At 57.2% G+C, this 230686-nt stretch carries 185 protein-coding genes and 1 pseudogene (2 of these 186 only partly in view); 80 read left to right on the plus strand and 106 right to left on the minus strand.

All coding sequences use genetic code 11. The annotated features are described in order from the left end of the window. From V8J88_RS14315 to V8J88_RS14345, 7 genes are all read right to left on the minus strand, one after another. A protein-coding gene (locus tag V8J88_RS14315; protein WP_338844821.1) for a nucleotidyltransferase family protein crosses the window boundary here: on the minus strand, positions 1 to 58 show its 5' end (the start). It extends 641 nt beyond the left edge of the window; only the first 58 of its 699 coding nucleotides appear in the window; it begins with the start codon at positions 56 to 58; its stop codon lies beyond the left edge, outside the window. Then, positions 58 to 654, minus strand: coding sequence for a D-sedoheptulose 7-phosphate isomerase (locus V8J88_RS14320; protein ID WP_338844823.1), 597 nt, complete (start codon positions 652 to 654; stop codon positions 58 to 60). The genes V8J88_RS14315 and V8J88_RS14320 overlap by 1 nt, the downstream gene beginning before the upstream one ends. Then, positions 642 to 1676, minus strand: a complete 1035-nt coding sequence (locus tag V8J88_RS14325) for a dehydrogenase (RefSeq protein ID WP_338844825.1) — start codon at positions 1674 to 1676, stop codon at positions 642 to 644. The genes V8J88_RS14320 and V8J88_RS14325 overlap by 13 nt, the downstream gene beginning before the upstream one ends. Beyond that, positions 1676 to 2389, minus strand: coding sequence for a class I SAM-dependent methyltransferase (locus tag V8J88_RS14330; RefSeq protein ID WP_338844826.1), 714 nt, complete (start codon positions 2387 to 2389; stop codon positions 1676 to 1678). The genes V8J88_RS14325 and V8J88_RS14330 overlap by 1 nt, the downstream gene beginning before the upstream one ends. 79 nt (positions 2390 to 2468) lie before the next feature. After that, positions 2469 to 3635, minus strand: a complete 1167-nt coding sequence (locus V8J88_RS14335) for a glycosyltransferase (RefSeq protein ID WP_338844827.1) — start codon at positions 3633 to 3635, stop codon at positions 2469 to 2471. Between the two features lie 8 nt (positions 3636 to 3643). Further along, on the minus strand, positions 3644 to 6580 hold the full coding sequence (locus V8J88_RS14340) for a glycoside hydrolase family 99-like domain-containing protein (protein ID WP_338844828.1): 2937 nt from the start codon (positions 6578 to 6580) through the stop codon (positions 3644 to 3646). Between the two features lie 308 nt (positions 6581 to 6888). Continuing rightward, the gene (locus tag V8J88_RS14345; protein WP_338844829.1) at positions 6889 to 8127 is read right to left on the minus strand and encodes a hypothetical protein; all 1239 of its coding nucleotides are present in this window, start codon (positions 8125 to 8127) and stop codon (positions 6889 to 6891) included. Between the two features lie 932 nt (positions 8128 to 9059). Here V8J88_RS14345 and V8J88_RS14350 point away from each other — a divergent pair. Beyond that, positions 9060 to 9641 carry a PEP-CTERM sorting domain-containing protein gene (locus V8J88_RS14350; RefSeq protein ID WP_338844830.1) on the plus strand — a complete coding sequence of 194 codons (582 nt, stop codon included), beginning with the start codon at positions 9060 to 9062 and terminating at the stop codon, positions 9639 to 9641. A 79-nt stretch (positions 9642 to 9720) separates the two neighbouring features. Here V8J88_RS14350 and gltA read toward each other — a convergent pair whose 3' ends face one another. From gltA to V8J88_RS14385, 7 genes are all read right to left on the minus strand, one after another. Next, positions 9721 to 11025, minus strand: a complete 1305-nt coding sequence (gltA, locus tag V8J88_RS14355) for a citrate synthase (RefSeq protein WP_338844831.1) — start codon at positions 11023 to 11025, stop codon at positions 9721 to 9723. Between the two features lie 171 nt (positions 11026 to 11196). After that, on the minus strand, positions 11197 to 11466 hold the full coding sequence (locus tag V8J88_RS14360) for a succinate dehydrogenase assembly factor 2 (RefSeq protein WP_338844832.1): 270 nt from the start codon (positions 11464 to 11466) through the stop codon (positions 11197 to 11199). 8 nt (positions 11467 to 11474) lie between these two features. After that, the gene (locus V8J88_RS14365; protein WP_338844833.1) at positions 11475 to 12185 is read right to left on the minus strand and encodes a succinate dehydrogenase iron-sulfur subunit; all 711 of its coding nucleotides are present in this window, start codon (positions 12183 to 12185) and stop codon (positions 11475 to 11477) included. Between the two features lie 32 nt (positions 12186 to 12217). Then, positions 12218 to 14002 carry a succinate dehydrogenase flavoprotein subunit gene (gene sdhA / locus V8J88_RS14370; protein WP_338844834.1) on the minus strand — a complete coding sequence of 595 codons (1785 nt, stop codon included), beginning with the start codon at positions 14000 to 14002 and terminating at the stop codon, positions 12218 to 12220. A 2-nt stretch (positions 14003 to 14004) separates the two neighbouring features. Beyond that, complete coding sequence (gene sdhD / locus V8J88_RS14375) at positions 14005 to 14370, minus strand: succinate dehydrogenase, hydrophobic membrane anchor protein (RefSeq protein WP_338844835.1); 366 nt, start codon at positions 14368 to 14370, stop codon at positions 14005 to 14007. A gap of 1 nt (position 14371) precedes the next feature. Continuing rightward, entirely contained in the window at positions 14372 to 14797 is a 426-nt protein-coding gene (sdhC, locus tag V8J88_RS14380; protein WP_338844836.1) for a succinate dehydrogenase, cytochrome b556 subunit, read from the minus strand. 187 nt (positions 14798 to 14984) lie between these two features. Next, positions 14985 to 15782, minus strand: a complete 798-nt coding sequence (locus tag V8J88_RS14385) for a GntR family transcriptional regulator (RefSeq protein ID WP_338844837.1) — start codon at positions 15780 to 15782, stop codon at positions 14985 to 14987. A gap of 74 nt (positions 15783 to 15856) precedes the next feature. On the opposite strand from V8J88_RS14385, the gene V8J88_RS14390 reads away from it, so the two are divergent. The 7 genes from V8J88_RS14390 (at position 15857) to V8J88_RS14420 (ending at position 27377) form a co-directional block, all read left to right on the plus strand. After that, the gene (locus V8J88_RS14390; RefSeq protein WP_338844838.1) at positions 15857 to 16192 is read left to right on the plus strand and encodes a hypothetical protein; all 336 of its coding nucleotides are present in this window, start codon (positions 15857 to 15859) and stop codon (positions 16190 to 16192) included. After that, positions 16185 to 17174 carry a malate dehydrogenase gene (locus tag V8J88_RS14395; protein ID WP_338844839.1) on the plus strand — a complete coding sequence of 330 codons (990 nt, stop codon included), beginning with the start codon at positions 16185 to 16187 and terminating at the stop codon, positions 17172 to 17174. Before V8J88_RS14390 ends, V8J88_RS14395 begins: the two co-directional genes overlap by 8 nt. 99 nt (positions 17175 to 17273) lie before the next feature. Continuing rightward, on the plus strand, positions 17274 to 18242 hold the full coding sequence (locus V8J88_RS14400; RefSeq protein WP_338844841.1) for an aldolase/citrate lyase family protein: 969 nt from the start codon (positions 17274 to 17276) through the stop codon (positions 18240 to 18242). A 43-nt stretch (positions 18243 to 18285) separates the two neighbouring features. Continuing rightward, positions 18286 to 18903, plus strand: a complete 618-nt coding sequence (locus V8J88_RS14405) for a hypothetical protein (RefSeq protein WP_338844842.1) — start codon at positions 18286 to 18288, stop codon at positions 18901 to 18903. A gap of 91 nt (positions 18904 to 18994) precedes the next feature. Next, positions 18995 to 21709 carry an aconitate hydratase AcnA gene (gene acnA, locus V8J88_RS14410; RefSeq protein WP_338844844.1) on the plus strand — a complete coding sequence of 905 codons (2715 nt, stop codon included), beginning with the start codon at positions 18995 to 18997 and terminating at the stop codon, positions 21707 to 21709. Positions 21710 to 22527: 818 nt separating this feature from the next. Next, entirely contained in the window at positions 22528 to 25251 is a 2724-nt protein-coding gene (locus V8J88_RS14415) for a caspase family protein (RefSeq protein WP_338844845.1), read from the plus strand. 416 nt (positions 25252 to 25667) lie between these two features. Further along, on the plus strand, positions 25668 to 27377 hold the full coding sequence (locus tag V8J88_RS14420; protein ID WP_338844846.1) for a caspase family protein: 1710 nt from the start codon (positions 25668 to 25670) through the stop codon (positions 27375 to 27377). A gap of 215 nt (positions 27378 to 27592) precedes the next feature. Here V8J88_RS14420 and V8J88_RS14425 read toward each other — a convergent pair whose 3' ends face one another. Further along, complete coding sequence (locus V8J88_RS14425) at positions 27593 to 28183, minus strand: serine acetyltransferase (RefSeq protein WP_338844847.1); 591 nt, start codon at positions 28181 to 28183, stop codon at positions 27593 to 27595. A gap of 190 nt (positions 28184 to 28373) precedes the next feature. Here V8J88_RS14425 and V8J88_RS14430 point away from each other — a divergent pair, with 190 nt between their 5' ends. Both V8J88_RS14430 and V8J88_RS14435 read left to right on the plus strand, forming a co-directional pair. Further along, the gene (locus tag V8J88_RS14430; RefSeq protein ID WP_338844849.1) at positions 28374 to 33707 is read left to right on the plus strand and encodes an amino acid adenylation domain-containing protein; all 5334 of its coding nucleotides are present in this window, start codon (positions 28374 to 28376) and stop codon (positions 33705 to 33707) included. Positions 33708 to 33899: 192 nt separating this feature from the next. Further along, positions 33900 to 37661, plus strand: coding sequence for a two-component regulator propeller domain-containing protein (locus tag V8J88_RS14435; protein WP_338844851.1), 3762 nt, complete (start codon positions 33900 to 33902; stop codon positions 37659 to 37661). Positions 37662 to 37670: 9 nt separating this feature from the next. Here V8J88_RS14435 and V8J88_RS14440 read toward each other — a convergent pair whose 3' ends face one another. Further along, a complete protein-coding gene (locus tag V8J88_RS14440) occupies positions 37671 to 38801 on the minus strand; it encodes a M14 family metallopeptidase (protein ID WP_338844853.1) in 1131 nt (376 codons plus the stop codon). 109 nt (positions 38802 to 38910) lie between these two features. Between V8J88_RS14440 and V8J88_RS14445 the strand changes: the two genes are divergently transcribed. The 3 genes from V8J88_RS14445 (at position 38911) to V8J88_RS14455 (ending at position 42255) form a co-directional block, all read left to right on the plus strand. Next, entirely contained in the window at positions 38911 to 39612 is a 702-nt protein-coding gene (locus V8J88_RS14445) for a glutathione S-transferase family protein (protein WP_338844854.1), read from the plus strand. 134 nt (positions 39613 to 39746) lie between these two features. Next, the gene (locus V8J88_RS14450; protein WP_338844856.1) at positions 39747 to 41600 is read left to right on the plus strand and encodes a DUF885 family protein; all 1854 of its coding nucleotides are present in this window, start codon (positions 39747 to 39749) and stop codon (positions 41598 to 41600) included. Positions 41601 to 41694: 94 nt separating this feature from the next. Beyond that, positions 41695 to 42255, plus strand: coding sequence for an RNA 2'-phosphotransferase (locus V8J88_RS14455; protein WP_338844857.1), 561 nt, complete (start codon positions 41695 to 41697; stop codon positions 42253 to 42255). On the opposite strand, the gene V8J88_RS14460 is transcribed toward V8J88_RS14455, so the two are convergent. The 7 genes from V8J88_RS14460 to V8J88_RS14490 all read right to left on the minus strand — a co-directional run bounded on the left by V8J88_RS14460 (position 42252) and on the right by V8J88_RS14490 (position 50454). Beyond that, positions 42252 to 44339 (minus strand): EAL domain-containing protein, encoded by a 2088-nt coding sequence (locus V8J88_RS14460; protein ID WP_338844858.1) that lies wholly within the window; start codon positions 44337 to 44339, stop codon positions 42252 to 42254. The genes V8J88_RS14455 and V8J88_RS14460 overlap by 4 nt on opposite strands. Positions 44340 to 44346: 7 nt before the next feature. Then, complete coding sequence (locus V8J88_RS14465; RefSeq protein ID WP_338844859.1) at positions 44347 to 45519, minus strand: HDOD domain-containing protein; 1173 nt, start codon at positions 45517 to 45519, stop codon at positions 44347 to 44349. 292 nt (positions 45520 to 45811) lie between these two features. After that, positions 45812 to 47077, minus strand: a complete 1266-nt coding sequence (hemW, locus tag V8J88_RS14470; RefSeq protein WP_338844860.1) for a radical SAM family heme chaperone HemW — start codon at positions 47075 to 47077, stop codon at positions 45812 to 45814. Beyond that, positions 47074 to 47664, minus strand: a complete 591-nt coding sequence (gene rdgB, locus V8J88_RS14475) for an RdgB/HAM1 family non-canonical purine NTP pyrophosphatase (protein ID WP_338844861.1) — start codon at positions 47662 to 47664, stop codon at positions 47074 to 47076. The genes hemW and rdgB overlap by 4 nt, the downstream gene beginning before the upstream one ends. Positions 47665 to 47666: 2 nt before the next feature. Then, positions 47667 to 48401, minus strand: a complete 735-nt coding sequence (rph, locus tag V8J88_RS14480) for a ribonuclease PH (protein WP_338844862.1) — start codon at positions 48399 to 48401, stop codon at positions 47667 to 47669. Then, positions 48401 to 49345 carry a PP2C family serine/threonine-protein phosphatase gene (locus tag V8J88_RS14485; RefSeq protein ID WP_338844863.1) on the minus strand — a complete coding sequence of 315 codons (945 nt, stop codon included), beginning with the start codon at positions 49343 to 49345 and terminating at the stop codon, positions 48401 to 48403. Before V8J88_RS14485 ends, rph begins: the two co-directional genes overlap by 1 nt. A gap of 89 nt (positions 49346 to 49434) precedes the next feature. Next, positions 49435 to 50454, minus strand: a complete 1020-nt coding sequence (locus tag V8J88_RS14490) for a serine/threonine-protein kinase (RefSeq protein ID WP_338844864.1) — start codon at positions 50452 to 50454, stop codon at positions 49435 to 49437. A gap of 140 nt (positions 50455 to 50594) precedes the next feature. Here V8J88_RS14490 and V8J88_RS14495 point away from each other — a divergent pair, with 140 nt between their 5' ends. The 16 genes from V8J88_RS14495 (at position 50595) to V8J88_RS14570 (ending at position 65001) form a co-directional block, all read left to right on the plus strand. After that, a complete protein-coding gene (locus tag V8J88_RS14495; RefSeq protein WP_338849888.1) occupies positions 50595 to 51479 on the plus strand; it encodes a YicC/YloC family endoribonuclease in 885 nt (294 codons plus the stop codon). Between the two features lie 13 nt (positions 51480 to 51492). Continuing rightward, positions 51493 to 52131, plus strand: coding sequence for a guanylate kinase (gene gmk / locus V8J88_RS14500; RefSeq protein WP_338844865.1), 639 nt, complete (start codon positions 51493 to 51495; stop codon positions 52129 to 52131). Positions 52132 to 52352: 221 nt separating this feature from the next. Continuing rightward, on the plus strand, positions 52353 to 52556 hold the full coding sequence (gene rpoZ / locus V8J88_RS14505; RefSeq protein ID WP_338844866.1) for a DNA-directed RNA polymerase subunit omega: 204 nt from the start codon (positions 52353 to 52355) through the stop codon (positions 52554 to 52556). 192 nt (positions 52557 to 52748) lie between these two features. Then, complete coding sequence (locus V8J88_RS14510; protein WP_338849889.1) at positions 52749 to 54857, plus strand: bifunctional (p)ppGpp synthetase/guanosine-3',5'-bis(diphosphate) 3'-pyrophosphohydrolase; 2109 nt, start codon at positions 52749 to 52751, stop codon at positions 54855 to 54857. Between the two features lie 3 nt (positions 54858 to 54860). Beyond that, entirely contained in the window at positions 54861 to 55322 is a 462-nt protein-coding gene (locus V8J88_RS14515) for a hypothetical protein (RefSeq protein ID WP_338844867.1), read from the plus strand. A 279-nt stretch (positions 55323 to 55601) separates the two neighbouring features. Continuing rightward, the gene (locus V8J88_RS14520; RefSeq protein WP_338844868.1) at positions 55602 to 56228 is read left to right on the plus strand and encodes a hypothetical protein; all 627 of its coding nucleotides are present in this window, start codon (positions 55602 to 55604) and stop codon (positions 56226 to 56228) included. After that, complete coding sequence (locus V8J88_RS14525; RefSeq protein ID WP_338844869.1) at positions 56225 to 56479, plus strand: hypothetical protein; 255 nt, start codon at positions 56225 to 56227, stop codon at positions 56477 to 56479. The genes V8J88_RS14520 and V8J88_RS14525 overlap by 4 nt, the downstream gene beginning before the upstream one ends. Next, complete coding sequence (gene tnpB / locus V8J88_RS14530) at positions 56476 to 56820, plus strand: IS66 family insertion sequence element accessory protein TnpB (RefSeq protein WP_338844870.1); 345 nt, start codon at positions 56476 to 56478, stop codon at positions 56818 to 56820. Before V8J88_RS14525 ends, tnpB begins: the two co-directional genes overlap by 4 nt. Before the next feature lie 119 nt (positions 56821 to 56939). Then, positions 56940 to 58562, plus strand: coding sequence for an IS66 family transposase (locus tag V8J88_RS14535; protein ID WP_338844871.1), 1623 nt, complete (start codon positions 56940 to 56942; stop codon positions 58560 to 58562). A gap of 160 nt (positions 58563 to 58722) precedes the next feature. Then, on the plus strand, positions 58723 to 59091 hold the full coding sequence (locus tag V8J88_RS14540; RefSeq protein ID WP_338844873.1) for an RNA-directed DNA polymerase: 369 nt from the start codon (positions 58723 to 58725) through the stop codon (positions 59089 to 59091). Continuing rightward, positions 59085 to 61133: a hypothetical protein gene (locus V8J88_RS14545; RefSeq protein ID WP_338844874.1), complete on the plus strand. Its 2049-nt coding sequence runs from the start codon at positions 59085 to 59087 to the stop codon at positions 61131 to 61133. The genes V8J88_RS14540 and V8J88_RS14545 overlap by 7 nt, the downstream gene beginning before the upstream one ends. 302 nt (positions 61134 to 61435) lie before the next feature. Further along, entirely contained in the window at positions 61436 to 61750 is a 315-nt protein-coding gene (locus tag V8J88_RS14550) for a hypothetical protein (RefSeq protein ID WP_338844875.1), read from the plus strand. A gap of 119 nt (positions 61751 to 61869) precedes the next feature. After that, the gene (locus V8J88_RS14555) at positions 61870 to 63216 is read left to right on the plus strand and encodes an IS5 family transposase (protein WP_338844876.1); all 1347 of its coding nucleotides are present in this window, start codon (positions 61870 to 61872) and stop codon (positions 63214 to 63216) included. A 7-nt stretch (positions 63217 to 63223) separates the two neighbouring features. Next, positions 63224 to 63388, plus strand: a complete 165-nt coding sequence (locus V8J88_RS14560) for a hypothetical protein (RefSeq protein WP_338844877.1) — start codon at positions 63224 to 63226, stop codon at positions 63386 to 63388. An 11-nt stretch (positions 63389 to 63399) separates the two neighbouring features. Next, the gene (locus V8J88_RS14565; protein WP_338844879.1) at positions 63400 to 63660 is read left to right on the plus strand and encodes a hypothetical protein; all 261 of its coding nucleotides are present in this window, start codon (positions 63400 to 63402) and stop codon (positions 63658 to 63660) included. Positions 63661 to 64383: 723 nt separating this feature from the next. Beyond that, positions 64384 to 65001 carry a PEP-CTERM sorting domain-containing protein gene (locus V8J88_RS14570; RefSeq protein WP_338844880.1) on the plus strand — a complete coding sequence of 206 codons (618 nt, stop codon included), beginning with the start codon at positions 64384 to 64386 and terminating at the stop codon, positions 64999 to 65001. A 104-nt stretch (positions 65002 to 65105) separates the two neighbouring features. On the opposite strand, the gene V8J88_RS14575 is transcribed toward V8J88_RS14570, so the two are convergent. Continuing rightward, the gene (locus V8J88_RS14575) at positions 65106 to 67952 is read right to left on the minus strand and encodes a PKD domain-containing protein (RefSeq protein ID WP_338844882.1); all 2847 of its coding nucleotides are present in this window, start codon (positions 67950 to 67952) and stop codon (positions 65106 to 65108) included. 821 nt (positions 67953 to 68773) lie between these two features. Between V8J88_RS14575 and V8J88_RS14580 the strand changes: the two genes are divergently transcribed. Continuing rightward, complete coding sequence (locus V8J88_RS14580; protein WP_338844883.1) at positions 68774 to 69238, plus strand: DUF2846 domain-containing protein; 465 nt, start codon at positions 68774 to 68776, stop codon at positions 69236 to 69238. A gap of 210 nt (positions 69239 to 69448) precedes the next feature. Here the strand turns inward: V8J88_RS14580 and V8J88_RS14585 are convergent, their stop codons facing one another. Beyond that, positions 69449 to 69802 carry a nuclear transport factor 2 family protein gene (locus V8J88_RS14585; RefSeq protein WP_338844884.1) on the minus strand — a complete coding sequence of 118 codons (354 nt, stop codon included), beginning with the start codon at positions 69800 to 69802 and terminating at the stop codon, positions 69449 to 69451. A 27-nt stretch (positions 69803 to 69829) separates the two neighbouring features. Further along, positions 69830 to 70390 (minus strand): transcription elongation factor GreB, encoded by a 561-nt coding sequence (gene greB / locus V8J88_RS14590; RefSeq protein WP_338844885.1) that lies wholly within the window; start codon positions 70388 to 70390, stop codon positions 69830 to 69832. 67 nt (positions 70391 to 70457) lie between these two features. Between greB and V8J88_RS14595 the strand changes: the two genes are divergently transcribed. The 3 genes from V8J88_RS14595 to V8J88_RS14605 all read left to right on the plus strand — a co-directional run bounded on the left by V8J88_RS14595 (position 70458) and on the right by V8J88_RS14605 (position 72706). Further along, complete coding sequence (locus V8J88_RS14595) at positions 70458 to 71153, plus strand: histidine kinase (RefSeq protein ID WP_338844886.1); 696 nt, start codon at positions 70458 to 70460, stop codon at positions 71151 to 71153. A gap of 51 nt (positions 71154 to 71204) precedes the next feature. Next, positions 71205 to 71855, plus strand: a complete 651-nt coding sequence (locus V8J88_RS14600) for a response regulator transcription factor (protein ID WP_338844887.1) — start codon at positions 71205 to 71207, stop codon at positions 71853 to 71855. A gap of 236 nt (positions 71856 to 72091) precedes the next feature. Further along, positions 72092 to 72706, plus strand: coding sequence for a PEP-CTERM sorting domain-containing protein (locus V8J88_RS14605; RefSeq protein WP_338844888.1), 615 nt, complete (start codon positions 72092 to 72094; stop codon positions 72704 to 72706). Between the two features lie 50 nt (positions 72707 to 72756). Here V8J88_RS14605 and V8J88_RS14610 read toward each other — a convergent pair whose 3' ends face one another. From V8J88_RS14610 to V8J88_RS14665, 12 genes are all read right to left on the minus strand, one after another. Next, on the minus strand, positions 72757 to 73227 hold the full coding sequence (locus V8J88_RS14610; protein ID WP_338844889.1) for a hypothetical protein: 471 nt from the start codon (positions 73225 to 73227) through the stop codon (positions 72757 to 72759). 234 nt (positions 73228 to 73461) lie between these two features. Further along, entirely contained in the window at positions 73462 to 74595 is a 1134-nt protein-coding gene (locus V8J88_RS14615) for an FAD-dependent monooxygenase (protein WP_338844890.1), read from the minus strand. Next, positions 74592 to 76556, minus strand: coding sequence for a LodA/GoxA family CTQ-dependent oxidase (locus V8J88_RS14620; protein ID WP_338844891.1), 1965 nt, complete (start codon positions 76554 to 76556; stop codon positions 74592 to 74594). The genes V8J88_RS14615 and V8J88_RS14620 overlap by 4 nt, the downstream gene beginning before the upstream one ends. Positions 76557 to 76827: 271 nt before the next feature. Next, a complete protein-coding gene (locus tag V8J88_RS14625; protein WP_338849890.1) occupies positions 76828 to 78006 on the minus strand; it encodes a nitronate monooxygenase family protein in 1179 nt (392 codons plus the stop codon). Positions 78007 to 78053: 47 nt separating this feature from the next. After that, positions 78054 to 78734 (minus strand): carbonic anhydrase, encoded by a 681-nt coding sequence (locus V8J88_RS14630; RefSeq protein WP_338844892.1) that lies wholly within the window; start codon positions 78732 to 78734, stop codon positions 78054 to 78056. A gap of 11 nt (positions 78735 to 78745) precedes the next feature. Beyond that, entirely contained in the window at positions 78746 to 79516 is a 771-nt protein-coding gene (locus tag V8J88_RS14635) for a peptidylprolyl isomerase (protein WP_338844893.1), read from the minus strand. 10 nt (positions 79517 to 79526) lie between these two features. Beyond that, on the minus strand, positions 79527 to 80243 hold the full coding sequence (gene narI, locus V8J88_RS14640) for a respiratory nitrate reductase subunit gamma (RefSeq protein WP_338844894.1): 717 nt from the start codon (positions 80241 to 80243) through the stop codon (positions 79527 to 79529). Beyond that, positions 80240 to 80926 (minus strand): nitrate reductase molybdenum cofactor assembly chaperone, encoded by a 687-nt coding sequence (gene narJ, locus V8J88_RS14645; RefSeq protein ID WP_338844895.1) that lies wholly within the window; start codon positions 80924 to 80926, stop codon positions 80240 to 80242. Before narJ ends, narI begins: the two co-directional genes overlap by 4 nt. Positions 80927 to 80936: 10 nt before the next feature. Next, on the minus strand, positions 80937 to 82475 hold the full coding sequence (gene narH, locus V8J88_RS14650) for a nitrate reductase subunit beta (RefSeq protein WP_338844896.1): 1539 nt from the start codon (positions 82473 to 82475) through the stop codon (positions 80937 to 80939). A gap of 23 nt (positions 82476 to 82498) precedes the next feature. Further along, on the minus strand, positions 82499 to 86299 hold the full coding sequence (locus tag V8J88_RS14655; RefSeq protein ID WP_338844897.1) for a nitrate reductase subunit alpha: 3801 nt from the start codon (positions 86297 to 86299) through the stop codon (positions 82499 to 82501). A gap of 57 nt (positions 86300 to 86356) precedes the next feature. Beyond that, positions 86357 to 88006, minus strand: a complete 1650-nt coding sequence (locus tag V8J88_RS14660) for an MFS transporter (protein ID WP_338844898.1) — start codon at positions 88004 to 88006, stop codon at positions 86357 to 86359. Positions 88007 to 88025: 19 nt separating this feature from the next. After that, on the minus strand, positions 88026 to 89294 hold the full coding sequence (locus V8J88_RS14665) for a nitrate/nitrite transporter (RefSeq protein WP_338844899.1): 1269 nt from the start codon (positions 89292 to 89294) through the stop codon (positions 88026 to 88028). A gap of 204 nt (positions 89295 to 89498) precedes the next feature. Here V8J88_RS14665 and V8J88_RS14670 point away from each other — a divergent pair, with 204 nt between their 5' ends. Further along, on the plus strand, positions 89499 to 89981 hold the full coding sequence (locus tag V8J88_RS14670) for a DUF4288 domain-containing protein (RefSeq protein ID WP_338844900.1): 483 nt from the start codon (positions 89499 to 89501) through the stop codon (positions 89979 to 89981). A 113-nt stretch (positions 89982 to 90094) separates the two neighbouring features. On the opposite strand, the gene soxR is transcribed toward V8J88_RS14670, so the two are convergent. Further along, positions 90095 to 90607, minus strand: a complete 513-nt coding sequence (gene soxR / locus V8J88_RS14675; RefSeq protein ID WP_338844901.1) for a redox-sensitive transcriptional activator SoxR — start codon at positions 90605 to 90607, stop codon at positions 90095 to 90097. Between the two features lie 156 nt (positions 90608 to 90763). On the opposite strand from soxR, the gene V8J88_RS14680 reads away from it, so the two are divergent. The 3 genes from V8J88_RS14680 to V8J88_RS14690 all read left to right on the plus strand — a co-directional run bounded on the left by V8J88_RS14680 (position 90764) and on the right by V8J88_RS14690 (position 92825). Continuing rightward, the gene (locus V8J88_RS14680) at positions 90764 to 90901 is read left to right on the plus strand and encodes a hypothetical protein (RefSeq protein WP_338844903.1); all 138 of its coding nucleotides are present in this window, start codon (positions 90764 to 90766) and stop codon (positions 90899 to 90901) included. A gap of 12 nt (positions 90902 to 90913) precedes the next feature. After that, positions 90914 to 92026, plus strand: coding sequence for a questin oxidase family protein (locus tag V8J88_RS14685; RefSeq protein ID WP_338844905.1), 1113 nt, complete (start codon positions 90914 to 90916; stop codon positions 92024 to 92026). 148 nt (positions 92027 to 92174) lie between these two features. Further along, positions 92175 to 92825 carry a DUF642 domain-containing protein gene (locus V8J88_RS14690; protein ID WP_338844907.1) on the plus strand — a complete coding sequence of 217 codons (651 nt, stop codon included), beginning with the start codon at positions 92175 to 92177 and terminating at the stop codon, positions 92823 to 92825. Between the two features lie 118 nt (positions 92826 to 92943). Here the strand turns inward: V8J88_RS14690 and V8J88_RS14695 are convergent, their stop codons facing one another. The 7 genes from V8J88_RS14695 to V8J88_RS14725 all read right to left on the minus strand — a co-directional run bounded on the left by V8J88_RS14695 (position 92944) and on the right by V8J88_RS14725 (position 102997). Continuing rightward, positions 92944 to 93336 carry an MAPEG family protein gene (locus V8J88_RS14695; RefSeq protein ID WP_338844908.1) on the minus strand — a complete coding sequence of 131 codons (393 nt, stop codon included), beginning with the start codon at positions 93334 to 93336 and terminating at the stop codon, positions 92944 to 92946. Between the two features lie 150 nt (positions 93337 to 93486). Continuing rightward, entirely contained in the window at positions 93487 to 95187 is a 1701-nt protein-coding gene (locus tag V8J88_RS14700; protein WP_338844909.1) for an ABC transporter ATP-binding protein, read from the minus strand. 14 nt (positions 95188 to 95201) lie between these two features. Further along, complete coding sequence (locus V8J88_RS14705) at positions 95202 to 96329, minus strand: ABC transporter permease (protein ID WP_338844911.1); 1128 nt, start codon at positions 96327 to 96329, stop codon at positions 95202 to 95204. A 14-nt stretch (positions 96330 to 96343) separates the two neighbouring features. Beyond that, entirely contained in the window at positions 96344 to 97282 is a 939-nt protein-coding gene (locus V8J88_RS14710; RefSeq protein WP_338844912.1) for an ABC transporter permease, read from the minus strand. A gap of 9 nt (positions 97283 to 97291) precedes the next feature. Beyond that, entirely contained in the window at positions 97292 to 99307 is a 2016-nt protein-coding gene (locus tag V8J88_RS14715) for a M3 family metallopeptidase (protein ID WP_338844913.1), read from the minus strand. An 18-nt stretch (positions 99308 to 99325) separates the two neighbouring features. After that, entirely contained in the window at positions 99326 to 101137 is a 1812-nt protein-coding gene (locus V8J88_RS14720) for an ABC transporter substrate-binding protein (protein WP_338844915.1), read from the minus strand. Between the two features lie 72 nt (positions 101138 to 101209). Next, on the minus strand, positions 101210 to 102997 hold the full coding sequence (locus V8J88_RS14725) for an ABC transporter substrate-binding protein (protein WP_338844917.1): 1788 nt from the start codon (positions 102995 to 102997) through the stop codon (positions 101210 to 101212). Positions 102998 to 103579: 582 nt separating this feature from the next. On the opposite strand from V8J88_RS14725, the gene V8J88_RS14730 reads away from it, so the two are divergent. Then, on the plus strand, positions 103580 to 106465 hold the full coding sequence (locus V8J88_RS14730; protein ID WP_338844919.1) for a TonB-dependent receptor: 2886 nt from the start codon (positions 103580 to 103582) through the stop codon (positions 106463 to 106465). A gap of 443 nt (positions 106466 to 106908) precedes the next feature. After that, positions 106909 to 109707 (plus strand): TonB-dependent receptor, encoded by a 2799-nt coding sequence (locus tag V8J88_RS14735; protein ID WP_338844921.1) that lies wholly within the window; start codon positions 106909 to 106911, stop codon positions 109705 to 109707. A gap of 125 nt (positions 109708 to 109832) precedes the next feature. On the opposite strand, the gene aroG is transcribed toward V8J88_RS14735, so the two are convergent. The 5 genes from aroG to V8J88_RS14760 form a co-directional block, all read right to left on the minus strand. Beyond that, positions 109833 to 110903 carry a 3-deoxy-7-phosphoheptulonate synthase AroG gene (gene aroG / locus V8J88_RS14740; protein WP_338849891.1) on the minus strand — a complete coding sequence of 357 codons (1071 nt, stop codon included), beginning with the start codon at positions 110901 to 110903 and terminating at the stop codon, positions 109833 to 109835. 131 nt (positions 110904 to 111034) lie between these two features. Further along, positions 111035 to 111307, minus strand: coding sequence for a hypothetical protein (locus V8J88_RS14745; RefSeq protein WP_338844923.1), 273 nt, complete (start codon positions 111305 to 111307; stop codon positions 111035 to 111037). 198 nt (positions 111308 to 111505) lie between these two features. Further along, positions 111506 to 112969, minus strand: coding sequence for a metalloprotease TldD (tldD, locus tag V8J88_RS14750; RefSeq protein WP_338844925.1), 1464 nt, complete (start codon positions 112967 to 112969; stop codon positions 111506 to 111508). A gap of 40 nt (positions 112970 to 113009) precedes the next feature. After that, positions 113010 to 113807, minus strand: coding sequence for a carbon-nitrogen hydrolase family protein (locus V8J88_RS14755; protein WP_338844927.1), 798 nt, complete (start codon positions 113805 to 113807; stop codon positions 113010 to 113012). Positions 113808 to 113815: 8 nt separating this feature from the next. Beyond that, positions 113816 to 117970, minus strand: coding sequence for a YhdP family protein (locus V8J88_RS14760; RefSeq protein WP_338844929.1), 4155 nt, complete (start codon positions 117968 to 117970; stop codon positions 113816 to 113818). Positions 117971 to 118133: 163 nt separating this feature from the next. Between V8J88_RS14760 and glnE the strand changes: the two genes are divergently transcribed. After that, positions 118134 to 120824, plus strand: a complete 2691-nt coding sequence (gene glnE / locus V8J88_RS14765; protein WP_338844931.1) for a bifunctional [glutamate--ammonia ligase]-adenylyl-L-tyrosine phosphorylase/[glutamate--ammonia-ligase] adenylyltransferase — start codon at positions 118134 to 118136, stop codon at positions 120822 to 120824. Between the two features lie 131 nt (positions 120825 to 120955). Continuing rightward, positions 120956 to 121324, plus strand: coding sequence for a SirB2 family protein (locus tag V8J88_RS14770; RefSeq protein WP_338844934.1), 369 nt, complete (start codon positions 120956 to 120958; stop codon positions 121322 to 121324). Positions 121325 to 121350: 26 nt separating this feature from the next. On the opposite strand, the gene V8J88_RS14775 is transcribed toward V8J88_RS14770, so the two are convergent. Continuing rightward, the gene (locus V8J88_RS14775) at positions 121351 to 122415 is read right to left on the minus strand and encodes a hypothetical protein (RefSeq protein ID WP_338844936.1); all 1065 of its coding nucleotides are present in this window, start codon (positions 122413 to 122415) and stop codon (positions 121351 to 121353) included. A 444-nt stretch (positions 122416 to 122859) separates the two neighbouring features. Between V8J88_RS14775 and V8J88_RS14780 the strand changes: the two genes are divergently transcribed. The 4 genes from V8J88_RS14780 to V8J88_RS14795 all read left to right on the plus strand — a co-directional run bounded on the left by V8J88_RS14780 (position 122860) and on the right by V8J88_RS14795 (position 129121). Then, positions 122860 to 124407, plus strand: coding sequence for a transglycosylase SLT domain-containing protein (locus V8J88_RS14780; protein ID WP_338844938.1), 1548 nt, complete (start codon positions 122860 to 122862; stop codon positions 124405 to 124407). A 186-nt stretch (positions 124408 to 124593) separates the two neighbouring features. Beyond that, positions 124594 to 125376 (plus strand): enoyl-ACP reductase FabI, encoded by a 783-nt coding sequence (fabI, locus tag V8J88_RS14785; RefSeq protein ID WP_338849892.1) that lies wholly within the window; start codon positions 124594 to 124596, stop codon positions 125374 to 125376. Positions 125377 to 125756: 380 nt separating this feature from the next. Next, positions 125757 to 127265: a DEAD/DEAH box helicase gene (locus tag V8J88_RS14790; RefSeq protein ID WP_338844939.1), complete on the plus strand. Its 1509-nt coding sequence runs from the start codon at positions 125757 to 125759 to the stop codon at positions 127263 to 127265. Positions 127266 to 127456: 191 nt separating this feature from the next. Further along, positions 127457 to 129121, plus strand: a complete 1665-nt coding sequence (locus V8J88_RS14795; RefSeq protein WP_338844940.1) for a response regulator — start codon at positions 127457 to 127459, stop codon at positions 129119 to 129121. An 18-nt stretch (positions 129122 to 129139) separates the two neighbouring features. On the opposite strand, the gene V8J88_RS14800 is transcribed toward V8J88_RS14795, so the two are convergent. The 11 genes from V8J88_RS14800 to V8J88_RS14850 form a co-directional block, all read right to left on the minus strand. Then, complete coding sequence (locus tag V8J88_RS14800; RefSeq protein ID WP_338844941.1) at positions 129140 to 130972, minus strand: pre-peptidase C-terminal domain-containing protein; 1833 nt, start codon at positions 130970 to 130972, stop codon at positions 129140 to 129142. 342 nt (positions 130973 to 131314) lie between these two features. Further along, on the minus strand, positions 131315 to 132775 hold the full coding sequence (locus V8J88_RS14805; RefSeq protein ID WP_338844942.1) for a Ppx/GppA phosphatase family protein: 1461 nt from the start codon (positions 132773 to 132775) through the stop codon (positions 131315 to 131317). 65 nt (positions 132776 to 132840) lie between these two features. After that, positions 132841 to 133935: a GGDEF domain-containing protein gene (locus V8J88_RS14810; protein ID WP_338844943.1), complete on the minus strand. Its 1095-nt coding sequence runs from the start codon at positions 133933 to 133935 to the stop codon at positions 132841 to 132843. A gap of 9 nt (positions 133936 to 133944) precedes the next feature. Then, complete coding sequence (locus V8J88_RS14815; protein ID WP_338844945.1) at positions 133945 to 135249, minus strand: NAD(P)/FAD-dependent oxidoreductase; 1305 nt, start codon at positions 135247 to 135249, stop codon at positions 133945 to 133947. A 59-nt stretch (positions 135250 to 135308) separates the two neighbouring features. Then, positions 135309 to 135584 carry a hypothetical protein gene (locus V8J88_RS14820; protein WP_338844946.1) on the minus strand — a complete coding sequence of 92 codons (276 nt, stop codon included), beginning with the start codon at positions 135582 to 135584 and terminating at the stop codon, positions 135309 to 135311. Positions 135585 to 135620: 36 nt separating this feature from the next. Next, positions 135621 to 136589 carry a response regulator gene (locus tag V8J88_RS14825; RefSeq protein ID WP_338844948.1) on the minus strand — a complete coding sequence of 323 codons (969 nt, stop codon included), beginning with the start codon at positions 136587 to 136589 and terminating at the stop codon, positions 135621 to 135623. A 44-nt stretch (positions 136590 to 136633) separates the two neighbouring features. Beyond that, positions 136634 to 137725, minus strand: a complete 1092-nt coding sequence (locus V8J88_RS14830; RefSeq protein WP_338844949.1) for a hybrid sensor histidine kinase/response regulator — start codon at positions 137723 to 137725, stop codon at positions 136634 to 136636. Next, on the minus strand, positions 137726 to 139066 hold the full coding sequence (locus tag V8J88_RS14835; protein WP_338844951.1) for an ATP-binding protein: 1341 nt from the start codon (positions 139064 to 139066) through the stop codon (positions 137726 to 137728). A gap of 198 nt (positions 139067 to 139264) precedes the next feature. Further along, positions 139265 to 140656 carry a class I SAM-dependent methyltransferase gene (locus tag V8J88_RS14840; protein ID WP_338844952.1) on the minus strand — a complete coding sequence of 464 codons (1392 nt, stop codon included), beginning with the start codon at positions 140654 to 140656 and terminating at the stop codon, positions 139265 to 139267. A gap of 853 nt (positions 140657 to 141509) precedes the next feature. Then, entirely contained in the window at positions 141510 to 142118 is a 609-nt protein-coding gene (locus V8J88_RS14845; protein WP_338844954.1) for an acyl-homoserine-lactone synthase, read from the minus strand. 244 nt (positions 142119 to 142362) lie between these two features. Further along, entirely contained in the window at positions 142363 to 142788 is a 426-nt protein-coding gene (locus V8J88_RS14850; protein WP_338844956.1) for a DUF4902 domain-containing protein, read from the minus strand. Positions 142789 to 142949: 161 nt separating this feature from the next. On the opposite strand from V8J88_RS14850, the gene V8J88_RS14855 reads away from it, so the two are divergent. After that, positions 142950 to 143663 (plus strand): autoinducer binding domain-containing protein, encoded by a 714-nt coding sequence (locus tag V8J88_RS14855; protein WP_338844958.1) that lies wholly within the window; start codon positions 142950 to 142952, stop codon positions 143661 to 143663. 278 nt (positions 143664 to 143941) lie between these two features. Here V8J88_RS14855 and V8J88_RS14860 read toward each other — a convergent pair whose 3' ends face one another. From V8J88_RS14860 to upp, 7 genes are all read right to left on the minus strand, one after another. After that, positions 143942 to 145966, minus strand: coding sequence for a chemotaxis protein CheA (locus tag V8J88_RS14860; protein ID WP_338844959.1), 2025 nt, complete (start codon positions 145964 to 145966; stop codon positions 143942 to 143944). Further along, on the minus strand, positions 145966 to 146889 hold the full coding sequence (locus V8J88_RS14865) for a protein phosphatase CheZ (RefSeq protein ID WP_338844960.1): 924 nt from the start codon (positions 146887 to 146889) through the stop codon (positions 145966 to 145968). Before V8J88_RS14865 ends, V8J88_RS14860 begins: the two co-directional genes overlap by 1 nt. 527 nt (positions 146890 to 147416) lie before the next feature. After that, entirely contained in the window at positions 147417 to 147620 is a 204-nt protein-coding gene (locus V8J88_RS14870) for a cold-shock protein (protein WP_338844961.1), read from the minus strand. Positions 147621 to 147884: 264 nt separating this feature from the next. Continuing rightward, positions 147885 to 149669: a diguanylate cyclase gene (locus V8J88_RS14875; RefSeq protein ID WP_338844962.1), complete on the minus strand. Its 1785-nt coding sequence runs from the start codon at positions 149667 to 149669 to the stop codon at positions 147885 to 147887. Further along, complete coding sequence (locus tag V8J88_RS14880) at positions 149666 to 150052, minus strand: response regulator (RefSeq protein ID WP_338844963.1); 387 nt, start codon at positions 150050 to 150052, stop codon at positions 149666 to 149668. The genes V8J88_RS14875 and V8J88_RS14880 overlap by 4 nt, the downstream gene beginning before the upstream one ends. 21 nt (positions 150053 to 150073) lie before the next feature. Further along, positions 150074 to 152464, minus strand: a complete 2391-nt coding sequence (locus tag V8J88_RS14885) for an ATP-binding protein (protein WP_338844964.1) — start codon at positions 152462 to 152464, stop codon at positions 150074 to 150076. A 192-nt stretch (positions 152465 to 152656) separates the two neighbouring features. After that, the gene (gene upp / locus V8J88_RS14890; protein WP_338844965.1) at positions 152657 to 153307 is read right to left on the minus strand and encodes a uracil phosphoribosyltransferase; all 651 of its coding nucleotides are present in this window, start codon (positions 153305 to 153307) and stop codon (positions 152657 to 152659) included. Between the two features lie 246 nt (positions 153308 to 153553). Here upp and V8J88_RS14895 point away from each other — a divergent pair, with 246 nt between their 5' ends. Further along, entirely contained in the window at positions 153554 to 154183 is a 630-nt protein-coding gene (locus tag V8J88_RS14895; RefSeq protein ID WP_338844966.1) for a glutathione binding-like protein, read from the plus strand. Between the two features lie 9 nt (positions 154184 to 154192). After that, positions 154193 to 156790 (plus strand): Ig-like domain-containing protein, encoded by a 2598-nt coding sequence (locus V8J88_RS14900; protein ID WP_338844968.1) that lies wholly within the window; start codon positions 154193 to 154195, stop codon positions 156788 to 156790. Positions 156791 to 156797: 7 nt separating this feature from the next. Here V8J88_RS14900 and V8J88_RS14905 read toward each other — a convergent pair whose 3' ends face one another. Continuing rightward, complete coding sequence (locus V8J88_RS14905) at positions 156798 to 157379, minus strand: malonic semialdehyde reductase (protein WP_338844969.1); 582 nt, start codon at positions 157377 to 157379, stop codon at positions 156798 to 156800. A gap of 107 nt (positions 157380 to 157486) precedes the next feature. On the opposite strand from V8J88_RS14905, the gene V8J88_RS14910 reads away from it, so the two are divergent. Further along, positions 157487 to 157918, plus strand: coding sequence for a DUF1841 family protein (locus V8J88_RS14910; RefSeq protein ID WP_338849893.1), 432 nt, complete (start codon positions 157487 to 157489; stop codon positions 157916 to 157918). A gap of 59 nt (positions 157919 to 157977) precedes the next feature. Here V8J88_RS14910 and V8J88_RS14915 read toward each other — a convergent pair whose 3' ends face one another. Both V8J88_RS14915 and V8J88_RS14920 read right to left on the minus strand, forming a co-directional pair. Next, a complete protein-coding gene (locus V8J88_RS14915; RefSeq protein ID WP_338844970.1) occupies positions 157978 to 158319 on the minus strand; it encodes a cytochrome c in 342 nt (113 codons plus the stop codon). 12 nt (positions 158320 to 158331) lie between these two features. After that, positions 158332 to 158652: a cytochrome c gene (locus V8J88_RS14920; protein ID WP_338849894.1), complete on the minus strand. Its 321-nt coding sequence runs from the start codon at positions 158650 to 158652 to the stop codon at positions 158332 to 158334. Between the two features lie 283 nt (positions 158653 to 158935). Between V8J88_RS14920 and V8J88_RS14925 the strand changes: the two genes are divergently transcribed. Genes V8J88_RS14925 through V8J88_RS14935 form a run of 3 tightly spaced genes read left to right on the plus strand, consistent with a single transcriptional unit; the run spans position 158936 to position 161604 of the window. Next, positions 158936 to 159793: a MoxR family ATPase gene (locus V8J88_RS14925; RefSeq protein ID WP_338844971.1), complete on the plus strand. Its 858-nt coding sequence runs from the start codon at positions 158936 to 158938 to the stop codon at positions 159791 to 159793. 9 nt (positions 159794 to 159802) lie between these two features. Next, positions 159803 to 160441 (plus strand): GNAT family protein, encoded by a 639-nt coding sequence (locus V8J88_RS14930; protein ID WP_338844972.1) that lies wholly within the window; start codon positions 159803 to 159805, stop codon positions 160439 to 160441. After that, complete coding sequence (locus V8J88_RS14935) at positions 160435 to 161604, plus strand: VWA domain-containing protein (protein WP_338844973.1); 1170 nt, start codon at positions 160435 to 160437, stop codon at positions 161602 to 161604. Before V8J88_RS14930 ends, V8J88_RS14935 begins: the two co-directional genes overlap by 7 nt. Positions 161605 to 161685: 81 nt before the next feature. On the opposite strand, the gene V8J88_RS14940 is transcribed toward V8J88_RS14935, so the two are convergent. After that, positions 161686 to 162111 (minus strand): hypothetical protein, encoded by a 426-nt coding sequence (locus V8J88_RS14940; protein WP_338844974.1) that lies wholly within the window; start codon positions 162109 to 162111, stop codon positions 161686 to 161688. Between the two features lie 237 nt (positions 162112 to 162348). Here V8J88_RS14940 and V8J88_RS14945 point away from each other — a divergent pair, with 237 nt between their 5' ends. Next, on the plus strand, positions 162349 to 164718 hold the full coding sequence (locus tag V8J88_RS14945; protein ID WP_338844976.1) for a multicopper oxidase domain-containing protein: 2370 nt from the start codon (positions 162349 to 162351) through the stop codon (positions 164716 to 164718). A 129-nt stretch (positions 164719 to 164847) separates the two neighbouring features. Here the strand turns inward: V8J88_RS14945 and V8J88_RS14950 are convergent, their stop codons facing one another. Both V8J88_RS14950 and V8J88_RS14955 read right to left on the minus strand, forming a co-directional pair. Next, entirely contained in the window at positions 164848 to 165459 is a 612-nt protein-coding gene (locus V8J88_RS14950; protein WP_338844977.1) for a heme-binding protein, read from the minus strand. Positions 165460 to 165759: 300 nt separating this feature from the next. Next, positions 165760 to 166545 carry a hypothetical protein gene (locus tag V8J88_RS14955; protein ID WP_338844978.1) on the minus strand — a complete coding sequence of 262 codons (786 nt, stop codon included), beginning with the start codon at positions 166543 to 166545 and terminating at the stop codon, positions 165760 to 165762. A gap of 150 nt (positions 166546 to 166695) precedes the next feature. Between V8J88_RS14955 and V8J88_RS14960 the strand changes: the two genes are divergently transcribed. Then, on the plus strand, positions 166696 to 167886 hold the full coding sequence (locus tag V8J88_RS14960; protein WP_338844980.1) for an MFS transporter: 1191 nt from the start codon (positions 166696 to 166698) through the stop codon (positions 167884 to 167886). 58 nt (positions 167887 to 167944) lie between these two features. On the opposite strand, the gene V8J88_RS14965 is transcribed toward V8J88_RS14960, so the two are convergent. Further along, positions 167945 to 168760 (minus strand): thioesterase family protein, encoded by an 816-nt coding sequence (locus V8J88_RS14965; RefSeq protein WP_338844981.1) that lies wholly within the window; start codon positions 168758 to 168760, stop codon positions 167945 to 167947. Between the two features lie 24 nt (positions 168761 to 168784). After that, positions 168785 to 170695 (minus strand): hypothetical protein, encoded by a 1911-nt coding sequence (locus tag V8J88_RS14970; protein ID WP_338844982.1) that lies wholly within the window; start codon positions 170693 to 170695, stop codon positions 168785 to 168787. A 104-nt stretch (positions 170696 to 170799) separates the two neighbouring features. Here V8J88_RS14970 and V8J88_RS14975 point away from each other — a divergent pair, with 104 nt between their 5' ends. Then, positions 170800 to 171093 (plus strand): 4Fe-4S dicluster domain-containing protein, encoded by a 294-nt coding sequence (locus V8J88_RS14975; protein WP_338844983.1) that lies wholly within the window; start codon positions 170800 to 170802, stop codon positions 171091 to 171093. On the opposite strand, the gene V8J88_RS14980 is transcribed toward V8J88_RS14975, so the two are convergent. Then, positions 171094 to 171528, minus strand: coding sequence for a GFA family protein (locus tag V8J88_RS14980; protein ID WP_338844985.1), 435 nt, complete (start codon positions 171526 to 171528; stop codon positions 171094 to 171096). Between the two features lies 1 nt (position 171529). Then, on the minus strand, positions 171530 to 172159 hold the full coding sequence (locus V8J88_RS14985) for a GNAT family N-acetyltransferase (RefSeq protein ID WP_338844987.1): 630 nt from the start codon (positions 172157 to 172159) through the stop codon (positions 171530 to 171532). 488 nt (positions 172160 to 172647) lie between these two features. Between V8J88_RS14985 and V8J88_RS14990 the strand changes: the two genes are divergently transcribed. Continuing rightward, positions 172648 to 173241, plus strand: a complete 594-nt coding sequence (locus V8J88_RS14990) for a hypothetical protein (protein ID WP_338844988.1) — start codon at positions 172648 to 172650, stop codon at positions 173239 to 173241. 31 nt (positions 173242 to 173272) lie between these two features. On the opposite strand, the gene V8J88_RS14995 is transcribed toward V8J88_RS14990, so the two are convergent. From V8J88_RS14995 to V8J88_RS15015, 5 genes are all read right to left on the minus strand, one after another. Further along, positions 173273 to 174022: an MBL fold metallo-hydrolase gene (locus V8J88_RS14995; protein WP_338844989.1), complete on the minus strand. Its 750-nt coding sequence runs from the start codon at positions 174020 to 174022 to the stop codon at positions 173273 to 173275. Then, on the minus strand, positions 174009 to 174599 hold the full coding sequence (locus V8J88_RS15000) for a hypothetical protein (protein ID WP_338844990.1): 591 nt from the start codon (positions 174597 to 174599) through the stop codon (positions 174009 to 174011). Before V8J88_RS15000 ends, V8J88_RS14995 begins: the two co-directional genes overlap by 14 nt. Positions 174600 to 174702: 103 nt before the next feature. Beyond that, the gene (locus V8J88_RS15005) at positions 174703 to 178515 is read right to left on the minus strand and encodes a two-component regulator propeller domain-containing protein (RefSeq protein ID WP_338844991.1); all 3813 of its coding nucleotides are present in this window, start codon (positions 178513 to 178515) and stop codon (positions 174703 to 174705) included. A 220-nt stretch (positions 178516 to 178735) separates the two neighbouring features. Then, complete coding sequence (locus V8J88_RS15010) at positions 178736 to 178897, minus strand: hypothetical protein (protein WP_338844992.1); 162 nt, start codon at positions 178895 to 178897, stop codon at positions 178736 to 178738. Between the two features lie 35 nt (positions 178898 to 178932). Then, entirely contained in the window at positions 178933 to 179790 is an 858-nt protein-coding gene (locus tag V8J88_RS15015) for a DUF2785 domain-containing protein (protein WP_338844993.1), read from the minus strand. Positions 179791 to 179894: 104 nt separating this feature from the next. On the opposite strand from V8J88_RS15015, the gene asd reads away from it, so the two are divergent. The 3 genes from asd to V8J88_RS15030 all read left to right on the plus strand — a co-directional run bounded on the left by asd (position 179895) and on the right by V8J88_RS15030 (position 181884). After that, positions 179895 to 180761 carry an archaetidylserine decarboxylase gene (gene asd / locus V8J88_RS15020; RefSeq protein WP_338844995.1) on the plus strand — a complete coding sequence of 289 codons (867 nt, stop codon included), beginning with the start codon at positions 179895 to 179897 and terminating at the stop codon, positions 180759 to 180761. Between the two features lie 146 nt (positions 180762 to 180907). Then, positions 180908 to 181171, plus strand: coding sequence for a hypothetical protein (locus V8J88_RS15025; RefSeq protein ID WP_338844997.1), 264 nt, complete (start codon positions 180908 to 180910; stop codon positions 181169 to 181171). Continuing rightward, positions 181171 to 181884, plus strand: coding sequence for a hypothetical protein (locus V8J88_RS15030; RefSeq protein WP_338844998.1), 714 nt, complete (start codon positions 181171 to 181173; stop codon positions 181882 to 181884). Before V8J88_RS15025 ends, V8J88_RS15030 begins: the two co-directional genes overlap by 1 nt. A 32-nt stretch (positions 181885 to 181916) precedes the next feature. Here the strand turns inward: V8J88_RS15030 and V8J88_RS15035 are convergent, their stop codons facing one another. Next, complete coding sequence (locus V8J88_RS15035) at positions 181917 to 182306, minus strand: VOC family protein (protein ID WP_338844999.1); 390 nt, start codon at positions 182304 to 182306, stop codon at positions 181917 to 181919. Positions 182307 to 182547: 241 nt separating this feature from the next. On the opposite strand from V8J88_RS15035, the gene V8J88_RS15040 reads away from it, so the two are divergent. Then, positions 182548 to 183021, plus strand: coding sequence for a nuclear transport factor 2 family protein (locus V8J88_RS15040; protein ID WP_338845000.1), 474 nt, complete (start codon positions 182548 to 182550; stop codon positions 183019 to 183021). Between the two features lie 233 nt (positions 183022 to 183254). After that, the gene (locus V8J88_RS15045) at positions 183255 to 184052 is read left to right on the plus strand and encodes a transporter (protein ID WP_338845001.1); all 798 of its coding nucleotides are present in this window, start codon (positions 183255 to 183257) and stop codon (positions 184050 to 184052) included. Here V8J88_RS15045 and V8J88_RS15050 read toward each other — a convergent pair. After that, positions 184038 to 185117: an MBL fold metallo-hydrolase gene (locus tag V8J88_RS15050; RefSeq protein WP_338845002.1), complete on the minus strand. Its 1080-nt coding sequence runs from the start codon at positions 185115 to 185117 to the stop codon at positions 184038 to 184040. The genes V8J88_RS15045 and V8J88_RS15050 overlap by 15 nt on opposite strands. A gap of 111 nt (positions 185118 to 185228) precedes the next feature. Here V8J88_RS15050 and V8J88_RS15055 point away from each other — a divergent pair, with 111 nt between their 5' ends. The 3 genes from V8J88_RS15055 to V8J88_RS15065 all read left to right on the plus strand — a co-directional run bounded on the left by V8J88_RS15055 (position 185229) and on the right by V8J88_RS15065 (position 188786). After that, positions 185229 to 185759, plus strand: coding sequence for a glutathione peroxidase (locus V8J88_RS15055; RefSeq protein ID WP_338845003.1), 531 nt, complete (start codon positions 185229 to 185231; stop codon positions 185757 to 185759). 123 nt (positions 185760 to 185882) lie between these two features. Further along, complete coding sequence (locus V8J88_RS15060; RefSeq protein ID WP_338845004.1) at positions 185883 to 186395, plus strand: DUF2059 domain-containing protein; 513 nt, start codon at positions 185883 to 185885, stop codon at positions 186393 to 186395. A gap of 228 nt (positions 186396 to 186623) precedes the next feature. After that, a complete protein-coding gene (locus V8J88_RS15065) occupies positions 186624 to 188786 on the plus strand; it encodes a hypothetical protein (protein ID WP_338845005.1) in 2163 nt (720 codons plus the stop codon). Positions 188787 to 188912: 126 nt separating this feature from the next. Here the strand turns inward: V8J88_RS15065 and V8J88_RS15070 are convergent, their stop codons facing one another. From V8J88_RS15070 to V8J88_RS15090, 5 genes and pseudogenes are all read right to left on the minus strand, one after another. Then, positions 188913 to 189641: an amino acid ABC transporter ATP-binding protein gene (locus V8J88_RS15070; protein ID WP_338845006.1), complete on the minus strand. Its 729-nt coding sequence runs from the start codon at positions 189639 to 189641 to the stop codon at positions 188913 to 188915. A 13-nt stretch (positions 189642 to 189654) separates the two neighbouring features. Further along, positions 189655 to 190347 (minus strand): amino acid ABC transporter permease, encoded by a 693-nt coding sequence (locus V8J88_RS15075; RefSeq protein WP_338845008.1) that lies wholly within the window; start codon positions 190345 to 190347, stop codon positions 189655 to 189657. 1 nt (position 190348) lies between these two features. After that, positions 190349 to 191101, minus strand: a complete 753-nt coding sequence (locus tag V8J88_RS15080) for an amino acid ABC transporter permease (RefSeq protein WP_338845010.1) — start codon at positions 191099 to 191101, stop codon at positions 190349 to 190351. A gap of 202 nt (positions 191102 to 191303) precedes the next feature. Next, entirely contained in the window at positions 191304 to 191684 is a 381-nt protein-coding gene (locus V8J88_RS15085; RefSeq protein WP_338849895.1) for a nuclear transport factor 2 family protein, read from the minus strand. 84 nt (positions 191685 to 191768) lie between these two features. Further along, a pseudogene (locus tag V8J88_RS15090) lies at positions 191769 to 193793 on the minus strand (NADPH-dependent 2,4-dienoyl-CoA reductase); the annotation flags it as partial. A gap of 129 nt (positions 193794 to 193922) precedes the next feature. Here V8J88_RS15090 and V8J88_RS15095 point away from each other — a divergent pair. After that, complete coding sequence (locus V8J88_RS15095) at positions 193923 to 194465, plus strand: PadR family transcriptional regulator (RefSeq protein ID WP_338845012.1); 543 nt, start codon at positions 193923 to 193925, stop codon at positions 194463 to 194465. Here V8J88_RS15095 and V8J88_RS15100 read toward each other — a convergent pair. Beyond that, positions 194462 to 195286 (minus strand): hypothetical protein, encoded by an 825-nt coding sequence (locus V8J88_RS15100; protein WP_338845014.1) that lies wholly within the window; start codon positions 195284 to 195286, stop codon positions 194462 to 194464. The genes V8J88_RS15095 and V8J88_RS15100 overlap by 4 nt on opposite strands. Before the next feature lie 27 nt (positions 195287 to 195313). Continuing rightward, positions 195314 to 196117 (minus strand): hypothetical protein, encoded by an 804-nt coding sequence (locus V8J88_RS15105; protein ID WP_338845015.1) that lies wholly within the window; start codon positions 196115 to 196117, stop codon positions 195314 to 195316. A gap of 435 nt (positions 196118 to 196552) precedes the next feature. Here V8J88_RS15105 and V8J88_RS15110 point away from each other — a divergent pair, with 435 nt between their 5' ends. Both V8J88_RS15110 and V8J88_RS15115 read left to right on the plus strand, forming a co-directional pair. Further along, positions 196553 to 197467, plus strand: coding sequence for a LysR substrate-binding domain-containing protein (locus V8J88_RS15110; protein ID WP_338845017.1), 915 nt, complete (start codon positions 196553 to 196555; stop codon positions 197465 to 197467). 248 nt (positions 197468 to 197715) lie between these two features. Next, complete coding sequence (locus V8J88_RS15115; protein ID WP_338845018.1) at positions 197716 to 200646, plus strand: beta-propeller domain-containing protein; 2931 nt, start codon at positions 197716 to 197718, stop codon at positions 200644 to 200646. 72 nt (positions 200647 to 200718) lie between these two features. On the opposite strand, the gene V8J88_RS15120 is transcribed toward V8J88_RS15115, so the two are convergent. Next, positions 200719 to 204201 carry a hypothetical protein gene (locus tag V8J88_RS15120; protein ID WP_338845019.1) on the minus strand — a complete coding sequence of 1161 codons (3483 nt, stop codon included), beginning with the start codon at positions 204199 to 204201 and terminating at the stop codon, positions 200719 to 200721. Between the two features lie 277 nt (positions 204202 to 204478). Here V8J88_RS15120 and rsxB point away from each other — a divergent pair, with 277 nt between their 5' ends. Beyond that, positions 204479 to 205189 (plus strand): electron transport complex subunit RsxB, encoded by a 711-nt coding sequence (gene rsxB, locus V8J88_RS15125; protein WP_338845020.1) that lies wholly within the window; start codon positions 204479 to 204481, stop codon positions 205187 to 205189. Further along, entirely contained in the window at positions 205186 to 205833 is a 648-nt protein-coding gene (nth, locus tag V8J88_RS15130) for an endonuclease III (RefSeq protein WP_338845021.1), read from the plus strand. The genes rsxB and nth overlap by 4 nt, the downstream gene beginning before the upstream one ends. Before the next feature lie 40 nt (positions 205834 to 205873). On the opposite strand, the gene V8J88_RS15135 is transcribed toward nth, so the two are convergent. Beyond that, on the minus strand, positions 205874 to 207265 hold the full coding sequence (locus V8J88_RS15135) for a carboxypeptidase-like regulatory domain-containing protein (RefSeq protein ID WP_338845022.1): 1392 nt from the start codon (positions 207263 to 207265) through the stop codon (positions 205874 to 205876). A 375-nt stretch (positions 207266 to 207640) separates the two neighbouring features. Next, positions 207641 to 208156: an Lrp/AsnC family transcriptional regulator gene (locus V8J88_RS15140; protein WP_338845023.1), complete on the minus strand. Its 516-nt coding sequence runs from the start codon at positions 208154 to 208156 to the stop codon at positions 207641 to 207643. A 155-nt stretch (positions 208157 to 208311) separates the two neighbouring features. On the opposite strand from V8J88_RS15140, the gene V8J88_RS15145 reads away from it, so the two are divergent. Continuing rightward, complete coding sequence (locus V8J88_RS15145; protein ID WP_338845024.1) at positions 208312 to 209460, plus strand: branched-chain amino acid ABC transporter substrate-binding protein; 1149 nt, start codon at positions 208312 to 208314, stop codon at positions 209458 to 209460. Positions 209461 to 209547: 87 nt separating this feature from the next. Here the strand turns inward: V8J88_RS15145 and V8J88_RS15150 are convergent, their stop codons facing one another. Then, entirely contained in the window at positions 209548 to 209847 is a 300-nt protein-coding gene (locus tag V8J88_RS15150; RefSeq protein WP_338845025.1) for a c-type cytochrome, read from the minus strand. Between the two features lie 137 nt (positions 209848 to 209984). Between V8J88_RS15150 and V8J88_RS15155 the strand changes: the two genes are divergently transcribed. Next, positions 209985 to 210218 (plus strand): TIGR04438 family Trp-rich protein, encoded by a 234-nt coding sequence (locus tag V8J88_RS15155; RefSeq protein WP_338845026.1) that lies wholly within the window; start codon positions 209985 to 209987, stop codon positions 210216 to 210218. Between the two features lie 32 nt (positions 210219 to 210250). Here V8J88_RS15155 and ilvD read toward each other — a convergent pair whose 3' ends face one another. Then, positions 210251 to 211921, minus strand: a complete 1671-nt coding sequence (gene ilvD / locus V8J88_RS15160) for a dihydroxy-acid dehydratase (protein WP_338849896.1) — start codon at positions 211919 to 211921, stop codon at positions 210251 to 210253. Between the two features lie 155 nt (positions 211922 to 212076). Between ilvD and V8J88_RS15165 the strand changes: the two genes are divergently transcribed. Then, a complete protein-coding gene (locus tag V8J88_RS15165; protein WP_338845027.1) occupies positions 212077 to 213030 on the plus strand; it encodes a LysR family transcriptional regulator in 954 nt (317 codons plus the stop codon). A 12-nt stretch (positions 213031 to 213042) separates the two neighbouring features. After that, positions 213043 to 213849: a prolipoprotein diacylglyceryl transferase gene (gene lgt, locus V8J88_RS15170; protein WP_338845028.1), complete on the plus strand. Its 807-nt coding sequence runs from the start codon at positions 213043 to 213045 to the stop codon at positions 213847 to 213849. A gap of 184 nt (positions 213850 to 214033) precedes the next feature. Here lgt and V8J88_RS15175 read toward each other — a convergent pair whose 3' ends face one another. The 5 genes from V8J88_RS15175 to V8J88_RS15195 form a co-directional block, all read right to left on the minus strand. Next, entirely contained in the window at positions 214034 to 215563 is a 1530-nt protein-coding gene (locus V8J88_RS15175) for a peroxidase (RefSeq protein ID WP_338845029.1), read from the minus strand. Between the two features lie 23 nt (positions 215564 to 215586). Continuing rightward, positions 215587 to 216273: a hypothetical protein gene (locus tag V8J88_RS15180; RefSeq protein WP_338845031.1), complete on the minus strand. Its 687-nt coding sequence runs from the start codon at positions 216271 to 216273 to the stop codon at positions 215587 to 215589. Further along, entirely contained in the window at positions 216266 to 216949 is a 684-nt protein-coding gene (locus V8J88_RS15185) for a hypothetical protein (protein WP_338845033.1), read from the minus strand. Before V8J88_RS15185 ends, V8J88_RS15180 begins: the two co-directional genes overlap by 8 nt. A gap of 197 nt (positions 216950 to 217146) precedes the next feature. After that, positions 217147 to 218196 carry a M48 family metallopeptidase gene (locus V8J88_RS15190; RefSeq protein ID WP_338845034.1) on the minus strand — a complete coding sequence of 350 codons (1050 nt, stop codon included), beginning with the start codon at positions 218194 to 218196 and terminating at the stop codon, positions 217147 to 217149. Positions 218197 to 218205: 9 nt separating this feature from the next. Then, positions 218206 to 219309 carry a YjgN family protein gene (locus tag V8J88_RS15195; protein WP_338845035.1) on the minus strand — a complete coding sequence of 368 codons (1104 nt, stop codon included), beginning with the start codon at positions 219307 to 219309 and terminating at the stop codon, positions 218206 to 218208. Between the two features lie 193 nt (positions 219310 to 219502). Here V8J88_RS15195 and V8J88_RS15200 point away from each other — a divergent pair, with 193 nt between their 5' ends. From V8J88_RS15200 to V8J88_RS15225, 6 genes are all read left to right on the plus strand, one after another. Beyond that, a complete protein-coding gene (locus V8J88_RS15200) occupies positions 219503 to 221011 on the plus strand; it encodes a hypothetical protein (protein WP_338845036.1) in 1509 nt (502 codons plus the stop codon). Further along, on the plus strand, positions 221008 to 221565 hold the full coding sequence (locus V8J88_RS15205; RefSeq protein ID WP_338845038.1) for a hypothetical protein: 558 nt from the start codon (positions 221008 to 221010) through the stop codon (positions 221563 to 221565). Before V8J88_RS15200 ends, V8J88_RS15205 begins: the two co-directional genes overlap by 4 nt. Continuing rightward, positions 221562 to 222539, plus strand: a complete 978-nt coding sequence (locus V8J88_RS15210) for a hypothetical protein (protein WP_338845039.1) — start codon at positions 221562 to 221564, stop codon at positions 222537 to 222539. Before V8J88_RS15205 ends, V8J88_RS15210 begins: the two co-directional genes overlap by 4 nt. After that, positions 222536 to 223501, plus strand: a complete 966-nt coding sequence (locus tag V8J88_RS15215; protein WP_338845040.1) for a hypothetical protein — start codon at positions 222536 to 222538, stop codon at positions 223499 to 223501. The genes V8J88_RS15210 and V8J88_RS15215 overlap by 4 nt, the downstream gene beginning before the upstream one ends. After that, positions 223498 to 225210, plus strand: a complete 1713-nt coding sequence (locus V8J88_RS15220; RefSeq protein ID WP_338845041.1) for an SPFH domain-containing protein — start codon at positions 223498 to 223500, stop codon at positions 225208 to 225210. Before V8J88_RS15215 ends, V8J88_RS15220 begins: the two co-directional genes overlap by 4 nt. A gap of 124 nt (positions 225211 to 225334) precedes the next feature. Further along, on the plus strand, positions 225335 to 226924 hold the full coding sequence (locus V8J88_RS15225) for a hypothetical protein (protein WP_338845043.1): 1590 nt from the start codon (positions 225335 to 225337) through the stop codon (positions 226922 to 226924). Between the two features lie 771 nt (positions 226925 to 227695). On the opposite strand, the gene eda is transcribed toward V8J88_RS15225, so the two are convergent. Continuing rightward, positions 227696 to 228319, minus strand: a complete 624-nt coding sequence (eda, locus tag V8J88_RS15230; protein ID WP_338849897.1) for a bifunctional 4-hydroxy-2-oxoglutarate aldolase/2-dehydro-3-deoxy-phosphogluconate aldolase — start codon at positions 228317 to 228319, stop codon at positions 227696 to 227698. 90 nt (positions 228320 to 228409) lie between these two features. Then, entirely contained in the window at positions 228410 to 230245 is a 1836-nt protein-coding gene (gene edd, locus V8J88_RS15235) for a phosphogluconate dehydratase (RefSeq protein WP_338845044.1), read from the minus strand. Between the two features lie 251 nt (positions 230246 to 230496). On the opposite strand from edd, the gene pgi reads away from it, so the two are divergent. Next, positions 230497 to 230686, plus strand: partial view of a glucose-6-phosphate isomerase gene (gene pgi, locus V8J88_RS15240; protein WP_338845046.1) — the start only. The gene runs 1463 nt beyond the window's last position; the window shows 190 of its 1653 coding nt (coding positions 1-190); it begins with the start codon at positions 230497 to 230499; its stop codon lies beyond the right edge, outside the window.

Here is a 230686-nt window from a genome sequence, read left to right on the forward strand (position 1 = left end):
CAGGCACTAAATGCCGCAAGCGGGTGCCCAACCCGCCTGCTAAAATAATTGCTTCCATCACTTATCTGACCCGAAAATTTCGTTCTCCACAATACCACATAAAATGTGACCCAAAATCAAGTGCCCCTCTTGAATTTTAGGAGTATCCACCGATGGAACCTCGAACAGGTAATCACACAATTCCGCCATCTCTCCTTTTCGCATGCCGGTAAAACCAATTGTCGTCAAGCCAACTTTTTTCGCCTCGCTCAAGGCGCGGATAATGTTTCTGGATTTACCCGAAGTGGAATACGCAATAAACACATCACCTTGCGCGCCATGCGCCTGCACTTGCCGCGCAAACAATAAGTCATAGCCATAATCATTGCCAATAGCGGTTAAGATCGAAGTGTCGGTGGTTAATGCGATCGCGGACAAACCTGGCCGATCAAATGCAAATCTACTGACAAATTCGCCGGCAATATGCTGTGCATCTGCAGCGCTGCCACCATTCCCGGCTAAAAGGATTTTCCCCCCCTTGCGCATACAAGTCACGCAAGCAGCCGCCGCTGCGGCCACAGTATTGACCAAAGCCTGATCCGCCGCCATTTTCTCAGCAATATCCCGGGCTTGATTGATTTGCCCAATGATAAATTCATGCACTATACTCGCCATGCTTGCGTTCCATATTTTGTAAAGTTGCAATTATTAACTTGACCATTGAAATTCTTCAATGCCTGAATCAACTCAATCCGCCGTTCAGGTTTGACAAAGAAAATCATATGACCACCACCACCGGCCCCTGACACTTTCCCTGCCAATGCACCGGCATTTAATGCCGCCTGATAAATTTCATCAATTAATGGATTGGAAACAGTCTTTGCTGAACGCTTTTTACTTGCCCACCCTTGCAATAATGATTCAACGATTCCATCAAAATCACCTTTCAGCAGGCACTCCTTCATTTTCAAAGCTTCACGCTTTAATTCATGCATTGCAGCAAGCGCATCTTCATTGCCTGATTTCACATTACTGCTCTGATCTGCAATGATTCTGGCAGACTCACGCGAGACGCCAATGTAAAACAGCACCATCGATGCTTCCAACTCGCAAATGATCCAATTTTTGATCCGCAATGGATTCACAACTGTACGGCCATTTTCATAAAACTCCATGAAATTAAAGCCGCCAAAAGTTGCTGAATATTGATCTTGCCGCCCTCCCTGCAGACCACAATCCACCCGCTCAATTTGAAAAGCAAGTTGCGCCACCGCATAATCATCTAACGGCAGATTCAATAACTCTACAAAGGCGCGGATCATCACTACCACCAAGGTGGAAGAAGATCCCAATCCCGAGCCTGCCGGCGCATCGCAGTAGGTGGTTAATTCAAGAGGAATCGCAACGCCGCCATTGTATTCGCGCATCATGCGTTGATAGACTGCCTTATGCAAGTCCAACACACCATCATGCGGCATCCCTGCATCCAGCTCAAAGCAAGATGACATGCCAAGATCCGTCGCATTGAACCGAATCTGTGGTTCCTGCAAAACACTGATGCTTGCATGCGCATAGCGATCGATGGTCGCATTCAAGACATACCCGCCATGAAGATCGCAGAATGGCGCCACGTCCGTTCCACCACCAGCCAAGCCCAAGCGTAATGGCGCCCGGGCACGCACAATTGTCGCCATCATTAGATATCGCCTTCGTCGGTGAACGGTGGATTGTCCACATTCGCTTTTCTCAAAGTCATCTGATCATTTTTATATTGATTCAGATGAATTCTCAGCTCGCGCGGCGGTTGCTCTGCAGTCCTTTGCCAGCGTCCATGCGCCTCAATTTCATGCAGTGGACGCTTTCTGATAACCATTTCAATGCCGCACTCGGCAATCGGAGTTCGGGTTTGATCACTTCTTGGCAGAGAAAAGCGATAGGTCGAGGACAATTGCTCCAAGCGCACCAGCTCAGCTGCCGGCCCCAATGTCTTGACCATTTCGATCAAATTGATTGAACGCGCACTCCAGGATTGATGCTTGAATATAGTGAAAGTCCACTTATGGTCAAGATTGTAAGTGCTAGGGAAAACTCCTTGCTCATACAAATCTTCATCAGGAACCGTGATAATTAAATAACCATCCGGCTTCAGAACTCGCAACCAATTATTAATTCCTTCTATCGGATCGACAATATGCTCCAGGCAATGGCTGCTGTGTACAAAGTCATACACAGCATCCTGCACCCCAGCCAACTGTTGCGCATCCCCATCATCCCAATCCCAAGTGCGAATCGACTGCACCTGGCAAAACAGCTCAGCATAGAGCGATAGCGGGTCGGGCTTACCGCCGATATCCAAACCGTGACCTTTAAAATAACGGTTAATAAAATTGGGGTCCGCCAAACGGCGCATGATTGATTTGCTGCATTCCCTCATCAAGTCACTCCACAAAAAACTGTTATGCCTGGCTGCGGCGAAAGAACTGTGCTGCTCAAGCAGCAGACGCGGTCGGCGCCTTGGTGGCTTGAATCGCCAATAAACGCTCCAGATAGCGCTTGCCGGTTGCCGCAAAAGAGTTGTTACGCATCAGTTCACTCTTAGCGGTTTTGATCTTTTGCGCTTTCAATTTCTCATTGAAAATCACAGCTTCCATCTGCAAGCAGGCCGATTCAAGGGATGGCTCAGCCCAAACCTGATCTTTCCAATGCGGATAATCGCCGGCCTGCAGCGCTACCAATTCATGTTCCACCAGGAAAGCATTGCCACTGTTACAAAAATCCATATTGCCGGAATAGCCCGTGCATATCACCGGTGTTTCAAAAAACATCGCTTCCGCCATTCCCCGTCCGAACCCTTCCGAGCGGTGCAATGATATAAAGGCATCGGACAGACGCAACATGTTATAAACCTTATCAGGCGACCATTCCTCAACCACGATTTTTACTTGGTTGCGGTTATCGCATTTTTCCACCAAGGCTTCCAACTCTGGCAAACACTGCCATTTTTCAGCGCCACTAGGATTGGCTTTAATGTACAACTGTAAATCAAGGTCGGGCAACTTATTTACCAGCATATCAAATGCTCGTAAAATAAGTTCAGGGTTTTTCCTCTGCACATAGGATGAATTTGAATAGAAGAAGCTAAACACAAACGCATCTTCACTCATCTGTAAGTCTGTGCGCCGATAAAACAAGGGGTCGGCAATATCAACCGCCAAGGGCATATTCACAACTGGCATATTCCTGGTGTTTGAACCTGCAATCGATTGCTGCACAAATGCAGATGGTGTCCAGACCTCATCAAAATCTCTTAGCGCCCTATAGTATATTTCCGGAAATTTTGACAACTCCCAGGCTGGATAGATGATGTTGTAAGCCGATTTGAAGCGCTGTTTATTATCACCTCGGGAAAACAGTCGGGACAAAGCGCCATCAACCTCATCGGCATTAATGGCAAAGATATTGATTTCTTCACTTAACCTGAATGAAGCGTGTTGCACAAACCGCTTGTAGCTGTTTGTCCCAAGATCACCGGTATATTCCGGATAAACATTGACCAACTGCGCATTCACGCCCAAGCTCAGCAGGGATTGAAAAATTGCGCGCGGATGCTCGCCCATGCCGATACTGCTGAAGGGATGTCCAATAATCTTAATCATGTAAGTCCTCAGTAAAACTTCTTGATTTTCATTTTTGCATCGTAAGTAGCTTCCAGAAATGCATAACCATTCTGTACCGATGGTTCAAGAATTGCCCCCTCCGCCCATTCATTCCATGCATTCACAAAGACACACTGCTCGTCGCCTAAAGTGGTCTGTTTCTGCAAGTGCAGCGCAGCTTCCAACCATGCCCGATATTTGCCTGGCGCACTGTTTGGAAAAATTCCCGCATCTTGACCACGACGGGCCGTATTATCCCAACCAGGCATCACGCATTGCATTTTGGTGTAATTCGGAGTTTGTCTCCGCAGGAAGTTAATTGCCGTCTGCTCATAATCATAAAAACCACCACCGAAATTTTCCGGCTCAAGTAGCTCAAAACGTTCTTTCGGCAACCCCTGTGCCAAACCATGTGGTGCAAATGACACCAATGCATCCGCTTCAAAATTTGAAGGATGGAATGTAGAGTCAAACGTTGAAAACGACTCAACCAGAGCAATGTATGGTTCACATTTAGCGTTGTGGATAAAGTATTCCCTCATGAAAGCCAGATTTTGTTTACATTCAGGGATCGCCCGATGATTATAGATCAAAACCAGTGGCTTACCATTGACAGTAATATACTCAGGCACGTCAAGCAATTTAATCATTTCCTGAAACATTGCAGTCATTGACTCACGGTCGTACTTCTGCTCCATCAAAATACTCTTGCTTTGACCATCCCAAGCACGTGTCCAGTTTTCATTGGCCCAACAGATGCAAAACGGGAATTTATGCTTTCCGCTCACCCTGCGGCGCAGCGGTAAATTCAGGATATGCTTATTATCCAGCCAATAAAAATAGTAACAGAAGGCATCAATGCCATATTTCCGCGCAATCGAAAACTGAAATTCTTCGACTTCTTCACAATTCAAGTCATAAAAACCGGTCGCAGTCGGCAAAATTGGCTGAGCATGTCCTTTATACACAGGCAATGCCTTGGTGACATTTCTCCACTCAGTAAACCCGCGTCCCCAGAATTTATTATTCTCAGGAATTTGGTGATATTGCGGCAAATAAAAAGCAATAACACGAGGCGCCTTCCGTTCAGCAAAGAACGATTCATGTGTTTCCACTAATTTAATCGTATTAGTCGCCGACAGATAGTGCTTGTTCTTTTTAAGCTTTTCCTCATTCAATGCATCTTCTGCGGAAAAGCTGCTTTTTTGCTTATAGCTTTGAGACAATGCATGCCACAACAACACATTTTTCGCAACGCCGACTTCCAAGCCGATTTTTTGGGCGCGAATACACAGGTCGGTGTCTTCACAATATGCAGGTGCATATTTGGGGTCATAACCATTCAGTTTAACCCAAGTGCTTCGTTTCAAAAAGAATGCCACCCCCGATGCATATTCAACTTTCTTATATTCATCGGCATTCTCACCTTTTTGATAGGCAGTTATCCATTTTGCCTCACCATTCTCATTGAAAAAGCCACCTTGCTCTTGGATAACGCCATTTGGGTAAAACACGGTTGGCGCTAACACCCCCAGTTGTGGATGTTTTTTGAGAATCGCCAACATATCATCAACAAAATAATCCGGCGCCACCACATCACTGTTTATAATCGCCAGATATTCAGCCTTAGCCTGTTTTGCCCCGAAATTGCAAGATAAGAGATACCCTTCATTCTCTTTTTCCAGAATTTTTACGTTTTTAAATTGCTTATACTTTTCCAATACAGAACTATCTTCAGTTGAGCCATCATTCACCAGCAAAATACGATACAAGCTCTCGTTTTCAGAGGTTAAGATGCTGTCAACGCAGGTTTGCAGATAATCAAATCCATTATAAAAAGGGATGATAATGTCAATTTGATATTCAGCTGCTTTGACATTATTAAAGCGCTCCTTGATTGCCTCTTGCATTTTTTCAAATGAATCAGCAACAGTTTCACTGTCAGGCGCACGTTTTCCGATAAATGGGGCTATTGCATCAATTTTCTTTTTCATCATACGATAATCATTTTCATATTCATCGTATGCTTCTTCGCCAAATTGAATATTATCCCAAAGCAAAATCAACGGATTACCAACTGTTTTGCCGTGCTTTTCGGGTGATAAATATGGCGAACTCTTCCGCTTCTCCTGCTCACCATGCAAGAAAAAGTGTGACAGCGGATTGGCTTTTGCTTCACGTACATCCTGATTCTGATCGAGATAATATCGCCCATCGAATATTACGCTTGTCGCATAATACTGATCATGGTTCTCCATATAATCCAGCAGCGGAGTTCTGTGATTATCAAAATCATATAATTCAGGCGTTAATTCATACTCACGCATAAACCATGGAGTATCAAAAATAGGATTGGGATTACTATTTACGCCATTCGTCATCAAATAATGCACCAAAGGTGCGACAGGAATCCCTTTCAGATAAGTATCGCTATACCATTGTCCCCAAAAGAGAATATTGATCGACAAAGGCCATAATTTTTTATCTTCGATGTACTTTTCCACGAATTCCACAATGTTCGCAGTTTCCACCTTTTGCCGAGTCAAATGCACAACATCCAACAATTTACTGAGGCAAATCATTTCCACCAAATCAACAACCGCAATGCGTTTGTTTTCAACTTCGATAAGTTTTTTGTTCCCTTTGCTACGCGGACGCTTAACAATATCGGCAGCAACCACATCTACCCAGCCAACAATTGAATCCCGCTCTATTCTCAATTGGAAAGCGTCCGGCATTACGCCGACTTTCGAGAAGTCAAACATGAAACCACGAAATGGCTCACCCAACTCTTCTTTAGCCTCTTTGGAATATATGTTTGCCACACAGGTTTGCAAGCAGACATCCCCCACCATCAAATCGACTGTTGCTTCGCCGATTTCACTGTACACCCAACCTATTAAAGTCTGACCTTCAAAATGCTGGATACAATAGTTGAATTCCACATCACTGTCCATAATCATCCGCAAAACAAAAAAGCATGTTAGTAATTCAAGGCAACATCTGCCTCACCTTGTTTCCTGCAGTCAACCACAATACTGATCACAAGCGAGCCACTCCGGCCAATCAAATGCTTCAACCTTAATCATGCTCTCATAATTAAGGTTGATACTGGCTTGGACTCTGCTATCTTCATTGCCCACTGGTTTCACGCCGAGCAAATTTTATCCACGCACATTGCCGTTGTTTGATATTAACACGGCATATCTTCATGCCAATAGACGCAATGCGTCATCCAACTTCCTTGCTGTGCTTATTGGTAACCAAAGTGCTCATTAACATCTTTCAAGTACATATTAAACCACTCGATTCTTTCCATGAAATACGCATCATTCTTCCAGCGCCCCACGCTCAAATCGATTGTTTCAGAGGTAACATGTTCTTTTTCAAACTCTGCGGCCCCTCCTGCCGTTTGCCGTTTTTGTTTTTTCTTCGCTTTTTTGCCGAAATAGCGATCCAGCTGTTTGCTCACTTTGCCCGGATCTTTAACCATCTCCTCATAGCGAACCACATGCCACTGCGGGAATGTTTTCAACACACATATCATTTGTTGTGCGATTGCCCGGAGTTCTTTATACTCCTGCTCTGTACTGAAATCTGTAAAATCTGAATTTGGGAAGCGTAGTTTATATTGACGGGTTGAACAGATCAAATCCCTTAAATCGCGAATCAATACTATACCTTTTGTTTCATACAGCAAATTAAGCAAGCACAAACATTCAATTCCGGAACTTGAAATTTTTTCAACATAGTATTGATCTTCTTCCGCCATTTCAAGATAATCCGAAATCCCTTTGTTAAGCCCATTCAATGCAGAATTGACAATTATTGCATCAACTTCTTCTTTTTGCGCTTTCGCTATTGCCGGCGCATCGAAGAAGATCATGTCATTTTTAAAGAACATCAGATCGGTAAAGTTTGCACAGAACTGTGCGCTCAATGTTCGAATTGTTAAGAGTGTGCGTGCGCACAAATAAGTCACGGCTCTTGTTTCATACGGCGCAGTGCCTGGAATATTGACATATTCCTTATCCTTCATCAATTTCATTAAACCTGATGAACCACTCCGCCCCATACTGAACAATGGAGCAATACGCACCTCTTTATACTGGCTCTTTCTGCGGAATTTGGTTAAATTTACATGTAACTCAAATTCAACAAAGTGATAATAACTGCCATCATCCGCAATTATTTTCAGCTTACATACTGACACTTCTCTTGTGAAAAGATAAAAAGGCAGCCAAATTGAGAATCCCTTACCATTAATATCGTTGGCGGTAAGATCAGGCCTATCTTGAAGCTCGACGTTAATTGGCGATATAGGGTTGTCATCTACCTCAAAAATTATACGCTCTATGTTCCTCCCCCCGATTGCGCACCATCCCGTCAATTCAAAGATGTAATTCCACCTTACACCTTCTTTCACACCCTCCAGACTCCCTTGTAATACATCTAAGTTATATATATTATAATTTTTCAATGTGAGTTGCATGCTACACACCTTCTTCCCGAGTTGCCGGCTGGATAATTTTGCGTCGCTTTTTTTGAAATTTGCGTACGCTGTCAGTTTAACTTCAACAATTTTCCGCTGTGTTACGCCATCTTGCTTCCCTCATGCATTCACATTTTTTGCAACGCTGCACGGGCTGTCAACTTGAGCACTTTTCCCGCATCCAATGCCTCATAGTCAGTCCATGCCAAACCGCTCGCTGCAGCAAACCGGATTATGTCGTCACTGCAAACAGCCATAATACGTGACGGGACTTCCATCCAAACCTGATGCCTGCGTTCGGACGGCATCGTTACAACTTGCCGTCATACCATTAGCCGCTCAATACGAACACGGCTTAACCTGTCATACATATGGCTTAGCTGAGGCTCGATTGCACATCCATCCAGCTCTGGTGCAGGCCTCCTTGGGCTGTATCATTTGCAACAAGTTTGGCTTGATGGCAATCATACAGCATCTGACTGCATTTTCCCGTTATTGCAGCTTTGCACGCTCAGCTCAAGTGCAGCAGAGGCAGCAGTCTGAAAATTATACAAGCAGCGACGCGCGTTCTTTCTGCTTGCAAAGCGCTTGTTTGTCCCCTTTTTTTCAAAACAGCAAGCAGTGCACATGACTCACTGAAGTTCATTCGTGAACACTGGATCTGTGCTCTCCCTGGGAAGCTGATGGCGAGCCGGCCCGCCATGTTTGTTGACAAACATGTCTGAAAGTGGTGAAGAGTAATATGCGCTCTGACAGCAACAAGATTGCCATTTTCCTGTGAAAAGTCATTGACACCAAAATTGCAACCCTGCTACATTTGCCATACCGGAAACAATTAGAAACAATCACATGCCGGGATTGCACCGACAGACTCACCGTCACGCAATGTCTGCCTTCAGAAGCAGACGATGCACCACCATACTGAGGATTACATGCTGAAATTGAACTTTGCTGCACGCTTGCTCGCCACTGCCGCTATCGCCACCCTGCCCGCACTCGCACACGCCGGTTATAACGGCGATTTCGCGAGTCTGAGCTTCTCTCACAATGCATTTGGCACGCCTGTTTTCAGCAACCCTGCCCAGGTCGGCGCCGGCGTTGAATTCAGCGCATTGAGCGTTGATAATTTCGGTCACCGCTGGACTTTGAACGGCGATGTGTCTGACAATGGCTTTACGCTGTTCTGGACTGAAAGCACGCGTGCACATGAGCCGAATGGCGGCAATATTTCGATGAGCGTACCGGCGGAATTCACCCTGTCCTTCGCCAATTCCACCGTGCAACCGCTGATGCTGCAGTCCTATTCCAGCCAGGGCCGTTACAGCAATGGCCAAGCGCGTCTGACCGGGATCGAATACCTGAATGCGAATACGGTCAAATTCAAATTCAATGCCCTGTATGACACTGACCGCTATGTGTTTGCCAACGCCGTGCCGGAAGCGCAAACTTACGCCATGATGCTGGGCGGTCTGGCGATGCTGGGCTTGTTCTCACGCCGCCGCAAACAAGCTTGATCAGGCTTGTTGTCAGCAATAAAAAACCCGGCGTTTGCCGGGTTTTTTATTGTGCAAGCGCCGCATGCGGCGCTGCAATTTATTTGCGCTCAGACATCGGCGGCACATTGCGCACCGGCGAGCCGGAGAACAATTGACGCGGACGGCCGATTTTCTGTTCCGGATCGGAAATCATTTCATTCCATTGCGCGATCCAACCCACGGTGCGCGCCATGGCGAAAATGCCGGTGAACAGTTGTACCGGAATGCCCAGTGCGGATTGCACGATGCCGGAGTAGAAATCGACGTTCGGATACAGCTTGCGTTGTACGAAGTAATCGTCTTCCAACGCAATCTTTTCCAATGCCATCGCGAGCTTGAATTGCGGATCGTTTTCCAGACCCAGCTCGGCCAGCACTTCGTGGCAGGTTTCGCGCATCAGCTTGGCGCGCGGGTCGTAGTTCTTGTACACGCGGTGGCCAAAACCCATCAGCTTCACGCCCGAGCTCTTGTCTTTCACTTTTTTGACGAATTCGCCAATCTTGTCCACGCTGCCAATATCGCGCAGCATGTTCAGTGCGGCTTCATTCGCGCCGCCGTGCGCCGGGCCCCACAGACAGGCGATGCCGGCGGCGATACAGGCGAAAGGATTCGCGCCGCTGGAGCCGGACAGGCGCACGGTCGAGGTGGAAGCGTTTTGTTCGTGATCAGCGTGCAGGATCAGGATACGATCCAGCGCGCGCACCAGCACATCATTCACTTTGTATTCTTCGCACGGGGTGGCGAACATCATACGCATGAAGTTGGCGGTGTAAGACAGGTCATTGCGCGGATACACGAAAGGCTGGCCCATCGAGTATTTATGCGCCATCGCCACCAAAGTCGGCATCTTGGCGATCAAACGGATCGCGGAAACGCGGCGATGGTGCGGGTCATTGATATCCAGCGAATCGTGGTAGAAGGAAGCCAGCGCGCCCACAGTGCCGACCAGCACCGACATCGGGTGCGCATCGCGACGGAAACCACGGAAGAAGAATTGCATCTGCTCGTGCACCATGGTGTGATAGGTGACGGTCTTGACGAAATCATTCTTTTCAGTGGCGTTCGGCAGTTCGCCATTAAGCAAGAGGTAGCAGGTTTCGAGGAAATCGCAATTTACGGCCAGCTGTTCGATCGGATAACCGCGATACAGCAATTCGCCCTTGTCGCCATCGATATAGGTGATGGCGGAATTACAGGAGGCGGTGGACATAAAGCCCGGGTCATAGGTGAATTTACCGGTTTCGCCGTACAACTTGCGAATATCGATCACATCCGGGCCGATGGTTCCCTTGTAAATCGGAAATTCTATCGAGGGGCTGCCGTCAGAAAACGACAGGGTTGCTTTGGTCTCGGATTTGTTCATGGCTCTTCCTTCATCAAGGGGTGAGTCTAAATATAAAAAAAATGTCCATACCAACTGCAATGTCTTGCCACGCCTCCTGCGGGTTTTTCAGCCCATGCATGCAACATATCAGGCATGGGCCAAGTGTCAAGGCTGCTGTCAGCCTGTCACCCGCAAAAACCGCGCTGATGGTTACGCCGCCTGCAAACGCGTCAGCAGGCGCAACACTGACGGCGTGGCCAGTGTCCCTTCCGGCGCACACCGTGCAAGCAGCAAATCCAGCAATTGGTTATCAGACAGGTCGAGCAATTGGGACAGCGCCCCCACATCCTCATCCGACAGCTCCAACTCGTGTGCGTCCAGAAAGCGGGTCAGAATCAGGTCATTTTCGAGCAAACCGCGCCGCGCGCGCCAGCGCAGTCGCGCGCGACGGGTTGCATCATCCTGGTGGCGTTCTTGCATGCCTGACCTCAAACCGCCCGCCGCAACATCAATTCCTTGATCTTGCCGATTGCCTTGTTCGGGTTCAAACCCTTGGGGCAGACATCGACGCAATTCATAATCGAGTGACAGCGGAATAAGCGGTATGGATCTTCCAGATTATCCAGTCGGGCGCCGGTAGCCTGGTCGCGGCTGTCCGCAATGAAGCGGTAGGCTTGCAACAGGCCGGCGGGGCCGACGAATTTATCCGGATTCCACCAGAACGAGGGACAGGAGGTCGAGCAGCTGGCGCACAGAATGCACTCATACAGCCCATCCAATTCCTCACGTTCAGCCGGCGACTGCAGACGTTCTTTTTCCGGCGGAATGCTGTCATTTTGCAAATACGGCGTGATCGAGTGATATTGCTTGAAAAATTGCGTCATATCGACGATCAGGTCGCGCACCACCGGCAAACCAGGCAGCGGGCGCAGTGTCACCGGCTCGCTTAACTCGTTCAAATTGGTGGTGCAGGCAAGGCCGTTTTTGCCATTGATGTTCATCGCGTCCGAACCGCACACGCCTTCACGGCAGGAGCGGCGCAACGCGAGCGAATCATCCACATCCGACTTGATGCGCTGCAAGGCATCCAGCAGCATCTTGTCAGTGTCTTGCAACGTCACTTCCAGATCTTGCATATAGGGACGGGCGTCCTTATCCGGATCGTAACGGTAAATCTTGAATTTCATTGTACGTGGCATGTTTCTACCCTTGGCTAAGTACTTTGGAAGCGTCAGAAGGTGCGTTCTTTCGGCGGAATTGTCTCCACCGTCAGCGGTTTGGTCACCACGCGCTTGTACTCCAGATGGTTGTCATGCGAGAACCACAGCGTGTGCTTCATCCAGCTGTCATCGTCGCGTTTCGGATAGTCGTCATGCGCATGCGCGCCACGGCTTTCTTTGCGCGCCTCTGCCGAGACGATGGTGGCTTTGGCGGCTTCGATGATGTTTTCCAGCTCCAGCGCTTCGATGCGGGCGGTGTTGAAGACCTTGGATTTATCCTTGAACGAAACATGCTTGCGCTTTTCGTCCAGGGCCAGGATTTGCTTCTTGCCTTCTTCTAACAGCGCATCGGTGCGGAACACGCCGCAATACTTTTGCATGGTGTTGCGGATCTCGCCGGCCACGCTTTGCACTTTTTCGCCGCCGGTGGAATTTTCCAGACGCGCCAGGCGTTCCATCACGCGGTCAACAGCTTCCGCCGGCACATCTTTATTGCTGCGGCTCTTCAAGTTTTGCGCCACCACATGGTTGCCTGCGGCGCGGCCAAACACCAGCAAATCGAGCAGCGAGTTGGTGCCCAGGCGGTTCGCGCCGTGCACCGAGACGCAAGCGCATTCGCCGATTGCGTACAGACCATTCACCACCTGATTCGCATTCGGATCAGTGGCGCTGGGAACCACTACCTGACCATGGATATTGGTCGGGATGCCGCCCATCTGATAGTGAATCGTCGGCACCACCGGAATCGGTTCGCGCGTCGCATCGACATTGGCGAATTTGTGGCCGATTTCCAAAATCGAGGGCAGACGCTTTTTGATGGTGTCGGCGCCGATATGACGCAGATCCAGCAACACATGGTCTTTATTCGGGCCGCAGCCACGGCCTTCTTTGATTTCCTGGTCCATCGAACGCGAGACGAAATCGCGCGGCGCCAGATCTTTCAGCTTGGGCGCGTAACGCTCCATGAAACGTTCGCCGTTGGAGTTCAGCAAAATCCCGCCCTCGCCGCGCACGCCTTCGGTAATCAAGACGCCTGCGCCGGCCACGCCGGTCGGGTGGAATTGCCAGAATTCCATATCTTGCAGCGGGATGCCGGCGCGCGCCGCCATGCCCATGCCGTCGCCGGTATTGATAAAGGCATTGGTCGATGCGGCCCAGATACGGCCCGCGCCGCCAGTCGCGAAAATCGTGGTCTTGGCTTCCAGCAGCATCACATCGCCGGTTTCCATTTCCAGCGCCACCACGCCCACCACATCGCCTTCCGCGTCGCGCACCAGGTCAATCGCCATCCATTCGACAAAGAAATGGGTGCGCGCGCGCACATTGCGTTGATACAGGGTGTGCAACATGGCGTGGCCGGTGCGGTCAGCCGCAGCGCAAGCGCGTTGCACCGGCTTTTCACCCCAGGATGCGGTGTGGCCGCCGAACGGGCGCTGATAAATCGTACCGTCCGGATTGCGGTCAAACGGCATGCCGAAGTGCTCCAGCTCATACACCACCTTGGGCGCTTCACGGCACATGAATTCGATCGCATCCTGGTCGCCCAGCCAATCGCTGCCCTTGACGGTGTCAAACATATGCCAGTGCCAATTGTCTTCCGACATATTGCCCAGCGAAGCGCCAATGCCGCCTTGCGCGGCGACGGTGTGCGAGCGGGTCGGGAACACTTTGGATAACACCGCCACATTCAGACCTGCCTCGGCCAATTGCAGCGAAGCGCGCATGCCGGAGCCGCCGGCGCCGACGATCACCGCATCGAAACGGCGGCTTGGAATTGCAGTTTTGATAGCTGCCACGATCACACTCTCCACAGGATCTGAATCATCCAGCCGGCGCAAGCGACCAGCCAGACGATGGTAAACATATGCAGGAACAGACGTGCGCCTACCGGCTTGACATAGTCCATCCAGATATCGCGCACGCCAACCCAGACGTGGTACAGCAGCGCGCAAAAAGTAACGAAGGAGATCAGTTTGAACCACTGTTGCGCAAACAGACCGGCCCAGCCGTGGTAGCCGAAGCTTTTCGCGGTCAGTACGTTAAACAACAGGATCAGGGTGTAGAGCGCCATGATGAAGGCGGTCAGGCGTTGCGCCAGCCAGTCACGCAGACCGTAGCCGGCCCCGACCACTAAGCGCTTGGGTCCGATATTATCTTGTGCCATATCAGAATACTCCAAAGATTTTCAAGCCGATCAAAGCGGTCAGCGACAGACTGATCACCAACACGCTGGCGGCTGAGTGACGGGCGGAAATTTTATCCAGGCCGATGTGCAGATCCATGATCAAGTGACGGATGCCGGCGCAGAAATGGTGCAGATAGCCCCAGACCAGGACCAGCAGAAGCAGTTTGCACCATGGCTGGGCAAACCAGTTCAAGCGCAAATACTCATAAGTGCCTTCCGAGGTCAGGCTTTGTTCAAACAGATACAACACAAAAGGCAGCAGCAGAAACATCAGCAGCCCGCTGATCCGGTGCAGAATCGAGACTAAGGCCGCCAGCGGCAAGCGGTAGCCAATGATTTCTGTCACATGGATGTTGCGGAACTCAGGCCGTTTCTTTTTGCCGTTGCCTTGGATGGCTTCAGACATGGATTCCCCCTAAATATTCAAGAGTGACACGGACGGCGCAAAAACACCAAACCCGCAATTTTCGCCGATTTTTGTGCGATACACCAAAAAAATTCCACAGTGCATCGTTTTTTCTTCCATTTTCCTGCCGCCGCCGGCATTTCAGCGGCAAACACCGCCAAGTTTGCTCCGCCCATGAAATATACACTCAACTCAATTCGTTATGATAGTGATAATCACGCGTCAAATACCAGCCGCGCCGCAATTCCACCGGCTGCTCGCCGTAAGTCAGGGAAACCCGCTCCACATGCAACAGCGGCGTGGCGGCATCCACCTGTAACAACTCACTGATGCGCCCTTCCGCCGCCACCGCACGCAGCTTTTCGCTGGCGCGAATCATGCGCGTGCCGAATTCCTGCTCGAACAGGGCGTACATCGGCCCCTTGTACTCCGCCAGCCGCTCCAGCGTCAGCCCTTTGAACAGATTGCCGGGCAGCCAGATCTCTTCAACAATGGTCGGCGCGCCGGCAAAGCATTGCAGGCGACGGATGAAAATCACCGCATCGCCGGCTTTCAAGGCCAACAAGCGCGCCACCTCAGCCGGCGCGCGCAGGCGGCGCACCTCAAGAATCCGGTTTTCCGGTTGCAAGCGGTTGCCGGCGTCAGGCGACAGGCGCAAAAAGCGGAACTGCACTTTTTCTTCTTCGTGCGTGGCGACAAAAGTGCCCTTGCCCTGGCGCCGCACCACCAGATTTTCCGCCGCCAATTCATCAATCGCTTTGCGCACCGTGCCCTGGCTGACCTTGAAGCGGGCCGCCAACTCGGTTTCACTGGGGATTAATTCGCCCGGCTTCCATTTGCCGGATTGCAGACTTTGCATCAGCAAAGCCTTGATCTGCTGATACAGCGGGGCATACACAGGCGGCAGCGCACTGACCGCATTCGCGGCGGACGCTTCGCTTTTACCCGCTGGCGCGGGGACTGGATCGGTCAGGTCTGGGTTCATAAGGCCAGATTTGATCATAAAAGCGCCGCCCCGTCCAGAAAAACAGATGTCTTATATAAGACATAAGATATCAATTGACAAAACACCGTTCACTGACTAAACTGACGGGCGTTTCAGGCTTGCGCCAAAGATTACAAAACTGTGCAAAGCTGCGCGCTGTTTGCGCCGTCAGGCTGACGCCAAATCCTGTATTCACTGCACAGCAAGCCGGTTCAACGGTATCATTGTCATTTGTCGAGGAAATGCCGGTCATGCAAAAGATAGGATATTTTTGCCCAGATGCAAGGCGCGTAAAGCGCTCTGCCGCCGCCGGCGCGGCGCGTCGTGATCAGATCAAGCTGATTGACGCACGCCAGACTTGCCGTATTTACCGTTTCATCCTTCCTGATCTGGAGATCTACTATGGCTAAAGCCCCAATGCGCGTCGCTGTCACCGGCGCCGCCGGTCAAATCGGTTATTCCCTGCTGTTCCGCATCGCCAACGGCGATATGCTGGGCAAGGATCAGCCGGTGATTTTGCAATTGCTGGAAATCCCCGACGAAAAAGCGCAAAAAGCCTTGAAAGGCGTGATGATGGAAATCGACGATTGCGCTTTCCCGCTGTTGGCCGGCATGACTGCGCATTCCGATCCGATGACCGCATTCAAAGACGCCGATGTGGCGCTGCTGGTCGGCGCCCGTCCGCGCGGCCCCGGCATGGAACGCAAAGACCTGCTGGAAGCGAATGCGCAAATCTTCACCGTGCAAGGCAAAGCGCTGGACGCCGTCGCTTCGCGCAATGTGAAGGTGCTGGTGGTGGGCAATCCGGCCAACACCAACGCCTATATCGCGATGAAATCGGCGCCTTCGCTGCCGGCTAAAAACTTCACCGCCATGCTGCGTCTGGACCACAACCGCGCGCTGTCGCAAATCGCCGCCAAAACCGGCAAGCCGGTGGCTGCGATTGAAAAACTGTGCGTCTGGGGCAACCACTCGCCGACCATGTACGCGGACTACCGTTACGCCACCATCGACGGCGCCAGCGTGAAAGACCTGATCAACGATCACGAATGGAACCGCGACGTGTTCCTGCCGACCGTGGGCAAACGCGGCGCAGCGATCATCGAAGCGCGCGGCCTGTCCTCCGCTGCCTCCGCCGCCAATGCCGCAATTGACCATGTGCGCGACTGGGTGCTGGGCACCAATGGCAAATGGACCACCATGGGCATTCCGTCTGACGGTTCGTATGGCATCCCGGAAGGCGTGATGTTCGGCTTCCCGGTCACCACCGAAAACGGCGAATACACCATTGTGCAAGGCCTGTCTATCGATGAATTCTCGCAAGAGCGCATCAACAAGACCCTGGCTGAGCTGGAAGAAGAACGCGCAGGCGTGGCCCATCTGCTGGGTTGATCCTGTTTGAAAGCGGCGCCGGCGATTTCCGGCGCCAGGCGGCAGGCGGCTCGGCGCCGCTTACCGCCTCCCCACCCAGCAACGAGAGGAACGCCAGGCATGCATGCCGCCGAGGTTTTATTCCAGGGCACACGCCGCCCGCTGATCCTGCCCCCGTGCGACCATTACGCGGGTGCGGAAAAGCTGATGCGCAAGTCGCTGGCCCTGCAACAAGAGCTTGGCCCGATTTTTGATCTCACCTTTGATTGTGAAGACGGCGCCGCCGCCGGCGATGAAGCCGCGCACGCGCGCCTGATCGGCAGCTTGATCGCCTCCCCTGAAAACCAGTTTGGCCGCATTGGCGCCCGCGTGCACGATGTGCACAGCCGCCATTTCCGCGACGATGTGGCGCATATTTGCGAACTGGCCGGCAAGCGCCTGGCCTATCTGGTGTTGCCCAAAGCGGAAGGACTGGATGATGTGCAAGCCGCACTCGACATAATCGCGCAATACGCGCCGCCCGGCCTGCCGCTGCATGTGCTGATTGAAAGCCATGGCGCGCTGCACGATGCCTGGCGCATCGCCGCCCTGCCGCAAGTCGAATGCCTGTCTTTCGGGATTATGGATTTTGTTTCAGCCCATCATGGCGCGGTGCCGGCGCAAGCGATGCGCTCGCCGGGCCAATTCAGCCACCCGCTGGTGGTGCGCGCCAAGCTTGAAATCGCCGCCGCCTGTCATGCGCACGGCAAAATCGCCTCACACAATGTCTGCACCGAATTCAAAGACAGCGCCCAGGTCGCACACGACGCCGCGCGCGCAGCGCAGGAATTCGCCTATCAGCGTATGTGGAGCATCCACCCGAATCAAATCAAGCCCATCGTCAAAGCGTTCACCCCGCGTAATTCGGAAGTGACGGAAGCCTGCGCGATTCTGCTCGATGCGCAGCAGGCGCAATGGGGGCCGATACAACAAAACGGCAGACTGCACGATCGCGCCAGCTACCGTTATTATTGGACAATTTTGCAACGCGCGAAGGCGGCAGGCATGCATGTGCCGGAAGCTGCGCAAAGCTTGTTTGTAAATGAATGAACCCGGCGCCCTCATGTTGATAGCGCCAAGACTGAAGGAAGAAATGATGGCTGACTCCCTGTTTGCACTGATTACGCGCACCTTGTGCCTTGCGCTGCCGCTCGCCTTAAGCGCGCCGGCATTGGCTGCGCCCACCGAAAAACCTGCTGTGAGTCAGAAAAAGACCAGCAAAAAGGCCGGCAAAAAAACCGCCGCGCCCGCCACCAGCGAAAACGAAGCCGCGCCCGATGTGCAAGGCGCACAAGGCGTGGACTACCACTGCGAACACGGGGCCAGCCTGACCCTTTATCAATACGTCAACGATGAGCAGCGCGCCGCCCTGCGCTGGAAAAACCGCCTGCTCAGCATGAAGCGCATCACCACCTCCACCGGCGCGGCGCGCTTTGAAAACACGCAAGCCGGCTTGGTATGGATCGGCATTCCGGCTAAAGGCATTTTGCTGGACGCCAAGAAAGGCCAGCAACTGGCGAATGAATGCAAGAGCCGGGAACAGGTGTTGGAAGCCCGGCAACAAGCCGCGCCGGCGCCTGTGAACAGCGCCGCCGCACCGGCCCAGCCGGCAGCGGCAGCCGCGCCGGCGGCAACCGAGCAGGCTGGCGCGCCGGCTGCGCCGGCAGCACCGGCGCAGCCGACCGCAACCGCAGCACAACCCGCAGTTTAAGATCATGCAGGCGATCCGCCTGCCGTTTTTCCCCGGCCAGCCAGGCAGCTTTGGCCGCTGCAGCCGGGTTTATCACACATAAGGAGAAGTCATGGCCAGCAACACTTTGAATACGCTGAAAGATTTCAAAATCACCGACGACAAAAAGGGCAAGTTCTACTCTCTGCCAGCACTGGAAAAGCAATTGGGCGTGAAAATCTCGCGCCTGCCGGTGTCGATCCGTGTGGTGCTGGAATCTGTGCTGCGCAACTGCGATGGCAAGAAAGTGACTGAAGAACACGTCAAGCAATTGGCCAATTGGCAGCCCACTGCAGAGCGCGTGGATGAAATCCCGTTTGTGGTGGCGCGTGTCGTGCTGCAAGACTTCACCGGCGTGCCGCTGCTGGCCGACCTGGCCGCAATGCGCAATGTCGCCTCCAAAATGGGGAAAAACCCGAAAAAGATCGAACCGCTGGTGCCGGTCGATCTGGTGGTGGACCACTCGGTGCAAATCGACCATTTCCGCGAAAAGAAAGCGCTCGACCTGAACATGAAACTGGAATTTTCGCGCAATAACGAGCGCTACCAGTTCATGAAATGGGGTATGCAGGCGTTTGACACCTTTGGCGTGGTGCCGCCGGGCTTCGGCATTGTGCACCAGGTCAATCTGGAATACTTAGCGCGCGGCGTGCACTGCAATAAGAAAGAAAGCGTGTACTACCCCGACACCCTGGTCGGCACCGACTCCCACACCACCATGATCAATGGCATCGGCGTGGTGGGCTGGGGCGTGGGCGGCATTGAAGCCGAAGCCGGCATGCTGGGCCAGCCGGTGTACTTCCTGACCCCGGACGTGATCGGCGTCAACCTGACCGGCAAGCTGCGCGAAGGCTGCACCGCCACCGACCTGGTGCTGACCATCACCGAAATGCTGCGTAAAGAAAAAGTGGTGGGCAAGTTTGTCGAATTCTTCGGCGAAGGCACCGCCTCGCTGTCGCTGACCGACCGCGCCACCATCGCCAATATGGCCCCGGAATACGGCGCCACCATGGGCTTCTTCCCGGTCGATGAAGCAACCATCGACTATTTCAAAGGCACCGGCCGCAAGAAATCTGAAATCGAAGCATTTGAAGCCTACTTCAAAGCGCAAAAGATGTTCGGCATCCCGAAAAAGGGCCAGATCGACTACACCCGTGAACTGACGCTGGACCTGTCCACCGTCACGCCGTCGCTGGCCGGCCCGAAACGCCCGCAAGACCGCATCGAAATCGGCAATGTGAAATCCACCTTCTCCGATCTGTTTACCAAACCGACCAAGGAAAACGGCTTTAACAAGAAAGCTGAAGACCTGTGCGCGGAATACAAAAACAGCGATGGCGTGTCCCTGAAAAACGGCGACGTGCTGATTGCCGCCATCACTTCCTGCACCAACACCTCCAACCCGAACGTGTTGCTGGCCGCCGGCCTGCTGGCCAAGAAAGCGGTGGAAGCCGGCCTCAAAGTCGCGCCGCACATCAAGACTTCGCTGGCCCCCGGCTCGCGCGTGGTGACCAAGTACCTGGAAGATGCCGGCCTCTTGCCTTACCTGGAAAAACTGGGCTTTGGCGTCACCGCTTACGGTTGCACCACCTGTATCGGCAATGCCGGCGACCTGACCCCGGCCATGAACGAAGCGATTGTGGCGAATGACGTGGTGGCTGCTGCGGTGCTGTCCGGCAACCGCAACTTTGAAGCCCGGATTCACCCGAACATCCGCGCCAACTTCCTGGCTTCGCCGCCACTGGTGGTGGCGTATGCCATCGCCGGCAATGTCACGGTGGACTTGATGAGCGAGCCGGTGGGCAAGGGCAAGGGCGGCAAAGATGTGTACCTGGGACAGATTTGGCCCAGCAGCGAGGAAATCAATGGCCTGTTGAAGTTCGCGATGAGCGCCAAGAACTTCAAAGAAAACTACGCTGACGTCAAAAACGCTCCCGGCAAGCTGTGGGAAAAAGTGTCGTCGGTGTCGGGCCAAGTGTATAACTGGCCGGATTCGACCTATATCGCCGAGCCGCCGTTCTTTGCTGAATTCGGCATGCAACCGGCTGCCGCAGCGGCTGGCATTTCCGGCGCGCGCGCTTTAGGCGTGTTTGGCGACTCGATCACCACCGACCACATTTCCCCGGCCGGCTCGATCAAAGAAAGCTCGCCGGCAGGCAAATGGCTGTTGGAGCGCGGCGTATTGAAAGCCGACTTCAACTCCTACGGCTCGCGTCGCGGCAATCACGAAATCATGATGCGCGGGACGTTTGCCAATGTGCGTATCAAGAACTTGATGATTCCGCCGAAAGCCGACGGTTCCGCAGTCGAAGGCGGCATCACGATTCACCAGCCGAGCGGCGAGCAAATGTCGATTTATGACGCCGCCATGCGTTACATAGCCTCTGGCGTGCCGACCATGGTATTCGGCGGCGAAGAATACGGCACCGGTTCTTCGCGCGACTGGGCGGCCAAGGGCACCCAATTGCTGGGCGTGAAGGCGGTGATCTGCCGCTCCTTCGAGCGCATCCACCGCTCCAACCTGGTCGGCATGGGCGTGCTGCCGCTGCAATTCATCGGCGACGACAGCGTGCAAAGCCTGGGCATCACCGGCAATGAAACCTTTGATCTGAAGGGTTTGGACGGTGAAATCAAGCCGCAACAAAAAGCGACCCTGGTGATCCACCGCGCCGACGGCAGCAAGAAAGAAGTGCAACTGCTGCTGCGCATCGACACCCCGATCGAAGTCGATTACTACAAGCACGGCGGGATTCTGCCTTTCGTGCTGCGCCAGTTGCTCGCGGCGTAATCGTTGGAAAAACCTGGCTGGCGCAAGCTGGCCAGCGCAAAAAACGCCATGCGCATGCAAGTGCGCGTGGCGTTTTTTTATGGGTTTATGCAGGCTGGCGCTGAGCGCAGCGATGCCCGGCATCCGACACCGGTTGATACCCAAAGGAATTGGCGCAAGCCACAGCGCACGGCGCATCCCCCGGTAGGAGCGGCTTTAGCCGCGAATGACGTCTGCGCGGAACAAGGGCCAGATTCGCGGCTGAAGCCGCTCCCACAAGGAATGGCGCGCCTTCATGAAATGACGTTTTACGACAACTAGCGGGGGGTGTATTTTGCCTGAGCAGCGCATATCCAATCCCGCTGTTTCTTGCTGTAGGAGCGGCTTTAGCCGCGAATAGCGTCTGCGCGGAACAACGGCCTGATTCGCGGCTAAAGCCGCTCCTGCCACAATGTCACGGCCATGTTCGCGACTGAAGCAGCTCCTGCCAAAAGGAGACAAGCCGCTGGCATCGCCACGCGCAATGCACGCATCCCCCCAAAAAAAATCCGCCCCTGCCCGCTTGTGATTTTGGTACAACAAGCTTAGCCACAATCCGTTTTCAACACATCATGCGCTGTTAGAATCAAGCAAAGACAGCCGGGGAGAAGGCGATGCGGAGCAATGAGGCGCAACGGAACAAGGGGTGGGGCTGGCCATGGCTGGCTGGTTTGCTGTGTTGCCAGATGTTATTGGCTGGAGGGATAAAAGCTGAAGCTGCTGGCACAGCACCTACTCTCGCAGCGGCAGTTGCTGAAGAAAAAGACCAACCCTATCTACGCCTGGAAACCGGGGCGCATATGGCGCCAATCAAGCGCATCGCCACAGATGCGCAAGGCCGCTACGCCGTCACCGCCAGCGATGACAAAACCGCGCGCGTGTGGGAAATCGCCACAGGCCGCCTCTTGCAAACCTTGCGCGTGCCGATAGGGCCAGGGGATGAAGGCAAGCTGTATGCGGTAGCGCTGTCGCCGGATGGGGAAACGGTTGCGCTGGGCGGTTTTACCAATGCGACTGACAGCCATCAAAGTATCTATCTGTTTGCGCGCAGCAGTGGGCAAATGCGTGCACGTTTTAGCGGCTTGCCGAATGTTGTGAGTCAGCTTTCCTACAGCCCGGACGGGCGCTGGCTGGCGGCTTGTCTGTGGAATGGAGGCTTGCGCGTGTATGACAGCCAACAAGGCGCCGCGCAAACACCCTTGGCCGATAGGGATTATGGCGGCACCTGCTATGGCGCCGCATGGCGTCAGGATGGCTGGCTGGCTACCAGCAGCTTTGATGGCAAACTGCGCTTATACCAGATCAGCCAGGCAGGTTTGCAGCGCAAGCAAAGCGTGGCGGCGCCAAGCGGCAAACTGCCTTTTCAACTGCATTTCTCGCCGGATGGCAAGCGCCTGGCGGTAGGCTATAGCGATAGCCGCCAAGTCGATGTGCTGGATGGCGACAGCCTGGAAAAGCTGTATGCACCCGATGTCAGCGGGGTGGACAATGGTAATTTAGGCCGCGTCGCCTTTTCCGCCGACGGGCGCAGTCTGGTGGCCACAGGGAGTTGGAAAAAAGATGGCAAAACCATGCTGCGACTATGGGCTGAGGGCGGGCGTGGCGCTTACAGCGATCTTGCCGTGAGTGAAAATACGGTGATGGATATCCAGCCCCTGCCGCAAACCGGCTGGCTGCTGGCTGCATCTGACCCTGCCTGGGGTGTGCTGCAAGAGAGCATGCAAACAAAAAGCCGCGCCAGCATTGCCAATTTATTCGGCAACAGGAATGCGGCGCTGTTAGTGGATGAGACAGGGCGCAGCCTGTCTTTTGGCTTTGCCGGCATGGGGAGGGAGCCATGGCAATTTGATATGGCGCAAAGAAAACTCAGCCCGGGCCAGCTCAAAACCGGCCATGCGCCACGCACCGATGGTTTGCCGCTGACAAACTGGGAGGACAACACCCGCCCCGTGCTCAAAGACCTGGCTTTAACGCTTCATCAAGGTGAAACATCCCGCAGCCTGGCGCTGGATGCCAAGGCTGAGCGCTTTGTGCTGGGCGCCGATTGGAGCTTGCGCCAATTTGACGCCAGCGGCAAACAAGCATGGGAAAAGCCCGTTCCCGGTGCGTCCTGGGGCGTCAACATCCCGCGCGCCGGGCGGGTGGTGGTGGTGGCGTATGGCGATGGCACTTTGCGCTGGCATCGTTTATCTGACGGCCAGGAATTATTGGCTTTTTTCCCGCATGGGGATCGCAAGCGCTGGGTCTTATGGACGCCTGGCGGCTATTACGACGCCAGCCCCGGGGCGGAAGAATTGATAGGCTGGCATATCAACCGGGGGCCGGATAGAGCAGCGGATTTTTACCCGGCGGCGCGTTTTCGTGAACGTTTTTACCGCCCCGATGTGATTGATTTGGTGCTGGACACCTTGGATGAGGGGGAAGCGCTGCGGCTGGCGAATGAAAACCGGCCCCAGGCGCTGAACAACAAAAGTATTGCCCAAAGCCTGCCGCCCACCCTGCATTTGCAAACCCCGGCAGATATCCGCAGCAGCAGCGAACGCATCCGCATTCAAGCGCGCGCCGACAGCGCCGCCGATGCGCCGATCAAGCGCTGGTTTGTGCGGATTGATGGCGTGAAGGCGAATCTGTCAGTTGCCGCACAAAGCCAGTTTGACCAGGAAATCAGCATTCCACGGGAAGATTGCACGGTGGAATTGTTTGCTGAAAATAAATATGGCGTGTCCAACCCGCTGCCGGTGCGCGTGACTTGGCAGGGCCGGGCGCCAAGCGCCGCCGCCAATCTGCGCCTGCCGCTATTGCGCATTTTGGCGATAGGCGTGAGCGACTATCCCAAGGGCATTCCGCCTTTGCAATTTGCGCATAAGGATGCGCAGGATTTCATCCAATTTTTCCAGGCGCAAAAAGGGGTGCTGTACCGCGATGTGCACATCACTCCCCTGCTGAATGGCAACGCCACGCGCGATGCGATTACGCGCGCTATGCAAGCGCTGGAAGAGCAGGTGAAGGGCAGTGATGATGTGACCATGGTGTTTTTTTCCGGGCATGGCGAGATGGCCGGCAATGGCAAGCTGTTTTTCCTGCCCGCAGATGTGAAACCGGATAATTTGCGCGGCAGTGCGATCCGGCATGAAGAAGTGCTGGAATTGGTCAGCAGTTTGCGCGGCAAAGCGCTGGTGTTTTTAGATGCTTGCCGCTCAGGCGGCGGGAAAAAAGCCGCCGAGAGTTTTGACATTACCCGGATTGTGAATGAAATGGGCAGCGCGCAAAGCGGGGCGGTGGTGTTCGCCTCCAGCACCGGGCGCGAGTTTTCTCTGGAAAAAAGCGCCTTGCAAAATGGGGTGTTTACCGCCGCCTTACTGGAAGGCTTGCGCGGCGCGGCAGCGGAACAGGGCAAGATCACGCATGGCAGCTTGCGCCGGTATTTGGAAAAGCGGGTGCCGGCCTTAAGCGGCGATGCGCAACATCCCAGCTTCCTGGCGCCGCAATCGGTGCAGGATTTTCCGATTGCGGTGCAGCGATGATGTTTTGGCAAAAAACCAAGACCAAGGCAACACCCGGTAGGAGCGGCTTTAGCCGCGAACCAGGTCGCGCCACATGGCAAACGCCATTCGCGGCTAAAGCCGCTCCTGCAATACTGAATCAGGCCGGCGGTTTTGCTTTCGCGGCTGAAGCCGCTTCCACAATACTGAATCAGGCTGACGGTTTTGCTTTCGCGGCTGAAGCCGCTCCTACAATACTGAATCAGGCTGACGGTTTTGCTTTCGCGGCTGAAGCCGCTCCCACAATACTGAATCAGGCCGACGGTTTTGCTTTCGCGGCAAAAGCCGCTCCTGCCGGCCAAAATCGGGCTGCTGGTTTATTTAAGCGCTTTGGGCTGGCGCTGTCCACGCTGCTTTTCACTGCCCCGCTGCTGTGCACGGCGCAGGAGGCGGCGCGCTTGGCGGATGGTTGTCCGGGGCCGGGCAGGCCCAGGCAAATCGCTTTATTGATCGGGGCCGGGCAGTTTGACGCCGGTTTTAAACCCTTGGAAGGGGCGGCGAACGATGTCGCCGCGCTGGCTGATGTTTTGCACAAGCGCTGGTGTTTCGCCAAAGAAGATATCAAAGTCTTGCTCAACCGCCAGCCGCATGCCGAGGCGACCCGGGAGAATATTTTGCACGAATTGCGCGCCTTGGCCGCGCGCAGCAAGCCGGGCGACAGTATCTTGATTTATTTTTCCGGCCACGGCAGCAGCGCGCACGATAGCCAGAGCAAATGGGATGCCGAATTGGCGCCCTTGCCGCATGACAGCGGGGCGTTTTTGCCGGTGGACGCCAAGCGCAATGGGGAAAATCTGCTCATCGGGCGGCGGGATTTGAAGCCGATTTTATTGGAATTGGAAAAACGCAATCCGGTCTGGCTGATCGCTGACGCCTGTTATTCCGGCGAATATGTGCGCGATCCGCGTTTTGCCAAACGCGCCCTGCCCGCTTTCACACCGCGCTTAGCCTCGCTGGAGCATCAGCGCCGCAAACCGCTGGCCGAACGTGAGCGCGCGATCCGCCTCCAGCCCTCGCCCTATCCCTATATGCAAGTGCAATTTTTGGCCGCAGCGGCTGCCGGTGAGGTGGCGGTGGAGTTGCCGGGCGGCGGCGATCCCTTCAGCGGCAGCCGCGATGGCGCCGCGCATGGCGCCTTGAGCGACACCCTGTTGCGCATCTTGCACGGCGAGCTTGACGCCGACGCCAACCGCGATGGATTTTTAAGCTTGGAAGAAGTGCAAAGCGCCGCCGCCGGATTCATGCAGCGCCGCCCTTACGGCCACAGTGCACAACGCCTGCCGCGCGCCAGTGAAGACAATAATGGCTTGCTGGCTGCGCCGGTCTTATTGCGCCGCATCACGCCCAGCGCGCCGGCCAGCGAACGCGGCCCGCTGCGGCTGCGCGTGGATAGCGCGCTGCAAGACGATAAAGCGCTGTGGCAGGCGCTGAAAAAACCATTGCAGCAATGGCGCCAGCAAGGCTTGCTGGCAATGCAGTCCGATACCGCGCAAACTGCGGAATTCAGTATCAGCCGCTATGGCGGCGGTTTGCAAATCAAGGACAGCGACGAAGCCGATGTGCTGAGCTGGGCCGCGCTGGATGCGCCAGCGCAGCAAGATTTTCTGCAGCATGTGCATGCGCTCGCCTTCTGGCATGCGTTGCGCAATGCGGCGGCGGCGGCGCGCACTGCGGTGATCAGCCTGGATGTGGAGGCGCCGGGGCGCGGCGATATCTTGCAGCAAGGGCAAGCGCTGCGCGAAGTGGCGCGCGCCGCCGCACCGGCGCAATGGCTGGTCTTGCATCTTCACGCCAAGGGACAGGTGCACATCTATGCGCCGCCGCCCGGGCAGTTGCTGCAATTGCCGGGAGCGCAACAAGAGCGCTTGCTGACCCAAGCGGATACCGGTTTGCAGTGGTATTTGTACCTTGCCTTTGACGCGCAAGACCAGACCATGCAAGCGCTGCGGACTGCGCTGTTGGATGCCAGTCAGTCAGGCAGCTTAACGTTGCAAGACGCCGCCCTGGCGCAATTGCTGAAACGCTTGCAACAGCGCGCCCGAAAGACGGGTCCCGCGCCGCGCCTGGAAGCGGCGTGGCGCAGCCTGCAGGTCTTGCCGCGCGATTGAAGCGCGGCAAGACCTTGCGCGCTTGCACCCAGCTGCCCGGGCCTTGGCTGGCGCCGTTACCGGCTGTTTACCGGCTGCTGCTTGATTTGTCGTAGGCGATTGAAGCCCATGGCCCCGCATCAACACTTCGGCAACACCCGCGCCGGTTTTCGCGACAGATTCGCTGCCACAACAAATAGACAAGCCGCTGGCCATGCAAAGAAATTGGCGCCCGCTCATTCACCCAGCCACTGCGCCGGGGCCGGGTTGTACACGTCCGGGGTGCAGCCTTGTTTTACGATGGATGAAGGGTTGCCGGTCACGACCGAGTACGGCGGCACGTCTTCGGTGACGAAGGCGCCGGCGCCGATGCGGCTGCCGCGGCCGATTGTCACGCCGCCGACAATAATCGCATGCGCGCCTATCCAGACTTCATCTTCAATCTGCGGAAATTCCGTCTGGCGGCTGCCGTCGGCGGCAATGCGGTCGCGCCGGCCCAGGGTTACGCCATGAAACAAGGTCACATTGCGGCCAATCTGCGCGCCCGGATTCACCACCAGCGCCCAACCATGGGTCAGCGCAATGCCGGGGCCGATTGCGGTCTGCCAGGATAAATCCATGGCGGCCTGGTGCGTGGCCCAACGGTGCAGGATTTTGGCTGGAATCAGCGCCAGCTTCCAGGCCCCGCCCTGCGCCGCCGCCTGACACAGGCGCAGGGTGCAAATCACCCGGTAGGTGCGGTTGCTGAAAAAACCGCGCAGCACACAGCCCCAGGAAAAACGGCCATAAATGCGCCAGGTGTCAGCTTTCAATGCATTCCATTTCATCACTTGTTTTCTTTCATTTCATCAATCAGCTACAGGCAGGGGCGATTGTAGCAAAGCCCACTGATGGTTTACAGTTTTGGATTTTGCGTTGCGAATACACACAAATCTGTTTCAATCTGGCAATATCTTTGCGCCAACAAAAAAAGTGACGCAGTGCCTTTTCCCCTACCCCGCCCATGAAAGGATGATCATGCATCACAGTCCGGCCATCACCCCGCTGCTGCAGTGGTTGCGCGAATTCGGCGCGCGTTCGGTGAATTCCATGTTGATCGACGAACGGCGCTGTATTCCGCCGCATATCGCGCTCGAATTTGGCAATCGCGGCCTGTTCGGTTTGCAAATCGGCCAAGCCTATGGCGGCCTCGGTTTATCCACCTGCGATGCGCTGGCGGTCATGCGCCAGCTGGGCGCGCTGGATCTGACCCTGGCCACCCTGGTCTCGACCCACGCCAACGGCTTGTATGCCGTGCAGCATCACGGCAGCGAACGCTTAAAACAGCAGTTTTTGCCGCAATTCGCCGCTGGCCGCCAGCTGTGCGGCTTCGGTTTGACCGAAACCGCCGCCGGCGCCAATCCCTGGGCGATTGAGATGACGGCGCAGGCGCTGCCGTTTGGCGGCTGGCGTTTGCACGGGCGCAAGATCTGGGTCGATTCCGGGGCCTGGGCCAGTTTGCTGACGGTGTTCGCCAAAACCCGCGCCGAAAATGGCGCAATCAGTACGAGCGCATTTGCCGTGCCGCTGCAGGGGCCGGGCGTGCATATCGAGTCCGAAGCGCCGACCATGGGCTTGCGCGGCATGGTGCAAAACGATATCCGCCTGCATTATGCGGTGCTGCAGCAGGATGCTTTGCTGGGACAGGTCGGCGATGGCATGGCCTTGGCCCAGGAAGCCTTGAATGTGGGCCGCTTGATGCTGGCGGCCAAGAGCATCGGCGCGCTTGGCCATTGCTTGCAATTGATGATCCGCTACGCCAGCCAGCGCAAAATCGCCACCGGTCTGCTGATCGAAAACCCGGTGATCCGCAGCTGGCTGGGCGATTTCAACGCGCGCATGCAAGCCGTGCAAGCGCTGTGCTGGCAGCTCGGCGCGGCCCTGGATATGGGACAGGCTGTGCCGCAAGAAGCGTTTTTTGCGCTGAAAAACGCGGCGGTCGATGCGCTCTGGCAGTGCGCCGATGCGAGTCTGCAAACCCTGGGCGGACGCGGCTATATGGAAAACAATATCCTGCCGCAGATTTTGCGCGATGCGCGCACCATGCGCATCAGCGAGGGGCCGACCGAAACCTTGAATATGGCGCTCGGGGCCACGCTGGTGAATCAGGGCGAGGCTTGTCTGCGCTTTTTAAGCCAGGATTTGCAAGCGCCGGAACTGGCCCGGACGCTGCAGGACGCCTGCCAGCCTTTATTGGACAGAGTGCGGCAGCACAGCGCTTTCGGCGCACCGCAACATGCTTTGCATTGGGCCTATGCCTTGCTGGGACAGGCCGCCACCGAGGCCATGCTGTTGGCCGCTTTGCGCCGCGCCCAGCCCGGCGCGCTGGGCGCGCATGCGGTGTTGCAGGCGCGTTATGCGGCGGCGCTGCGCGATCTGTCGCAGAGCGGGGTGGCCGAATCCGCCTGTCTGGGCGCGCCGGATGCCGCGCAATTGCTGGCGCAGCTCGATGCCGCCATCGGCGCGCAACAGCAAAGCGCGCCCGGCATGCAATATGCGCTGGATGCGATGCTGCAGCCGCAAGCCGGCCCGGCGTGTGATTTCTGGCGCCGCCAGCCGGCTTATCAGGCGCTGCATTTGCAAGCCGATTTCCCGCGCCGCAAGCAAGCGCCGGCGCTGCGCAAGCTGGCCCTGGCCTGGGAATTTGACTGGGATGCGGCCTGCGCGCGCCAGTTGGGGCCGGCCCATTTGCAGCCCGACACCCTGCTGGCGGCGGCCTGGATGGCGTTGTTGCAGCGCTATTGCGCCAGCCAGCGCATCACGCTGGGCTATGCCCCGGCCAGCGCGCCCGGGCAGATTCCGCATGTGCTGCCGTTGGCCTGGCATGCGCCGCCGCAATTGGGCCAGGCGCTGCAGGAGTTGGAGGCGCATCTGGCGCTGTTGCGGCAGATGCGGCACAGCCCGTCTTTGCCGGTGCATGAGTTGCTGGATAAGGTCAGCCTGCTGCTGTGCTGTGATGGCGCGCTGCCGCTGGCCAGTCTGCCCGCGCTGGAAATCATGTTGCGCCCGCAATCCCAGGTCTGTGAATGGCATTACGATGCGAATTTATTCAGCAGCGGCGCGCTCACGCGCATGCATGCGCAATGGCAAACCGTGTTGCAGGCGATGCTCGATTCGCTGGCGGCGCCGCACACCCGGCTCGACGCCCTGCCCTGCATGCCGCAGGCGCACAGCCGCTATCTGAGCGAAAGCTTGAACCATACCGAACTCACGCTCAGCGGCCCCGGCTGTATTCATGAGCTGGTGCAGCGCCAGGCGCAGACAAACGGTGCGGCGCGCGCCCTGATTGCCGGCGCGCACCTTGTCAGCTATGCCGAATTGGAGCAGGCCGCGCACCATTTGGCGCTGGCGCTGCACGCGAATGGCGTGGCGGCGGGCGATTTTGTCGGACTGTGTTTGCAGCACTCGCCACAGATGGTCATTGCGCTGCTGGCGATTATGAAATGCGGCGCGGCGTATATTCCGCTGGACCCGGATTACCCGCAGCAGCGTTTGCAATTTGTGCTGGAAGACAGCGGCATGCGTTTTGTGCTCAGCAGCGCGGCCTTGCAAGCGGCCCTGCCGCCGCATCAGGCCAGACTTTTGCTGCTGGAAAATTTGCAGGCGCAAGCGATTGATGCGGCGGCCAGCCTGCCAGCGGTGAATACGCATCACACCGCATATGTGTTGTACACCTCAGGTTCGACCGGCCAGCCCAAGGGGGTGCGGGTGGCGCATGCCGCTGTGGTGAATTTTTTGCATGCGATGCAAGCCAATTTGCAACTCGGGCCGCAAGATGTGGCCTTGGCCCACACCACGCTGGCGTTTGATATCGCCGGCTTGGAAATTTATCTGCCGCTGGCCTGGGGCGCGGCGATTTTGCTGCCGCCGCCGGAGATGCGGCGCGATTTGCATGCGCTGGGCAACTATTTGCAACAGCATCAGGTGACGCTGATGCAGGCCACGCCGGCGTTTTGGCAAATGCTGCTGCTGTCCGGCTGGGCTGGCATGCCGCAGCTCACCGCCTTGAGCGGGGGCGAGGCGCTCAGCCTGGATCTGGCCCGCACGCTGCTGGAAAAATGTGGCCGGCTGTGGAATATGTATGGCCCGACCGAAGCCACCATCTGGTGCGCGATGCAGGAATTGGATGCGGCCATGCTGGCGCCGCAGGATGCCCAGATTCCAATCGGCAAGCCGGTGGCGAATGCGCGCATGTATGTGCTGGATGCCAAGCAAAACCTGCTGCCGCAGGGCGCGCCGGGCGAGTTGTGCATTGGCGGCGAATGTCTGGCCCAGGGCTATTGGCAGCGTGCGGCGGTGGAGCAGGAAAAATTCTTTATCTGGCGCGATGGTCAGCGCCTGTACCGCAGCGGCGACCTGGTGCGCTGGCGCGAGGACGGGGTGTTGCTGTTCCTGGGCCGGCTCGATCGCCAGATCAAGCTGCGCGGCTACCGTATTGAGCCGGGCGAGATTGAACATGTGCTGCGCCGCCATGCGCTGGTGCAGGATGCAGTGGTCAGCAGCCAGCAGCGCGGCAAGCATGATGCGCTGCTGATCGCCTATCTGCAATCGGCGCACCATATTCCAGCGGAGGAATTGCGCGCCCTGCTGCAAGACCATGTGCCGCCTTACATGATGCCGAACCATTTCATCTGTCTGCCGGAATTTCCGCTGACGGCGAATGGCAAGATTGATTATCTGGCGCTGCCGCAGGCGCCGTCGCTGGAGCAGGCCGCGCCGCAGGAGACATTGACGCCGCTGCAACACGAAATGCGCGAGATCTGGGCGCAAGCCCTGCATCTGCCGGCCCAGCACATCGGGCTGGAAAGCCATTTCTTTTCACTTGGCGGACATTCGCTGCTGGCGGCGCAAATTGTGGCGCGCATCAATCAGACTTATCAATGCGCTTTGCGCCTGCTCGACTTTTTCCAGCACGCCAGCATCGCCAGCCTGTGCGCCTGCCTGGAGGCGGCGCTGCGCCAGGGGCCGCAGGCCGGGGTGACGGCCAGCGATAAGCGCCTGCCCGCGCCGCTGACGAATGCGCAAAAAAACGGCTTTTTCAAGCTGCGGCATATGTTTGCCGCGCATCAGAATGTGTTCAACACTGCGCTCACCTGGCTGTTGCAAGGCGCGCTCGATCTGCCGCGTCTGGAGCAGGCTTTGCATACGCTGCAGGCGCGCCATCCGATGCTGTCATGCCGCTTTATTTATGATGCGGCAGAACCGCAGAATATCGACAAAATCAGCCAGCTGTGCCAGCCGCCATTGCCGCTGCCGCTGCAGCGCCATGATTTGCGCGCGCAAATCGCCAGCGGCGCTTTGGCCGAAGCACAGTGGCGCGCCATGCTGACGGAATACGAACTGAGGGAATTCGATTTGCAGCGCGGGCCGCTGATCCGCGCCCAGATTCTGCTGCTCGATGAGACGCGCGCGGTATTGCAAATCGTCTTGCATCATATGGTGGTGGATGGCCCGGCCTTGGCCCTGCTGGTGCAGGAATTATCCAGCCTGTACGCCGATCCGGCGGCGCAGCTGGCGCCGCTGCAGCTGGATTATTGCGATTATGCGCGCTGGGAAGCCGGGCATGGCGGCACACAGGCGGCGCATGATTACTGGCTGCGTTATCTGACCCCGCTGCCGCCCAAGCTGCAAGTGCGGCAGTTAGCCGATGCGCCCGGCGAGGCTTGTCAGGAAGTGGTCGGGGCGCATCTGGAAAAAATCGACAGCGCCACGCTGGCCGCTTTGATGAAGGTGGCGCAGCAACATGGCTGCACCCTGTTCATGCTCTTGATGAGTGTGTACGCAGCGCTGATTGCGCGCCATGCGGATTGCGAAGATGTGACGATAGGCTATCCGCAGGCGAATCGGAATCAACCCGGGGCGGAACATGTGGTGGGCTTTTTCTCTGCCGTCGCGCCCTTGCGTCTGCAGTGCCGGCGCGGGGTCGATGGGCTGGAATTATTGCCGCAGGTGTATCGCCATTTGCAAGACATGCTGGCGCATGGAAATGCCGCGCTGGCGCCGCTGCTGCGCCAGCTGGGCGAGCCGGCGCACGCCGGACGCCATCCATTTTTCCAGATCCTGTTTTTGCTGGAAAATCCGCTCGCACCGTCCTTGGCCGGGCTGGAATTGCGCGCCCTGCCCGGCAGCCCGCCCTGCCCTAAATTTGATTTGCTGCTGTATGCGCAATTGGGGCCGGGGACGGATGGGGAGCAGCAATTGGCGCTGTACTTCCAATACAGCCCGCAGACCTTCACCCGCGCCACAGTGAGCATGCTGGGGCAGGAAATGCGGCAAACCCTGCTCTCGCTGGCGCAAGGCGGGCCAAGCTGAGGCATGTAAAAAGTTCCCTGCGGCAACATCTGTGCAGTAGAATGAAGCGGCAGGCCGGCTGGCGCCGGTCTGTCCTGTTTGCCGGAGGACTTTGTGCTTTGTCTTCATGCTGGCGCTTGCTTGCGCCCTGCTTTTTGCCCTTGCGCCGGATGGCTGACGGGCGTGGCTGCGCTGCGCCGGGCCGCGCGGCTGATGGCGGGCGCCGCGCTGCTCTGGTTTGCATCATGCGCGCTGGCGCTGGATTTTCCGTTTGCCCAGGCGCAGGTGTCTTTTCAAAAAATCGGCAATGCCGAACATATTCCCGAACACAATGTGACCGTGCTGCTGGTCGATCCCAAGGGCTGGTTGTGGATCGGCAGCCAGCATGGTTTGATCCGCTACGATGGCTACCGCTTCCGCCGTTTCACGCATGAAATGCACAATCCGGCTTCGCTGGCCGGCAATCATGTGTCCGCCCTGTGGCTGGCCCCGGATGGCCGTTTGTGGGTCGGCAGCAGCAGCGACGGGGTGAGCATTTTCGATCCCGCCAGCGAGCGCTTCACGCGCCTGCAACACCGCGCGAATCAACCCGGTTTGCCGGGCAATCAAATCAATGCGCTGACCGGCGACGCCGCCGGCCATGTCTGGATCGGCAGCGAGCAGGGTTTGAGTCTGTATTCGCCGGAACAGCAAAGCTTGCGCAATTGGGGGGTGGCGGATGGTTTGCTGGATCAGCGTGTGCGCAGTCTGGCGCTGGATAAACATGGCCGCCTGTGGCTCGGCAGCCCGGGGGGGTTGCAGCGCTTTGATGGCCGCCATTGGCGCGCTTTCGATTCACAGGCGGGACAGGCTTTACACGGCCAATCGGTGACTGCGCTATTGCCGGCGGCGGATGGCAAGCTGTGGATCGGCACGCAGCGGCGCGGTTTGTTTTGGCTGGAGGAAGGCGAATTGCCCTTGCGCCAGGCGCAGCGCGACAGCACCCCGCATGGCAGCGTGCGCCAATTGCTGGAAGGCGCGTCGCAGCAAATCTGGGTGGCCTGGAATGGCGATGGCGTGCAACGCTTGCACGCGGCTGACGCCAGCGTGCTGGATCACTGGCGGCATGATCCGGCCCAGCTCAACAGCCTGGGACACAATGATGTCACCAGCATGGCGCAGGACGGGGCCGGGCTGATCTGGGTCGGCAGCATTGGCGGCGGCTTACAGCGTCTGCAATCGCAGAATCAGGCGATCCGCCTGTTGCAACACAATCCGAATCAGCGCAACAGCATCAGCGCGTCCTCGATCGGCTCGATTCTGGCGCATCGCGATGGGCGGCTGTGGCTGGCCGTGGCCGGCTTTGGCATCGAGGTGTTAGACCGCAGTCTGGGAGTGGTGGATGCGCACCGCCCGCCGCTGCCGGGCCAGACCACGCCCGGCTTGCTGCCGGAGGCGCGCATCGGCAGTTTGACGCAAGCGCCGGATGGCGCGGTATGGGCCGGCACGCGCAATCATGGTCTGGCGCGGCTGGCGCCAAACAGCCGGCACTGGCAATTGTTCGGGCGCGCGCACGGTTTGCCGGATGAAAACATCATGTGCATGCTGCATGGCAAAAACGGCGATTTTTTTGTCGGCACGCGCGCCGGGCTGGCGCGCTGGGATGCGTCAAGCCAGCGCTTCGTCGCCCTCAAGCGCCAGGGCGGCGCGCCGATGCAGCAACAGATTCATGCGCTGGCGCAGGACGCCTCTGGCCGCCTGTTCGCCGCCAGCCATGTCGGCTTGTGGATGCTGGCCCCCGGCGCCGCCGGCCTGGATTTGTATGCGCATGAAGATAACCGCCCGTCCAGCCTGATTTCCAACCGGGTGAATGGCTTGCTGCTCGATAGCAAAGGCCAGTTGTGGGTCGATACCGCGCTGGGGTTGGAGCGTTTGCAGCGGCTGGAAGGCTTGCACGCTGAATTTGCCCACATCAGCGAACAGATGGGCCGCCCCGGCCGCTCGGTGGGCGAAAATCTGTTGGAAGATAGCAAGGGTTTGTTGTGGACTGAGGGACTGGTGCTGGATCCGGCCACCTTGCGCTGGTATGAATTGAGCGCGGCGGACGGCATGCAATTGGAGGGCAGCTGGTTTGCCTCGTATGCCAAAACGCAGGACGGTTTGCTGTTGTTTGGCGGCGCGCAGGGTATGGCGATTATTGATCCGGCCCGCTTCACGCCCTGGCGCTATGAGCCGCCGCTGCAAATCACCGAGCTGCGCCTGGGCGGAACGCCGCAGCAGCCGGGTTTGATGCACCCGGTCTTGCAGGTCAAGCCGGAACAGCGCAGCTTCGGGGTTGAGTTCGCCGCCTTTGATTATTCCAAGCCTGAGCATATCCGCTACGCCTACCGCTTGCTGGGTTATGACCAGGAATGGATTTACACCGACGCCAGCCAGCGCTATGTCAGCTACACCAATTTATGGCCGGGCGAATACCGCCTGCAGGTGCGCGCCACCAACCGGCTCGGGGCCTGGAGCCGCAATACGCTGGAAATCCCGGTGCTGATCATGCCGGCGTATTGGCAAACCGGATGGTTTCTTGCGCTTGCCCTGTGCAGCCTGAGTCTGTTGCTGTATGGCGGCTACCGCTGGCGCTTGCAACATACGCGCATCGAAGCGCGCCGCTTGCAGGCGATGCTGGATGGGCGCACCGCCGACATGCTGCAACTGGAAAAAATCGGCCAGGAGCTGACCGCCACGCTGGATATGGAACAGGCGTTTGCGCGGATTCATACGCAAATCGGGCGCCGTCTGGATGCGCATGCTTTCCGCATCGGCTTATTCAATGCGGCTGAGCAAAGGATTGATTTTGTGTATGACATCGAAGACGGCCAGCGCTTGCCGCCCTGCAGCACGCCGCTGGCGCAGGCGGGCCGGCCAGCGGTGTGGTGTGTCTTGCAGCAGCGTGAATTGTGGGTGAATCACGCCAGCGAACTGGGGCAGTATCTGGATCAGGTCTTGCCGCCGCAAGTCGGCGCGCACACCGAAACTCTGGTGTATCTGCCGCTGATGCAAGAACAGCAGGTGCTGGGCTGTTTGAGCGTGCAAAGCCTGCGCGCACAGGCTTACAGCGAGACGCAAATGGAATTTTTGCGGGTGCTGGCCAGCTATCTGGCGATTGCCATCGGCAATGCGCAAGCCCATGGCGCCTTGCGTCAGGCGCATGAAGAGTTGCAGGTGGCGCAAAGCCGTTTGATCCGCAGTGAAAAAATGGCGGCCCAGGCCAATCTCTTGGCCTCGATTGCGCATGAAGTCAACACGCCCCTTGGCACCACCCTGATGGCCTTGAGCGGTTTGCAAGAGCGCTTGCAGGCCAGCCATGCGCAGCTGGCGCACAGCACGCCGCCGCAAACGGATTTGGCGCGCGAGCAGCTGGAAAGTCTGGAATATGTGCAATTGGCGCAACAGGGGGCCGGGCGCGCCGCGCAATTGGTGCGCACCTTCCAATCGGTCGCAATCCGCAGCGAAAAACCGGCCCCGCCCAGCCGCCTGCAGCTGGCCGCTTATCTGCAAGATGCGGCGCAGCTGGTGCAAGCGCAACTGGCGGCCCAGCATTGCATTCTGGAAGTGCGCTGCGAACAGCAATTGCATGTCACCGTATGCGAGCCGGCCCTGACCGAAGCTTTGACGCGGATTTTGGAAAACTGTGTGCATCACGCGTTTAGCGCCGGCGCGCCGATGCCGGCCGGACAATTGGGCCATGTTTTACTGGAAGCGGTGGAAATCATGGATGGCGCACGGCGCCGCGTGCGCATCGGCGTGAGCGACAATGGTTGCGGCATCGCGCCGGATTTGCTGCCGCGCATTTTCGAGCCGTTCACCTCCGGCAGCGGCCGCCTGGGCCTGGGTTTGCATGTGGCCTACAACCAGGTGACGCATTATCTGCATGGCGAAATCGGCGCGCAAAATCTGGCGCAGGGCGGCGCGCTGCTGTGGCTCAGCGTGGCGGCGGATTGAGCGCTGCGCTTACAAGGCCGCCAGCGCTTGCACGCCCTGCACAATCACCTCCATGCCTTGGCGCATGACGGCCTGACGCCATGCCTCATTATCGCTGTAAAACGCCTGCCGCAATGTGGCGCGGATGGCGGCGGCCTGCGCAGGCGCCAGCGCCATTGCCGCCGGCTGCGCCAAGCGGTGATCAGCGCGCAAGGCTTGCAGCACAAATAATAAATCTTCCGTGCCGTATTCCAGCGTCAGCCCGGTGAATCTGGCTTGTGCACACTCCTGGTAGGCCGCTTCATGCATCAAACCATGCAGCCGCGATGAACTGGAGTTGCCGTCATGCAGGGTGGTGACCGGGGTTTCGCCCCCCCACCATTCCTGTGCGCGGCGGCAGGCCGCCAGATCATCTTCACGCCCGTCAAACATACGCTCCGCCACGCCTTGCGGCCCAAGGCCGCTGTGGATGTCGAGCCATGCCAATTCGCGCGCATGCGCCGCATAGCGACGCAGCACGGCGCGCAAGGTTTGCTGACTCCAGGATGGCGCGGCGCCGCCATAAAACATGCCATCGGGGTGGCTGTACTGTCCCATAGAGATGGCTGCTTGAAACGCCGCCAGGCCATGGTTGTGCATCCAGGCGCCCAAGGCCGCCTGATTTGCCGCATCCGGCGGCCAGACCGGCGGCAGCAGCAAGGCATGCAATTCGCTGTATTGCGGATTCGCCGGCGGCGCGGCGAAGTCGATGAAATTGCGGTTTAAGTCAATGTTTTGATGATCCACCCGGCGCAAGTGGGAAAAACCCCATGGATTCAAGGCGTGCAAGAGCAAAATCGTGACGCCGCCGGCGCGCGCCGCCGCCAGCAAGGCGGCATCTTGCAAGAGCGCAGATTGCAAAGCGCTGCCGTGAAATCCTTCCACCCCGTGACAAGCGCTGCTGATGAGCAGGATTTTATCGGCCTGTGGCGCGCCGGCCAGCACCACATCCAGCGCCAGGGTTTCGCCTTGCGCCCCGCGCAGTGGATGCAAATAACTGTGCAATGGCAATTGCGCGCGGGATTGCAAAAACAGACTGCGCGCGGCGCGGTAGTCGGGCGCGAAACAAGACGCCGCACGGGCGCCGGCGTGCGCCGCAGCGCTGGCGAAAAGATCAGTCATGCGCTTCTCCTTGCTGGTGATGAACGGGACGCGCCCGCCCGGGTGACAGTCTGCCATGCTAAGATGCTGCCAGCCGCCCTGCAAGGGGTTTTTTCTCACTGGGATTCGCATGATCACGCTCTATACTTTTGGCCCGGCCTACGGGCTGCCGGACGCCAGTCCGTTTGTGGTGAAAACAGAACTTTTGCTCAAACTCAGCGGGCTGGAATATCAACTCAAACGCGGCAATATGCGGCGGGCGCCGAAAGGTAAATTGCCGTATATCGAAGATGGCGGGCGGATTGTGGCGGATTCGACCTTGATCCGCGATTATCTGGAGCAGCAATACAAGATCGACTTTTTTCCCGGCTGCAGCGCGCAGCAAAAAGCGCTCGGCTGGACGATTGAAAAAATGCTGGAAGAGCATTTGTACTGGGGCGTGGTGGAATCACGCTGGTTGCAGGAAGACAATTTCAAGCGCGGCCCGAAAGCGCTGTTGGCCAAAGCGATTCCCGGCTTGCTGCAACCGTTTTTGTTTCCGCTGATTTTGGGCAAGGTGAGAAAGCAATTGGAAGCGCAGGGTCTGGGGCGCCACAGCCGCGCGGATCTGGAAAGCCTGACCGGGCGCGACATTGATGCGCTGGCGGCCTTGCTGGGCGATCAACACTGGATATTAGGGGACAAACCCAGCGCCACAGACGCGACCGTGGTGGCGTTTATCAACAGCCTGTTATGCCCGGCCTTCGACACGCCCTTGCGCACGCGCGGCGAGCAGCATGCCAATCTGCGCGCCTATGTGGCGCGCGGCATGGCGCATTTTTACGGCAAATAAGCCTGTCTGCGGCAGATGGCTTGCCGCCCGGCAAGCCATTTTTTTCTGAACCATTTCCCCCCCGGCGCGTCATACGCGCTCATCTTTTGCTGTGCTGCTGCAGCCCCCTCACTATCCGCCATTGGAGATCCGTCATGCCCGTTGCGCGTCATGTTCCCGTTTGTTCCGCCATCCTCTTGTCGCTGTTTGCCTTGCATGCCTCAGCCGCACCCGATCCCAGCCCGCCTCCCTCAGCAGTCAATGCCACGGTGATTGAAAACAGCAACAGCGCAGCGGCATCGCACAAAGCGCTGCACGCCTTGTTTGCCGCCTATTGGGAAGACTATCTGGCCAGCGAGCCGGAAACCGCCAGCGCCTTGGGCGATAAGCGCTTGAATGACAAATTGAGCGACGCCTCCGCCGCTGCGCAGGAAAAACAGTTGCAAAAGAGCCGCGCCTTGCTGGAAAAATTGGCGGCATTTGATAAAAAACCGCTGTCTGCGCCGGACCGTTTGAGTTTGCAGCTGCTGCAACGCCAATTGCAGCATGAATTGGACGGCGCCCGTTTCACGCCCTGGCAAATGCCGCTGTCACATATTTCCGGCCCGCATCTGGAATATGCGCAACTGCCATCCAGGCTGGATTTTTCCAGCGCCAAGGATTACCGCGATTACATCGCGCGCTTAAAAGCCTTGCCGACGGTGTTTCAAGACAATATCCAGAACATGCGGCTGGGCATGGCCAAGGGCCTCACGCCGCTGCGCCGGCATGTCGAAAAAGCCGCCAAGCAATGCCTTGATCTGGCCGATATGCCGGAAGAAAAATCCCCCTATGCCGCACCGCTGGCGAAGTTTCCCGCCGATATCAGCCCATCCATGCAAAAGGAATTGCGCAAGGAGGTGCTGCAAGCGATCCGCCAGCATGTGACGCCGGCTTACCGTCAGCTGGCGCAGTTTCTGCAGCAGGACTATCTGAGCAAAGCGCGCAAGGATGAAGGCATCTGGAGTTTGCCGGATGGCGCCGCGCGTTATGCGCATCGCATCAAGGGTGTCACGGCGCAATATGATGCCGAGCAAATCCACCAGATCGGTTTGCAGGAAGTGGCGCGGATTGAAGCGGAAATGCTGAAAATCGCCAAGCAAATGGGGCATCCGGACATTGCGGCGTTCAACCGGGCGATCAAAAACAACCCCGCCCTGTTCGCCACCTCGCGCGAGGATATCTTGCAGCGCTATCGCGACTACACCGCGCAAATGTATCCCAAGCTGGATAAATTGTTTGGCCGTCTGCCGAAAGCGCCGATGGTGATTGAAGCAATTGAGTCATTCCGCGAACACGGCGCGCCGGGCGCGCAATATCAGCACGGGCCGGAGGATGGCAGCAAACCGGGACGGGTGGTGGTGAATACCAGCGAATTCGCCAAACGCAGTCTGCTGCAAATCGAATCCACCGCCTTGCACGAGGGCGTACCGGGACACCATTTCCAGATTGCCCTGGCGCAGGAAAGCACGGATCTGCCAACCTTCCGCCGCCATGGGCATTACGGCGCGTTTATTGAAGGCTGGGCTTTGTATGCCGAAAGCCTGGGGCGTGAAGTCGGCGCGTATCAAGACCCTTACAGCTATTACGGCCATTTGCAGGCTGAAATGATGCGCGCCATCCGTCTGGTGGTGGATACCGGCTTGCATCACAAAAAATGGTCAAGCGAGCAGGTCAAGCGCTACTTCCGCGATCATTCGGCCATGGATGAGGTCAGCATTCAGAGTGAAACTGAGCGCTATATCGCCTGGCCGGGGCAAGCCCTCACTTATAAGCTGGGACAGATCCAATTCAGCGCCCTGCGCCGTCAGGCGGAACAGGCGCTGGGCAAGGAATTTGATCTGCGCGGTTTCCACGATATGCTGCTGGCCAGCGGCGGGCTGCCGCTGGATGTGATGCAGGAGCAGGTGAAATCCTGGATCGCGCAGCAAAAAGTGCTGGCCCAGGTCAAGACGCAAAACAAGTCATAAATAGCCAACACGCATTGCATGTTATGCTACGCCGCGCCCGCAAGCTGCGGGCGCGTATCAAATGATAAACAACAACAAAAAGCAGAAGAAGAATATGACGAAGTTTTCTGAAAAAACCACGCTTGATGTCAGCCGTTTCCTGAGTTTCATCCTGCGCCATCAACCTGAATCGATCGGCGTGCAACTCGATAGCGATGGCTGGACGGATGTGGAGGCGCTGTTAGCCAAAGCTGCGCGTCACGGTCACACGATTTCCCATGAATTATTGCTGCATGTGGTGCAAAGCAATGACAAGCGCCGCTTCACCCTCTCGCCCGAAGGCGACAAAATCCGCGCCGCGCAAGGTCACAGCAGCAAGCAGGTGAATTTGCAATATGCGCCGCAGATCCCGCCGCCGCAGCTCTTCCATGGCACGGCCAGCCGTTTTGTGGCGAGCATTCTGCGCCAAGGCTTGCGCCCCGGTCAGCGCCAGCATGTGCATTTATCAAGCGAGCTGAAAACCGCCAAAGCGGTGGGCGCGCGTCACGGCGCGCCAGTGATTTTTGCAGTCGATGCAGCCGCCGCGCATGCCGCCGGCATCGCCTTTTATCAGGCCGACAACGGGGTCTGGCTGTGCGGCCCGCTGCCGGCGCAGTATTTGCGGCAGTTGGATTAGTCGTCGGCGCGGCGGCGTTCAGCTTTGCGGCGGTCGCCGCGTTCGCCCACATCCAGATGGGCTTTTTCCAGCATCATTTTTTCAATCGCCATGCCGGTGACCGGGGGCGAAAATAAATAGCCCTGCATCTGGTCACAGCCGGTATCGCGTAAAAAGCGCAGCTGCGCTTCATTTTCCACCCCTTCCGCCACCACTTTTTGCTTAAGCTGCTTGGCCATGCTGATGATGGTGGCGGCAATCGCGCAATCATTCGCATCGTCTGGAATGCCGGTGGTGAAGGAGCGGTCGATTTTCAGACAGGCGATTGGAAAACGCTTTAAGCAAGACAGGCTGGAAAAACCGGTGCCGAAATCATCCAGCGCCAGCGTGACGCCGAGCGCTTTGATGCGATCCATGATGCTGATCACCTGATCCACGTTTTGCATCAGCGTGCTTTCGGTGATTTCCAACTCCAGCCATTGCGGGCCGATGCCATGTTCCTGCAAAGCCTGTTCAACCCGGTTTGGCAATTGCGGCGAGAATTCGCGCGCCGAGACATTCACCGCAATCCGCTGCGCCGGCAAGCCCATTTCCTGCCAGGCGCGCGCTTGCATGCAGGCTTGCTGCAAGACCCAGGCCCCGATCGTGACAATCAAGCCGGTTTCCTCGGCCAGAGAAATGAATTCGCCCGGCGGCACCAGACCGCGCTCGGGATGCAACCAGCGCACCAGCGCTTCCATGCCGACGATATTGCCGCTGAATAAATCGATTTTCGGCTGATAAAACACCACCAGCTGATTCAAGGCCAGGGCGCGCCGCAAACCGTTTTCCAGTTGCAAACGCTCCAACATGTTTTGATTCATGTCCTGGCAGTAAAAGGCATAGCCGGCTTCCTGCACGCCGTGTTCGTGCGCATGCCGTTTGGCGCGGTACATCGCCATATCAGCCAGCCGCAACAGGTTGTCGCTGTCATTGCCGTCTTGCGGAAAAATGCTGATGCCGATGCTGACATCAACCAGCAATTCATGGCTGTCGATATGGATAGGTTCGGCCAGGGCGTGCTGCAATTTCTGCGCCACCACGGCGGCGAAATAATGCTGCTCCAAGCCCTTGAGCACCACCACGAATTCATCGCCGCCTAAGCGCGCCACAATATCCTCTTCGCGCAAAGCCTGACGGAAGCGCTGCGAGACGGCCTGCAATAAGCGGTCGCCCACCGCATGGCCCAAGGTGTCATTGATGGGTTTGAAGCGGTTCAAGTCAAGAAACAGCAAGGCCACCTGGGTCTGATCGCGCCGCCCTTCGGCCAATGCCTGACTCAACAGCTTGGAGAGCATGGTGCGGTTGGGCAGATTGGTCAGGGCGTCGTAATACGCCAGATGATGAATCCGCTCTGCCGCCTGTTTGCGCTCGGTGATATCGGTCAAAAAGCCGATCAGGCCGACCGGCTCGCCGCTTTGGTCAGAAAGCGGCGATAAAGACAGGCTGACCCAGAACACTTCGCCCGATTTTTTGCGCCGCCGCACTTCCATCTCACTGCCGCCGGCATCCATGAAAGCATCGGCAAAATGCTGGTCTTCATCGTCGTATAAAAACAGAATATTGCGCCCGATCGCCTCTTCACTGCTGTAGCCGAACATTTTTTCGGCCCCTTTGTTCCAGCTGGTGATAAAGCCCATCATGTCCATGGTGATCACGGATTCCTGGATCTGGTCCAGAATTTGCGATTGACGCAAGAGTTCCGCTTCGATCTGCCCCAGGTTCGAGCCTATGCTCTTCCACTGGCTGCGCGCGCTGAATAATTGCCCGGTCAGATGGGCCAGCGCTTCCAGGCTTTGCAAATGCCCGGCCTGCAGATTGCCGGGCAAGGCGTACATCCAATAGCGCCCCATGGTTTGCCCGCCGACGCACACATCCGCACAATGCATTTCTTCTTCATAGGTCAAGGTGTGCAGCTGGGCGCGGCCGAGATAGCCGGCGTTGCCGGTTTCCAGCACACGTTGCGCCACCAGACTTAAGGCGACTTGCAATTCTTCGCCGTCCAGACGCATCACCAGCTCACATAAATCTGCGCTGACGACCAGGGGAGTGGCTTCGCAACGCATCGCGCCCTCACGCTTCACGTATCACAACACTGGCCCAGCGCCAGGCTTGTCCCATCGCCTGCCACCATTCAGCCGGACTGATATCGCCGCTATCGGGCAGGCTGCGGCCACGGCTGGCGGCGTCCACCAGATCCAGCAAGCGGCCCAATTCTCCGCCCTGGCGCAAAATCGCCTGCACCACCTGCTCATCCAGTTTCAGGGTGGCGATGACTTCATCCAAAGCGCCCTCCAGCGCCATGGGCAAGAGGGAAAACATGCCGCTCATAAAGGCTTTTTCACACATTGCCGCATCGCCGCCGCTGGCGCGGCATAGCCCTTCCATCAAACTGGCGCGCAAGGCGGCCAAGGGCAAGAGCGGATTCGCGGCCCCGCTTTCATCGCTGCGCGCATACAGCAATAATTGCAACCAGCGCTGTAACTGGCGGCGCCCCAGCACATTGATGGCCTGGGTGAAACTGGTGATCGGGGTGGCGGGGGCGAAAGCGGCGGAATTCACCAGCTTGAGTAAATGAAAAGACAGGCCGAGATCCTGTTTCAACAGCACTTCCAACTCGCGCGCCTCGGCGTCGCGCGCCACCAGGGCCAGCAGTTTCAATAAGCGGCTGCGCGAAGTGGCCTCCATTTTGATGCCGCCGGGTTGCAAGGCGTAGTCGCCGCACAACCAGGAAAAGCCGGCCGCCTTGCATTCCAGCATTTGCGCATTGCTGTCAACCCGGCTGGCCAGATGAGCGCCGCGCATCTGGCTCATGGTGTCGCGCGCCAGCGCGATCTGGCCGATGCTCATATCAAACATCATGGCCTCAATCTGCGGCGCAATCTTAAACCCGGGCGGCAGACAGCCGGCCACCACAAATCGCGCGCCGGCCGATTGCAAAGAGCGCAATTGCGGCTCCAGACTGGGCACGCCGCAGCGCGAAGCCGGCAGCGCCAGAATCAAACGGCCATGCGGCAGTTTATCGACTTCAATACTGTTCCAGGAAAAAGGATCGGGACAAGGCAGGATCAGGCTCAAACTGCCCAAGGCGTCAAACAAACCATTATCGCCCGCCAGCAAGGGGGCCAGTTGGCTGCCTGGAAAGCGCGCGGGCAGATGGCACCATGCGGCCACCCAATGCTGCTTCATATTCGCCACCGGCTGCAAACCGGCAATAGGCAGTGCATGAATACCAGGCTGATTCATCTTAGCATTTCCGATGATGCATTAATCTGTTGGCAAATCTTACAAGAGCACAGCCCCGACCGCCTCCGCCTCAAATACAAGGCATGGCGCGCCGCCATACAAACCGTCCCTGCTGCGTCATCATATCAAGCATTTCCTGGCTGAGCTTGTGCGAGCTGCGCGGCTTGTGCATTTTGTTGGAATTGATGCCGTTTTCGGCATGCCTGCGCGCAACGCATTTGCTTTTTATCACTTCATCATGCACAGCAAATTGCTTGTTAGCAAGAAAAATTTGCCACGCCGGGCGTGGCGTTTATGCATCATGCAAAAACAACTGTTGTAAATCATTCAGGAAGCGCTTACCCAGGGGACTGGGCTTGATCCAGCGGTGATCGACTTCCAGCAAACCGCGCCGCTGCGCATCCTGCAGTGCAGCGTCAATCACAGAGAGCGGCAAGCCGGTGCGCTCGGCAAACAGATTCAGGGCAAACCCGTCTTCCAGGCGCAGCGCGTTCAACATGAATTCAAAGCCTAGTTCATCGCGCCCGACTTCGTGTTCCTGCTGCAGCGGCGCACCGGCCTGACATTGCGTGATCCAGGTTTGCGGCTGCTTGTAACGCATCTGGCGCACAATCCGGTGCGCAAAAGAAAGCTTGCTGTGGGCGCCGGGGCCAATTCCGAGGTAGTCGCCGAATTCCCAGTAATTGCGGTTATGCCGCGCCTGGCAATCGGGTCGCGCATAGGCCGACACTTCATAATGCGCCAAGCCGGCGGCGGCGGTTTGCGCAAAAATCAGCTCTTGCATATCCGCGCTCAGATCATCATCCGGCAAATCGGGCGGAAATTTGGCAAACAGGGTGTTCGGCTCCAGCGTCAAATGATAATAAGACAGATGCGGCGGACGCCATGACAGGGCTTGCGCCAGATCTTCTTGCAATTCGGCCAGACTCTGCCCGGGCAGGGCGAACATCAGATCCAGATTGAAGTTATCAAAATGGCGGCTGGCGATTTCCAGCGCGGCGCGCGCCTGCTCACCGTCGTGAATGCGGCCCAGCGCGTGCAGCTTGGCCGAATCAAAACTTTGCACGCCGATGGAGAGACGGTTGACGCCAAGCTGGCGGAAAGCGGCGAATTTTTCCGCTTCAAACGTGCCCGGATTGGCTTCCATGGTGATTTCCACGTCCGGCGCCAGGGGCAAGAGGCTGCGCAAATCCGACATCAAGCGCTCCATGCCCGCCGCAGACAGCAGGCTGGGCGTGCCGCCGCCGATAAACACGCTGTGAATCGGGCGCCCCCAGATCAGGGGCAAGGCCAATTCCAAATCGCGCCGCAACGCCGCCAGATATTCCGCCTCCGGTATGCCGTTTTTCGCTTCATGTGAATTAAAGTCGCAATACGGACATTTCCGCACGCACCAGGGAAAATGCACATACAGCGAGAGCGGCGGCAGGCTGCGCAATTGCAAACTGCCCTGCTTTAACCAGGCTTGCGCGGCCTGCGCCGCGCCGGCGTGAGCGGCATCTGCCGGGGATGCTTGCGCGTCCGGCTTGGCCGCGCCTTCGGGAAGAATCGGAATCATGCGTCTTGCAAACGGGCCGCCAGCGCGCGCATGGCCTGGCCACGGTGGGAAAGTTGATTTTTACGCGCTGCATCCAATTCCGCAACGCTGCAGCCAAGCTCAGGCAGCCAAAAATACGGATCGTAACCAAACCCGCCTTCACCGCGTGCGATATCGACGATTTCGCCATGCCAGACGCCATCCGCAACCAGGGGCTGCGGATCATCGGCATGGCGCACAAACACCAGCACGCAGTAGTAATACGCGCGCCGCTCGGTATGGCCCTGCAGCGCCTGACACAGCTTGCGATTATTCGCGGCGTCGGATTTCGGTTCGCCGGCATAGCGCGCCGAATGCACGCCGGGGGCGCCGCCCAAAGCCGGCACACAAATGCCGGAATCGTCCGCCAACGCCGCATGGCCGGACAGGCGTGCGGCATGGCGCGCTTTGGCCAGGGCGTTTTCCAAAAAAGTGCCAAACGGCTCTTCGGCGGCGGGAATCGCAAATTCTTTTTGCGGCTTGACGAGAAAACCCAGCGGGGCCAACAGGCTGTCAAATTCGCGCAGCTTGCCGGCATTGTCTGAGGCCAGCACCAGAATCTGACTCATGCTCACTCCGCCAAACCGAGCGCCTGTTTTTGCAGCGCGCATAATTCGCGGATGCCGGCCTCGGCCAAATCCATTAATTGGTTCATCACCGCGCGGTCAAACACCGCGCCTTCAGCCGTACCCTGCAATTCGACATAGTGGCCGGCGTCTGTCATCACCACATTCATATCGGTGTCGCAATCCGAGTCTTCCGGGTAATCCAAGTCCAGCACCGGCACGCCCTGAAACACGCCGACAGAAACCGCCGCGACAAAGGCTTTGAGCGGAATCGCCGGAATCAAGTCGCGCGCCTTGAGGGTGGCGAAGGCGTCATATGCAGCCACCATGGCCCCGGTGATAGAGGCGGTGCGGGTGCCGCCGTCGGCCTGGATCACATCGCAATCCAGATGCAGGGTGCGCTCGCCAAAACTGTTCAAATCAAAGGCGGCGCGCAAGGAGCGCCCGATCAGGCGCTGAATTTCCTGGGTGCGCCCGCTTTGCTTGCCGCGCGCGGCTTCGCGATCCATGCGGCTGTGAGTTGAGCGCGGCAGCATGCCGTATTCGGCAGTCAACCAGCCCTGCCCTTTGCCTTTTAAAAAACCGGGCACTTTTTCTTCCACGCTGGCGGTGCAGATCACTTTGGTGTCGCCGAATTCGACTAACACCGAACCTTCAGCGTGACGGGTGTATTGACGGGTCAGACGCACCGCGCGCATTTGCTGCGGGCTGCGTCCGCTGGGACGGCAAAAAGCATTCATCAGTTTGAATTCCTGGAGGTGATTTGGGATGATTTTTGAATCGCGCCGCGAATTTCCTCGATCGCCTTTTCAATTTCATCATCATTAAACAGATCATCTTCCGCCGCATGCTGGGCGATATTGTCCTGCGGGGCCTGGATCGTGGTCGAAACCGCGCCCACCGGCAAGGTATGGGTGGAAATGCTGGTGATGTCTTCCAGCTCCTTGCTGCCCTGCCACATCACGGCCAGCGCGGTGGCGTTGTCGCTGTTTTTACCGGCGATGCCGACCGCGCTCTTGAGCAGATCGGGCACAGCGCGCATCACGGTGTTGCCGGCAAAACGCTGCGCCAGCACATGGTCCGGCAAAACCGACCACAGGCCATCCGAGCACAGCAAGAGGATGTCGCCGGCCATCAGACTGGCGCGGCGGGAAATTTCGACAATCGGCAGATTCGGCGCACCGATGCAATTGAATAATTTATTCCGGTCCGGATGGGTGGCGCGCTCGGAAGGATCGACCTTGCCTTGCGCAATCAGGGTTTCCAGGCGCGAATGGTCGCGCGTGCGCGCCAGAATCTGGCCATTGCGCATCCAATACAGCCGCGAATCGCCGCAATGCGCCCAAATCGCCGTATTGTGCTGCACCAGACAGCCGACAATGGTGGTGCGCGGCGTCTCCGGCAAATTATTGATCGCGCGGTAACGGTGGATTTCCCGGTGCGCCGCTAAAAACGCATCTTCCAGGAAGCGCTCCGGTTTTTTGACATAAGGCGTGGCCTGCTGTTGAAACAGGGTGGCGATGGTTTGCATGGCGATGGTAGCCGCCATTTCACCGCGCAAATGCCCGCCCATGCCATCGCACAGCAGGAGCAACAGCGCATCGCGCGTGAAGCTGTAACCCATGCGATCCTGGTTGATTTTGCGCCCGCCGATCAGGCTTTCTTGATATACGGAAAATTGCATGCCGCTCACTCTATTCTGTTGCGTCAGACCGGGGCCGTTTCAGGCGCCAAACCGGCTCGCTTTGGCAATGATACGCGATTGCGCAAAACTCATTGCGTATGCTCTTGTATCGTGGTGCCGCGCGCCTTGTCGCGCCGCCTCAAGCTGCCCAATAAGCCTTTGATCTTGCGCGTGATTTTTTGTCCCAATGACTGCTGTTGCTCCTGCTCGGCTTGCGGCGGGGTGTATTGCAGCAAGACTTTTTGCATCTCAAACAGGCTTTGCGGGCGTTGCAAAGGATCAATCATCAAAGCCCAGCGCACCAGATTGATCAACTCCGGCGTATATAAACCGTTCAGCTTTTCATAGTAGGCGTCCATCTTATCGCCGTTTTTACGCTGATCCGAGGCTTGCGGCGGCGCCCCGCTCATACAGGCGAACATGGTGGCGCCGACGCTGTAAATATCCGACCAGGGGCCTAATTGGGAGTTTTTGACATACAGCTCCGGCGGCGCAAAGCCCGGCGTGTACATCGGATAGAGTTTGGGCACATCCGCCTTCAAGGTTTGGCGCGCCGCGCCGAAGTCGAGCAGAATCGGCGTGCCATCCACCCGCAAATAAATATTGGCCGGCTTCAAATCCAGATGCAAAAGCTTGTTGGCGTGCACCTCGCGCAAGCCATTGATGACCTGATTAAAGACTTTACGGATGAATTTTTCCGACAGGATGGGCTGCATGCCCTTGTCGCGCTGGCGCAAAATATGGTCTTGCAGCGAGCGCCCGGACTCATACGCCATCACCATATACACCGTGTCATTGGCGCGGAAGAAGTTCACCACCGACACCACATTCGGATGCGAGATGCGGGCCAGGGCGCGCCCTTCTTCAAAAAAGCATTTCAGGCCGATGCGGAAAATCGGCAGATTGCCCGGTGCAATCGCCGGGGTCAGCTCGCCTTCACGCCGCAGCGCCAGCGAACTGGGCAGGTATTCCTTGATGGCGACCGCGTTACCCTCAGCGTCATACGCCAGATACACGATACTGAACCCGCCGGACGCAATCTTCTTTACAATGCGGTATCCGGCGATTTCCAGTCCATCTGGCAGGGGGGCGTTATTTTGTGCAGCCATAATGTTCAGAGCGTGTTTTTACCGGATTGTGTGGATAATTCCATCTTTTGTAAAGAAGGGCCTGGAAAAAAAGCCGGCGTCAGCCATCAGCTTACTCCTTTCGGGCCTATAACGCGGAGGCAAATTTGAGCGTGCACAGCATGACCGGCTATGCGGTCGCCACCAGCGAAAGCGCGTGTGGCACTTTGACGATTGAAATCAAGAGCGTGAATTCACGTTTTCTCGATTTACAGTTTCGCATCAACGATGATTTGCGCTCTTTGGAACCGCTCTTGCGCGAAGCCCTGATGGCGCGCGCCACGCGTGGCAAGGTGGAATGCCGGGTCAGCTTTGGCCGCAAAGCGGCGCAAGGCCAAAGCCTGGCGCTGAATCATGAATTACTCAATCAATTGCGCGGCATGCAAGATCAGGTACGCAGCAACTTCCCCGACGCGCGCTTAATGTCCATGGGCGAATTGCTGCGCTGGCCGGGCGTGCTGGAAGAAGCCCAGTTGTCGCAGGAAAGTCTGCAACAGGATGTGATGCAGGCAATGCAAAGCGCGCTCACCACCTTTGTCGAAAGCCGCGCACGCGAAGGCGCAGCCCTGGTCGCCATGTTGTGCAGCAGGATCGATGCGATGGAAGAAATTGTCGCCCGCATCAGCCCGCTGGTACCGCAGATCGTCGCCCAATTTCAGCAAAAAGCCACCGAACGCATGCATGAAGCGCTCGGCCTGGCCGGCGATGGCCCGGCTTTATCGCGCCAGGAAGTGCTGGAACGCATCCGCCAGGAAGTGACGCTGTATGGCATCCGCATCGACATCGCCGAAGAACTCTCGCGCCTCACCGCGCACCTGGCGGAAACCCGCGCTATCCTGAAAAAAGGCGGTCAGGTCGGCAAACGCCTGGACTTCATGATGCAAGAGTTAAACCGCGAAGCCAATACCCTGGGTTCCAAAGCCGCCGCCAAGGAATTGGCCGACGCCTCGATGGAGCTCAAACTCTTGATCGAACAAATGCGCGAACAAGTACAGAATCTGGAATAAGCAAGGAAAACCCATGAGCCAAGAACAACATTTCAGCGGCTGCCTGTTCATCGTCGCCGCCCCTTCCGGCGCCGGCAAATCGACCCTGGTGAATGCCCTGCTCAAAGAAGAGCCTGGCATCAAACTCTCCATCTCCTTCACCACGCGCGCGCCGCGCCCGGGCGAAGAAAACGGGCGCGAATACCATTTCGCCTCGGTGGAAGATTTTCTGGCGCGCAAAGCGCATGGCGAATTTATCGAATCCGCTGAAGTGCATGGTAATTACTACGGCACTTCGCGCCTGTTGATCGAAGATGAAATCCGCAAAGGCGCTGATGTGCTGCTGGAAATCGACTGGCAAGGCGCGCGTCAGGTCATGAAACAATTCCCGCAGGCGATCAGCATTTTTATTTTGCCGCCCTCAATTGCCGCCCTGGAAGAACGCCTGAAAAAACGCGGCCAGGACGAACCGCATGTGATCACGCGCCGCCTCTTAGGCGCCGGCGGCGAAATGGCGCATGCGCCGGAATTTGAATACATCCTGATCAATGAACAATTTGACACCGCCCTGTCCGATTTGCGCGCCATCGTGCGCGCCGCACGCTGCCGCATGAAGCAGCAGGCGCGCCGCAACGCCGATCTGTTCACCCAGCTCGGCATCCACGACGACTGAGGCAGCCCGGCCGCCACACAGTGCGCCACGCCGCTTGTTGCATTCTCACAAAAGGCGGGGCGTATGTGACATTTCCGTTATACTATTGATGTGTTGCAATGCGGCGAAAACATGTTATGCATGTTTTCCTTGTCGAAATTGTTATTTCATGGCAATCCGGCTCAGCTCAGCATTGCTGTTTGATTATTGTTTTTACGCTACATCCCCTTTTCGGAGTCATCATGGCACGTGTCACTATTGAAGATTGTCTGCGCACCATTCCCAACCGCTTCCAGCTGACCCTGGCCGCCACCTATCGCGCGCGCCAATTGCTGCAAGGCCATACGCCGAAAGTCGAAGCCAAAGATAAGCCGACCGTGATCGCCCTGCGTGAAATCGCCGCCGGCAAAGTCGGTCTGGAAATGCTGAAAAAAGTCCCGGTATAACGCCGGCCCCTGTTTTTTTGCACCACCGGCATGCGCTCCGCTGACGCCCCGATTGCCTCCCCCGCCCGCAAAAACGGGCGGCGCGCTCAGCCAGCGCCTGCCGCCACCGCCGCGCCGGAAAACCATCCCGCCTCTGTCGCCAGCGTCTCCACTCTGCTGGAAAAACTCGCCCAATATCTGTCGCAAGCCGAAATGAAACGGGTGCGCGAAGCCTACCGCTTTTCAGACGAAGCGCATTTGGGCCAGGTGCGCAAATCCGGCGAGCCGTATATCTCGCATCCGATTGCCGTGGCGGAAATCTGCGCCGATTGGAAGCTGGATGTGCAGGCGATTCAAGCCGCCCTGCTGCACGATGTGATGGAAGATCAGGGCATCAAAAAAGAAGAACTGATCGAACGTTTCGGCGCGCCTGTGGCGGCGCTGGTGGATGGTTTATCCAAGCTGGAAAAAATCGAATTCCAAAGCCAGGCCGAAGCGCAGGCGGAAAATTTCCGCAAAATGCTGCTGGCCATGGCGCGCGACGTGCGCGTGATTTTGATCAAGCTGGCCGACCGCCTGCACAATATGCGCACGCTGGAAGCGATGGCGGCGCACAAAAAACGCCGCATCGCGCGCGAAACCATGGACGTGTATGTGCCGATTGCGCACCGTCTGGGTTTGAACAATATCTACCGCGAACTGCAAGACCTGGCGTTTTCCCACCTCTACCCGATGCGCTACCGCACCCTGGCAAAAGCGGTGCGCGCAGCGCGCGGCAACCGGCGCGAAGTGGTCAACAAGATCTTGCACTCGGTGTCTGACACGCTGGCGCGCGCCGGCATGCGGGTGGAAATCCAGGGCCGCGAAAAAACCCTGTTCGGCATCTACCGCAAAATGCGCAATAAGCATCTGAGTTTCTCCCAGGTGCTGGACGTGTATGGCTTTCGCATCGTGGTGGACAGCTTCGCCAATTGCTATGTGGCGATTGGCATTTTGCACGGCCTGTACAAACCGATGCCGGGCAAATTCAAAGATTACATCGCCATTCCCAAACTGAATGGCTATCAATCGCTGCACACCACCTTAGTCGGCCCGTATGGCACGCCGGTGGAATTTCAAGTGCGCACCCAGGACATGCACCGCGTCGCCGAATCCGGCGTGGCGGCGCACTGGCTGTACAAAAGCGAACATGAAAACATCAGCGACTTGCAACAGCGCACCCATGCTTGGCTGCAATCGCTGCTGGACATTCAAAAACAAACCGGCGACTCGACCGAATTCCTGGAGCATGTGAAGGTCGATCTGTTCCCGGATTCGGTGTATGTGTTCACGCCGAAAACCAAGATCATCGCACTGCCGCGCGGCGCCACGCCGATTGATTTCGCCTACAGCATTCACACCGATGTGGGCGACCGCACCACCGGCGTCAAAATCAATCACGAAGAAGCCAGCTTGCGCACCGAGTTGCACAATGGCGACATCGTGGAAATCATCACCGGCGACCACGCCCGCCCCTCGCCTGCCTGGCTGACCTTTGTGCGCACCGGCAAAGCGCGTTCGGCAATCCGGCATTATCTGCGCGGCTTGCAGACTGCCGACACCATGGCCGCCGGCGAACAGTTATTGAATCAATCGCTGCAGCCTTACAAACTGGAAGGTCTGCCGCCGCATTTGATGGATCGTTTTCTGCACGAATCCAACGCCAAATCGATGTCCGACATTCATGCCGACATCGGCGTCGGCAAACGCATGGCCGCTTTGGTTGCGCGCCACATCTTTGTGCTGGTCTCACACGACCCGAAGAGCGCCGCCCTGCTCAAACCCATGCTGGAAACCAGCACGATCAAACAAGACCCGGTGGTGATTTACGGCGAAGACGGCATGGCGGTGCAACTGGCCAAATGCTGCATGCCGATTCCGGGCGACAATGTGGTGGGCAAGCTCAACCGCGACCAGGGCTTATTGATCCACAACACCGATTGCGCCATCGCCAAACGCTGGCTGAGCAAAGAACCGGAGCGCTGGACTGAAGCGCGCTGGGCGGCAGACTTAAACCGCCGCTTCGACTGCCGCATCCTGCTGCTGGTGACCAACGAGCAAGGCAATCTTGCCCGCGTGGCGGCGGAAATCGGCGACGCTGACGCCAACATCAGCAATGTCAGCATGGAAGAAGACAAAGAACACGGCATGACCGAACTGCGCTTCACCATCCAGGTCACCGACCGCGTACATCTGGCGCGCTTGATCCGCAATGTGCGCAAGGTGGAGGGGGTGACCAGGGTGCTGCGTGAGCGTGGGGGGTATGAGCGGGGGTTGCAGTAGGCTATGCCGCTATACCAGGATGCGCTTTATTTGATCAAGGCCAATCTTGAAGAGTGTGCGCGGGGCGGCAAAGTAAGGGCTGTCGCCATCGGAAAATTCAGCGCAAGCCAATATGCGACGATTAATGCAAGTCGCGCAGCAAACAATCTCCCCCCGTTGGAAAACCCGGAAATTGTATTTCTCGGCTCGCATCTCTATAAAAGCAGGGTAGTTCGCGACGCTTACACCATCCAGGATGTCATCACACAAATCAGTTCAGCAACAGCAGACTCCGCTGTCGTCATCATCAATAGCCGCATGACTGCCACTCGCAGCAATAGCTTGCGCAAGGATGGCTATGGCAACATGGTGCTGGACGAAGCAATCTATGAGCTGACACAACGCAAGCCCCGGGCCGAACTATTCTCCGTGATCCCCAAGGGGGACAAAATCAAGCCGAATCAAGGAAAAAATCAGTCTGAGTAAAGAAAAAAGCCACCCCGAAGGGTGGCTTTCAGATGAAGCTGCATTCGCCCGGGTAACATACATCAGTCCAGCGCACCAACACAACTCCGCGTTAATTGTATCATGCGTCAAGCAAGCTTTTGAGGAATAGTTCTGGTATATTGTGGTTTGTAGCTGCAATGAAGTTTGCGGAGGTTGTGAGTTTGGGGTTGCATCGCGCAGAGAAGATTTAGCCAGTTAGTACCGACACCGTTTCTACATCATACCAAAACGATCCTATCAGATTATAGGAGCAACATAGTGGAAGAATACAGCGTAGAAATCAATGAATGGAAGCAACTACAATTGCACCATCTTTTCTCGGCCTATCGTAAAGCAAAAGCAGATTGCTTCTACGAAAGACCCTCAGGGAAACTTATTGAATTTGCAAAATATGAAGAAAATTTATATGAAAACTTAAATCTCTTATTAGAAAAACTACATTCGCTAAATGAAAGTTCATCTTTTTCAAATTTCATGGAAAATAAACCACTAGCAATTGCCTACCCAAAAACAATAAAAATCTCAACTAAAGAATCTAATAGCGAGAATAATCCGATTGACGAATCTATCAAATTTTTCACATCAAATACGTCTGAATATATTGATACGCTCTGCAAAACAAATACAATCTCTCCCGAGTTTCGCATAATTGGAAGTTTTGAGATTGACACTCATATATTATCAGCACTCTGGATCAACAAAATTGGTCATAAGTTCGATGCAATACTAAGCAGAAATATCGTAAGCGCCCAACCGCCCCATCTCCCCAAGCCCACAAAACCCGCGCATGCTGTGCCCATCAAACAGGAGGGGCAAGTATGCAAAGCAAATCACCGAAGAAAAGCAGAGAAGAATGGCTCGCGCACGTGCGGGCGTGGCGCATGAGTGGGCAAACGCAAAGCGCGTATTGCCGGCAGCACGAAATCAATCTGCCGGTCCTGCAATACTGGATCAAGCGCAGCCGCAGCGGATCTGAAAGCGCGCCGCTGACCTTGGTTGCCGCACAAGCGCCAACTGGCGCCATTTCTGCCCCCATCAGCGGCAATCTGACGCTGGAATGCGGCGCGCAGCGGCTGCATATTCCGCTGCATGTTCCGGCGCAATGGCTGGCTGCTTTATTGCGAGAACTGGCGTGAGCTGGCCGCAGCCTAAGCAAATCTGGCTGGTGCAAGAAGCGATGGATATGCGCGCCGGCATCGATAGCCTGGCCGCGCGCATTCAGCACAGCTTGGGACGCACGCCGTCGGATGGCGCTGCATACGTGTTTCGCAACCGGCGCAACAATCGCCTCAAGGCGCTGGTGTTTGACGCCAGCGGCATTTGGCTGTGCCAGCGCCGTCTGCATCAAGGCGGCTTCACCTGGCCGGAACCGGGCGCGCAAGTGTTTCTGCTCAACACAGAACAATGGGAATGGCTGTGTAAAGGCGTGGATTGGCGCCGTCTGAGCGCTGCCCACATCCCCGCCTGGCTGTATTGAAATGCGCTTTGGCAACGATCCGACTGGTTCTTGATCAGGTAAAAAAATCCCATGAAAGAAACCGCAAAAAAGATGGTGTTTACGCAGGAAAAAGCGCTTGAAAGCGTTACACTTCAGGCATGGATTTCATTGCGCAAAAACACCGCTTGCAACACACCGAAGGCATCCCGTCCCCGCTACGGGAAGAGCTGTTGGCGCTCATTGAGCAAGCCACGCAGGCAGAGCAAAAAGCTGCTGCATTCGCACAACGCGCCACACATGCAGAGCAGCAAGCCGCACAAGTGCAAAGCTATGCGGATCAACTGCGCCAGCAAAACGAAAAACTCCATCAAGAAGTCACGTACTTGCGCCGCATGCGTTACGGCATCAAGAGTGAGCGCATGGCTGACAGCACGCAGCGCGATTTGTTTGAGCAAGATTTGGATGCCGATATTGAGGCGCTGCAAGCCGAGTTGGATAAGCTCGCAGCAGCGTCCCCAAAAAAAGAAGCGGTCAAACAAAAGCGCCCTGGTCGCCTGCCGCTGGCGGCGCACTTGCCGCGCGAAGACGTGTTGCACGAGCCGGCCAGTTGCGACTGCCCGGAATGCGGCAAAGCGATGCGCAAAGTTGGCGAAGATGTCACAGAAAAATTATCGGTGCAGCCGGCAGTGTTCAGCGTCAAGCGTCACCGCTATCCGAAATATGCCTGTCAGGCTTGCCAATCCATTCATCAGGCGCCCAGCGCACCGTCGATTATTGACGGCGGCGGCGTTGAGCACGATGTGCTGGCTTGGTTGCTGGTGTCGAAATATCTCGATCATCTGCCGCTGTATCGCCTGGAGCAGATCGGTGAGCGCCATAATGTGCCCCTGTCCCGCACCAAGCTGGCGCAGTGGGTAGGACGTACAGGCGTGGCGCTGGCGCCGTTGGCGGATCGCTTGGCGCAATTGTTGCGACAGCGGCGCTGCTTGCATGCCGATGAAACGCCGGTGGCGCAATTAGCGCCGAAAACCGGCAAAACCGAGCGCGGCTATCAATGGGTGTACCGCAGCAACGATATGGAGCCTGGGCCACGGATTGTGGTGTATGACTATCAGCCATCACGCCAGGGACAGCACGCGCGCAACATGCTGGCGGGCTGGAGCGGCTATTTGATGGCGGATGCGTATTCCGGCTATCAGGCATTATTTGCTGGCGGCGTGGTGGAGCTGGGCTGTATGGCGCATGCGCGGCGCAAATTCTTCGATTTGCACGCAGCACGTCCAACGCCCATCACCACCGAAGCCTTGCATCGCTTTGCTCAGTTATATGAAATTGAGCGCGAAGCAAAAGACATGTGCGTAGAACAACGCGCGGATTTGCGACGGGAAAAAAGTCTGCCTCTGTTAGCGGAATTCGAGACCTGGCTGAATGAAACCAGCGCCCGCGCCAGTCCGTCCTCCGGCTTGCAAAAAGCGATCGTGTACACCCTCAGCCGATGGCCTGCGCGGGTGCGCTATGCACACAGCGGGGATTTGCCGATAGATAATAATGCGGCGGAAAATGCCTTGCGCCCGGTGGCCATCGGGCGCAAGAACTGGCTGTTTTACGGCACAGAACGCGCCGGCCATCGCGCCTCTTGCATCATGTCTTTGCTGGCCACGGCAAAGCTTAATGGCCTTGATCCATACGAATGGCTGCTTGATACGCTCAACAAATTGCCCACTTGGCCAGCCAATCGCTTGGATGAGCTATTGCCGCTTGGGTCTGTGATTCAGGTCTGATCGAGATGGGGGCGTTGGGCGCTTACGAAATATCTATGGTTCGCGTTTAAGAAGATTAAAAAAGACAGATTCAGATTCTTATGAGTATAATATCGGGACCATTGGTTCATTTCAACCATATTATTCTCCATACATTAATTGGAGAAAAAAAGGCTTCAACATGATTCAGAAAGAAATTACATCTGGCTCCGGAGTTTCAGTAGTAATTATGGATATTTCAAGTTATTACCATAATATTGATCCATCTTTTTTTGGCAAAGAAATCTTTTGGGATTCTTGTGGGATAAACCTTACTTCTTGGGAGAAGCAATTTACACGTGAATTCTCAAAATTTCTAGTACATTGGAGCAACTTAGCTGGGGAAAACATCCTTGCTGATAATAACATTGAGTTCAAGGGTGGATTACCTATGGGATTATCAATATCAAGAATAATTTCCAATCTACAACTATTAAAATTCGATAGTGAGGTTGAGGAGGAACTCAATCCAGCATATTATGGAAGATATGTCGACGATATTTTTTGGTAATTAAAAAAAATGGAGGAATTCCAACAAGAAAAGAAATTTTAGAGTCGTTGTTTTCTAAAATTAGCTGCATCCAGAAAACGTCAGACGGTAAAGTAAAAATTAATCAAGGATCTGAATTTGGAGAGTCTAATTTAATTTTAAATGAAACCAAGTTGAAACTATTTTACCTTGAAGGCCAACCTGGGTTAGATCTGCTCGCCAATATTGAAGCAGAACTATCAAAACTTTCAAGTGAACGACGGCTGATGCCCTCTCCTGAACATTTAGAATCAACAGCCTCCGCAAGGGTTCTTTCGACAGCAGGTGCATTTGATAAGGGCGAGTCTCTAAGTAATATAAATAACTTGTCAATTCGCAGAATGAGCTGGGCAATACAACTTAAAGCAGTAGAAACTATCGCAAATAACATTCCACCTCAATACTGGCAAGAAGAGCGTGAAAAATTCTATAAATTTACACAGAATCATATATTAAGATTTGATCGCCTCTTTGATCATATAGACTATTTACCCAGAATACTTTCATTAGCGATTTCCGCCGGGGATGTAAGCCAGGTTGGAACAATTTGCAATTCAGCATTTAACTCAATAAATTTATTAAAGTCAAAGACTGATAAAGCTTTAATAATAAATGGAAAGGAAGTTATATTACAGAATAGCGATAGAATATGGCATAATCTAACCAAATGGATAAAGGAGCTAATTCAAGAAACAATCTATAGATCAAATATACAAAAAGAATTGATTGATAGAATCACCTGCCTCAAAGTGATAAATAGCTTCATATTTAAAAGTAAAAATTTAGCCAAGGGCTACATTATTAATAGCGCCGACAGATTATCCGCATCATTTTTAGGGATAAAGAAAAACACGGAACATCCTCAACTCGAACCACTGTCATCAGCAGATATTAATATAAAGTTATTAATATTTCATGTAAGCCGAGCTGAGGAATATAGTTTTTTAAAATCCCATTCCGACCAAGAGAAAATTGGTATATTTTACAATCTTTTAAAAGTTAGAAAACCTAGCTTTAACGATTCACCAATTCCTACTGAAAACGAAATTTGCGAGAATTCTGTATTATTTAAAAATATTTCAATAACATCAAAGCAAGATGGTGATATTGTAAATGTAGGATATAAGAGAAATAGGAAAGATAAAAAAATCCGCCTTGGAATATGTAACATTTTAACCACACAAAAAAGTTGGATGGCCGGAGCCAATGATAATCCAGATTTATCACTAGAAAGATATCATAGAATCCGGCGAATTGTTAATGAAGCTATTTCTGCAAACCCTAGACCGACATATTTAATTTTTCCAGAACTATCGATTCCAGAAGAATGGTTGCCAACTATCGCAACTATACTGTTAAATTCCAACATTAATCTAATCGCAGGTTTAGATTACAAAAGAAATAATAAAGGGGAAATCTATAGTGATGTTGCATTGATTTTAATGCAAGAAAATAATCAACCATTCTCAGCGATTCAATTTCGACAAAGGAAATCGATGCCGGCCCCCGGCGAGGAAAAGGAATTGCTTCATTTATTTGGCTTAAATTGGTATAAGACCGATGATGGCTCAAATAAAAAAACAGTTCCTTCTCCTAAAAAAATATACAATCATAATGATTTCTATTTTGGGGTTTTAGTTTGCTCAGAGCTGCAGAATATTGCCTATCGGCACCATTTTCAAGGAAAAGTTGACTGTATGATGGTTTTATCCTGGAATCAGGATTTGGAAAGCTTTACATCACTTATTGATTCTGCAAGTTTGGATGTTCATGCCTATATTACTTTAGTAAATAATAGAGCATATGGAGATAGCAGAGTTCGCGCTCCAGCCAAGGAAAATTACAAAAGAGATATTTGTAGATTACGTGGTGGTGAAAATGAACATATAGTAGTTGTAGAAATTGATGTTGAAATTTTGCGAAAATTTCAAAGCCGCGCCAAAAGATGGCCAAGCGACGACGATCCATTCAAACCAGTGCCAGAAGGTTTTACAATCTCAGATGAAAGAAAAAAAATTCCTTAATCCCATTTTTTGCACAACTCACAAAGAACTAGATGGCTAATTTACAAAAGTCCGTCACATCAGGATTTTCTTAAAATACCTTCATTTCTTAAGAAAAGAGCCATCAAATAGAACTATGAGGCTAATGATAGAGATAAAACGTGACTGTTCAGCCGAATTCAGACCAAAAACGTAGGGGCTGAGAGCCACCAGGGGGTCAGTTCTAACATTCCAACATTTTCAATAGTAACTGATGCCTTCTTGATCAATTTCTATCACAAAAAATGTGACCTAATCAAACCATTTACCTACAGGAGATAGTTGTGAGCAAAACAGATGTAAATTTATATCGTTCAATCAGAAAGGAAGATTTTCCTGATGGCACCATCATAGAAAGTCAACCGGCGCCTGAGATTTTATACCCTGACTTTGAGGATCGGGAATTACCCAATGGAAAAACCCGCAAGGCGGATGTATCTTCAAGTAAAGATAAGGAAGGAGTAAATTGGGTGCATGCAGGAGGCGGCACATCTTTATTTGATCGAGCGGAAGTTTTTCCAAAAAAATACTGGATATGTTTTGAATTGCCAGAAGGCACGACAATTCCCGAATCACTGATTGTAAGATTTACAAATTAGTCTCCCCTGAACAATTCCCAACCTCCTGATTTTATTGAAAAAAATTGAGGAATGGAGACCGCAGAATTGCAAGAAATGATTAAAATAGAATTCATTTCCGGCAAAAAGCGGAGGGGCAAATGGGGCCGAAACCGACGGGGACAGTAAGCGCGGATATGTTCCGACAAAGGCTTGATGAGTTGGTCAACCCCAAACATCCATTGGTGAAGTTGGCCGATTTGATGGATTGGAGCGTGTTCGAGAGGGAATGGACGACGCATTTCCCGTCATCGCGAGGCAGACCAGCAACTTCTACGCGCCTGATCGCAGGCCTTTTGTATCTGCAACACACATTTGCGTTATCTGACGAAGATGTTGTGTGGGGATGGGTTGAGAATCCATATTGGCAATTGTTTTGCGGGGAAATTTGGTTTCAACATCACCCGCCAATTGACCCCAGTTCGCTGACGCGTTGGCGCAAACGGATTGGAGAAAAAGGTCTGGAATGGATGCTGACGCAGACAATCAAAGCAGCAGAAAAAGCCAAGGTGGTGGAACAAAAAAGCTTTGAGAAGGTGATCGTTGATAGCACAGTGCAAGAAAAAGCGATTACGTGGCCAACCGACGCAAAATTGCTGGAGCGCGCCAGGCAGCATCTGGTCAAATTTGCCATTGAGGAAAAGTTGGATTTGCGGCAAAACTATAACCGTGAGGCGCCAAAATTAGCCGGGCAAGTAGCGCGTTATGCTCACGCCAAGCAGTTCAAACGCATGCGCGGCAGTTTAAAGAAGCTCAAGACGCTGGTGGGGCGCGTTTATCGGGATGTGGAGCGCAAGCTCGCCAACAAGTCTGAGAGCGTGAAGCAGAAAGCCAGCGACTTGCTGGCCAAAGCGAAGCGCCTGCTGACGCAACAAAAAAATGACAAGAATAAACTTTATAGCCTGCATGCGCCGGAAGTTGAATGCATCTCCAAAGGAAAGGCCCGGCAGCCATATGAATTCGGTGTGAAGGTTTCGATTACGGTGACACACAAAGAAGGCTTGGTGGTGGGGATGCGCAGTATGCCCGGCAACCCATACGATGGCCATACTTTATACGAAGCATTGGAACAAGCGGCCATCCTGACAGATACCCTTCCAAAAGAGGCATTTACAGATTTGGGCTATCGCGGCGGCACAGCGCCAAGCGGCGTTAAAGTCTTCCATCGACGTTTAAAGCGCAACATCACAGCGCGACTTCGGCGGGATATCCGACGGCGAAGCGCAATTGAACCGGTGATTGGACATATGAAAAATGACGGAAGATTGAGCAGAAATTGGTTGAAAGGCGCTGATGGTGATGCCTTTCATGCTTTGTTATGCGGCTGCGGCCACAATCTGCGCATGATCCTCCGAAAGCTCCGGCTTTTTTTGGCCTTCCTTGCGTTTCTTTGCAGCTTCAGATTTCCTGAGGGAAAACCTTGTCTGACCGCAGATTGCATTTGTTGACCTTAATTTGAATTGTTCAGGGCCGACAAATTACAATCAACGATTCGAAGCCAATCATTTCCAGATTGAAAGCAAAGCAAGAATGATGACTAAAGACGCCTATCTTGGCGCATTGGATAATTTGGCCAGAAATGCGATTGTCAGAGCAGTGGAACTTGGTCGTAAAATTTGAAAGGATATATCATGGTTGAAATTACTGTAGCTGCTTTAATCGCAGCCATTGAAGCACTGGATGAAAAGATCTGGCGCTTGATTGCCGAACGGGATCAAATTCAGGATGATGAATTAGCCGCTGGTGATATGGATGATATCATATTGTCATACATGAAATCCGCTGTCTCCTTGCGTGAAAGTTATCAACTAGCTCAAGAAATGGGTTTCAATATGACGCCTTATGAAAAGTTGGTGAAGTCGGTTGATTTGTTAAGCCCGATGCGGAAATAAGAAATCAATAGGCAGATCATGAAAAATCGGCTGCATTCCATCCATTATGCAGGCGAAGAATTTCAAGAAAAATACGTGACTGCTTAGCCTTCATAAGGATGGACGAAGCAGATTCCGTTCGCCCTGAGCCTGTCGAAGGGCATGGTTGGTCATGGAAAACCGTGGTTCGACAAGCCCGGCACAATGAAGCTGCAACCCGCTTGGTATATAAACCGACTTGTTAGCGCAGTGGCTGAATAGATACAAAAAAACTATCAAATAGCGCCAAGAACTCGAATGGAGCAATTTGAAACGATACGGGGTCACCTGATAATCATGCACGGGCAGCATATCCCGGGCAGTTGAGTTGGCAAAGCTTGGACAATAAGAAGGTAAGCATGTTTGGATTGGGCATAAGGGATGTGAAACTGTTGATAACTGCAGTTGACGACATTCCGGGGCGTCCATCTGAGTGAGTCCGGGTGAAGTAAGCCTCCCGTCATTCCCACATGTTTTTAGCCGGAATCCAGCGCTGTGCCAACAGCCACCGTTTGAACTCCGCGCCACCACTTTATTCCCCTTCGGCTAAAGCATGCGAAGGCAGGCTCTTCGCGGGAGTGCCGGTGCAAGGGCTGAATAGCCACCTTCTTTTTATTGCTCGCGAGAAAATATTTCCTTGCGAGGCCATGTCCGTGCTGATAATCTGAAGCTTCAGGGTTCACTCATCATTCACCGGGAGTTTGTATGAGGCAGATGAAACGCACGGTTCTTGCTGCAGGCGCAATCAGCCTTGTATGCGCATTTTCAGCACAGGCCGCAACCTATGACATCAGCAGCAATTTTATCCGCAGCGGGGTTTCTGAATCTCTGACCTCCTTGTTCATCAATCCCAGCACCGCCACCGTCCATCAATACTCGGGCCTGGTGGAAATCATCGTCAGCGGCACAGGCTGGAGCGCTGGCAGGGAATTGAATGACGCCTTCCACGGCGTACCGCGCGGCACGCCTTACGATAGCCAGTGGTATCAACTCAATCTGGGCTGGAATGGCGCCGATTTAGCGCCCTACTCCGGTGAGGCGCGCAATATCAGCAACTACATCAACTTCATTGATGGCGTTGGCGCGGTCAACGGCGGCATACCCGCTTTTCGCACAGATCACCGCTACCATTTCGTGGTGAATGTGCCGCAAAACGCCGGCCGTCTGCAGTTTGGCGTGTCGGATGGGATTTTTGCGGATAACGGCGGGCAATACAATATTCAAGCGTTCAAGGTCACGGCAATTCCTGAAGCCGGCGCCTATGCCATGCTGCTGAGCGGTTTGGCGGCGCTTGCTCTGCTCTCGCGCCGCCGCAAGGTTTGACTTGATTTGCGGCCTGTCAAACGGGCGGGGGCAGCGCCAGCGGAGACAGTATTCACAAGCAGGGCGATGTCTGCACATCGCCCTGCCCTGCGCCATGCCAAGCTTTACGGCTTGCTGTACGTCAGGCTATAAGACCCGACGCCGACCGGGTTCATCACCCGGTAGCGGTAGTAACCCGCCGTGCCGTTATAGCTGATCTTCTCACTGGCGCTCGCGCCTTCGCTCTTGGCGACTTGCACCCACTTCGAGCCGCTCCATTTTTCCAGATACAAATCAAAGTCGGCAGATCCCGGCCCCACCAGGCAGGCGCTATGCGTGCCCGCCACCGTGCTTTGATAGTAAGAGCCGCCCGGTAAAAACTGCGACTGGTTGGTGGCGCCGCTGAAGTTGCCAGTCAAGCTTGTGCCGGTGCAGGCAGCGCCGCCTGTCACCGTGATGGTTTGGCTGCTGCTGTTGGTGGCGCCGGAATTGTCGGTGACGGTCAAGCTGACCGTATATGTCCCGGCTGTGGCGTACGCATGCACCGGGTTTTGCTCGGTGCTGTAGCTGGCGTCGCCAAAATTCCATGAACGTGAAACCACGCTGCCATCGACATCGGTGCTCTGATCGGTAAAGCTCACGTTCAATTGGGACGGACTGGCGCTGAATTTCGAGACCGGCGCCTGGTTCATCGTGCCGCCTTGCAAGGCCACTTTCCATGCGCCCCGGCCATAGGTGGCCGCCACCATGACGTGCGGGTTAGCGTTGATTTCCAAATCCTGCACCACCACCCCAAGCGGCAAGCCGGTGGAAAACGGTACGAAGTTATCGCCGCCATCTGCACTTTCATACACGCCGATATCGGTGCCGACAAACACCCGTTGTGCATTCAACGGATCAATTGCGACGCTGTTGGCCGGCACATTCGGCAAGCCATTGCCCACCGCCGTCCAGCTTGTGCCGCCGCTGTTTGAACGATACAGGCGGCTGGCCCCGAACCCTGCGCGCGTGACAAACACGCGCTGGTTGCTGGTCGGATCAATCGCAATATCGCTGACCCGGCCGCCTGGATAATTGCCGGTCACGTCACTGACGGCGCTGCCGGCTGTGGCTGCGTTGCCGCTATAAAAAATCTTGCCGCCAGAGGTGCCGACAAAGGCAATGTAATTACTGCCGACTTGTTTCGGCGTAATCACGGTGGCGGCGCTGCCCATATTGCCGCTCAAAGCATTCCAACTGAAATTGCTGGCCGAGGTTGTGCCGACATACAAGGTATCGGAAGCCACCCACACCTTGGAGCCGGCAGTCGCCAGCGGCGTCACCCATGGGAAGTTGGCAGAAGCGCTCAGGCCGGTGGTCGGCAGATCTTTATACGATCCGCCCGCGCCGCCGGTGGTGGAGCGCACAATGCTGGGATAACTGCCGCTCGGATAGCTGGTTTGCAATACGGTATTGGTATTGCTGGGGTCGATTGCATTCATGAAGCCGTCGCCGCTGGCGTAGGTTAAGCCCCATACCTTGCTGGTGGTGCGTCCCAGTGAGGAATTATCCTGCGCGCCGCCGAACATCCGGTTTTCGCTGCTGAAGTCAACCGCCACATCATAAAACTGGGTCACGTTCAAATTACTGTTCATATTGATGAAGTTGGCGCCGCTGTCGTCGCTGCGCCAAATACCGCCGTCACTGCCAACCCAGAAGCGGCCGGGATTATTTTTTGACCAGACCAGCACATGGGTATCCTGGTGCACTTTCTGCGATGTGCCCCAGCCGCTGGTGAGGGTGGTGAGGCGCGTGCCGCCGTTGGTGGACAAGGCGAAACGGATGCTGCCGACCAGAATTTTGTCGGGATCGGTGGGATGCACCGCCAGCGCCAGGTTGTAGCTGCATTGGCCTTCGCAGGCTGCGTTGTTGACTGCGCTCCAGGAGGCCCCGCCGTTAGCGCTGCGATACAGCGCAGACCCCATCAAGACATACATCACTTGCGGGTTGGACGGCGCAATCGCCATCCGCATGCGCCCTGTGCCGATTGTCATGCCATTGCTGGTATTCGCCCAGGTCGCGCCGCCATCGGTGGATTTGAACAAACCCACGCCGGCAGAGGTCGCATATACCGTATTGCTGCCCGGCACAAATGCGATGTCTTCCACTTTGCCGCTCAAGACCCGGTTCCAGCTATTGCCGCCGTCGCTGCTGCGATACAAGCCGCCGCCATTGAGCACGCCGCCGGCATCGCAGGCGCCCAGGCCGCCGGCCAGGATGACCTGGCTGTTTAGCGGCGCAACCGCCACCCCATTCACGATGGATAAGGGCATAGCTGTTTCGCCGCTGCCATTTTTGGCTTGCCAGGTTTGTCCCGCATCACTGCTCATGAAGACGCCTTGGCCGAAATATCCACTGCAGCCGCCGCCGTTTTTATCGCCGGTGCCGACCCAGACTTGATTCGGGTCTTGCGGTGCGAGTGCGATGCTGCCGATTGGCATGGTGCCGACCTGATCAAAGATCGGTGTCCAATTTGTGCCGCCATCGGTGGTTTTCCAAACCCCGCCCGCCGCGCTGCCGAAGTAGAGCGTATTGTCATCTTGCGGGTGCGGCACAATCGCATTGTTGCGTCCCGATACCCGTCCCATGCTCCAGCCGGACATATTCATCGATGAAGGCCCCATTTCGACCCATGTTTCGCCATTCGCCATGGCTTTCTGGCGCATGGCGGCGCTGCGCACCTGCAGGCTGCGCACCGATTCATCGCGGTGGCTGCGGGCATTGGTTTCACCGAGCAGGCTGCGGCTTTCGGCAAACCATTTTTGCCGCTGCACAATCCGCCAGCCTTCATTGGCTTTCGAGTCAGGCGCCACTCTGACTGCGCCGGGCGCGGCGGCTTCTTGTTCAGCCGCCGCCAGCGGCAGGCCAAGGGACAGTAATAAGCATGCGCCGAGATACGGCAGGCGCGTATGGATATGGAAGTTTGTTTTCATTTTTTTCGATTGTGAACCGGCCTGCCGAAGCATGTCGGCATACTGGTTTTGTTGGTATGGGAAAGGTGCTGCTCGTCTCCTGCAACGTGCTGTTGCAAGATAATTATAGGCATGCGACTTATCTAAAAAATCACACTTGGCAAAAGAAAAGATTTTCACAAAGCTGGCCATGCTTTCGCCAGAATTTGCTACGCCGGAATTTATTTTTTTTTAAGAAGTGTTCAGTTTTGGGGCTGTACTGATATCTGAAGCAATATCCGCCTTGGCGGCACACAGGATGATGGCTCAGGTCAGGAAATGATGCGGCGCTGTTTGCTGCAAATGGCGGCAATTTGCAGCTGACCTCAGGCGCATACTCATCCTGTGTACACGCAGAATTTAATGCGCGCTTACTGCAGCCGGCCCGACGCGTGATACAAAAATTTTTGACATCGCCTGAGAGCTGCTGATTTTCCGGGAATTTCATATTGAAAAATATACACTTTCTTTACTCCGGGCAAGCGCCTTTAGCAGCGTATAATATATGTTTTACATTCCCTGTAATTACAATAACATTCTTTCAAAACCATGAAGTTATACCATCTTCACATCCAGGATATGCCGCACTTCATGGTTGCCGCTGATGCGCATCCTGCTCGTTCATGGCTTCAGCTTTTAAGCAGCCGTGCAGATCCGGGATGTCCAAGCCAAGACCAAGACTTCAGCCTTTCGTCATCGCGCACCGCTTGTCGCGGGCCGCAGGCGCCGAAGCGCTGTCATGAATTCGCCAGGAGCGGGCGCCAATCAGCTCAACCTTTCAACAACCTGATCGAGGTATCTCAATGAAAATCATCCCTGTCTTGATGCTTTCCGCCACCCTGGCGCTTTCCGGGTGTGCATCTGTGGATATGGCTTCCAAAGCAGAATCTGCAAAGGCAAAAGAATTCAATGCCCCCAGTCAGGGCAATGCTGGCGTATATATTTATCGTGACAGCTTTGTGGGCAAGGCGCTCAAGAAAGACGTGTGGGTTGATGGCAAGTGCATCGGTGAAAGCGCGCCGGATGTGTTCTTCTACACTGAAGTTGCCGGCGGCAAAACGCATAAAATCGATACCGAATCGGAGTTTTCTCCCAATACCCTTGAATTAATGTTCGAGTCCGGGAAAAATTATTTCATTCGTCAATTCATCAAGATGGGCGTATTTGTGGGCGGCGCCGGATTAGAGCAAATCCCTGAAGAGGAAGGCAAAAAAGCTGTTACTAAACTTGAAATGGCGAAGCCGGGTAAATGCAGCGCGGCGCGATAAGCGCCGTGATCTGAGCACTACTGCTGTTAAGCCAGGGCGCCCACACCGGCATTCGCAGGCATACAGAAATCTGTTCCTGCCGCTTGCCGCGTGAAGCGTCCGCCAGATTCCACCGGTCATACGCAGCAAACCGCGCTATGCCGGTGACGCCAGCGCTGAAACGCGTAAAGCCGGCGTTTTTCTTGCGCACATACAGGCAGCGCGCCAAGCTCAGCGATCCGCCACAAACCACACTTTGCAAATCCCCTCTGCGCACACCTCATAAATCGCCGCGCATTCCAGCAGCGGGCCGTCTGCGCTGATCCGCACCGCTTCCTGATCGATCACTTTATTGCCAAACACCATGCGATTGAGCAGGGCCGCGTGCAACCAGGGCAGATTGAAGCGCTTATCGCGGTAATGCGCCGCCATCGCTTCGCGCCCGCTTAAAAACGGACTGGCTTCGCCCAGGCGGAATAGTTGCACATCGGCAGTGTATTCGCGCACAAAAGCCTGTACATCGCGCGCGTTGTAGGCGTCCAGTTGGCGTTGCGCGAAGCCGGCGGGATCATATGGCAGAGGCATGTGGCATCCTGTCAGTGAAAGGCAATCTCAAGCGGCGCCGGGGGCCGGGTAATCAACTTCCAGAACCGTCAATTCTTCCAGGCCGGACGGCGTGCGCAGGCTGACGGCGTCGCCTTCGCGCGCCTTATTCAGCGCGCGCGCCACCGGCGAGATCCAGGAAATATCGCCGTGAATCGGGTCAATCTCATCAATCCCGACGATGCGCACTTTGTGTTCCGTCCCATCCGCCGTTTCATACACGACTGTGGCGCCGAAATAGATTTGATCCTTGCCATGATGCACCGAGGAATCGACCACCTCCGCCGATTCGATGCGTTTGATGAGAAAACGGATGCGCCGGTCGATCTGGCGCAGACGGCGCTTGCCGTACAGATAATCGCCATTTTCCGACCGGTCGCCGTTCGAGGCGGCCCAGGACACCACTTGCACCACCTCAGGCCGCTCGATGTCGATCAATTGCAACAGCTCATCTTTCATACGCTGATAGCCGGCCGGGGTGATGTAGTTCTTCGTTCCTGCGGGCAGCGGCGGCAGTGCGCCGTCTTCCTCGTCGTCTTCTGTGTTTTCTTTGACAAATGCTTTATTCATCCTGGTATTGTAGCGTCTGATGCGGCTTACTGCTTGGGTGAATACCAATGAAAAGGCAAAGCTTGAAATGAAGCGGGAGACAGCACAAACAGCAGCCAAGGCGCGTGAAGCGGAGCGCTTGCGCATAGCCCAGGATTTGCATGACGCGTTCGGCGGCAATCTGACCGCCGCCGCCCTCTTGCTGGTGAAAATCAGCCACGAAATTCCCGCCGCCACACCAGAACAGGCGCACACACTGTTGCAATTACGCGAATTGATTTCAGACAGCAAGCATCAATTACAACAAGTGATTTTTGACTTGCGCCCCCCGGAATTAAGCCAGGGATTGGAAAGCGCCCTGAAAAATCTGTGTGAAAAATGGCAAGCTTACACGGGCATTGTTTGTCATTTGGAATTTTCCACAGAGCAATCACTTTCCAATCAGGAAACATCACCTGCCCTGCAGATGCACCCGGAACAAGCCCTTGCCCTATACCGCATCGTGCAGGAAGGCTTGCACAATATCGCGCAACACGCAAAAGCGGCGCATGCCAGCGTCGAATTGCGGCTTGCTGACAACAGCATCGCCCTCAAAATCACTGATAATGGCGCAACGGCAGTCAAGCCATGCAGCAGCAAACCCGGGACGAAAGGCCAGGGTTTGCACGGCATGCAAGAGCGCATCAATGCCTGGGGCGGTGAATTGCATTGGGAAGTCCTGCAGCAAGACGGGCGGGATAGCGGCAAAGCGCTTTGTCTGAGCATGCCCTTGCAACCGGCTTAGGCAAGGCCATGCCGCCAGGGTGGCGGCGGCACTCCAAACAAGGTGACAGGCATGGGGCAGCTTCATTCGATCAGAGTGTTATTAGCGGACGATCACGGTGCGATCCGCGCCGGTTTGGCGCACATCGTGCAAACCCAGCAGGATATGCAAGTGGCGGGGGTGGCGGAAAACGGGCTGGAGGCGGTGAAACTGGCGCGCAGCCATCCGGATGCGCATGTGATGTTGCTCGATATTGCGCTGCCGGATAAAAGCGGTCTGGAAGTCTTAAAGCAAATCCGCAAAGACAATCCATTCTTGCAGGTCTTGATGTTTTCCATGTATCGCGAAGACCAGTATGCGATGCGTTGCCTGAAAGCCGGGGCCGCCGGCTATTTGAGCAAGGAAGCGGAGCCGGAAGAAATTGTGGCGGCCTTGCGTCAAGTGGCGGGCGGGCAAAAATATATCAGCGCGCAACTGGCGCAGGAATTGGCGCGCAGCCTGGGTGAAGGCCACAATGAAAACCTGCACGAAGGCTTATCCGACCGCGAATATCAAACCCTGACCATGATTGCGTCCGGCAAAACCGTGAGCACCATCGCCAAAGAGCTTTCGCTCTCGGTCAAAACCATCAGTGAATACCGTTCCCGTCTGCTATTGAAAATGAAGCTGAAAAACAGCGCGGAATTGACGCACTATGCGATCAAGCATCATCTGGTGGAATAATCCTGCAACGCGACCGGGGCGCATCATTGCGACAGCATTCCATTAACAATTGTTTACTTTTTACACCAATGCTGTTACATTTTAGACCGTGTCAGTCAGGTGCTTCCCTGCTCTGCTTGCGCACCAAGCAAAACTCACAGCACCACGTTTCATCTTGATTGCACTCCCTCAGTAATACAATCACACGGCAAGCATGCAGCAACGCCGGTTCCACATTCAATCATCAGGAAAACACAATGAAACTTGCAATCATCTCCGCCAGCCTGTGCCTGGCGTTTTGCTGCGACGCAGCCGCCGCACAAACCGTCAGCGCGCAACTGACCGTCGATAATGAATTCTGGCTGTATACCGGCAGCGCGGATGGCGCCAATCTGACCCTGCGCGGCACGGGCAATAACCACAACATCTCCTATTCCTTCACTTTCAACGTCGCCCCGGGCGAACATCTGTTTATCGCGGCGCGCGACTGGGGCGGTCCGCAAGCCTGGCAAGGCGTTTTCAACACCCCAAGCGGCATGCTGTACTCGAGTATCAACAGCTGGCAATATGCAATTGCGCCGAACAATGACGCCAGTCAGACTGCCGTGCAAAGCGCCGTCGCCAATGCGACCTGGGCCAATCCGCAAGCCCAAGTTTCTTACAATTCTTACCCTTGGGGCGCGTCCGTCAATAATCCAAATGCGAATTGGATGTGGCATGACAATGTTTTCTATAACAGCAGCAGCGATGGCCGCTATGCTATTTTCCGCACCAAAGATGCTGTAGCCGCAGTGCCGGAAGCGCAAACGTATATGATGATGCTGGCAGGTTTGCTGGGTCTGGCGGCACTGGCCAAGCGCAAACAAGCTTAATTGTTACAAGCGGCAGACGGCACGCGCCGTCTGCTGTTCCACACGCTTCTTCACTCCTGCCAAACCTGATTTTTTTCCTGAATCACGGCTTTGCGGTCTTCAATGCGGTATTTCAGGTGATAACAATCGCGTTGATAAGCCGCATGCGCGGCTTGCAGCGCATCGGCCTTGGCCTGCATGGCTTCGGCGCGCTGATTGACAGCCGTGGCCAGGGCGTTATGTTCGTCCAATTGTTGATGCAGGGCGGCGACGGCGGCCTGATCATCGCGGTTGACATCGGCTTGCGCACGGCGCAGAGCCTCACCGCTTCGCGCCACCGCGCGCAAATCGGCCTGATTGTTTTTCTCCAAATCACGCGTGGTGCGGCGCAAAGCCTGTAAGCGGTCTTCCTGCGCAATGCAGGCGCGCAATTGGTCGCGGCTGGCGTAAGGCGTATCCGGCGGCGGCACAGGTTTGCCGTATTTGCCGTATTTTTCAGCGGCCTGGGCGCTGCTCATCAACAGCAGACAGATCAAGAGCATGCGGGGAATCATAGCGAATGTAAGGCAATGGGAAGCCGATATGATAGTGCTTTTTTGGCAAAGCATAGGGCGATGCGGAAATTCCGCCAGGCGGAGCGGCAAACAGTCTGATGTATTGTGGCGGACGCGACTACCGTCGCAAACAAGGCCGGGGCATAGGCAAACGCTGATGCGGGACTGAGGGCTTCCCCCTGCCACAAATCAAGCGGCGCCTGGATCGTGATTGACGCGGGGTCAGGCAAGCGCCGCCGCCAAGCCCTGCGGCAAGGCATGCCGCTGGCGCCAAAACGCCTGCTCCGGCCAGCGCGTTTCCTGGCGATAAAAATGCTGGCGGTGCAGCAAATATGCCGCGTACACCCTGGCCTGGCGCATGGCGTAAGCGGGAATCGCCTGCGCATCGCCATTTGCGGCGGCCAGCATGCTGCGCGCGGCGTGCATGGCGCTGTCGATGGCGTGCGCGATGCCCTGGGAAGACAGCGGATCAAACGACATCGCGGCATCGCCCGCCGCCAGCCAATTCGGGCCGGCGATGCTGTTCAAACAGGCGCTGCCGGCGTCGCAGCCTTGCGGCCCGCGCAATACGCGGTAATCGTAACGGCGCCATATGCCGCCCAGATATGGCGTCGCCTGCAAAGCCGCGCGCCAAGCGCTTTCGCTTAATAATTGCTGCCGCGCCGGATGCGCGCGCCCGGTGAAAAAGGCAAACAGGCGCCGCCCGGAAGGCAGCAATACGCTATACCACCAGCCATCCGGCACGGCTTCCACCATGCTGCGCGCATCGGCGTCATCCGGACTGCCGGCGCATTCGCTATAAAACGCTAATAAATCATCATGCGCCACGCGCTGCGCGCCGAGCTGGCGCGCCAGGACTGCGCTTCTGCCGCTGGCGTCGATCAGCCAGTCTGCTTGCAGTTTGCTTTCGGTCCCGTCCGGCTGGCGCAGGCAAACGGTGTGCCGCCCATTGTGCTGTCCCTGACACTGAAGCCGTGCGCCGCGCCAAATCTGCGCGCCCTGATTTTGCGCGGCGTCCAATAACATGGCGTCAAACGCGGCGCGCTGCAATTGATAGCCGCAACCGGCCAAGCCGAGCACAAAATCCTGGGCATAAGGTGTGTCACTGCCCCAAATCGAAAAATTGCCCGGACTCTCGCGATGGCCGCCGGCGCAAAAGGCCGGCCACAGCCCGAGTTCCTGCAACAGCGATTTGGCGGCGGGCGGCAAGCCCTCGCCAACCCGCACTGCGCCGCCCTCACGCTGGTCGGCCAGCAAGACGCTCCAGCCGGCGCGCGCCAACAGCAAAGCGCAGACGGCGCCGGCCGGGCCGCCGCCTGCAATCGCCACATCAAAGCTTTGCGCAGACTGCTTCATCTGCGGCGCGAACCCGGCAACGGCGCTGCCTCTGCGTCGTCATGGTCGGCAAAGTTGGCCCCGCGCGGCAAGCTGCGGAGATTCCTTTCCCGTCCCTCAGCCTGCGCATTTTGCTCGGCTTGCAGAACCGGCGCTTGCACGCCCGGGCCATATGTCGCCACCATCATCTTGGGCGGAAAATGGGGGGAATTCTTGACCCCATCCATCACGATCAGCAAACCCATGGAGCCAAATAATTTGACCATTTCTTCCATCTGGTGCGCAGTCGATGTGCCCGGGCCCAGCGCTTCATTCCAATCGCTGCGATGGTTAAACGCTTCCAGCCGCTCGCCCAGCGGCTTTTTGCTGTCGATCACGATCTTGTAATCGGCTTCACTCAAGACTTGATTCGGCACCCGCGCCGGCCAGAAGGTCGGTACGAAAGGATCGTATGTGGTTTGATAGCCGGAACGGCACCAGGCCGTATCGCCCTGCCAGGGCAAACCCATCCAGCGGTTCAAATCGCCCGGGCTTTGCTCATACAGCGGGCCATTCACAGCTAAACATTGTTGCTGATCCAGGGTTTTGCCATAGTCGGTCGGCGGGCTGCCGGGGGCGCGGCGGCGGATGCGGAATGGTTTGTAGTACATCGTCAAATGCCGCATCGGCCAGGTCAATTCACAGCCGGGGTGAAAGGCGTCGGCCAGGGCGAAATCAAGCGCTGCGCGGTCCAGCATGGCAGGCTGCAACTCCAGCGGCAAATCTTTAATCGCCGTCGGCGGCTTTTTCTTTTCCGCCCAATCGTCGATGAAATTCCCTTCCACCCAGCGTTGCAGGAAATAGTATTGGGTTTCGGTAATCGTCGAGTTTTGCCGTGGGCTGTCGCCCGCCGGAACTGTCATCGCATCGCCATACACCCAGGGCCAGGGCATTTGATTGCCATCGGTCTGGATCGGGCTGCGGAAGCTGTTGAAAATCTGACGCCGGAATTCCTGATGCAAATCATAGCCATCCACTTGTTTGGTGTGCAGCCGCGCAATCAAGTCCGGTTCACTGAAATCCATCTGGCTGCCAAAGCCAAAGCCGACCAGAAAACCCTGGTTCACCCATTGCAAATCGGTCAGCCGCTGCAGCGTGGGATAAATATCATGGGTGAATGAAGGCAGGCTTGGCGCTTGCATCCAGCCATTGCGCACATACAAGTCATACAATAAATCGTACAAGGTGCGCTCAGCCTTGACTTGCGGCGCATAGTTTGGCGGAGCTGTCACCACCCAGGCCCCATCAACTGGAATCTCGACGCCCTTGATCAGCACCTTGGCTTCAATCGGGCCATCTGAGGTATCGTCAAACCAGTCATCGGCATTGATGAAGGAATTGCCATCCGCCGGGTTGTAAATCGGCGCGCCGGTGGGCGACTCGGAGCGGCCAAAACCGCCCAAAAACAGCAAGCGCCCTTCTTCGATGATGCGAATTTCACCCAAAGTGACGGGCACATTTGTGAAATTGCCGACAAATTGCGCGCTGCCGCCTTTGGCTGCAGACAGTGTTTGCACGCCGCCGTCAATCACCAAGGACTGGCGCGCCGGCCCCAGCACCTTGGCATTGCGGCGCGGTAAAACCACCGTCGCCGCTTCCGGAATATCCATCGCAATCTGCCATTGATACCAGGCGGCTTTGCGATTGACCGCATGCGCAGACCAGGTGATATCGGCATTGCTCTTGGTCAGCTCGGCCACCACTTCACCAGCGGCGTTATAACCATAGATGCGGAATTCCACGCCTTCGCGTTTTAAGGCGCCGCTCTTGTCACGGTAATAATCAGCCGGTTTGGGAACAGGCTCAGTCACTTGCTGCGCAATGAAATGTTCGGTCTTGCTATTGCCGACGCGGGCAAAACCAATCGCTGGATGGATGGCGGCGCGCACAATGGCAGTGTCGGCTGGTTTTTTTGACTTGGCGGTGCTGGCGGTACTCGACATACAAACCTCCGGTAAGAGTTGCAATTAAATGCATGGTATGGAGCGCAGAAGCATGAAGCCCGCTCAGGCTAGCATGCCTGGTGGAAATGGCAAGCTGTTGCTTTTGACAGTGACATGATGTGGCTGGGCTGGTGGCTGCTTCAGCCGGGTATGACGCTGGCGCTGTGACGCGGCCTTGTTCGCGACAAAAGCCGCTCCCACATCCACGATAGCGGCGGCGGCAGCGGCGCAAGAGTCTGGTGACACAGGCAGGCGGATGCGCCTCGGTGCTTCAGGCCGCACTGGCGGCGCTTGGCGCAGCGCTCATCAGCCACTGCAACAAATCCTGCACCGGTCTGATCTGCTCGCCAAACGGCAGGCGCCCGGCGCCACGGAAGAATAAGCCGCGCTGTTTGTCCCCTTCCAGGGCATGTCCTAGTTGCTGATCAATGCAAAACTGGCCGATCTCACTCTTACCGTCGCGCAAACCGCATTGCGCCAAGCAATCAAACAACATATTGCAATGCTTTTTAACGTGCGCCACCGCTTTCAATTTGGGTTCGATGCGCAGATATTTGTCCAGCCAGGGGGTGCGCACTGCACGCGCCGGCAGGCCGGCGACGCTGACGAATTCCACAATATCTTCCGGCTTGGCGCGCGCCAGAACCTGCTTAAACCCCAGTTCGGCGTCAGATTCACATGTCACGGCAAAGGCCGTGCCGAGTTGCACCGCATCCGCGCCCAGCGCTTGCAAGCGGTTGATATCGGCATGGCAAGACACCCCGCCCGCCGCAATCAGGGGAATGTGCCGCTCATAGCCCGCGCTTTGCATGAATTTGCGCACTTCCGGCAGCACCACCTCAAAATCAAAGCGCGTATCCTGCAAATCCGCCACCTTGGCCGCGCCCAGATGGCCGCCGGCCAGACGCGGATGTTCGATCACAATCGCATCCGGCAAGCGTCCCTTTTTTTCCCACTTGCGCAAAATCAGCTGCACGCCGCGCGCATCCGACAAAATCGGAATCAAGGCAGTGTCCGGAAAATCGCGCGCCAGTTCCGGCAAATCCAGCGGCAAGCCGGCCCCCACCACCACGGCATCAATCCCGGCTTCCAGCGCTGTGCGCACCAATTCAGGATACGCGCTCAAGGCTTTCATCACATTCACCGCCAGCAAGCCGCGTCCCTGGGACAGCTCACGGGCGCGCGCGATTTCGCGCTGCAGCGCGACCAGATTAGCCAGATTGATGGCCTCGGCAGCGCTGCCCGGATCGCGCAAATATTGGGTCGCCTGCATCAAATCCGGGTGCAGGCGGCGCAAATCCACTGAGGAAATCGTACCCACCGCGCCCAGGCTGGCGACGGTTCCAGCTAAGCCGCCGGCGGAAACCCCGACGCCCATGCCGCCCTGCACCACCGGCAACAGCGCGCGCCCGCATAAATGTAAACTGCGCAAGCCGCCATCCTGCGCCATCTGCAGCAAGGCTGCCTGTTTTGCTTCTTCTTCCCGCACTTGTGTATTCATTCTGTTTTCCCTGTTGCAGTAAATTGCCCCGACGCGATGCTGGAGGCGGCGACAAAACTGCCGTTGCGCGCATCAAACACATACACCTCGCCCTCTTCAATCACATAATACCAACCGTGCAAACTCAGTTGCCCGGCCTCGACCGCGCTGCGCACCATGGGGTAGTCCAGCAATCGTTGCAATTGCAGGGCCACGCTGCGCTGCTCGGTGCGGCGCAATGCCTCATCGCAGACTTGCACCGGCAACAGCGCGTCTTGCGCCAATTCCAGCCAGCTGCGCAGGGCCGGGGCCTGCTCCGGCACGCCTTCGTAAGCCGCGCGTATCGCCCCGCAATGACTGTGCGCGCAAACGATGATGCGGCGCACTTTTAACACCAGCACGGCATATTCAATCGCCGCGCTGGTTCCATGCCAGCCATGTGCGCCCTCCCATGGCGGCGCCAGGGCGCCGACATTGCGCACAATAAATAACTCGCCAGGCCCGGCCCCGGTCAGCAAATACGGCACTACGCGCGAATCGGAACAACCGATAAAGAGCGAAGTGGGATGCTGTCCCTGCGCCACCAGATCCTGAAAACGCTGCTGGTGCAAGGGAAAATAATCAGCATGAAAATGACGCAGGCTTTGCAACAGGGCGTCATCTTCCTGCGCTTGCGGCAAGGGCGGCGGCGTGTCCATTGGCATCCCCCTTATTGCAGCAAGGGTGAAGCGGCGGCATCCAAGTCCACCCCGCACAACTCGGCTTGCGCCGCCAGCACGCTGACATATTGCCGCAGCGCGCGGGCCTCGGCCTGGCGCTGCAATTGCAAGGCGATGCGCGGGGCCACCTGTTCATATTCCGGCAATACGCCAACGCGCAAGGCCAGGATATCGACGATGTGCAAACCAAAACGGCTATGCAACAGACGCGGATGTATGCCGGCCTGACGCGGCGCATCGGCGCGCAAAAAAATCTGCTGCGCCAATTCCGGGGCCAGTGCGGCAGGTTCGATCCAGCCCAAATCGCCGCCTTCCCGGGCGGAGGGACAGTTGGAATATTCACGCGCCAATTCTGCAAAGCGGCCTGGCGGCTGCGGCTGGCGCAGCAATTCCAGCAAAACCTGCTCCGCCTGCTGCGCCAGCGCATCGACCGGGGTGCGCGGGGTCAAGGCAAACAGAATATGCCGCATATGGCGCGCCTGGCCCTGACGGAATTGCTCCAGATGCGCCTGGTAATAGCGCCGGCATTCGGCATCACCCGGCTGCGGAATCGGCGCCTCCTGCTGCAATAAGGCTTCCAGCGCGGTTTGCAGCGCTTGCTCATCGCCGCCTTGCTGCGGCGTCAGCAGGCCGCACTGCAGGGCGCGCTGGCGCAGCAATTCATAACAGGCGCGCTGTTGCACATGCGGCGCGTCCAGCGTCTCGCCCGGGGCCAGCAGCAAGACGCCATTCACGCTCGGAATTTGATTTGCGGCATGCATATCCATCTCCTTATTCACCATGCGGGGTGCGCGCTTTGAGGCCCAGACGGCGGCTGCGCACCAGTTGATAGGGACGGGCCAGATAAGCCAGCGAGGCAAACCCGCTCCAGACATGCACCAAACGGGTGAACGGAAAGACCACAAAAATGCTCATGCCTAAGAACATATGCGCCTTGAACACCCAATCAATATCGCTCAAGAGCGGCGCGGCTTCGCCACGCAAGGTCACAATCCTTTGCGCCCATTCCGCCAGCTTCAGCATGACGCTGCCATCCAGATGGTGCGCCGAGAGCGGAATGGTGGCCAGGCCCAGGGCGAATTGCAGCCATAACAGCAGCAGCAACATGATGTCGCTGGTTTTCGAGGTGGCGCGGATGCGCACATCAAATAAGCGCCGGTGCAATAACAGTGAGACGCCGATAAAACCCAGCACGCCAAACAGGCCGCCCGAAATCATGGCCAGCAATTGTTTCTGTCCCGCCGTGATGAAAGGCTCGTACATGAAATGCGGCGTCAGCATGCCGACGCTGTGGCCAAAGAATAAAAACAGCACGCCCAGATGAAACAGATTGCTGCCGATACGCAATTGGCCGGCGCGCAAGAGTTGCGAAGAATCGCTCTTCCAGCTGTATTGGTCGCGCTCAAAGCGCAGCAGGCTGCCCAGCAAAAACACCGCCAGCGCGATGTAGGGATAAATCCCGAAGACGAAATGATCAATGGCGTTCATGGCCGTGCTCCATGGCGGTTACGGGTGGGAGGATAGAAATTGAGCGGCATACTGCCGTCCGCGCGCAATTGGCCGGCGCTGTCACAGCCGCCGAAAGCCGGCGGCTCCTGCCAGCTTTGGTCGAGGCTCTCAGCGTTGTCCGGCGCGGCGCCGGCGCGCGCATCCGGCGCCACGCCGGCCAATTCCAACACCGCCGCCAAGGCCCCGGCCCAGGGGCTGGCGCGCTTGACTAAAGCGGCATAGATGGCTTGCAGAATATGGCCGGTTTCGGCCAGAAAATCGCGCGCTTCCTGCGCCTCGCAAACCGATGCGAATTCGAGCGCGACACACAGATGATCGGGCAACTCACCCGGCGCCAGAAACACATTTTTCTGCGCATAGGTGGCGGCCAGATCCAACATGGCCGGGCCGCGTTCGCGCGAATCGCCATGCACATGCTCAAACAGGTGCAAGGCAGTGGCGCGGCCCCGGTCAAAGGTGGCGACATAGTCTTGTTCAATTTGCAGACTGTCACTGTGGCCGAGATAATCAAGCAGGCTGCGCAAACCGGCTTGCGTCTGCGCGCTGAAAGATGGCAGTTGCAGCGCGCCTTGCAAGGGTTCTAATTGGGCGCGCAATTCTGCGCCGGGGTAATTCAGCAAACGCGCCAGCGCGCGCAACTGATACGGCATCGGGTTTTCCATGACATCTCCTTTACGCCGGATCCATGCTCTTAATCGGAATCGTGCGCCGCTTGGCGCCGCCAAACACACTCAACCCGGTCTGTCCATCCGAACAGCCATTGCCAAACGAAAAGCCGCATCCGCCGCGCACATCAAAGGCGTTTTCCGCATATTCCCGATGCGCGCTCGGAATCACGAAACGGTCTTCGTAATTCGCCAGCGCCATAATGCGGTACATCTCGTCCACTTGCGCCGTGTTCAAGCCGGCTTGTTTTAAAACGGCCTGGTTATCCACCTGATCGACATGGCGGCTGCGCATGAAAGCGCGCATGGCCAGCATGCGGGTGAGTGCGTTTTCCACCGGCTTGGTGTCGCCGGCGGTGAGCAGATTGGCCAGATATTGCAGCGGAATGCGCATTTGCTGCAGATCCGGCAGCTCGCCATTCACGCCCAGATGGCCGGCTTGCACCGCGCCATGAATCGGCGACAGCGGCGGCACATACCAGACCATGGGCAAGGTGCGGTATTCCGGGTGCAGCGGCAGCGCCACCTTCCATTCAATCGCCATCTTATACACCGGACTGTTGCGGGCTGATTCCAGCCAGGCTTCCGGCACGCCATCGGCCAGCGCTTGCGCAATCACCTGCGGATCATGCGGATCAAGGAAGATATCGAGCTGGGCCTGGTACAACTGTTTTTCATCCGTCACCGATGCGGCTTCGGCAATGCGGTCGGCGTCATACAACATCACGCCCAGATAGCGGATACGGCCCACGCAGGTTTCCGAACAGACGGTGGGCTGACCAGCTTCGATGCGCGGATAGCAGAAAATGCATTTTTCCGCCTTGCCGGTTTGCCAGTTGTAATAAATCTTTTTGTAGGGACAGCCCGAAACGCACATGCGCCAGCCACGGCATTTATCCTGATCAATCAAGACGATGCCATCATCCTCGCGCTTGTAAATCGAGCCTGAAGGGCAAGAGGCGACACAGGCCGGATTCAAGCAGTGTTCGCACAGGCGCGGCAAATACATCATGAAGGTGTTTTCAAACTTACCGATCATGGCTTTTTGCGCGGCGTCAAAACTGTCCAGATTGGCGTCCTTGCTGCGCTTGGCGAATTCACCGCCGAGAATTTCCTCCCAATTCGGCCCCCATTCGATTTTTTCCATGCGCTGCCCGGTAATCAGGCTGCGCGGGCGGGCGGTGGGCGCGGCGCGCCCCTCCGGCGCATTTTGCAAATGCTCATAATCGAAGGTGAACGGCTCGTAATAGTCATCAATCTGCGGCAAGGCCGGATTGGCGAACATGCGCATCAAGAGTTTTAAGCGGCCGCCCTGACGCGGTTCCAAGCTGCCGTCATCCTTTCTGACCCAACCGCCTTGCCAGCGATTCTGGTTTTCCCATTCTTTCGGATAACCGATGCCGGGCTTGGTTTCGACATTATTGAACCAGGCGTATTCGACTCCGGGCCGGCTGGTCCAGACATTTTTGCAAGTGACAGAACAGGTATGACAGCCGATACACTTGTCCAGATTCAGCACCATTGCAATTTGGGCGCGTACTTTCATGTGATTCTCCTCAATACCTGTGCTTATTTCTGGATCTGCGCGGCGTCGCCGTCGAGCCAATCCACTTTGCGCATCTTGCGCACCACCACGAATTCATCACGGTTTGAGCCAATCGTGCCGTAGTAATTAAAGCCGTAGCTGAACTGGGCATAGCCGCCAATCATGTGGGTCGGTTTGGTGACAATCCGCGTCACCGAGTTATGAATGCCGCCACGCGCGCCGGTGATTTCCGAACCCGGCGTATTCACGATTTTTTCCTGCGCGTGGTACATCATCACCATGCCGTTTTTGACGCGCTGGCTGACCACCGCGCGCGCCGCAATCGCGCCATTGCTGTTAAACAGTTCAACCCAGTCGTTATCCTCAATCCCGGCTTGTCGGGCGTCATCTTCTGAGAGCCAAATCACCGGGCCGCCGCGATTCAAGGTCAGCATGTGCAAATTGTCGCTATACGTGCTGTGAATGCCCCATTTTTGATGCGGGGTGATGAAATTCAGCAGAATTTCCTTATTTCCATTCGGCTTGCGGTTGATCATCTCATCCACGGTTTTCAAATCGACCGGCGGACGGTAAGCGCAAAAGCCTTCGCCAAACGCCAGCATCCAGGGGTGATCCAGATAAAACTGTTGCCGCCCGGTCAGGGTGCGCCAGGGGATCAGCTCATGCACATTGGTGTAGCCGGCGTTGTACGACACTTTTTCACTCTCCAGGCCGGACCAGGTGGGGGAAGAAATGATTTTGCGCGGCTGCGCCTGCACATCGCGATAACGGATTTTTTCATCTTCGCGATGCAGCGCTAAGTGCGCATGTTCGCGTCCCGTCACTTTTGACAGCGCTTCCCAGGCCTTGACGGCGACATGGCCATTGGTTTCCGGGGCCAGCTGCAAAATCACTTCGCAGGCGTCGATATCGCTTTCAATTTTCGGCATGCCCTGGGTCGGGCCGGCCAGTTGCACGCGGCCATTCAATTCCGCCAGTTGCAGCACTTCATCCTGCGTATCCCAGCTGATGCCCTTGCCGCCGTTGCCAACTTTTTCCATCAAGGGGCCAAGCGCGGTAAAGCGGCGGTAAGTGTTGGGGTAATCGCGCGTGACCACACTGATTTGCGGCGCGGTCTTGCCCGGAATCAAGGGACAATCGCCCTTCTTCCATTCCGCCACGCCCATGGCTTGCGCCAGCTCCGCCGGGCTGTCATGCATCAGCGGGGTCAACACCACTTCCTGCTCCACGTCCAGATGGCCGACGCAGACTTCTGAGAATGCTTTCGCGAAGCCCTTGTAAATTTCCCAGTCGCTCTTACTCTGCCAGGCCGGATCGACTGCGGCTGACAGCGGATGAATGAAGGGATGCATATCGCTGGTGTTCAAATCATTTTTTTCATACCAGGTGGCGGTCGGCAATACGATGTCGGAATACAGACAGGTGGTGCTCATGCGGAAATCCAGCGTCACCAGCAAATCCAGCTTGCCCTCCGGGGCCTTGTCATGCCATTCCACTTCATTCGGGCGCGCATCGTCCGGGCCTAAATCCTTGCCCTGCACGCCGTGGCTTGTGCCCAGTAAATGCTTGAGGAAGTATTCATGTCCCTTGCCCGAGGAACCGAGCAGATTTGAGCGCCACACAAACATATTGCGCGGCCAGTTTTGCGGGTGGTCGGGGTCTTCGCAACTCATGCGCAAGCTGCCATCGGCAAGCGCCTTGGCGACATACTCGGCAGCCGGAACGCCGGCGGCCCGCGCTTGCGCAGCCAGCGTCAGCGGATTGGCTTGCAATTGCGGCGCGCTGGGCAGCCAGCCCATGCGCTCGGCGCGCACATTGTAGTCAATCAGACTGCCGCCAAAGGTTTTGCGGTCGGCTAAGGGCGAAAGGATTTCCTCCACCCCCAGTTTTTCATAGCGCCATTGGTCGGTATGGGCGTAAAAGAAGCTGGTCGAATTTTGCTGGCGCGGCGGGCGCACCCAATCCAGCGCAAAAGCAAGCGCAGTCCAACCGGTTTGCGGGCGCAATTTTTCCTGTCCCACATAATGGGCCCAGCCGCCGCCGGATTGGCCGATGCAGCCGCACAGCATCAGCATATTGATGATGCCGCGATAATTCATATCGCTGTGGTACCAGTGATTCATGGCGGCGCCGATGATCACCATCGACTTGCCGCGCGTTTTATTGGCGTTGTCGGCAAACTCGCGCGCCACCGTGATCACTTGCGCACGCGGCACGCCGGTGATTTTTTCCTGCCAGGCCGGGGTGTAGGGGGTGTCATCGTCAAAACTCTTGGCCGCCGTTTCGCCAGGCAAGGCGCGCGCAATGCCATAATTTGCGGCGTTCAAATCAAACACCGTGGCCACCAGCGCGCTGCGCTCATCATCTAAGCGGATGCGCCGCATCGCCACCTTGCGCAGCAGCACATCATCCTTGGCTGCCACTTGTTTATTCGCATCAAAATGCGGCGTATCGCGTCCGCCGAAATAGGGAAACGCCACATCGCCCACCTGCCAACCCTGTTCGTGCTTAGCGTCCGGCTCGACATCGTTCATCAAGCTCAGACGCAGGCGCACTTGGGCGCCGTCACGGCCTTCGCGTTGTTCCAGATTCCAGCGCCCGGCATCGGCGCGCCCGGCTGCGCCCCAGCGGAAACCGATCGAGCCTTGCGGCGTGACGATTTGATTTTCCATATCAAACGCCAGGGTTTTCCATTCCGGGTTGTTGTCCTGTCCCAGCTTGTCGGAAAAGTCTGAGGCGCGCAGATAGCGTCCCGGAACCAGCACGGTGCGCCCATCGGCCAGGTTTTTTTCTTCCAACATCACCAGGTTTGGCATGTCGGTGTAGCGGCGCAGATAATCGTCAAAGTATTCACTCTTTTTGTCGAAGTGAAATTCTTTCAGAATCACATGTCCCATCGCCATGGCCAGCGCGGCGTCAGTGCCTTGCTTGGGGTGCATCCACAAATCCGCCAGCTTGCTGACTTCGGCATAGTCCGGAGTCACCGCCACGGTCTTGGTTCCTTTGTAGCGCACCTCCGTGAAAAAATGCGCATCCGGGGTGCGGGTTTGCGGCACATTCGAGCCCCAGGCGATGATATAGCCCGCGTTATACCAGTCCGCCGATTCCGGCACATCGGTTTGCTCGCCCCAGACTTGCGGGCTGGCTGGCGGCAAATCGCAGTACCAGTCATAAAAACTCATGCACACGCCCCCGATTAAGGACAGATAACGGCTGCCGGCGGCGTAGCTGATCATCGACATCGCCGGAATCGGTGAAAAGCCGATAATCCGGTCCGGCCCGTATTTCTTGGCGGTGTACACATTTGCGCTGGCGATGATTTGATTCACTTCATCCCAAGTCGCCCGCACAAAACCGCCCAGGCCGCGCTGGCTTTGCCACTCGCGCTTGGCGGATTCGTTTTCAACCATCGCCGCCCAGGCGTCCACCGGCGACTTGGCGTTTTGCATCGCTGCGCGCCAGTGTTTCAAGAGGCGTGCGCGGATCATCGGGTATTTCACCCGATTCGCGCTGTACAAATACCAGGAATAGGAGGCCCCGCGCGCACAGCCGCGCGGTTCGTGATTCGGCAAATCGGCGCGCGTGCGCGGGTAATCGGTTTGCTGGGTTTCCCAGGTCACAATGCCGCCTTTGACATGGATTTTCCAGGAACAAGAACCGGTGCAGTTCACGCCATGTGTGCTGCGCACCACCTTGTCATGCGCCCAGCGGTTGCGGTAGGCGTCTTCCCAGCTGCGATCCTCCGCCGTGGTGCGGCCATGGCCGTTGGCGAATTCTTCTTGCGGCAGCTTGAAAAATTGCAAGCGGTCGAGGAAATGACTCATGATATTTCTCCATTTGTGGCGCCGCCGGCACATGCGGCGCGCTCGTAGGTTCGGGGCTTAAGGGTTGTGAATTTCCGCGTCTTTGCGCAGGTAGAACCACCAATTCAAGAGCAGACAGACGGCATAGAAGGCGGCAAAGCCATACATCGCCAGCTGCGGGCTGCCGGCTTTGATTTGCGCGCCGATCACCACCGGAGCGATGAAAGAGCCGTAAGCGCCAACCGCCGAAGTCCAGCCCAGCACAGGGCCTGCTTGCTGGCGGTCGAAAATCACGCCGATGGTGCGGAAGGTTGAGCCATTGCCGATGCCGCTGGCGGCGAACAAGAGCACAAACAGTCCCATGAAAAGCGGGAAATATTGTTCCGGTTGTGCCGACTGCCAGGCTTGCAGCATGACCCAGCCGACGGCGGCAGAGGCGCCTACCATCACCAGCGAAATAATCTGGGTCACGATAGAGCCGCCGAATTTATCCGAGATCCATCCACCAAGGGGACGGATCAATGCGCCCACAAAAGGCCCGATCCAAGCCCAGGTCAGGGCCGAAGGAGCATTCGGATTTTTCAGGGTGTGCGTCAGTACGCCGGATGCGTCCGGCACATGCGAAAAGCCGAAGATCACCGTAATCGAGAGCGGCAGCGCCATCGAGAAACCGATAAAGGAGCCGAAGGTGACGATGTATAAAGCGGTCATGCTCCAGGTGTGTTTATTGCGGAAGATCTCAAATTGCTTGCTGATATTGGCTTTCATTTCGCCAAACGCAGCCAGCTTCATCAAGAGCAGATTGGCGCCGAGGATCAGGGGCAAGGCCAGCCACATATTCAACACACCCAGGCCGGAAGGCGCCGGCAGATACAGATACAAACCAATGGCGCCGACGATGGCGGTCAAGCTCCAGAGATATAAAATCTTGGCGCAGGCTTTCAGGGTTCCACCATGATTGGGGGTGACGGTTTGCAGATTATTCATGCCAAACCAGGCGGCGGCGACCATCGGGATCAGCAGCAAGCCCCATAAAAAGCCGGCGTTTTGCACCCAGGTCGGCGTGCCGGCCACAATTTTGCCCAGCAGCCAGCCGGAGTCTTTCACCAGCACCATGGGGCTGCCTGCCGCCGCGCCGAAAATGCCGCCCATCATCACCAGCGGAATCAAAATCTGGCTGCTGGTGACGCCGAAATTGCCCAGGCCGGCATTCAAGCCCAGCGCCGTGCCTTGCCGGCTCTTGGGGAAGAAGCTGCTGATATTCGACATCGAGCAGGCGAAATTGCCGCCGCCGATGCCCGACAGGAAGGCGCACAGTTGGAAATACCACAGCGGCGTCTGCTTATCCTGCAAGCCCAGCCCGGTCAAAAAAGCCGGAATCATCAGCAACAGGCTGGTGAAGAAAATCGTGTTGCGTCCCCCCGCCAAGCGGATGAAAAAGGAGGCGGCAATGCGGAAGGTGGCGCCCATCAGGCCGGCAATCGCAGTCAGGGTGAACAGCTCAGCCTGGCTGAAGGGAAAGCCCAGGTTCATCATTTGCACTGTGATGATGCCCCACATCAGCCAGACCGCGAAGGCGACCAAGAGATTGGGAATCGAAATCCACAGATTGCGGCGCGCGATATGCTGGCCTGTGCTTTGCCAAAAGGCCGGGTCTTCCGGTCTCCAGTCGGCGATGTCAGGCCCGCTGCTTTTGGCGGCTGCTTGACGCATGCTTTGCGTAGTCATTGTTATGCTCCCGGGTTAATCATGCCGCGCCGCGCACCACATCGGTGCGGCGCACTTCTGTCCAGTACATCCAAATCAAAGACACCCACACCACGCCATACAAGAGCATGAAGGCGCTGGAGCGGATGCCGGTCAAATCAAGCAAGGCGCCGAACATGATCGGCAGCACAAACCCGCCCAGACCGCCGGCTAAACCGACAATGCCGCTGATGGCGCCGATGTTGGCGGGATAGTCATCGGCGATGTATTTAAAGACGCTGGCTTTGCCAAAAGCCCAGGCAATGCCCAAGATGAACATGAGGGCGGTGAAGAGCCAGACGTTTAAGCCGAGGTGAAAGGTTTTCGGCCCGTTGACCGTGCTGATGGTGAAATCGGTTTGCGGATAAGACAGCAAGAACAGGCAAATCCAGCTCACCCACAGCACCCACCAGGTGACGCTGTGCGCGCCGTAGCGGTCACTGAGCCAGCCGCCCACCGCGCGCAACACCCCGCCCGGCAAGGAGAAGCAGGCCGCCAGCAAAGCCGCCTGTTTAATATCCAAGCCAAATTCGCCGATGTAGTACTGCACCATCCACAGCGCCAGCGCGACATAACCGCCGAAGACAATGCTGTAGTACTGGCAATATTTGAGGACGCGCGGATCTTTCAGGGCGCGCAGTTGATCGCCGAATTTGACATTGGAGGGAACCAGATGCGCCGGGTCGCTGTGGCTGAACATCCAAAACAGCAGCAGTGTCCCCAGCATGATGGCGGCATACACTTGCGGCACAGCAGCCCAGCCAAAGCCCAGCAAAATCAGGGGGGCGATGAATTTATTCACCGCCGAACCGGAATTACCGGCCCCGTACACGCCCATCGCCATACCCTGCTGCGACTTGGGAAACCAGCGCGCGACATATGGCGTGCCGACCGAAAACGAGCCGCCGGCCAGACCGACAAATAAGCCTATGGTCAGGAAGTGCCAATACTGGGTGGCGTAGGCCATGAGCCAAATGGCGGGAATGGTAGCCGCCATCAGGCAAGCCATCACAATGCGTCCGCCGTAGCGATCAGTCCAGATGCCCAGCGGCACCCGCACCAGCGAGCCGGTCAAGACCGGCATCGCGGTCAAGAGGCCGAATTCGGTGGCGTTGAGATTCAGCATTTTTTTGACCGGAATCCCGATCACGCCAAACATCATCCACACCATAAAACACACAGTGAATGAGAGTGTGCTGACGATCAGCACCGACCACGCCTTGCCCCGGCTGTCCGGCGCACTTGCCTTTTGGGTATTGTCTGCAGCCATGTTATTTGCTCCCTCAAAATATGCATACAGTTTGCATGTTTTAATTCAGCACAGGCATTCTCAGGGCGGCCAGGGAGAACGGGTGCAAACGGCCTAGCCGGATGGGCTGGCCGCCTAGCCCGTTTGGGCTAAGGGCTTGGCAGTGTGGGCTAGCGCGGGACTGCCAAGCAGGGGATGTAACAATGCAATGAAATCTGCAAGCAAATGCAAGCAGGGATTCGGGCAGATCGTGCTAAATTTGCAGAGAGACAGAGTCAGGAGAATTTTATGAAAGACGGTATACCACATCGTAACCACTCACCCCATGGCTGGTGGATTGCCAGTTTTATCATGCGGGCGGCATGGGAAGATGAGCCGAATCCTTCATTGAAAAGCCGCTGCTGGGCCTGGGAAAACACCATCATTTTGCAAGCGCCTGATCGTGAAGCCGCTTACGAAAAAGCGCTGGCGCTGGCGGAGCAGGATTGCGGTTCAGAGTTTGAAGGAAGCAAAAACAGAAAGGGCCGTTGGGTTTTTGAAGGACTGACATCACTCTTGGCGATTCATGAAGAATTGCAGGATGGCGCCGAAATACTGTGGGAAGAGCATGACAATCGCACGCTGGGAAAAATCCGCTCATGGATCAAGCGCAAGGATGAGCTGGAAGTGTTTGATGATACCCCGGCAGTGGGCGATCTGAGCGACTGAAGCATGCCGCAGAGTGATTGCACAAGATCCCCGACAAAGGCGCCCGGGGACGACGGTGCATAATGTATTCGTAAAAAAACCACTCGCCATACACAGCGTTTAAAGCTGAATAGCTACCATTTTTTCAGCAAATAGCGCGCCCCGCTGCCCTCTTGCGCCGCCTGATCCTGCGGGTTGTACAGCGCGCATTTGGTGAGGGACAAACAACCACAGCCAATGCAGGAATCAAATCTGTCGCGCAGGGCGATCAGGGCGTCAATTCTTTGTTGGATCAAGGGCTGCCAGGAGGCGGCGAGCTGGCGCCAGTCTTCCGGCGTGGGGGTGCGTTGCTGCGGCAGGCTGGCGAAGGCGGCGCGGATTTGCTCCAGATTCAAGCCGGCTTGCTGGGCGGCGCGAATGAAGGCGATGCGGCGCAGGCTTTCGCGTTTGTATAAGCGCTGGCCGCCGCTGGAACGGCTGCTGTGCAGCAAACCCTGTTCTTCGTAATAACGCAAGGCGCTGGCCGCAAGCCCTGAGCGGCGCGCCACTTCGCTGATCGGCATCAGATTCGGGCCGCTTGGATGGTCGGCAGCCGGGCTTGCGCCGGTTTCCGGCTGGGCGGTTTTGCGATTGGGCATGGCGGACATGTGGGGCCTTTGCGGTGAATGGCGTGTGGTTTGAGACTTGGAGCAGGGATTGCCCCGCCAGCATGAAATCTTTTGCGGATTATGCGCAAAAAAACGCTTGCGCTCAAGTTGACTTTAACTTGCACAATGACGCCAGATTCAACACAGGAGTTCATCATGGAACAGATTCAACACTGGTTTGCTTTATTGCTGCCTGCTTTGGCGGCAACTGAAATGCAGGCGCAGGGTGCGCACAACAGTTGCGCGGATTTGCTCGCGCGTCAGGAATGGCAGTTTGATCACAATCTGCGTTGAGAAGGGGACAACATGAGCAGCCACCCGATTTTCAGCCTGCAGGCGCAAGGACAATTACGCCCGCTGGCGCAGCACGCCGCCCTGCATGCGCTGCTGGATGATTTGCCGGCCTATGGCCTGGCGCGCGCACAGATTAATACCCATTTGCCGATGGCCATGGGCGCGCTGGCGGCGATTGACGCCAGCGGCGATGCGCTGGCGGCCTGGGCAGCGGCGCGCCGCCGCGCCACGCCGGCAGCAGAAGCGCTGAGCGCGCTGCCGGATATGCCGGATTGGCGCAACGCCATCGGCCAGCAAAGCGCTTTTCCCGGTTTGCGTGAGTATTTTCTTGCGCAGATGCGCGCACATGGTGTGCGCAACATCTTGCTGGAAGTCTTGCATGGCATGCCTTTCTGTCCCTCGGGCGCGGCGTTTCATGGCTTGATCCGGCTGGCGCACGGTTTGGATGCGCAACATCTGGACGAGTGCGCCGCCGGTCTGGCCTGGCTGGTGTGCGCCGCCTGGACGCCGGCCGCGACAGATGAGGCGCCAAGCGGCGCGCTATTTGACGATCCCGCCAGCGCATTGGCCTGGCTGGAAGCTGAAATCGGCGCCCTGCCCTGCGATCCATCCAGCATCACGCGTTCGCTGCACGCCGCCGGGGCCAGACCCGGTTTGCTGGCGCGCCTGCCGCGTCTGAGGAGTTTGCAAAGTGATGATGAGGCGGTATTGGCGGCGACGCTGGCGGCCATCGCACAGTGTGCGATTCGCGCCTGGCTGCATGCCGGCGGTTTAACCCGCTTGCATCTGGTGACTGGCGGCAGTGCGCTGCGCCGTTTGCTCTGCCACTTGCCGGCAGCCGAACGCAAAGCCCTGCTGCCGGCCATGTTGCAAGCTTTTTGGCAAGCGGTTTGCCTGGCCTGGCTGGTAGCGGAACCCGCACAAGCCATGCCGCAAGCGCAAGCACTGGCGCCAGCCGATTGGCCGGATATATTACGCGCAGCAGCCAGGCTGCAGGATGTGCATGATTTGAAACTGGCGCACGCCTGTTATGCCGAAGCGCAAGCTTATGGCTGGCCGGAATACGCGCAGGCGCTGGCCGTGTTATTGCAGGCGATGCGGATTAAAACAGATGCAGGCGGATAGCAGGCCGGGCCGCGACGGCCCGCCGCCGCGCCTGCGGGCGCCGAAAATCTTGCAATTTTCCCATGATTTGCACCGTGTTTTGATATTATTTGCCCACTTGAAATTGTTTCATTCCTTCAAGCACCTTTTCCACACAATGAGATCATTCATGAAAAAACTGACTTTACTGCTCGCGCTGGCGCTCGCCGGCGGCGTCGCACAAGCTGACAATCTGCTCATCAATGGCGGTTTTGAAGGCAGCGCGCCGCTGCAAAACAATCGCGGCGACGCCAATTCGATGGCGCTCACCACCGGCTCGACCTATCTGCCGGGCTGGCGCGTGATCGGGCCGGAAGTGGCCTGGATCGGCCAGGGCAATCCATACAATTTGCACGCCGCCGAAGGTGAGCGTTTTGTCGATTTGACCGGCTGGCTCAATCAGAACGGCAATCAGGGCGGTTTGACGCAAACCATCCAAACCGTGGCCGGGCAACAATATGTGCTGGAGTTTGATTTGGGCAGCTCTTCCTTTTACAACTGGGGCCAGCCGAATTCCCTCACCGCCTCTGCCGGCAATGCTTCGCAATTGTTCAGCAACACCAATGTCAGCGACTATGGCTCCTGGCAGCATTTCAGCCTGAACTTTACCGCCACCGGGAATACCACTGAGATTTCTTTTGTCGGCAACACTGCCGGCTATTACATCGGCCTGGACAATGCGCGCGTCACGGCCGCTGTGCCGGAAATCGAAACCTGGGCCGGTTTGCTCGCGGGTCTGGGCGCGCTGGGTTTGTTGGCGCGGCGGCGCAAACAGGGCTGATGCAGTAAGCCGGATTGCCGCTAACGGCAACCCGGCTTGCCCGCACGCTGCAGAGACGCGCCTTTACCGGCATGCGGCAGTATGCGCTGCGCTTGCGCACAACGCGCAGCCGCAGCGCTCAGAACCAATGACGGATGATGCCGGCGAGCACGCCTATCACGCTCAAATTGATCAGGGTAAAAGAAAGGGCGAAGGGCAAAATGCGTTGACGCGCCGCTTTGACATACGCCAAGGCATACCACAGACGCAGGACACACCATAGCAAGCCGCAAATCGCCGCAATCTGATCCGTCCACCAGATAGCGAGCAGCCACAACAAGGGCAGAAAAATCGCCACCCCTTCCAGGGTATTCATTTGCGCGCGCAAAGCGCGCTCCAGCAAGGGGTCGCCAGTCATGGCCGGCGGCGCAATGCCACTCTTGCGCCGTGCGCGCGCCACTTGCAGCACGGTGAAAATCATGAGGACGGCCAGTAAGACTGTCGCCAGCGAGGTCAGGGGGTATGCTTGCACGGTCGCTCCTGTCGGCATCTGAAAAATACAGCATAACAGAGTGCAAGCGCTGCGCGCGACGACCTCAGCTGCGAGGCGCAAGTATTGTCTCTGCGCGCCTGCCGCAAAAAAACGGGTGGCCGCGCCACCCGTTTTTTCACTTCAGCAAGCTCACACCTGCACGCCCTTCGGGATCGCCGAGAGCAGCATCTTGGTGTAGGGATCTTGCGGGTTGTGGTACAGATCGTCGGAATTGGCGATTTCCACCACTTTGCCCTTGTTCATCACCATCACCTGATCCGAGATGTATTTCACCACCGACAAGTCATGCGAGATGAAGATATAGCTCATGCCGTATTCATCCTGCAAATCCTGCAGCAGATTCAGCACTTGCGCCTGCACCGAGACGTCCAGCGCGGAGACCGATTCGTCACACACCAGAATTTCCGGCTTCATGGTCAGGCAGCGAGCAATCGCGATACGCTGGCGCTGGCCGCCGGAGAATTCATGCGGGTAGCGGTAGTAGGCCACTTCCGGCAAACCGACGCGCTTGAGCAGGGCATGCGCATGCTCGGTGCGCTCGACGTCGTTATTGTAGATATTGTGGATGCGCATCGGCTCCAGCAAGATCTGGCCCACGGTGAAACGCGGATTCAGGGACGCGTACGGATTTTGGAAAATGATCTGGATGCGGCGCTTGTAATCTTTGTACTCGCGATCCGACATCGAAATCAAATCTTTGCCGTGGAACAAGGCCTGGCCGGCGGTGGCTTTGTGCAGACGCAGCAGAGTCAGGCCGACGGTGGTCTTGCCGGAGCCGGATTCGCCCACCACACCCAGGGTTTTGCCGCGCGGCAGTTTGAAGGAAACATCCGACACTGCTTTGAATTCGCGCTGACCGAACAGGCCTTCGCGGAAGTAAAAGCTCTTGGCCAGATTTTTCACTTCCAGCACGATTTCGTCGTCCGGCTTGAAGCCGCGCGGACGATCCGGGCCTTCCTGCACCAGTTTGCCGCTCATATAGTCGTCGATCACCGGCAAACGCATCGGGCGGTGGTCAAGATTCGGGCGGCAGTGTAAGAGCGCCTTGGTGTAGGAGTCTTGCGGGTCGAGGAAAACCTGGCGCGCCGGCCCGGTTTCGCGCACTTCACCGTGCCGCATCACGATCACATGGTCAGAAATCTCGCCCACCAGGCCCAGATCGTGGGTGATGAAGAGCACCGACATATGATGCTTCTTTTGCAGCGCGGCGATCAGATCCATGATCTGCTTTTGAATCGTCACGTCCAGCGCGGTAGTCGGTTCGTCGGCGATCAAGAGCTTGGGTTCGCAGGCAATCGCCATGGCGATCATGACGCGCTGCTGCTGCCCGCCCGACATTTGGCTGGGATAGGAGTCGATCTTGGTGTGCGGGTCGGGAATCCCGACTTCTTCCAGCAAGGCGATGGCGCGTTCGCGCGCCTGCTTCTGGTTCATGCCCATATGCAGGCGCAACACTTCGCACAGCTGGAAGCCGACGGTAAACACCGGGTTCAGGGACGACATCGGTTCCTGGAAAATCATGGAAATGTCGCGCCCGCACAGTTCGCGCCGCTGTTTGATGCTGAGATCAAACAGATTGCGGCCGCCGAACATGGCGCTGGAACCGGCGTCAATGATGGTGGTTTCTTCCGGCAACAGGCCCATCACGGCCAGCGAGCTGACCGATTTGCCCGAGCCTGATTCGCCCACCAGCGCCACCGTGGAGTTTTTCGGGATGTCGAAGGAAATCCCTTTCACGGCTTCAAATGTGTTTTTCTTGTCGGTCTTGAAGCGCACGCGCAAATTGCGCACCGACAACAGGAGTTCCTGGGATTGATTATTCTGCGTCATGGCTGATCCTTGGCTCATTTCAGTTTCGGGTCGAGAGCATCGCGCAGCGAATCGGTAAACAGCGAGAAGGCTGTGACCAGAACCGCCATCGCGCTGGTGGCGGCAACCAATTGCCACCACTTGCCGAGGATCAACTCGTTTTGCGCCTCATTGAGCATACTGCCCCATGACACGGTGCCGACCGGCACGCCAAAACCGAGGAAGGACAGAATCACTTCCGCCTTGATGAAGCCCACCACCAGAATCGACATTTGCACCAGGGCCACATGCGAAACGTTGGGGAAGATATGGCCGAACATCTTGCTCATATCGGAGGCGCCGATGGCGTCTGCCGCCATCACGTATTCACGCGCTTTGTGCTTCATGTATTCGGCGCGGATCAGGCGGTAGGCGCCAGTCCAGCCGGTCAAGCCCAGAATCAGCACGATGGTCATGACGCCCTTCTTTTGCAGCACGGCAGCCACCGCCAGAATCATCAGAATCGAAGGAATCGAAGTGAAGATGCTGTAGAACCAGTTGAAGAAATCGTCGATCTTGCCGCCGTAATAGCCCGACAGTGCGCCAAACAGGGTGCCCAGCACGGTGGCGAACAAGGCGGCGGCCAAGCCGACCACAATCGAGGTTTCCGAACCTTTGATGGTTTTCTTGATGATGTCATGGCCCCATTTGTCAGCGCCGAACGGCAGGGTTTCCGCACGTTTGACATTGGCTTGTTTGCCATCTTTGGCCAGTTCCGCGCGCACTTCAGCCATTTCCTTGGCCAGCGGGTCTGTCACGCCATACATATCGACGTTTTCCGCAATCGCGCCGGAAGCAGCCGGGCTGGTTTGCGCGCGCAATTCGCGAATCACATCTTTGAGCGGATCGAGGGGATTTTCCGGCACCTCTTCTGCTTCGGTATTGGATTCGGTGACGCCGCGTTCAGCCGCCGTCTGCGGGCCGACAAAAGTCGGCGGCGCATAGTTGACGGCGACTTCTGCTTCCCAGTCGGAGGCGATCAGGCCGGTGGCCGAGGCGACTAACATCAAGAGGAAGGCGATCACGACCGCCATCGACCCCATCGCCACCTTGTCGGCGCGCAGTCGGCGCCAGGCCAGCGCCCATAAGCTGGGGGATACCTGGATTTGTGCGTTATTTGTCATGAATTACTCCTGCCTCACTTCAGTTGGACGCGCGGGTCAACAGCTTTGTACATCAAGTCTGTCAACAGATTGAAGATCATGGTGGCCGCTGCGACATACACCGTGATCGCCTTGATCACCGGGAAGTCGGAACGCTCCACCGCCAGCAGAATTTCACGGCCCACGCCAGGAATCGAGAAGAAACGCTCAAGCAAAAAGGCGCCGATCAGCAAGGCCGGCAGATTCGACATCACATGGGTGATGATAGGAATCGAGGCGTTGCGCAGGACGTGCACCCACATCACGCGCGATTCGCTCATGCCCTTGGCGCGTGCGGTGCGCACATAGTCTTGATTGACTTCATCCAGAATGAAGGTGCGGAATAAGCGTAAGTTAGGCGCGATGCTGACCGCCAGACCGATCAAAATCGGCAGTGCGGCGAATTTGAACAGGTTTTCAAAGAAGTTGTCGCCCCAGCCCTGCACCGGGAACAAGCCCCATTTATACGCCAGCACATATTGGAAGACGATGATGTACACCAGAATCGAGATCGACATGGCGACGGTGCACAGCACCATCACGGTACGGTCGGTCAGGGTGCCGCGCACATAGGCCACCGCCAGCGCGAGCGCAATCGCGATCACGGTTTCCAGAATGGTCAGCGGAATCAGCACGGTCAGCGAAGGCCCGAGACGGGAGCCGATCACAGCTGATACTTTTTCGCCGGTGCTCCAGCTGGCGCCGAAGTCAAAGGTGACGATTTGCTGGACGAAAATGCCAAGCTGCACGTAATAAGGCTGGTCAATACCGAGCTGGGCGCGGATATTGGCGATTTGTTGCGGGTTGGACATTTTGCCGGCCAGAATATAGGCCGGATCGCCCCCCACCCAGTTAAACAGGAAAAACACCAGCAGCACCACGCCGCCCATGGTGGGCAGCATCTGCCACAAGCGCCTCAGAATATATGAAAGCATGTTCGCTCCTTATTGCAGGCGTTGACCGGAGATTTCGGCAAAAAATGCCTTGCTGTTCGGCTCGCGGCCGAGGAAGTCAGTAACCAATTGGCGGCCTTTCTTTTCACCGCCACGGCCTAACACCATATTGCGGTAACGCATACCGACTGCCGGGTCCATGATTTTGCCGCTGTATGCCGAGAGCATGTCCAGCGCCATCACTTCTGACCACATATAGCCGTAATAGCCGGCCCCATAGCCGCCCATCACATGGCCGAACTGTCCCGGGAAGTGGGTGCCCGGAACATGTCCCAGGGGAGTGGCGCCTTCCACCGCGCGCCATACCGCCATCGGATCGTTCGCTTTGTCGTCATGGATTTGCAAATCGAAGTTCGCATACACCAATTGACGGCCAAAACGGATCCCGCGCCCGTAGTTATGCGCAGCTGTCATGCGCTTTGCCAATTCTTCATCCACGGTCGGGCAAGCCGGTTTGCAGAATTTGGACACATTCGCCAGCGATTCCAGGCGGCGCGCCCATTCTTCATACATTTGCGACGGCGCTTCGACGAAATCCAGTTCCACGCTGGTGCCGGAGTGGCGCACATAGCGGGTTTGCGAGAGCACGCCGTGCAGCACATGGCCGAATTCGTGCACCAGGGTTTCCAGTTCGCCGCCATCCAGACCTTTGCGGTCGAAATTGGTCACCAGCACAGAAATCGGGGTGCGCTTGATCAGGGTCGAAGAGCCGCGTGAAGGCCAGGCGGCGGCATGGCCGTATTTGCCTTCGCGCGGGAACAGATCGAGATAGATGCCGGCGATGCGCGCGCCGCTCTTGGCGTCAAACACATCGTAGTACTGCACATCTTGATGCCAGGTCGGCACTTTGACTTGCTTGAAGCTGACGCCATACAGTTTGGCGGAAACATCCAGCGCCCAGTCAACCGACGCGCCGGTCGGGAAATATTGGCGCAGCGCGTTTTGATCAAGCTTGTAACGCGCGTTTTTCAGTTTTTGCTGCCAGTACATCAAATCCCAGCGGTTGAAGCTGGTTTCTTCCAGTTTCGTACCCAGGGTTTGCGCTTTGAATTGGCGCAGTTCTTCCAATTCTTTCTTTTCCAGCGAGGTCACCACGCCCTGCACTTCATCCAGGAATTTACGCACTGCGCTGGCCGAGCCGGCCATGCGGCGGCGCGTGACATAGTCGGCGTAGTTATTAAAGCCGAACATGGCGGCCAGCTCGCGCCGCAATTCCATGGCCTGCTTGAGCAAGCCCAGATTCTTTTCAGTGCCGTGATTGGCGAAAGCGATTTGGTAACGCTTGCGCGCTTCCTCATTATCGGCATATTCCATGAAGGGGTTGTAGGACGGGTATTCAAAGCCGACCACGTAATTGCCCTTCTCATCTTTCTTGGCCGCATCCAGCCAGGATTGCGGCAGCCCCTTGACTTCTTCCGGCGTGAAAGTCAGCTTTTCTTTGTTGTCGCGGATGTTGCGCGCAAATTCCTGCGACAGCAGATCGAGCTTTTTCGCCAGCTCTTTCATTTTTTCCTGCTTCTCTTTGGGGAAGCCCACGCCGGTATCTTCAAAACCGTCGATCAGGTCTTGACGCAGTTTGGCGTCCACTTCGTCGCCGGGCGTGGAGGCCTTGACCAATTGATACAGCTTGTCATTTTGGAACAGCTCGGTGCCCCAGGCATTGACCTTGACCAGGCAGGGTTCTGCCGCAGCGCGCACTTTGGGATCTGGCGAAACATTGGCGATCAAGTCCAGTCCGCCGACCAGATCTTCAATCGCGATTTGCACTTGATCCAGCGCGGCGTACAGCTTGCGGCTGGCGGCGGCATCTTTCGGCGCGGCGCTTTTTTCAATGCGCGCAACCTGGGTTTGCGCTTTTTTCAGCGCGGCTTCGCACATCGGTGCGATTTGCTTTTCAGTGGGGACAGGCAACAGCGGACGCTTGGCGTCTGCCGCCAGCGCTGTCGGGCTGAGCGCCATGGCCAGCATAGCGCTGGCGATGGACAGGGAAAGGGACGACATTTTCATGGGGTTCCTGGGAGCGGGTTATAGTTTTCCGGAAGTCGCGGCTTTTTTGGGATCGATATCGATGTACAGCCATTCCTGATGCAGGATGGGATGTTTCTTATAGCCCTGCACATGCGGCTGCGCCAGCATATTGCGGTAACGCGCATAACCGATGCGGTTGGAGGCATAGACTTCCATGATGCGCGCCATTTTGCGGTACAAGGCGTCACGCTCAGGGCCTGCCGGCATCGAGGCCGATTGCGCATACAGCTTGTCGTATTCGTCGTTCTGGAAGCAGCCGTTATTGTTTTGATGGATGTTTTTACCGGCGAACAGCATCATAAAGTTGTCGCCATCCGGGTAGTCGGCAATCCAGGGATTGGTGCGGGTCATCAGCTGGCATTCTTTTTCTGCTTTCAGAATATCGGGGAAGGGGCGTTTATCGCCTTCCATGCGGACGCTGATTTTGTCGAAGGATTTTTTCCACATTTCAGACTGCTGCTGGCCCTGGCCATCGGCGCGCGCGGTGTATTTGATCACCAGCGGCTTACCATCCGGCATGGTGCGGTAGCCGTCTTTGCCTTTTTTGTAGCCGAATTTGTCCAGCAAGGCATTCGCCGCCGCCGGATCGTACTGCAGCATGCTCTTGTAATTCGGGTCATGTCCCACTACGCCGGGCGGGATCGGGTATTGCAAGGCCACGGCCTCATTGTTCCAGACGATGCGGATTTCCTCATCCACATTGTGCGCCATCGCAATTGCGCGGCGCAGGGCGATTTTTTCCTTGCTGTTGCCGCCCACCACCGGATCACGCATATTCCAGTAGTAGTAACTGATTTCCGGATCGATGATGCGCGACAGGCGCACGCCCTTGGCTGCAAATTCGGGACGCAGCTTGCCATCCACAATGGCTTTCGGCGCCAGCGGCCCTTGCAGCTCAACCAGATCGCATTCATTGTTTTGGAATGACAGCCAGCGCGATTGATCTTCCACCATCACGGCGATTTCCACCTTGCCGATGCGCGGCAGGCGCTTGCCCTTCATTTCCGCCACCAATTGCTGGTCTTCCGGGTCGCTGCCCGGCTCAAAATCCCAAATCTTGCCACGGTAATTCGGATTCGCTTCGAGCGAAATGGAGGCGCCGCGCACCCATTTGGTCAGGCGATAGGGGCCGGTGCCGACCGGATGCGCCATCACGCCGCCCTGCGCATCGCCATATTTTTCCACCACTTCACGCGCCACCGCCACGGTCGGCTCGTGCGCCAGAATCATGGCCAGATTGAATTCAGTTTGCTTGAGATGGATTTTGAGGGTGTATTTGTCCACCACTTCAAAGCCTTCGATCTTGGCGTTCATATCGGCTTTGCCGGCCTTTTTGGCGGCTTCAGCCCATTCATCCAGACCTTTGACCTTGCCCTCGAACAACCACATATGCGGGGAAGCCAGCTTCGGATCGAACAGACGCTTGAAGGAATACACATAATCTTCCACCGTCAGTTCGCGCTTCTTGCCGCCGAACACCGGATCGTCAGCGAAGTAAATCCCCTTCTTGAGGCGGATCGTGTAAGTTTTGCCGTCCGGGCTGATTTCCGGCAGGGCTTCGGCGGTTTTCGTCGCCACCTTGGCCGGACGCGCCATATAGTCGTAGGTATAGAGCGTCTCGTAAATCGCCTGCACCACATTGCCGGAATACAGGTCGCGCACCAGGGCCGGGTCAAACCCGGTTTCCGGGGCCGGGAACACGGCGCGCAAGACCTTGTTCATATCCGGGCCTTCGGTCGCAAAGCCGGGCGCGGCCGGCACAGCCAGCGCCGCCGCCAGCAGGGCTTGGCTAATCCACTTCAGTTTCATACTTGTTTTTTCCTCTCGATTGCAGATCCGGGAGCTGCCGGCGCGAAACCGGCGCTTTTTTTGATTCGTGCCTTAGTGCTTCTCGATGTCCAACAGTTCCCACATGCCATGCAAAATGGGATGTTTCTTGAAGCCCTTGACCCAGGGTTGGATGACCCAGTTGCGGATGCGTGACGTTTGCAGGGTGATCGGGTTGTCGCCTTCCATCTGGCGGTTCATTTCCTGATACAGCTTGTAGCGTTCTGGCCCGTGCGGCAAGGCAATCGCCTGGCGATACAGTTTGTCGTAGTGCTCGTTTTCGTAACAGGAATTATTGCTGGCGTTGATATTGCGGCTGTACAGCAATTGCACGAAGTTTTCGCCGTCCGGAATGTCGGCGCCCCAGGCGCTGCCCCAGATCGGGATCTTGCACTCTTTCGCCGCCTTCATATTGTCGGGGAAATTGCCGGTGGTGAAGTTGCCGCGCAGACCGACCTGGTCCATGCCGCGCTTCCAGATTTCCTGGAAGATTTTGGAGGTGGAAGTGGCTTCGGAGCGGATTTCAATCGTCAGCGGTTTGCCATCCGGGGTCATGCGGAAGCCATCGGCGCCGCGCTTGTAGCCGAAGCGGTCGAGCAATTTATTCGCCAGCTCGATGTTGTAGCCATTGCTGCTGCGGTATTTCGGATCATGCCCGAGAATCCCGACCGGTACGATTTGATGGGCGCGCACAGCCTGTCCCTTGCGCACTTTTTCGATTTCCTCATCAATGCTGTACACCATGCCAAGCGCGCGGCGCAGGGCGATTTTTTCCTTGCTGTAGCCGCCAATCACCGGGTCTTTCAGGTTGAAGGACCAGTAGGTGATTTCCGGATCGGTGACGCGGAACAGGTCAATGTTTTGCTTGGCGTATTCCGGCTTGAGTTTGTCGCCGTTCATCACGCCCGGCGCCACCGCTTGCGGCAGCATATCAAGGTCAATCTGCTTATCCTGGAAGGCCAGCCAGCGCGGCTGCTCTTCCTCCATGATATTCACTTCCACCCGACCGATTTGCGGGAACTTCTTGCCCTTGGCCTGCTGCGCCAGCTTTTTGTCGCGCTCGGTCATGGCCTGGAAATTCCACTCAAACGCCGGGTAATCCGGGTTCACCTTCAAAATCACCTTGCTGCCCGGCACGTATTTTTCCAGCATATACGGGCCGGTGCCGACCGGGTGCATGCCGATATCCTGGCCATATTTTTCCACCACTTCGCGCGCCATCGCGCCAAAGCCGCTGTAAGCCAGGGTGAACAGGAAATTGTAGTCTTGCTGTTTCAAGCGGAAACGGATGGTGTAGCGATCCAGCGCTTCAATCCCGGGAATCTTGGCATCATAGTCAAACTTGCCGGTTTTCTTGGCCGCCTCGGCCAGCTCATCCAGACCGACCAGTTTGCCATCGAGGAAATTGGTGACTTGCGAACGCACTGCCGGATCCAGCACGCGTTTGAAGGTATAAACGTAATCTTCCGCCGTCAATTCACGCGGTTTGCCATTGAAGGCAGGATCAGGCGTGAAGTAAATGCCCTTGCGGATGTGCACGGTATAGGTTTTGCCGCCATCTTCTGCCTGCGGCATGGCGACTGCCGTCTTGGGAATCAGTTTGGCGGGCATCGCCAGATAATCATAGGTCAGAAGTGTTTCAAAAATCACTTCGCCAACCCAGTTGGAGTATTGATTGGACGTTTTGATCAAATCAAAGCCGGCGTCCGCCGCCGGAAACGCCACGCGCAAGACCTTGTTCGGATCTGCATTGTTTGCTGCGGCCAGAGCGGCCGGACTGAAGGAAACAGAGATAGCTGCGGCGAGTACGCCCGCACCTATATATTTACCAATTTTTCCCATTAAAGCTTGCATGCCAGACCACGCCTCCTTGCTACACCCGGGTCTCGGGCTTGTTAATCCGTCAACATGTTTGCGCGCAACAAAGCCGCCGCAAAAATCCATGTGGCCAAAAAAGGCGTAACGATAGCGCATATTCGCGGCGCAGTGAATGGGCAGAAATGCAGATATGAGGAAAATTTGGCAAAGGGCTGGAAATGTTTCAATTTGTTTTTGCTGCAACGCAATATAAAACTGCTGTACATTCCGCCAACGCCTAAATCTCTGTCCCTTAACAAAAAATCCGCCACAGCCTGAGGCTGCATCGAGGCCATCGGTTTTCCCTGCGGCGCGCCTTATCGCAGCGCAGCATGAAAAAAACCGTCCCTGAAAGAAATTTGCCATCCTGAAACACTGTTGTTTCCACGCACAGACTTATGCACCAACAGTTGACAGAAATCCTGATTTGATGATCCTATCTGTCCTCAAGTTTGCGCACACGTAAGCTTTACAGAAGAACACCTCTTTCGGTGTATCGACACACTACAAACAGCGCGGCAATGTCCCCAAAGAATCAAGCCGCGCATCACTTCCCAAGGAGTCTGGATGATGATTGAAACAGTTTTGTCACGCGCAGTCCGCACCAGTTTTGCGGGCGGCGTGGCGCTTGGCCTTGGCCTGTTTGCCTATTCCGTACAAGCACAAGACGCCAAGCCGGAAGAAAAAGCCCAACGTGTGGTGATTACCGGCACCGCAATTCCGCGCACCCAGACCGAACAACTGCCGGTTACTGTGATCAAGCGTGAAGACATCGACCGCACCGGCGCCACCACGGCGCAAGATCTGGTGGCGATGATCCCGTCCAACTTTGGCGGCACCGTGGTCGCCAGCAACGTTGGCGTGACCGGCAATGCGTCCACCGCCAATCTGCGTCAGCTCGGCCCGAAATACACCCTGGTGCTGTTGAATGGCCGCCGCGTCGCCAACTATGCCTTCGGTAATTCGCCGGTTGACTTGAACTCGATCCCGATTTCCGCGATTGAACGTGTGGAAGTGCTGCGCGACGGCGCCTCTTCCCTGTATGGCGCAGACGCAATCGCCGGCGTCATCAACTTCATTCTGCGCAAAGACTTCCGTGGCATGGAAGCCAGCGTGTACGCCACCAACGTCAGCCAATCCGGCGGCGGCAACACCCGCAGCATCAATTTCTCCGGCGGCTGGGGCGATCTGAACACCGATAAATTCAATTTCTTCCTCAGCGCAAACCGCGAAGAAAATGAAAAACTGCGTGCGCGCGACCGCAGCTTCGCCAACACCGCCAAGCGCGATGATCTGGGCATCAACAATTCTTCAGCCCGTAACGGCATCCCGAATCTGACTTTCAAGGACACGCTGGGCAATCAATACACCAGCATCAATCCTTACCGTCATAAAAACTGCGATTTCCCGGAAATGGCGTTGGTGGTGCGTAACGCTACCGAGTGCGGCACCGACTATGTGAAATACATCGACATCGTGCCGGCAGTGGACCATGACAACCTGGTTGGCCGTCTGGTGCACAGGCTCAGTGAAAACCATGAGCTGTACGCTGAAGGCGCAATCACGCGCGACTATCTGATTTCGGCTTACTCGCCGGCGCCATTTACCAACCCGTTTGCCGGCTACCCGCAAAGCGGCCGCTTCTACCCCAGCAAAGTGACGCTGCCCAAGGGCATGACGCTGAAAGCCGGCCATAAAATGCCGGACGGCACTGTGCTGGCCAGCGACACCGTACTGAATGCGGATATGGATGTGACGCCGAGCGGCGCCATCGCAGGCCGCTGGCGTACCGTGCCGGGCGGCGGCCGTCATGACGAAACTGTCACCGTCAATCAGCGCTGGCTGCTCGGCGCCAAGGGTGAGTTCGCCGGCTGGGACTATGACACCGGCCTGACTTTCTCGCGCAATGAAGGCACGGTTTCCTTCGGCCCGGGCCAATACAGCTACGCCAAGCTGACCCCGTTGCTGGAATCCGGTGAAATCAATATCTTCGGCGCGCAGGACGCCAAGTCGATGGCGGCGCTGGAATCGGCCCGCCTGTACGGCGATCAGCGCAAAGCGGTTTCCGAATCCAAGGAATTCGATCTGCGCATCTCGCGCGAACTGGCCAAGCTGTCGAATGGCGGCTCGGTGGCGCTGGCGACCGGCGTATCGTACCGCCGTGAAGATCTGGAACAGATCTCCCTCCCGGTGCTGGCCTCCGGCGACCCGGTGGGCGGCGACGGCCCGGTGCCTGGCGTGACCGGCAGCCGGAATGTGCTCGGCCTGTTTGGCGAATTGAGCTGGCAAGTATACAAAGACCTGGAAATCCAGGCCGCTGCCCGCTATGACCGCCTGAACAATAATTTCGGCGTGTCTTTCAGCAAAGTCAGCCCGAAATTGTCGCTGCGCTTCACGCCGAGCAAGGAAATCATGGTGCGCGCTTCTTACGGCCAGGGCTACCGCGCCCCGACGCTGTATGAAAACCTGCGTCCCTTCACATCCGGCGGCGCGACCGGCGGCAGCTTCAGCGATCCGCTGCGCTGCCCGAATGGCCGCCCGATCAGCAACACCAGCACCCCGGTTGGCGTGATTCAGGATGAGTGCGAAATCCAGCTCACCACCGCCACCGTTGGCGATATGAATCTGCAACCGGAAAAGTCCAAGCAATACACCCTGGGCTTTGTGTTCCAGCCGACCAGCACTTTGAGCGGCTCGCTGGATTTCTGGAAAGTGGATATTTCCGACGCCATCATTCAGAAATCTGAGATCCAGGTGATGAGCGATCCGGTCGCCAATCAGAAATATTTCTACCGCTATGACCCGAACTACACTGCCGCTGACGGCAGCAAACCGTTCAAGAATGGCTGGGTGGATGATGGCAAGCAAACCGGCGCGATGTCCGGTTCGACCAATGTGAATTTCCCGCTGGCCTATGTGTTCCTGCCTTACGAAAACACGGCCTCGATTTTCGCATCCGGGATCGACATCAACCTGAACTACAAGCACAAAACCGCCAGCATGGGGAATTGGAGCGTCAACCTGGACGGCACGTATTACACCCGTCACGGTTATCAATATCCGGGCCTGGCTTCGGTCAGCGACAATGGCGCGTATAAGGACTTCGGTTCTGTGCCGCGCTGGCGTCATGGCTTGACCATGGCATGGGATATGAAACCATGGTCGGCTTCGATCACCCATAACTACACGTCTTCTTATAAAGACTTTACGGATCCGGCTTCGATCGGCGCGGATTATCCGGCTGAACGCACCGTGGGCGCTTACAGCACCTTCGATACCCAAGTCAGCTGGAATGGCGTGAAGAACCTGGACATCACCTTCGGTATCCGCAACATCTTCGACCAGGATCCGCCGTCTTCGCGTAAATCGGCCGGCTTCCAGGTTGGTTACGATGAAAAGAATGTCAATCCTCTGGGTCGCACGTATTATCTGCGCGCCCGTTACAAGTTCTGATCTGCTTGTTGCAGTTCAGTGACATAGTTACAACCGGCGGGTGAAAACCCGCCGGTTTTTTCTTTTGCACAGCAACATTTTGATAACAGATTTTTGCATCCCCTCTCTTGAAATCCACTATTGCATTGCAGCAATTTAAATCCAATCCGAGTTATAAATAACTCTCAAAAAAACGCATTTCTGCAGCAAAATCCATGAAATTCGCCAAAAATCGCCAAACTCCGTGGATAGATGTTAAGAAAATGTGTTGTTTTTCCGCAAAATTGTAAGTTTTCTTGTTGACATGTAACCGACCCGATGGTCTGATAGCGGGGTTAGAAATTTTAGTCCTGCATTTAAATTTCAAACGCGCCGACCAAGCGATAGAAGTCACAATCCATAAACAAAATCTGGTCGAAGCCATCCGCTTCGTACAGGTTGCGTCTTTTACCCTAGGAGTAAGCATGATCAAAGAAACCGTGTTGTCCCGCACGCTGCGTCTGGTGTTCGCAGGCGGCTTGGCGGTTGCCGTGCCCTACACCGCTTTTGCACAGGAAGTGCAAAAGGTTGAAGTGCTCGGTTCCAGCATCCGTCGCAGCATCACCTCTGAAACCACGCTGCCGGTGCAAACCTTCAGCCAAAAAGACATCCAGAAGACTGGCGTGTCTTCCGTTACCGACTTCATCCAGCAATTGCCGGCAATGCAAGGCTTTACTGCTGCGACTGACTCGGTTGGCGGCGGCGGCGGCGGCATCACCACCGCTTCCATCCATGGCGTAGGCGAACAATACACCCTGGTTCTGTTGAATGGCCGCCGTATCGCTCCGGCCAACTCCGGCAGCACCATTGACTTGAACTCGATCCCGCTGTCCGCAGTGGAACGCATCGAAGTGCTGACCGACGGCGCATCCGCTGTGTACGGCGCTGACGCGATCGCCGGCGTGGTCAACTTCATCCTGAAAAAAGGCGCTTCTCCTTTTGAAATCACCCTGAAGACCTCCAAGCCGCAAAAAACCGGAGGCGAAAGCTGGAATCTGGGCCTGAGCAAGGGCTGGGGCGATCTGGAAGCTGACGGCTTCAGCGCCATGGTTTCCTATGCGCACGACGAAAACAAACAGTTGAAAGCTGCTGACCGCGACTTCGCCAAGACCGGTATCATCAACTTCCAACACGGCGGCAAGACCCTGCGCTTCTTCAACGGTTCTTCCCGTGGCATTCCGCCGAATGCAACCGTGACCTTCAACAGCACCCCGGTGCCGAAGAATCTGAATCCGTTCGCGCTGGCAAACGGCGGCTGCGCAGCGCGCAACGTTGATGCTTTCGGCGACGGTCAGTGCTATTTCGACTACGCTTCCACCGTGGAAATCTACCCGGAACAAAAGCGTGACGCCTTCTTCGCCAACGGCGCCATCAAACTGGGCAAGACCGGTTTCACCGCCAAGGGCACGTTCTCCTACACCGATGCGCACATCAATGCGCGTATCGCACCGTATCCGGCTGACTTCCGCATCACCAAAGCTTCCCCGCTGTACGCTCCGTACATCAAACCTTACCTGACCGCTGAACAAGACGCTGATGTGAAATCGGTGCTGGTCAAGTATCGTCTGTTTGAAATGGGCGGCCGTTCCTATGACTACGGCACCAAAGCCACCCACTGGGTAGGCGAAGTGGCTGGCGAAGCCATGGGCTGGGATCTGAAAGCCGGTTTGGTGTTCTCCGAGAACAAACAAACCAATGACTACACCGGCGGCTTCCCGCTGGATGCTGAATTCACCACGCTGATCAACTCCGGCAAGCTGGACGTGTTCAAGTACAAGCTGGGCGAAATGCCGGCTGACCAGAAAGCACTGCTGCTGGGCACCGGATTCAAGGGTAACTACTCCACCCAGACCGTGCGCATGACTGCAGCTGACTTTGCCGCTTCGCGCGAACTGTTCGCCTTGGGCGGCGGCAGCGCTGCGCTGGCGTTTGGCGCTGACTATCGTCACACCAAGTACGGCACTGACTACGCCAAAGTGGCGGAAGACGCGCTGATTCTGTTTGAAGATCCGAAGGTCGATGACGGCTTCAAGCGTTCCAACTGGGGCGCCTTTGCTGAAATGAACCTGCCGTTCACCAAGCAATTGGAAGCTTCCGCTTCGCTGCGCTATGACTCCATCGGCGCAACCGAAAACACGGTTGAGAAGAAAACCTACGGCAGCACCCAGTCCAAGAGCACCTACAAGGTCTCGATGAAGTTCACGCCGAGCAAGCAATTCTATGCGCGCGCTGCATACGGCACCGGCTTCAAAGTCGGCACCATGCAACAAATCGCCGGCACCCGTGAAGACTGGGGCGTCAGCGGCGGCACCTATGCTTGCCCGATCACTGCTGAAAACGGTTTGGGTTCGCATCCGCTGGCTTCCTTCTGCCCGGTTATCGGCAAAGAAGCTGACGGCCGCAACAAATACGCCAAGGCTCAGGTTGAAGCTTTCCGTGGCGGCAATGCCAATCTGGCGCCGGAAAAATCCAAGCAATGGTCTATCGGCGTGGGCTTCCAACCGGTTGATTGGATGACTGCCAAGCTGGATCTGTGGAGCGTGGAAATCGAAGATGCGATTCAAGCTGTGGACGAAGCCGAATACTTCGCCAATCCGGCTAAACACATCTCGCTGTTCACCACCAAGACCAAGCCGGGTGGCGAAACCTATCTGGCCTACCTGCTGGCGCCGGCCAACCTGGCAAGCGCTCAGTACCAAGGTCTGGACTATGAGTTCAGCGCTTCCGGTAAAGTGTTTGATGGCCGTCTGGTCGGTACCTTCCAAGGCACCCATCTGCTGAAATCGCGCTATCGTTCGAGCAACGATGCTGATTGGTCCACCAGCCTGGATCAATACGGCCCGGATTCCGCAGTACAGTTCCGTAACATCTTCAAGTTCAACCTGACCTGGGACAATGCAGCATGGACCCACTCGGCTACCGTGAACTACAAGAACGGTTACAAGGACAAAGAGCACAAGAAGGCTAACGGCGCTGTGACCGAGCAACCGTCCGGCACCCCGGTTGATATCCGTCTGGATGTGCCTGACTACACCACGCTCGACTGGCAAACCGTGTATCGCTGGAACAAGAACCTGACCTTGACCGGCGGTATCATCAACGTGTTCGACAAAGAGCCTCCGCTGTCGCTGCGTAACACCGGTTCTCACCAACTGGGTTACGATCCGCGTTATGCAAGCTCGCTGGGTCGCACCTTCTACATCCAAGGCAGCTACAAGTTCTAATCTTGTCGTTGTGGATGTGAAAACCCCGCCGCAAGGCGGGGTTTTTTATTGCCCGCACCGAACAGGCAAGGCGGGCATAAAAAAACGCAGCCGCAATGGCTGCGTTTTTTTCACCATGGACAGGTTTATTTTTCTGCGCCGATCACCCGCAAACGGCGCTCGCGCACGGACTGCGCCAGATTTTCCAATACCGCCACGCTGGCGGCCCAATCAATGCAGCCATCGGTGACGGATTTGCCGTATTCCAGTTCCTTGCCCGGAACCAGATCCTGACGCCCGGCTTTCAGATGCGATTCCACCATCACGCCAACGATGCGGGTATTGCCGGCCGCGATCTGGCTGGCGATATCGGCACACACCGGAATTTGGTTTTCCGGCTTTTTCGAGCTGTTGGCATGTGAAGCGTCAATCATCAGGCGCGAAGCCAGGCCCAGTTTGGCCAGATCGCTGCAAGCCGCTTCAACGCTGGCGGCATCATAATTCGGGGTTTTGCCGCCCCGTAAAATCACATGACAATCCTCATTCCCGTTGGTCGAGACAATCGCCGAATGTCCGCCCTTGGTGACGGAGAGGAAATGATGCGGCTGGGATGCGGCCTTGATCGCTTCGGCGGCAATTTTGACATTGCCATCCGTGCCATTTTTAAAGCCGACCGGGCAGGACAAGCCGGACGCCAATTCGCGATGCACTTGCGACTCCGTGGTGCGTGCGCCGATTGCGCCCCAGGAAATTAAATCAGCGATGTACTGCGGGCTGATCACATCCAAAAACTCGGTGCCAGCCGGCAAACCCAATTCATTGATATCGAGCAGCATTTCACGCGCCATGCGCAGCCCGTCATTGATGCGGAAACTGTTATCCAGATAGGGGTCGTTGATCAAGCCTTTCCAGCCCACGGTGGTGCGCGGTTTTTCAAAATATACCCGCATCACGATTTCCAGCTCGCCGATAAAGCGCTGGCGCTGTTCGCTGAGCAAACGCGCGTATTCCATGGCCGCCTTGGTGTCATGGATTGAGCATGGCCCGATCACCACCATCACACGGTCATCCATGCCATGCAAGATGGCATGCAGCTTTTCGCGCGCATTGGCGACGGTTTCGCCGGCAGCTTCTGTCACGGAAAATTCGCGGATCAAATGGGACGGCGGAATCAACTCCTTCATTTCGCGGATTCGTAAGTCATCGGTGCGACGCATCATCTTTTGGCCTCTCTGTTCAATTCAATTCAGTTGGATTCTTTGGGTTCTGCTTGCGATTTTCTCAGTGCGCGGGGTAAAAAAAAAACCGCCATCGCTGGCGGTTTGTTTTCGGTCTGCTTCTTTTACTTTTACATAAGCTGGCCGCAATTCCCCGCCTGACGACTGGAAAAGCTAAAGTAAAAGTAAAAGAAGAAGAATTTAGTCATGATCACAATGCGCAATGCCGCATAAAAGCAGGCTGAACCGGAAAAACGCCCCACACTGTGCGGGGCGAAAACCACTATAACAAAATTTCCCGCGCTTTGGCAAGCAGATTCAGCGCTTTTTTGCGCATTGCAATATGGCGCTTGAAATGCGACGAAGATCTCACACCATGCATTTTTGCCGATGTTCTGCATCACGCAACACTCTGCGCGCAAGCGCCAACAGCGAATTCCGCTTTCTTTACCTCTCTGCAAAACCAAACAGTGATGCCTAAGAAGCCAGAAAAAAGCTTTCGCCGGGCATAGCGAAGCGACTATGATGCAGCGCGGCAATCAAGCGCCGCGATTTCTGCAAGGCAGAACAGGGCGGCATGTCATCCGCCCTGCTGACACAGATCAATTGGCGGTGCCGCCAACGGTCAGTTCTTCCACCCGCAAACTGGGTTGCCCCACGCCCACCGGCACGCTCTGCCCGTCCTTGCCGCAGACCCCGACGCCGGCATCGAGTTCCAAATCATTACCTATCATGCTCACTCTTTGCAGCACATCAGGGCCATTTCCGATCAGGGTTGCGCCCTTGACCGGATAAGTCACTTTTCCATTCTCGATCATATAAGCTTCGCTGGCCGAGAAAACGAATTTGCCGCTGGTGATATCAACCTGACCGCCGCCGAAATTGACCGCATACAAACCATGTTTGACGCTTTGAATAATTTCCTCGCGCGTATGGGCCCCATTCAGCATATAGGTATTGGTCATGCGCGGCAGCGGCAGGCAGGCGAAGGATTCACGCCGGCCATTGCCGGTGATCGCGCTTTTCATCAGGCGTGCGTTCAAACTGTCTTGCAAATAGCCGCGCAAATAGCCGTCTTCAATCAGGGTTGTGCATTGGGTCGGGTTGCCCTCATCATCGATATTCAATGAGCCGCGCCGGTGCGCCAGGGTGCCGTCATCAACCACGGTGACGCCGGGGGCGGCGACACGCTCGCCGATGCGGCCCGAGAATGCGCTGGCGCCTTTACGGTTGAAATCGCCTTCCAGGCCATGTCCGATCGCTTCATGCAACAACACACCGGGCCAGCCCGGCCCCAACACCACCGTCATCGGGCCGGCTGGAGCAGGCCGCGCATCCAGATTCACCAGCGCCGTTTGCACCGCCTGCTGCGCATAGCTTTGCAAAACATCATCGGTGAAATAGCGGTAATCCAGGCGCCGCCCGCCGCCGGACTGGCCGCTTTCGCGCCGCCCGTTTTGCTCAACAATGACCTGGATCGAGATCCGCACCAGCGGCCGCACATCCGCCGCCAGCACGCCATCGCTGCGCGCCACCAGAATCACATCGTATTCGCCCGCCAGGCTGGCCATAACCTGGATGACGCGCGGGTCCAGGGCGCGCGCCATTTTTTCCAGACGTTCAAGCAAAGCCACTTTTTCGGTTGCGCTTAAAGAATCCAGCGGATCGAGCGGTAAATACAGGCTGCGGCCACCGTGCTGCTGCATGCTGCCCGGCAATTTGATCTTGCCGGCGCCCTGGCGCGCAATGGTGCGCGTGGCTTCTGCGGCTTCCAGCAAAATCGGTGCGGAAATTTCATCAGAATATGAGAATGCGGTTTTATCGCCCGATACGGCGCGCACGCCCACCCCCTGGTCAATCGAAAAACTGCCGCTTTTCACTATGCCCTCTTCCAAGCCCCAGCTTTCTGACTTGGTGAATTGAAAATACAAATCGGCGTAATCGACTTTGTGCGCAAACATATGCGCCAGGCTGCGCTGCAAATCAGACTCATCCAGGCCGGCTGGCGCCAATAAGACTTCGCGCGCAATCGCCAGGCTGGAAAAATTCGGTTCAAATGCTGTCATGGGTATGCCTTTGTACAATTCTTTCTTTCATTTTAGTGGCTTACAGGCGCCGGTGCTGCAAAGCCGGCAAGCTGCTGCGCACCTCTGCCATGCGCTGCAAGTCAAATTCGCCTGCCGCAACGCCCTCGCCTTCTTCCACGCAAGCCAATATGTCGCCCCAGGGGTCGATTAACATGCTGTGGCCCCAGGTGCGGCGCCCGTTTTCATGCGTGCCGCCCTGAGCTGAAGCGAGCACATAACACTGATTTTCAATTGCGCGCGCGCGCAGCAGGGTTTCCCAATGTTTGCTGCCGGTGGTCCAGGTGAATGCGGCGGACAGCAGCCACAGCTTGACATCGCCGGCGGCGCGGAACAGCTCCGGGAAGCGCAGGTCATAACACACCGCCAGCCCGGTTTTGCCAGCCGGGGTTTCGACTGTCGCCACATCGCGCCCCGGCACAATGGTTTGCGCCTCATCATAGGCTTCGTTATCTTTCTTGAAGCCGAATAGATGGATTTTGTCATAGCGCGCCACCCGTTCGCCGGCGGGATTGAACACCAGGGTGCTGTTGAACACCTTGCCCGGATCATCGCAGGACAGCGGCAAAGTGCCGCCGGCCAGCCACACGCCGTGGCGGCGCGCCATCTCTTGCATGGCGTCTTGAATCGGCCCGCCTCCCAGCGTTTCGCGCACGCCCACCTTATCGCGGTCACTCTGTCCCATAATCGCCCAATACTCCGGCAACAAGACCAGTTGCGCGCCCTGCCCGGCTGCCTGCGCCACCAGCGCCTGCGCGCGCGCAATATTGCGCGCCACATCCACCCCGGACACCATTTGCACTGCCGCCACTTTCATCATTGTCTTCCTCATTTGGAGGCCGGCGCACTGGCCGTGCGCGCCTCGGTTTTACTCACCTGCGGCTCCTTCCATGAACCGCTGACCTGATAGTGAAATGAAAACACCTTGGAGACCGGGGTTTTCAAAAACATTTGCGCCAGGAATGAACCCAGGCCGACAGCCGGATTGACGGCCAGCGCATACACCATGGAAGCGGTGCCGACATTGATTTCCGGCTGCACTTCCACATACATATTTTGCGTTTCAGCCGCGATATCGACATTACCCGCCATCTGCACCGTGGCGTTGACGCCTTTCATTTGCAAATTATCCGTCTGCAATATGCCCTTGGCGATCAAGGCGTCGGCCTTGATTTCATCAAACGCGAATCCTTCTGAGAATACATCATGAAAATCAAGTTTGAGCAAACGCGGCAAAGCCTGCAGACTGAGCACAGAGAGCAATTTGGCGGCGCCCGGCTCGACCTTCAAAAATTGGCCGCTGCCCAGGCTAAGCTTGAGTTTGCCGGACAAACTCGGCACATCAAAGGCATACGGCATGCCCTGCCATTGTAATTCGCCGCTCAATTTGCCGCGCCCGTTGCGCAAGGCATTGGCGAAACCGAAGCGCTCCAGCATTTTACCGGCGTCATCCACATTCAAACCGAATTCGAGCAAAGTGCGGCCATTTTGCCAATTTCCTTTGGCCAGCAATTCCGCCTCTGCGGTTTGCAGATGCAGGCGGTTGATTTGCCATTCGCGCGCGCTGTGCGACTGATAATTGGCCTGTAATTCGAGCTTGCCCAATTTGCGATTGAACAATTCAAACTCATCCGCCACGATGTCCAGCGCCGGCATGCGGGTCAGCTTCTTGCCTTCGATGATCTCACTGACTTCGCCCGCCGCCGATTCAGGAATCACCAGACTGCCCAGGCGCGCACTCAGGCGGCTGCCGCGCTTTTCGCCGCCGCCATCCCAGTTCAAATGCCCGCTTAACTGCGGCGAGTGCACATTCACCAGCCAATTGCCATTTTGCAGCGTGGCGCCCAGCGTCAGCTGCTGCATGCGTTTGCCAAACAGCTGCAATTCATCCGCACGCAAGGCAATCCGCTCGGCATGCAAATAGGGGGCGAAAAGCGTTTCCTCCATTTCGCCGCCCGGCTCTGCGCCGCCGGCCCCGATTTGCTGCGCCAATTGCCGCCAGGCGTCCAGATTCAAACTCTTGACCTGGGCTGCCAGCGCCAACCCGCTGTCAGATTCCGGCGCCGGGTTATTGACGCCGATGCCGGCGCGCATCACGCGCCAGGAACCGTCCTGACCACGCTGGCGCTGATAGCGTGCTTGCAAGAGCGTGCCGAGCTGGATGCGGATTTCATCGCGCGCGATGCCATCTTCCTGGATTTGCATTTGATTCACCACCCGCAAAGGCCAGCTTTCGGCTGCGCTTTTTTTCATCGGCAGAGGCAAATTCAGCGTCAAGCCTTGCAAATTGCTTTCCGCCACCACTTCCACTTGCTTTTTGCGGACGATGATATTGGCTTGATAGCGGCTCGCGCCATGCATCTGCCCGACCAGATGCTGCAAGGCGCTGCTGCTCCAGGCGCGCCGCAGCCCTTCGCTGCTGGCATTGCCGCTGAGTTTGATCTGAATCGCGCCGTCGGCTTGGCTGCCGCCGCTGATGGCCAGCGGGCCGCCGACAAAAAAGGTGTTGATGCCTGGCAGTTTGATGCCTTTTTCATTGAACTCCAGACGCCCGCTGACCGCCGCCAGCGGCGGGGTGTCGCGCCACAGCTGAATCGTATTATTTTGCAGCTGCAAGACGCCTTGCACTTTGGCGTCAATCATATGATGTAAGGGTAATTGCAATTTCAGGCCGAGCTTGGCTGTGCCTTCGGTTTTGGTTTCGCTGGTGAAATGATTGATCCATTCATACACCGGGCTGGCGCTGACATAGCCGATAAACCCCTGCAATGGGCCAAAAGCCGTGCCGTCAATTTCCAGCACCGCATCATGCCGCATCAAATCCGCCACCACCGCACGCACTTTTTGCAATTGCATGCCGCGCGACTTACCACTGTCGCCATACACTTCCAGCCGGCCACGGTCGAATAAAAAGCGGCCCTGAATTTCTTCCGCCTGCGGCCACAACGGGGCCACGCCATCTTTGGCGTGTTGGCCGGGGGTGTAATTCAATTTGGCCTGATGCAAATCTCCCTGCACCAGAAAAGCATGGTCGCCATACGCGCCGCCGTGGGCAAACGGAAAATGCGCCAGATCGCCGCGCAAACTCAGGCTCACCGCCCGCGCCTCGCCGGCTTCCAGAGCATGACTTAGCCAATGACGTAAATGCGGCTCGGTTTGTTGCGGCAGATAACGTCCGATTTGCGCCAGCGGCAGGCGCGGAATTTGCGCCCGCATATCGATCCGCCCCGGCCCTTTGCCGGCTTCCAGCGGCAGCCAATGACGGCCCGAAGCTTGCAGCTCAATACCGTCAAAGCCGGCTTGCAAGCGGTCAATTGTCAATAATGCCTGATGTTGCTGGCGCAAATCCCAGCTGGCGCGCAAGCTGAGTTGATCAAAATCAATCTGCCCCTGATCCAGCCAGCCTGGCAATTGCAGATTAAAGTTTTTCGTATCCAGATCAATCTCGCCGCCATGCTCGCTGGCGTCGATGCTGCCATGCAAATTGGCAAAGCCGGGAATCGCCGGGGCGGCGGCTTGCGCCGGCATGCCGCCTTGCGCGGCCTTGGCGGCGCGCGCAACTTGCGGCGCCAGCGCCAGATTATCAAAGCGCGCCTTGACCCGATATGAAGAAATATCCGGATAACTGCCGCGCCATTGCAAACTGGCGTTATGCAAGACGCCGCGCGGGGCCAGGTCATGCAATAAACGGCGCTGCGCCTGACCGATAGGCAGGCGGGTGGCCAAGGCGGCCAGAGTTTGCAAATTCAAACTGCTGGCTTGCAGGCGTATCGATTCCGGCTCCTTGCCGTGCGCGGCCTGGAAACGCTCTTCCAGCGCTGTCGCCTGCAGTGTTAAACCATCTTGCGTCTCCAGCATAAAATCCTGCAGCGCCACCACATGGCCGTAACGGCCAAACGCCGGCTGACCATCTTGCGGAAATTTCCCGGGATCATAATCCTCACGCGCTTCGACCCGGCCTGTGAGTTGTTTTAATTCGAGGCGGTCGAGCTGACGCCCGAGCCGCCCGGAAAACTGCTCAAGCGCCAGATCAGCGGTGAAGCGGGCCAGGCGCGCATGGTCCAGATCCAGCCAGGCTCGCACCGAACCCTTGCCCTGGTAAATTTCAAAGGGATACGTCACAAACGCCTGCCACACCGCCAGATCGGTGGCGCGCAGATCGGCATACAGCACGCCCTTCCATTCGCGCATATCAGAAATGCGGCGTGCAAACGGGTGGTGCATAAAATCGGCGCGGATATCCAGCATGCCGCCATATTCCGCCGGCGGGGTGGCGCGCAAGCCGGCGCGATGACGCCGCCATTCATTGCGCAAATTCAGATGAACATCTTGCAGCACCAGCTCGGGCGCATTGCGCAAGACATCATTCCAGCGCACCCGTCCGTCGTGAATCAAAATCTCACGCTGATGTAAAAGCCAGTCGGCGGCGCTGCCATCTCCGCTTTTTTTCTGGTCGATATGGATGCCGGCGACATAAATGCGGCCATCCTGCTCGCGCCGGATATCCAAATCCGGACGCGCCAGCTCCAGAGTGGAAAAACGCAAATCCGCATGCCACAAACTGCTCCATGACAAGGTGGCGGAAACGCTGGGCAGGCGCAAAGCCACCGCGCCGCTCTTGTCATAAATCACCACATCGCCCAAAAACAGATTCGGATGCAAGCCGCTCCAGGAGGCGTACACCCGCTCAATCGCCACCGGCAAACCGAGCGCGCGCGCCGCTAAACGCTCCAGATCAGGTTTATACACATCGATATTCGGCAACACCAGGTAGCGCAAACCCAGCAGCAGCAAGGCAAACAGGAAATACAGGACTAAAACCGTTTTCACGAACCAGCCAAACACATGGTGCGTGCTGCGGTTGGCGTAGCGCCAGCTGGCGCGCAGGGTATGCCAGAGCAGTCCCAGCCAGGAACGGGCATACGGCGGCGTAGGCCGCGCGGGAGAGGGCGCGCTTTGCTGCGCTTCTGGCTGATTCGACATGCCTGCTTGCTTTTCCGGTATCAATGAATGCCGCTTATCTCATTGCGGCAAGTGCCGAGATTGTACCCTGCTTGGCGGCGCCACACTGCGCCGCCGCCAATCCGGGTTTGCTTGCGCGCGCCGGATCGGTAACAATGACTGATCGCCACAGACGAATCCGATCATGCCCGCTTCCCTGCTCCCGCCGATTCAGGCTTCACGCTTTTGTTCACGCTGGCTGCAAGCCGATTCACAACGCCCGGCGCAACTGGCCGAGGTCTGCCGCCAGCCCTTGCACACGCTTGATTTTGGCGCGCTGCTGGCGGCGCAACAAGGCCATAATACAGCGCACGCCATGCGCCGGCTGCGCAATCTCTTGCTGTGCGCCATCATCACGCGCGACCTCGACGGCCGCGCCGACTTGAGCGAAGTCATGCAAAGCATCAGCCGCTTTGCCGATTTCGCCATCGCCACCCTGCTGGCTGAATGCAGTGCCGAAGCCAAGAGCCTGTACGGCGCGCCTGTCGGAGAAGAGAGCGGCGGGGAACAGCACTTGCTGGTGGTGGGCATGGGCAAACTGGGCGCGCATGAGTTGAATGTCTCGTCTGACATCGACCTTATTTTTTTATACGGCGAAAATGGCGAAACGCAAGCCGGAGCGGGGCAAAAATCGCTTTCCAACCATGAATACTTCATCCGCCTGGGCAAAAAGCTGATTGGCGCTTTGTCAGAAATCGGCGAAGACGGGTTTTGCTTTCGCGTCGATATGATGTTGCGCCCGCATGGCAAATCCGGCCCGCTGGCGGCCAGTCTGGCCATGCTGGAAGAATATTTACTTCTTCAGGGGCGCGAATGGGAACGCTATGCCTGGGTCAAGGCGCGCGCGATCTGTGGCGCGGCGGCCGATATCGCCGCTTTGCAAGACATTGTGCGCCCCTTTGTATACAGGCGATATCTGGATTATGGCGTGATTGACTCATTGCGCACCTTGCACAGCCAGATCAGAGCCGAAGTGGTGCGCCAGGAGCGCACCCGGCCAGAACACAGCAACAACATCAAACTCGGACGCGGCGGAATCCGTGAAATTGAATTTTTGACCCAGGTGTTTCAATTGATACGCGGCGGACGCGAAGCGGAATTGCGTCACCCGGCCACACGCCACACCCTGGATGTGCTGGACGCCATGGGTTTACTGGAAGCCGGCGTGGTTGCGCGCCTGCAGCAGTGTTACGCCTTCCTGCGCAATCTGGAACATCGCTTGCAATATGTGGATGATGCGCAAACCCATATGTTGCCGCAGGATGCGGCGGAGCTGTCGCGCATCGCACAGATGATGGGCTTTGCCGATAGCGCCGCTTTATTGCAGCAACTGCAGGCTACGCGCAGCGAAGTCGCGGAGCAATTCGACGCCATGTTCGCAGCCCCCGATGAAGCCGACGGCGCCTTACCGGACAGCAATGCCGAAACGGCAGAGTGGCGCGCCCATATGCAGGAACAGGGTTTTGCCGACGCCGCTGCTGCTGCGCATTTATTACAAGCCCTGTTTGCCTCGCCCAAGGTGAGCGCAATCAGCGCCGCCGGGCGCGAGCGCCTGCAAACCCTGGTGCAACAGGCGCTGCCGCTGATTGTGCAGCACGCCAAACCGGAACAGCGCAACGCCTGTCTGGCGCGCCTGACTGATTTTTTTGAAGCCATCGCGCGCCGCGCCGCCTATCTCTCGCTGTTGATTGAATATCCGCACACCCTGCAACGCGTGGTGCAAATGCTGGCCGCCTCGGGCTGGGCGGCGCAGTTTTTAAATCAGCACCCGATTCTATTGGATGAGTTATTGGATGACCGGCTTTTGCTGGCGCCAACCGACTGGCCGCAACTGGCGCAGCAAATCGCAACAGAATTGCAGCAGGCCGCCGGCGACACGGAACGCCAGTTGGATATTTTGCGGGAAGTGCACCATGCCCAGCTGTTTCACCTGCTGGCGCAGGATTTGAACGGGGCCTGGCAGGTGGAAGCGCTGGCCGATCAGCTTTCTTACCTGGCGGATGCGATTGTCGCCGCGATTATTCCGGCGGCTTGGGCCACGCTGGCGCAACGCCATCGCGAAACCCCGCGCTTTGCCGTGATCGCCTATGGCCGCCTGGGCGGCAAGGAATTGGGTTATGTCTCCGATCTGGATGTGATTTTTCTGTATGAAGATGAGGAGCAGGAAGCGCAAGCGCTGTATGTCAAGCTGGCGCAGCGCTTCATCACCTGGATGACCACGCACACCCCCGCCGGGATTTTATTTGATATCGACACCGCGCTGCGCCCGGATGGCGCCAGCGGCACCCTGGTTTCCAGCGTGGCGGCGTTTGCGCGTTACCAGCATGAATCCGCATGGGTGTGGGAACACCAAGCCTTGACCCGTGCGCGCTTTTGCGCCGGCGACGCGGCAATCGGCGCGCGCTTTGAGCAGATCCGCAATCAAGTCTTATGCAAAGTGCGTGACGAAGCAAAACTCAAAGAGGAAGTGTGCGCCATGCGTCAACGCATGCGCCAGGCGCAACGCAATCCTGATGCGGCTTTATTTGAATTGAAATCCGACCCCGGCGGCATGATTGATTGCGAATTCATTGTGCAATATCTGGTCTTGCGCCATGCCGCACAATATCCGCAACTGACAGAAAACCTGGGCAATATCGCTTTATTAAAGCGCGCCGCGAACCTGGGCTTGATCGACATCGATGCCGCGCAAAATGCCGCCGACGCGTACCGCAGCCTGCGCCGTCTGCAACATAAAAGCCGCCTGCAGGGCGAGGAAAGAGCGCGCGTGCCGCATGAGGAAGTGGCGACGGAAAGCCGGGCGATACGGGAATTGTGGCAACTGGTGCTTGGCTGAATGACTGTCTTGCCAAACCAGACTTCGATGCGGGCCTGGCGCTGCTGTCTGCGGCTTTGGCGCAAACGCCCATGCACTTGAATCATTCAGCGCGCCGCTGTTGGCGCCGACTGTTCTTTAATGGCTTGAATATGGATTACGCCCTGTTGAAATCACTGCACATGCTGTGCGCCGGCTTGAGCATCAGCCTGTTTTGCTGGCGTGCGATGCTGGTTTTGCGCGGGCTTGCGCTGGCGCGCACGCTCAAAATTCTGCCGCATGTGATTGACACGGTTTTGCTGGCGTGCGGCGTGAGCATGGCCATCATGGCGCGCTTGAATCCCGCACAACAGCCCTGGCTGGGGTTGAAACTGGGTTGCCTGCTGGCGTATATCATATTGGGCAAAATCAGTTTGGCGGCCAACACCCCGCCCAAAGCACGCCGCGCAGCGCTGGCCGGCGCCTTGCTGGTTTTTGCCTATATGCTGAAGCTGGCGCTCAGCAAACAAGCCGGCTGGTAAGCCGCGCCGCATCACCAGCAGCGCGCTCAGGGACAGATAAATGCTTTGCGCGCGGTTTGCCGGGGACCGGCAAAAGCCTTATCACGGCCCGCATTATCCGCTTCGGCATGGTAGTTGTTCGTATCCCAGCTGAAGCTGGTGACAATATTGTGAGTCTTTGCGGCGGCTTGCAGCTTGCACCAATCGTTTTTCAAATCCTCTTCCAGAATCATGAAATCGGCAATCAAGTCGCGCCGGCCATTCACGCTGCTTTGCAACTCCGCCACGCTGCCGATATTTTTCAACATCAGACGCGCATTGCTGCCGGTCTGGCGGCGTATTTCGCCAAAGCGATCAATAAAAGCGCCCAGCGTTTGCGCCGCACCAGCGCCATAGCCGGCGCGGTACAGATTGTCCACCTCCACCGAATCCACATTCCAGGCTTTCAAGGCCAGCAGTTGATCACGCATTTGCGCCAGGAAGCCGCTGCTGTTCCACTCAATCATCCAGGGCTGGCTGTCATCGTGACAACTGTCGCCAGCGGGAATCTCTTTGACGCCATATTGCCGCGCCGCCGCCTGCACCCGCTGGCATTCATCCGCCGCCCAATCATTCCCGGTCGGCCCGCCCGGCCCCTCCAGATAAACATGGATGCGATAACCCAGGGTTTGCATGCGCCGCATCCGCTCGCTGAATTCCACGCTGTTCAAATCGGCCTCGATTGATGTGCCTGCGGTAATACGGTAGCCGTTCAATGCTGCGCGCGCTGCCGGCGTCGTCAAGGCATCCGCCGCTTCACTGACCGCGCTGAAATAATAATAGTGCGCGGCGGCGGGGCCGGGCGTTGGCGTCGGGCTTGGCGTGGGTGTCGGGCTTGGCGTGGGTGTCGGGCTTGGCGTGGGTGTCGGGCTGGGCGTGGGCGTCGGGCTGGGCGTGGGTGTCGGGCTGGGCGTGGGCGTCGGGCTGGGCGCAGGCGTTGGACTGGGCGTGGGCGTCGGGCTGGGCGCAGGCGTTGGACTGGGCGTCGCGCCGCCGCCCCCGCATGCGCACAAACTGGCGGCTGTCAGCAGACATACCGTCCATTGCCCCCATCTGCTCTTGATCTGTTTCATATGCGCCCCTCCGGCTGGCCTGGTCTGTGCGTGTGAAAGCCCGACACTACCACGCCGCAAGCCAGGATGGCGAGACCTCCTCGCGCTGAAACCGCCGCGCGCCAAGGCGGATACTGACCGTTTAATTTTCACAAACAGCAAAAATAAAGACGCACAACAAAAAACTTTTCAGTCAATAAATTTCAAATAATGAAAAATAATACCAATAAGATTGCACTGAATATATTTTTACTGCTCAATTATTGCGCATTTATGACTTTTCCCTTGCGTGTTGCAAAGTGCTTACGTACACTGCAGCCTTGTTTTAGCATCCCCGGCAAGCTTTCAAACTCACAAAGTTCAGGCCTGCCAACGGTTGAATAGCGCGCATTGATGCTGCTGTTCATCCTCAAAAGCGCTATGTTGGCGCGCCTGATGCACCTGCTGAAAAGAGATTGGAATCCCATGCAGAAACCATTCAGAATCCTGCCTTTGGCCCTGTTGTTGTCTGTTACGGCCAACGCTCACGCCAACGATCTGTCGCTCTCCCCTTCCAGCCTGCAATTGAAATTGGCTACGGTTGAATCCATCGCCGGTATGCCGAATGGCGAAACGCGCCCGCCGCAATTGGTGCTGGATGATGAGCTGATCTTGCCGCCGGTAGCCCCGAATGTCGATGTATGGGAACGAATCCGCCAGGGCTTTGCGATTCCCGATCTGGATACGCCGCTGGTGAAAACCCACGCCAACTGGTATGCCGCACACCCCGACCATATTCAGCGCACTTCCAGCCGCGCCGCGCGCTATCTCTACCATGTGGTGCAGGAATTGGAAAAACGCGGCATGCCAAGCGAACTGGCGCTATTGCCGTTTATCGAATCTGCCTTTAATCCCGAAGCTTTTTCCCCCGCCAGCGCGGCTGGCATCTGGCAATTCATCCCCTCCACCGGGCGCGATTACAACCTCAAGCAAAATCTGTTCAAAGATGAGCGCCGCGCGGTGCTGGCCTCGACCGAAGCCGCGCTGACCTATTTGCAAAAATTGCATGGCATGTTCGGCGACTGGCAGTTAGCGCTGGCCGCTTACAACTGGGGGGAAGGAAATGTGCAACGCGCGATCCGGCGCGCGCATGCAGCTGGCAAACCTATTGATTTTGTCACGCTGTCGCAATATATGCCGGCGGAAACCAAAAACTATGTGCCGCGCCTGCAAGCGGTGAAAAACATCATCGCCCAGCCTGAGCAATTCAAACTCGCCTTGCCCAAGGTGGAAAACCAGCCATATTTCACCACTGTCGCCAAAACCCGCGATATCGACGTCAAACTGGCGGCGCAGCTGGCGGAAATGCCGATGGATGAATTCAAGGCTTTGAATCCGCAATTCAACCGCCCGGTTATCGTGGGCAGCACGCAAACCGAGATTTTATTGCCGCAAGACAAGGCGGAAAAGTTCAAGGTCAATCTGGCGCAATGGGGTCGCGCCCTATCTTCCTGGACCACGCACACCATCACCAACGCGCGCGAAAAGCTGGAAACCCTGGCGGCGAAATTCTCCACCACGCCGGAAGTGCTGCGCGAAGCCAATCACATCCCCCCGAAAATGCGCCTGCGCGCCGGCTCCACCATCCTGGTGCCCAAGACCGAGGCGCTGGAAGCGCATGACATCGCGCCGGAAGTGGCCGACAATGCGCGCCTGGTGGTGGAGCCTGATGTGGACCTGCGCAAGATCAGCGTGCGCGCCGGCAAACGCGACAGCCTGGCCTCGATTGCCCAGCGGCACAAGGTCAGCGTGGCCGATCTGCGCAGCTGGAACAGCTTGAAGAGCGATAAATTAAGCGCAGGTCAGGTGCTGCAGTTGCAAGTGCCGGCGGCGCGCGCCAGCGTCGCGACGGCGCGCCAAGCCACACCGCTGCGCATCGCCGCCGCCAAACGCCCGGCCGTGCGCCATGCCGCGCCGGCCAAGCCGCGCGCCGTGCTGGCGGCGAAAAGCAACCGCCACGGCCGCCGCAGCTGATGCGCTCCGGCGCAGCCTGCCGGCTGCGCCGATTTTCCCGCTTCAAGCATACTTCGCTTGCATCCTGCTGGCAGAGTGCCTAGAATTGCGCCCGCAACCGAGGGAAGCTTCTAAAACCGGCGCTGTGCAGTTTGCGCCGCTTCCCGCATCACTCACTGCGCTGGGCGCACTCATCTGGAGTTAATGATGGCATTCTTGCAAGGCAAAAAAATCCTGATCACCGGCTTACTGTCCAATCGTTCTATCGCGTATGGCATTGCCAAAGCCGCCAAACGCGAGGGCGCCGAACTGGCGTTCACCTACGTTGGCGAACGTTTCAAGGATCGCATTACCGATTTCGCTAAAGAATTCGGCAGCGAGCTGGTGTTTGAGTGCGATGTGGCCAGCGATGAGCAGATTGAACGTCTGTTTGCCGACCTGGCGCAAAGCTGGCCGCAATTTGATGGCCTGGTGCATTCCATCGGCTTTGCCCCGCGTGAAGCGATTGCCGGCGATTTCCTCGAAGGGTTTTCGCGCGAAGGCTTCCGCATTGCGCACGATATCTCAGCGTACAGCTTCCCGGCGATGGCCAAGGCCGCCATGCCGATGCTGTCGCCAAACGCAGCGCTCCTGACCCTGACCTATCTTGGCTCAATGCGCGCGATTCCCAACTACAACACCATGGGCCTGGCCAAGGCTTCGCTGGAAGCCTCGGTGCGCTATCTGGCCGAATCCTTAGGCCCGCGCGGCGTGCGTGTGAACGGCATTTCCGCCGGCCCGATCAAAACCCTGGCCGCTTCCGGCGTCAAGGATTTCAGCTCGCTGCTGGGCCATGTGGCGAAAAGCGCGCCGCTGCGCCGCAATGTGACAATTGAGGAAGTCGGCAATGTGGCCGCCTTCATGCTCTCCGATCTGGCGTCCGGCGTGACTGGTGAAATCACCTACGTCGATGCCGGTTTTTCGCACGCGCTCGGCTTGGCTCAGGATTAAGCCGCAGCGGCTGAAGGGGCGCTTGCGCCCCTGACAGACTCTTTCCACTGGGAAAATATTTAACATTTCCGTGCAGAAAGAGGGAATTTGCTGTATAGTTCTGGTTGTGCGCTGCAATATTCCATTGCTACCAATATAAGGCCGCGCACTGTTTCCAGAAATACTGGAAAAGCTAAACGCAAACCGGCCCGCCGGTTGCCAACAAAGCACCCCGCCGCTTCCATGTATCAGTTTCAGTGATACCTTCCCGGCGCAAGCTTTTGTGCCGAATCTGTCTTTTCAGCCTTCGCCGTTGGCCGCGTTGCTATCTGTGGCGTGCCTGCCGCACGTTGATTGCATATAAATGGGTCGCCCGAATGGGTTGCCCGGAAAGAAAGATAATGACATTTGAAGCTCTTGGCTTGCATCCTTCCGTTTTGAAAGCTTTGCAAGAAGCAGGATACGAAAAACCCACCCCGGTGCAAGAGCAGGCATTGCCTGCCGCCATCGCCGGACGCGATCTGCTGGTTTCCTCGCAAACCGGCTCCGGCAAAACCGCCGCTTTTATGCTGCCGTCTTTGCACAAATTCGCCAGCCTGCCGCCGTCGCCAGCGGCGCGCACCCAAAATCAGGAAATGCAATCGGCGCGTGCGCGCGGCGAACGTGCGCGTTTCCGCCCGGCCCAGCCGAAAATGCTGGTTCTGACGCCGACCCGTGAATTGGCTTTGCAAGTCACCACCGCCACCGAAAAATATGGCCGCCATATGCGCCGCGTGCGCGCCGTGGCGATTCTGGGCGGCATGCCTTACCCCAAGCAGATGCATCTGCTGTCGAAAAACCCGGAAATCCTGGTGGCCACGCCTGGCCGTCTGATCGACCATATGGAATCGGGCAAGATCGACTTCTCGCAACTCGAAATTCTGGTGCTGGACGAAGCCGACCGCATGCTGGACATGGGCTTTATCGAAGATATTGAAAAAATCGTCGAAGCCACGCCGGCCACCCGTCAAACCATGTTGTTCTCTGCCACGCTGGATGGCGTGGTGGGCAGCATGGCGCGCCGCATCACCACCGATCCGGTGGAAATCCAGATCACCAGCTCCAGCTCGCGCCATGAAAACATTCAGCAGCGCGTGCACTTTGTGGATGATCTGTCGCATAAAAACCGCCTGCTCGACCATCTGCTGCGCGATGTCTCGATGGGCCAGGCTGTGGTGTTCACCGCCACCAAGCGCGACGCCGACACCATCGCTGACCGCCTGAATATCGCCGGGTTTGCCGCTGCCGCTCTGCATGGCGACATGCACCAGGGCGCGCGCAACCGCACGCTCGACAGCGTGCGTCGCGGTCAGGTGAAAGTGCTGGTGGCGACTGACGTTGCGGCGCGCGGGATTGACGTGCCGACCATCACCCACGTCTTCAATTACGATTTGCCGAAATTCCCGGAAGACTATGTGCACCGGATTGGCCGCACTGGCCGCGCCGGCCGCAATGGTCAGGCGATTTCGCTGGTGAATCACAGTGAAAACATGCATGTGCGCCGGATCGAACGTTTCACCAAGCAAACCATCCCGGTCGATGTGGTGGAAGGTTTTGAACCGAAAAAAGCGCCGCCTCCCCGCACCGGCTTTGGCGGTCGCGGCAAACCGGGCGGCGGCGGCAACCGCAGCGGCAGTGGCAGCGGCTGGAAACCGGGCGAAGGCAAGCATGGCGCCAAACCGGGCCAACGCAGCTTCGCCGGCAAACGCGAGTTCGGCAGCCAGCGCGACTTCGGCGCGAAACGTGAAGGCGGCCGTGAATTCGGCGCGGCGCGTGAAGGCGGTCGTGAATTCGGCGGCGCGCGCGAAGGCGGCCGTGAGTTTGCGCGTGCTGATCGCGGCCAGGAACGCCGTCACTACCGTCAAGGCTGATTTTTCAGCTGACACGACATCCAAGCAGGCCTGCGGGCCTGCTTTTTTTTCGTCAAAAGCGCGAATAAAGGGCGGGAAGCAGCCTTGCTTACAGTTGGCAAACGCCGGCTTTTGGAACATCATATCTTTCATGCGCAATTCCTCTTGCGCGCCAGCTGCGCAGCGCCCCGGATTTCTGCGTCCAACGAGCCATGACCACAACCCCCAGCAACGGCAGCGCCGCCCTGCGCTCAACCGATTGGAAAGACCTGCATTATCTGCTGGTCGATCACACCAAGGGCATGCGGCAATTACTGCGTGAAAGTCTGCGCAGCCTTGGCGCGCGCTATATCGATCAGGCCAGCAGCGGCGGCGAAGCCATCGGCTTGCTGACGCAAACCCATTACGATGTGGTGTTGTGCGAATACCATCTGGGGCAAGGCAAAAATGGCCAGCAAGTGCTGGAAGAAGCCAAATTCCGCGATTTACTCTTGCCCACCACGGCCTGGCTGATGGTGACTTCTGAAAAAAATCTGGAAGCCGTGATGGGCACCGCCGAGCTGCACCCCGACGCTTACCTGCTCAAACCCATCACCCAGCAAACCTTATTGAACCGCTTGAGCCGGATCTGGCAGCGCAAGCAAATTCTGAATGTGCTCAATCCCGCCTGGCTGCAGCGTGATTTTGCGCGCGCCGCCAAGCTGTGCGATATGCAAATCGCGCAACACCGTTTTCACGCTCTGTATTTGCTGCGCATGAAAGCGAGTCTGCTGCTCAAATGCGGCCGCAGCCAGGAAGCGCGCGAAGTCTATGAGCGGGTGCTGGCGACACGCCAGTTTTCCTGGGCCATGACCGGCGTGGCCAGCATCCGCATGCAAAATGGCGAGGCGGAAATCGCGCGCAGCATGCTGACCGAAGTGATTAACGGCAATCGCTACTTCATGGAAGCCTATGACCAGCTGGCCCTGGCGCATCAACAACTGGGCCAATTTGAGGAAGCCGCGCTGGTGCTGGAAAAAGCCGCCACCATGTCGCCGAATTCGGTATTGCGCCAGCGCAGCCTGGGTGAAGTCTCGCTCAAGCTGGGCCATACCCAAATCGCTGAACGCGCTTTCCGCAAATGCCTGGCGCTGGGTGAGCATTCAGTCTTAAAGTCCGCCGACGCCTATCTGGGTCTGGCGCGCATTTGCGGCATGAAAAACGATACGGATGAAGCGCTCTCACTCTTGCACCAGGTGCAACGCGAGTTCACCTCAGAACAAATCCGCTTGCGCAGCAAAATCACGGAAGGGCTGGTGTTGCATGAAAGCGGGGAATGGGAGCGTGCGCGCAAATCCGGCACAGAATTAAGCGCGATGCTGCAGGCTGGCAACCAACGCCCGCCGCCAGCAGTCGCGCTGGACATGGCGCGCCTCTTGTTCGCCACCGGCATCGAAGATGCGCCGATCGCCCTGCTGCGCGAGCTGGCGCGCAATAATCATGACAACCCGCAACTGCTGGGCGAAATCCGTCAGGTGTTTGCACGCGCCCGAATGGCTGAAGAGGGCGACGCCATCGTCAATAATTCCAGCGCGGAAGCGGCGGATATGATGAACCGTGGCGTGTTGTTGTGGAAAACCGGCAAACTGATGGAGGCGGTGGAATGGATGCGCGATACCGCGCGCGCCCTGCCGGACAATCAGCGTGTGCTGTTCAACTACGCCCAAATTGTGCTCTCTTGTATGGAGCGGCACGGGTTTGACGCCGGCATGGCCGATGAAGCGCGCCATGCCTTGCTGCAAGTCGATAGCCTGATGCCGGGCCAGGCGCGCTTTCATATGCTGATGGACAATTTGAATGCTTTGCTGCGCAGCGAGCGCCAGCGCGCCGCCAATTAAGCGGCGCGCCTGCCATGCTTACTTATTCAAGGTGTAAGCGGCTTTCACTGACAGACTGCTGTAGGCGCTATAAGCATACACGCCCAGGTAATAGCGTCCTGCCGCCGGATTGCTCAGGCTGCAGCTCTCCACGCTGGTCGGGCCATCGGATTTACATTGATAGCTGCTGGAAGTCGGACGCGCGCCGGCTTTGGCGAACATATCCGCATCGCCATTTGCGCCATTCACGCTGAAAGTGACTTTGCTGACATTCGCCGGCACATCAATCACATAATATTTCCAGACTCCGGCTGCGGCGCCCTGCCCTGTCATGGCGACATTGTTTTGCAACACCGGATCGCTGGAAACGCTGCCGCCCAGACTGCCCTTCATCGCATACCAGCCCAAGGAAGAATAATTCGAGAAACCTTTCTTCGGCGTGCCTTCCGCGCCGCCGCGCACCACCAGCTTATAAGAACCTGCCGGCAGAGACAGATTGACGAATTCTGCCGAGCGATGCACCGGCAGATTGCTGCGCGCCACCACTTGACCGGCGGCATTGTAAAGCACCGCTTCCACGTCCAGCATGCGCAGGTATTCAATCGGATCAATGCGCAAATTCAAGGTGCTGTTGGTGGTCGTGCTGAAAGTGAAGGTGTCAGTATCGCTGGTGCGGCCAATCTGGCCAAAATTGAGTTTCGGATCAATCGCCCCATTCGCGCCGATCTTGAGCGCTTTCTCAGTCGCGATATCGTCATCCACATACGGCACTTTTTCTTCGTTGACCATGATCGAGAGATCATCTTCAAAATTGCTGGCGGTGTCGTACTCGCCCTTGCTCCAGGTAAATAATTGATTCGCCCAGCTGCCGCCCATCCAATAGTTCCCCATGATCGGGCCCCACTGGAAAGCCGCGATGCCCTCAAAATACTCACCGCCGCTGCCGCCGCGATCATGGTTCATGCCCATCTGGTGCCCGACTTCATGCGCCGCAGTCATGCCGATGCCATAGCCATAGTCCCAGCCGGAGGAGGGATTGCGGTACAGGGTGCCGGCTGCGGTGGTGCCGAAAGAATGCAGCGGAGCAAATGAACGGCCATCCTGGTTGACGAATTTGATAATGCCGGTGCGCAAGGGATTGGCTGCGCGCGCCGCGTCATACACTGCGCGGTTGGTGGTGACATTCATCTTCAGGAAAGAGTATTGATCCGCCACCGATTGCCAGACGCGGTACATCTGCTCTTTGCTCACGCCATTGAGCGGCGTCGTGCCGCTCATCACCGCGCTGTGATCAAGGTAAAACACCCAGGGGCTGCCCGGCTTGCTTTCGAGTTTGGTCAGATCTTGATTGGCATACGGCCCGATATGCGGCGCCTGTCCCTGCGCCAGACTGCTGTATACGGGGTGCGCTACCGCCAGCAGATTTTTCGGCGGCGTATTGCTCTTGATGAATTCGGGATCCAGATCAGGATAGATCTTGGACAGCTTCACTTCTTCCACCCAGACCTTGCCATTGGCGTCGGTGCTGTATTCAAAGGCTTTATTGGCGTCATGCAAAGCCAGGTAGCCATGCAGCTTTTTATCTGTCCCTTTTAAGATAAACAGCGAATTCTTATTGCCGATTGCGGTGCCGGTGATAGACAGCCGGCCATCCTTGTAGTGATAGTCGCGGATTTCCGCGCCCAGGGTATCGCCGCCCAGTGAACGCACAAACTTGCTGCGCGGTTCGGCATGCTGGCGCGAAAAACCCTGGATCACTTGCTCCACGTTGCCAATTTCAACCTTGGCCGGCTTGGCCAATTCTTGGGCTTGCGCGGTTTGCAGGCTGCACAACAGGCTGGCGGCGGCCAGCAGGATGGAATGCTGTCTCATCTGAATCTCTCTGTAATGGATTTATGGGGAAGATGCTTGCTTGAGGGGCAAGAAGATTGCAAATTATGCTTTTTATTTCCATGAAGAAATGCATAATTTACAATATAAAATTGTATTATATCTGCAGAATATTTGCAAATTAAGCAAATATGGATTTTGCAATGCATGCATAATCAGATACCGCAATACGCGTCAGCATGTGCAAAAGCCCAGCCGGACGGCTGCATCAGGCGCCTGCGCCCGGAGGCAGAATAGGGAGAAAAAAGAAAGTGCGGCAGACAGCGTCAGCCACGCACTGCGATGTGAGGCGGCCAGCCCCAGAGCGGGGCCGGCGGGCAAGTTTTATGCGGCGCTTTTGATTTGCAAGTCCAGTCCGATCTGGCCCCACCAGTCATGTTCCTTATCCAGCCAATAGGATGCTGTGGGGTGGTCGTGCAGCCAGTTTTGCGCAAATTCCAGTTCAATCCGGTTGTTTTTGACGCGGATGCGCAATTGCTCAAGCTGAATTTCGAGGTGGGAATGCAAAAAGATCACCGCCAGGCGCAGCGCCAGCAGCGCTTTGACAAATTCCAGGTCTTCACACACATCACCCAATTTGCGCAAATTGCCTTTTTGCCCCAGCGCTAAGCGCGCCATCAATTTTTGCTCGCGCGTGGTGAAGCCGGATAAATCGGCATGCTCGATGATATATGCGGAATGCTTGTGGTAATTGGTGTGCGAGATATTCATGCCGACTTCATGCAAGAGGCCGGCCCAAAACAGCGGTTTTTCCAGAGCGTCGCTGGCGGGTTTGGTCTTGGCCAGCAATAAGCTGGCTTGCTCGGCGACACTTTTGGCGCGCACTGCATCGACATTGAATTTCTGCATGAAAAACGTGATCGAGTGCTCACGCCGGTCTTGTTTGGTCGAACGCAGATAGAGATCCCACAACACGCCCATACGCAAACCGGCTTCAATCGGATTGACCAGGGCAATCCCGATTTCTTCACACAAGCCGGTCAACACCGCCAACCCGCCCACCACGGCGGAAACGCGATCCGCGCGCAAACCCTGCATTTCCACTTTGTGCAAATGGCCGAATTGGATGAAGCGCTGAATCAGCGCGCGCATGCTGTGCAAATTCAACAAACCGCTGCCGATGCCGTTTTTGCTGATGATTTCGGCTAAAGCGCGGATCGTGCCCGAAGAGCCGTAGGCGTTTTGCCAATTGCTTTGGGCAAAACCGGCCGGGTAATCCTGGAAATGGCTGCGTGCGGACAAAATCGCCGCCTCAAAACCTTCTTGCGTCAGGCGGCCATCCGGAAAAAACGCCGGGGCCTGGCTGAAGGTGCCGATGGTGAAGGACTCGACTTCTTTGATTTCATGCCCCAGGCCTGTGATCAACTCGGTCGAGCCGCCGCCGATATCGATCACCAGGCGGCGCTCGGCATCGTTGGCCAGGGTGTGCGCCACCCCCATATAAATCAAGCGCCCTTCTTCTTCGCCGGAAATGATTTCAATCGGATAACCGACCGCTTTTTCCGCCAAGGGCAAGAATTGCGCCACATTTTTCGCCACCCGCAAGGTATTGGTGCCGACTACGCGCGCCGCTGTGAGCGGATAGCCGCGCAAGATCTGGCCAAAGCCGGACAGCGATTGCAATGCCGCCGCAATCGCCTGCTCGGATAAATTCGACTGCGCATCCAGGCCGCCGGCTAAGCGGATCTGGTCGCGCGTGCTTTTTACGATGCGCAAGCTCTGCCCGTCATGGCTGGCGATATGCATGCGGAAACTGTTCGATCCCAGGTCGATGGCGGCAAACATGATCGATTCCTCTTGGAAAAATAGCGGAAAAACGCGCCATTATAGGCGATCACAGGGCTTGCGCCTCATGCAGCGGATGCAATATTTTCCCCTGCCGCCAATACGGTATTGCGTCCGGCCAGCTTGGCTGCCGCCAGCGCTTCATCAGCGCGCTTGAGCAATGACAGCGCACTGTCATCGGCGCGCAGAGTGGCCACGCCAATGCTGGCGCTGACATGCAAGAGTGCGCGTCCGGTTTTGATTGGCATGGCGGCGATGGCGGCGCGCATACGCTCAGCCACCAGCAGGGCGTCATCCAGCCCGGTGCGCGGCAACAGCACCACAAAACCGGCGCCGCCCAAACGCGCCAGCATATCGGAGTCGCGCAATTGACGCTGGCCGGCTTGCGCCACCATTTGCAACACCAGATCGCCCACCGCATGCCCATAATCATCATTGACCCGCTTGAAGTGATCCAGATCAATCATAATCAGAGCGCATGGATTGCCGGGACGGCGCGCCAACGCCAGCCAGGGACCGAGGGCAGCGTGGAAAGCGCGCTGGTTCGGCGCACCGGTGAGCGGATCGCTCAGGGCCAGCCGCTCCACAGTGTGCTGCTGCTCCCGGCTGTCGCCTAAAAGCGCCAAGCCATGACTGATGCTGAAAATACATAACAGCAGTAAAGCGAACGCTGGCGGGAACAGATTGCGCGCCCAGTTGTTAAACGCCAGCAAGCCGCTGAGCGCCAGCGCGCACGCCAGCAACATGGCAAAGCGGCGCAGCATCGGTTCGCTGCTCTTGCGCCACAACAGCCCAGCCCAGGCGCCGAACAACATGGCGCAGATCGCCAGCGCCAAGCTCCATTGCACATCGCTTAACATACTGGCGGCGGCGAAACCGCCGGCCCCCAGCGCGAGCGGAATCAGGAGCCGCTGGCGCCAGGCCTCATGCTGAAAACGTTCCGCCCAATAGCCGATTTCCCCCGCCAGGGCGGCAAACAGCAGAAGATGTGCGCCCAGCATCACGAGCGGCCATGGCGGCAGGCAAAACAGCAGGCAGGCGGCGGCCAGCAGCAAACGGGCGCGCATCGCTGCAATCGCGCTGCGTCCCTGCACCAGCCAGGCCACGCCGGTCTGCAGCAGCAGTGCGGCGGCCAACATCAGCTGCGGCGAATACTCCATCGTTCTCCTTCAGTGCAATTTGATGCGCGGATTACTGACCCGGTTGATGGTTTCCGCCCAGGTCGCCAGCCATGTGTGAAACACGCCATTGATGGCGATTTGATGATGTTTATGCAACCACCAATACATCCACTTCGCCAGCATGCCTTCAATAAACACTGAGCCGCTGGCGATGGCGCCCATCAAACTGCCGACCGCACTGTAATTCCCCATCGACACCAGTGAGCCATAATCAACGAAACGGAATTCCGGCAAACTCTTGCCGGCCAGCAGCCGGGTAAGCGATTTGGCCAGCAAGGCCGCCTGCTGATGCGCGGCCTGGGCGCGCGGCGGCACATTCGGCGCGCCATCGCCTTGCGGGCAGGCGGCGCAATCGCCAAATGCGAAAATCGCCGGGTCGCGCGTGCTTTGCATGGTGGGGTGCACCACTAATTGATTTAAACGATTGCTCTCCAGCCCATCCAGATCGCGTAAAAAATCCGCGCCCTTGATGCCGGCGGCCCACACCACCATGCCGGATGGGATGAATTTGCCGCTGGCCATTTGCACGCCCTGCGGCGTGACTTGCACCACTCTTTCATTGCCGTGGATTTCAATATCCAGCTTGCGCAATTCAAGCGCCACCGCGTCTGACAGGCGTTCCGGCAGCATTTGCAGCAAGCGCGGGGCAGCATCGACGATGACGATTTTCAAGTCGCGCTCGGGATGGAAATTGGCCAGACCGTAGCTGCTCAAGATCCGCGCCGTCATATGCAGCTCAGCGGATAACTCCACCCCGGTGGCGCCGCCGCCGATGATGGTGACGGTATGCCGGCCCTGGCCCGGTTCACGCGCGCCGTTTTGCGCCCGCAGGCAGGAATTGATCAGGCGTTGGTGGAAACGTTCGGCGGCGGCAGGCGTGTCAAGCATGATGCAATGTTCGCGCACGCCGGGGGTGTTGAAATCATTGGTCTGGCTGCCCAGAGCCAGCACCAGGGTGTCATAACGCAGCGATTGGGCCGGCAGAATTTCACTGCCGTCTTCATCCAACGTGGCGGCGAGATGGATTTCTTTTGCCGCCCGGTTCAAGCCATCCATGCGGCCCAAACGGAATAAAAAGTGATGATTACGCGCCAGCGCCAGATATTCGACTTCGTCAGCGCGGCTGTTTAATGTGCCTGCGGCGACCTGATGCAGCAAAGGTTTCCATAAATGGGTGCGCGCCGCATCCACCAACATGATTTCGGCGCTTTTCTTGCGCCCCAGCTTGCGGCCCAGACGCACCGCCAGCTCCAGGCCGCCGGCCCCGCCGCCCACGATGACAATTCTGTGCAACCCTGACGCACCGGCCCGGCCCCTTTCACTGCTTTGCTCAGACGACAATTTCCGCTCCTTTACACTTCATGTTCCACATTCATCGTTCCATCACCAATTTTGCTGGACCAGGCGCGCGAGAAGAAGAATTTTTCCTCTTCAGTTGGCGGGTCATGCCAAAACACGATCAGCGTGCCTTTATGGTCGTGCAATTGCGAAACTTTATGAATAAATTCACTGTTTTGCGCGTCATCAGCCACCGCCACCGCATAGCCCCATACCCGGGTCAAGCGCTCAAGACGATCCGGCTCGGTCAAGCTGTTGGTGGCGGTAATGGTCGGGTGATCCAAAAACATATCGGCTCTCCTGCAGCAGCAAGGCGCTTGGCCTGCTTAAAAACGTTCTATCCAATTCGCCAGACGGATCTCCGGCGCCGGCTCCTGATTACGCAATACTTCAGCAAACAAACCATCGCTGTTGCGGATGATGTTCAAGCGGCACCCCTGGGCATCCAGCCATAACAAGGCCGCCAGCCAGCTGATATGGGCCGCGCTGACTGGCGCCTGGGCCCCGCCTTCCAGATATTCCGCTAACAAGCGCTCCTGCACAAAACGCAGACGGGAGCCGTCCAGGCGCACCGCCGGCCCCAGGATTTCCAGCAATTTCTGTTCGGCCTGCGCCGCATCCCAGCGCTGCCGGGCCAGCATTTCTTGCAGACTGCGCCCGAAAAAACCGTTGCGCAAGGCTTCCGCGCCGACCAATTCAAAATAATCCGTCTTGGACCAATTCACGCCGGGGCTTTTGGCCTCGACCGCCAGCGCGGCGTGCAAATACGCATCCAACGCCGCCAAATACTGACCGCCGGCGACATTGATGCAAATGCTTTGCAAACTGCCAATCCGGTTTGACATTAATTGCTTTTGCAATACTTCCAATTTTTCCTGCAATAAGCTGGTGTGCCCTTTGCGCAAACTGGCCAATTCCAAGGCCAGCTTCAGCTCCAAGCGCAAGACCGTGATATCCCAGGGCTTTTGCATGTAGCGGTCAATCTGTCCCTGGTTCACTGCTTCGATGGTTTGATCCAACTCGGAATAGGCGGTGGTCAAAATCCGCACCATATTCGGATAGCGGTCGCGCGCGTAATGCAGCAATTCATTGCCATATCCGCCCGGCATGCGCTGATCGGAAATCAAGACCGAGAGCGTGGCGGCATGCTCATCCAGCAAGCGTTTGCCTTCCGTCACCGAGCCGGCTGTGACAACCTGGGCGAATGCGCCGACGGCGCGCTGAAAATACTTGACGGTCTGCTCCTCGTCATCGACGAACAGGATCACAGGCGCCTTGACTTGGGAGTTGATCATGGCACGCACTTTCGACTGGTGGCTGGGTTCTTCATCAGGTCGTCTCAATCCGGAAATTTCAGAATCACAGTCGCCCCATGCTCAGGTTCGGAGTGCATTTCAATCGCACCGCCAAACGATTGCATAACGCGTTTGCAAAAAATCATGCCCCAGCCATGCGTGCTGGACGATGCCGCTGTCGGGGTGGACGGATCATTCAAAATCTTTTGCAGCGCATCGGCGCTCAAACCCACCCCATTATCAGTCACCACAATCTGCGGCTGCGTGTTGATGCGCACACAAAACTCAATCGCCGCCGCATCGCGCCCCTGCACCGCGTGCAAGGCATTTGACAATACCGAGGACAGCACCAGCGCAACGCAATTGGGCATGCTGCGCACCATGAAATCTTCCTGCACTTCGACGCGGATCATGGCGCGCTCCGCCGGCGTCAAAGGATAGGTCGCCAGCAACGAGGCGATCAATTGTTGCGCCGTGCTGGCGGTATTTTCATTATTTGACTGAGAGGAATTGCGGATGGAAGCGACAAAAGTATTCAGCACCGACAAACAATAGCTGGTGTTGTTGGCGATTGAACTGGCGCCGTTGCCAAGTTGGGCGCGGATATTTTCCGGGGCCGCCCCGGCCAGCGCTTGCATTTCCTGCGCCACCAGGGTGATGGTTTCCAATGGCGCATTGAGTTCATGCGCCAAAAACGCCAGCGTCTCATCAATCGCCATCAGCTTTTGCTGCTTGGTGGCGCGCTCACGCGCCAGCGCGCTGGCCATGCGCAACACGCGACGGATTTCCATCAAGCCCAGCGGCTTTTCCAGAATCTGGAAGACTTCGCCGGAATTGATGGTTTCCAGCAACACACTCTTATCCACATAGGCGGTCACCAGAATCCGCACCACATGCGGATATTCACGCTCAACCTGGCGCAGCAGGTCGCCGCCATCGCGTCCCGGCATCCGGTAGTCTGTCACCAATACCCCGACCCGGTTATGCGGATCAGCCAGAATGGCAATCGCGGCATCCGCCGACAATGCGGTCAGCACTTCGTAATCCGTCCCGACTGCCGAGGCAAAATACTTGCAAGCCATGCGCTCATCGTCCACATACAGGATCGTGATCGCCTTGTGTTCCAGCTCATTCATCTATGCCTCTCCTCGTTCGGCGCGTGGCAGGTCGAATATCATTTTAGTCCATTCGCCGACTTTGCTTTCCGCCACCAATTGGCCGCCGTGCTGCTCAATCACACGGTAGCTGATGCTTAAGCCCAACCCCAAGCCCTGCCCCACTTCGCGTGTGGTGAAAAAAGGCTCAAACACGCGGGTCAGGTTTTCCGGGGAAATCCCGGGTCCATTATCCAACACTTCCACCCGCAAACGCTGATCCGCCCAGGCTGCGCTGATGTCAATTTTCATATCACGCTGATTGGCTTTGCGCATCGCCAACACGGCGTTGGAGAGCAGATTGATCAACACCCCGACCAGCGCGCCATCATCGCCCGCCACCATATCGTCATCCGGCAAATTGCGCGTAATGCTGACGCCTTTCAAATCATGCGCGGTGAAGCGTAAAGCAGTCTCCAACACTTGCCGGAATGCCAAGGGTTTGGCCCCACTCTGCGCATCCGGATTGCGATAGGCAAAGGTCTTCAAGTCAGACACAATATGCTGCACGCGCCGCATGCCCTGCTTGGCGTCTTCCAGGCATTCCCGCAAATTATCTGACTCCTGCGCCACCGGCTCTTCCATCGCCAGATCAATCGCCATCAAACAATAGCTGACCGGATTATTCACCTCATGCAACAAACCTGCCGCCAGGGTGCCGATCGCCGCCATTTTTTCCTGCTGCAACATTTGCCCCTTGATTTGGGACAGATCACGATTCGTACGCTCAAGCAGCCGGTTTTTCTCCGCCAGCTCGGCGCGCAGCTGAAACAGCATATAGCGCGCACGCTCATTGAACACTGTGCAAACTGAGGCCACCACACCGGAAAACAAGAGCAGCAAACCATTCACCAGAAACGGCCCCTGCATTTTAAATGTCTCTGCATGCCCGGCGCAGGCCAGGATGTAGAGCAGCAAGGAAGCCGCACTCAAAGCCAGATTTTGCCAGAGTGAGAAGGGCAACACGATGCCTGACGCAAAAATCGCCAGATTCAAGCCGGCGTAGTAGATCGAATTTGCCCCTTCTGTGACGGAAATCATCCAGGCGATCATGATTTGCGGCAACATCAGCCAGACGAAAGTGAGTAGCTGAATCCTTTGCTTGCCCCATTCCGTGCGCAACAGCATGATCACGGCAAAAATCAGGATTGAACATGCGATCCGGGCGATAGCAAAATCCAGCTGATGCATGGGATACAGGCCGTAGTCCAAGCCCATGCCCAGCAACACCAGCGCAATTCCGGTGTATGCGCCGCCCCGGCTGAAGTCAAGCCGGTAATTCCGCAACACCATTTCATAGCCCGGATGCGCCTTGCGTATCATTTACGCGCCCTCCGCCATGAAAGCCGGATTGCCGGAGGGCATGCGATCAGACTGCCGCGCCGTGGCGCCGGGAAGCCGGGAAACAAGTAATCGGGCCTGTAGCGCGCTCAAGCAATGGGTGAATCTGTTATTTGCAGGAAATTTCAATATATTCATATGGTTATCGAAGCCTAAACGTGCTCAACTGAGAAAGCCGGGTTAAACCACCTGCACTTCTGCAAACACATTCACCCCGGTGGAATCGACCCATAATTTGGGCCGTCCCACCCCGTCCGGGAACAGGCCGCACATGCGCGCCTCATCCCGGTATATCAAATACCACTCCAACAGATGCTCCATACTCGATTTTTGCGGGTTATCGGTATGCACATTCGTGATCAACAAGGAGGCGCCGCTGCGTGCGCGCATGGAAAAATACTGCATCAGCTTCAGGCATACTTTATCCGACAGATAATCAAACAATCCGGCGCAATACACGGCATCAAATTCGCGCGCCTGGGTCAGATCCGCCGGCAAACGGCGCTTGATCAGCTGGTGCACTGAGTCACGCTGAAAATGCAAACTGCCCTTGCGGCTTAAACCGGCATTGATGGCATTCAACTTTTCATTGGTCCATTGCAAGGCTTCCTCGCTGAAGTCGAGCAATTCAAAATGAATCCGGTCTGGTTCGGGATAGGTCTGCAGAAAACGTTGCACTTCGACCGCCGGGCCGCACGCCACATTCAGCACCCGGTATTGCCGCCCTTCTTCACGCGCACGCTCGGCCAGACGCACCAGATAATCGACCAGGATGTCGATCCGGTTGCGATGCGCAGTGGCGACCGGGGTGGCTAAAAAAGCGGCATTGACGATTTGAAAATATGTGCTCGGGCCTTGGCGCGGGTCATCCATAATCTGATTGACCATCTGGAAGTCGCCCGCATAGCCCAAGGGTTTGGTAAAAGTGCGGTACACAAATGGCGCGCGCAGCAACAGAGGATGCAAAGCCGCCTGGGCGAATGCGCGATGCGCAGCGGCCTGTTCCGGCTCCACTTTGGCCGCCTGAATATTGAGTTGATCGAAATACTGGCCGGTTTTTTGCACCAGCGGCTCAGCCAGTTCATAGAAAATATCTGCACGCAGGCGGCCATCCTCTTTCGGCATGGATTCAGCCAGATCGACTTGCTCCACCCAGTGCGAGACATCGGACAAAAAGGCGCGCATTTCATTGACCACGATTTGATAATCGCGCCCGATCGAAAAACGCTCCTCCCAATGTTTAACAAAAGCGCGCGCCTCATCGCCGACCGAGCCGGGGGCTGCAGTCACATTCACCAGCTCGCGCCATTCGTCAATCAAGGTGACGGACACGACTGCGGTCAAGCCGGTATTGACAATGCTGACCACCACGGCCTTGCCGACATAGGCATTGCGGCTGCGCAGGCGGATGGTCAAATCATGCAGCACTTCACTGATCTGGACGATGGAGTAAGGATTGTATACCTCCATCACCAAAGACTTACGCTGAAGATTCAGGATGGTCCCTCGCACAGACTCAGACTGTGAGTTGCGAAAGCTGACCATCGGGTCGATTTGCGTTTGTGAGTACATGATTTGAGCGCCAGGAGTTCCTCTGGGCGCCACAAAAACCCGCTTACGCATCCCGTATGATCTGTCTGTCTGCGCCATTCTGTTCCTGGCGCCGGCCCCCTGGCCCGGACAGCGCGGAATACAACTGCCGCACAATCCAAGCTGCCGGACGCCAATGGCTTCAGATGCCACGGCGCAGCTGCAGATCAGTCACAGGATGCATGCGCCGTTTTTCCAGCAACCCTGTTTTTGCCGGTTCAGCGCACATCCCGGGAAAGGAAGCGCGCCGCCCTGACATGCCTAGGTTAAACGTGCATTACGAATCCGCCGCTACCGTACTGCCGCCGGCAACCAGACTCAGGCCTTGTCAAACTGCGCACTCATCCCCGGTTGGCAAGAGCAAAAAAGAAGCGGGGACTTCAGGAAAACAAGCTGCCATCACTGCCGGCGTCAACCATCTGCAAAGCGCTGACTCCCGCCTGTCTGTTTTCCCTGTATTACGGTAGGCCATCCGCTCCATGCCGGACAGCATGTGGCGGCGCTTTGCATACACAAAGCGCTTGACATATTGCCGCAGGCGGCGGAAATGGACATCCCGGTATGGCGCAGCTGACTCAAGGCAAAGGATAGCTTGGCGCGCAGACTCCCCGTAGCATGCTGTCAATAACCGGCGCCTCAAGCCGGAAATATACAGGGCCTGCAGGCCAGACATTCTTTTACTGGATGCCTGCCTTTGGCTTGAGTGTACTATTTTAAATTGCATCGGGCAAACAAACTGTAAAAGCAACAGCATTCCCGCGTTGCAGGACTTACACCGCAACAGGAACAGCGTTGAGGCAATCAAAAATGCTGCAAACAGTCAGCCTGGCGGCGCTCAGTGTGTTGACGGGGCCGGCGCCGGCAAAGTCACAAGATCCGCCACGCCCAAAGCCTGCACTGTTTGCGCATCAATCTCAATCCAGCAGGCGAACACCGGCTTGCCATCGATGAATAAAGGCGGGCCGGCACGGTGCGCGTGCACCCCCATCCGCGCGAGCAGGCGCTCGATACCCAGTGGTGAAACGGTAATCAGGCGGCTGGCGCCATGCGCAGCGGCGCTGACCACGGCGGCCCCGAGCAGGTGGCGTGAACTGTTAGCGTTCTCGCGCACCCCGCCCTTCAAGTCGGCGGCTGCGAAACGCGACAATTCCCATACATCGTGCTGGCATGGAACTGGCGCGCCATTCATCAAGCCGGGAAACACTTCGCCCAATAAATACGGGCTGGTGGTGGGCAACAGGCGGGCGCAGCCGCAAATATCGCCCTCATCATTTTTGGCGACAACATAAATCGTATCGGGTCTGTCGAATTGATCCCGTTCCAATCCGTCCTGCACCGGCAATTGCCAGCCCAGTCGTTCAATGAAAATTTTATGGCGGTAAACGGCAACTGCCCGTTCAAATTCAGGAGTAAATTCCTTGGAAGTGCTGTAAATGGTTTGCATATTTCCTCATCAGGCAAAAAAATCAACCGATGCGATTACAAACCCCGGCCAGCATTTGGGTAACTGTTAATGTTTACAGGGCGAACAATACCCTGCCGACCTCCAATAATTATTGCATGCTGGGGAAAAGCTGCAAAAAAAACTGGAAATGGCAACGCTGCCGCTAAGCCTGTTGGCTTGGCGCTGTAAAAATCAATGAGGTATATGGAAAAATTCGACTTGGCGTGCAGGCTCCTGTTCCGCGTCAATTCAAACGCATATTAAGAGGATTTGCACTAAATCCGGATTGCAACGCAAGCCGAACCATGGTTTGCCAATCGCAGTACTGCAACCAATGACTGATGAGGTCGGAAGTGGTGGCTTGACCCACATCGTAGCCATGCATATCGACAATCATAACATTGCTGCGCACCGGCTCAGGCGCCAGCAGCAAACAATTTGATTCACCATGCCTGTACCACGTCCAGCCAAGCGATATACTGGGGGTGGTGGTGCTGACGCATTCTGAAAATCCGGCGGATTCTGCGAGTATGGTTTGCTCTTGCAATTCATCCTGCAAATCAGGATCGCATCCAGTAAACAAATGCACGAAAGGCAACGAACTGAAAGTGGAAAATGACAGTCGGATGTAACCGTCAGGCGACAACTTCAGTGGCGCTCTCTGCATCATCGGGGATTGTTGAAAACAATTCAAATCCATTTGTATAGAATGTGCGTGTTGAAGTAAATATCGCTGGCGTTGCCGGCTGATCTGATTTATTTTATTTGATATTAAACAAAACACGTCTGATTGGCGACCTGTCAAATCTGACATCGGAAGGAAGTGGTTACATGAATTCTTGGCGCGAAGATCAATTCCAGGCGCTGCTTGAAAAACGCAGCGAACAGGAATTGTTTGACGAAGCAGCGGCAATAGCCAAAAGCATGGGGTTTGAATATTGTGCTTACGGTATCCGCATGCCTGTCCCGATTTCCCGCCCTGCAGTCGCCATGTTCAATAATTACTCGCTTGATTGGCAGCAGTGTTATCAGGAACGCGGCTTTCTTGAAATTGATCCCACCGTGCAACATGGCTTGCGTTCAGTACTGCCCTTGCTGTGGTCATCCGAAACAGTGGAAAACAGCCCTGAATTCTGGGAAGAAGCGCGGGCGCACGGCCTGCATTTCGGCTGGGCGCAAGCGGCGCGCGATGCCGCTGGCGCGGTCGGCATGCTGACCCTGGCGCGCGGCAACGATGACGTCAGCTCGCAAGAATTCGACGCCAATAAATACAAAATGGCCTGGCTGGCGCAAGTCGTGCATGTCGGCATGTCCGGCTTGCTGACCCCCAAAATGGCGCCGGAATCAGGCGTCCTGCTGACCAGCCGGGAGCGCGAAGTACTGCGCTGGACCGCAGAGGGAAAAACCGCTTACGAGGTCGGCCAAATACTGGCGGTTTCCGAGCGAACGGTCAACTTTCACATCAATAACGTCGTCGCCAAACTCGGCGCCTCAAACAAAATTCAAGCCGCAGTAAAAGCCGCCAGCCTTGGCTTGTTATTTTAATTTGCGGCTTTCATGCAACATGCCCGGCAAAACCAGGACTTAAGTCACACACCAGATTTAATTATCCCAACCTGGATTAAAAATTAAATTCATGAATATAAAATGAATTAACAAAATTCCGGAAACAAATAATTTGCCGTCTCCCTCCTTTACAACAAAGCGTCACAAATCTGTATCCCACATCACAAGCGCCGGAATCAAGCGGATACACACGGATTCTGTCCGCGTAAAAAACAATCAGAGGGAAAAGGGCTGGCGCCAGAACAGCGCCAGCCGGATCAGGCCACCATGCGGGTATTCGCGCGGCAACCATCCATCAGGAATGACAAGCCCACCACCAACACCAGCTCACCTTCAGCAGAACGGGCGGTGCCGGTGATGCCTGGCACATTCAACGCTGTCATTGGCTTAATCACCAGATCTGCGGTGCCATCCACCGCCTCCAGAGCCAGGATATAAGGATGCGGCGAAGAAATCACGATCCCCACCCGCTCCACCCCGCGCTCGTAACCCAGGGCAGTGGCCAGAGAACGCACTGGCAAGGGCCGCCCCTGATCTTTTAAGACGGGGGCGCCGCCAACCTGCATGAAATCTTCCGGCAACTCCACCACCCTTTGCACCACCGCCATCGGCAACGCAAGCAAGGCGCCGGAGGTGCTGACCAGCATCGTCGGCACAATCGACAATTCAATCGGCAGACGTATCGAGAACGTGGTGCCCTGTCCCAATACGGAATCAATGCGGATCGCGCCACGGTTTTTTTCCACCGCAGTCTTCACCACGTCCATCCCCACACCGCGCCCGGAAACGCTGGACGCCACTTCTTTAGTGGAAAAGCCGGGCAGGAAAACCAGCTGGAAAGCCTCATCTGCAGTCAGCGCTTGTGATTCGGTGATCAAACCTTTTTTCAAGGCTTTTTTGCGCAACTCCACCGGATCCATGCCTTTGCCATCATCAGACAAAACAATCATCACGCTATTGGCTTCCTGCCATGCCTTGAGTGAGATAAACGATTTCAAGGACTTGCCTGCCGCCACGCGATCATCCGGCGATTCGACGCCATGATCAAGCGCATTGCGCAGCATATGCACCAGGGGATCATACAAGCTGTCCACCACCACCCGATCAACCTCGGTTTCGGCGCCTTCGATATACAGCTCAACATCTTTGCCCAGGTCTTTGGCCAATTCACGCACCAGGCGCGGAAATTTCTGGAATAAGCGGCCTACCGGTTGCATCCGGGTGGCCAGCGTGGCGCGCTGCAGCTCACTGGAATAACGCGAAGCGCGCTCCAGCGTTTCCGCCAACGTGGTCATCAGGGTCGCAGCCTGCCCTTCAAACTTGAATTGCAACAGCCGCTCCATCAATACCGCCGCCTGATTGGCGGCCTGAACCGATTCGCCCGCCACTTCAAGCAAGGCATCCAGTTTGATGGCGTCAATCCGGATACTCTCTTCTTTCACTGGCGCAGATGTGGGCCGGTCTTGCGTTTGTGCTTTGGCTTCAGGTTTTCTGGCTTCAGCTCCCTCGCCTTCAGCTTTTGCCTCAAGCGGCTTGGCTGCAGGTTTTGCCGCCGGCTTGGCTGCGGGTTTGGCGGCAGGTTTGGCTGCCGCTGCCGGCTTGGCGGCGGCTTTTGCCGCCGGCTTGTCTTCTTTGGCGGCAGCGGCTGCCGACGCATTCGCGGCTTGCGGCCTGGTATAGGTTCCCGGCGGCACTACCGCTATATACATGGCCTCCCAGTCCAACCCGTCCGCGCCGGGCCGCCAGTCGGCATCGCTTGCGGCTGGCGCCGCCATCGCTGCTGCAGCGGCTTCAAACGCGGCCTCAAGGTCATCGCTATCCTCTGCGCCTGCCTCCTCAGCAACAGCTTCCGGCTCTTCCTCTGCCAGCGCTTCTTCGGCCTCGTATTCGACATCTTCTTTGCCCTCAATCGCATTATGCAAAATGCGTTCGAGATTTTCCGGCATCGCCATTAATTGCTCGGGCAAAGCGCCGTTGGCAAGCTCAGTTAATTGATCTGAAACAAAGCCGCTGGCTTGTAACGCCGCCTCAATCGCCAGCGGCGTCACCGGCGCTGCGCCGGTGCGCAGTGCGTCGAACAGGTTCTCGGTCAAATGGCAGGCTGACACCATCGCTGTCAGCCCGACAAAACCTGCGCCGCCTTTAATCGTATGGAAGGAACGGAAGACAGCGTTTAAGACATCTTTGTCGTCCGGATTCCGCTCCAACCGCAGCAGGTGCTCTTCAACGTTGACCGCAAGATCCATCGCCTCGACGACGAAATCTTTGAGCATATCGTCCATTAGAATCCCAGTTCGGCAAGAAGGTCATCAACGTTGTCTTGATCCATCGCCACTTGTGGCACTGATGGGCCTTGCATCAATTGAGGCTGCTTGATTGCTTTCTGTCTGACTGCCGGCGGCGCGTTATCACGCAACAGCTCGGCCAATTCTTTTTCGACGGTCTTGGTGATCGCCACCACTTTTTTGATCAGCTGGCCGGTAATATCCTGGAAATCCTGCGCCATCATGATTTCCAGCAGGCGCGCTTTTTCAGCTTCAGTGGCTTCGCTCACCATAGTGGTGAATTGACGCGTATCGCCGGCCAGCTTTTTAAATTCATCCAGGCTGATTTTGCCCTCGAATAATTGCTGCCAGCGGTTTTCCATTTCCTTGGCGCGGCGCGATAACTCATCTTGCGCCGGCATGCCGTCATCCAAGGTGTTGAGCACCTTGTTGGCGGCCTGCTCTGTGAGCGTGGCGACGTATTCAAGGCGGTCCTGGGCGTCATTGATTTGACTGGACGCCTCGGTCAGCGCCTTATCAAACCCGAGTTCGCGCATGGAATCATGCAAAAGCCGCACAATTGCGCCCAGCCGCTCATACATAGGCTTGTCCGGCGAGGCGGCAGGCACCACAGCTTCAGCCGCCGCCACCATTTCGGGTGAAATCTCAATATCCAGATCTTCCACCGGCACCGAAATGGCGTCGGCATCCACCAGATCAGCCATGCGCGGCTTGTCCGCCGCATGCTGAACTTGCGGCCCGGTTGAGCTGGGAACGGAGACGGGGGGCATACTGGCTGCCTGTGCGAACATCGCATCGATATCATCCTCCTCTGCGGGAGGCGGCGCTGACGCTGGCGCCGGCGCTGGCGCGGCAGCTTGCGCACGTTGCTCGGACACTTGGTCAAACAGTGCATCAAAATCATCGGCTGCGTCGGTCATACCGTGCTTCTCCATAATTTTTGAAAGGCGTTGCCAAGGCCGGGCGGCCAGTCGCAGGTTCAAGTCTTGCTCAAACCCCGCCTGGCTGCGGCAATCCGCATATCGGCGCCACTGGCGCACATCGGATTTTCGGCGTTGTTCACCAGTTTAGCAGGGCTTTTATTGCGCTGTAAAACGTTCCCGTCAAAGCCTGTGCGGCAAGCCGCCGGCAGACAGTGCAGCGCATCGTTTTGTTTTAAAAATATTGCAAAAAATCATTCTTTCAACTGTTCTTGCATACATGAAATTCATGCTAAATAGCATTTTCATTACAGCAATATTTGGCCTGTGGCCTTAAAACCACAAAAAATACAGATTGAGAGAGAGAGTTGAACGCGCCAAATAAATGCGCAGCATGGAAATAATGGGGAAATTCATGCACACGGCAGTGTTGCGCATTGCCCACAACAGTCTTTCCGCCAGGCGGCGGAGCCGGGCAAAAAAAAAATCCCTGCCAACGCAGGGATTTTTTCAGCGGCGGAAACGCCTCAAGCGATCTGGATGTTCGATGCCTGCTTACCCTTCGGGCCGGTAACGACATCGAAGGTAACACGTTGATTTTCTTTCAGCGTCTTAAAGCCGGCCGCCTGGATCGCGGAGAAGTGAGCGAACAGATCTTCGCCGCCTTCGTCGGGAGTGATGAAGCCGAAACCCTTGGCGTCATTAAACCATTTCACAGTACCATTTGCCATTTCAAAATTCCTCTAAATAAAGGGCGTTACGCCCGGACAATCCGTTTGAAGCAAGTAAGGAATGACAGCATGACTGCACTACCAGCTCAACCCCAACGTGGAACGCATTATACAAGAGAAAAATCGTACGTAATGTTTTGCAAGTGAATCGATACGCATAATCCACATTTTTGCCACACTATTGTCACCAGACTGTCATAAAAAACACTGTTTATTTCCACAAGGAAATGAACATTGTCAAAAAAGGGATATTTTAAAAGTGACTCAAGGCCGGGGGCAAACCCGATTCCTGCCTTGCTTTTTGGCTTGATACATCGCTTCATCCGCCGCCTGAATCAAGGTCGCGGCATTGTCGCTCGCACGTAAATCCGCCACACCGGCGGAAAATGTGACCTGAAAATCGCTGTCTTGCGCATGATGTCGTATTTTTGCAAATACCTCACGCACGCTATCCACCACCATGCGCGCGGCTTCCACGCTTGTGTCGGGCATGATCAGCAAAAATTCTTCACCGCCGTAGCGGCCCAAAATATCAACCCGGCGCAAATGCTGCCACATCAAGCGGGCCAGCGTGCGCAACACATGATCGCCCACTGGATGCCCCCAGCTGTCATTGATCTGCTTGAAGTGATCGATATCCAACATCGCCACGGATAATGGCGTCGTATTGCGGCGCGCCCGCTGCACTTCCCTGTCAAGCATGTCTTTGATGCTGGAATGTTTGTACAGCCCGGTCAAACTGTCGCGCAAAATCAATTCACGCAATTTGCGGTAACGTGAAACACGGCTGCAGATTGCCGAGGTCAATTGCGCCCCGTCTATCGGCTTGCAGAGAAACTCATCGCCGCCGATGGCGAGCGCATCACGCTGGCGCAACTCATCACGTTCGGTTGACAGATAAACAATCGGCACATCGAGATAGACATTGTCTTGCCGCAATATGCGCGCCAGCTCCAATCCGGTGCAGTGCGGCATATACATATCCATCAAAACCAGTTCAGGCCGGAATTCCATCATTTCCTGCAGCAAACCGGAGGGATCTGACAAGAGGCGGACATGCATGCCAGCCTGCGCCAACAGCTGCTCATGATATTCGGCGCACACCGGATCATCATCAATCACCAGGATGCGGCAAGGCTGGCGCGGGCCCAGTTCGCACAACTCGTCCAATTTTTCCGATAGCGCGGTCAAATCAGCGGGTTTGCTGAAATAGGATTCGATCCCGGCGCGCGCCGCTGCAAGTCTGGCGCTGAAATCACTCTCTGCAGCAATAAAGAGGGAGGGAATATTGATCTGTAAGTTTTTTTTAATCCGCCCAAGCGCCTGCGCCACTGCGATGGCTTGCGCATTCCCGTCTGTGTCCAGAATAAGGCACTGCGGACGCCGGGCCTGAATTGCGGCGCTGCATGTCTGTTCACTGTCGCAAAACTCGACTTGATAGCCAAACAACTCCAGATGGTTGATGATTTCTTGATGCGCCGGGCTGGCGTGCTGACGCCACAACAAAATCAGGCGGCTGGGCGCAAGCGGATTTTGCGTCGCCACGTCGTCTTGCGCCGGGCAATCCACATCTGAGGCTTGGGTTGCGGGCGGGGCAGGCCCGGCTGAACTGTCCACCGTTGCCGAATCCGGCACAGTCAGCGCAGCCGCTGGGGCCGCCTCTGCGTCCGGCGAGACGCCCATTTGGTGTGGATCTGACCTGACTTGCGCCATGAACTGTTGCAAATTGGCGCGCAATTGATTGATCTCTGCAGGCAAAGGCGCAGCTGATTCCTGCAAAGCCTTGATCGCCAATTCCAAAACCGCCGCATGCTCGCCCAATACCGCAAAACCAAAGGTGCCGGCAGTGCCGGCCAGGGTGTGCAATACGCGGTGCAACTCTGCCAATGCGCCTGCAAGCGGCTCGCCGCTGTGCTGCGCTGCATCCATTTGCATTAACCCGCTTTCAATTTGCGCCAGGCGGTCAGACAAGCCTGTGAGAAACCGCGCCTCCAGCTGGCGCAGCTTCACGGCCAGCGCCTGCTCCATTGAAAGCGGGGTGTCAGTCATGCCACCTGCTCCCAGTGCTTGCGCACGGTTTCGGCCAAACTCATGGGGTCAAACGGTTTATTGATGACCGCAATCGCGCCCAGCGCCAAATATGAGGAGACTTCCGCCGCCTGCACCTTGGCGGTCATAAAAATCACCGGCGTATTGCGGGTATTGTCGAGCTTGCGCAACTCGCCCAGGGTGGTCGGGCCATCCATCTCGGGCATCATGACGTCGAGCAGAATCAAATCCGGCTTCATATTTGCGGCAGCGCTGATCGCCTCATGACCTGAGCTGCACACTTTCAGATCAAAGCCGCCCACTTGCGCAAGGGCGATTTCGGCCACAAATTGAATATCCGGATCATCTTCGACATATAAAATCGTTTTCAGGTTTGCACTCATAGCTTCCTCAAGTAGGCAATATCAGCCTGCCGCCTGGCGCAGCATCGGGCTGATCAATTTTTGCAAGAGCGCCAGCAGAGATTCATTACTGGTGTCGGACTTGATCAGTGCAGCCTCCACCCTTTGCGCCACCTCCTGACTGACAGCAACGCTGGACAACAAAACCACAGAAGCATTGCGGTTGCGTTCTGGCAGCCGGGCCAGCAATTCCGCTCCTGAGTTACCCTGTACATCCAAATCCAGCAATATCAGCGCAAAGGAATAATCGCTCAGTAAATCTTGCGCCTCCAGCAAGTTGCTGGCGTGCATGACTTTGAAGCTGCGTTGCAGCATCGCCTCCAGATCATGCTGCTTATCGGTGAGTTCTCCGACATACAGTATGTGCGGGATGCCGTGGATATCCCGCACTCTTTGCAGAGCCTGCAGCAAGCGCTCCTCAGAAAATGGTTTGCTGATCCAATCCAGCACGCCGAAAGCGCGTCCGCGCGCTTGTTGCGGCGCGTCGCCCGCATGTGCGGAAACGACGATCACCGCCAAATCATGTAATGCGGGTTGTTTGCGCACCCAGCCCAATAAAGACAAGCCGTCTTCCCCCGGCAAGGCCAAGTCCAGCGTCAGCGCCTGATAAGGATGGGCCAGCAACATGCGCCGGGCCTGAGCCGCATCGGATGCGATATCCGCCATAATCGCGGCCTGGCTCAGATACATGCTCAGCAAGCGCGCCACGTCGGGGTCATCTTCGCAGATCAACACCTGGGCATCCTGGGTGAACTGTGGCGGCGCAATGTTTACGCGCGGCAACTCAACCCAAAAGGTACTGCCCTGCCCGACCGTGCTTTGAAAGCCGATATTGCCGCGCAAACGTTCGACAATCGCCTTGGAAATATTCAAACCCAAGCCGGTCCCGCCTTTGCTGCGGGTGTCGGAAGAATCCGCCTGGGCGAATTTTTTGAAAATGCGCGCCTGGAATTCTTCTGGAATGCCATCCCCGCGATCCATGACGCTGATGCGCACCATATCATCCAGCGCTTCGAGCCTGAGACTGACCACGCCGCCAGCGGGTGAAAATTTAATCGCATTTGACAGTAAATTGAGCAACACCTGACTCAAACGGTCAGGATCGACGTTCACATGCACGTCATAAGGCGGCAGAGCTAATTCGACATGCACGCCATATTGCTGGGCATAGGCATGAATCCCGCCCATGGCCGCTTCGAGCAAGGGATTGATGGCATGCACATCGCAGCAAAAACGCATATTGCCGGATTCGATTTTTTCGATATCCAGAATGTCATTTATCAAGCGCACCAGACGTTCGCAATTGCTCTTGGCGATATCGAGCAGCGATTTGGCGCGCGTCGGAATTTCGCCAACCGCACCAGCCGCCAGCAAACCGATGGAACCCCTGATCGAGGTCAGCGGCGTGCGCAGTTCATGCGACACAGTGGAAATAAACTCATTTTTGAGGCTTTCAATCCGCTTGCGCTCCGTCAGGTCGTAGGCAATGCCCAGGTAACCGGTGACAGTGGGGCCGTCAAACAGTGCGGTGACGGATAATTGCACCGGCAAGGTGCTGCCATCTTTACGCCGGTAAATCCATTCCCGCTCATCCACCACGCCCTTGCGCGCCAACGCCACAAAGACATCAAAGCCGGGCCTGATTTCACCGCCTGTTTCTTGCGATAGCTGGGCGGCGCGGGCCTGCATTTCCGCCGCATCGTGTAAGATGGCCGGACTTTGCCCCATCATTTCAGTGGAACTGTAGCCGAGCATCTTTTGCGCACCCTGATTGAAAGTGACAATCGCGCCGTTTGTATCGGTGGAAATAATGGAGAAATTGCAGCCATTCAAAATCGCCTGGTGCAAGCGGCTGGTTTCAGACAGGCGCAGCTCACTGATGCGGAATTGCTCCAGCGCATCAGCCAAGGCCTGATTGGATAATTCGTTTTCAGCCCAGGCCGCCAAATCGGCCAGCGCGGCTTCATCCGCCGGACTGAATGGGCGCGCCTGATAATCAATCAGGCATAGAGTGCCGATATGAAAGCCGCGCGGACCGCGCAGCGGATAACCGGCGTAAAAGCGCAAATGCAAGTCGCCCGTCACCAGGGGATTGTCAGCAAAACGGTTATCGGCTGCGGCGTCGGTGACCACAAAGGCGTGCTTATCCAGAATCGCATGCCCGCAAAAGGAAATATTGCGCGGCGTCTCTTGCGCCGTCAGCCCTTGGCGGGATTTAAACCATTGGCGATTTGCATCGACCAGAGAGATCAATGCTGTGGGCACGCCGAACATGCGGCAGGCGGTGCGGGTGATGCGGTCGAAGCGCTCTTCGCTTGGCGTGTCAAGCACTGCCAAGCCGCACAGATCATGCAAGCGATCTTCTTCGTCCGGTGGTTTGATCGGCTCCAGCATAGAACTCAGTCTGTCCTTTCGCTCATGGCTTGTCAGCTACCGCCTGTCAGCAGCCGGTAAGGCCGCCTGACAGGGATAGATTAGCAGAAAGGCACAGTTGAGTGGCATAAGAATCTGCTTCTGTTGTCATTCTGTAAGCCCGAGGCCACAAATACCAGGACAGAGCAGACTGCTTTGGCGCTCAGCCCGTGCTTATTTGGTGCCAAACAAACGGTCGCCGGCATCGCCCAGGCCAGGCACGATGTATGCGTGCTCATTCAAGTGTGAATCAAGCGAAGCGCAATACACCCGCACCTGCGGATGCGCTTGCTGGAACACAGTCACGCCTTCGGGCGCCGCCACCAGGGCCAGGAACACGATTTGCGCCGGATCCACGCCGCGTTTGGTCAGCACATTCACCGCATGCACCGCCGAATTGCCGGTGGCCAGCATGGGGTCGCACAAAATAAAGGTGCGTTCCTGCAAATCCGGCAGGCGCACCAGGTATTCCACCGGTTGCAGGCTTTCCGGGTCGCGATACACGCCGATGTGACCGACGCGGGCGGAAGGAACCAGATCCAGCAAGCCATCACTCATGCCGATGCCTGCGCGCAACACCGGCACCACCGCCAATTTCTTGCCAGCGATCACCGGCGCCTCCATTTCCTGCAAAGGCGTTTGGATGGTGCGCGTGGTCAAGGGCAAATCGCGCGTGATTTCATAACCCATCAACAGCGTGATTTCGCGCAATAACTGGCGGAAAGTGCGGGTCGAGGTATCGCTGCTGCGCATGTGCGAGAGCTTATGCTGAATCAAAGGGTGATCGAGAATGAAGAGCTGGGGAAAACGCGGATCTTGTCTCATGGTAAGCCTGTATAGCAAGTAAAGTGAAAAAGGCGGCGCCGCCGTCCTTTGCATCGGCTGGCGATGGTAATCGATTTGCGCAGATTTGCGCAGATTTTTGTGTAGAGAATGCATGCAAAGCCGGATTTTCTGCGCTGTCGCGGTAAAACCACAAAATCCGCGCAGCATACGCCCCCGGTTGATATGCTGACGCCATACCGTATGCGCTGATCCTGGCGCGACACCCAGCAACCCGAATGGAAGATTATGATCGATCTGTATTCCTGGCCCACGCCGAACGGGCAGAAAATTCACATCATGTTGGAAGAATGCGGCTTGAATTATCAAGTCCAGCCGGTGAATATCTCGCAAAACGAACAGTTTGCGCCTGCATTTCTGGCGATTTCCCCTAACAACAAAATCCCCGCCATGGTCGATGCGGAAGGCCCGGACGGACGCCCGATTGCCCTGTTTGAATCCGGCGCCATCTTGCAATATCTGGCGGATAAATGTCAGCGTTTTGGCGGCGACACGCCGCGCCAGCGCTACAGCGTGCTGCAATGGCTGATGTTTCAAATGGGCGGCTTTGGCCCGATGCTGGGGCAAGCCCATCATTTCCGCAAATTTGCGCCGCAAGCACATCCTTACGCTATTACCCGCTACAGCGAAGAAGCGCAACGTCTGTACCGTGTGCTGAATACGCAACTGCAGCAGCAAAGCTATGTCGCCGCTGAAGAATACACGATTGCCGATATCGCCCTCTTCCCCTGGTGCCGGCGGCATGAATGGCAGGGCGTCGATCTGCGCGACTTTCCGCATGTGCTGCGCTGGTATGAAACGATTGAAGCGCGCCCGGCAGTGCAACGCGGCCTGCAAGTTTTGCAAAACCCGGTTTAAGGAGCTGTCATGCCCGCATTCCATTTTCTGCGCCAACTTTTTCTGTACGGCGTGCTGCTGCTGGCTGCCGGCTGCGGCGGCGGCGGCAGTGCGCCCGGCACAGTCAGCAACACCCCCGCGAATGGCTCTGGCGGCAATCCCGTCATCAGCATCGTGTTGCAGGATGGGCGCGGGCAAACCGCGAATGCGCTGGGCGTAGATGCGCCGCTGGACGCCATCGCCACCCTGCGCGACGGCAACGGCGCCGCCTTGCCAAACAGCCTGGTGGAATTCAGCATCAGCGGCTTGCTGGCCACCCTCAGTCCGCAGTCCGGCGTGGTGGCGACTGACGCGAATGGCCAGGCGCGCATCAAACTGAACATTAAAGACGCGCAAACCGCACAAACCCAGGCTGGCGCGGCGGACAATATCAAAGCCAGCGCCAGCGTGAATGGCAAAAGCGTGAGCGCCAGCGCGGTGTATCAGATCAGCGCGGCGCCGCCGAGTGCCGGCGGCTACAGCATCAGCTTGTGGCTGCGCGACAGTCTGGGTCAGACCAGCCGCGTCGCCAGTCCCGACAGCCCGCTGTCTGCGCAAGCCCTGGTGCTGGACGACAAACAACAGCCGGCGCCGAATGTGCTGGTGAGCTTTGCCAGCAACGCCACGCTTTCCGCCATCACGCCGGCCAGCGCAATCGCCGCCACCGACAGCAATGGCATCGCCAAAGTGACGCTGGCGCCGAAAGACGCCGCCACCGCGCAAGCCCAATCCGGCGCGGCGGACACCATCCGCGCCAGCGCCAGCGTAAATGGCAAAAATCTGAGCGCGCAAGCGATATATCAAATCGGCACAAGCGGCGGGAATGCCGCTTCGGCCAGCCTGAGTCTGCAATTGCAAGACAGCAATGGGCAAAGCGCCAACAGCTTGACGCCGGGCAAACCGCTGACCGCGCGCGCCACGCTGCTCGACGCCAAAGGGACGCCGATTCCAAACGCCCTGGTCAGCTTCGCCACCGCCGGCGCGCTGGCGCAATTGACGCCGGCCTCCGGCGCCACTCTGACCAATGCGCAAGGGGTGGCCAGCATCAATCTCAGTCCGAAAGATTTGGCTACCGCTTTAAGCCAGGCCGGCAGCGCCGACAGCCTCAAAGCCGTGGCCACAGTGGGCAGCAATCCCCTGCTGGCCAGCGCCAACTTCCAGCTCGGCGCAAGCGGCGTCACCCTCAGCCTGGTGGCCCCGGCCTCAGGCGCGCAAGCCCTGAACGCCTACGATACCGCGCAAATCAAGGTCGATGTGCTGGTCAACGGCAGTCCCTACACCGCCGACCCGGTGACGGTGAATTTCAGCTCAGCCTGCGCCTTGAGCGGACGCGCCAATCTGCCCGCCAGCGCCAGCACCGCGAATGGCCGCGCGCAAGTGGTGTATGCAGACGCCGGCTGCGCCGCCAGCGATACGGTGACGGCCTCCTTTCCTGGCGCGCCAAGCGTCAGCGCGACGCTGAACGTGGCCAGCCCGCAAGCCGCCTCCCTCTCCTTTGTCGCCGCCAGCCCGAGCGATCAGGCGATTGTGATCAAAGGCGCCGGCGGCATCGGGCGCAGCGAGACCGCAACCCTGACCTTTATCGCCTTGGACACTGCCGGCAAACCGCTGCCGAATCAATTGATCAATTTCAGCGTCAATGCCGGCCAGCCGGTAACGCTGCAAACTGCCAGCGCCAGCACCGATGCGAATGGCAAAGTAAGCGCCAGCGTCAGTTCCGGCACGCAAGCCACCACCTTCCGCGTGATCGCCGCATTTGCCGGCAATCCCTCGATTTCCACCATTTCCGGCAATATCACGGTCAGCAATGGGGTACCGACGCAAAGCGCCTTCTCGCTCTCCACCGCATCCTCAAATATTGAAGGCTGGAGCATAGACAATACCCAAACCAGCATCACCGCCCTGCTGGCTGACGCTTCCGGCAATCCGGTGGTGGATGGCACGCCGATTGTGTTTCAAACCGACAGCGGCGCGGTGGGCAGCTCCAGCAATGGCGGTTGCAATACCAGCAACGGCGCCTGCAGTGTGACTTTGCGCAGCCAAAATCCGCGCTATGGCAGTGGCAACACTGCCGGCAAGCGTCCGGGGTTGGCCACCATCAGCGCCAGCTCCACCACCGCCAGCGTGAATATCAGCGCGCAAACCGGGGTGTTTTTCTCCGGCAGCAGCGCGAGATACCTGTATCCCTATGGCGGCAACAGCGCCTATTCTGCAGTCGGCAATACGCTCTCCACCAGCGCTTGCGGCGTGTATGCGCTGGTAGTGGAAGTGAATGATGAAAATTACAATCCGATGCCAGCCGGCAGCAAGCTCAGTCTGGTGAATGTGAGTCCGGAATTATCGCCGGGGGTGATTGTGCCGGCTGTGGTGCCAGAGGTGTTTCCGCATGATGCGAACGGCAACAAAACCCTGACGGTGGCCAATCTGGCCACACGCCAAGGTTCGGTGCACACCATACCAATCACCCTGCCCAGCAGCTGCACCGCTGGCGGCGGCGCACTGCGCAGCGCCAGCTTCAGTCTGCAGATTGTCAGCCCGTCAGGCTTAGCGACGGTCTATCCTTTCACCCTGACTTATCCAGGGAGTTAAGGCCGGCTTACAGAATGCTGCAAGCCTGCTCAAAACTTAAGCGTGGCGAACGCGGGAACAGTTTTTCCGCGTCGCCATAGCCCAGATTGCAGACGAAATTGGCTTTGATTTGCGTATCGGCAAAGAAGGTCTGATTCACTTTGTCCGCATCAAAGCCGGACATCGGGCCGCAATCCAAACCCAAAGCGCGCGCCGCCATGATGAAATAACCACCCTGCAGCGAAGAATTGCGGAAAGCCGTGGCTTGAATCAACTCATGATTATCGGCAAACCAGGAACGCGCATCCGCATGCGGAAACAATTGCGGCAGCTGGTCATAAAACGCCATATCCATGCCGATGATAGCGGTCACCGGCGCAGTACGGGTCTTATCCAGATTGCCGGGCGACATGCAGGCCAACAGCTTTTCCTTTTGCGCCGGCGATTTGACAAACACGATACGCGCCGGCGAACAATTGGCCGAGGTCGGCCCCCATTTCATCAATTCATACAATTGCTGCAACAGGCTGTCAGGCACTTCGCGCGCCTGCCATGCATTGTGGGTGCGCGCTGCGCTGAACAATTGATCCAAGCTCACAGTATCAGACATAGTTTTTCCAGAAAAGAGAGAGAAGCGCAGACTGGCAAGCTGCGCACAAAGCGCGATGCGGCGGCGCAAGCTACAATGCCGGTTTTTCCAAACACAGGCCGGCCATGCTGTTTACACCTTCGCAACACGATGTCAGACGTTTCTTTTGCGATACCTACCGCAAACATGAAAACGGCGAGATTTTAACCCCATTGGAAACAATTGCCAGAGATTGGATTGTGCAACATCCGGAATATCTGGACTTGCTGGCCGATGTCGAAGCCGCCCTGGTGGCCGATTTCAGCATCGAAAAAGGACAAAGCAATCCTTTTCTGCATCTGTCTATGCATTTGTCGATCAGCGAGCAGATCAGCATCGACCAGCCGCCGGGGGTGCGTGAGGCATTTTTGCAACTCGCCACAAAGCACGGCGACGCCCATGCGGCGCAGCATGACATTATGGAAGCATTGGGGGAAATGTTGTGGGCATCGCAACGCAGCGGCCTGCCGCCGGATGGCATGGCCTATCTGGACAACATCCGCCGCCGCGCGCGCGGCTGAGTTTGGCGCAGACAAGAAAAAAGCCGCACCGGGCGGCTTTTTTGCAATAGGAATACAGCTTATTTGCGCAACACCAGCGGGCCTGGCAGGCTGTGCAGATAGGCGGAAATATCCTTGATATCCTTGGTCGAGAGCGTTTTGGCCTGACCGCTCATGATCGCATTCGCGCGACCATTCGCGCCGTCGCCGCGCTTGTACGCTTTCAAAGCATGTTCCAGATAATCCGCATGTTGCCCGGCCAGCTTGGGGTAGCTCGGATCGATCGGCGATGCATAATCCTTGCCGTGGCAGGAAGCGCAATTGAGTTTTTCGGCCAAGACTTTGCCAGCCTCGACATTGCCGCCAGCGAAAGAAGGCAGCGCGCATGCAGCCAGAAGGGCTGCCAGCAATGCATGTTTCATATTCAACTTCCTTTATTTTTGCTCGGCGTAATATGCCGCCACATCGGCGATATCCTGGTCTGACAGCCCCTCAGCAATGCCGCGCATGGAAGGGTGTTTGCGCTCACCTTTGCGATACGCCTTCAGCGCGCTTTCCAGATACTTGGCGGACTGACCACCCAGCATAGGCACTTGGTAAACTTCGGGGAAGGTGGCCTTGTAGCCAGGAATGCCATGGCAGCCGATACACATGGCAACCTTATTGGCTGCCGCCTTGGCATCGCCCTTGACCTCTGCCGCGAGGGCAAGGTTGGCAATACCCGCCAGCGCGAGAAGTGCAAAAATCTTTTTCATGTCAGTCAGAAAATAAATCAAGCAAGGAAACTGCCGTGGCAGATGGAGTTCACACCGGCGCAGCGCTAAAAACCGGCTGACGGGACACAAGCCGGGACATCCGTCCACAGCAACCCGCCGGATGCGCCGCAAACCGGCAAGGCGGCGCACAAAGCGCGATTCTACCGTAAGAAAATGTAAGCGTCCACCGCTGCGCGTAAAGCGCATGCCGCCCCGCCCCCTCATCCTGCGCGGCGTATCTGACTTATACTGGTGTTTTTCCAGTACATCAGGGAATTTGTCCATGCAAGCCACACCTCCCCGCTTTGAAGGCAGCAGCGCCTACGTCGCCACGCCCGACTTGAAAATGGCGGTCAATGCTGCCCTCACCCTGCAGCGCCCTCTTCTGCTCAAAGGCGAACCCGGCACCGGCAAAACCATGCTGGCCGAAGAAGTCGCCGCCGCGCTGAATATGCCGCTGCTGCAATGGCATATCAAATCCACCACCAAGGCGCAGCAAGGCTTGTATGAATATGATGCGGTGTCGCGCCTGCGCGATTCGCAACTGGGCGATGAACGGGTGCGCGACATCCGCAACTACATCGTACAAGGCGTACTGTGGCAAGCCTTCACCGCAGAACAACCCTGCGTGCTCTTGATTGATGAAATCGATAAAGCCGACATCGAATTCCCGAATGATTTATTGCGCGAACTCGACCGCATGGAATTCTATGTGTATGAAACGCGCGAAATGGTGCGCGCCAAGCACCGCCCGCTGGTCATCATCACCTCGAATAATGAAAAAGAATTGCCGGACGCCTTTTTGCGCCGCTGCTTTTTCCATTACATCAAGTTCCCCGACAAAGAAACCATGCAGCAAATCGTCGATGTGCATTTCCCACATCTGAAAAAAGATTTGCTGTCGCAAGCGCTGCAAAGTTTTTATGAAATGCGCGATGTGCCCGGCTTGAAGAAAAAACCGTCCACTTCGGAACTGCTGGACTGGTTGAAATTGCTGCTGGCCGAAGATATCCCGCCGGAAGCCTTGCGCAGCAAAGACAATAAGCAAGTGATTCCGCCGCTCCATGGCGCCCTCTTGAAAAACGAACAGGATGTGCATCTGTTCGAGCGCATCCTGTTTATGGCGCGCGCCAATCGCTAGGGGTGCGTCATGGACAGCTTAAACCGCTTCCTGACTCCGGTCACACTTGAAGGCGAACAAGTACGTCTCTTGCCCCTGGCCCCACAGCACGCCGCCGGATTAGCCCAAGCCAGCAGCGATGGCCGGCTGTGGGAATTGTGGTACACCTCCGTGCCGCACCCGGATCGCATGGCGCAGGAAATCGACTGGCGCTTAAATGAACACCGTGAGCAGCGCATGCTGCCGTTCGCGCTGCAACGCAAAGATAATGGCGCGCTGTGCGGCATGAGCACTTATCTGCACTTGGAGCCGCGCCACCGCCGCCTGGAAATCGGCGCCACCTGGCTGGCCAAAAGCGCGCAGGGCAGCGGCATCAATACCGAAGCCAAATTTCTGCTGTTGCAACATGCATTTGAGCAACTCGACTGCATTGGCGTCGAACTGCGCACCCATTTCATGAACCATCAATCGCGCGCCGCGATTGAACGGCTGGGCGCCAAGCTGGACGGGGTGTTGCGCAGCGCGCAAATCATGCCGGATGGCACACGCCGCGACACTGTGGTGTACTCGATTCTCGACTATGAATGGCCGACAGTGCGCCAGCATTTGCGCTTTAAACTCATGCGCCGTGCACAAAGCGGCGATGCGGCAGGAGCGCAGCCATGCTGATCGACTTCTTTTTCACCCTCAAAAGCGCCAAGCTGCCGGTTTCGATCAAAGAATTTTTGATGTTACTGGAAGCGCTGGAAAAGCAAGTCATCATCCCCTCGATTGATGAGTTTTATTTTCTCTCGCGCATGTGCCTGGTCAAAGACGAAACGCATTTCGACAAATTTGATCAAGCTTTCGGACTGTATTTCAAAGGCGTGCAACAAATCAACGCGCTGCAGCCGGACGTCGCGCTGGACTGGCTGATCAAGCGCTTTGAGCGTGAATTATCCGCCGAAGAAAAAGCCAAAATCGAAAAATTCGGCTATGACAAATTGATGGAGCGCTTAGCCGAATTATTAAAAGAGCAAAAAGAGCGGCACGAGGGCGGCAACCGCTGGATAGGCACGGGCGGCACATCGCCGTTTGGCAATGGCGGCTACAACCCGGAAGGCATGCGCATTGGCGGTCAGGGTGGTCAGCGCAAAGCGGTGAAAGTATGGGAAGCGCGCGCCTATCGCGATTATGACGACCAGCGCGAACTGGGCACGCGCAATATCAAAGTCGCCCTGCGCCGGCTGCGCCGCTTTGCGCGTCAAGGCGCGGCGGAAGAATTGGCGCTGGACGACACCATCCGCGCCACCGCCGAAAACGCCGGCTGGCTGGATTTGCAAATGCGTCCCGAGCGGCGCAACAACATCAAAGTCTTGATGCTGTACGACGTCGGCGGCTCGATGGATGACCATATTCAGCGCGTGGAAGAATTATTTTCCGCCGCCAAAACCGAATTCAAGAATATGGAGTTTTATTACTTCCATAACTGCGTGTACGACTTCCTGTGGAAAAACAACCGCCGCCGCCAATCCGAGCGTTTTCAAACCTGGGACATCTTGCATAAATACAATCCCGACACCAAAGTGATTTTTGTCGGCGACGCCACCATGAGTCCATATGAAGTGATGCAGCCGGGCGGCTCGGTGGAATACAACAACCCGGAAGCCGGCGCAGTCTGGTTGCAGCGTTTCACCAGCACCTTTCAGCGCTTCGCCTGGCTCAACCCCGAACCGGAAGGGGTATGGCCCTATCGCCAATCAATCGCCATCATCCGGCAATTGATGAATGAGCGCATGTACCCGCTGACCATGGAGGGTTTGGAAAGAGCGATGGCGGCTTTATCGAAATAAAAACAGCAGACGCTCCGGCGCGACAAGCTCCATCGCCATCGCAAAAACGCCAGCCGGATCGCGCCGCCCGCCATATCGCGCTTACCACAAGCTGCACCCCAACGCCGCCAAATACAGCAGGCTGGCCAGGGCAATGCCGCGCAAAGGAATCTTGAACCAGTAAAGTCGCGCCAGGCAAAGCCAGCTCAGCAGACAGACCACACCCAGCAGACGCAAAAACCAGGAAGACAGCCACAACCCAGGGGACACAACGGCCAACCACAAATAAAGCGCGGCAAATAGAAGCGCGCCCAGACTGTGACTGTGATTGAAACCCACCCAAGCACGCCACATGCTGGTGGCGCGCGCAACCTGTGGCGGGGTGGCGCGCATAGCTTGCAGCACTGCGGGGTCACGCGGTTCAAATGCCCGGCCGCGCAGGGTGAGCCAAAGATGCAGCGCGCCCAGCAGGCCAATAATGGCGGCAGCGCCAGCCATGAGCAAAATCGCAAACGATGAGAGGGACATAATATGCAAGCATAATGGCAAAACCCTATTCTACGCGATGCCATCTGCTTATTACGCAAGTCCTCCTGGCAAGCCACCGCACAAGTGCTAAGATAAATTGCCTTACCCAAGCTCCATTCAGTCAGTCCCGTATTCCGCAGCACCGCATTCCCATCTGTTGCAGGCGACACCGCACGCAGCACCGCATTTTGAGAGCAGACGCGCCGCCACACGGCGCCATCATGAAAGGGAGAGATCATGCGCAAGAACAAGGATTGGATGCAATATCTGGCGCTGCTGGCAGCCGGCATCAGCATGCCGGCGCTGGCGGCCACGCCGACGCCCACCCCAACGCCCACACCCGCGCCAACGCCATCTGCTGTGTGCAGCAGCAATAATCTGGTGTGCGGTCAGGAATTGGCGAATCCGCCGGAATACGCCGGCAATCCGCCCCCGCCCCCGGCCCCGGCGCCTGGCGGCGGCAAGAAAAAACGCGCGCTCGCCAGCGCCGCGCCCAGTCCGACGCCCAGTCCAACGCCCAGTCCGCCGCCCGGCCTGACCTTCAGCCAGGGGACAGTGCAAATGCCAGGTTTCGCGAATGGCGCGAAGAGTATGACGGTGAGTGTGAATACGCGCTATTTCAGCAATACCGGCAACGCTTTGCTGGCCGGCCCCACCATGCGCGTCAGCCCGGGTCAGCCGCTGCCGATTTTTTTGAATAATCAATTGCATTACACCAAGGGCGATGATCCGGCCAACCACCATGTGCCGATGGGCAAAATGCCGATTGCCGACACCACGCCGCATGGTTTTAATATTTTGAATATGCACACGCATGGCTTGCATGTCAGTCCGCGCGGCTATTCGGATAATGTGTTGCTGAATCTGTTCCCGCAAAAATCGCCGCCGGGGACAGTCAAAGCCTGCCAGCAGCAGCTCGCCGGGGATCCGATTGTGCAAACCGATTGCCAGCAAGGCTCCTGGCCGATGAAGGTCACGCTGCCAGCCAAACATCCTTCCGGCACATACTGGTATCACACGCATAAACATGGCGCGGTGGCGCTGCACTTGGCCAGCGGCTTGTCCGGCGCGCTGATTGTGCAGGACTCCCAGCGCGGCCTGGAAAGCTTGCCGCAAGTCGGCCCGCTGGTCGGCAGCAGCAATGAAAAAATCATGCTCTTGCAGCAAATCGCCTTTGGCCCGCCGCCAGCGCCAACGCCGTCTCCGACGCCAACGCCAACGCCAACGCCGACACCGACACCGACATCGACGCCAACCCCGGCCCCGGATAATTGCGCCACGCCCACCGCGCCGCCCGGCCCGTCGCCTGCGCCAAGCCCATTCCCGACACCGGCAGGAACACAATATGTGAATTGCTGGGGGGTGTATGCCCACCCGATTTCCTGTCAGTATGATGGCCCGCAAGTGCAAGCGACGAATACGCAGTTCTCGGTAAACGGCCAGTTCAATCCAGTGATCACCATGCAAACCGGTCAGCCGCAGCTCTGGCGCATGGTCAACACCACGCCGGCGGCGGTGATGCCGGTTTGTCTGATTCCCATTGTCAATTCCGCCAGCGCCATCGCCAGCGCGCCGCCTGCGCCGGGCTTGTATGTGCTGGCGGCGGATGGCAATCCTGTGCAAATTCCAAATAGCAATCACCCCACCCCGTTTAAATTGGAAAAGCCGGTATTTAATGTCGCGCAAGAGCTGCACGGTCTGGCGAATAATGAATTTCAATTTCTGGCGCCGGGGCAGCGTTTGGATTTGATGGTGCTGCCCAGCCAGCCCGGCCTGTTTGTGTTGTGGAGCGCGCAGCAAGCCACGCAAATGGATCAACTCTGTCCCGCCAGCCTGAACAGCAGCCAGTTGGGGGCGGCGCAAAACAATGTGGTGGCGTTTGTGAATGTGCAGGGGGCCGCGCTCACTCCGCCGCTGAGCAAGCTGCCGACGCAGAAGCAATTGAATGCCTTGTACACCCCGGCTCCGGTGGTGGGACAGGCAGACACCCCGACCGCGCCAACCCAGGGGGTGGTGTTCGGCTTCACCAATGTTTCATATACGCCGGATAAGAAAAGCTGTGCAGCCTCTTCCCGCATCGGCGGCGCTTCGGTGATCAATGGCCGCCCTTTTTATGAGGGACGGGTGCAGCGCCGCTTGCAACTGGGACAGGCGGATATGTGGGGCGTACAAAGCGCGGTGGATACGCATATGTTCCATATCCACACCAATCCCTTCCAATTGGTGACGCGCGGCAATCTGGCTTATCCCTTCCCGATCTGGCGCGATACGGCTTTGATCAATTGCGCGCCGGCGGCGCAAAGCGGCGGCTGCGCCTTCCCGGCGGGCTTGACCTCGCAATTCATGTATAACAATGGTCAGCCGAATGCGGCCTACGGGGAAATTCTGCAATTTGTCAGCCGCGCCGTGGATTTCACCGGGCCGATGGTGATGCATTGCCATAACACCGAGCACGAGGATAACGGCATGATGGAATTGGTGGAAATTGTCAATCCGCCGCAGACCGGCAAAGCGCAGAAATCCGGCAAAACCGGTGCAAAGCAGTCACCGGGCAAAGCTGGCGCCAGTCCGGCAGCCGGACAGCCAGGCCAAGCGCATAAGCATTGATCAGCATCAACACAGGTGCGGCGTGTTTCGATCAGCGCCGCAGCTGTGTTATGTTGCCCACTGCAATCGCTGGACTGACAGCGATGAACCTCTCTTCGCCAGCAGATGCCGCATCCTGATTTGGCGCGCTTATTGTATCGGGATCAAAACCTCGTTACGCCGCAAGAACCAGGGCGTAAGCGGCCCGTTGTAGCGCGCCCATCTTTCGCTTCCTGAAGCGGTCAAGCCTGTTTTTCGCATCCAATCTTCGAGTTCAGATTTGTGCTGCGTATAGTTCTTTTCGCTCCATGTCCCAGAGTACCTGACCACGGCCATTTTCTGCGCGGGAACTTGGCGCAAGGTAACGCTTTCGTCCTTTGGCTGCGGCAAAGTACTGAGTGTATATGTCTGCGGCATCATGAAACTGACCGCCCACTGATCTTCGACACGCTGCTGCCCTACAGGCGCCGTCATCTGAATCTTCTCACCCGCAGGAATTTGGGAAACCGGGGCCGTCATTGACAGCTTGGTGCGGGAAACATTGTCGCCCGAGATGTAATCAAACAGCTTCTTAAATGCTTTGTTTCCTGCGCTCTCCAAGTCACCGCTCACCAGGGTTTCGGCAAGCACCTGCGGGGCATACTCACGGATTTCAAATTTGCCGTCTGTCTTCAGGACGGTATAGCTCGCTTCTTCGATTGCCATCGCGGCAGGCGCCGCAGTGAGCAGCAACAGTGCCGTAAGGGTTGCCTTGAAATTCATGCTGACTCCTTCTTTGCTGACGCAATATTTGAGCAGATGTGACTATTCAGCCGGATTCAGGCCAAAAAAGCAGGCCGGGTTGAGCACAGCGATTACCCGGCGTCCTACAGCGCTTGAACCACAAAGGCCTCAGCGCAAGCGATAAGCAAGATCCACAGCTGCCGTTCCATATTGTTGAAACAGGTACGTAAAACAGTCACGATCATTTCATGCCTCCATAGGGGCTGAATAGGCACGAGTCGATCACCTTTATACAGGAAATACGGCAAGGGATACATTCGCCACATTCCCGACCTTACTTCACTTCACCCCGCATTTGCGCCTTGGCTGCCATTCCCACTGCCCGTTTTGCTTGATCAATTTGACCGGCCATTGATGGCTGCCGGCCTCATCGCATGAGGCTTTGGCGCTGAATTCGCCGTTTGGCAGCCAGCGCGGATCGCTTAAAAATGTATCGACGTGGCCCGGCTTGCCGCTTTGTTCAATGAAGTTGTAACCCTGCCAGGACAGACGTCCATCCTGCGCATAAATCATCCATTCATTGCCGTCCAGGCCATCCGGCTGCTCATTGGCGAAATACGCCCTGCCATCGCGCGAAAAATGTACGCTGAGGCCGCCCGGCGTGATGCGTCCGCTGGGCAGATGCACCAGTTTGCCGCCGAAGCGGCCTTCGTCCGCCACCGCCAACAGCAGATACTCGCCGCGCATATCGCAAAAAGTGTGCAATACGCCGGATAAGGGTTCGTCAAACGGCGGGGTGTCGGCGAATTCGAGCCAGCCGGCGCCGCTTTTCACGCGCGCCAGATGCGCTTTGGTGCGCACAAATACGGCCCCGGCCTTGCGCTTTTGTATCAATTGCGCTTCGCTCAGAGGCTTTTTCTTGCTTTCGCAGCTTAATTTGAGTTGTGCTTCGCGTACTGGAATCTGCACCGGCAGGCGCGCAGAACTGAGTGCGGAAACCGCCGAGGCAAATGCAGCCGCCGGCGGCGTGGCGGAAGGTGTGGCCGGGGACGCCGGCTGCGCCGGCTGGGCTTGCGCGCCGCCGGCCAGACTGAGCGCCAGGATCATAATCGTGCACGTTCTCATGGCATGGGATGCGATCAAAAAAGACAGCATAGCATGCGTTGAGAGTATGCCGCAGACCTCAGACCATTAAGTGAACGATCGTGCTTTTATACGTGTTATTTTGCACTGCATCAGGCAGACTGCCTGCACTGCCCTTTTTCAGCCATTACTATGCATAAATTTATTTTGCTCGCCAGCTTGTATATCGCACAAGGTTTGCCGTATGGCTATTTCACGCAGGCTTTGCCGGTTTTACTGCGCGAACAGGGGCTGAGTTTGCACACGATAGGTTTGGGCGGCGTGCTGGCTCTGCCTTGGGCCTTGAAGTTTTTATGGTCGCCGCTGGTGGATCGTTTGCAATGCCACCGGCGCTGGATTCTGCTGTGCAATCTGGCGGCTGTGCTGTGCTGCCTGTTTCTTGCGGCATTTGATTTGCAAGACTTGATCCGGAATAAGTTGTGGCTCTTGTATCTGGGCTTTTTTTGTCTGAACCTGGCCGCCGCCAGCCAGGATATCGCCACCGATGCGCTGGCGGTGATGCTGCTCTCCGAATCCGAGCGCGGTCTCGGCAATGGCGTGCAGGTGGCCGCCTACCGTCTGGGCATGATCGCCAGCGGCGGCGCCCTGCTCTCCGCCTTCGGGCTGCTGGGTTGGCAGGTTTCAACCCTGATTTTGGCCGCGATGTTGTGCCTGTGTTGTGTGCCGCTGTTATTGATGCCGGCTTTGTTTGCGGTAACGCAACAGCGGCCCGCCATGCCTGTGCTCGATCTGCGCCGCATGTTTGCGCTGGCGCTGGCGCCGGACATGCGGCCCTGGCTGGCGGCCTTGTGCGCGTATAAATTCGGCGAAACCCTGGCCACGCCGATGTTGCGGCCGATGCTGGTGGATCATGGTTTGAATTTGGCCGATCTGGCTTTATTGCTGGGCACGGTCGGTTTCGGGGCCGGTCTGGCCGGCTCGATCTGCGGCGGTTTGTTGTTAAACCGCTTGGGACGCGCGCTGGCTTTGCGCCTGTTTCTGGGCTTGACCGGTTTGAGTATCGCAAGCTGGAGCTGGCTGGCGCTGGCCCGTCCCGGCATCGGTTGGCTGCAGGCGGCCTGCGCTTTGGAACATTTCAGCGCCGGCATGGCCACCACGGCTTTATTTGCGGAAATGATGCGGCATTGCCGCAGCCATTGGGAAGCCACCGATTACACCCTGCAAGCCAGTCTGGTGGTGATGTTGACGATTGCGGCAGCCGCGCTCAGCGGGTTTTTGGCGCAAGCCATGGGTTATGCCGCTTTCTTCATCCTGTGTTCCGCCTGTTCATTGCTGGCGTTCTGGCCGCTGACTGCATATCTGCGCAGCAAAGCGGCAAACTGAAGCGGCCCTGGCGCGCCGCAGCCAGCGACTGCGCGGCGGCTTGAACCGCGCCGCCTGGTTAAGCGAACACCGTGGCGCATTGCCGGCTCAAGACCAGCAAACGGCCCTGACTGTCCCAGCAGCTGGCGCCGATATGCGCATAACCGTCAGCCGCGCAATCGGCCTGCGCCTGGTATTGCAACCAATCGTGGGCCGGCAGCGCATCCAGCGCAGCGCAAAATTCCATGCTCCAGCTCAAGCTGGAGGCCGGGGCCGGGGTGCTCAGCATTTGCAACACCGAAGGCGGCCAGCTGTCGAGCAAGGCGATCAGGTCGGCCATGCGCATGTTTTGCTGCGCCACGCCGGCCGCTTCGCTCCAGCGCATCCAGCCTTGAATCAAGTGCTGGCCACTGTTGCGGAAAGGGAAATCGCCTTGCTGCATGCGGAAATCGACCATGCGCGTAAAGTCCGGGGTAATCCCGGGCAGCCAGGGCAAGGCGCGCCCGTCTTGCGCCGCCCCGATTGCCGGCGCGGCGGCGGCCCCGATCGCCAGCATTGAATTGCGCGGCGCGCCGAAGCTGGCCAGCGCGGCGGCCATCACCTGGCCGTCTTGCAACACCCGGCAAGCCATCTGAGTGACAGACTTGCCGCGCCGCAAAATCTCGCTGTGAAATTGCGCGGCGCCAGGGGCCAGCGGCGCGGTGAAGGAAATATTCAAGGCGCGTAAAGGTAAGCTGCCCGCCGCACTGTCGGCGCGCTGCAGGCTGGCCTGCATATGCGCATACAACAGGGCCACGCCCAAGCCGCCAAACGTGGCGCGCCCCTGGCCCCAGCCGGGCAAAATTTCTACCTGATCTGCGCTTTGCGCTTGCTGCAACATGGCGTCGAATGACATGGCTATCTCCTCGGTGATGGGGCGTCAAACGGATTTCAGCGCAGAGGCCGGCAGCGTGGGGCGCAGCTGATCCAGCTTGCTCCGCACTGCGCTGTGCAGGGTGGCGGAAAACTCAGGATAAAAATCAGCGTGCATGCCGCGCATTTCCACTTCGCTGACGCCGATTTCAAGGCGGAAGGCGTTGGCGGCGCAGCGCATGGCGTTGTCGGCTTGCTGCAGCCGCGCCACGCTGTCAATCGCTTGCAGCGGCGCGCCGTGTTGGGCGCGGTGCAGCGCCACGCGCGCTTGATGCAGGGCCAGGATGTGTTCCAGCGGGGTGTCGGATTCCAGCGCCAGGGTGTGCAGGCGCGGGCCGTGCTCGAACAGACTGCTTTCGCGTAAATTGCTGGTCAGGATGAATTCATCGCCCAGCCAGCTCAAGATGCGCATCAGCTTGATGCCGTGCAAGCTCTCCAGCACCAGGGCTGCGCCGTCTTCCAGCATCCAGAGTTGTCCCTGTCCCTGCTCGCCAAGAGCGCGGTTGTTGTTGAGGTTTTCAAAGCGCTTGATCAGGCGCAGGCCGGCGGCTTCTAATTGCGGCGCCAATTCGGCGAACCAGTCTGATTCCGGCGCCGCAAATGCACCGGCGGCGACTTCGCGCAGGCTGATTTCCTCGCTCTGGATCAATTTGCATATGCTGTCGCTGATGGCTTCGCTCATTTCCTGCAAGGCTTGCACATCATGCGCTTGCGGCTGCTCCGGGCTGTCGGCCAGTTGGCTCAACATCTGCTGCGCCTGTTCGCCCATTTCAAAGATATTCTGGCCGCCGCCGCGCACGCCGTCCAAATCGCCACTGCCAAACATTTGCTGTAACTGGGACAACCCTTCAGCCATGTCGCGCTGCCGGCAGTGCAGGAAATGGGCGCGCCCGGCGCTGCAGGCTTGCGCCTCATGTTCGGCTTGTTGCGCCGCTTCCAGCCATTCGTCCTGCACGTCTTCATCATCGGATTGCGCTGCGCAGCTTTTGCAATATGCAGCCAATTGCTGTTGCAGGATGCAGGCTTGCGGGTAGTTTTCCAGCGCCATCTCAAGCGTGGCGCGCGTCCCCAGCGTTTCTTGATCAATTTCAACTTGCTGCAAAATGGCGCGCGCCTCAAACAGATTGGCGGCATGCCAGACAGCGCCGACGGCGTCGCAAAAATGGCCGGCGGGGATTTGCCCCTCTTCCCCGGTTTCGCCGCTTTGCGCCAAACGCGCTAACAGCAGGCCGTGGCGGCGCAATAATTCAGCATCCTGCAGATGCGCTGCGCGCGCTGACAGCAGCAGGCTGTAATGCAGCCAGGGCATCCAGACCGGCAAGTCGTGCCAGATATCCAGCAGACGCAGACAAAAGCCGTAATCGGCGGCGTGCTGTTGCATCAATTGCAAAAAAATTTGCCCGGCTTGCTGTTCCAATTCATGAATGCGCGCGTAATACAGGCGATCCTGTCCCGGGTCGGGGGCGTCTTCATCGGTTTCATCGCCGCTGTTGGCGGCTTGCGTCTGCGCGCCCAGCCGTGACAGCAAGGCGCGGGTTTGCTCGGCGGCCTGGCGCGCGTCGCGCAGATCCGCTTCTTCCTGCGCATCGGCCAGATCCGCTTCCTGCGCCGCGCCGTCCTGCTCTTCTTCCATTTCGGCGATGTGGCTGGCCCAGCGCATTTGCAGGCGCGCATGCTGCAACACATATTCGCGCTCCCCGCTTTGCAAAGCTGCCGCATCGGCCCAATCCTGCCAGGCGTCAACATAGCAATAGGCGGCTTCCAGCAATTGGCCGCGCAGGCTGTGCAACAAGGCTTGCTGCTGCGCGCCGCCGCCGGCTTGCAAGGCGGCTTGCAATTCGTCCAGTAAATCATCGAGATACGGATCTTCTTCCTGCAGCGCGGCGTGGACACGCTGTTGTAATTCTTCATGGTTCATGTTCTGCTCCTTGGCGGTCGGACTGGACGCTGTCGGTATTTACCTGCATCATGCCGCATCATAGCAGCCGGCTGCCGCCGCCACCCACCTGATGGAAGATTTTCATGAGTCAAGATTCTGCTTGCAAACAAACGCCTGGCCGGTTCACGCCGGAGGTGCATTTTGGTAAATGTGAGGGGCGCGCGGTGTGCGTTGCGGTGTGCCCGGAGCAGGTGTTTGAAATCCGCCGGATTGCGCCGGAAGATTTGGCGCAGCTCAATTTTTTGCAACGTCTGAAACAAAAAATTCATGGCGGACAAGTGGCGTATGCGGTGCGCGCCGAGGCCTGCGCGGCCTGTGGCAAGTGTGTCACGGCCTGTCCGGAAAATGCGATTACTTTGCGCCGCGCCGCGCCCTGATCAGGACTCGCGTTCGATTTCCGGCGGCAGCCCGACCCAGGCATGTTTGCGCTCTTCATAGACTGACACGCGGGGCGGGGGAAAGTCGGGGTCGGCAAACGCGCCGACCGGTATCGCGATGACTTCCGGCTGTTCTTCGCAGATATAAAACAGCGTGGCGCTGCACAGCGGGCAAAAATGAAAATCAATCGCGCTGCCGCTGTCGCCAATCCGGCGCCAGCTGCGCCATGCGCCCTGGATGCTGACATCGCTGCGCGCAAAACGCGCCTGCATGCCGAATACGCTGCCGGTTCTGCGCTGGCAGGCTAAGCAATGACAGATGGAAATGCGCAAGGCTTCGCCCTGCACGCTGGCTTGCAAACTGCCGCAGCTGCAGGCGGCCTGACGCACAATGCGCGGCGCGTCAGGGGGCGGCAGGGCTTTGGCGAATGACATCTCAGGCGGCTTGCAGGAAGCGTTGTTCAGCCCCGCGCCAGAGGGCTTGCAAAGGCGGACTGAGTTCGATCCCGATGGCGCTGTTTTGTACTGCGGCGCAGGCCGGCAGCAACACATCATCCAGCGCGCCGATACAGAGTTTGACTTCGACTTGATTACGCATCCGGGTCACCACGCCGCTGTCTTCAAAGCCGGCGGCAAGCGCCATTTTCAGACTGCCGCCGCTGTTTTCGGCGACAAACCAGCGGCGTCCGGCTTGATGCGCCTGCAACAGTGTGAGCGCAGTGAGCAACAGTGTGCAGCCTTGACGCCGGCATTCCGGCGCCACATACAGGGCCAGACCTTCAGCGATTTCATCGCGCCCGGCTTGCGGCATAACGCGCAGCGGAAAGCCGGTGGCGCTTTCAAATTTAAAACGGCCATGCGGAGCCTGCGGCAGATTCAGGGCCGCCATGCCGCACAGTTCGCCTTGTTGTTCCAATAACAAGAAACGCATGCCGGCCCATACTTCCGGCCCCGGCAAACCACTGCCGCCGCGCTCTTCAAAACTGCGTTGCCACAAGGCGCGCACTGCGCCGCGCTGGCTTAAATCCGGTGCTTCCTGGCTGATTCGCCATTGTTGTTTTAACATGCTTACTCCTGTCGGCGCGACATCAGATGCAAGCTCAAAACGGTGATTGGACAGGCGGGACTGCACAGATTAGCGGCGTCCAGACATGACGGCGCGATGATCAGCCGCATGCTATGAATGCCTGATGGCTGCCAGGCGGATCAATAGCGTCAGGGAGTCGGCAAACATGCCATCGCGCCGGCGGCGCACTCATCAGATCTGTGAAGCGCAATCTGCGGAAATCTGAAACAAAATCAGCACCCTTATTTAACCACAAAGCGGTCAATTGCCGTTTTTAGCTTTAATGCGCAAAGCAGGCAGCTTGCCGCGCGTTCGCGCCAGCCACAACTGACAGACCTGACAGGTAGTTCACTTTCGCGCTTGATGCATATTGCGCATTCTCTGCGCGATATACAAAAAACCGTGGCGCCGGCGCAACTTTCTCCTACACTATCGAGGCATTCTTGTTTGGGTTTATTCCTGCCACATTCTCACTTCAGGAGTCCGCCATGCCAGTCCAAAACTTCATCGCCGCTTTACGCAACCGCACCATCCAGGGAATGGGCGCCCGCCCGGGAAATCTTGCCAGCATGCAAAATTCAGAATTGTCCGGCACCTGTTTTGTGACGTATTACTATTACTATGTGACGGTGAGCGCATCCGCCACCAACCGTTTAGCCTGCGCCATCAGCGACCAGGGCGAGGCTAACGGCGTGTATCTGCAGTACAAAGACTATGCCAGCACGATTGCCAAAATCAGCGGTTTGCAGCCGGTGATGGTGAGCGGCGGCTTCAGCGGCTGCCGCTACAAAATTTTCAGCCACAATGGTCAGTATTACTGCGCCCATATTTCGCGTCCCAGCGATGGCGCCAACACCGAAGGCGCACGCGAAGCCTGTGTCAATCTGATGGATAACTATGCGACGCAAAAAGGCTGGACTGAGTTGCAAAGCATCGGCACTACCGGCTATATCGGGCAAAACGGTTGCGCCGAAGTGGTGGTGGTGAGTCAATTGTTTGATGACCGCATCGATACCCTGGTGCTGCAGGTCGATAATCGCGGCATGATCGTCGGCGACGCCCTGACCAGCACCGCGCTGTAAGCCGGCGGCGCGGTGTTTGCTGTCTGCCGTCTCACATGCCGCGCCGCACGCCGGAGCCGACTTGCAAGTCGGCAAACCAATTGATGAAGCGCATCACGTCTTCACCCTGATAAATCGCGCCGTGCTGCGGGCACAGCATATCAATCTGCATTTGCGCGGCGCGCTCGCACCAATCCAGCTTGGCTTCGTTCGATCCCATCCAGCGCCGATGAAATCCTGCCGCATGGCGGATGTGCAAATCAAAATCATCGACAAATAATGCCTGCTGATCATGCGGCAGCAGCGCGGCCCCGATATCGCCGGAAAACAGGATACGCGCTTTGGGGTCGTATAAATTGAAATTGCCGGATGAGTGTAAATAATGCGCCGGCACAGCTTGCAGCGCCAAGCTGCCCAAATGCAGGGTATCGCCCTGATCCGGCAGGCAGATGAAGGTGTCTTTGCGGCCGCCGAAGTGGGGTACGAATGAAGACCACAACCAGCTTAAATAACATTTCAGTTCGGGATTGAAATCCAGCCACAGCGCCAGCGAGGAAATCACATCCGGATCTTGATGTGAGGCGAAAATGGCGCGGATGTTGCGCGCATCATAGCTGCGGCTGATGGCGGCAAACACTTCCGGAAAAATTTCCATGCCGCCGGGGTCGGTCAGCAAGGCCTGTTCGCCATATTGAATCAGGTATTCATTGGTGTCGATCAGATGGTCCGGCTTGTCCGGGTCGCGCGTAACGGCGGCCCATTGATGTGCGCCGCTGCGGTAGATGACTTCACATTTTTTCATATTGAAAAATCCGTTTAAGAGCATCCAAACTATCAATTGCGCCTTGCATTGCGCGATCAATTTGCATAGCGATATTGTGCATTTCGCTACGTGCGCCGGCGCCAAGATTAGCTTCAATCTTGCCATTGTGGGCCAGCATGGCGCCGGAACGGCACAAGGCAAGACAACGCGCTAATTGGTATTGCAAACTGCTTTGATAATCTTTTTCATCGACCCCGTGCCGGCCTTGTTGCTCCAGCAATTGCCCGAGCACGGTTTTGAGCCAAATGTCGCGTCCCTCGTCCTGTTCGACTTTACTCAAGAGATTGATGCGGCGTTTGAGTTTGAGGCTGGCGGCCTGGCGCTGCACTGATTGAAACACCAGGCTTTGCAACTCCAGCAAAATATCCTGCACCCGCACGCTGAAACTGCGCAACTCTTCCGCCACCACGCGAAAGCCGGCGGATTCGCGTCCGATGCGCTTGGACACCAGCAAGGCGTTGAGCGCGACCAGATTCAAATCACGCGCCCGCTCAGACACCATTTGCATAGCTTCATTGATGGCGACCGCATGTTGCAAAGGATGATGCGCTGGCATAGTGACTCCCGGATTGTCTGGGCTGTTTCACATTGTAGGCCGCGCCGGCGCCGCCGCGCCATATGCCGGAAGGATGAGGCCGGGGCTTAATTTCCTCCCCCTTTCAGCCTCCCCCCTGTGGAATGCAAATCACCACTTCGCAGCCTTCGCCCGGCGTGCTGTGGGCCTGGATGCTGCCTTTCAGGCCGCGTGTGACATGGTTGTAGGCGACATGCAGGCCGAGGCCGATATGACCGCCGTTGCCGCTCTTGGTGGTGAAAAACGGCTCGAATAAATGCGGCATATGCTGGGAAGCAATGCCGCAGCCGTTATCGACAATATGCAATTCGAGTTGCCGGCTTTCGTTTTGCCAGGCGTGCAAGGTCAGGCGATTGGCCGGCCCCCGGCTGGCGTAAGGCGGATCGGCGAAAGCGTGGTCGGCCACATTCGCCAGCACCCGGGTCAAGGCTTCGGTCAATTCCTCCTGAATGAATTCGGCTTGCAGGCCGGCTTCAACTTCCAGCGTGATGCTGCAGCCGCGCGCTTGCAAAGCGACGCAGGCCAAGGCCAGCAATTCTTGCAGATATTGTGCGACATCCACTTTTTCGCTATGGCTGGAGCCGGCTTCATGCACGGCAATCGCCATGAAGGTGTTGACCAATTCGGCCACCCGTTTGCCGGCGCGCAAAGCAATGCCGGCGTACTCCTCGCCTTCGGCTGATTGCTCTTCCAATTGCTGCTTGCTGATGCGTCCCTGCTGCAAGTCAGTGCGCAAACTTTGCCAGGCGTGCAGCGCGCCGGAAATCCCGGTCAGAGTGGTGCCCAGCGGCGTATTGATTTCGTGCGCAATGCCGGCCACCAGGCCGCCCAGCGAAGCCATTTTCTCCTGTTGCACCAACTGTCCCTGCGCCTGGCGCAAGGCTTTCAAGAACATGGCGTTGGCCAGCGCGATGGCGCCATACGCGGACAGGGTGCGGAAAATCAATTGTTCCCGTTCGCCATATGCTTCGGCGCGCGCGGATTGCACCGACATCACGCCCAGCACGCGTTCATCCACCATCAGCGGGGCGAATAAAGCGCTGTGCATCAGGCGTGTGCCATTCACATGGCCGGGAATCGCGCTGTCTGGCGTGGTGCGCATATACATTTCGCGTTTTTCGCGCGCCACGCGGGCGATATTCGATTCGGCTGACTGCAGCGCGATGCTGCTCATCGGCAGAGTTTTGCCATCTTCCTGGCCAAACACCAGCTCCAGCACGGCGGCTTGCTGATTTAAACGGTAGATCGCAAAACAGGGCGCATCCATCATTTGCGCGACATGCATAAACAGCGCCTGGAACACATTGCTGTCTTCCAGATTGGCGGTGATTTCGCGCCCGATATCGCCCAATTGACGCAGCGTTTCTACCGATAAGGCCAGATGCGCATTGGCTTGATTCAAGGCTTGATTGGCGCCGTGCAATTCCTGATTCGCATTTTGCAATTGCTGCTGACGCGCTTGTAATTGCATGGTGCGCTCGGCCACCTGGGCTTGCAATTCCTGCTGGCGGCGGCGCAGGATGGCGGTGCGGCCATGCACCAGCGCCACCATGGCTGCCGCCCCGCCCAGCAGCAAGAGCAGATAAAACCACCAGCTCTGATGCCAGTCCGGCAACACCCGGACCGGCAAAGTCTGCGTCCATTCCTGCCATTCTTCGACATTGCCGTTTAAAGCCACGCCGCTGCGCAAGCGCAGCTGATACACACCGGGGGACAGATTGGTGTAACTGGCCTGACGCACCTTGCTGTCTGCTTCGACCCAGTTGCTGTCATAGCCTTCCAGCCGGTAGGCGTAGTTGCGCCGCTCAGGGGCGACAAAATCGAGCGCGGCGAATTCCAGCGCCAGACTGTTGCCCTGCGGCTGCAAGACCAGGGTTTGCGGCTGCCCCAGATTCAAATGGCTGGAACGCTCTGGTTTGCCACCAAGGCGCAAACCCGTCACCGCCAGCGGCGTCGGCGCGGTTCCGGTTTTGGGCAGCAAGGCAGGCCGCACCACGGTCAAGCCGCCCTGCCCGCCGAACAGCAACTCTCCGTGCGGGCCGGCGATGCCGGAATCATTCCAATAGCCTGGGATGTGCACCCCGTCGGCGCGCCGCCAGGGACGGGCGCGCATCTGTTGCGGGTTGATTTGCAAGAGGCCATTGATGGTGCTGGCCCAGATATCGCCATGGCTGTCTTCCAGTAATTTGGCGATCATCATTTCACGCATGCCGGGATATTGCGTGAGGCGGATAAACTGGCGGCTCTTTTCCGGCGCTTCCAATACATGAATCCCGCCGCCCAGCGTCGCCACCCACAAGCGCCCGCGCCGGTCAAACAGCAAGCTGGCCACGGTGCCGGCGGCCAAAGCTTGCGGATTGCTGATCTCGGGCGGATATTCCTGCACGCTCTCATCCGAGGGACGGTAACGCACCACACCGTTATTCCGCGTGCCGAGCCAGATATCGCCCTGGCGGCTGAATTCCATGGCGTTGATGACGAAATTTTTAAGGCCGGCGATGCTGCGCAAGGTGCGCGTCTGTAAATCAAAATATTGCAGGCCGGCGTCTGTGCCCAGCCACAAACCGCCCTCGCCTGCCAGAATGGCGCGGACTTGCAATTGCATGCCGGCGTTCAGGGGGACCGCTTGAATTTTGCGCTTGGCGTAATCGAAATGGAACAAGCCCAGATTCGAGCCTATCCAGCATTCCTGATTGCGCATCGGGCTGAAGGTGAAGATGCCGGAGAGCGGGATTTTTTCGCCGCGTTCATTGAGTCCTTCGCGTATCCATTCAATCGTGTTTTTCACCGGGTCGAGCAGATTCAAGCCGTTTTTTTGCAAGCTCAAGAGCACCACGCCATCTTGCGCCATCCCCACCGCAGAGACATCCGGGCCATTGATCTGCTGATTGCGCATGGTCGGCGTTTGCGCTCCGAACAGGGTCAAAAATGCCTCTTGTTGCGGCAACTGCCGGCTGACGCCGCGAAAACCGCCAACCCACATCTGGCCCTGGCGGTCTTTCCACATCGACAGCACGGCATCGCTGGCCAGACTGGACGGCAGCGCCGCTTCATAACGTATCCGGTGGCTGACGCCGCTGGCGCGGTCGTATTCGATAATCCCGTTGCCATAGGTGCCGAACCAGATGCGGTGCGCATCGATTTCCATCATGCTGGAAATGTTTTCACGCAGCGGCTGGCTCTGACTCGCGCCGGGCGCGCGCTCCAGCACTTTTTCAATCCGTTTGCCATGCAAAAGCCACACCCCCTGATCAACCGTGCCGACCCAGATTTCGCCATTTTTGCTCATCGCCAGCGCCGACACATGCGGCTGCACCGCCATCTCCGGCAGCGGGTGCGGGTGCGGCTTGCTCTCGCCCGGCATTAAGCGCATCAAGCCTTTGCGTGTGCCTATCCACAAGCTGCCGCCGGCGTCGCGCAACAGGCTGCGCACATGGTTATGCAATAAACCGTCTTTTTCCTCATACAAACTGAGGCGTCCGTTTTGCATATGCCATAAACCGTCGCTGCCGCCTATCCACAAACCGCCCTGCCCATCTTCCGCCAGGGCGCTGACCATATTGTGTTTTTTGCCGCCGGACTGCAGCGCCACCCGCTCGAAGCGGTCAAGTTTGGGGTCGTAATACGCCAGCCCGCCGCTTAAAGTGCCTATCCACAAGCGGCCGGCCTGATCGCTTAACAGGGTTTGCACAAAATTATTCGGCAAACTGTATGGATCCGCCGGATTCGGCAGATAGGTCTGAAAACGGTAACCATCCCAGCGCGCCAGCCCGCCTTGCGTGCCAAACCAGAGAAAACCCTGGCTGTCTTCAGCAATCGCCGTCACCAGCGGATGCGGCAAGCCTTGTTCCGGGCCGAGATGTTGAAACACGCTGTCGCTGACATAATGCCAGCGCATATCACGCGCACTGTGCGCACTGTGCGGCGCCTGGGCAATGGCGTGACGCGGCTGCAGCAAGGTGAGTAAAATTGATGTGGATAAGAATGCACAGAGGAAAAAGCAAGCAATCCGCCGCCACATGCATTGCGCATCCTGGCATCTTTCAGCACTGACCGATGCCGCTGGCGTATTGTGCTGGCAGCATTGCGAAAACTGCATGCAGTTCCTTTCCGGAATGTTATGCGCCGGCGCCGCGCTGAAAATCATGCGGAAACGCAAGCGTTTCTTTATTATTCCCGGCCCGCTGCGCCGACTTCCCTGGTTTGATCCGGCGCAGCCGCAGCTTGAATTCATTGTGCACCAAGGCTGCATAGAAAAGAAGTAATTCTTCTGCAGCCACATACATGCACATATGCGCAGCCTGCCTGCGGCAACTCACTGCAGTTTTTTCAAGGCCTCTTCAACAATCGGACTCAAGCGCTGGCGCAAGGCGCTTTGCCGGCTTTGCTGCAACATAAAATACAGCGGCAGCCAGACTGCGCCCAGATTATGCTTTTGCGTCAGCTGTGCGGCGCTGACGCTGCCCGCCGGCGGCAAGCTGGCCAGGGCTTGCGCAGCCCAGGCGCGCCAGCGCGCCTCATCCCACGGCTCGCGCAGCGCGAGGTAAAACAGGGCTTGCGCAATGCGCTCGCCTTCGCCATGCGTGTAGGCGTGCCGGTTTTGCCCCATTTGCACGCTCAAGGCTTGCAGCAGCGCTGCGGCCTGAGCTTCTTCCAGCGCTGGATTCAAGGCCAGTTGCATGACCCAATCCGCGCCATGCGCGACGGCATGACGCCAGCCGTCTTGCGCATCCCAGGCGCGATAGTCTTGAATGGATTTGATCCAATCCGCCGCCGCTTGCGCCAGCTGGCGTCTTTGCTCCTGGCTTAAAAACGCCTGTTTGCGATCCACCCGCGCCACTTCAGCCAGCGCCAGCGCGGCAAAGGGGCGCGCCACGCCATCCGCATCCGCACCCTGCAACATGGCCAGCAAGCGCTGACGCAGCTCTTGCACCGCATCGGCTGGCATGCGGGCGCTGCGCAAGAGCGCTTGCAAACCTTCAAACCCGAGTTCATCGCGCAGCTGCGGGTCGCGCTCCTTGAGGCATTGCGCCAGCGCCGGCAGCAAGTCCGGCCCGGCTTTGGCCCATTGTGCGGTTTTATGCACAGCCAGTTCGGCCTTGGCCGGACAGACCGCCGCGCCAGCCTGTGCGCACAGCGCCATCAGCATCCATCCCAACAGCTGTTTTCTCATCTTCACATTTCCTTTCTCACCATAGGTAAAAACCGAGCAGGCGCTTCAAACATCCGGACAAATCACAGGTACAATCTGCGCCTGCCCATTTTTGCCAGCTTATCATGTCAGAAAGACTAGCCGTTTTCGCACAATACGTATTGCCCAAGCAAGCCTTGACGCGCTTTGCCGGGACCATTGCCGGCATGCAGGCCGGCGCCCTGACCACCCGCCTGATTGAAGATTTCATTCAGCGCTACGGGGTGAATATGGCCGAAGCGGCCAACCCGGACCCCGCCGCCTACGCCTGTTTCAATGATTTCTTTGTGCGGGCGCTCAAACCCGGCGCGCGCCCGCTGGCCGCCGCGCCCTATGTCTGCCCGGTGGATGGCGCCATTTCACAGCTGGGCAAAATCGAACACGATCAAATCATCCAGGCCAAAGGCCACAGCTACACCTGCACCGAACTGGTGGGCGGCAACGCGGAATTGGCGCAAAAATTTCATGACGGCGATTTTGTGAATATTTATTTATCGCCCAAAGATTACCACCGCATTCATATGCCCTGCCCGGGCCGCCTGCAGCGCATGATTTATGTGCCGGGCGATCTGTTTTCAGTCAACCCGGTGACGGCGCGCGGCGTGCCCAAATTGTTTGCCCGCAATGAGCGCGTGGTCTGCGTGTTTGAAGGCCAGAAAGGCCCGTTTGTGATGGTGCTGGTCGGCGCCACCGTGGTCGGCAGCATGGCCACCACCTGGCATGGCCTGGTCAATCCGCCGCGCCGCAAAGATGTCACTTCCTGGGACTACGCCAAGCAAAACATCCGCTTGAGCAAGGGCGAGGAAATGGGCCGATTTTTACTCGGTTCGACAGTGATCATGCTGTTCCCCAAGAATACAATTGCGCTGAATCCGGCCTGGCAGGCGGAAGGCGGCGTACGCTTGGGCCAGGAAATGGGAAGGGAAGGAAAGGCAGGCAAAAAAAACCTATAATCACTTGACATACAATATCAGCTTGCTAGAATCTTTTTAGTTTAAGCCGGATCTATTAAAACGATAATACGCGTAACCCGGCTGGTATCGAACTTGTATTCATCCCGCCAGATGTTAGCTGTGTCTGGAAAAAAGAGATCGACTAAATGACAACTGAAGCAATGCCTGACACCCTTCTTCAAGGCGGGGAAGAGTCGGCTGTTGATAAAGCAAAACTTGCCGAGATGATTGACACGGCATTTGCTGATTTATACGCCTACATCCCCGACCCAAGTGGGCCCAGCATGCTGAAAAAAGAACCCTTTTTGCTCCAAGCCATTCAAGAAGAGTTCATTTTGCCTCCAAATGACGATGTCAAAATCGAAGATTTGACTGAAGAAGACATGCGACTACCAGACGGATTTCTTTGATGAGCACATCTGCCCCGCCAGAAGAGAATATCAGCCCATATGAAGACGACTCGGCACAACGGAGCGCTGCCAGGATTGCCTTGCTGAAAAATGCATTTGAGCCAAGCGCAAAAACCCTTATGAATGACTTGCAAAGGGAGAGTGGTGAGACATGGTCACTGGAAAAAACCGCTGTTCACGGGATATTAGATTCCTACGTTGAGTACCGGGATCAAGCAAAGCGCCTGATGCATCCAAAAGACGAGGCCAATAGCAAACCTTTGATGTATTACCGGATTGACCGACACAAGATCGCAGCTGCTTTTCTTCTGGCGATACTGAGGCACCGCCCGCTACGCCCGCCAACCGGACATAATTTCCGCTTCATGCTCCAACAATACGCCAATGAAATACTGGCGTTTAAAACCGCGATCAGGGTGCTGGCCATCTATGCCCAGCACGACGCCAGGAAGCAACAGCAAATTCAACTGGCAGTTCCGATCTACCCAAACAGTAACGGTGTCGCTTACGTTGAACACGCCTACCGCGCTTTACGCCATGCCAACCACCATATGCCAGAAAAACTGACCTTACCAATCGTCGCACATTGGATGTTTTACATTGAAAAATTCTGGCACGTTGGCAAGTTAAGTAAATCACTGCACGCATCCGTTACCGAGCCAGAAGCAAGCTTAGCGCTGCAAGATATTTTGCAGTCCTTCAACGAAGAATAAACCGCTAAGCTGCTCCCGGCTTTGGCCCTGTGCTACTGCTGCGAATACAAACCAATCATATTGCCCTCGGTGTCAATCACCAGGGCGATGAAGCCATATTCGCCAATCGAAAATTTTTCTTTGGAAATGCGCCCGCCATGCTGTGCCGCGCGCGCCGCCTGCACAGCGCAGTCCTCGCAGGAAAAATACACCAGGGTGCTGTTGCCGCCGGCTTTCACGCCTTCCATCTGCACCAGTGAGCCGGTGGCGCCGGGGGCGCCTGGGCCGCCGGATGGAAATACCAGCATCGCCTCGGGGCCGGGCGCATTCGGCAATTCCTGCAGCTGACACTCCAGCATCGCCTCATAAAATGCGCGGGCGCGCGCCATATCATCGACATAAATCTCAAACCAGCCGATCGGGTTCCTGACTGCCTGCTCCATCTTGTACTCCTTGCAAGGTGAAAGGGAAATGCGTGGCGAAAAACCACAACCAGTCTAGCCTCTGCCGGCGCGCCTGCCGCAAAATTCTCAGAAAAATCCTTGTCCAGCGTTGTAAGAAGTCCTGTGTGATGTGTATCTGCAGCATTATTCCATTCATCGAAACAATATTTTCCTTTTCGCATAGATTCTCTATTTTTTCACAAGAGTGCATGATGTGATTTTTCACTCATCAGAGCCAATCATGAGCAATCAGCCCCGCCCGCCCCTGCCGCCTTTTAATCATGAAACCGCTGCGCAAAAAGTGCGCATGGCCGAAGACGCCTGGAACAGCCGTGATCCGGCGCGGGTCGTGCTGGCGTATACCGCAGACAGCCGCTGGCGCAATCGCGACGAATTTCTGCTTGGACGGGAAGATATCGCCGCCTTTTTGACGCGTAAATGGCAGCGCGAATTGGAATATCGTTTGATCAAAGAACTCTGGGCCTATGGCGAACGGCGCATCGCGGTGCGCTTCGCCTATGAATGGTGCGATCAGAATGGCCGTTTTTTCCGCTCATATGGCAATGAAAATTGGGAATTTGACGCACACGGCTTGATGGCCTTGCGTCACGCCAGCATCAATGATCTGGCCATCAGCGAGGCGCAACGCCTGTTTCATTGGCCGCTTGGTGCGCGTCCTGCTGAGCATCCCGCTTTATCCGAGCTTGGATTATAAAATCAACAAGAAAACGCGGCGCGAATACCACAAGCCGCCAAGTTTTCTTTTTTTATGCAAAGTCCCCCTCCCCTGTCCCCGGCTTTGCACTATATTGAACTGACTTGTCTGCCATCCCCGCCCCCGATGCGGCAAACTGCGCCCGATGCCTGGCGCGTCACAGCTTCATGCCGCCAGGGGATATTTTCCTGCGCTGCATGTTGCTTCTGTCACCCCTGATAAGGAGATAAGCCATGTTTGCAGCAATATCCCGTTCTATCCTGTGCCTGGCTGTATGCGCACTGGCCAGCGCCAATGCGGTGGCCGATGATGGCAAGGAAATCGCGACTGACCGGCCCGATTTCGTCGAATCCAGCGATGTCGTCCCCAAAGGCATGTGGCAAATCGAAACCAGCTTGAACTGGGAGCGCAATACGCAACAAGGCGCAAATGACCGCAGCTTCGCCACCCCGACCCTGCTGCGTTTCGGCTTTGCCAACAATCTGGAATTCCGTATCGAAACCGATGGCCGCGTCTGGCAACGCACCGATGACGGCACAGGCAGTGTGCGCACCAATGGCTGGGCTGACACCTCACTTGGCTTGAAATGGCATTTTATGGATGGCAAAGACAGCACGCCTTCCGCTGCACTCTTATTCCATGCCGATCTGGACAGCGGCAGCGATGGCTTGCGCGGCAATGGCATCCGGCCTTCCATCCGTCTGGTGGCGGAATGGGACTTGCCCGATGACATGTCGCTGGGCATCATGCCGGGCCTGATGTTTGACAAAAACGCCGATGGCAAGCGCTTCACCAGCGGTATTTTCGGGATTGTGGTGGGCAAGGAATGGAGCAAGACTTTCCGCAGCTTTGTTGAAGTCTCGCTGCCGCAAATCACCGGCAACAGCAATGGCGGCACGCAAGCCAATCTGACTGTGGGCGGGGCCTGGCTGCTGTCTGACAATGTGCAGCTTGACACCGCCCTTTCGCGCGGTTTGAACAAGCGCACTCCAAGCTGGAATTGGACGGTCGGTTTGTCAATGCGCTTCTGATGCGCCGTATTGCCAGCGGCGCGGCCAGCGCAAGGTCGCGCCATTGGCGACGGCGGCGAAGCGCTCTTGCGCAATCCCGGCGGCAGCCAGGGCCTGCGCCAAATCGCGCGGCGGCTGATCCAGCGGCTCATCGGTTAATTGAAATGTGCCCCAATGCACCGCAAGCGCCTGGCGGCAAGCCAGATCCTGGAAAATCCGCACGCTTTCCGCCGGATTCACATGCTGGCTTTGCATAAACCAGCGCGGCTCATAAGCCCCGATGGGCAACAGCGCCAGATCGAAACCGCCATCAGGCCGCGCTGACTGGCGCGCAGCAAAACGCTGGCGGATATCGGCAAAATCGGGCGAGTAGCCGGTATCGCCGGCAAAAAACAAATGCGCATCCTGACAAAACAGGGCAAAACCGCCCCACAAAGCCTGCATCGCATCAAATGGGGTGCGCGAAGACCAGTGCTGGGCCGGGGTCAGCACAATCTCCAATGCCTGCCGCGCTTGCTGCTGCGGCAAACACAGGCTGTCCCACCAATCCAATTCATGCACATGGAAAATGCCGCGCTTGGCGAACCAGGCGCGGTGGCCGAGCGGACAGACAATCAACGGCGGCGCACTGTGACGCGTCATCAATCTGCGCAAACTGGCTTCGTCCATATGATCGTAATGATTATGTGAGAGCAAAATCAGATCCAGCGGCGGCAGTTGATCTATCTGTAAAGCCGGCGGCTGACGCCGCGCAGGCCCCAGCCATTGAAACGGCGAGCAGCGCTGCGCAAACACCGGGTCGGTCAAGATATTCCAGCCGGCGCATTGCAACAGCACCGTGATATGGCCGATCCAGGTCGCCGCCGGCGTCATCTGCAAACCGGCCCCGGCATTGGCCTCGATAAAAGCCAGCTCCGGCGCAACGTGCGGCAGCGCCTGCTGCATTTGGGGCGGGCCTTTGCGCCAGGCTTGCCAGCGCCAGCGCAACAACTCGCCCAGCTTTTTCTTGGCAAAAGGCTGATAATTGTTTTGAAAGCCATCCGGCCTGTGATGCGGACGGCTGGCGTCGTAGTATGGATTTTTCATTGCGGCGTTACACTGTGAAGGTATGCGCCAGCTTAACCTATCCGCTGCGCAGAGCAAAACTTGGCGCCGGCGCCAAGCCCAAGACGCAGCATCCACCACCGGGAGTATTTGATGAAACGCATTGCATTCTGTCTGCTGTTCGCCGCCCTGCCGGCGCTGGCCTGTCCGCCCTTGCTCAAACACAACTTCAAGCGCCTGCAGGACGATGCGCCGCAGGATTTATGCCAGCACAGCGGCAAAGTGCTGCTGGTGGTCAACACCGCCAGCTATTGCGGCTACACCAGCCAATATCAGGGGCTGGAAAAACTCTACGCCCAATATAAAGACAAAGGGCTGGTGATTCTCGGCTTTCCCTCAAATGACTTTGAACAAGAACCCGGCGCCAACAAGGAAATCGCCGATTTTTGCTACAACACTTATGGCGTCAAATTTCCGATGTACGCCAAATCCAGCGTCAGCGGGGCCAAAGCGAACCCGCTGTATAAAATGCTGAAAGAAAAAAGCGGGCAAAACGTAAGCTGGAATTTCAATAAATATCTGATCAGCCGCGATGGCAATCAAGTCAGTCATTTTGGCAGCAAAGTCGAGCCGGAAGACCGCGCCCTGATACAGAAATTGGAACAGGCGCTGGCGGCCAAGTAAGTACAATCCACATCCGTTTGCTACAATTTTTATACTTCATTCAATGATAAAATCCAGCGCCGCCCACATGCGGCGCCTTTTTGCAACCCAGCGCCCGCCAGCCGGGCGATCAAGAGAAAAAACATGCGTAAATTAATCGTTTTATTGAGTTTTGTATTCTTCAGCGGCGCCGCTATGGCGGAACCGGCCAAGGCTGAAACCGTGCGCGAACTGCTCAAGCTGTCCAAGGTCGAGCGTATGCTGGATATGGTGTACGGCAATCTGGACCAAACCATGGAAAACCTGATTCAGACCGGCTTAAAAGGCCAGGCCATGAGCGAAGAGGATAAAAAGAAAACCGATCAATTCCGCAGCAAATTCATCCAGATCATGAAAGAGGAATTGAGCTGGGAAAAGCTGGAGCCGCTGTACACCAAAATTTATCAGGATGTGTTTACCCAGGAAGAAATGGAAAGCCTGGTGGCTTTTTATAAAACCCCGGGCGGCCAGGCCCTGATTGAAAAAATGCCGCTGACCATGCAAAAGTCGATGAGCGTAATGCAAGAGCGCCTGCCCGGCTTGATGGTGAAAATCGAAGCGCTGACCAAAGAAACCTTCGGCGAAGCTCCTGCTTCCGGTAAGAAAAAGAAAAAATAATTCCCTCTTTTGGCGCAAGCAAGCTTGCGCCGGCCAACCGCCCCGGGCCAGCGCGCCCGGCGGCTCAAGTCCAGGCAAGCGCATCCGAAAACACAGTGTACGCGCATCATTCGATATGGTGCAGTGACTGTTGATATGCTAATTTAAGTATAAGAATATTGCATTGCCAAGACTGCAGCACGCTCACCCCGCGCGTACTGACAGCCCGATACGCCCTGGATGATCGCCATGCCCGTTTTCTTGCGCACATTATTGTTGCTGTTCTGCTGCATCCTGCCGGTGCAGGCGAATAATTTGTTTGCCCCCTACCAAACCGCACTGCGCTTTGCTGACAATTATTATTTACCCCTGATTGACGGCAATCTGGACGAAGATCTATGGATGATGGCCCCCGGCACCCAGGAATTCAGCGCGCGCTACGCCGGTCAGGAGGCGGCCCCGCCGGCCCCCACTGAAGCCTTGTTCGCCTTGAATAATCAATATCTGTTCATCGGCTTGCGCGCCTGGGATTGGCAGGCCGAGGCAATCCAGCTGCGCGCCAGTGGCCGGCGCGATCAAATCCAGGATGATGAAGACAGTTTCACGATATACCTCAGCAATGGTGAAGGTCTGACCCAGTTTTTCCGCATTTCCGCTGCAGGCATGCTGTCTGACGGCTGGTACCAGCGCGAGCGCAATCAGCATGACAGCGGGCCGGATTTTGAATTTCAGGCGGCGGCCAGAGTGGATGCCGAAGGCTGGAGCGCGGAAATGCAAATTCCGCTGCACCAGCTGCCCGGCGCCGGCAAACCCTGGCATCTGGTGGTGGTGCGCAACCATCCGCGCGAAAAGCATTGGCGCATGCACAGCGTGCCGCTGCTGTACACCGCTTTTTGCAGCCTGTGCCCGCAATATCTGGCCAGCAATGCGGTGTTCTGGCCCTGGGAGCCGGCGCTGCAGGTCAGCGCTGGCGGCGGGCAACTGCCCTCGATGGGCATATCGCTGCAATCCGCACAAGGCTTGCGCCTGCAAGCCAACTTTAAACCGCCGGCCGGCTATGTCGATCAGGCGGTGCAATTCACCCCGCAAAGCCCATACGCCAACTGGCGGGCGGAAGAGCGTCCCTATTTTCTGGATGATGCCGAATTGCTGCCGGCCCACTCCGCCCTGGCCGGCGGCAATCTGCCGGTTGGCGCGCCGGTGTATACGCGCAGCATCAGCGAGCAAACCCTGGGCGTGCGCGCCAGCGCGCGCGGCGAACATCTGGCCGGCTTGTGGTTATTGAGCATGGATAATGGCGGCGGCCAGGTCTTGCTGCCCGCCGCATACGCCACCCGGCTGGCGCCGCAGCCAAGTTCACTGGCCAGCATTGCGCATGCGCGCATGCAATGGCGCAATGTGCAAATCGGCGCTTTATTTTCTGAGCGCGATTATTACGAACGCGGCGCCAATCGCGTACTCGGCTCAGATCTGGAGTGGCAATTCAAGGGCGGCGGCAGCCTGCGCGCGCACTGGCTGCAAAGCCATACCAGTGCGCATATGGGCGAACAGGGTGAACTGGAAAAACTGGGCGAGACGCACGGCGCAGCGCAAAGAATTGAATACAGTTTTCAAAATGCGCGCTGGAGTGGGGTTTTGTTTTCAGAGCGGGTCAGTCCCGATTTCCGCGCAGACAACGGCTTTTTCGGTCAAGCCGGCTACCACACCCAATATGGCCGCATCAGCGCCGGCGTGGGCCAATGGCAAAACCTCGGCCAATTGCAAGCCCAGCTGGTGATGCAGCACACACAAGACTGGCAAGGGCGGCCATTACGGCATGGCCTGCGCCCTGCTTTGCAATTGCAAGGCGAAGACGGCGCCAGCCTGCACTGGGAGTGGGCCAGCAAGGAATTGCAACGCGCCAGCGAAGACGGGCGCTTGCATCAACTCAGTTTCACCAATCTGGAATGGAATCTGCCGGCGGGCGAGCGGCTCACCCAGGCCAGTCTGCGCGCTTCATACGGGGACAGAATTGAAGCGCAAAACGACCGCAAACGCTGCGGCGCCAGCCTGGAATGGCGTCTGGCCTGGCTGCCGCACAAAGATTGGCAGGTAAAATTATATTGGCAGCAAGAATGGCTGCATGCGGGACACAGCGCGCCGGCGCAGCAACACAGCAGTTTGCAACTGCAATTCGCCTGGCAAGTCAGCCAGAGCAGCCGGCTGCAAATGCATCTGTCCAAGGGCCAGCGCAGCGGTTTGTTGTATGAGCGCAGTTTGGAATTAAGCGCGCAAGATGCGAATTTGCACGATATGCTGGCCTGGCAAACCCGGCTGGCGCCGTATCTGCAATTGTTCGCCGGCGCATCGCGCCGTCATCTGGATGGACAACGCGACGCCTGGTTCAAGCTGCAATGGAAGCTGGATATGTAGGCCGGCGTGGCGCAATTGTCTGGGCGCACTCGCGCTCATTCCTTTGCGCCCTTACCGGCGCCGGCTTATCGCTGCGCTCAACCCGGCCCACACCTGGTCTCGCTTTTATGTGGCGCCGCGTTGGCTTTAATGACGCGGGATGCGTGAGAGGAAATCGCGCGCGCGTTCGGATTGCGGATTGGTGAAAAAGTCCTCGGTCGGACGTTCTTCAATAATCTGGCCGCGATCCATGAACACCACCCGGTTCGCCACCTGGCGCGCAAAACTCATTTCGTGTGTCACCACCATCATGGTCATGCCCTCTTTGGCCAGGCTGACCATCACATCCAGCACCTCATTCACCATTTCCGGGTCGAGTGCGGAAGTCGGCTCATCAAACAGCATCGCAATCGGATCCATAGACAGCGCGCGCGCAATCGCCACGCGCTGCTGCTGGCCGCCGGAGAGCTGACCGGGGAATTTATCTTTTTGCGAAATCAGGCCGACCCGCTCCAGATACGACAGACCACGCTCGCGCGCTTCCGCCGGGCTGCGCTTTAATACCTCGGTCTGGCCGATGGTCAAGTTTTCCGTGATCGACAAATGCGGGAATAATTCAAAACTCTGGAACACCATGCCGATTTTGGCGCGCAAGGCCGGCAAATTGGTGTCTTTCCCGCCCACCGGAGTGCCGTCAACAAAAATTTCCCCTTTTTGGAATGGCTCCAAGCCGTTGACGGTTTTAATCAACGTCGATTTACCGGAACCGGACGGCCCGCAAATCACCACCACATCGCCTTTTTTCACGCTGGTGCTGCAATCGGTCAGCACTTGAAATTGGCCATACCATTTGCTGACATTTTTGATTTCAATCATGAGGCTCTCCTACTCAACGGATGATGGCGATTTTGTTTTGCAGCCGGCGCACCAGATGCGACAAGGTGAAACACATGGCGAAATACACCACCGCCACGAACACATACATTTCCACCAGACGTCCGTCACGCTGTGCGACCTTGGCCGCCGCGCCGACAAAATCGGGCAGAGAAATCACATACACCAGTGACACGTCCTGGAACAAGACAATGGTTTGCGTCATCAACACCGGCAGCATATTGCGCAGCGCCTGCGGCAGCACAATGCGGCGCATGGTTTGCGCATACGTCATGCCGAGCGCCTGCGCGGCCCAGATCTGCCCGCGCGGCAGCGACTGAATCCCGGAGCGCATGATCTCGCAGAAAAACGCCGCCTCAAACATGATGAACGTCACCAGGGCTGAGGTGAAGGGGCCGACTTTGACCGGCTCATTGGCGCCGATGATCCAGGCCCCGATATACGGCACCAGGAAATAAAACCAGAAAATCACCAGCACCAGCGGAATCGAGCGCACCAGATTCACATAGCCGGCGGCGAAATACGACAGCGGCTTGATCGACGATAAGCGCATCATGGCCAGCAGCGTGCCCAGCACAATCCCGCCCAGCGTGGCCAGCACGGTCACTTCCAGCGTAAACAGCAAGCCCACTTTGAACAGATAAGGGGCCGAACGCAGGATCACATCAAAGTCAAAATTGCCAAACATATCAGTGTCCCCCCGCCTGGGTTTTGCTGCCGATAAAGCCGGGCACCGCCAGCGTTCGCTCCAGCACCCGCATCAACAGCACAATGCAAATATTGATGCAGACATAAATCAGGGTGGCCGCGCTCAAGGCTTCAAAGGTCTGGAAAGTGTATTCCGACATTGAGCGTGAAGCGGCGGTCAGCTCGATCACGCCGATGGTCAGCGCGACTGAGGAATTTTTGATGATATTCATAAATTCGCTGGTCAGCGGCGGCAGCACGATGCGTCCCGCCATTGGCAGCAGAATATGGCGATAAGTCTGCCAGGTGGTCATGCCAAGCGCGGTGGCGGCCATGCGCTGGCCGCGCGGCAAGGCTTGAATGCCGGAAGTGATTTGCACCGCCACGCGCGATGAAGTGAAGAACGCCAGGCAGATCACTGCCGTGATGAAGGGCGCATTCGGCATGTTTTTCAGCTGATCGCCCCATTCCTTGGGCAGGAATTCGGGCATCACGAAGAACCATAAAAACATTTGCACCAAGAGCGGAATATTGCGGAACAGCTCAACCCAGGCATTGCCGATGGCTTGCGCCAGGCGGTTGTCCTGCAGCGTGCGCAAGACCCCGATCAAAGCCCCGAACATCAAGGCCAGCACCCAGGCCGACAGCGCCACCGCCAAAGTCCACTTGGCGCCGGCGACCAGGGTATCCAGATAGGTCATGGCGCCGCTTGGCTCCATATCCCAAAAGATATTCCAGTTCCAGTTGTAATTCATTTTTTTCCTCCGCGACAGCCGGGTGGCCTCAGTCAGCATTATGCTGGCGCCACGGGATTTGGCAAATACGTAATTGCCGCAGGAAGCAGAACAGGTTTAGGGTGTGACGGATCGGGTACAGCATCACACAGTGTGATGACAAAGAAATTGGCGCCAGCCAGCGCTGGCGCCATGGCAAAGGAATGGCCTGCTTCAGAGACGCTTAGGCCTTGGCGCCTTTCATCGCCGCCAGATACGGCGCCAGGCGTTTGCCCATTTCATCGCCCAATGCTTGCAAGCCGCTCATCGGGCGCACCATGACTTCAAAATCGACAATCTTGCCAGCTTCATCAAAGCGGATCATGTCGATGCCTTTGAGTTCTTTGCCATTCACCTTGGCGCTGAATTCCAGCACCACGCTGTGCCCGTCCGTGCTGTGCAATTCGCGGTGGTAGGTGAAGTCTTCAAACACATGCAAGACCGTGCCCAAAATCAATTGCACCACTTGCGCGCCCGGATAGGGCGTGTGCGCCATGGGTGAGCGGAACACCGCTTGCGGATGCAAAATATCGGGCAATTCAGCCAGATTGGCGGCGCTGACCATGGCATGCCATTTGGCCAGGCTGGCGGCGGCTTTAGCGGATAAGCCGGCAGCCGCCTGTGGCGCTGCTGCTTGCGCGCCGGGGTCTAAGGTGAGGGCCAATTCTGTGCCTTGCTTGATGGCGCGCTTGGCGTCGAGTTCAGCCGCTTCGTCCGCGCCGCCGATCAGGTGCACGGTGACACCTGCGGCTTGCAATTCCTGCTGCAAGGCGCGGTTCGGGTCCTGCCCGGCGCAAATGATCACATTGTCCACTGCCAGCAGCAAGTCTTTGCCATCCAGCGTGATATGCAAACCGGCCTCATCCACTTTGCGGTATGTCACCCCGGCCAGCATCTCGACGCCACGGTTTTTCAAGCCGGTGCGGTGAATCCAGCCGGTGGTTTTGCCCAGTCCGTCGCCGACTTTGCTGGTTTTACGCTGCAATAAATACAGTTTGCGCGCCGGCGGCGGCAATTGCGCCGGCATCACGCCGCCGCGCGCCACGCCGCTTTGATCCACGCCCCATTCTTTGAAAAACACCGACTGGTTCAAACTCGGGCTTTGCCCTTCGTGCAAGAGATATTCGCAGACATCAAAGCCGATGCCGCCGGCGCCGATCACCGCCACGGTTTTGCCGACCGGCTTTTTATCGCGCAACACATCCAGATAACCCAGCACCTTGGGGTGCGCAATCCCCTCGATATGCGGGGTGCGCGGGTTGACGCCGGTGGCCAGCACCACATCCTGAAAACCTTGCGCAATCAAATCCGCCGCGCTGACATGGCGGCCCAGATGCAGCTTGACCCCGGTTTGCGCCAGACGTTTGCCAAAATAACGCAGGGTTTCATAAAACTCTTCCTTGCCCGGCACTTGTTTGGCGATATTGAACTGGCCGCCGATTTCCTGCGCGGCATCGAATAAGCTGACCTCAAAGCCGCGTTGCGCCGCTTCGGTGGCGAAGGCCAGGCCCGCCGGGCCGGCCCCGACCACCGCCAAATGCGCTTTCGCGCTCAAGGGCATGGGGCGCAAAACAGTTTCGTGACAGGCGCGCGGGTTCACCAGACAGGAAGTGATTTTGCCGCCAAAGGTATGGTCCAGGCAGGCTTGATTACAGCCGATGCAGGTGTTGATTTCATCCGCGCGCCCGGCAGCGGCCTTGGCCACAAATTCGGGATCTGCGAGAAAGGGACGGGCCATGCTCACCATATCGGCATTGCCTTCGGCCAGCACGCTTTCCGCCACCTCCGGCGTGTTAATGCGATTGGTGGCGACCAGCGGAATGCCAAGCTTGCCCTTGAGCTGTTTGGTGACCCAGACAAAGGCGGCGCGCGGCACCTTGGTGGCGATGGTGGGAATGCGCGCTTCATGCCAGCCGATGCCGGTATTCAGAATGCTGACGCCGGCTTGCTCCAAGGCCAGCGCCAGTTGCAAGACTTCTTCGCGGCTTGAGCCGCCTTCCACCAGATCCAGCATGGAAAGGCGGAAGATGATGATGAAGTCAGCGCCGACGCGCTCGCGGGTGCGGCGCACGATGTCCAGCGCAAAGCGGATCCGGTTTTCATAACTGCCGCCATATTCATCTTCACGCTGATTGGTTTGCGCGGCGATGAATTCATTAATCAAATACCCTTCCGAACCCATGATTTCCACGCCGTCATAGCCGGCGCTTTGCGCCAGCGCGGCGGCGTTGGCGTAGTCTTCCACGGTTTGCCGCACTTCCTCTGCGCTCAGCGCATGCGGGCGGAAAGGGCTGATCGGCGCTTTCAAGGCGCTCGGCGCAACCAGCTCAGGATGATAGGCGTAGCGCCCGAAGTGCAGAATCTGCATGCAGATCTTGCCGCCGGCCGCATGCACTGCCTGCGTGATCACTTTATGTTTGTCAGCTTCTTCCTGGCTGGTCATGGCGGCCCCGCCCGGCATCGGCCGCCCCTGGTGATTCGGCGCAATGCCGCCGGTCACGATCAAACCAACGCCGCCGCGCGCACGCTCCGCGTAAAACGCCGCCATACGCGCAAAGCCATCCGGCGCTTCTTCCAGACCGACGTGCATGGAACCCATGAGCACGCGGTTTTTGAGGGTGGTAAAGCCCAAATCCAATGGGGCGAGCAGGTGCGGATAAGTGGCAGACGACATGGCTGATCCAAAAAAAGTGGTGGTGGAAAGTGGCGCAAACTATGCAACCGGTTGCATAAAGTGTAGAGTTGTTTCCAGATTTATGCAACTGGTTGCATAATACGTCATTGCCTAATTCAACTCTGTCCTATGTCTCTTGCTCATGCCGTCTTGGTTTCGCTGCTGGAAAAGTCCTCTTCGGGCTATGATCTGGCGCGCCGTTTTGATAAGTCGATCGGCTATTTCTGGCACGCCACGCACCAGCAGATTTATCGCGAGTTGGCGCGCATGGAAGCGGCAGGCTGGATCAGCGCCAGCATTCCGCTGGATGCCGGCAAGACGCGCAAAAAAGAATACCGGGTGTTGCCAGCGGGCCGTGCGGAATTGGCGCGCTGGGCGCAGCAGCAAGCCCAGCCCATGGATTTGCGCGATGAATTCACGGTCAAGCTGCGCGCCGCCGCCGCCCTGCCGGAACTCAATCTGGCGGCGGAAATGCAGCGCCATCTTGCTTTGCATGAGGCGCGCTTGGCGCACTATCTGGCGATTGAAGCGCGCGATTTTGCCGGACGCGAGCTGCTGCAGGCTCAGCGCATCCAGCACATGATTTTGAAAAAAGGCATTTTGTACGAGGAAAGTGAGCTGGCCTGGGGGCGCGACATGCTGGCGCTGCTGCAAGCCGCGCCGGACGCTTAAGCGGCCAGCGCTTGCAGCAAGGCTTGCAATTGCGCAACTTCCTGCGCCAAAGCGCGCGCCGGGCCGTGTTGCACTGCTTGCTGTAAAACCGCCTGCCATTGCTGGCGTTCGGCCTGGCTGTAGGCGCTCCAGTTTTGTTGCAGCAAGCCATACACTTCAGCGCGCAAAGCAGGCGAGGCGTCTTGCAAATAAGCTTGCGCCAGACTGTGCTGATAAGGTTGATGTTGCTGTAAATACCATAAGCGGCGGCTGGCGGCTGACTCGCGCAAGGGGCCGGGGCTGTGCGCTAAGCGCGCCAGATAGCTGTCAATCTGCGCCGCATAAGGCGCCTGCGCATCCAGATCGGCGATTAAGTCCACAATCCGCGCCGCATATTCCACCCGCTCTGCGCTGTGCGGGTGGGCAATCAATTCCGCCAACAGCGTGCTGTCCTTGAATTTGCCATCGCGCAAAATGCTGTACATCGCGCTGGCCGCAGATGCGCCTGCCGCGCCATAAAACGCCGCCACCATCTGCGCGCGCATCTGCGGATCGCGTTTGCGCCCGGCCATGGCCTGGCGCATGCTGCGTTTTTGCGCCGGATCCAGGCCGCCGTTTTGATACGCCTGCAAGTCCTGCTGCAGCGGGCTGGCCGGGGCCGCTGGCGCAAGCCCGGCGACAGATGAAAATGGCGAGGCCAGCGCACTGCCGGCCTGCGTCTGCGGCTGTGCGGACGCCACGCGCGCCAGCGCGGCGGCTGGCGTCTCGGGACGGGACAGATACAGCGCAAGCAAGATCAGCAGCACGCAGGCGCCGGCAAGCGCAATCAGGCCACGGGACATAGGACAAACTCCTGCGCCGGGTCAGTCTTATTGCGGCTTGATGGTGATCGAGATCAGCGCATCTTTGCAAGCCGATGCGCCGGCTCCGTTAGTGCGGCGCACCCCGGTCTGGCCATCCGCACTGAGAATGCCGCCAAACAAAAAGCCGGCTTCGTCGCTGTTGGAGACATAGCCGAAAGTGCTCATGCCATTCGGCGCGCCGAATTTGTCTTTGGCCACCGCATCATCAAAGGATTGCGAGAGCAGCAGCATATCGCCGCGCCGTCCATCCACCGAAGGAAACAGGCTGTCAGCGTCATTATCGCAACCCTTATTGGCCCAGGCGCGCACCGGCGAAGAGGTGTTCGCGCCGCGCAAGGTGCTCAATATCGCCCAGCCCGGATGGCCGCTGCTGTCCTGGTTCAAATTGAAGGAATATGAAGAAGGCTCGCTGGAACCTGCGGTGCGGGTGTAAATCACCTGGGCCAGATCGCGGCCTGTATAGCTGTTTTTGAAGCGGCTGCAAAAGCCGCCGGAACTGCTGGTGCAATCCGCCACATTCAGACATTGATAGCCATTGTCTTCTTTATAGCATTCAGCGCGCCGGGTCCAACCGCTGACGGCATATGGCAGCACGTCATCGGTGCGGTGCAAAATCAAGACCATCAAATCCCCCGCAGCAGTCCCAGCCGGTTTGGCGATCTTTACGCCCTGGCCATCGGCGTCCCATACCTGGGTGGTGGCGATATGACTGATGCCGGCATGCGCGCTGCCGGCATGCGTCAAACAGATCAGCGCCAGACTTGCGGCGAGTGCGATGCGCGAAGGTTTGCGCAAAAATGCGGTTTTCATGTTTGTCTCCTGTATTCATGATTGTGCGGAATAAAGCCCATTTTTGGCATCCCGCGCGGCTGGGCTGATGCAGCGCAGGAAAAAATTGTTGCGCGCCCTGCAATCCTGGCAGGCGAATGTGTCAAGCGTATTGGGAGTGTCGCCAGCTGCATTGCGCGTTTGGCTTGCGGGGCTTGCCTGAAAATCGGGACGGGCTGGCAGGCCTTTAATTTTCTTGCGTTTTTGCTACGCAGATGCGTACTGTAAGGTGACAAAAATATTATTTCCACCTCATTTGTTCGGATTCACTATTTCACTTTTCGGGATAATGCAGGATGCAACAGGCGCGCGCCGCGCTGCTGCAGTCTGGTGGCGCAAACGGCGCCGCACGCCAGCCTGCGGTTTTTTGCCTGAATTCGGCGATATAGTCATAAACAAACACTCACTGGGGACGTCATGAAATATACCGAAGAGCTGGCCGTGTTTTTGGAGGTGGCGCGGCGCGGCAGTTTTGCGCAGGCGGCGCGCGCGCTGAATTTGCCGACCACCACCATCAGCCGCAAGGTGCAGTTGCTGGAACAGGAGCTGGATGTGAAACTGTTTCAGCGCACCACGCGCGCCCTGACCCTGACCGAAGCCGGCGCGCGTTTATTGCCGCGCGCGCAATCCGTGCTGGAAACCATCGCCGAACTCAAGGCCGAAGCAGAGTTGCATCTCGAAAAACCGGTCGGCGTCTTGAATCTGACCATGCCGACCAGTCTGGCTCAGGGACTGGCCCCGCTGTTTGCCGAATTTTTACTGGCCTATCCCAATCTGCGCATGCATTTTCATTGCAATAACCGGAATCTGGATTTAACCACGCACCGGATTGATTTCGCCTTCCGTCTCGGGCCGCTGCATGACTCTTGCTTAATTGCACTGCCGCTGGCGCGCATCCGCCATTTACTGGTGGGACAAACGCAATTTGTGGCGGCGCGCACGCCGCCCGCCCACCCTTCTGAAATCGCGCACTGGCCCTGTGTGCGCAGCCATGTCGATGGCTTGCTGGGCCCATGGCGCTTTGTCGAAAACGGCAATTTTTTTGACGTTTACCCGGAAAATCCCGTGCTTTCAGATGATTTATTACTATCGCGCCGCCTGGTCTTGCAAGGGGTGGGTTTGGGCTATCTGCCGCTCGGCCTGGTGCAAAAACACTTGGCGCGCGGCATGCTGGTGAGCTTGCATGAAGACTGGCTGCCGCCGGGCCGCGAACTGTTTCTGGTATATACCGATAAACAATACCTGCCCTTTAAATCCAGAGTGTTTTTGAGTTTCATCAAAGAAAAACAGGCCCACATCCGCAAGTTGCTGGGCGATGCGGAAGCGGATTGAAAGCGGCCCGGCTTGCCACTGCCCAATAAAATAAGAATTTATATTTCCCGAAACACAGCAAAGACATAACTGCTTACAAATGCGCACCTGCATGCACAAAATTTTGTGATGTTCATCACACTTTGCCATGTTCCTGACTGGTATCTATACGCATATTTTCAAACGCCGCAATCGGGCTTGAAACAGGCGGCCTGCTGCGCACGGCGGCGGTCGCGTTTGTCTTGCGTTTTTTGATGATGGAGCATGCCATGAATCTATCCCTGCACTACCGCCTGGCGCGCCGCGCCTGGCTCTTGCTGAGCACAGCGCTGCTGAGCGCCTGCGGCGGCGGCGGCGGCACGCCTGCACCCGCGCCGACCCAGTTATTGAGCGGCAAAACCGAATTTGTCTCGGCCCGTCCCAATTCCAGCATCAACGCCGATCTGATGACCATGCAAAGCGCCACCGCCAATGCCAGCGCGAATGCGCGCAAGGTGGAGGAAGGCGATATCTATCGCGTGTTGGACGATGGCAAAACCATTGTGAATCTGAACCAGCATCGCGGCTTGCAAGTGATCGATATCGCCAATCCGGCGCAACCGAAAATACTGGGCCGCTTAGCCCTGCCCGGCAACCCGGTGGAAATGTATCGCCAGGGTGAGAAATTGTACGTCTTGCAAAACAATTGGCAGGAATACCGCCGCCTGCGCCAGGACGGCAAAGAAAGCCTGGAAAATTATGCCGGCGGCGCCCTGCTGGTGATTGACATCAGCCAGCGCACTGCGCCCAGACAGCTGCAAAGTGTGCGCATGCCGGGCTATATCCAGACTTCGCGCTTAGCCAGCGGTGCGGGACAGAGCGCGCTGTACGTGGCGGCGTTTCAATATGCCGCCGCGCCGGGCAGCATCGGCGGGATGCAAATCACAAACGGTGAACAAGCCGTATTGCAAAGTTTTGCGCTTGACGCAAATGGCTTGCTGCAGGAAAAAAGCCGCCTGAATTTGAGCGGCTACCTGCAAGTCTTGCAAGCCAATGGCGAACGCCTGCTGGCGGCGCGGCTTGATTTCGCCACGCAAAGCAGCCAGATCAGCCTGATTGATATTTCGCGCGCAGACGGCGTGATGAGCGCCGGCGGCGTGGTCACGGCCAAGGGCATGGTGACACACAAGCGGCAATTGCATATTCAGGATGGGATTTTGCGGGTGGTCTCGGCGCGCACTGCCGGCCTGCCGGAAAACCATGTGCAGACCTTTGACATCAGCAATCTGGCCGCGCCCAAGGCAGTCGATGCCAAAACCTTTGGCGCCGGACAAAGCCTGTTCGCCACCACCTTCTTGCCCGACCGCGCCTTCTTTGTCACCTATCTGCGGCAAGATCCATTCCACAGTTTTTCGATTTCGCCCGGGGGCGTCTTGCGCGAAGAAGCCGAGTTTGTGGTCTCCGGCTGGAATGATTTCTTCGCTCCGGTGAACAATCATCAGCAATTGATAGGGATAGGCGTCAACGACGCCAATAACAAGCGCAAGCTGGCGCTGAGTCTGTACGACATCCGCCAACTGAACAATCCGAATCCGCTGTTAATGCGCGCCGAAGTTGAACTCGATTCTGCCTGGAGCAACGCGAACTGGGACGATAAAGCCTTCAGCGTGCTGGAAAACGCCGCCAATGTGCTGGCCGCCGATGGCGTGACGCGCGAAACCGGCTTGGCGCTGCTGCCTTTTTCCGGCTGGAATACGGCTGCGCAAACCTATCAACACGGGGTGCAGATCTTCAGCTTTTCCGCCACCACCCTGAGCAAACGCGGGGTGATGCTGACCAATGAGCAGGCCGAGCGCAGTTTTATGCCGCAAAGCGCGCAGCCGCTGGCGGCGGCCTTGTCGCACACCGGACTGGCCCTGTTTGACGCCAGCAACCCGAATCACCCCGTGGCGCGCGGCAGCTTGTCATTGGCGCGCAATATCAGCCAATTCAGCGTCATCGGTCAAACCGGCGTGCGCTATCACGCGCGCAGCCGGAGCTGGGGCAGCGCCGCCAATCCGGGGCGCGATCAGTTGGAGCTGGTTCAAGCGGCTCAGGCAGGTCAGGTGGACAGCGCCGCAGCACTGTCGGTAATCGAAGTCGCGCCGCAATCCACCATCCACAATGCCGGCGGCAAGCTGGCCGTGTTGCACACCGAAGTCAGCCCCGCCAGCACGGCGCAAAACCGCAAGGTCCTGGTCTCGCTGACCCTGTTTGATGTCAGCAATCCGGCCCAGCCGCGTGAATTGGGCCGCCTGCTGAATCAGGAAATTTCGCTCGCCGCCTCACCCTATATTCTGGACTGCATGAGCGTGGATATCTGCGGCGGCGTGACTCTGGATGTGCGCGTGATCGGCGACGCCATCTTGCTGGCCGGACGCCGCGCGCACAGCGAGGGCGTGGGCGAAGCAAGCCGCCATTGGCAAAGCTATGAGATTTCAGTCATCGATTTGCGCAATCCTGCGGCGCCGCTCATGCTGCCAGATAAGATCATCTCGGCGGCGGATCAGGAAGCGGTCACGCTGCACACCGACGGCGCCATGCTGTGGCTGAATTACCGCAAAAACGAGCGCGCCGACGCCGCCGGCATGCCGCAAGCCAAATACTGGCTGCAACGGTATGACTTCAGCACCCCGCAATGGCGCAAAGTGGGACAGGATGTGAATCTGCCGGGGGAATTGGCAGGCGTCGCCGGGAATCAGTTATACAGCAAGGATTTTCATTGGAGCGGCGGACAAATCGAACAGTCGCTGAATCAATCGACCTTGCAAGGCGATCTGGCGTATTTGCAAGCCAGCTTGCGCAACAGCGGACAAAGCTGGCATGAGATTGCGCTGGATGGCGCGCGCGTGCTGGCCAGCGGCTATCGCAATGCGCAGGCGGGCAAGCCCTCGGTCGAGGTGTACACCGTGCAAAACAAGGCCTTTGTGCTGGAAAACACAATCGCGCCGCCGAGCTGGACCAGCTTGCGCTATGCCAAAGACGGCAAGCTCTTGCTCAGCGATTGGTATGGGGTTTTGCTGTTTGACTACAGCCAAAGCAACCAAGCCTATGCGCAAGCCTGGCATGCCGGCGCCGGCTATAACGGCTTGAGCGTGCACAATAATCAAGTCTATCTGCCGGCGGGCTTGGGCGGCATCGTCCAATTTGATTTGCAAAGCGCCAATCTGAACGCGCCCTGAAACAGCGCAGCGCCGCCGCCAAAAAACAGCGGCGGCGCTGCGCTCATGATGGCGGCCCTCAGCCGCCCATGCTTACATATTGCAGCGCGTGCCGCCGCACAGACTTTCAAATGAAAGACTGAGGTTGGTTTTGGCGCTTTGCCCTGCCGCATCAATCACGGTCACTTCAAACGCAGCCTGAGCAGTTTCTTCCACCCCCAGATAACGCGACACGGTCGCCCCGCCTTGCGTATTGTTTTCCACTGTAAAGCCGGGATCGCCACCGGTTTGCCGCCATTGCAGCGTGTAAGGTGGATTCGAGCCTTGAATCAGCGGCGCCACCACGCGGCTGGCGGTACCCCGGAACGGCGCGTTTGCGCCACGGAAAGTGGCATGGATATGCGGCTGCGCAAAGGAAATCTGCGGCGCCGGGCCATAGGTTTTCAGCACCACTTGTTGCGTCGCGTTGCCGCCCGGACCGCTGGCGGTCAGCACGCAAGTCGAGGGATAGCCGACCCAGGCCGCCTGCGTCACAATCGGCAAACCGCCTTGCGCCACCGGCGTCAGCACGCCGCTGCCGGCAAACCCTGTGCCGCTGGCGCTGCATTGATACGCCAGGCTGGTGGCGTGCGCAGTGCTCCAATTCAGTTGCAGACTTTGCCCCACCAGCGCGCCGCCCGGCAATAAGGTGGCGTATACAGAAGGCGCCACTTGCGGCGCGCTGAAGCTGACATTCACATCACGGCTGCTCACATGTCCCTGGCCATCTTTGACGCTGACGCGCCAGACCTCCGCCACGCTTTCACCGCTGCCCAGCATCACGCTGAAGGTGGCTTGCTGGCCGCCGCTGACGCTGATGCGGTTGCCCGAGACGCGCGACCAGGCGAAGCTGTAATTACCCGAGCCGCCGCTGGGTGACACGTTGATCACGGCGCTGCCGGCGCCGGGGGCCGGCAGGCTGACGTTAATCGCATTGCTGCTCAAAGCCAGTTGCACCCCGGCGCTGGCCGGCACGGTGCTCAGGCTGTGCGTGAACTCGGTCTGACCGCTTGGGCCGCTGGCTGTCCATACGCAGTTGGAAGGATTGCCGACCCAGGCCGCTGACGCCACCCCGCTGATGCTGCCGCTGGCGGCCAGGCTGGCAGTGCCGCTGAAACCGCCGGCGCCGGAAGAACAGCGATAGCTGACTTGCGCGGCTTGCGGACTGCTCCAGCTGACGCTGAAAGGCTGACCGGCGACCAGGGTTTGCGGTTCAATCTGCACGCGCAAGCCAGGCCCGGCATTGCTCTTGCAAGTCGAGTCGAATTGATCATCCGGGAAGGGCCAGGCGGCGCAGGGACGGTAAGGATAAGTCGGCGGCAAAATCTGGCTCATACCGATTTCCGCCGCCACCTCCATGCCGGGCGAGAGCGGGCCGATGAAGAGCGCGCGGAACAGGCTGTCGCGCGCCTCCGCCCGCCACGGCGCAAAACCCTGCGCGCTGGCGTAGGACGGCGTGGCGCGGTAGTTATAGCCCAAGGCATTCGGGCGCGGCGGCGGGTTGTGCATCCATTGATGATTACCGTCCAGATTGGTGAGGGCGCCGGCCAGAATGTTTTCGGTTTCGGCAAACACCGGCTTGCCATCGCTGCCATTGCCGACCCCGGCTTGCTGCGCCAATTGCTGCAAGCCGGCTTTATCCAACAGCGCCAGCTTGGCCAGCAGCACCGAGTTGTAAACAGCGGCAAAGCGCTGCGGATCAAAATAACTGCCATTGCTGACATACATTTCCGCCCGCGCCCGCGCGGCCATATCGCCAATCATGATCAAATTCTTGCCGCTGGCGTCGCTCTTGCTGAAATACGCATTCAGGGTGTTGTCATCCATATCGCGGTGGAACAGGGTGAGCAAATCACGCACATCCTGCGGCAACATATCTTCAACTTTTTTCGCTACCGCATCCTTGACCTGCTCCTTGGCCTGTTGCACCAATTCATCGCGCAGCTTGCGGATGTCGGAAGGCGAAGGCAGGCCCAGCAAATCGCCGGCATAGTTCAAGTCATCCGCCAGTTTCACCAGACGGTCAGCGGCCCAAAACGCATCCTGCGCGGCATTGCGGATTTCGCAGCCCGACACTTCACGCGGCAAACCCATGATGCTCAGATGGTAGCAATCAAACCAAGTGCGCAATGGCGCCAGCACATCCGAACGGTTGGTGGTGTTGAGCATGGATTGGGTGGTGGCTTTGACATATTCCCGCATCGCCACGTCGATATCATTGCGCCAGCCCAGCAAAGCGCTCTTGATAGGCGAAGTGGTTTGTCCCATGCGCTGGCCAAAGTCGATATGCGCATTGGTGATGATGACAAGCAGGTTTTCAGTCTTCTTGGCGGTGTCGCGCAAGGCCACAGCGGTGGCCAGCAAACGCTCCTGGCGCGCTTTGAGGGTGGCGTTCAAGCTGGTCAGCGCCTGACGCACCAGATTATTGATGCGGTCTAATTCCTCATTGCTTTTTTTACAGGCGTAGTGGCCGACCGGATCCAGATATTTATTCGGACAAGGCAGTAAATTGCGCAATTCCTTTTCTTTATTGAGGATATCGATATGCGCCTGCGCCACTTGGGCATTGATATCGATCAAGGCTTGCGTGGCGTTTTTCATTTCGCGGAACACCGCATTGTCCAGGCGCTGCGCCAGGGTATTGATGTCATTCGCCAGCGCTTGCACATTGTCTTCGCCGCGCTGGATTTTGGGGATGATTTCATTCGCCTTGGCCACAATCGCCTGCGCGTTTTTGGTGGACAGATCCACCCCCCAATACGATGCGAAAATGCGCAAGACCTGGGCGTCGATTTTTTCCCAGGCCGGATTTTTCGCCGCCGCATCCACCGTTTTGCGCAGCTGGTGATAAGCCCACAAATGACGGCTGGTGGGCAGCTTGGCGTATTGCTGCTGCACCACATCGTTCATCACCAGGGTCTCGCTGACAAAGCTGCCATAGCCATTGCCGGGTTTGAGCAAATCAACCGGCGCGCCCAGCATGCGCCCGGTATGGTCTTGCAGCGGCGGCGTATAGCGCGAGATAAACGCCTCCAGCGCCAAATGGCGTTGCTCGACCAGGGTTTCATCTTTCAATTCAAAGATGTCGCCAGCGTATTGATTGACATACGTGTGCGCAAACATATCGCCCGCCGCATGTCCCAGATAACCATAGCTGTAGGCTTTGCCCAGCGCATGGTTACGCGAATTGTCGAGCAAAAACTGCATCCAGTTATCGGCTTTCCAGCCATTTTCCAGACCGGGATGCATCACAGTCTGGCCAACCAGCACGTCCGGCGCCACGTCCGGCCCGAGGTGGCCGAGCAGGTATTCGGTTTTATTCGCCAGGATGGCGTTTTTGACATCCGCCGGCACATCCAGATTGAGCGCACGGCCTTTGATTTTGACGCTGATCTTGCCGTCATCGGCCAAATCATTAATCACTTGCTGACCGATCCACAGATGGGTATCCAGCTTGAAAGCGTGGGCCCCGCTCATCAGCGACAGGCCAAGCATGAGGGGAAGAATACGACGTTTGAAACGGGGTTGACTGCGCATTGCTGACTTTCATGTATAAACAAATGGGCGCGGCACTGGATGTGCGGCGCAGAAGCGGCGTGCGGGACGCCCTGATCATTGGGGGAAAGCGCGCCGGCAGGCCGGCTGTCTGGCCGTGAGCGCGCAGCGGCGCTTGCGACATGCTTGCGCCTGATACAACTGGATACAAGTCTAGCATAGCAGGCTGGCAAATCCGGCATGCCCCGCCCTGCCCTGCGCCATGCACAGCGATTCTGGGCGATAATACGTTTTTCGTCTGTCTGATTCCGCACCCGCCATGTCTGTCGCCAGCCCATCTTCCGCCAGCGCTTCGCTGGAAGAACGCATTCTTGATCTCTTGCCGCAAACCCAATGCACCAAATGTGGTTATGAAGGCTGTCGCCCGTATGCGGCGGCGATTGCCAAGGGCGAGGCGGCGATCAACCAATGTCCGCCCGGCGGCAGCCAGGGCATTGCGCGGCTGGCGCAGTTGCTGGGACGGCCGGTGATTGCCTTGAACCCGGAGAATGGGGTGGCGCGCAGCCGCCCGGTGGCGCTGATTGATGAAAAGCAGTGCATAGGCTGCACCCTGTGCATCCAGGCTTGCCCGGTGGATGCTATTGTCGGCGCGGCCAAGCTGATGCACACGGTATTGCCGGATGTGTGCACCGGCTGTGACTTATGCGTCGCGCCCTGCCCGGTGGATTGCATCACGATGGAAGCGCGCAGCGATGTGCCGGCCCAGGCCAGCGGCTGGGATGTCTGGTCGCCGGACCTGGCGCAAGCCGCACGCACGCGTTACGAAGCGCGCCAGGCGCGCTTATTGCGTGAGAAAAAAGAAAACGAGGCGCGCCTGGCGGCCAAGGCGGTGGCCAAGCTGGCGGCGGTGGAGCAGGAACAGCCGGTGAATGAAGCCGAAGCCGCTGAAAAAGCGCGCAAACGCGCCATCATCGAAGCCGCCCTGGCGCGCGCCCGCGCCAAGCAAGCCAAGCCGGAAGGGGAAGCATGAATAAGCAAAGCCGCCATGTCTTGTACTCCCGTCTGCGCGCGGCGATGCCGGCCCCGACCACTGAGCTGGAATACGCCACCCCGTTTCAACTCTTGATTGCGGTCTTGCTCTCAGCCCAGGCCACCGATGTCTCGGTCAACAAAGCCACGCGCAAGCTGTATCCGCTGGCCGGCGATGCGGCAGCGATGTATGCGCTGGGGGTGGAAGGCTTGACGCCCTATATTCAGACCATAGGCTTATACCGCACCAAGGCCAAGAATGTGATTGAGACTTGCCGCATCCTGCTGGAGCAGCACGGCGGCGCCGTGCCGCGCAGCCGCGAAGCGCTGGAAGCCCTGCCCGGCGTGGGCCGCAAAACAGCCAATGTGGTGTTGAATACCGCCTTTGGCGAACCGACGATTGCGGTGGACACGCATATTTTCCGCGTCTCCAACCGCACCGGCCTGGCGCCGGGCAAGAATGTTGATCAGGTCGAGGAAAAACTGTTAAAAGTGACGCCCGCCGAATTCAAGCAAGACGCCCACCATTGGCTGATTTTGCATGGCCGCTACACTTGCGTGGCGCGCAAACCCAAGTGCTGGAATTGCGTGCTGGCGGATATTTGCGATTTCAAGGACAAGACGCCGGCCCCGGCGGATGCCTGATTAAGAGGCCGCAACAGCCGTCCTGTGATGCAGCCATGTGTCACTGACGCAAGCTGAAATTGGTCAAACCATTGCGTTCCGCTTCGCTCAATCCCTGCAACATCAAATCATCGCGCACATTGCTCAAAGCCTGCACGCGCGCTTCCAGATTCAAGGCTTCGCCTTGTTCCGCCTGCAAGGCAAAATGCATCACGCGCGCCACTTCGCCCGGTTGCAGACTGAGTTGCCAGACATAGGAAAGCGCGCCATCGCTGCTGATTGTCACTTGCGGGGTAAGGCCGGCGTGACCGGCAAACACATGGCCTTGCAAACGCCGCCCTGCCGAAATCGCGTAACGCTGCGCGCTTTGCTCAGGATCGCGCAAAAGTTGCAAACCGCCCTGTTTCACCGCCAGCTTGCCTTGCACTTCGAGGCTTACTTCCTGCGCTTGCGGGCTGATGTTTTTCACGCTCTCAATATAGCGCACCCAATTGCCGGAACTGGGCGCAAACACCTGGCGCGCCACTTCCAAGGCGCCGCGCTGCAAACTTTCTGCTCGCAACTCGCGTCCCTGCTGCAACAGGCGCGCAGCCGGCAAGGCCGGCATCGGCTGACCATTTAACAAGAGGGTGTAGCAACTTTCATGGCTGCCCGGGCCAAGCGCCGCATCATTCAAGGCCAGGCTGGCGTCAAAATGCAATTGCCAGCCGGCATCCGTCGGCAGCGATAAGGGTAAGGCGCGGCTGTCGCCAAGTGTTAATTGCACTTGGCGGGTTTGTCCCTGCACGCTGTGCAATTCACGCTGCGCCAAAATCCCTTCTTTGCCGGCGACAATCCGCATCTGTCCCGCCATCAGACGGGTGAATTTGAATTGCCCACGCGCATCCGCATTCACGCTGCGCCGCATCACGCCGACATCCGAATAAACCTGCTTGGAATACAACTCCACCCGCGCATACGGGGCTGGTTTGCCATTTTGCAGGACCACGCCCTCGACCGTGGCCTCGGCTGGCGGCAATTGCAGATCCGCATGCAGGCTGCGCCCGCCTTCCGGCATCTCAGTTTGTTGCAAAACCAGGGCATGGGTGCGCGGATCGCGCGCCACGATTTCCAGCGCGCCGCCGGGCAGTTCTTCAAAATGGTAGCGTCCCTGTGCATCGCTGCGCACCATGCGGCTGGCGTGCATATTGCGGGTGCGCGCAAACACTTCGGCAAACGGGGCCGGACGCCCGTTGGCGTCGCGCACCACACCATACAAGCTGGCGGCGCGCACTTCTTCCTGTGTTTGCGATTCGTCTTCTTCTTCACTGAATGCCGGCAGCGGCGCACTCAGTCCGAGCGACAGGCAGCAGACCGACAGCAGCGCCGGCAGACAATTGTTGCCGGTATGAGTGACTGTGTGGCGCGGGGTTTGGCGATTGATCCGGTGTGTCTTGAATTTATCAAAAATCATCTGGCGAACCCATGCAGCAGGCTTGGCTTGTGACCAGCCTTGAATTGTTATAAAGGGTGTGCGTCGGGAATGTTTACGCAACAGTTCCAGTCCGTTGCGCTGGCCTCCGAATACAGTCGCACTGCGTGCAACCGTGTTCTAGACGCCTGTTATCAGAAGTGGCGTGCGCACCATGTTTGTGACAGGTGCGCCGCTGCATGCTTGCAGCATGCCATCAATGATGTTGTTTTTGTTGCAAGTGTGTGGCAAAACTGTCACATTCATCGTTTTTTATCTTCTTTCGTCAAAAAAGCGAGCGTTCACTCGAGGGCAGCGGCATCTTACCATATTTCCATACAGCAATCATTGCTTAGAAGAAAGCCTCCAGCAACTGTGTCATTTCCCTTTCGGCTGCCGCACCTCCAATTCAGCCGGTCTTTCGTCAAACAGGATGCGGGTGGCGAATTTGGCGCGCTTCATCGGAAACCGGGAATGGAAATTGCGCACATTGCCGCTGCCTGAAATGGCGCGCCGCACAAATTGATAGTAAGCGTCCATATCCAGCACATGAATCACCAGGAAATAGTCATACTCGCCGGAAACAAAATAACACTGCATCACTTCCGTTTCCTTTTTCATCTGCGCTTCAAAGGCTTGCATGTATTCATCCGCCTGATTCGCCAGGGACACTTCAAGGAACACAAGCAAGCCATAACCCAGCGCAAACGGGTCAACCAGGGCGCAATCGGCAGCGATCACGCCAGCCTCGCGCAGCATGCGGATGCGGCGCAGGCAGGTCGGTTGCGAGATATGACACTTTTCCGCCAATTCGCGGGTCGGTGTCAAGTTGTCCTTCTGCAACAGATTCAAGAGTTTGCGGTCAATTTTGTCCAGTAAAAGCTTTTTATTCATAGGAAATTTTTAAGAAAAGGCAAAAATCCGAGTGAAAACACTTTGCTTTGCTTTTTTTCTGTTGTACCTTTTGCGATGTTCAAAAATTTGAATACGTAGTGTCGCATCAACCAATGCTTCGCGCCTACGGCTTTTTAAAACCAAGGAGGATGTGTATGCAGTTCAAGACAGCTTTGATTCCGGTGGCAGGCGTGCTCGCCCTGGCTTTCGCCGGCAGCGCCAGCGCTCAGGAAGTCGTCAAAATCGGCCACGTAGGCCCGATCTCCGGCGCGATTGCTCACCTGGGCAAGGATAACGAAAACGGCGCCAAAATGGCGATCGATGAACTGAATGCCAAGGGTGTCACCATCGGCGGCAAAAAAGTGAAATTCGAATTGGTGCCGGAAGATGATGCAGCAGATCCGAAGCAAGGCACTACCGTGGCGCAAAAACTGGTTGACGCCAAAGTCAACGGCGTGATCGGTCACTTGAATTCCGGCACCACCATCCCGGCCTCGAAGATTTACAACGATGCCGGCATCGTGCAAATCTCCCCGTCCGCAACCAACCCGAAATACACCCAACAAGGCTTCAAAGGCGCTTTCCGCGTGGTCGCCAATGACGGCCAGCTGGGCGGCACCCTGGGCCGTTACGCTGTGCAAATCAATAAAGCGAAGAAAATCGCTGTGATTGACGACCGCACCGCATATGGTCAAGGCGTGGCGGAAGAGTTCATCAAAGGCGTGAAATCCAAAGGCGCTTCTGCTGAAATCGTGGCGACCCAATACACCAACGACAAAGCAACCGACTTCAACGCGATTCTGACCGCGATCAAAGCCAAGAGCCCGGATCTGGTGTTCTTCGGCGGTATGGACGCTGTGGCAGGCCCGATGCTGCGTCAAATGAAACAGCTGGGCATCAACGCCAAATTCATGGGCGGCGACGGCATCTGCACCGACAAACTGGCTGAACTGGCGGCAGACGCGATGGCCGACGGTCAAGTGGTGTGCGCGGAAGCCGGCGGTGTGGAAGATTCCGGCAAGAAAGCCATGGATGATTTCCGCGCTGCTTACAAGAAAAAGTTCAACACCGACGTGCAAATCTACGCACCGTATGTGTATGACTCCGTGATGGTGATGGTTGAGGCGATGAAAAAAGCCAATTCCGCTGACCCGGCGAAATACCTGCCGGTGCTGGCCAAGATCCAGTACAAAGGCGTGACCGGCAATATCGCTTTTGACGCTAAAGGCGACATCAAAGACGGCACCCTGACCCTGTACACCTACAAGGGCGGCAAGCGCACTGTGCTGACCGTGACCAAGTAATTCAGTTCAGGCCATGCCCCCTGCAACGGGGGCATAAAAAAAGGCAGCGGCATGCAAGCCGGCTGCCTTTTTCTTTGGCTGTACGCTTTATTTCTGCGCCAGAATCCACTTGGTCAGGGTGCGCGCTTCAGCTTCGCTTACCTGTGTATTCGCCGGCATCGGCACTGCGCCCCAAACGCCGGAACCGCCTTTGATGATTTTTTGCGCCAGCTTGGCTTCCGCATCTTTCTGGCCGGCATATTTGGCGGCGATATCTTTAAAGGCCGGGCCGACCACTTTGTTTGCCACGGCATGACAAGCCATGCAATTTTTGGCCTTGGCCAAATCAGGATTGGCAGAAGCTGCGGCGCTGGCGCTCAGCAGCAGACAGAACAACAACTTTTTCATCTTTCTCTCCAAAAGTTTCAAGCAAAGAAGATTGTAGCCGGTTTGCGTCAGACTTGCTGTGCGCAGTTCCCGCCCGCATGTGTGGCGCAGTTTGACCAAATTCCGCTTTGCCCCTATGCTGCGCACAGGAGGACATCATGTTTTTGATCATTATCACTTTGGCCCTTGCGGGCTTGAAATACTTTGAAGTCTGGCGTTTTGCCGAAATGAGCTGGTGGTGGGTCATAGGCGCGTTTGCGCTGACCTTTGTCTGGTTCGAATTTATCGAAAAAACGCTCGGTCTGGATAAGAAAAAAGCGCATGACGATTTTGAAAAAATCCGCGCTGAACGCATCAAGAAAGAATTCGAGCGCAACAACAAGAAGCGCTGAAGACAGGCCCAAGACCTGTCTTCAGCCTGGCCTCAGCAAGTCACAGCGCCCTTGCTGGCGGATGAGGCCAGCGCGGCAAACTTGGCCAGCACGCCGCGCGTGTAGCGCGGCTCTGGCGGCTGCCAGGCGGCGCGGCGGCGTGCAATTTCCGCATCATCCACATTCAATTGAATCAAGAGCCGGTGCGCGTCGATGGTAATCGAATCGCCTTCTTTCACCAGCGCAATCACGCCGCCGGCAAAGGCTTCGGGCGCGACATGTCCCACCACCATGCCCCAGGTGCCGCCGGAAAAGCGGCCATCGGTGATCAAGCCAACGGATTCGCCCAATCCTTTGCCGATCAAGGCTGCGGTCGGCGACAACATTTCCGGCATGCCCGGCGCCCCTTTCGGCCCCAGATAGCGCAATACCAGCACGTCGCCGGCGCGGATTTTATCTTGCAAAATCGCATCCATCGCCGAAGGCTCATCGTCAAATACGCGCGCCGGGCCGGTAATCACCGGATTTTTAAGCCCGGTGATTTTCGCCACACAGCCTTCCGGCGACAGATTGCCTTTCAAAATCGCCAGGTGGCCAGCCGGGTACAGCGGTTTATCCAAGGGCATGATGACGTCCTGATCGCTGCGCAGCGGCGGCACTTGCGCCAATTCTTCGGCCAGGGTGCGCCCGGTAATGGTCAGGCAATCGCCATGCAATAAGCCGCCATCCAACAAAATCTTCAATACCTGCGGAATGCCGCCGGCGCGGTGCAGATCAGTGGCCACATACTGTCCCGATGGCTTGAGGTTGCACAATACCGGCACTTTTTGGCGCACCCGCTCAAAATCGTCAATACTCCATTCCACTTCAGCAGCATGGGCAATCGCCAGATAGTGTAAAACCGCATTGGTGGAGCCGCCGGTGGCCATGATCAGGGCGACTGCATTTTCAATTGATTTGCGGGTGATGATGTCGCGCGGCTTCAGATCCGCCTTGACCGCCTGCACCAGCACGCGCGCCGATTCAGCGGCGGAATCGGTTTTTTCCTGATCCGGGTTGGCCATGGTGGAGGAATACAGCAGCGACATGCCCAGCGCCTCGAAGCTGGAAGACATGGTGTTGGCGGTGTACATGCCGCCACAGGAGCCTGAACTGGGACAGGCGTTTTTCTCAATTCCGTCGAAATCTTCTTGCGACATACGCCCGGCGGAAAATTCGCCAACCGCTTCAAAGGCGGAGACAATGGTCAGATCTTTGCCCTTCCAATTGCCGGGGCGGATCGTGCCGCCATACACATAGATGCCCGGCACATTGCTGCGCGCCAGGGCAATCATGCCGCCCGGCATGTTTTTATCGCAACCGCCAATCACCAGGCAGCCATCCATCCATTGGCCATTGACTGCGGTTTCAATGCAATCGGCGATCACTTCGCGCGAAATCAGGGAATATTTCATGCCCTCGGTGCCCATCGACATGCCATCGGAAATAGTGGGCGTGCCGAACACCTGCGGGTTAGAGCCGGCCTCTTTCAAGCTCAGAATCGCGGCGTCAGCCAGTTTTTGCAAGCCGGAATTGCACGGCGTGATGGTGGCATGGCCGTTGGCGACGCCAATCATGGGTTTATCGAAATCTTCCTGCTGATAGCCCATCGCGTAATACATAGAGCGGTTTGGACTGCGCGCCACGCCTTCGGTGATATTGCGCGAACGGCGATTGAAACGGATTGGTTTTTCTTCTGACATCGTGAATTCTCCAAAAAAATGACACGCATACTGCCCTGAGGCCGGCAGAGGCAAGCTGATGCTGCGCCCAGCATAGCGGCGCCTCATTCAGTTGTAAAATATATTTTTCTCAACTCTGTAATACATTTCACATATCAATGAGTCTCGACCTGAAGAGTCTGAAGTATTTTGTCGCAGTCGCGGAAGAATTGCATTTCGCGCGCGCCGCCGCACGGCTGGCAATGACCCAGCCGCCACTCTCACAAGCGATTCTGGCGCTGGAACAGGATCTGGGGCAGGCGCTGTTTATCCGCAACAAACGTCAGGTGCGCTTGAGCGCCGCCGGCGCCGCTTTATTGCCGCATGCGCGCGAGTTGCTGGCGCAGGCGGCGCAATTGCCGCAGATTGCCGCGCGCGCCGCCGCCGGTAATCTGGGCCGGCTGCGGTTGTCCTTTGTCAGCATTGCTGATTACAGCCTGCTGCCGCCACTGCTGGCGCGCTTGCATCAATCCTGTGGCGAAGTCGAGGTCAGTCTGCGCGAAGCCACCACTGATTTGCAACTGGAAGCGCTGTTGCGCCAGGAAACCGATGCCGCGCTATTGCTCGGCCCACTGCCGCCGGCCGCCGCCGCAGTTCTGCACTACCGGCCACTGTTGCGTGAAAATCTGCTGCTGGCCTACCCTGCTGCGCTGGCGGGCCAATTGCCGCAAGGGGATGCGCAAGCGATTTTGCAAGCGGCGGCGCAAACACTGCCGCTGATTATCTTCCCGCGCCAGGTGGCGCCATTGCTGCATGATTTGATCCTGTCCTGTTTTGCGCAAGCACGCGCCACTCCGGTGAGCGGGCAGCAGGCAATTCAAATGCAAACCATCGTCAGCCTGGTCTCGGCAGGTCTGGGCATGGCCCTGGCCCCGGCCTCATTGGCGCAATTGCAACGCACCGGCGTCGCTTATTTGCCATTGCCAGGCTTAGCGGCGCAAGTCGAAAGCGGCCTGGCCTGGCGGCAAGATCAACAAAATCCATTGTTGGCCCGTTTAGCCCGGATCGCCACAGAAAGCGCAATCGACGTGGCGCGCCAATTCGCTGCTACCATCACAGCTGTCACCGATTAAAGAGGACTTTGCATGCTGCTTCATCCGCAACCCGATCCCGTCGCCATCGCACTTGGCCCATTGAAAGTGCATTGGTATGGGCTGATGTATCTGGCCGCCTTTATGCTGTTTTTATTCATGGGCCGCTATCGTCTGCGCTTGCCGCATGTGGCGCTGCAAGGCTGGAAGAAAGAAGACCTGGACGATTTGCTGTTTTATGGCGTGCTCGGGGTGGTGTTAGGCGGGCGCCTGGGTGAAGTGCTGTTTTATCAGCCGCTGTATTACTTACAGCATCCGCTGGAAATCCCGCAGGTGTGGCGCGGCGGCATGTCGTATCACGGCGGTTTTTTAGGCGTGCTCGCCGCCATGTGGCTGTGGGCCAAACGGCGCGGCAAGCATTTGGGCGATGTGTATGACTTCATTGCGCCGCTGGTGCCGCTCGGCTATGCCTGTGGCCGTCTGGGCAATTTCATCAATGCCGAATTACCGGGCCGCGCCGCCGATCCAACGCTGGCCTGGGCCATGCAATGGCCCGGCATCGCCTATCCGGTGCATCCCTCACCGCTGTATCAGGCGCTGGTGGATGGCGTGCTGCTGTTCATCATCGTCTGGCTGTTCGCGGCCAAGGCGCGGCCCCGGCTGGCGGTCGGCGCGCTGTATGTGATGCTGTATGGCTGCGCGCGCTTTTTCACAGAATTTTTCCGTGTGCCGGACTATGAAGTGCCGCTCGGATTCGCCACCATCTCCTCGGGCCAGATGTTGTCGCTGCCGATGATTGTGGCGGGTGGGGTACTGCTGTGGCTGTCATATCGCGGATTTTTTGCGGATAAAAAAAACTGATCGGCTGCGTCGCACTTTAGCACCTTGCGGCGCAATATCGGCATGATTTGTGGCACAGTCATTGGCATTTGCAGACGATGAAACAAAAATGCAAGCCAGATGACAAGCCCTCAATAGTGATTCGCATCGTTTGAAAAAAACCGCCGCAAAGCGGCGGTTCTCTCAAAACAGCATGCGCGCCGCATCAGGTCGGATCAACCGTCCCTTCAGCAATCATGCGCAACGCCGTCATACTCGGCGTGAAGAAATAATCGCCGCCCCGGGTGGTCACCAGACGCGGGATATTGCACAGGAAAAATGGCGCATCCTGGCTGTTCGGATCGACCGGCAACACCGCGCGACTGGGACAGGCGCCATGCGGGCCGCCATGGTTGCCGAGCAGGATTTCCTTGTCATTGCCGGCTCTAAAGTCATTGCCGTAATTGATCCACTGCTGCTGCACAAACTCGAACTGGCGTTCAATGCTGGCGCCCAGCATCATGATCACAATCCCATGTTCGCCATCGTCGCTGAATTGACCCGGCTTCGATTCGCCATACGGCAAACCCCGGCGCAGGATGCGGCGGCGGTTGGCCAGCGCGCCCGGCGTGTCAAACGCATTTTTCGTGCCGAATTCAAGCGCGGCGCGCGGGTTGATGCGGCGGATATGCGCCGAGAACGGGCATTTGGCGCCGGACTGGTCATCATCAAACACCACCCCGGCCAACATGCGATCCTGCTCTTGCGGGCTGGCGGCGGCATACTTTTGATCCCAGGCTTGCTTGGCCGCAGCATCCGGCGCGTCGGTCAGCGGCGCACCATTGTCGCGCCAGCGGCCAACGAATTTCGCCGCCAGCAATTCCTTGCCGCCCGGATATTTCGCGCCCTGCTCTTCTAAGTATTTATTAAAGCTGCCGACGTTTTCATGCAACTTGCGATACACCGTGTAAGTGCCATTGCGCGATAACAGATTGGGCATCGGCGCCGGCGGATATTCATGCGCCTCGTCGTAGTGTCCCAGCAAAAATTCGCCGGTTTCCAAAGGCAGCCAATTCACATTGCCGTCGCTGTCATAGACTTGTTTGCCGCGTCCCCAAACCCGCTCGGCCATATCCGGCAAACCTTCAAAAATCGGCTCGCCAATCCCGTCGGTATAGCCGAAGTGCTCCTTGGAAGTCGGCTGGCCGTTTTCAAACACCACATGCCCGTCCTGATACGGCAGCAAAGCGCCGCCCGGGCCGCGATGGCCCTCCAGCAGCACAACCCCGTCCTCGCTGTTTGCAAGCATGCCCAACACCGCCTGATAACGCTGTTCGCGCGCTTCGGTGCTCAAGGCGTTGATTGACACCAGCACATGGACCGGCTGTTTCCACACCGGGTCCCAATGGTCAGGATGGCTGGGGCCGTCATCACCCAAAATTTCACGGCGCGCCCGCATGCCCATCACAAAATCCGCCGGGAAGCCGGCCAGCGAGGCGCGCGGGATGCCCAGCGCTTTCAAACCGGCGTAGGTGAAAGAAATGTTCAATGTCGAATCCGGGCGCGGCGCCGATTGCGGCCCGCCATCCCAGGTCGCGGCAGTGGTCACCTGGGCCGCCATGGCGCAAATGAAATCACGTCCGCGTGCGCCATCTTTGATTTGCAGCAGCAAATAGCGCGAATAGAAAAAACCGAAACGGGCGTATGCGCGCGTCACTTCACCTTGAATATCAAACAGATCGAGTACGGCAGTCACTTGATTCTCCTCAACGTGCTGGCTTAATCCAGCGTGGTTTGTCCCGGGCGCCAGGCCGGGCCGTCTGGATTGTGCAAATCAACGCGCTTGGCGAACGCTTGCCAGGCTTGCTGCAATTGGGCCGGCGGCAGGCCTTGCGACTCCAGCACGAATTTGCCGAATTCCTGTTTCAGATACAGGCTGCGCAATTGCTGCTGCAGCGGCAAATCATTTGAGCCGTCAAAGAACAAATCCGCACTGCGGTGGCATTTGCGCATATATTGGACGAAGCTGCCTTCATCGTTCACCATTTCAAAGCCATAGCAGTATTGCCAGATATCGCGCAAGGGGCCTTGCGCATGCCGCCACATACCGCGCAACCAATGATCAAGATCGCCATGCAAATTGGCGGAAAACACCAGATATTTGGATTTCAGATGATCTTCATACGGCAAGGCTTTGCGCCGCACATCATCTGAAAAAATCGACCAGAAAGCGTACCAGCGATCATAAAAATCCGTCCCCGGTAAAGATTGCGAATACACATCGTCCAACACGTAATAGCGGCACAGATAGGTATTCGGCACTTTCGCCATCGGGCTGTCTTCATCCAGCCCCCAGTCGATCAATTTGTAGCGGATCAGATCCGCAAAGGCGATTTCGCCTTCATGCCCGCTTTTGATCGGACAAAAACAGGTCAGCGCAAACGCATTGCCGCTCTTATCAGCCATGGAGTTCTCCTTCGTGATCATGCTCATGCGCATGTTGCGCCAACTCACGTTTGCGCCGCATCTCGACTTCGTGCGCGGCCAGCGAGACGATAGGCGTGGGCTGCATATCGCCCAGATCATTTTGATGCTTGCGCAAAACGGCGAAGTATTGCTTCTGGAATTCTTCCGGGCTCAGATTGGCGACGGCTTTGTCAAAACTCTGCAAGCTGTCCATGATGGCGGCGGCGGCTTTGACATCGTTGGATGCCGCCAGCGGCGTCGCATTGTAATAGTGATTGGTGTCCACCTGGTTGTAGCGGATGTAATTATGGAAAGGCATCAGCGGCACCGAATTCGGATAGCGGATATTCCACTTCCAAAACAGATCCAGACCGCCCGGAATCGAGAAAGTGAACGAGTCCACATACTGATCCCAGCTGCCGTTAAAGTTCGAGAAAAAGAACATATAGGAGTATTTCAGCTCTTCGCGCGGCTGCTCAGGGGACAGGTGCGGGAAGTCATTGCGGCTGACAATCACCCAGCGCGCATAATGAATCAAAGAGAGCGTGATCAGACCGGTCAGAACACCGGGGATTTTGATAGCCAGCCAGAAAATGAGTTTGTTGAGCCAAACAAAATACCAGCGGATCGGCGTCACCACATTCATGGCATAGGCTTTGCCTGCGATGTTGGACATGCTTTACTCCTGTTTAGCAAGACGGGGCGGGGCCCGCATGGAAAATCAAACTATTCATGCAAAAAACAGTTCGCACCTTACCATAAAGCCGGCAGGCCAATCCGTTTTATGTATGACTTGCGGCGATTTTTGCAATGCCTGGGCGCTTAAAGGGACAGAAAAATTTCCATGCGGAAATTCGGTGTGGACAGACGCGCTTATTTGGCAGCGCGTATCTGCGCAATCCGCTCCGGGTACGGCGGATGGGTTGAGAGGTAATCAGTGGAAACCCGCATCCAGTGCGGCATGCGCGAGGATTTGGAACGCTGCATGAGTTGCAACAGCTCCAGGATTTCAGCCAGACGCTCAGCCGGAATAGCGGCGCGGCGCAGCGCCTGTAACGCCAGCTGATCCGCTTCGCTTTCGGTGTCGCGTGAATATTCGCTTTGCACCACCATTGTCACCGCCCCTGCTGCGACGCCGGAAAAATCGCCAAACACGGCCCAGGACATGGCCCCGGTAAGCGAGGTTGAAACCGCATTGTGCAAAGAATGGCGGGCCTGAATATGCGCGACTTCATGCGCCAAGACCGCCGCCAGCAAATCCTCTTTGTGCTGCGGCGGCAGCGGTTGCGCTTGAATCACATCCCACATTTTTTCGGTCATGATGATCACGCCATTCGGCAGCGACACCGCATTCATGCCAAGACTGGGCGCATGCCACAATTTAACCTGCAGCGGCAGACGCGTTTGCGGCGCAATGCGCGCCAGCTGGCGCGTCAGCAGCATTTCAGCCGCCATGATCTCTTGCGCGCTTTTGCCGGACGCCAGGCTGACATCTTTTTCCAGCTGCTTAAACACTTCCGCCCCCAGCCGCTGTTCGCTGGCGGCCGGCACGCGGGCGGTGATCTGATCGGCCAGAAATGGCAGGCCGAAGGCGCGCGCCAGCAATAAGGCGGAAATCACCAGCAATAAGGCCAGCGCGGCGCCGCGCCAGCTGCTTTGCATACGCTGCACCAGGCTGGCCTGATAACCCAGATGCAGCAACAGACTGCGCCAGGCTTGCCCATCATGCACTTCACAATGCGCGCCTTGCGGCAAATAGAGAATCAGACTGCCGTGCGCAAACGGTTCGGCAATGCGCAAAGCCTGACGCGGCACGCGCAGATTCAATTGTGTGCCGCGCACCTGCAATTCTTCGGCGCCAAGGCTCAGAATCACGCTCTGCGCCTGTGCATGCTTGCCGTCAAAGTACCAGGCTTGGGTCATGATCCGGCCTCACCAGGACAAATCAAAACCGAACAAATCCGCCACCCCTTCGCCGCTCGCATCCTGCTCCTGATTTTCAGCGCTGGCTTGTTCTAATTGCAGCCACAGACTTTCCGGCGCGTGCAAATGCAAATGCTGCAGGCGGAAGCGCCACAGCGCGACCACCGCAAACGGACGATACAAACCGAGGGTGAGAATAGTGAGCAAAGCATTTTTGCTGGCCAGCCACATATATCCGCCCAAGGGCAGGCTGGATCTGAAATGCAAGGGGCCAAAACAAGTCTTGTGCAAGATCAAATTCAGCAAGCGCCCTTGCAACCAGGGAAAAGTGAATAAATAGGCGAGCGAAAAAATCACCAGCGCGGTCAACAGCGCCACCAGACTTTGCGCAAACTCTTGCGCCAGATCGCCAAACAGGCCGGCCACCAGCATCGCCGCCAGCAAAATCGTCACAATCGCCAGCAACAGCGCCTTGGCGTAATTCGATACAAAATCGCGCGGGCGCGCCGTGCACGCACTGTGCAGCGGCCCCCAGCGCAAATTCGCATATTGATAATGCTGCATGCGCCAATGCATCAGCGGCCAGGCCAGATACAGCAAACCGACCGCCGCCAGCCACACCCCGGCATCCAGATAAATCAATAAAGGCGGCAACAGCAAGAGACACAGCAGCGGGCCATACGCCAGCCAGGCGTGCAAGGGTTTGCCGTCAAAAGCAAAGCGCAGGCCGCGATAACTGCTGTTGGCTAAGCGGAAGCGCAAAGCGCCGCGCGCCATCATCGGCAACAGCAAGAGCAAGACCATGACCACCGCCGCCGCCATCGCAGCGGAAAAGCCGAAAGCGTATTGATACAGCGCCAACAAACACAGGGCCAGCACGCGCCCGAGCAAAATCCGGCTGGCCTTGCCATGAAAATCAAACACCGCCTGCTGCAAACGGGTATTGCGGTAGAAATATTGCATACGCCGCACCTTGGCCCAGGCCCCGTACACGCCAAAACTGAGCAGGGTCAGGCACAGATTCACAATCCAGATGCGGAAATACTCCTGCCCGCTGCCGGTGAATTCCAGCTGCAGACTGCGCATGGCTTGCGGATTTTCAGGAGTTGACATCGGTATTCAGGGTCGGGCTGCGGGACTGCAGCATGATAAACGATACATCAGGCAAACGCGCGCGCCAGCGCTGCAAAAGCCCAAACAACGTGGCGAAAATGCGCTTGCCCGCAGGATTGGCCCCAGCCGCATTCTGGCAGCATAGCATGCAGAAATGGACAGGCATTTTCAGCGCCACATGCAGGAGGAAAATATGCGTTTGCCGGGCAGCCGCTATCAGGAACACGGGTGGGAGCGCGTGCGCAAGCTGCTCGCTCGCAGCAGCGCCGCCGTGCTGCAGGCCGCGCATGCGGCGCAGGCCTGGCCCGATCTGCTCGATGAAGCGCAAAGCGAGGCGCAACTGGCCTGGTTTTGTGAAGCGCTGATGCTCTCGCTCAACCAGCAACAGATGCGCAGCGCCGCCCAGGCCGCCGGCAACAGCTATGGCGAAAGCGTGGCGGAGCTGGCGCTCTCACTGGCGCTGGAATTGCGTTGCCTGCCGTCGTTTTGGGCCAGCTTTGTGCAAGGCTTGCGCCAGGACCCGGCGGTTCCGGCGCAAGAAGCGCGCCTGATCAAACGCTTAAATGATTTATGGTGCAATCTGCGCGACCGGGTGGACGCCGACCAATTTCAAATCGCCTGCGGCCAGCCCTGCAGCCCGAACAAGATTTACACCTACCGCATGCTGGACACCGCCTGCCATGAAATCGCGCGGATTTTCTGCGCCTGGCCGCAAACCCGCCAACAGATCGAAGCGATTTTGCAGCGCGACTGCCAAGTCCAGCCGATTGAAGTCGCACGCCTGCGTCAAAGCCAGCAATTGCATGCCCAGATCAAAGCCGATTGGATTATCCGCTGGAGCGCCAGTCTGGCCGATTTCGGCAAAGGCGCGGGGCCGCTGCACACCCGCTCCAAGCGTTTCGCCAGTCTGAAAAACCAGCCGGACAAAATCGCCGCCATGCTGGCCGAACTGGCCGATTATCAGCACATTTCGCAAAGCGCCAGTCTGACCGAAAACAATAGCGTTCTGCAGGACTTATGCCAGCTCGACGCCGAGGGCGATTGGCTGGATGATTTGCAGCGCGTGCTGCAAGAATCGGCCCTGCAGGAAACCGCCGCAACGCCAGAGCCGGGCGATCTGGCGCAATGGGCGCAAGCCTGCCAGGATGGATTGCAACAAGCCTGGCATGAATTGGAAATGGATGATGAGAAAACCGGCGCAAGCGCGGAATGGGAGCCGGCAAGCACGGACGGCGCGCCCGATGATGTATTCCTGCAACAAGACAGCGCAGAATTTGTCAGCCATACGCAAGACCTGGCGCGCCGCCTGCTGCCCGGCGTATTGCACAGCGAAACCCCGATTCCCTTACCCAGTCCAGCCAGTGCGCGCGCCTTGTGCGAGGCGCTTTCCCTGCCCCCCGACTATCTGGAAGAAGCGGCGCGCGCGGAAGATTGCGAAAGCTGGTGTTTTCAATTGCTGGCGCAAGAAAGCATCGCCTTGCGTCTGGCCCTGTATTTGCACTTGCTGGGGCCGTATGATATTTGCTACCCGCAAGCCTGGCTTGATCCGCGCACTGGCGCCTTGCCGACTTGCAAGCAATTGGCGGGTCTGGCCAGGGTTTCCCTGCCGACCTTCAGGAAAAAACGGGCGCAGGCGCTGAACCTGTTGCAGCAAGCGTATGGCTTGCCGCAGGCTGCGCCGGCGCGCATGGAGGCCGCATGAGTGAGCGTTCGCAAGGCTTGGCCAAGCGCATGCAAGCCAGTCTGTTATTGTCGCGCGAGCGCGACGATGACCGCCTGTGCTTGAGCGATGAGCTGATGCTGGCCGCGCTCGACGGCAGCCGCCCGCTCAGCGCAGAAGAACGCAGCGAGCTGCAAGCCTCACCGCTGACGCTGGCGCGTTTCGCCGTGTTAGCGCGCGGCAGGCGCCAGGAAGCGCGCCCGAAAAATACGCGCTGGGAAGGCAGCCAGGGTCAGTTGCGCGCCGCCGCCGGCGGCGACAGTCTGGAACTGCTGAGCGATGATCAGTTCTGGCGCTTGAGTTTTTTTGAGCAGGATGGCATCTGGACCTTGCTGCTCAAGCTCGATCCCGCCGCACCGTTTGCGCAACAAGCCTTGCAAAGTGAAATCCGGGTCGAAGCCGGGCGCGAATTACTGGCTTGCGGCCAAATTGACGCGGATGGCGAATTGGAAGTCGCCTGGCCGTTTCTGGATGCGCCGTTTGACTGGTTGCAAACGCATGGCGCGCGTTTTCGCATCATGCCGCAGGAGGCATGATGAAATGGCCCTGGCGCAGCGCAACCCCGCCCACCCTGGCGGCGGATCACATCGCGCGCCGCCTCGATACGCATCTTATTCTCCATCCCGGCTATTGCGGCCTGCGTCCGGGCCAGGCGCGGATTGCCGCCGGCGGCCAATTGCAGCCTGGCGATTGGTTGCTGGCGCCCGGCCCGCACACCCTGCAATTTCCACTCCTGGCGGCATGGCCGGAATGCGGCGTCAGTCTGCAAATTTGCGCCAGCACGCCAGACCCGCGCCTGCCGCAACAAAGGCTGGAATTGTATTTGCAGGAATTCGCCCGGCAATACGGGCCGCACTTGAGCCTGTCGCATTTGCAAAGCCAGATTGCGCAAAGCGTGCAAAACGCCTGCGCGCGCGGTCGCATCCGCCTCTCCAGCTGCCCCGATGCGCATGAATGGCAAAGCGCACGCAGCGAACTCGAAAAATTACTGTATTTACGCTTTGGCTGGCTGGTGGAAAACTGCCTGCCCTGCGCCCTGCAACCGGGCGAGGCGCAGGCGCTCGCCTTATTGCAAGCGGCAGACCATGCGCAAGCCGCCGCAAATGCAGCCCCGGCGGCCCCGCCAGAAGCGCCAGCCGCGCTGCCGCCGACTGCAACGGCGCTGGCGCAACGCCTGTTTTTGGAATTGCCGGCGCTGGCCCACAGTTGGCGCGCGCAAACCTTGTTTGGCGCGGCGCATGCGCAACGCCAACAACTGTTGCGCCAAGCCAGCCTGCTCGAAGCGCTGGCCGCCCTGCCGCCGCGCCAAGAGGCCGGGGCCGCCCCCAGCAGCGCCCATGCGCAAGCCTGGCAAGCGCTGGATGCTTGCTGGGAAACGCTGGCGCATGCCCGGCATGACGACAGCGCCAGCCAACACAGCGCCCTGCAAGCCTGGCAAACCATGCTCACGCAAAGCGAAGCCGCATTGCGGCCAACTGAGGCGCGCCGGGCTGGCGGAGATTGGCGATGAGGCCCGCCGTTGTCAGCTGGCGTTGCCAAAGCGCGCAAACGGTGCTGGAAATCCGGCTGCAACTGCGCCCCGCACATGGGCGCGCCGCCATCAAAGTCATGCAGCAGGGACGCCCGGCAACGCCGCCGCTGGCGCAAGCCGTGCAAGGCCATCTGCAATGGCAAAGTTTTTGCGCCGGCTTTGAGGCCGCGCCGGCAGGCCAGCAATTGTTATGCGAGTTGTCGCACGAACCGGCGGGCGAAGATTGGCCCCTGGCGTGCTGGCTGGCCCTGCTCGCGCTGCGCAATCCGGCCAGCGGCTTGCCGGCGCAAGGCGCAGCCGGCGCACAGCCTGATGCGCAGTGGCATGGCGCATTGCCGCTGTTTCACGCCGCCCCGCCGCTGCCAGGTCCCGCGCTGCGCATTGCGCGCGTTTATTTTCCCCTAATCGGCGCAGCCCCGGAATTGGCCTGGGTGGAAGCCGCGCAACTGGCTTGCGCGCCCCCGGCGGAATCAGCGCTGCAAGTCTGCGGGGTCGCGCCGGACTTGGCGCATGCAGTGTGTGACACATTGCAAGCGGCGCGCGCCAGCGAGTGCGCGCCCGTCACGCGCTGGCGCAGTCTGTTGCGCTTTGGCGCCGCCAGCGGAGCCTTGCAAAAGTTCAGCGGCAATTCCTGGCAATTGGCGGCGGTGCTGGCCGACCGCATCAGCCGGGGCTGCGAATTACCGCATCTGCAAGGCCGCTTGATCGCCAGCGGCGCCAGCCATGCCTGGCCGCAAATAGACAGTGTGGATGGCTGCGCCGCCAAATGCGCCCTGCTGCGCGCGCAAGCGCAAAGCGGCGACCGCATCTTGCTGCCACAAGCCTGGCAAGCGCAACTGCCGGCGGATTTCGCCGCCGCCATGCAGCAACAAAATTGCCAGCTCAAGCTGGTCGGGAAAATTGGATTTTGGCAACCCTCTGACGCAGTGAGGACAGCATGAACAGCACCGATCGCCCATCTTTACAACGCTGGCAACCGGCAGCGGATGAATTCGCCTGCACCGGCCAGCTGGCGGATTTACCCGGCGCCATGCGTAAAGCGCTATACGTCCCGGCTGGCGCGCGCGCCCTGCTCACACTGGATGGCGAAAGCCGTGAGTTTGGCCCGGGCGAACATGAAATCGAGAGTTTTTTCACCCGCATCAATCAACTCTGGCAAAGCGCAAGAGGCGAAATCCTGCTGGTGCGGCAAGCGCCATTCACACTCGAATTTGCCTTCAGCGGCCTGCCCAGCGCGGAATGGCTGGCGCTGGATCTGCGCCTGGGCATGCAAATCCGGCTGGAACAGATTCATGCATTCGCCCGCCACTTTTTGCTGGAACATGCGCACGGCGCCATCCATGCGCAGGAATTGCACGCCCTGTGTCAACCGGTTTTGCGCCAGGCGGCGGCAGAATGGCTGGCCGCCTATTCCCTGCCCGAGCTGGGCGCACACCAGCTGCTGCGCGAGCAATTGGAAGAAAAACTGCACTCTGCGCTGCAACCCTGGCTGGCGCAATACGGGCTTGGCTTATTCGCGCTGCATATCGCTGACTTGTCCCACCCGGCGCAGCGCGAGAGACAGTCAGAGCAAGCGCAAGCGCAACAACGCTGGCAAATCCTGCGCAACGATATGCGTCAGGAACTTGACTGGCGCCAGGAATTGGCCAATTTGTATTCAGAAAAAGAATGGCAAACTCTGCAGCTGCAACAACAAAGCATGCAAAGACAGCTGCAAAGCCAACAAGAGCAAGCTTTGGCGCAACAAAAAATCCAGGGCCAGGCCCGTCTGGCCGGACAGGAATTAAATCTGCAGGAAGATGAGCGGCGCCAAGCCCTGCGCGCACGCAAAATTGCGCTGCTGGGCCGGGTGCTGGAAGCGGATAATGAAGAAGCCGCCATGCGTGTCGGCGCCCATGATGCGCTGCGCGAATTGCAGCATGAATATGCACAGCAGGCGGTGCAAAGGCTGGATGCCGTGCGGCGCTGGCAACATCTGCAAACCATGGCGCAAATCCGCATGCAAGCCGAATGCCTGCAACAACAACACGAAAGCCGCGCCCGGCTGGCCTTGATGCGCATGCAATTTTCCAATCGGCTGCAGCAGATGCGCGCGGAAAACGCCTTACAGCATCAGCGTCATGCACTCGCCATGCAAGCCGAAAAACAAGTCGCACGCCACCACACCGAATTGCGGGAGGGACAGGCGCGCCTTGAACAACACAGCACACTGGCGGAATTGGCCTTGCGCCAGCAAGATCAGGCTTTGCAACTGCAAGCGCGCGCGCATCAGGCGCAACAGCAGCAAGCGCTGTCAGAGGCGCAACACGCGGCCGCCTGCGCGCAACTGGAGCGGCGCGCGCAAGCCGAGGATATCGCCCTGCAACACAGCAAATTGCGCGGCGCGCTGGAATTGCAGGCGCAATTTGAGCAACAGCGCGCAGAACGCGAACAGGCGCGCCTGGACGCTCAGGTATTGCGCGAAGCGCGCCTGCAAGCCAGCGCGGCGCAACAAACCCAGATGCGCATACAGCAACAGCAAGCCGCTGAATTGGCGCGCATTCAGGCCATGGCGGAATTGGATGAACTGGCGCTGTTGGCGCTGGCCCCGGAAAAAAACGCCGCCCTGTTGGCCCAGGTTTTGCAGGCGCGCAACGGCGGCAAGGCGTAAATCTGTCCCCGGCATCAGAAAAACATGCCGGCAGGCAATACAGTAATCAGCTGTAATGGCCAAATCCTGTGCAAGCGCGCATTCTGCGCCGGCAGTCTTCCTTCACCCATCACAGGAGTCCGCCATGCCCGCCACCGCATTCCGTCTGACCTTGCTTGCCGGCAGCCTTGCCAGCCTTACCCTTGTGTCCCCGGCGCAAGCCCAAACCATGGTTCCAGCCAACGCCGCAAACACCTGCAGCGTCAGCGCGAAAGACTTCAAAACCTGGTTCGCCAGCGGCAAAGTAACGCCGAATGGCTTTGTGAACGCCGCCAACAGCTTGAATTTCAATCACGACACGATCAACCCGCCAAAGAGCAATAAAACAATCAACTGCAACTTCTATCAATGGTCGCAGCAAATGTTTTTATGGATCAGCTCGCCCGCTCCGGCGCAATTGGGCGGCCGCACGATTCTCGATTCTTCAGTGTTTTATGATGTGCTGGACGGCGCCGGCGACTCGCTATGCCTGTTCAACCCTGTCACACGCAGCAATTCCTGCAGCGCGGCAAACGGCTTGAACGCCAACCGCATCAAATTGCGCGTCAACAAACCGCTCAAAGCGCAAGTCATCAGCAGCAGCAGCGCAGACGCCGGCACCGCGCAGGCGGATCGCAGCGCCAGCCTGATGGGACAGAATAACAAGCTGGTGTACTACACCTTGCATGTCAACGATGTGTACGCCTATTACGCTTCAGCCAACGGCACGCAGGGCAATGGCGGCACACTGCAATTCCCCACCACGCAAGCGCAATTGCAAAGCGCGCTGGATTGGGCCAAAAAGAATAACCGCCCTGTGCCAGACCCGAATGCGCTGGCGCTGGAGTTAAAAGCCTCCTGGGTCGAAGCCAGCGGCCTGGACAGCAGCAAATATGTCACCACGGTGGCAGAAGTGCCGACCTTCGACACCAGCAATCCGAAACAATGGGTGCAAAACGGCAGCAAGCAAACCCTGCTGGCCTTGGTCGGCCTGCATGTGGTGGGCAGCGTGGCGGGACACCCTGAAATGATCTGGGCGACTTACGAGCACATCAACAACACGCCGAATGCCGCCTACCAATACGTGGATAAAACCAATAAAACGGTGAGCGTGGCGCAAGGCGTGCCGCAAAACATGCTGTTTGCGGCGAATGGCAGCAAAGGCCCGTTTAATCAATTGCAGATCAAGAGCAGCACCAATGCACAGGGGCAGCAAGTGTTGAGCGGACAAAACAATGGCAATGTGGCCGCCAGCGACACCCTGCGCACCTTTCCCTGGGGTGCGGACCAGGCCATTCCTTTGCTGCAAGGCTTAAATGCGGCGCAAGCCAATACCGAAGTGATTGCGATTAATAACAGTGTGCGCGGCATGCTGGGCAAAGGCGATGTGCGGCAAAACTATCTCTTCATCGGCGCCACCTGGACGCCGGGCGGGGTGAATCCGTATTCGCCATTCGGCTCACAAGGGACAGTCAATTATGCCGGTTCCAACACGCTGGCGAATTCGACCATGGAAACCTATGTCAATCTGCAAAACAAGATGTTTAACTGCTTCTCCTGCCATTTCAACGGCAACGGCGCGAACGGCCAGCCGGCCACCGTCGGCGTCAGCCATATCTATAACAGCTTGACGCCATTCAATAACAGCCTGCTGCAATTCAACAGCAATCTGTCACGTCCGGCCAGCGCAAAATAAGGCCAGACACACAAAAGCCGGCTGCGCGCCGGCTTTTTCCCTCATTTCCACAAAGAAATTATTTCACAACTGCAGCGAAATCGCGTCCAATTCCTTTTAACTTTGTTACATCCTCATCTTTTTCAGACTGGAATAAGGCTTGCCCTTTGGCGCGCGCCATCTATAGTGAAAGTGTAGTCCATTTACAGAGGCGCCGCCCAAAAGCGGCTGTACGATCATGATGACCGCACTGATTTTGATGATGCTTGGAGGCTTGGGCGCGTTGGTGGCTGTAGAGATTATGGATGAGTTCCGCGCCGAAGTGGAGCCGCTCTCGGATCAATTGCATCCTTAAAGCAGCAATGGTTGTAAGCGTTTGATCCGTCTGGCCGCAGTCTTTTTTTGGTCTGCGCGCAATTGCAGCATGAAGATATGCTGTGCGAAGGTGAAAAGTTTTGCGCAATTCTGGCGTTTTGTCAGCGCCGCGCCGGGCATCTGCAGTGTGGTTCGGGATGCGCAGGCGTCGTGTCTGGCGCCCGTTACGGTGGTTTCTTCCTTTGGCTGCCGTATCTTGGGGCGTCCAGCCATGCCAGGAAATATGCCAGTATGGGGCGTATGTTGTTGGTCCAGGAATTGCGCGCCGCTTGCCGCAGCGGTTGATAAATAGCGGTGAGGCCGTGGCAGTATCCGGCCATACGCAGCCCGCGCGCTGCCAGGCGGACAGGTGCTTTGCATCTGCCCGCCTTTCTCTTTTGCAGCGGCGCTTTTTGCTGCGTCGCCGTTCTTACTGCATCACTTGCGCAAGGCCGCTGCGGCGCGCGCCAGGGCTTCAATATGGGCCCAATCGCCGGCTTGCATCGCCTCTTTCGGCGTCAACCAGGAACCGCCGACACAGGCCACATTGCGGCAGGCCAAAAAGCCCGGCGCACTGTCCAGACTGATGCCGCCGGTAGGACAGAAAGTGATATCGCCGAGCGGCCCGGCCAGCGCATTCAACATGCCGATGCCGCCGGCTTGCATGGCCGGGAATAATTTCTGTTGCACAAAACCGTGCTCACGCGCAGCCATCGCTTCAGACGGCGTCATCACGCCAGGCAAAAGCGGCAAGCCGGAAGATTTGGCGGCGGCGGCCAGGTTTTCGGTCAAACCGGGCGACACGCCAAACACTGCGCCGGCGTCGCGCGCCGCGACAAACTCCTCTGGCCGGGTCAGCGTGCCAACGCCGACAATCGCCTGCGGCACTTCTTGTGCAATCGCGCGAATCGCCGGCAAACCGTGCGCGGTGCGCAAAGTCACTTCCAAGACGCGGATGCCGCCTGCGCACAAAGCGCGCGCCAGCGGCACGGCATGCGCCAAATCGTCAATCGCAATCACCGGAATCACCGGCGAAGCGCGCATCATGTCCAACAAACTCATTGTGCTCATTTGCTTATCCTGTTTTGACTATATCGGGTAAAAACCATTGCGCATCATGCGCTGAATCGCCGGCCGCCAAGGCAAGCCGGATCAAGCCAATTCCTGCCCCGGCAGCGCAAAACTGGCGGCGCCCTCTTCCGCCGTGCTGACCTGTGACCGCATATGGCTGAACAATTCACGCCCCATGCCATAGCGGTTGGCCCCCAGGTCTGCGCCGGCCTGACTGCGCTGCGCCCATTCCGCGCCTTCCACCAGCGCTTGCAATTCGCCGCTGTTGGCGTCCAGCCGCAACATATCGCCATCGCGCACCAAGCCGAGCGGGCCGCCAGCCAGCACTTCGGGCGAAACATGAATCGCCGCCGGCACTTTGCCGGAAGCGCCCGACATGCGGCCATCTGTCACCAGCGCCACTTTGAAGCCGGCGTCTTGCAAATTGGCCAGCGCCGGCGTGAGCGAATGCAGTTCCGGCATGCCATTTGCGCGCGGCCCCTGAAAACGCAGCACGGCGATGAAATCGCGCTCCAATTGTCCGGCTTTATACGCTTGCATAAATGCTTCTTGCGAATCAAACACCAGGGCCGGCGCTTGCACCACCCGGTGTTCAGATTTGACGGCGGAAACCTTGATCACGGCGCGTCCCAGATTGCCTTGCGCCAGCTTCAAACCGCCATCGGCGGCAAACGCTTGCGCCACCGGGCGCAGCACGCCCTCATCGGCGCTGCTGGCCAAAGCCGGACGCCAGCGCAATACGCCATCCTGCAAATGCGGATCGGCGCAATGCGCGCGCAAGCCGCGTCCCAGCACGGTATTCACATCATCAAATAACAAACCGGCGTCCAATAATTCGCGCAGCACGAAGGCGACGCCGCCAGCGGCGTGGAAGTGGTTCACATCCGCATCGCCATTTGGATAAATGCGCGCCAACAGCGGCACACAGGAAGATAAGCGGTTGAAATCATCCCAATCCAACACAATCCCGGCAGCGCGCGCAATCGCCACCAGGTGCAGGGTGTGGTTGGTCGAGCCACCGGTGGCGAGCAAGCCGACCACGGCATTGATGATGCATTTTTCATCGACGATATGGGCCAGCGGCATATACTCAGGCGCTTGCACGCTGATCTCGACTGCGCGGCGCGCAGCGGCTTGCGTTAAGGCGTCGCGCAATTCGCCCTGCGGCGGCACAAACGCCGCACCCGGCAAGTGCAAGCCCATGACTTCCATCAACAGCTGATTGCTGTTGGCTGTGCCATAAAAAGTACAGGTGCCGGCGCTGTGATAGGACTTGCATTCCGCATCCAATAATTCAGCGCGGCCAATCTTGCCTTGCGCATACAGCTGGCGGATGCGGGCTTTTTCCTTATTCGCCACGCCGGAAGCCATCGGCCCGGCTGGCACAAAAATCGCCGGCAAATGCCCAAAGTGCAGCGCGCCGATCAACAAACCCGGCACAATTTTGTCGCACACGCCCAGATACAGCGCGGCATCAAAGGTATTGTGTGACAGACCGATAGCGCTGGCCATGGCAATCGCATCGCGCGAAAACAGCGACAACTCCATGCCCGGCTGCCCTTGTGTGACGCCATCGCACATGGCCGGCACGCCGGCGGCGAATTGCGCCACCCCGCCCGCGCTGCGCACCGCATCCCGCAACAGCGCCGGATAACGCTCGTAGGGCTGATGAGCAGATAACATATCGTTGTAGCTGGAGATAATCGCCACGCCGGGCTGCCGCATTTCGGTCAGGCGCAGCTTATCATTTTGCGGAAAGGCCGCCACCGCATGCGCCAGGTTGGTGCAGGACAAGGCCCCGCGCTGCACGCCTTGACGCCGCGCCGCCGCGACCCGTTCAAGATAAATACGGCGGCTGTTTGCACTTCTTTGCATGACGCGCGCGAGCACTTCGCGCAAAATCGGATGTTCAGACATGGGGCGCTTCCTATCAGGGGGTTGGGCTGGCTGCTGGAATCCGGCAGCATCTTTTATGAAATTTTACTACATTTTTGAATCTTCGCCAGCCTGTTTTCAGCCTTTTCCATCCTTATTTATGTCGTTAATCTGCGCTTGAAATGGCTTAAAGAATGGGAATCCGGCGCAATTCTGTAGTGAATTTACGATTTATCAGTTATACTGCAACGCAGAACGCGCCAGCAGGCGCCGCCCGTTTGATGGAAGCCGCCATGAATATTGCCGATATCCCAGCCAGCCCCGCCCACCACGCCCTGCAAGCCCATGCGCAAAGCGCGCGCAACTGGCATATGCGCGATCTGTTCGCCGCTGATCCCGACCGTTTTTCCCGCATGTCGCTGGAGGCTGCCGGCATCTTTCTTGACTACTCCAAAAACCGGCTTGATGCGCACACCCTGCAAC

The organism is Massilia sp. W12 (assembly GCF_037300705.1).
GTDB lineage: Bacteria > Pseudomonadota > Gammaproteobacteria > Burkholderiales > Burkholderiaceae_D > JACPVY01.

Excerpts from the sequence above, each read along its gene's own strand:
- V8J88_RS14320 (WP_338844823.1), bottom strand. The coding sequence starts at position 654 with ATGGCGAGTATAGTGCATGAATTTATCATTGGGCAAATCAATCAAGCC.
- V8J88_RS14325 (WP_338844825.1), bottom strand. The coding sequence starts at position 1,676 with ATGATGGCGACAATTGTGCGTGCCCGGGCGCCATTACGCTTGGGCTTG.
- V8J88_RS14330 (WP_338844826.1), bottom strand. The coding sequence starts at position 2,389 with ATGCGCCGTTTGGCGGACCCCAATTTTATTAACCGTTATTTTAAAGGT.
- V8J88_RS14335 (WP_338844827.1), bottom strand. The coding sequence starts at position 3,635 with ATGATTAAGATTATTGGACATCCCTTCAGCAGTATCGGCATGGGCGAG.
- V8J88_RS14345 (WP_338844829.1), bottom strand. The coding sequence starts at position 8,127 with ATGCAACTCACATTGAAAAATTATAATATATATAACTTAGATGTATTA.
- V8J88_RS14350 (WP_338844830.1), top strand. The coding sequence starts at position 9,060 with ATGCTGAAATTGAACTTTGCTGCACGCTTGCTCGCCACTGCCGCTATC.
- gltA (WP_338844831.1), bottom strand. The coding sequence starts at position 11,025 with ATGAACAAATCCGAGACCAAAGCAACCCTGTCGTTTTCTGACGGCAGC.
- V8J88_RS14360 (WP_338844832.1), bottom strand. The coding sequence starts at position 11,466 with ATGCAAGAACGCCACCAGGATGATGCAACCCGTCGCGCGCGACTGCGC.
- V8J88_RS14365 (WP_338844833.1), bottom strand. The coding sequence starts at position 12,185 with ATGCCACGTACAATGAAATTCAAGATTTACCGTTACGATCCGGATAAG.
- sdhD (WP_338844835.1), bottom strand. The coding sequence starts at position 14,370 with ATGGCACAAGATAATATCGGACCCAAGCGCTTAGTGGTCGGGGCCGGC.
- sdhC (WP_338844836.1), bottom strand. The coding sequence starts at position 14,797 with ATGTCTGAAGCCATCCAAGGCAACGGCAAAAAGAAACGGCCTGAGTTC.
- V8J88_RS14385 (WP_338844837.1), bottom strand. The coding sequence starts at position 15,782 with ATGAACCCAGACCTGACCGATCCAGTCCCCGCGCCAGCGGGTAAAAGC.
- V8J88_RS14395 (WP_338844839.1), top strand. The coding sequence starts at position 16,185 with ATGGCTAAAGCCCCAATGCGCGTCGCTGTCACCGGCGCCGCCGGTCAA.
- V8J88_RS14400 (WP_338844841.1), top strand. The coding sequence starts at position 17,274 with ATGCATGCCGCCGAGGTTTTATTCCAGGGCACACGCCGCCCGCTGATC.
- V8J88_RS14405 (WP_338844842.1), top strand. The coding sequence starts at position 18,286 with ATGATGGCTGACTCCCTGTTTGCACTGATTACGCGCACCTTGTGCCTT.
- acnA (WP_338844844.1), top strand. The coding sequence starts at position 18,995 with ATGGCCAGCAACACTTTGAATACGCTGAAAGATTTCAAAATCACCGAC.
- V8J88_RS14415 (WP_338844845.1), top strand. The coding sequence starts at position 22,528 with ATGGCGCCAATCAAGCGCATCGCCACAGATGCGCAAGGCCGCTACGCC.
- V8J88_RS14425 (WP_338844847.1), bottom strand. The coding sequence starts at position 28,183 with ATGAAATGGAATGCATTGAAAGCTGACACCTGGCGCATTTATGGCCGT.
- V8J88_RS14430 (WP_338844849.1), top strand. The coding sequence starts at position 28,374 with ATGCATCACAGTCCGGCCATCACCCCGCTGCTGCAGTGGTTGCGCGAA.
- V8J88_RS14435 (WP_338844851.1), top strand. The coding sequence starts at position 33,900 with ATGGCGGGCGCCGCGCTGCTCTGGTTTGCATCATGCGCGCTGGCGCTG.
- V8J88_RS14440 (WP_338844853.1), bottom strand. The coding sequence starts at position 38,801 with ATGACTGATCTTTTCGCCAGCGCTGCGGCGCACGCCGGCGCCCGTGCG.
- V8J88_RS14445 (WP_338844854.1), top strand. The coding sequence starts at position 38,911 with ATGATCACGCTCTATACTTTTGGCCCGGCCTACGGGCTGCCGGACGCC.
- V8J88_RS14450 (WP_338844856.1), top strand. The coding sequence starts at position 39,747 with ATGCCCGTTGCGCGTCATGTTCCCGTTTGTTCCGCCATCCTCTTGTCG.
- V8J88_RS14455 (WP_338844857.1), top strand. The coding sequence starts at position 41,695 with ATGACGAAGTTTTCTGAAAAAACCACGCTTGATGTCAGCCGTTTCCTG.
- V8J88_RS14460 (WP_338844858.1), bottom strand. The coding sequence starts at position 44,339 with ATGCGTTGCGAAGCCACTCCCCTGGTCGTCAGCGCAGATTTATGTGAG.
- V8J88_RS14465 (WP_338844859.1), bottom strand. The coding sequence starts at position 45,519 with ATGAATCAGCCTGGTATTCATGCACTGCCTATTGCCGGTTTGCAGCCG.
- hemW (WP_338844860.1), bottom strand. The coding sequence starts at position 47,077 with ATGATTCCGATTCTTCCCGAAGGCGCGGCCAAGCCGGACGCGCAAGCA.
- rdgB (WP_338844861.1), bottom strand. The coding sequence starts at position 47,664 with ATGAGTCAGATTCTGGTGCTGGCCTCAGACAATGCCGGCAAGCTGCGC.
- rph (WP_338844862.1), bottom strand. The coding sequence starts at position 48,401 with ATGAATGCTTTTTGCCGTCCCAGCGGACGCAGCCCGCAGCAAATGCGC.
- V8J88_RS14485 (WP_338844863.1), bottom strand. The coding sequence starts at position 49,345 with ATGCAATTTTCCGTATATCAAGAAAGCCTGATCGGCGGGCGCAAAATC.
- V8J88_RS14490 (WP_338844864.1), bottom strand. The coding sequence starts at position 50,454 with ATGGCTGCACAAAATAACGCCCCCCTGCCAGATGGACTGGAAATCGCC.
- V8J88_RS14495 (WP_338849888.1), top strand. The coding sequence starts at position 50,595 with ATGACCGGCTATGCGGTCGCCACCAGCGAAAGCGCGTGTGGCACTTTG.
- gmk (WP_338844865.1), top strand. The coding sequence starts at position 51,493 with ATGAGCCAAGAACAACATTTCAGCGGCTGCCTGTTCATCGTCGCCGCC.
- rpoZ (WP_338844866.1), top strand. The coding sequence starts at position 52,353 with ATGGCACGTGTCACTATTGAAGATTGTCTGCGCACCATTCCCAACCGC.
- V8J88_RS14510 (WP_338849889.1), top strand. The coding sequence starts at position 52,749 with ATGAAACGGGTGCGCGAAGCCTACCGCTTTTCAGACGAAGCGCATTTG.
- V8J88_RS14515 (WP_338844867.1), top strand. The coding sequence starts at position 54,861 with ATGCCGCTATACCAGGATGCGCTTTATTTGATCAAGGCCAATCTTGAA.
- V8J88_RS14525 (WP_338844869.1), top strand. The coding sequence starts at position 56,225 with ATGAGTGGGCAAACGCAAAGCGCGTATTGCCGGCAGCACGAAATCAAT.
- V8J88_RS14535 (WP_338844871.1), top strand. The coding sequence starts at position 56,940 with ATGGATTTCATTGCGCAAAAACACCGCTTGCAACACACCGAAGGCATC.
- V8J88_RS14540 (WP_338844873.1), top strand. The coding sequence starts at position 58,723 with ATGATTCAGAAAGAAATTACATCTGGCTCCGGAGTTTCAGTAGTAATT.
- V8J88_RS14555 (WP_338844876.1), top strand. The coding sequence starts at position 61,870 with ATGGGGCCGAAACCGACGGGGACAGTAAGCGCGGATATGTTCCGACAA.
- V8J88_RS14565 (WP_338844879.1), top strand. The coding sequence starts at position 63,400 with ATGGTTGAAATTACTGTAGCTGCTTTAATCGCAGCCATTGAAGCACTG.
- V8J88_RS14570 (WP_338844880.1), top strand. The coding sequence starts at position 64,384 with ATGAGGCAGATGAAACGCACGGTTCTTGCTGCAGGCGCAATCAGCCTT.
- V8J88_RS14575 (WP_338844882.1), bottom strand. The coding sequence starts at position 67,952 with ATGAAAACAAACTTCCATATCCATACGCGCCTGCCGTATCTCGGCGCA.
- V8J88_RS14580 (WP_338844883.1), top strand. The coding sequence starts at position 68,774 with ATGAAAATCATCCCTGTCTTGATGCTTTCCGCCACCCTGGCGCTTTCC.
- V8J88_RS14585 (WP_338844884.1), bottom strand. The coding sequence starts at position 69,802 with ATGCCTCTGCCATATGATCCCGCCGGCTTCGCGCAACGCCAACTGGAC.
- greB (WP_338844885.1), bottom strand. The coding sequence starts at position 70,390 with ATGAATAAAGCATTTGTCAAAGAAAACACAGAAGACGACGAGGAAGAC.
- V8J88_RS14595 (WP_338844886.1), top strand. The coding sequence starts at position 70,458 with ATGAAGCGGGAGACAGCACAAACAGCAGCCAAGGCGCGTGAAGCGGAG.
- V8J88_RS14600 (WP_338844887.1), top strand. The coding sequence starts at position 71,205 with ATGGGGCAGCTTCATTCGATCAGAGTGTTATTAGCGGACGATCACGGT.
- V8J88_RS14605 (WP_338844888.1), top strand. The coding sequence starts at position 72,092 with ATGAAACTTGCAATCATCTCCGCCAGCCTGTGCCTGGCGTTTTGCTGC.
- V8J88_RS14610 (WP_338844889.1), bottom strand. The coding sequence starts at position 73,227 with ATGCTCTTGATCTGTCTGCTGTTGATGAGCAGCGCCCAGGCCGCTGAA.
- V8J88_RS14615 (WP_338844890.1), bottom strand. The coding sequence starts at position 74,595 with ATGAAGCAGTCTGCGCAAAGCTTTGATGTGGCGATTGCAGGCGGCGGC.
- V8J88_RS14620 (WP_338844891.1), bottom strand. The coding sequence starts at position 76,556 with ATGTCGAGTACCGCCAGCACCGCCAAGTCAAAAAAACCAGCCGACACT.
- V8J88_RS14625 (WP_338849890.1), bottom strand. The coding sequence starts at position 78,006 with ATGGCGCAGGATGGCGGCTTGCGCAGTTTACATTTATGCGGGCGCGCG.
- V8J88_RS14630 (WP_338844892.1), bottom strand. The coding sequence starts at position 78,734 with ATGGACACGCCGCCGCCCTTGCCGCAAGCGCAGGAAGATGACGCCCTG.
- V8J88_RS14635 (WP_338844893.1), bottom strand. The coding sequence starts at position 79,516 with ATGCATGCCGCAAATCAAATTCCGAGCGTGAATGGCGTCTTGCTGCTG.
- narI (WP_338844894.1), bottom strand. The coding sequence starts at position 80,243 with ATGAACGCCATTGATCATTTCGTCTTCGGGATTTATCCCTACATCGCG.
- narJ (WP_338844895.1), bottom strand. The coding sequence starts at position 80,926 with ATGGAAAACCCGATGCCGTATCAGTTGCGCGCGCTGGCGCGTTTGCTG.
- narH (WP_338844896.1), bottom strand. The coding sequence starts at position 82,475 with ATGAAAGTACGCGCCCAAATTGCAATGGTGCTGAATCTGGACAAGTGT.
- V8J88_RS14655 (WP_338844897.1), bottom strand. The coding sequence starts at position 86,299 with ATGAGTCATTTCCTCGACCGCTTGCAATTTTTCAAGCTGCCGCAAGAA.
- V8J88_RS14660 (WP_338844898.1), bottom strand. The coding sequence starts at position 88,006 with ATGACTACGCAAAGCATGCGTCAAGCAGCCGCCAAAAGCAGCGGGCCT.
- V8J88_RS14665 (WP_338844899.1), bottom strand. The coding sequence starts at position 89,294 with ATGGCTGCAGACAATACCCAAAAGGCAAGTGCGCCGGACAGCCGGGGC.
- V8J88_RS14670 (WP_338844900.1), top strand. The coding sequence starts at position 89,499 with ATGCAAGCAGGGATTCGGGCAGATCGTGCTAAATTTGCAGAGAGACAG.
- soxR (WP_338844901.1), bottom strand. The coding sequence starts at position 90,607 with ATGTCCGCCATGCCCAATCGCAAAACCGCCCAGCCGGAAACCGGCGCA.
- V8J88_RS14680 (WP_338844903.1), top strand. The coding sequence starts at position 90,764 with ATGGAACAGATTCAACACTGGTTTGCTTTATTGCTGCCTGCTTTGGCG.
- V8J88_RS14685 (WP_338844905.1), top strand. The coding sequence starts at position 90,914 with ATGAGCAGCCACCCGATTTTCAGCCTGCAGGCGCAAGGACAATTACGC.
- V8J88_RS14690 (WP_338844907.1), top strand. The coding sequence starts at position 92,175 with ATGAAAAAACTGACTTTACTGCTCGCGCTGGCGCTCGCCGGCGGCGTC.
- V8J88_RS14700 (WP_338844909.1), bottom strand. The coding sequence starts at position 95,187 with ATGACGCAGAATAATCAATCCCAGGAACTCCTGTTGTCGGTGCGCAAT.
- V8J88_RS14705 (WP_338844911.1), bottom strand. The coding sequence starts at position 96,329 with ATGACAAATAACGCACAAATCCAGGTATCCCCCAGCTTATGGGCGCTG.
- V8J88_RS14710 (WP_338844912.1), bottom strand. The coding sequence starts at position 97,282 with ATGCTTTCATATATTCTGAGGCGCTTGTGGCAGATGCTGCCCACCATG.
- V8J88_RS14715 (WP_338844913.1), bottom strand. The coding sequence starts at position 99,307 with ATGAAAATGTCGTCCCTTTCCCTGTCCATCGCCAGCGCTATGCTGGCC.
- V8J88_RS14720 (WP_338844915.1), bottom strand. The coding sequence starts at position 101,137 with ATGAAACTGAAGTGGATTAGCCAAGCCCTGCTGGCGGCGGCGCTGGCT.
- V8J88_RS14725 (WP_338844917.1), bottom strand. The coding sequence starts at position 102,997 with ATGGGAAAAATTGGTAAATATATAGGTGCGGGCGTACTCGCCGCAGCT.
- V8J88_RS14730 (WP_338844919.1), top strand. The coding sequence starts at position 103,580 with ATGATGATTGAAACAGTTTTGTCACGCGCAGTCCGCACCAGTTTTGCG.
- V8J88_RS14735 (WP_338844921.1), top strand. The coding sequence starts at position 106,909 with ATGATCAAAGAAACCGTGTTGTCCCGCACGCTGCGTCTGGTGTTCGCA.
- aroG (WP_338849891.1), bottom strand. The coding sequence starts at position 110,903 with ATGCGTCGCACCGATGACTTACGAATCCGCGAAATGAAGGAGTTGATT.
- tldD (WP_338844925.1), bottom strand. The coding sequence starts at position 112,969 with ATGACAGCATTTGAACCGAATTTTTCCAGCCTGGCGATTGCGCGCGAA.
- V8J88_RS14755 (WP_338844927.1), bottom strand. The coding sequence starts at position 113,807 with ATGATGAAAGTGGCGGCAGTGCAAATGGTGTCCGGGGTGGATGTGGCG.
- V8J88_RS14760 (WP_338844929.1), bottom strand. The coding sequence starts at position 117,970 with ATGTCGAATCAGCCAGAAGCGCAGCAAAGCGCGCCCTCTCCCGCGCGG.
- glnE (WP_338844931.1), top strand. The coding sequence starts at position 118,134 with ATGCCCGCTTCCCTGCTCCCGCCGATTCAGGCTTCACGCTTTTGTTCA.
- V8J88_RS14770 (WP_338844934.1), top strand. The coding sequence starts at position 120,956 with ATGGATTACGCCCTGTTGAAATCACTGCACATGCTGTGCGCCGGCTTG.
- V8J88_RS14775 (WP_338844936.1), bottom strand. The coding sequence starts at position 122,415 with ATGAAACAGATCAAGAGCAGATGGGGGCAATGGACGGTATGTCTGCTG.
- V8J88_RS14780 (WP_338844938.1), top strand. The coding sequence starts at position 122,860 with ATGCAGAAACCATTCAGAATCCTGCCTTTGGCCCTGTTGTTGTCTGTT.
- fabI (WP_338849892.1), top strand. The coding sequence starts at position 124,594 with ATGGCATTCTTGCAAGGCAAAAAAATCCTGATCACCGGCTTACTGTCC.
- V8J88_RS14790 (WP_338844939.1), top strand. The coding sequence starts at position 125,757 with ATGACATTTGAAGCTCTTGGCTTGCATCCTTCCGTTTTGAAAGCTTTG.
- V8J88_RS14795 (WP_338844940.1), top strand. The coding sequence starts at position 127,457 with ATGACCACAACCCCCAGCAACGGCAGCGCCGCCCTGCGCTCAACCGAT.
- V8J88_RS14800 (WP_338844941.1), bottom strand. The coding sequence starts at position 130,972 with ATGAGACAGCATTCCATCCTGCTGGCCGCCGCCAGCCTGTTGTGCAGC.
- V8J88_RS14805 (WP_338844942.1), bottom strand. The coding sequence starts at position 132,775 with ATGTTTGCCGCCATCGACCTGGGATCGAACAGTTTCCGCATGCATATC.
- V8J88_RS14810 (WP_338844943.1), bottom strand. The coding sequence starts at position 133,935 with ATGGAGTATTCGCCGCAGCTGATGTTGGCCGCCGCACTGCTGCTGCAG.
- V8J88_RS14820 (WP_338844946.1), bottom strand. The coding sequence starts at position 135,584 with ATGTTTTTGGATCACCCGACCATTACCGCCACCAACAGCTTGACCGAG.
- V8J88_RS14825 (WP_338844948.1), bottom strand. The coding sequence starts at position 136,589 with ATGATCAACTCCCAAGTCAAGGCGCCTGTGATCCTGTTCGTCGATGAC.
- V8J88_RS14830 (WP_338844949.1), bottom strand. The coding sequence starts at position 137,725 with ATGAATGAGCTGGAACACAAGGCGATCACGATCCTGTATGTGGACGAT.
- V8J88_RS14835 (WP_338844951.1), bottom strand. The coding sequence starts at position 139,066 with ATGATACGCAAGGCGCATCCGGGCTATGAAATGGTGTTGCGGAATTAC.
- V8J88_RS14840 (WP_338844952.1), bottom strand. The coding sequence starts at position 140,656 with ATGTACTCACAAACGCAAATCGACCCGATGGTCAGCTTTCGCAACTCA.
- V8J88_RS14845 (WP_338844954.1), bottom strand. The coding sequence starts at position 142,118 with ATGCAAACCATTTACAGCACTTCCAAGGAATTTACTCCTGAATTTGAA.
- V8J88_RS14850 (WP_338844956.1), bottom strand. The coding sequence starts at position 142,788 with ATGATGCAGAGAGCGCCACTGAAGTTGTCGCCTGACGGTTACATCCGA.
- V8J88_RS14855 (WP_338844958.1), top strand. The coding sequence starts at position 142,950 with ATGAATTCTTGGCGCGAAGATCAATTCCAGGCGCTGCTTGAAAAACGC.
- V8J88_RS14860 (WP_338844959.1), bottom strand. The coding sequence starts at position 145,966 with ATGGACGATATGCTCAAAGATTTCGTCGTCGAGGCGATGGATCTTGCG.
- V8J88_RS14865 (WP_338844960.1), bottom strand. The coding sequence starts at position 146,889 with ATGACCGACGCAGCCGATGATTTTGATGCACTGTTTGACCAAGTGTCC.
- V8J88_RS14870 (WP_338844961.1), bottom strand. The coding sequence starts at position 147,620 with ATGGCAAATGGTACTGTGAAATGGTTTAATGACGCCAAGGGTTTCGGC.
- V8J88_RS14875 (WP_338844962.1), bottom strand. The coding sequence starts at position 149,669 with ATGACTGACACCCCGCTTTCAATGGAGCAGGCGCTGGCCGTGAAGCTG.
- V8J88_RS14880 (WP_338844963.1), bottom strand. The coding sequence starts at position 150,052 with ATGAGTGCAAACCTGAAAACGATTTTATATGTCGAAGATGATCCGGAT.
- V8J88_RS14885 (WP_338844964.1), bottom strand. The coding sequence starts at position 152,464 with ATGCTGGAGCCGATCAAACCACCGGACGAAGAAGATCGCTTGCATGAT.
- upp (WP_338844965.1), bottom strand. The coding sequence starts at position 153,307 with ATGAGACAAGATCCGCGTTTTCCCCAGCTCTTCATTCTCGATCACCCT.
- V8J88_RS14895 (WP_338844966.1), top strand. The coding sequence starts at position 153,554 with ATGATCGATCTGTATTCCTGGCCCACGCCGAACGGGCAGAAAATTCAC.
- V8J88_RS14900 (WP_338844968.1), top strand. The coding sequence starts at position 154,193 with ATGCCCGCATTCCATTTTCTGCGCCAACTTTTTCTGTACGGCGTGCTG.
- V8J88_RS14905 (WP_338844969.1), bottom strand. The coding sequence starts at position 157,379 with ATGTCTGATACTGTGAGCTTGGATCAATTGTTCAGCGCAGCGCGCACC.
- V8J88_RS14915 (WP_338844970.1), bottom strand. The coding sequence starts at position 158,319 with ATGAAACATGCATTGCTGGCAGCCCTTCTGGCTGCATGCGCGCTGCCT.
- V8J88_RS14920 (WP_338849894.1), bottom strand. The coding sequence starts at position 158,652 with ATGAAAAAGATTTTTGCACTTCTCGCGCTGGCGGGTATTGCCAACCTT.
- V8J88_RS14925 (WP_338844971.1), top strand. The coding sequence starts at position 158,936 with ATGCAAGCCACACCTCCCCGCTTTGAAGGCAGCAGCGCCTACGTCGCC.
- V8J88_RS14930 (WP_338844972.1), top strand. The coding sequence starts at position 159,803 with ATGGACAGCTTAAACCGCTTCCTGACTCCGGTCACACTTGAAGGCGAA.
- V8J88_RS14935 (WP_338844973.1), top strand. The coding sequence starts at position 160,435 with ATGCTGATCGACTTCTTTTTCACCCTCAAAAGCGCCAAGCTGCCGGTT.
- V8J88_RS14940 (WP_338844974.1), bottom strand. The coding sequence starts at position 162,111 with ATGTCCCTCTCATCGTTTGCGATTTTGCTCATGGCTGGCGCTGCCGCC.
- V8J88_RS14945 (WP_338844976.1), top strand. The coding sequence starts at position 162,349 with ATGCGCAAGAACAAGGATTGGATGCAATATCTGGCGCTGCTGGCAGCC.
- V8J88_RS14950 (WP_338844977.1), bottom strand. The coding sequence starts at position 165,459 with ATGAATTTCAAGGCAACCCTTACGGCACTGTTGCTGCTCACTGCGGCG.
- V8J88_RS14955 (WP_338844978.1), bottom strand. The coding sequence starts at position 166,545 with ATGAGAACGTGCACGATTATGATCCTGGCGCTCAGTCTGGCCGGCGGC.
- V8J88_RS14960 (WP_338844980.1), top strand. The coding sequence starts at position 166,696 with ATGCATAAATTTATTTTGCTCGCCAGCTTGTATATCGCACAAGGTTTG.
- V8J88_RS14965 (WP_338844981.1), bottom strand. The coding sequence starts at position 168,760 with ATGTCATTCGACGCCATGTTGCAGCAAGCGCAAAGCGCAGATCAGGTA.
- V8J88_RS14970 (WP_338844982.1), bottom strand. The coding sequence starts at position 170,695 with ATGAACCATGAAGAATTACAACAGCGTGTCCACGCCGCGCTGCAGGAA.
- V8J88_RS14975 (WP_338844983.1), top strand. The coding sequence starts at position 170,800 with ATGAGTCAAGATTCTGCTTGCAAACAAACGCCTGGCCGGTTCACGCCG.
- V8J88_RS14980 (WP_338844985.1), bottom strand. The coding sequence starts at position 171,528 with ATGTCATTCGCCAAAGCCCTGCCGCCCCCTGACGCGCCGCGCATTGTG.
- V8J88_RS14985 (WP_338844987.1), bottom strand. The coding sequence starts at position 172,159 with ATGTTAAAACAACAATGGCGAATCAGCCAGGAAGCACCGGATTTAAGC.
- V8J88_RS14990 (WP_338844988.1), top strand. The coding sequence starts at position 172,648 with ATGCCAGTCCAAAACTTCATCGCCGCTTTACGCAACCGCACCATCCAG.
- V8J88_RS14995 (WP_338844989.1), bottom strand. The coding sequence starts at position 174,022 with ATGAAAAAATGTGAAGTCATCTACCGCAGCGGCGCACATCAATGGGCC.
- V8J88_RS15000 (WP_338844990.1), bottom strand. The coding sequence starts at position 174,599 with ATGCCAGCGCATCATCCTTTGCAACATGCGGTCGCCATCAATGAAGCT.
- V8J88_RS15005 (WP_338844991.1), bottom strand. The coding sequence starts at position 178,515 with ATGCGCTGGCATTATGTCAGCGACAGCGTGTTTCAACATCTCGGCCCG.
- V8J88_RS15015 (WP_338844993.1), bottom strand. The coding sequence starts at position 179,790 with ATGAGAAAACAGCTGTTGGGATGGATGCTGATGGCGCTGTGCGCACAG.
- asd (WP_338844995.1), top strand. The coding sequence starts at position 179,895 with ATGTCAGAAAGACTAGCCGTTTTCGCACAATACGTATTGCCCAAGCAA.
- V8J88_RS15025 (WP_338844997.1), top strand. The coding sequence starts at position 180,908 with ATGACAACTGAAGCAATGCCTGACACCCTTCTTCAAGGCGGGGAAGAG.
- V8J88_RS15030 (WP_338844998.1), top strand. The coding sequence starts at position 181,171 with ATGAGCACATCTGCCCCGCCAGAAGAGAATATCAGCCCATATGAAGAC.
- V8J88_RS15035 (WP_338844999.1), bottom strand. The coding sequence starts at position 182,306 with ATGGAGCAGGCAGTCAGGAACCCGATCGGCTGGTTTGAGATTTATGTC.
- V8J88_RS15040 (WP_338845000.1), top strand. The coding sequence starts at position 182,548 with ATGAGCAATCAGCCCCGCCCGCCCCTGCCGCCTTTTAATCATGAAACC.
- V8J88_RS15045 (WP_338845001.1), top strand. The coding sequence starts at position 183,255 with ATGTTTGCAGCAATATCCCGTTCTATCCTGTGCCTGGCTGTATGCGCA.
- V8J88_RS15050 (WP_338845002.1), bottom strand. The coding sequence starts at position 185,117 with ATGAAAAATCCATACTACGACGCCAGCCGTCCGCATCACAGGCCGGAT.
- V8J88_RS15055 (WP_338845003.1), top strand. The coding sequence starts at position 185,229 with ATGAAACGCATTGCATTCTGTCTGCTGTTCGCCGCCCTGCCGGCGCTG.
- V8J88_RS15060 (WP_338845004.1), top strand. The coding sequence starts at position 185,883 with ATGCGTAAATTAATCGTTTTATTGAGTTTTGTATTCTTCAGCGGCGCC.
- V8J88_RS15065 (WP_338845005.1), top strand. The coding sequence starts at position 186,624 with ATGCCCGTTTTCTTGCGCACATTATTGTTGCTGTTCTGCTGCATCCTG.
- V8J88_RS15070 (WP_338845006.1), bottom strand. The coding sequence starts at position 189,641 with ATGATTGAAATCAAAAATGTCAGCAAATGGTATGGCCAATTTCAAGTG.
- V8J88_RS15075 (WP_338845008.1), bottom strand. The coding sequence starts at position 190,347 with ATGTTTGGCAATTTTGACTTTGATGTGATCCTGCGTTCGGCCCCTTAT.
- V8J88_RS15080 (WP_338845010.1), bottom strand. The coding sequence starts at position 191,101 with ATGAATTACAACTGGAACTGGAATATCTTTTGGGATATGGAGCCAAGC.
- V8J88_RS15085 (WP_338849895.1), bottom strand. The coding sequence starts at position 191,684 with ATGGTCAGCGCCGCCAATCTGGCTGAATTGCCCGATATTTTGCATCCG.
- V8J88_RS15095 (WP_338845012.1), top strand. The coding sequence starts at position 193,923 with ATGTCTCTTGCTCATGCCGTCTTGGTTTCGCTGCTGGAAAAGTCCTCT.
- V8J88_RS15100 (WP_338845014.1), bottom strand. The coding sequence starts at position 195,286 with ATGTCCCGTGGCCTGATTGCGCTTGCCGGCGCCTGCGTGCTGCTGATC.
- V8J88_RS15105 (WP_338845015.1), bottom strand. The coding sequence starts at position 196,117 with ATGAAAACCGCATTTTTGCGCAAACCTTCGCGCATCGCACTCGCCGCA.
- V8J88_RS15110 (WP_338845017.1), top strand. The coding sequence starts at position 196,553 with ATGAAATATACCGAAGAGCTGGCCGTGTTTTTGGAGGTGGCGCGGCGC.
- V8J88_RS15115 (WP_338845018.1), top strand. The coding sequence starts at position 197,716 with ATGAATCTATCCCTGCACTACCGCCTGGCGCGCCGCGCCTGGCTCTTG.
- V8J88_RS15120 (WP_338845019.1), bottom strand. The coding sequence starts at position 204,201 with ATGCGCAGTCAACCCCGTTTCAAACGTCGTATTCTTCCCCTCATGCTT.
- rsxB (WP_338845020.1), top strand. The coding sequence starts at position 204,479 with ATGTCTGTCGCCAGCCCATCTTCCGCCAGCGCTTCGCTGGAAGAACGC.
- nth (WP_338845021.1), top strand. The coding sequence starts at position 205,186 with ATGAATAAGCAAAGCCGCCATGTCTTGTACTCCCGTCTGCGCGCGGCG.
- V8J88_RS15135 (WP_338845022.1), bottom strand. The coding sequence starts at position 207,265 with ATGATTTTTGATAAATTCAAGACACACCGGATCAATCGCCAAACCCCG.
- V8J88_RS15140 (WP_338845023.1), bottom strand. The coding sequence starts at position 208,156 with ATGAATAAAAAGCTTTTACTGGACAAAATTGACCGCAAACTCTTGAAT.
- V8J88_RS15145 (WP_338845024.1), top strand. The coding sequence starts at position 208,312 with ATGCAGTTCAAGACAGCTTTGATTCCGGTGGCAGGCGTGCTCGCCCTG.
- V8J88_RS15150 (WP_338845025.1), bottom strand. The coding sequence starts at position 209,847 with ATGAAAAAGTTGTTGTTCTGTCTGCTGCTGAGCGCCAGCGCCGCAGCT.
- V8J88_RS15155 (WP_338845026.1), top strand. The coding sequence starts at position 209,985 with ATGTTTTTGATCATTATCACTTTGGCCCTTGCGGGCTTGAAATACTTT.
- V8J88_RS15165 (WP_338845027.1), top strand. The coding sequence starts at position 212,077 with ATGAGTCTCGACCTGAAGAGTCTGAAGTATTTTGTCGCAGTCGCGGAA.
- lgt (WP_338845028.1), top strand. The coding sequence starts at position 213,043 with ATGCTGCTTCATCCGCAACCCGATCCCGTCGCCATCGCACTTGGCCCA.
- V8J88_RS15180 (WP_338845031.1), bottom strand. The coding sequence starts at position 216,273 with ATGGCTGATAAGAGCGGCAATGCGTTTGCGCTGACCTGTTTTTGTCCG.
- V8J88_RS15185 (WP_338845033.1), bottom strand. The coding sequence starts at position 216,949 with ATGTCCAACATCGCAGGCAAAGCCTATGCCATGAATGTGGTGACGCCG.
- V8J88_RS15190 (WP_338845034.1), bottom strand. The coding sequence starts at position 218,196 with ATGACCCAAGCCTGGTACTTTGACGGCAAGCATGCACAGGCGCAGAGC.
- V8J88_RS15195 (WP_338845035.1), bottom strand. The coding sequence starts at position 219,309 with ATGTCAACTCCTGAAAATCCGCAAGCCATGCGCAGTCTGCAGCTGGAA.
- V8J88_RS15200 (WP_338845036.1), top strand. The coding sequence starts at position 219,503 with ATGCGTTTGCCGGGCAGCCGCTATCAGGAACACGGGTGGGAGCGCGTG.
- V8J88_RS15205 (WP_338845038.1), top strand. The coding sequence starts at position 221,008 with ATGAGTGAGCGTTCGCAAGGCTTGGCCAAGCGCATGCAAGCCAGTCTG.
- V8J88_RS15210 (WP_338845039.1), top strand. The coding sequence starts at position 221,562 with ATGATGAAATGGCCCTGGCGCAGCGCAACCCCGCCCACCCTGGCGGCG.
- V8J88_RS15215 (WP_338845040.1), top strand. The coding sequence starts at position 222,536 with ATGAGGCCCGCCGTTGTCAGCTGGCGTTGCCAAAGCGCGCAAACGGTG.
- V8J88_RS15220 (WP_338845041.1), top strand. The coding sequence starts at position 223,498 with ATGAACAGCACCGATCGCCCATCTTTACAACGCTGGCAACCGGCAGCG.
- V8J88_RS15225 (WP_338845043.1), top strand. The coding sequence starts at position 225,335 with ATGCCCGCCACCGCATTCCGTCTGACCTTGCTTGCCGGCAGCCTTGCC.
- eda (WP_338849897.1), bottom strand. The coding sequence starts at position 228,319 with ATGAGTTTGTTGGACATGATGCGCGCTTCGCCGGTGATTCCGGTGATT.
- edd (WP_338845044.1), bottom strand. The coding sequence starts at position 230,245 with ATGTCTGAACATCCGATTTTGCGCGAAGTGCTCGCGCGCGTCATGCAA.